Source organism: Alphaproteobacteria bacterium, assembly GCA_016699305.1.
Classification (GTDB): Bacteria; Pseudomonadota; Alphaproteobacteria.
Map to the genome: position 1 here is coordinate 921,178 of CP064970.1, position 230,686 is coordinate 1,151,863.

The following is a 230,686-nucleotide window of genomic DNA, read 5'->3' on the forward strand; positions in this document are numbered from 1 at the left end:
AAGATTCGTAAGATTCGCGATTCGCGCGGGTCACCCTTGGGGCGGACTTCCAATCGCGTGGTCTGTTCATCCGCGCTTATCCAATCGCGGTTCATCTGGGGCGGGACGCCTTGGGGCGTGATCGGCTCGGCAGATAATAGGGCGGTCAGGGCGCGCGTTTGATCCAACAAGCCCGGCACCACGGAATCGCGCCAGGTTTTGACAAACCCATCCCCTGCCAATACGCCTTGACGCAAGACTGCGGCCAAGGCTTTCCCTTGTTCCTGGCCATTTTGCGCGGGAAGAGCCTCCAACGCCGCCACAGTCTCGGCCAGACGCGCGCGTTCGGCGGCCAGATCGGGCGCATGGTCGGCGGCGATCACCAGGCTGGGCTCCAGCAGACTGCGGGTATCGGCGATCAGCGTTTGCGCCTGGGCCTGGGCGGCGGCATCGGGCAGGAAATCATGCAGTCCGCGCACCTCGCCCACTTCGGGCAGGGCGCGCAAACGCGCGGCCAAGGCGCTTGCCTGTGTCGCGGCGACGGGAATGTCGATGACATAGGGCGAGACCAACGGATCCGCGATCAAATCGCGCAAGGTGGATACCGACTCGCTGCGCGGGTCCTTCAAATTAATGGGATCGACGTCAAAGCCAAGGCGCATCAGTCCCAGCGCCGCCACAACAGCCACGGCAAGGGCCGTCCGTCGTACCGCGCGCGGATGGTGGCTCAACCAGTCCTCGAAGGGACGGACGGCTTGCATCTGTACCGGGCGCGTCTGCGGCCCCGGCGGCATCAGGCAAATCAAAGCGGGAAGAAAGGTCAGATTCAGTGCCGCCGCGATCAGCATCCCCACGCCCGAGATCAAACCCAGTTCGGCAACGCCGATATAGGAAGTCGGCAAGAACGCCAAAAAGCCCGCCGCCGCACCCAACGCGGCCAGCGTCAAAGGCGGCGCAATCTGGCGCACGGCCAAGGATAAGGCGGCCTTGTGATCGCTCATCTCATAGCGGCATTGGCGATAGCGCACCCCGACTTGAATGCCAAAATCCACCGCCAAACCGGTGAACAAGACGGCAAAGGCGATGGAGATAACATTCAGCGCGCCCACAGCGGCCAAAGCAAAGGCGAAGGTCATGGCCAGACCAACCAACAAAGTCACGACCAAGGCCAGCACCAGCCGAGGCGATCGCAACGCCAAAACCAACCACAGCACCACCAAGGCAAACGCGATGGCCCCCGCCCAATCCATATCCTGGGCCACGCTGGCGAATTCCTCATTGGCCAGGGCCACGGACCCCGTCAAACGCACGCGAATGCCGTGATCGGGCGTGAGATTCAAGCTTTGTGCGCTCTCGCGCACGGCTTGCGCCGCTGCCTCGCCCGCCGATAACGCGCTGTAATCCAACACGGGATGCGCCAAGATAAAGCGCATGCGATCTTGCGCGGGCAGGTCCGAGCCTTGCGCGAACAATTCGGGCCAATTCACCGGCTGGGCTTTGCCCGTCAAGGCCGCCTGGGCGGATATCGTCAAGGCCGCCATCACAGGCTTGATCTGCTGCGCCCCCGCCTCGCCCATGGCCAAACCCTGCAAGCCGCGATTAAAGGCCGATAAAAAGCCGTTCAAATCCGGCTGAGCCGCGACGGCGGCCAGGAAAGGCTGACCCATCGTCATGGCGTCCAAGGTGACGGACAGCATCTCGGGCGGCATCAGATATAAGGCATGCTGACGCAAGAACGCCTCGCCCGGCGGCACGTCCATGTCACGAAATTGGCTTGCATGCTTGGCGCGTAGCTCGGCCAGCAACGCCGCTCGGGCCTGCTCGGCCAGAGCGCCGGTCGGCGCTTCGACCACGATGACCAACAGATCGTCGCGCTGAGGAAAGAGACGCGAGAAAGCCATCTCGTTTTGTCGCCAAAGCGAGTCCTGGTCCAGCAGCTTGGTGACATCGGTATTGATACGGAAATTCTGCGCCGCATAGCCGCCGCAGACCAAGCCCAGCGCCAAGCCCGCCGCCACCACCAAACCCGCGCGCCTTTGGCACCAGGCCAGCAGCGCCTGGCCCTTTTCGATCCAATGGCTCATGACCGGATTTTCCCCTTGTTCAGCCTCTATCTGGCATGCACCTTGCCCCAAGATCCGGGCAAGGTCGAGGGGAAGAACTGTGTCATGCGTCTAAAAAGCGGGTACCGTTGCGTGGGAATATCCGCAAGGTTCATGTGCCCACAAGGATATCCGGTCTCACAAACCATGGAAGTCGTTTGCTTTCGTCACGATCCCGGTTATACAGTCATTGCTACGGAAGCATGGTTAACTAATCTGGGATTGATGATGATGCGTCTGATTTTATGGGCCAGCCTGACCGTCATGGGGATAACGATCCCTGCCGCGCCGCTTCACGCGCAAAGCTGTGGTCAAGTCGAACCTGATATCCAAATAGAGACCGTCTTTGACACGCCTCATTATGATTTCAGTTATGGATTCAGCGAAATCCAGGCTCTGCGTGAAAAACAGGAAGGCAACACGAATTATGGTAGCGGTCGCATGGGTGACCGCACGTCCCGGCCATCCGACGACCCGCTGCAGGTGATGGGTTTGACGGCCTATCAACTAAGCTTAGAGCCACATATTCAGATGTCCGTCCGCACATTGGCACCCAATCGGCATTGCGTAGCCATGTCCAAGATCACATTAAGTGTAGGCATCAGAAACCAGCAGGTCTATGTGGCGCGCCAATTCCCGCAGGGCACATGCTCATACAAGGAAATTCTGGCACATGAACGCAAACATGTAGCCACGAACAAAGCGTTTATCCAAAAGCTCAAGGCCGACATGACGCGCGCGCTGAACACCGCCGCCCAAGACCCTAAAGTGACCCAAGCCATGTTGGTCAGCGATCCCGAAGCGGCACGAGTGGCCACCGAACAACAATTGTATCAGTCACTGACCGGCTTGTACAAAAACATGGTGATGAAGCTAAAAGCCATGCAAGCCCAAGTGGACAGCCCCGAAGAATATGAGCGCATCGGCAACGGCTGCAATGGGGTCACCAATCGCGTCCTCATGACGTATTTCGACGCCTACCGCCAAGGGAAGGCGCGGTAACGAGCAACCCTGCTATGTTTGAAATAGCCTAGCGTGCCTTAGGCTTTTTTCTGTCGTGCCGGTCGGGCGCGGTGCAGATTCCATAAGAGCGTCGCCACCACAAGCGGCGCCAACAGATAAGCGGCCGGATAGTGCCATCCGGCCAAAGTGATCAGGATCAGCGCCAGATTCGCCGCCATGATACGCACCACCACCGCGTCATGCCGTCCGAGGGCGAGGGCGGCGCGTTGATAGACATGCTGGCGATGGGCCTGCCACACCGCTTCGCCTCGGCATAGGCGGCCAAGGAACGTCAATCCGCCATCGGCAAGATAATATAAGGGAAAAATGATCGCCGCCGCGCCATAGCCTTCGCCCGCCAGACGCAATAGCAAGAAACCCAGCACGAACCCCACCGGAACGCTGCCCACATCCCCCAAGAACACCCGCGCCGGTCGCCAATTCCATACGCCAAAGCCCAGCATCGCTCCCGCCAAAGCGGCGGCGGCCATGCTTTCTGGCATCAGCCCGCCGAACAAAACAGCCAACAGAATCAGGCCGATTAAAATACTTAGGCTCTCGGTTACCGCCAAACCGTCGATGCCGTCCATGAAATTGAACAGATTCACGAATCCTACCCACAGCACGAAGATCAGCAAACGATCCAGCCAAACCGGCAACCAGTCCGCCGTGATGGTCACAGGTTCCATCACCATCAGCATCATCCCCACGCATCCGGCCTGGACAGCCAGACGCACGATGACGGGCAAGGCATGGCGATCGTCGAACCAGGACACGATGCCAAGCGCCACCACCCCAGCACCCAGAGTCACCCAGGGCAGTGTCTGCGATTGTGACAAGAACCCTTGCTCTAGCAAGGCATAGATCACCGCCGCCGCGCAGGGCAGAAAGCAAATCAGCACCGCCAGCCCACCCCCGCGCGGCACGGGCGCTTTGTGCGAGCTGCGCGCATTAGGCACGTCCATACGCAGCTGACAGATCAAGCGACCGGTCAGCGACCAGCAGACCAAGGCGGCCAGACCGGACAAAATCAGCAACATCACGACATAAGACATGGTGTTCATTCCTAAAAAAGTCTTCGTCTTGGGAATCCTGACCTTTTGGCACGAGTCTTGCAAGTACGTCGCCAGGAGGAGTCCGCGCATGAGCGCCGTAAGCCGCTTAGGGGAAGATGTTCGTCAATGGACCGAGCAAGCCGGAAGCACGGCCCATTCCATGGCCCGCACCGGCAAAAGCGCGGTCATCCAGGCGATCCACAACGCCAGCGCCCGCACCGGCGTGGATTTCGATTATCTACTGCGCCAAGCTCAGCAAGAAAGCAGCCTGGACCCCACCGCCAAAGCCAAGGGCAGCTCGGCCAGCGGTTTGTATCAATTCGTCGAGCGCACTTGGCTGTCTTTGGTGCGCGAACATGGCGATAAATACGGCCTGGAAGACCTTAGCTCACAGATCACCAGCGGCAAAGACGGCGTGGCGCGCGTGGCGGACCCCACATTGCGCCAGCAGATATTGGCCCTGCGCCACGATCCGGCCTTGGCCTCGGCCATGGCGGCGGAACTGGCCTGCGACAACAAAGATCAGCTGAACGCCCGATTGGGCGGAGATTGTAAAATCGGTTCGACCGAGCTGTATATGGCCCATTTCCTGGGGGCGGGCGATGCGGGCCGCTTCCTGACCGGTCTGAAGGAATCGCCCGATGCCCAAGCCGCCGACTTATTCCCCGCCGCCGCCAAAGCCAATCCCGGGGTCTTTTACGACAAACAAGGTCAGGCACTGAGCGTGGCGCAAATCTACGACCGCTTTGCCCAGAAATTCGAGGGCGGCGAGATAAAAACCGCAAACCCACAGCTAGCCGCAATCAAAGCCCCCATGACTAAGGTGCAGTCCGAGGCGGTCCACAGGCTTGCTCTGAATGAAGTGATGGCCCCGAAGGCAAGCTTGGCCGCTACGGCCCCCTTACCTTCGGCGGCGGATTGGCGGGTCTCGCCTTTACCGACAGGAGGTGTATCCAGCCACGACATGCTCGACTCTCCCGTCCCCATGATGACCCTGCTAACCCTGGCGCAAATGAGCGTGCCCGGCGAAACCGCGTCCCATCAAGACCAGCCAAACGGACGACCCTACCAAGACCTCTATGCCACGCGGCAGGGATGATTTTTCGTTTAATCCCCCACAAATGCCCGGTTCGGTTAAATATAGTCAGTCCCTATGATTTCCATACAGGTTGAAGAGTCTGACATTCAGCATAGGCGCGAATGACAGGTGATGGATGCCCGCATGCGCGAGCATGACTCGCGGTGGGGTGGGTGAGCAAGAAGCGCGGCATGGTTTGTTGCGCGCTTCCTTCTCTTCATGCGTCACTCCCGCGAAAGCGGGAGTCCATCACCGGTCCTTGCTGGTGAAACGGACGGTCCAGACATATCGCTTCCATACAGACCCATGGGGAAATTAGTCGAATTGAGCATAAGCCCCCCGATCCGCATGGCGTAGGATATCGCGGCTTACCCCTTTTTGATTGTATTCCTTATGGATTGGGGTTTGGCCAGCCGCCCGAGCTGCCTGTCACGGGGCGGCCTGTCACGGGGCTGCCTGGCTGCGGAGAACCCTTTTCTTCCTTTGGTTTCCCGTTAATCTCATCGCATGCCTCTTTCTTCCCCAGCCGACAGTTTATGATCGGATCGGAATAAGTGGGGTCGGGCATAAATCCTCCATCCGCATCACCCGCGCGAACCGCCGCCGAGAAACCGAGCGACGCCGCGCCCAAGGCTGCTATCGCCAAGTGTTTCAGCGTGACATTTCTTCCCTTCATATCGCCTTCTCCTGGTTATTCATGAAATACACGTGATGCTCTCAAGTTCTTTGCCATCAAGCCATCATTCCGTATGATGAGCATAGCAGTCCATTTCGTCAACATTACAAATAATTGCGACAATCCATCCGCCATGCCCGCCGCTCATAGGCTTGTGGAATACCACGGCGTTATCCGGCAAAGATGATTTCTCATTAATCCCCCACAAATGCCCGGATATATTAAATATCCATTCATGACTCGCTGTTAACTTTAAGACATGGGCACGGATATTCCGTTGCTCAGCCACTTTTGGTGAGTTCATGAATAAGAGGCGTGAAAAGCAGGCCGAGAGAGCCTATTTGGAAGACCTGCTCGAGCTGATGCAGGCCGCCTATTATGGCAATGAGCGTCCCGACAAGGATTCGGGCGAATACTGGACCATCTATCGGCGCGGCGCGGTGGACATGATCGGTAACTGCGGCACGGTCATGGGCGCAAAATTATCTCCCGAATCCGGCCATGACGAGTTGATCGTGGTGGCTCGCAATCGAGGCACGCGCGAACACAAGGAAACGCATCTGTATTTCTTCACCGTGCCCGAGATCATGCGCGGCAAATACGACGATCAGCATATGTCCTATGCCTCCGTCGTGCATCCGCCAGGCAACCGGGTGCATGTGAATGTGCTGATGATCCATGGCTGGAACACCCAAGATGGCCGCACCATCAGCGAGACCGAGCAAAAGCGTCTGCACGCCATGGCGCTTGTGGTCAGCAGTTATGTGCTGACTATGCCTCCGCCCAATGCGAACGCGCACCCCGATCGTCACCTTGCGGTCGGTCACGAAGGGACCGCGCGCCCAGCGCCGCATTAAGCTGACACCTAGCCGAATATAGTTAGGCCATATCATCTCCATACAGGTTGAAGAGTCTGAGATTCAGCGCAGACGCGAATGACAGGTGATGGATGGCCGCCTGCGCGAGCATGACCCACTGAGGGGTTGGAATCACAAAAAGCTTTGAGTGCTTGTGGGAATCCCGTTCCTTCCCTTCTCACGGGAGTCACCCTCGCGAAGACGAGGGTCCATCTCCTATCCTTGACGATGGAACTGATGGTCCAGACATATCACTCCCATACAAGTTGATGTGGAAATGAAGCGAATTGAATATAAAGCCTAACCCGATTCCAGGGTCTTGACCGCCTCGCGCGCCTGGAACAGGGCCAGCAGCGTGCGCAAAGCTTGTCCCCGCTTCGAGGTCAGTTTGGGGTCGCGCTCTAGAATCAATTTCACATCGTCGCGCGCCGTCAGCAACAGGTCACCATGGCGCACCGGATCGGCCAGACGCCATGCGGCCAAACCGCTTTGCCGCGCGCCCAGAATCTCGCCAGGGCCGCGCAGACGCAAATCCTCTTCCGCGATCACGAAGCCGTCATCGCATTGGCGCATGGCCTGAAGTCTTTGTCGCGCCACCTGGCCCAGCGGCCCCTGATACAGCAGCAAGCAATGCGAGGCCGCCGTCCCGCGCCCCACGCGACCGCGCAACTGATGCAGCTGCGCCATGCCGAAACGCTCGGCCTGCTCGATCACCATCACCGTGGCGGAGGGAACGTCCACTCCCACCTCGATCACCGTGGTGGCCACCAGGACGCGAATGCGCCCTGCCACAAAGGCCTCCATCACTTGCGCCTTTTCCTCGGACTTCAAGCGGCCATGCACCAACCCCACCTGATCGCCCCATAAACGGCGCAAAGCGCGGTGACGCTCCACCGCCGCCGCCAACGCGCCTTCGCTGGGCGGCTTGTCCTGTTCCTCGATCGGCGTGTCTTCGCCAATTAGGGGGCAAACCCAATAGGCCTGCTCGCCCCGAGCGATGGCGCGTTGGAGTGCCGCCGTCACTTCCTCTATGCGATCCCGATTCAGCACGCGCGTGGCCACCGGCGAACGGCCCGGCGGCTTGCCCTCTAAACGGCTGACATCCAGATCGCCGAAAAAAGTCAGGGCCAGGCTGCGCGGAATGGGCGTGGCCGTCATGACCAAAAGATCCGCGCCTTTGCCATCGTCGTCTTGGCCTTTATCGGCCAGATGCACACGCTGATGCACGCCAAAGCGATGTTGTTCGTCCACCACCGCCAAGCCCAAACGCGCAAAGGCGACGCCCTTTTGAAACAAGGCATGCGTGCCCACCGCCAATACGGGATCGCCTTGCGCCAAACGCTCTAAGGCCTGCTGACGCGCCGCGCCTTTAAGAGCGCCCGTCAGCAGCAGCACATCAATCCCCGCAGGGGCCAGGATCCGCGTTAAAGTCTGCGCATGTTGTCGCGCCAGCAATTCGGTCGGCACCATCAGCGCGGCTTGCGCCCCGCCCGATATGGCGTTCAGGCATGCCAAGGCCGCCACCACCGTCTTGCCGCTGCCCACATCGCCTTGCAGCAAACGCCGCATCCGCCATGTGCTGGCCATATCGGCGTCGATTTGCGCCAGCACCTCGTCTTGGGCGGCGGTCAGACGAAACGGCAAAGCCTGCAGCACCGCCAGGCGAAGCTTTCCATCGACCGTCATCACGCGCCCCGGTTGACGCCGCGCATGACGGCGAATAAGAGCCAAGGCCAATTGCTGGGCCAAAAGCTCGTCATAGGCCAAACGCTGGCGGGCCGGATGATCGGGCTGCAATCCTGCCTCGTCCTGGGGCGCATGCGCCTGCATCAACGCGCCGCGCCAACTGGGCCATCCCTGGCGGCGCAACAAGGCGGGATCGATCCACTCATCCCATTCGGGAAGCTGCGCCACGAAACGCTCGACCATCTGGCGCACGAAGCGGCCTGTCAGACCGGCGGTCAAGGGTCGCACGGGTTCCAAGATGGCCACTTCCGCCCGCGCATCGCCGCTTTCGATGATATCGGGATGCGGCATCGTCAAATGCCCGTCGAAGCTTTCCAAATGGCCGCTGACGGTGACTTGGCCGCCCGGCGGCAAGATTTTATTCAGATAGGGCGCGCGCGGATTAAAGAACACCAATTCCACCATGCCATGCCCGTCACTTAATCGGACCTTCCAAGGTTGGCCCCAGCGCGAGGGCGGGCGATGTTCGTGAACGGTGGCAAAGATGGTGACGATCTGCCCCGCTTGCGCCTGGTCCAAAGGCGGACTTGCCCGCCGATCCACCAAGCCCTGGGGCAGCAACCACAAGGCATCCGCCACGCGCGGACCGACCAGCTTCTCGAACAGCTTCCCCCACCGCCCGCGCAAACCCTGCCAGGCCACCAAAGGCGAAAGGAGTTGATCGAGAGAAAGGGACGGCACGACACAAAGCCTAAGCCGTTCTATCCGGCCCAGGACGCGGCAGGAAGACAAAGCGGCTGTAAAACCATCCCAGGCCCAATAGGGAAGACCCCAGCCCCAGGAACGACACCACGCGCCACAAGCCGCCAAGTTCGCTGGCGTCGATCAGAAACACCTTGGCCACCGCCACCACCAGAACCGCCAAAGATCCGATGCGCAGTAAGCGGCTTTGCCGCAAGGTTCCAACAAACACCAAGACCAGCCCCAGTACGATCCAGGCCAGCGAGTAACTATACAGCTCGGCCGAGAGAGGCTCCCCACCGGCCAGATACGTTCCTTGGAAGAACTGGCGTATATTCAAGCTGACATAGGTGAACAACAACACCAACGCCAAGGCGCGCGCCCATCGGGCACGCAAAGGCCGGGACTCGTGCTGCCAAACCTGCGCCCATGAGACGCAGGCCAAGGCCATCAGCCCATAAGCGGGCAAAAGGGCGTTCAGCAAGGGCCATGCGCCCACCAATTGCGCGGCGTTCCATAAGGGGTTCTTGAGCAACAGATCGAACCACACGCAGCGGAACACCGCCACCCCCGCCATGACATGCCCAGCCCGTTTCCATGCGTGCAAGCCATAGGTGCGCCCCAAAGCGTAGCAGGCTGCGCCATACAGAAACAATCCGTTAGTGATGATGGCACGCTCGGCCATGCTTGTCGGTGGCAGGATCAAGTTGTCGTCGGGTACATGAAACGCATGGCGTATCAAGTGATAGACCATCAGTCCCAACAAGACCGCTGCGCTCTTATCCAGGCTTTCAGGCAAACGGCCATCGCGCTCTCGTTGCATCAGCCAAGATGCTCCGGCCAGGGCCAAAGCGGGCCAGCCCAATTGTAGCAAAGGCCAATGTAAGGTATACTCCTCGGGGTCGCCGTCCAGAACCCTGACCGGTGTTGAGGTCATCAGCAACAGCAATTGTGGAACCAACAACAATGCGAACACGGCGGCCATCACCCCCGCCAATTGCCGCAGACGCGGCAGATCAAGCCGTTGCCCCAGCCAGACCAGCACGGGAACCTGCGCCGCCACCGCCATGGACAGGAACGAGCTTTGCATCTCGACCGCGCAACCCAGACTGATCAAGGCGGTTGCGGTGGCCGCGAACCAAGCCTGGACTTCTTGTCCTAACCGCCGGTCGCCCGTCCACAAAGCGCGAAAGCGCGAAAGAGCCACCGTGGCAAGAAACGCCAGACCAAAGGCCAGGCATCCCCAAAATGCCGGAATCTCCAACGGCCATTGCATAGCCTGAGCCAGTCCGCCATCCGATAACCGCCCATAGGTCATGCCAAAGAAGGCCAGCATGGACGCGGATACAAGCCCCGCCCAACGCCACGGCGTCGGAGAGCGCGTCAACATCGACCAGCCCACCGCGCCATGCAGTCCGCACAATATGGCGGCCATGACCACGAAAGACGGCAAGACTCCCGGCTCCACCGGAACCGTCAGCAACCAAACAACGCCCAGCCCCAGCCCGATCATGGGGGCAAAGCGATAGCGGATTTGATCGAAAACGCCAAGGCCCAGCGTCAATAGGCACAACAGAAAATACATGCCCACGATCAAGGGATCGACGTGGCCGTCTTGCATCAGCGTTGACGCCATAACCGCCATGCCGCCGCCCGAGGCCACAACGCGCGCTTCTTGGGCCCAAGGCGAGTCGGCGTCCGGCATACCCACCCTTGCGGCCAAGCCGCCCAACATCATCATCCCCGCAAAGCAGCCAAGACCCAAGGCCGCGCCCGTCCCCGAACCGTCCGTCACCAACCAGAATCCGGCCCAGGCCAAACCGCCCAGATACACCATCAAAACCATGCCCCACCAGCCGCGCCTTGCCGCCAGTGCCGCCGCCGCCAAGGACAAGACGCCCAGATACAAGAACAAAAGCAGCGCCGACGGGTCCTGCGATCCGGCCAGAACCGGCGTCAGCAATCCGCCGATCAGCCCCATGGCAGCCAGCATAGGCCCTTGCCGCAGCGCCATGACCAAGGCCGAGCCCGTGACCAAGGCCATCGCCGCAAAGCACAGCCAAAGAGGCACCAGATCGTAAAGCTGTCCAGCGGCGTATAGCGCGCCGTATAAAACCGCCACCCCCGCACCGCCCAGCGCCTGAGCCAGCCGCGCATGGTTGGCGATATCGGTTCTGTGGAAGACTTTCTGGCCGCAAGCCATCATCCCCGCGCCAAAAAGCATCGCCAAAGATACGCGCACGCTTGGACTCAGCCACCCCGCCTCGATCGAGTAACGCACCAGGAAGAGTCCCGCCAAGGCCAAAGCCGCGCCGCCCACCCACACCATCAACCGCGCGCCGATCTGCTTTTCCCAATCCATTGCAGGACGAGGATCAGGTCGCATTGTTTTGGACAAATGCGCGGGGGCAGGATCAACGGCACCGGGCAAGATGATGGGAATCGATCCATCGTCTTGGCGTGATTCCTGCGGCGTTGCCTGGACAGGCTCAGAAACGGGACTGGGCGAGTCAAGCTGTCCTATCTGTCCGGCTTGCTCGAGATTCGAGACGCGCCGCGCGACTCGCTCAACGTCATGGCGCAAACGGATAAGCATGCCCAACGCTATGATGGCCAGTACCAAACCCAGCGCTTCCATATTCGTCTCCCTATTCCTGGACGATTCGCCCTAGAAGAAAGCTAACAGTTTGGCGATAAACTGTCTTCCCGCCCGTGCGGTGCCTTTGCGCCTGGTTGCGTCCCAGGGCTGGCTGTGGAACCCTGGCAGTCACTCCACATACCTAAAAGGCCGCGCCATGTCTGAACCCTCCATGCCCGTCATCGCCGGACGCAAATCTTTGCCCTCCGAGGTCAAGGCCGGACAAACCTATGCATGGTGCAGCTGCGGGCGCAGCGCGTCACAGCCTTTTTGCGATGGCAGCCATATGGGCACGGGTTTCGAGCCGGTCATCTACACCGCCGCCGCCGATGGCATCGTCAAATTTTGCACCTGCAAGCACAGCGCACTTGGTGCCGTGTGTGATGGCGCCCATAAAAGACTGCCGCCCGAAGTCGTCACGCCCGACGGTACGTTCGGGGGATATCTGGCCTTGCCGCCGGGCGGCAAAGGGCCGGGTTTGGTGATCGCGCAAGAGATATTCGGCGTCAACGCCGCCATGCGCGCCGCGTGCGATTTGTGGGCCAGCTTGGGATTTGTGACCTTTTGCCCCGATCTGTTTTGGCGGCTGGAGCCTGGCGTGCAATTGACGGACCAAACTCAGGCGGAATGGGATCGCGCCCTCGCCCTTATGAACGCCTTCGATCAAGAAAAAGGCTTGGCCGATTTGCAAGCCGCCGTGACCTTTCTGCGCGGGCATCCCGCTTGCGCCGCTTCGGGAAAAATAGGCGTTTTGGGCTATTGCCTGGGCGGACGCATGGCTTTTCGCATGGCGGCAAGCTCTGACGCCGATGCTGCGGTCAGTTATTATGGCGTCGGCTTGGAAAGCTTGCTTGACGAGATTCCCCGCCAGCGCGCGCCGTTGCTGATCCATATCGCGCAAAATGATCACTTTGTGCCGCCTGCGGCGCAGCAGGCGATTTTAGACGCCGCGACCGCCCGGTCCGATATCAGCGCCTATGTCTATGAAGGGGTGGACCACGCCTTCGCCCGTGTCGGCGGCGTCCCCTACAACGCCCCCGCCGCCCAATTGGCGCAGCAACGCAGCCAGGAATTCTTGAATCGATTTCTTGGTTAAATCGAAGCCTGACAAGCCGAGAAACTATTATTACGATATAATTATGGTATAGGCGTGGACTAGTCTTGCGAATCAAAATGTGTCTTTCCAGCAAGAATGATATCCATGAGCCGCAAGTTAAAAGCCATCATCGAGGCCCAAGAATCAGGGGCCTATGCCCAGATTTGGCAGGCCGACCCAACCCAAAGAAAGACCTATCTGCATTGGCTGGCGGATAGGTTCTTGAATAACGCCTTGCTTCTGGAAGATCTGCCCAAGGCCACGGCCTATCTGGCCGCCTTTCATCGACATAAAAACAATCTTCCCAACACGTCAGATGGCCAGTCTGGGAAGAAGATCGACTCTTATTCCCGTCTGCCGCAACTGTACCGCGCCGTCGCACCATATCTGCCCGAAGAGGCCCAAGACCCGGAGCAAGAGGCGGATGCCGACGCCGCCCCGGACATCATCGAATTGTTCCATCACAATCACCTGCGGGTGGTGATCCCCCTATCCACCGCCGCCGCCACGCGCGAAGGGCGCGGCACGCAATGGTGCACGGCCTATGGCACCGCGCCGAACCATTTCTGGAACTATGCCTGCCAGGGGCCTTTGCTGATTGTCCATACACCAGATGAAACCGGCAAGCCGCGCAAATACCAACTGCATTTTCCCTCAGACCAATTCCACGACGAAGCGGATGAGAAAATCAATCTTGTCGAACTGACACGAAATCGGCCCGAGCTGTGGCCCATCTTGGAGCCTTACGCCCAAGCCGCCGTCACGCAGGATGGGAGGGCACTGCAATATGTCCCCAAAGAACTGCGCAGCGAGGCCATGTGCCTGACCGCCGTCACGCAGAATGGGGCGGCACTGCAATATGTCCCCAAAGAACTGCGCATTGAGACCATGTGCCTGACCGCCGTCACGCAGAATGGGGAAGCACTGCAATATGTCCCCGAAGAACTGCGCAGCGAGGCCTTGTGCCTGACCGCCGTCGCGCAGAATGGGCGGGCGTTGTATTGTGTGTCCAAAGAATTACGGACCCCTGCACTGTGCAAGACCGCCGTTGCGCAGAATGGGGAGGCACTGGCAGTTGTCCCCAAAGAACTGCGCATTGAGGCCTTGTGCCTGACCGCCGTCACGCAGAATGGGGCGGCACTGCAATATGTCCCCGAAGAACTGCGCATTGAGGCCATGTGCCTGACCGCCGTCGCGCAGAATGGGCGGGCGTTGTATTGTGTGTCCAAAGAATTACGGACCCCTGCACTGTGCAAGACCGCCGTTGCGCAGAATGGGGAGGCACTGCAATATGTCCCCGAAGAACTGCGCATTGAGGCCATGTGCCTGACCGCCGTCACGCAGAATGGAGAAGCACTGCAATATGTCCCCGAAGAACTGCGCAGCGAGGCCTTGTGCCTGACCGCCGTCACGCAGAATGGGCAGGCATTGGAAGATGTCCCCGAGGAACTGCGCACCGAGGCCATATGCAAAGCCGCTGTCACGCAGAATGGGCAGGCGTTGAGGGCTGTCCCCAAAAAATTGCGCACCCCCGCGCTGTGCCTGGCCGCCGTTATGCAGAATGGGGCGGCACTGCTATATGTTCCCGAAAACCTGTGCACCGAGGATTTATGTCAAACCGCCGTCACGCAGGATGGCTGGAACGTGGTATCTGTCCCTGAAGAACTGCGCAGCGAGGCTTTATGTCAAATCGCCGTCACGCAGAATGGCCGAGCACTAAACCGTATTCCCGAAAAGCTACGCACCGAGGCCGTATGCAAGGCCGCCGTCACGCAGAATGGATTGGCACTATCCGATGTTCCCGAAGAACTGCGCACAGACGCCATGTGCCTAGCCGCTTTGCACTCCATCATCCGCGCGGCGCAAGAGAAGAATGAGCGTATGAGATTCGATATCTTTCACCTGATTCCTAACAAACAGCAGGACCAGATGGCCAAGAAAGTCGGGCTGGGGTTTGACGCGAAGGGATTCATGACCGTCGCACCCTCTCGCCCTTTTCCCGCGCCCATGGCCTCGACCGGCTTGGTCGCGCATGCGCGTGCGGCTTGAGAACGGCGTGAGATTAAAGACGGATTTCAGTTCCTCAGCATCGAGGTTCAATCACCCATCACATCACGCTCTTGGTTAAATCGAAGCCTGACAAGCCGAGAAACTATTATTACGATATAATTATGGTATAGGCGTGGACTAGTCTTGCGAATCAAAATGTGTCTTTCCAGCAAGAATGATATCCATGAGCCGCAAGTTAAAAGCCATCATCGAGGCCCAGAATCAGGGGCCTATGCCCAGATTTGGCAGGCCGACCCAACCCAAAGAAAGACCTATCTGCATTGGCTGGCGGATAGGTTCTTGAATAACGCCTTGCTTCTGGAAGATCTGCCCAAGGCCACGGCCTATCTGGCCGCCTTTCATCGACATAAAAACAATCTTCCCAACACGTCAGATGGCCAGTCTGGGAAGAAGATCGACTCTTATTCCCGTCTGCCGCAACTGTACCGCGCCGTCGCACCATATCTGCCCGAAGAGGCCCAAGACCCGGAGCAAGAGGCGGATGCCGACGCCGCCCCGGACATCATCGAATTGTTCCATCACAATCACCTGCGGGTGGTGATCCCCCTATCCACCGCCGCCGCCACGCGCGAAGGGCGCGGCACGCAATGGTGCACGGCCTATGGCACCGCGCCGAACCATTTCTGGAACTATGCCTGCCAGGGGCCTTTGCTGATTGTCCATACACCAGATGAAACCGGCAAGCCGCGCAAATACCAACTGCATTTTCCCTCAGACCAATTCCACGACGAAGCGGATGAGAAAATCAATCTTGTCGAACTGACACGAAATCGGCCCGAGCTGTGGCCCATCTTGGAGCCTTACGCCCAAGCCGCCGTTGCACAGAATGGGGAGGCACTGGAATCTGTTCCCGAAAAACTGCTCAGCGAGGCCATGTGCCTGACCGCCGTCACGCAGAATGGGGCGGCACTGCAATATGTCCCCAAAGAACTGCGCATTGAGACCATGTGCCTGACCGCCGTCACGCAGAATGGGGAAGCACTGCAATATGTCCCCGAAGAACTGCGCAGCGAGGCCTTGTGCCTGACCGCCGTCGCGCAGAATGGGCGGGCGTTGTATTGTGTGTCCAAAGAATTACGGACCCCTGCACTGTGCAAGACCGCCGTTGCGCAGAATGGGGAGGCACTGGCAGTTGTCCCCAAAGAACTGCGCATTGAGGCCTTGTGCCTGACCGCCGTCACGCAGAATGGGGCGGCACTGCAATATGTCCCCAAAGAACTGCGCATTGAGACCATGTGCCTGACCGCCGTCACGCAGAATGGGGAAGCACTGCAATATGTCCCCGAAGAACTGCGCATTGAGGCCATGTGCCTGACCGCCGTCGCGCAGAATGGGCGGGCGTTGTATTGTGTGTCCAAAGAATTACGGACCCCTGCACTGTGCAAGACCGCCGTTGCGCAGAATGGGGAGGCACTGGCAGTTGTCCCCAAAGAACTGCGCATTGAGGCCATATGCAAAGCCGCTGTCACGCAGAATGGGCAGGCGTTGAGGGCTGTCCCCAAAAAATTGCGCACCCCCGCGCTGTGCCTGGCCGCCGTTATGCAGAATGGGGCGGCACTGCTATATGTTCCCGAAGAACTGCGCACAGACGCCATGTGCCTAGCCGCTTTGCACTCCATCATCCGCGCGGCGCAAGAGAAGAATGAGCGTATGAGATTCGATATCTTTCACCTGATTCCTAACAAACAGCAGGACCAGATGGCCAAGAAAGTCGGGCTGGGGTTTGACGCGAAGGGATTCATGACCGTCGCACCCTCTCGCCCTTTTCCCGCGCCCATGGCCTTACCCGGCTTGGTCGCGCATGCGCGTGCGGCTTGAAAGTGGTGTGTGATTAAAGACGGATTTCAGTTTTTAAGCATCGAGGTCCAATCACCCATCACATCACGCACCAAAGCCTGGCAGGATCTTCCCCACACCTTGCGGAGTAGCGCCGGTCGTGGCCAGCGTCGTTTGAATCCAGCCTATCGTGGGCTGCACTGCCACCAAAAAGGAACCTACACCCAAGCGTCCAAGCCCGGCCGATAAAGGCGTGCCGTTGGGATTATCGCCGTATTTTTTCAAGAGAAGACCGCCCGACAAGATGAACAAGGCCCCGGTGATGTAAATCAATCCCGAGACCACAACCGGCAGACCCGCAATACCTTCGTTCACTTTTTTAACGGATTCTCCCAGAATCTGGGCCCATGCAGGATCGGGCAGCGCAGCGAGGATGATAGCGGCCACAGCAGCCAGCCTGGCCACGTCCGAGATCGCTCCGCATCGAGATGAATGATGTGTCATGTTGCTCACCCCATAGAATTCATGAACAAGAACGGATTGCTGACAGACGTCCCACCGACCTAACGCCATCCCTTTATGGGTCATAGTGTCCAGGAGAGGTGAACGGTGCCGTCATCCCCGCCGTTTCGGCAAGAGAGTTCACAAACGGCACGATATTGATGGCCAACGCGCCGCCGATGATATGCGACATGGCCACGCCCATAGTGGCCTGACCGCCTTCCAGGCGTGCCTTGAGCACATAGACCCCGCGCATAAAAGCGACCCAGCCGATCATCTGCACAAAGGTCATGATGGCTTCAAAGGTCTTGTTGATGCGAGTCACGTCCACGCCGCCGGGCAATGTACTCCAGGCCAAGCCGCTAAAATGCTTAATCTCATTGTCGCCAAAAAGAGTGTTCTCGAACATCATCATCACCTGCGCCGCCGCGATCAACATGCAGCCGGTCAGTAACGAGCTGATGATCGCCGACAGAGATGACTTCCCGTCCGAACCGAATTTGTTGGCGCGCACCAAACCCTGGACGATCAACACGCCGCCCAGGATGTAGCACATAGCACCCAAGAGCATGGCCACGGGCGTGCGGATATTGTTGATGATATTGGTGACCATTTGATCGAGCGGCACACCGGGATTACCCGCTGTGGGCGCTGTGCCCCCCGTGCATACGCCCAGATCCTGCGTCCCGCCGGTCCCCGTGATGGCCAATGTCGCGATCAGCCAGCCAATGAAGGATGGCATGGCGATTAAGCCGGCGGCCGCCATGATCTTCCATATGGCCTTGGACAGAGGATTTTGCGCTGCATTCTCGGTAAACTTAACCAGGGCTTTCCCCCCGGCCAGTAAGAACGCGCCCCCGCCAATATAGCCGATCCCTGATATCAGGATCGGGAACGCGCCTGTATTCGTATACACATTGCACAATATGCTGCCCAGATACTGGGCATGAGCCTGAGCCGGATACATAGCCGCCAAGACGAGGACGCCGGCGGCCATCATCATATCTATCGCGGCACAGGAATCACTCTGACGCACGGAACGCATCGGCGACATAACCACTCTCCCACCATAAGCCTTTTCATTGTAACACAATGATCAAGGCGTGAGAATGCGATTCTCCAGGATTGGACGTTAACAAGGGCTTTCACATAATTCGCGCCCCGAATGAATCGGCAAATACCGATCAACCGGAGCGCGAATAGGAAGTCCGATGGCCCAAGATTATTGGATCAGGCCCTGACTACCCACGATGACCCAACGATCACCCACAGATTGGATTCCTTGAACCTTGCCCACGCCCGACAAGACCTCGCCAGGCGAAACACGGTAAAGCTTTTCAGGATCCTTGGCCGGGGCCACCCAAGCTGCCGTCGGTGTCGCGGCGCGCAGCAGCCAGCGGGTGCTGACCGGGCGCTGTTCAGGCGGCAGATTGGCGGCACTGACCGAGATTCGGCCGCGACGCACAGGTGCCGCCTCGGCAGCCACAGCGCGCGCGGGGGCCTGGCGAGATACCGGCGCGGCGTTTTGCTGGGTTTTCTGCCGCAGGTCGGTAATCAAACCGACCACTTGCTTAAGCGTCGCATCGGTCGCTTGGCCACTGGCCTCACTGCGCCGAATCTGATCTTGCATCGTGTTCACGGTCTTCTCCAAAGCCTCCAGACGCTGCAAAGTCTGCATGTCAGGCGCGGCGGGGGCTTGGGCCTGTTGTTGCTGAGGCTGTTGCGGGACCATCGGCTGAGGGACCATGGCTTCCGCAGGAGCGGGTGGCACGGACGCATCGGGGATTGTAGGCGCTGAGGAAGGAGAAGCCGGGACCATCGGCATCGCCACCGTAGGCATGGCCGAGCCATCCATAGGCACAGGAGCCATGGGGGTTACGCCGGTTGAATCGATCTTTACAGGGGGCGGAATATCCGCCGTCAAGGCACCCGTCGGGGCCATGGACGCCGTTTGTATGGGGGCCGATTGCGGCTTGTTCATCGAGTGCCAAATATAGCCACCGCCACCGGCCACGATAACCAGCCCCAAAAACGCGAACAACCATCCCATGCGGTTGCCATGATGGGCAGGAGCGGATTCCTCGACATGACCTTCATGCGCGGGAGCCGCGCCAAAATCATCGTCGCCGTGGATATCACCTTCCCATTGCTCGTCACCGATGCCGCCCGGATCCATGCCGGTGTCCGAGGCGAAGTCCTGATCGGCGGCGGTGCCTTCCTCAACAGAGAAGGCATCATCTTCATAGGGGGGCTGCTGGGGCGTCATAACAGATAACTCCTTGGCTTGGCACGGCTTGCACGGAATCTGGCCGATCCATGACGGACAGACCGCGCATCTTCATTCTCAGTCATATTACGGGACGGAGAGAGATTCAAACTCCTATCCGTAGTGACCGATATTTTTTTACCGCATGGTGGATGGGGAAACCCTCTCATAGCCGCCCGCATTCATGCGATTAGTTGGCGCATAGACACCCGTATCGGAACCGCCCGAGCGATAATCTGTCCGGTTGGCATAGCCGCTTGAAGGCATATTTGAGCCATAACCGCCACCATAACCCGATCCATAGCCGCCGTAACCACCCGCCCCATAGCCGGACGGGCCCTGCTGCGCCATGGACTGCTGACGTTGGGCCTCGCGGACGATATCTTGCCAGTTGGGCGCACCATCCATCGACGACCCCGCCGGGAGATCCAACGGGCGCGTTTGGTTGACCATGGAGATCGGCTGGCCGTCCTCACGCACCGATTGCGTAAAGAACAGACCAAACGGCGTTCCGGCCGCCACTTTGACCAGTGCCTTGGTGCGGGCCGCTTCCTGCTGAAGGAATCCGCCCACCGTTCTGGCGGCGGCGGCACCGCCCTCATATAGGCTTTCTTCGGTGTCTCTTTTGAACTTCTCTTGAATGACAACATCGCCAGAAACGACTGTCGCGCTGCCCGCATCGCTGATCGCCGAGGCGAAGCCCTCCAAGAAAGAGGCGGCGGCAGGCAGCACGACGCGCACGACATAGCGCCCGTCATATTCCGTCACCATCGCGCCCAATGTGGTATCCGGGTCCAAGGCGATGGCACTGATGCTGTAATCTTTCCCCTTATAGTTCAGCTGGGTAAAGCGCAGCACCAGATAGTCATCGGACACCGTGAAAGCCCCGATCAAACGCGCCCCGTTGAACGGCCCCGACACCACCTGCGCCAAAATGGCACCAGGCACATCGGAGTTGGCCTCGGTTAGCATCTGTGCGTAATTCACCGTTCCCGCCGAGACGATAATCTTGCCCCCCGTATCATCGGGCCGAATCCCTTGCCCTTGACCGGCCGCAGCCTGGGCTTGACGCGCGGCGGCCACCTGCTCTTCCGTTTTAAGCACCGCGACCTTACCCGCCACCGGCACCCAATTCTGCATCATCGACTGCATCTGTTGGCGCATCAAAGCCACCAAATTGTCCTCGACCGGTTCGCGCGCAGCAGGAGGTTCGGGCCGCTGGGGGCGGCGATCAATGCGAAATTCGCTGAGTCCCTCGTTTTCCGAAGTATCCACATTGCCATGACCGGCCGCCGTCGAGCGCGTGTCGCCACCCACGGGCGTGGGCATGGCGCTGGCACCTTGGGCCGCCGCCTGGCGAGCACGATCTTCCGCCGCCTGGCGTTGAGCTTGGATATAAGCGGGCGTAGTCGCGCCGCCGGGAGCTTCGCGCAAATTGGGGGGTGCCGCGGTAGAACTGCGTTGCTCATCCGGCTTGCCGCCGAAAATACCCAGCAACGCCGCCGTCACCGCGCCACCTGCCACCAACAGGATAATCAGCTTGACCAGTGGCTGCGACTTCCACGACGAAGCAGGCGCGCCAGCCATATGTTGATCGGCCGCGCGCTGTTCGCCCTGCAACTCGAAGGGCGGCTCCTCGAGGTAGTCGTCCTCAGGGGGTTCGGGAGGCGGTTGCTGTTGCATGGTCTTCTTCCACAGAGAGATAAGCGCGCGTCAGGTTACCTTCATCGGACAGCAGCAAGACCGGCGTCTCGGCCAATTCATAGACGGTCATGCCATCTCCCGATGAAACGCTGGATTTCCACGACGGGGACAACAAAGTGAGAGGCGTGCGTAAGAAAATCCGCGCACCGAATTTCCAGGCCATGTTGCGCCCATCCACGCCGCTGATCTTCATCCGCTTGGCCTCACGCGGCGGGGCATTTTCCAGCACTGACATGATGACTTCGTCCCCGGTGATCAGCGTGCTGCGATCAATAAGCGGTGCCTTGGCCTTAGGCCCGAATTTCGGGATGCGAGCGTCATAGCGATAATCCACCTTGGGACCGCCCGAAACCAAACGGAAGGTGATGGGCACCGGCAGGTCCTGCAAGAGAACCGAGATATTGCCGGTACCAAAGCGGGTAAGAGGCGAAATGCGGATGACATGACTGCCCGCGCCGGTGGGCGACACTTCGAAATTACCGCCGACACCAAAATCCATGATTGGCCAGGGCTGGCCGCTGGCGTCCAGTAAGGCGATGGTGGTGACATAGCCCGCGCCCACATTGACAATCGCCGGCTCAGCCCCGGGGTCAAGCGCCATCGTATGCGCTTGAACGACGCCTTGCGGTTGGCCGGTGCTGGGCGGAGCGGCGGCGGCCTGGCTCTTTTCCAGGCGGCTCATCAGTTCGCGAATCTGTTCGGGCGAGAGAGGCATAAAGCCTTCGGCCGCCGTTTCAAACGCGCTGGAGCGGCGCAAATCTTCCTGCACCGCCGTTTGTACGCTTTCGGCGCGCCGCTGTTCGGCCGCTTGCTTTGCGGCTTCCGCCAAAACTTCGGGATCCGTGACCAAGGCCCGCTTATGCAAAGCGCCACGATCCACAGAGTTTCTGCCCATCTCATCCGCAACACCCGCAGGGGGCAGGAAATGCGACACCTCCTTCTTGGGGGAGAGTTCCTTGGACGCAGGGGTACCTGCCGTTTGAGTCGACGATTGGGTTCTGGGCAAGGCCACAGGGGCCGCCGTTGGAGAGGATGTTTCAGGTGCCGAAGAGACAGGATCCGGAGAGTCGACCGTCTCAGCGCCGCTGCGGGGAGACTCAAGCCGAGGCTTAACATCGGGCGAGGTCTCGGCCGCATAGGCATCGAAACCCGACCACGATTCCCACGCGCCTGCCGCAACAGGCGTCAGCGCAATGCTGAACGCCAAAACGACGACAACAAAACCGATCCCCATGCTTTGGGTATGCCTTCTTACCATGATCCCCCCGAGACAGGGTCCAAATAGAATCACTTCCGCTGCAGGGAGTCATACCATGTCATGAGGGAAGGCTCTAGCTTTTCTGTTCCTTGATCAACAAGGAGTGACTCAGCGTTGCGCCACAGCACCGCACACAAAACCTAACGGGCATCCCACAAATCAATCGCCACACCATCAAGGCGCCGCCGACTAGGCACCCGCACCAGCGTCAAAGTCACCAGAACTTTCCTTGATTCTGATTTATTTTCAATAGCATAGTTTACCCAAACGGGGACTTGGATCTGCCATGTCGTGCGGGTTTTATCACGACCTTGGGAGATGATAACCGGTTCACCTGCTGGGATAGCGGTCACTATCTGTTGGTTTCCCACCACACGATCCTTGACCCCTGCCTTACGCAAGGCCTCGGCGTAACGCCGCCAGCCTTGATCCGTGAAACGTAGACGGATGCGATCAAGCGCTTGATCGTAGTTATGAAACCCAATGGTCATGACATCCGTGACCGCCGTCCGCGCCCAAGCCAAGACCGCCTTTTGCGTGACATTCGGCTCGTCGAACGGCGTCATGGGCATGGTATCCGGCACACGCCCCAACATCTCCAAGGCATGCCCGGACAAAAATGCCGGAACGTCACGCGCGGGGGCACCGTCATGAAGGACGTGGATATGATAGGCCAGCTTGCCCAGCGCTTGATTGGCCGCCACCAAAAACAAGGGAACCAGGCAAAAAATGATAAGCCCTTCGATCAACACCAGACGCTGCAACGAGGCAACGCTTAGCCCCGCCCCTGATGACGGGCGATGCGGCGCAGCGCGGCCTGAATGCGCGTTCACGTCCTGAGACGATCGAGATCGATCAGCGGAAGGGTTGGGCGACCCATTGTTCAATGGCCACTCCCTTCAATGTCTGCAAGGTGGAGGCCCGCACGATTTTCAAACGAATTTCCCAATACATCGGCTGCAAGGGCAGTTTGCCACCCTTGAATTCGATCTTCACGCGCGGAATGCGGATCAACCATTTATAGGTGGATCCGTTCATGTCGGGAATGACGCCACGATCCAGTATTTCGGGCGCGCTTTCAATCGAGGCGGTGACCGTCGAATCGGTCTTTTCAACGCTTTCGATGATTCGCGATTGGTCCAGCGCCAGAGTAAACGCATGCCATCCATCGGGAATGGTGAAGTTCGTCATGTTCGCTTGCAGGCGCTGACGGTAATTGACCGAGTTGAAATCCATCACTTGTTTAACCGTCTCCGTGGCCCAAGTCAGCATCTCGGCTTCGCTTAGATACGGCTTGTCCAGCGGCATGATCTCGATCAAACGGCCATCTTCCGTCGTGGCGAAGAACACATGCTTTACATCGGCAATCAGCAGCGCCGCGATCAACGAGGCCAGCAGCACCAAGATGACCAACGCCTCAATAAAGGCCACCTTCAGCAAAACACGATAGCCGTCGCGATAAAACGCATTGCGGTTGACGACGGTAGCAAGGGCGTTCTGATCGGCCATAACGGAGTCCATCGGGGAGGGCGAATAACTCAGCTTCTTAACATGAACTTGATAAGTTGTTAATGGCGGAAGGCAAAAAGGCACTTTCTCCGGATGCTTCGAAGATTTCTTGCCTATTCGTTTCGCTTCCATTAGTCTGGCACGGACTCGTTCTGAACGTTTAAAATAGGATTTAGCCCATGTCTCATGACACACATCCATCAGGATTACAGGACTCATCTCATCTGACGGCACGCGATTTCCTGGGCAAAACGACCAAGACGCTTTCGCTGATCGCCACGCGCCCCGAATCGGCTGTGCCGCAGATATTGAAATTGGCGCAAGATATGGACGAACGGCGCGATACTTTGGAAATAGGAGAGCAGATCTATCCCAGCCAATTGGCCTTCTATGCCAGTCAAATCGCCCGTCAAGCCAAGCTCTATGCACTGGCTCGAGATGCGCGTGCGGCGCTGAACGCCTATAACCGTACGGAAAGTTCTTTACGTCCAAAGCATCACGGGATATTGCGCGCCATGCGTTATTATGAATTGCGCAATGCTCATATTGAATGCGGATACGACAAGAACGGCCAACCGCTCGTGATGGTCCGCCGGTCTCCTCATAAGCCACTTCATTATAAGCCCCTCCATTTGCTCAAGCGGATATGGCAGAGCTTTATTCCGCGTTACTGATAGATTCTCGGCCCATGCGCGGTGAGGCTTGATCTTGGGGGCGTCCTGCCCCACATAGTTTGGGTGACCATTTCCTGCAAGGATCGCCGCCCATGACTTCTGCCGCCCCCCAGCCCGTTCGCTTGGAAGATTACGCGCCGCCGCCTTATCTGGTGGATGAGGTGGATTTGAGCGTGGATATCCAGGACGCGCACACCCTGGTCCATGCGCGGCTGACGATGCGGACCAACTCCGAATCCTCGGGCGATTCGCCCCTGCAACTGGACGGCCACGGCCTTGAGACGCGCGCGGTGGTCCTGGACGGCCAGGAATTGCGCGAAGGGACGGATTACCGCATCGAAGACGGGCAAAGCCTGATTGTGACGCGCCCTGTGGGCGCTTCCTTTGTCCTTGAAACCGTCTGCGCCATCGATCCGGCCAACAACACCGCCCTGGAAGGCTTCTATGCCGCAGGCCCTATTTGGTGCACCCAATGCGAGGCGCAAGGCTTTCGCCGCATCACTTGGTATCCCGACCGCCCCGACGTCATGGCGCGTTTCACCGTCAGCCTAGAGGCGGATGCCGCGCGTTTTCCCGTCTTGCTGTCCAACGGCAACCCGCATGGCGAGGCCGAATCTCTACCCGGGGGCCGTCACCGCATGCGGTGGCACGATCCGCACCCCAAGCCCTGTTATCTGTTCGCCATGGTCGCGGGCGATCTGGCCTGCGTCGAAGACAGTTTCGTCACCCGCTCGGGCCGTCTGGTCGCGCTGCGTTTTTTCGTCGAACACGGCAACGAGGACCAGGTGTCCTATGCCATGCAGGCCCTGAAAAACGCCATGCTATGGGATGAACGCGCCTATGGCTTCGAAGTCGATTTAAACACCTACAGCGTGGTGGCCGTCGGGTCCTTCAATATGGGGGCCATGGAGAATAAAGGCCTGAACATCTTTAATACCAGCTGCGTCCTGGCGCGGACCGATCAGGCCACCGATGGCGATTTCCTGTATGTCGAGAAGGTCATCGGTCACGAATACTTCCACAACTGGACCGGCAACCGCATCACCTGCCGCGATTGGTTCCAGCTGAGCCTGAAAGAAGGGCTGACGGTTTTCCGCGATCAGCAATTCTCCGCCGCCATGAACTCACCCGCCGTCGAGCGAATTAAAGAGGCGCGGATGCTGCGCGTGCGCCAATTCGCCGAGGATGAGGGGCCGACCTCGCATCCCGTGCGGCCCAACCAATATATGGCCATCGATAATTTCTATACCGCGACCGTCTATGAGAAAGGCGCCGAGGTGGTGCGCATGCTGCACACCATGCTGGGCGAGGCCGGATTCCGGCGCGGCATGGATCTGTATGTGCGGCGGCATGACGGCCAAGCGGTGCGGTGCGAGGATTTTCTGGCCGCCATGGCCGATGCCAACGACCAGGACCTGAGCGCGTTCATGGGATGGTACACCCAGTCCGGCACGCCGCGCCTGGAAGCGACGGGAATCTATGACGCGACCGCGCGCCGCTTTACTTTGACTCTGCGCCAATCCAGCGCCCCTACGCCCGGACAACCGGACAAGCACCCGTTACCCATCCCTGTGCGCATGGGCCTGTTGGGCCCCGATGGCCGCGATCTGCCTGCGCGCCTTGAAGGCGAGAAAGAGGAAGGCCAGACCAGCCGGGTGTTGCTGATCACCCAGCCCGAGCAGAGCTTTACCTTCACCGACATCCCTGCCCCGCCGGTCCCTTCCCTGCTACGCGGCTTTTCGGCCCCTGTCCGCTTGACTTATCCGTGGAGCGAAGAGGAGCTGACCTTCCTGATGAAGCATGACAGCGACCCCTTTAGCCGTTGGGACGCCGGACAAGTCTTGGCGATTCGTCTGTTGTTGACGATGACCGATACCCACGCCCATGGCGGTCCGATGGAAGTCCCTGGACATTTCATCGCCGCCTTCGCACGTATCTTGGAAGACGAGTCGCTGGATCCGGCCTTTGCCGCCACCGCTTTGTCCTTGCCGGGCGAGATGGAACTGGGTCAACAGCAACGTGTTGTCCTGGTGGACAGCTTGCACGCCGCCCGAACCATGCTGCGCCGTCATTTGGCTGAAACTCTGCGCGATTCCTTTCAGCGTCGCTGGAGCCAATTGGCCGCCCAAAGCGATCCGCAAGCGTTGGACGGCGCGCATATCGGGCAGCGCGCTTTGCAAAATCTGTGCCTGTCTTATCTAGGGCTTGTGGAGGATGATGATATCCAAGCGCAGGTTGTCAGCCAGGCCCTGCACGCCGCCAACATGACCGATGTCATGGCGGCCATGGCCATATTGGCCGATGGCCAGAATCCCAAACGCGACGAGGTCTTTTCAGCTTTTCATCAGAAATGGGGCCATGCGCCTTTGGTGGTCGATAAATGGTTCTCTTTGCAGGCCACATCGTCCCGTTCGGACACCGTGGGCCAGGTCAGGGAATTGATGAAGCACGCGGATTTCAGCATGAAGGTTCCCAATCGGGTCTATGCTCTGTTGGGCGGCTTTGCCAAAAACAACCAGCTTCAATTCAACAGCGCCAACGGACAAGGCTATGCGCTGGTCGGCGATGCCATCATCGAGCTGGATCAACTGAACCCCATCGTCGCCGCCCGCATGGCCACCGCCTTTGGACGCTGGCGCAGTTTCGATGCCACCCGCCAAAATCTGATGCGCCAGCAGATGGAGCGCATTCTGGCCCAGCCGCGTCTATCGCCTAACACCTTGGAGATCATCACCAAGACGCTGGAAGCGCCGGAAACTCGTTAAATCCTTCCCGGAAACCATTTTCCGCTCTTGAGTCTTCCGCAGACGATACGGCATTGTGCGGCCTTATGTTTGCGCAAGCGAATGGGAGCTTTGGGATGGACCATACGGATTTATCTGGACGCATTCGCCGCGACCTCGAACAGGGGCTGGAGCAGGTCGATGCGCGGCTATGCGCGGGAACGGAGACAGCGCGCAAGGCATGTCGCATGCGCAGCGACCAGATCGATGCGGCCCTGGTGACATTGCTGGACTCCTTTCCTCCCCCCTTCCCGGCCAGCGTGATGTTGATCGGCGGATCGGGACGACGGGAATCCTTTCCCAATTCGGATGTCGATATCCACATCTTGCATGACGAGAATCTCGATCTACAGGATGCCGGCACGCAAGAATGGTTCATCCTTTTCAGTGATGCGCTTCGCAAGGCCGGATTGCAGATCGAGGGCGGACATATCGGCACATGTTTGCGTCTGCCTACTGATTTCAGGGAGAGCATCGCTCAAGAGCATGCCCGCACAGGCAAGCCCACCATCCTGACCAGTCTATTCTCGCACCGCCATATATGGGGGCTAGAGAGTCTTTACGACTCGTTCTCCGGGGATTTCAAAGCCTATATGGCCAAGGACATGGACAGGGTCTTTCTACGAGACAGCCTGATGCGGCAAATGAACAAGCGACACAGCGCCACGCCCATGCTGTTCGATCCGGGGCCATGGGGCGGTGAAAACGACATGGCTTTGGCGCATATGCATGCGCGTGTCTTCGTCACCGAGTCCGTGGATATTAAAGAAGGATTGGGCGGATTACGGGATTTGCAAACCATCGATTGGTTGGCCTGCGCCTATGGGCACCCGACGCATGGCCGAGGCGATACGCGCCCGGGTCTGCTGACGACCGAGGAAGCCAAAGAACTGGATACCGCCCATGAGGCCACGGCCGCCTTGCGCTGGCATATCCACCAAGTGAACAACGCGCTGCCCGCCCCGCCCGTGGCCAAGGACCGCGACAAACTGCCCGATATCCATTATGCCCTGGTCGCCCGGCGCATGGGCATCGCCCCCGACGATTGGCGAGAGATGCCCGCCGGTCGCGTCTGGTTGCATCGGAGCCTGCGGCAACGCAACGCCAATATCCGTTTGCTGCAAATCTTTATGGGAGCCTTGCAGGGAACGGCGGGTGCGCAGCGCGTGAATAAAGATCACATGTCCGCCTCCCCCTCTATCGTGGTCGATCATCCACACTACATATCCTCGCCCTTAGACAGCCTGCTGCTGACGGCCTTGTCCGTGCAGATGGACAAGGGAACGCCGGCCATCGCGCGCATGCATAGGCTGCATCGCCTGGCACGCCAATTTTTGGCGCAGAACGACCATGTCCCCTCCACCAAAAACACAAACGCGTTGATGCGGCTAATCGTGGACGGTCACGATATTCGCGGCCTGGCCTTGCTGTCATACTTGGGCGTCCTGCCGCGTTTGATGGACTACGAAGATTCGGTCTTGATGCCGCCGCGCCAGGCTTGGCAGAATACGGTAGAGGATCAGCACGGCCTGTTGACCCTAGACGTGCTGCGCCATATGCATACGCCGCATCGCCAGCTACCTTGTCGGCATGACAGAGAAGAAATCACCCCCATCCACGATGCGTTGGCCATTCCCGAAGATCCGATCTTCACCGGTCTGGCAGGTGGATTGAGCAAAGAACACTGGCAAAGCCTGTGCGTGGCGGCGCTGCTGCATGACATCAACAGCGCGCGTGGCGGAGACCACGCCCTGCAGGGCGCGCCGCGCGGGCGTGACCTTTTGGACAAACTGAAACTTTTAGAGCCATCGCAGCGGCACGACGTGGCTTTTCTGATCGAGTTCCACCAATCCATGAGCCGCTATGCCGATCGTCATGATCCGTGCGACCCCAAAGACGTCCAGCGTTATTTTATTCGACCCATGAATTTGGGGCATAACCCTCATCTGCTGACCATGTTGCTGCTGCTGACCGTTGCCGACACCAAGGCGGCCACGTCCGGTCCGAGCATGGGCCTGCCGCGCACTCTTAGTTCCGTACGCGCGGCGCAGCTGTTGGCGTTGTATCAATCCGCCATGCGTCTATGCACCGGCCAACCGGACGAAAGGCTGGCCGTGATGCGCGAGTCGAATTTCGACCCGCGCCGACAAATGAAGGATATTAGCCAGATTCTTTGCGAAGACGGATGGGAAGCGGGGCGCATTCAAGGGTTGGTCCATCGCCTGGAACGCACCCGCCCGTCGATCTTGCACGACATCCGCGCCGACGAGCTGGCGCAATTGGCGCAAATGCTTGATCAGCCCGACGCGCAAAACGTGGTGGTTAGGATTGGCCCTGACGATCCGGCTTCGCCCACTTTACGATTGGCTATTCTGGGTCCCAAAGACCGTCCCGGATTGCTGGCACGACAGGCCGATGTGCTGGCAAGTTTGGGGCTGAGCATCGTCTCGGCTTCCATCAACCATCTGGATGGAATGGCCTGCAATATTTATCAGGTCGCCGCCTTCGATCCGGGCAGTTTGAACATCATGCGTCCCCGCGACCCCGACAAGCTGCAAAAGATTCAGCCTCTATTGGAATCGTCCCTGCGAGCCGACAGTTTCGAAGCGGCGCGCGCGACCCTGCCCCAGGTTCCGACGACATTTGGACTCTCACGCGCCCTGGCGCATCGTGATCTGCCCCCGGATGTGCGACGCTTGATGACGCACAAGACCGATGGCAGCGCCTCGATCCGCCTGCGCGTATCGGGAGCCGACCGACCGCGCCTGCTCAGCGATATCGCGAAACGCATCGAATCCCATGGCTTTAACATTGCCCACGCCCTGATCATCACCCAAGGCCCGATGGTGCGAAATACCTTTGTCATCGGCAACACACAAACCATCGCGCCCGATCTTCATGCCTTGGATCATCTGACCCGTTCGTTAGAAGAGCTGCTGCACGGCACCCCCTGCGCACCGGAGCGACCAGCCGAATCCCAAGCCAACAGCACCGCATCCACGCGGCCCGTGGTCACAAGGCCATGTCCCGCGCCGTAGTAGTTGGGGCGGCGGCCAATTTCTTGCCAGGCTTGGGCGGCGTAAAAGGCGCGTGCGGCTTGGTTTGTTTCCGCCACTTCCAGCAACATGCGCTGTGCGCCATGCGCAAGGGCATGATCGATCGCGGCGTGCATCAGGCGTGACGCCAAGCCCTGGCGGCGGCATTCAGGCGCGACCATTAGCATCAACACCTCCGCCTCGTCGGGCAGATGTCGTGCCAGCACGAAACCGCATAAAGATTTCTGATCACGCAGCCCGAAACCGAAGGTTTCTGCCAGGTTAAGGCTCTGCGCATAGGCGGCACATGACCAGGCGGTTCCCGCTTCAAGGCCGTCGCCCGCCAAGCGGGCCATATCCTCGGCGTCTTGGGGGGTCAGAGCATGAAGAGCTGGGCTTAAAAGCCCTTCATCAGCCATTTCAACAAACCCGTCACCACCGCCAGCGCGGCGATGGAGGCCGCGTAGATCCCCACGAACCACGCCAAGCCCTTGACGGCCTTACGGGGCGACGAAGCGGACACAGGCGAAGAAGGCCGAACGGTCATTCATACCCCGCATGACGGCGCACCTTGCCGCGAAACACCCAAAAGCTGAACGCAGTATAGAACAACACCAAAGGCAGGAAAATCACCACCCCGACCAACAAGAACCCCTGAGATTCCGGCGCGGCGGCTGTATCCCATAGTGTCAGGACACGCGGGACGGTATAAGGCCACAAGCTGACCGCCAGCCCCAGATAGGACATCAAGAACAAGCCGATGGTGCATAAGAAGGGCATCAATTGGTGCCTCTTATGCAGCGACCATAACAAGGCACCCGCCAGAAACGCCGTGAACAGGGGCACCTGGGACAGATACAAGAAGTTGGGCAGGCTGAACCAACGCTGGGCGATTTCCGGCTGAGTGATCGGGGTCCATAAACTGACGCCCACGATGAAGATGATCAAGCCAAAGGCCAGCACCCGCGCCGCCAGCAAGGCGCGCGCCTGCAATGGCCCCTCCGCCTTAAGCACCAGCCAGCACGCCCCCAACAAGGCATAACCACAAGCCAGGCCGATGCCGGTGAACAGGCAAAACCATGTCAGCCATGGCGTGCCGACGATATGCCCCTGAGCGTCCAGGGTGAAGCCCTGCACGAAGGCCCCCAGCATCACGCCTTGGGCCAAAGCCGCAAGGCTGGATCCCAGCCAAAAACAACAATCCCACACGCGCCGTCCTTTTTTTTGCGCCTTAAAGCGAAACTCAAACGCCACGCCCCGAAACACCAAGGCGAACAACATCAACATCACGGGGCCGTATAACCCGGGCAGCAAAGTGGCAAAGGCCAGGGGAAAAGTGGCCAACAACCCGCCGCCGCCCAGCACCAACCAGGTCTCGTTGCCGTCCCAAAAAGGAGCGACGCTGTTCATCATCGTCTCGCGCTGATCCTCGCCATCGGCCATGGGCATCAACAGCCCCACGCCCAGGTCAAAGCCGTCAAGCATGACATACATGAAGATGGCGATGGCGACCACCGCGCCGCAGATCATCGGCAGCCATTGCGCCCAATCGTGGCTCATGCGTCGTCTCCTTGCACCGGTGGGCGGGCCGCCATTTCGCGTCCCACCAACACCTCTTCGTTCTCATGGATCGCCTTGGGGCCCTGCACGATCATACGCAGCATGTAATACACCAAGGCCATCAGCAGACAGCCATAGACCAAGACGAACAGCGCCAATGAAAACGACACCTCGCCCGCCGTGACATGCGAGACGCTGTCCGAAGTCCGCATCAGTTTGTACACCGTCCAGGGCTGACGCCCGACCTCGGCCACCGTCCAGCCTGAAATGGTGGCGATAAAGCCCAAGGGCACGGCGGCGATGGCCGCGCGCAGAAACAGGCGATTGTCATACAGCTTGCGCCGCCAAGCCAGATACACGCCCCAACCCGCCAACACCAGCAAGGCCGTGCCGCAACCGACCATCAAGCGGAACGCGAAAAAGACGATAGCCACGGGGGGACGGTCTTTGGCCTCCACTTGATCCAGTCCCGGCACCACGCCGTCGGCGTCATGGGTCAAGATCAAACTGGCCAATTTGGGAATGCCGATTTCCGCCTCGTTGCGCGCCTCTTTTTGATTGGGCAGGGCGAAGAGCAACAAAGGCGCGCCGGCCATCGTTTCCCAGCGTCCTTCGATGGCGGCGACCTTCATGGGCTGATGCGCGAAGCTGTTCTGCCCGTGAACGTCGCCGATCACCGCTTGAAGCGGCGCGGTGATCGCCGCCATAAGCAGGGCCAAAGCCAGCCCCTTACGGGCGAAATCGGGATGCTCGCCGCGCAGCATGTACCAGGCATGCACGCCCAGAACCATAAAGGCGGCGGTCATATAGGCCGCCAACACCATATGGGCAAAGCGATAGGGGAAGGACGGATTGAAGATGGCCTCTAGCCAATTGCTGACATGGAACTTGCCGTCAATCAGATGGAACCCCGCCGGAGTCTGCATCCAGGAATTGGCCGAAAGGATCCAAAATGCGCTGATCACCGTGCCCACCGCCACGCAGCATGTGGCGATGAAATGTTGGCGCGGACCGACCCGCTCCAACCCGAACAGCATCACGCCGATAAACCCGGCTTCGAGGAAGAAGGCGGTCAGCACCTCATACCCCAATAAAGGCCCCAGCACATTGGCCGTCGCGGCGGTAAAGGGCCCGAAATTCGTGCCGAATTGATAGGACAAGACAACGCCCGTGACCACGCCGACGCCAAAGCCCAAGGCGAAGATACGCGACCAAAAGCGAAAGAGCTGCAAATAGACCGGCTTTCCGGTCTTGATCCAACTGGCTTCCAGGACCATCAGGAAACTGGCCAGGCCGATGGTAAAAGTGGGAAATAGAATGTGGAATCCGACCGTAAAGGCGAATTGCAAGCGGGAAAGAACCACCGCGTCCCAGATCATCCCCAAACTCCCGGTTGCATGAGATGCGCCTTAGGCTACAGATTCGCGCGGGTTCTGCCAAGGGGGATGGGGATAAAGCTCAATCGAAACGCCGTACCGGCAAGAAATGTGCGTATAGGTCCTTCGGCCGGGCCGCCAACACGACGACAAGCATCGCCATCTTATACGCCGTGCCCCATGATTGGCATTGAAGATTCCCGGCTTAATGAATGGGTCCAACGACTCTTGCGCAAATGCCCATTATGACCACAATGGCGATACCGAATGGCTTCATGAGAGCGCTATGCCGAAAATCGACGTCAACGAACGGTTCAAGGAGGCTCTCCACCTGATGGAGGAGACGGGGCGGAGCCTGTTCATCACCGGCAAAGCGGGGACGGGCAAATCGACGCTGCTGTCGCATTTTTGCGCGACCACGGATAAGAAGCCCGTCATCCTTGCGCCCACGGGGGTGGCGGCGTTGAACGTCAAGGGACAGACGATCCACAGCTTCTTCCATTTCTATGTCGATGTGACGCCCCAGAAGATCCGTGAGAAAAAGACCAAGCCGCGCCACCCGAAGCTTTATAAGAAACTCAAAACCATCATCATCGACGAAGTCTCGATGGTGCGCGCCGATCTGCTGGACTGCGTGGATACGTTCTTGCAGATATACGGCCCCCATCCGGGTACGGCCTTTGGCGGCGTGCAGATGATCTTTATCGGTGATTTGTATCAATTGCCGCCAGTCGTATCCTCAGACGAGAGAGAACTGTTTACGACCTATTACAAGACGCCCTATTTCTTCAGTGCCCATGCGCTGCGCGATATGCCGTTGGAGGTGGTGGAACTTGAAAAAGTCTATCGCCAGAAAGACCCCGGCTTTATCAATCTGCTGAACAAAATCCGCAACAATTCGGTGGAGGACGCGGATATCAAGCTGCTGAACAGCCGTCATATCAAGACAGAGACGCCCCAAAAGAAAGACGGCTTCTTCATCACCTTGACCACCACCAACGCCCGCGCCGACGAGATCAACGCCGCGCATTTGGACGCGCTGAAAGGCAAGGCGCATTGCGCCCAAGCCCAAATCAGCGGCGAATTTGGCAAGGAATATTTCCCGACCGCCACCGAGCTGCGCTTTAAGCCCGGCGCGCAAATCATGATGCTGAACAACGACAGCAACAAACGCTGGGTCAATGGCAGCATCGGCGCGATCAAGGCGGTCAAGAAGGACATAGAGGGTAAGGAGTATTTACAAGTCCAGCTTGAGGATGACGACGAGTTGGTCGAAGTCTATCCCTACCGATGGGAGGTCTATCGCTTTGACGTGGAGGACGAGGTGATCGTGTCGGAACCCGTCGGCACCTTCACGCAATACCCGTTCCGCCTGGCCTGGGCGGTCACCATCCACAAAAGTCAGGGCAAGACCTTCGAGCATGTCGCCATCGATATCGGGCGCGGCACCTTTGCGGCGGGGCAGATGTATGTCGCGCTCTCGCGCTGCACCTCGTTCGAGGGGATTGTCTTAAAGACGCCCATCGGCAAGCAGAATATCCGCACCGATTACCGCATTTTCGAGTTTCTGACCTCGCACCAATACCGCAAGGCCCAGACCGCCTTGCCGCGCGAGGGCAAAATCGCGCTGATCAAGGCGGCGATGAAGGGAAAACGGTTTTTAGACATCGTTTATCTGAAAGGCAACGACACAAAGACCAGCCGCACCGTGCGCCCTCTTTCACTGGGCGAGGAGGAGTTCAAGGGCAAGACCTTCCTGGGCATGAAGGCCTTTTGCGCCCTGCGTAGCGAGGAACGCATGTTCAGCGTGGATAGGATTCTGGAAGTGAAGGAGACCAAGGCGCAGTGACACGGGCGAATGTCCGGCGATTGGGCCAAACACGCTTATGCCGCGCCTGCTTTCCGATCGTTGAGATCAATCTTGACGGAATGTCCCAAGCTCAGACGCAGAGCATTCGCGATGGCAAGGATATCAACACCTTCCTGCAACAATGCCCCCATGACAGGCGTGATAAACCCGCCGGCGGCAAAGCCCATCGCGATCAGGCTAAGAGCCATACCGCCCAACGCGCTTTCAAGAACGATGCGTCGCATGGCGGTGCTGATGTGAATAAGCTCATCCACTTTGACCAACGAATTTTCCATGATGACGGCCCCGGCAGCCTCAGCCGTCACCGAGCTATGCTGGCCGAAAGCAATGCCGACAGTTGCCGAGGCAAGCGCGGGCGCATCATTGATTCCGTCCCCCATAAACAGGGTTTGAGCCTTGGCCGTCTCCGCGCGAACAATAGCGACTTTTTGCTCCGGGCTTTGTGAGGCCAAGGTTTCTTTGATGCCAAGCAGATCTGCAAGATAGGTCACCTCTGAATCACGATCGCCAGAGACCAACATGATTTTGTTGAAATGATGCGACGGGGCAAGGTGGCTGATGAAGGATTTCCCATCCGAACGCGGGGCGTCGCGGAAATGAAATGTCGCCGCGTACCGACCATCCCGCATCAAGATGCATTCGAGCCCCGGTTCCGTAGGCGGGAGGCTAGAAAGCATATCAGGCGTCGCTTGCACAAGTTTCTTGCGGTTCGTGACGCGAATTTCATGCCCGTCGACGAGTCCGGTTAATCCTTGGCCTGGCTTCTCGGAAACGCTGGCGGCCTCAATCAACAACAGTTTTTCTTTCTGGGCGGCTTGCAAGATCGCCTGTGCCAATGGGTGCTTGGAGTAACGCTCCAAACTTGCCGCGCTTCGCAGAATATCGGCTTGTTCCACGCCTTGCGCGGTCCGAATCTCCGTCAGTTCAGGCTTGCCGTAGGTCAGCGTTCCTGTCTTATCGAAAATCGCGGTGCGACAGGTTGGCAGACGTTCCAACACGGTGGGGTCTTTAATGATGATGCCGCGACGCGCAGCCATGGAAATGGCGCTGATGAGCGTAATGGGGATGGCGATCAAAAGCGGGCATGGGGTCGCCACGACCAGCACCGCCAGAAAGCGCGTGGAGTCGCCCGTGAAATACCAAGCCGCCATCGCGCAAAGCAAGGCGATGGGCGCAAAGACGGCGCCGATTTGGTCGCCGATGCGCCGCATAGTCGGGCGCTTCTGCTCGGCCTCTTGCATAACCCCCATGATCTGGGCGTAACGCGAATCATGCGCCAATTTCTCCGCGCGGATAACAAGCACCGCCTCGCCATTGATCGCGCCGGACAGAACCGAAGCGCCCGGCGCTTTGGACACGCGATAAGGTTCGCCCGTCAGATAGGACTCGTCCATGGATCCTTGACCATCCATGACGGTGCCATCGACAGGGGCTGTTTCATGGGGAAACACGACGATCTCATCGCCGATGGCAATATCGGAAAGCGTGATTTCTTCGGTTTTGTTTCCTTGCTTGCGATGCGCGGTGGTCGGCATGCGTTCCGCCAAGGCCATCAACACCGACGAAGCTTTACGCATGGCATAGGATTCCAGAGCCTTGCCCCCGGCAAGCATCAGGATAATCAGCACGGCAGCCAGATACTCGCCAAGCCATGCGCCCGTGATCAAAGCGAGGACGGCAAGAAAATCTGCGCCAAAATCACGATGGATCAGCCTTATAAGAATTTGCAGCACAAGCGGTATGCCGCCGATAACGATAGCAACAAGCAGCGGAATATCTGCGGCAGCCATAGAATAAATATTCGGCAAACCCACCCACCGAAGCGCGAAATGCGCTGTAATCGCCAGCAACCCCATCATCAATAATGCCCAATGCCATCGTAATGCGGTCGGGAATAAGACGTGCTTCCGTCGAGCCTGTGTGTTCATGCATTGCATCGTAGCATGAACACGCCATCCGCGCGTTTGATATTACTGTGGAATACACATCCCTTACGCAATACTTCAAACACTTGATTGCCCCACAATGGGGAATATATCAAATGGAACGACCGCCTACCCTCTCAACCTACCCCCCACATCCGATTCCACCTTGGCAAGGATGCGGGCGCATAGTTCCTTCATGTCCTGTTCCGTCAGGGTGCGTTCGATGGGTTGGATGGTCACGGCAACGGCCAGGGATTTCATGCCTTCGCCCAAAGAAGGGCCGGTGAAGATATCGAACACCTCGGCCCCGGCGATCAGGCGACGATCGGCGGCGCGCGCGGCTTTGGCCAAGGCACCCGCCGAGACGGAATCGGGCACCACAAAGGCGAAATCTCGCGTCACGGGCTGTAAGGGCAAGACCTTTAACGCCGGGCGCGCCGTGCCTTCGCGCGCGGGGGGCAATAGGCCTAGGAACACTTCGGCGGCCACCCAAGAACCGGAAACATCCATCGCCGACAATAGGCGCGGATGCACCGCGCCAAAACGAGCCAACACGCGATCGCCCAGTTTCAAGATTCCGCTTTGGCCGGGATGATAGGCCGGCCCTGCGCCAAGGCCTTCGGTTTCCAGATTTTCGGTGGGGCACCCTGCCGCCTGCAAAGCGGCCAGGGCATCAGCCTTGACGTCGAACGGGTCCACCTGACGCGATTGCGCTTGCCAATGGCGCGTGACCGCGCTTCCCGAGCGCACCATGCCAGCGACCAGTTTTTGCCCCGGCAAAGTTGGATTGTCGTAAACGGGGCCGACCTCGAACAAGCCGGTATCGGGATAGCCGCGCATGCGATTATGCGACACGCCCTCGATCAAACCCGGCAAGATAGAGCCGCGCATCACGGCCAAATCCGGCGTGATGGGATTGAGCAAGACCATCTCTTCGGCCACCGGCTGACCGCCTGCGACCGCCATGGCCGCCGGACGCGAGATCATCGACCAGGTCACCGCCTCGCACAAACCGCGCGCGGCCAAAGCACGGCGCACCCGTTCCGCACGCCGCCAGGACGGCGTCACCGCGCCTTGAGCGGATAGGCCCTGGCGCGGCAAAAAAGTCTCGGGGATGGCGTCAAAGCCGTGCAAGCGCAGCACTTCTTCCACCACATCCGCGCTTCCATCGATATCGGGCCGCCAACTGGGCGGCTGCACACGGAATAGACCGCCGGCTTGCGGCTGAACGTCAAAGCCCAAGCCTTCCAACAGACGGTGTTGCTCGTCCGGCGCAATCTGTACCCCCGATCCCGCCGCGCAATCGGCAGGATCATAGATCAACGCATCCGGGGCCTTGGGCGATGCGCCTGCCACCACCAGGGCACTGGCCTGGCCACCGCAACATTCCAAAATCAAGCGCGTGGCAACCTCCGCCCCCCAGGCCACCGAGGCCGGGTCCACGCCGCGCTCAAAGCGGTATCGCGCATCCGAGTCGATCTGCAAGGCCCGGCCCGTGCGCGCCGTGCGTTTGGGATCGAACCAGGCGCATTCCAGGAAAACATCCGTCGTTTGGGCCTGACAGCCCGAGCCTTCGGCCCCGATCACGCCGCCCAGGGCCTGGGGTCCGGCCGCATCGGCCACCACGGTCATGCCCTCGACCAGCTCATAGGTCTTGCCGTTCAGGGCCGCCATGCTCTCACCCGCCCGCGCCAGGCGCACGGTGATTTGCGTTCCCGACAGCTTGTCCACGTCAAAAACGTGCAAAGGTCGCCCCAAATCATGGGTCAGGTAATTGGTGATATCGACCAAGGCCGAGATGGGCCGCAACCCGGCCTGCTCCAAACGACGTTTCAACCAAGCGGGGCTTTCGCCATTGCGCACGCCCCGGATCAAGCGACCGATGAAATGCGGACAGGCCTGTTGCGCCTCGGGCGGAAAATCCAACGTCACGCCGATGGGGCTGGCAAAGCTTGCCGCCACAGGCGACAGATCCAAAGGCTTCAAACTCCCCATACCCGCCGCCGCCAGATCGCGCGCGATGCCGCGCACTCCGGTGCAATCGGGACGGTTGGGGGTCAGCTTGACCAAAAACACGGGATCGTCGATCCCCAGAGCTGACGCGACCGAACCACCCATGGGCGAGTCGGCGGGAAGCTCGATAATGCCCTTATCCGCGTCCGGTCCCAAAGAAAGGCCCAGTTCCGACGCCGAACACAGCATGCCCGCCGAGTCCACGCCGCGAATCTTGGCCTTTTTGATCACCATGCCATTGGCCGGAATGGTCACGCCCGGCGCGGCGAAAGCCACCTTGATCCCCGCCCGCGCATTGGGCGCGCCGCAGACCACGCCCATCTCGCCCGCGCTGGTCATCACACGGCACACGCGCAACCGATCGGCATCCGGATGCTGGACCGCCTCGACCACCTCGGCGATCGTGAAAGCGGCAAGGTCCTTGGCCGGATCGTGGATTTCCTCGACCTCCAACCCCAAAGCCGTCAGCTTGGCCGCCAATTCATCGGCGCTGGCCGTGGTTTCTAGATGCTGTTTCAGCCATGACAGAGAGAATTTCATCGCCCGACGAACCCCATCGCGGCGGAAGGGGCACCGGAGGCAGGCAGGCCGTAATGGCGCAGCCAGCGCAGGTCGGAGTCAAAGAAGGTGCGTAAATCCGGAATGCCGTATTTGAGCATGGCCAACCGCTCAACCCCCGCGCCAAAGGCAAAGCCGCGCCAGCGTAGAGGGTCCAGGCCGCCCGCTTGTAATACCCTGCTATGCACCATGCCGCAGCCTAGAATCTCCAGCCAATCCTCGCCCTCGCCCAGACGCAACACGCCCTCGCGCCGCGAACAGGCGATATCGATTTCCGCCGATGGCTCGGTAAAAGGGAAAAAGCTGGGACGAAAGCGCAAACGCACCTGATCAAGGCCGAAATAGGCGCGCAAGAATTCGGTCAGACACCCTTTCAGATGCCCCATATGGATGCCGTCTTCGATCACCAAGCCTTCGACCTGGTGGAACATGGGCGTATGCGTGATGTCGTAATCGCAGCGAAAGACGCGGCCCATAATCAAGGTGCGCATCGGCGCGCCCTGGGCCAGCATCGCCCGAACCTGCACCGCCGAGGTGTGGGTGCGCGGCAAACGCTGCACACCGTCCGCGCCCAAAGGCAGGTAAAAGCTGTCTTGCATCTGACGCGCCGGATGGTCGGGCGGCATATTCAAGCGGGTGAAATTATAGTCGTCGTCTTCGATATCCGGCCCTTCGGCCAGACGAAAGCCCATCCCCGCGAAGATCTCGGCGATCTCGGCCATGGCCTGGGTCAGGGGGTGACGCATCCCTTGCGCCTCGGGCGCATCACGGGGCGCGACCGAAAGAGTCACATCCACCTTCTCGGCGGACAAACGCCTTTCCAGCTCGGCCTCGGCCAAATCATGCTGGCGTCGGCGCAGAGCCTGTTCAAACTCATCCCGCAAGGCGTTAAGAGCCACGCCCTGGGCGCGCTTTTCATCGGGGGACAAGGCCGCCAGGCCCTTAAGAGCCTCGGTCAGACTGCCCTTGCGTCCCAGCAGGGCGATGCGGACGGCATCAAGCGCCGCCAAGTCCGGGGCGGATTCCACCGCCTCCAGACTTTCGCGGCGCCAAAGCGCCAGATCGCGCCCTGCCGTCATGATCCGCCCGTTCAGGCGGCCTGCAGTGCCGAACGCGCCTTATCCACCAAGGCGGAGAACGCCTGGGGTTCACGCGCAGCCAGATCGGCCAGAACCTTGCGGTCCAGAGCGATCCCGGCCTTTTTCAAGCCATTGATGAAGCGCGCATAGGTCAGGCCCTGGTTGCGGGTCGCGGCGTTGATACGCTGAATCCACAAGGCGCGGAATTCGCGCTTGCGCACGCGGCGGTCGCGATAGGCGTATTGCAGCGCCTTTTCCACCCGCTGCAAAGCGATACGAAAGCAGTTTTTCGAGCGGCCGCGATATCCCTTAGCCAGCTTCAGAATTTTTTTGTGCCGAGCATGCACACGCACGCCGCGTTTTACACGAGCCATTGTTCTCTCCCGTCTTCGAAATTAAGCGTTGCGCAAGAAGTGACGCAGCACGTTATCGCCGTCCGTCTTGAACAGGATCATGGTGCCGCGCGCTTTGCGTTTCATGCTTTGGGGACGCTTGCGCAGGTTATGGCGCTTGAAGGCGGGGCCTGAACGCACTTTGCCCGTGGCGGTCACGGTAAAGCGCTTTTTCGACCCGCTATGGGTCTTGAGCTTGGGCATTTCGGGTTCCTTTCACAGTCAATCGTTAACTTTCCGCTTGCGGACGCGGCCGGGCATGCCCGTTACGCCATACAGCGCGCCATCCGCCAGCAGGCAGTCTTTATAGCCTGTCAGCCTTCCCGCGTAAATAGCTTCAATGCCGTCCGTTAACCGTATCGCTTAGCGTTTTTTTAAACCTGTTGGACTTAAGGTGGACAGCACGATCCCCCGGAAGCGATTCATGTCAGCCCTGCCGCCCGCGTCCCACACTGTCTCAGCAAGCCCGATTGGCCCGTCCAAGGCCGAATTGTCGCTGCCGCCCGCCGACACCAAGCGTTGGGTGATGCGCCGCAAGGCGCAGGTCGTCGCGGCGGTTCGCAAAGGCGACATTTCGCCCGAGGATGCCTGCACACGCTATAATATTTCGCCCGAGGAACTGCAATCCTGGCAAAAATTGATCGAAAGCCACGGCGTGACCGCCTTACGCGCCACCAAACTGCAAGATTACCGCCATTCGAACGGCCATGCGCCCAGCAAAGGCCACAACACCCCCCGCTCGATGCGGGGATAACAGACAAACTGAGACGCCTTTTCTCACGGGAGTCACCCTTGCGAAAACGAGGTCCATCACCTGTCCAAGCCGAAGATGCTGAGAGTTAGAGTTAGAGTACTTATGCTATGCCGCTTGCAAAGCAGGCGGCATGGGCGTTCCGACACGCCCTATGCCACTGCGAGGAACATTCGGCTCTGGTGGTTTGACTGTCATAAATCCCTTCGCGTCAAACCCTAGGCCGCATTCCTTGGCGACGAAGTCCTGCCATTTGTTGGGAATGTGATGAAAGTTCTCTAATTCTACAGGCTCGTTCTGCTCTTGCGCCTTGCGCAAGAGTGACTGAACTGCTGCCTTACAGATATCGGGGCTCCTTTGTTCTTTGGGGACGTATTCCAGCGCCCGCACATCCTGCATGATGGCCGCCATGCACATCGCTTCATCGCGCAGTTCTTCGGGGACATCTTTCAGCGCCCACCCATTTCGCGTGACGGCGGCCAGGCACATCTTCTCATCGCGCAGCACTTCGGGGACATATCCCAGCGCCCACCCATTTCGCTTGACGGCGGCCAGGCACATCGTCTTATCACGCAGCACTCCGGGGACATATCCCAGCGCCATCCCATTTCGCTTGACGGCGGCCAGGCACATCTTTTCATCGCGCAGCTTTTTCGGGACATAATCCAGCGCCAGCACATCCTGCCTGATGGCCGCCATGCACATCGTCTTATCACGCAGCACTTCGGGGACGTATTCCAGCGCCCTGCCATCCTGCATGACGGCGGCCAGGCACATCTTTTCATCGCGCAGCTTTTTCGGGACATAATCCAGCGCCCTGCCATCCTGCATGACGGCGGCCGGGCACATCTTTTCATCGCGCAGTTCTTCGGGGACATCTTTCAGCGCACACCCATTTCGCGTGACGGCGGCCAGGCACATCTTCTCATCGCGCAGCACTTCGGGGACATATACCAGCGCCACTCCACTCTGCGTGATGGCGGCCAGGCACATCGCTTCGTCGCGCAGTTCTTCGGGGACATGTTCCAGCACACACCAATCCTGCGTGACGGCTGCCATACACACCTTTTCGTCGCGTAGCTCTTTGGGGACGTATTCCAGCGCACACCCATTTTGCGTGACGGCGGCCAGGCACATCGCTTCGTCGCGCAGTTCTTCGGGGACATGTTCCAGCGCATACCCATTTCGCGTGACGGCGGCCAGGCACATCGTCTTATCACGCAGCTCTTCGGGGACGTATTCCAGCGCCCATCCATTCTGTGCGATGTTGGCTTGGGCGTAAGGCTCCAAGACAGGCCATAAATCGGGGTATCGGCACGTCAGATGGTCAAGCTTGATTTCCTCGTTTGCCGCGTCTTGAAACTGCCCCGAAGCGAAATGCAGCTGGTATTTATTAGTCTCGCCGGTTTTGTCCTGCATGCGAACAATCAGCAGAGGTCCCTCGCTGGCATAGTTCCAGAAATGGTTCGGCGCGGTGCCATAGGCCGTGCACCACTGCGTGCCGCGCCCTTCGCGTGTGGCCGCCGCGCTTGATAGGGGAATAACGATCCTTAGGCCGTTTTCATGGAAAAGCTCGATGATGTCCTGGGGGGCATCGGCGGCCAGGTCTTGCTCCGGGTCCTGCACCTCTTCGGGCAAGTACTGTGCAACGGCGCGGTATAGTTGCGGCAGGCTGGAATAGGAGCCGATTTTCCTTCCGGGCTTGCCGTCTGCCGTGTTGGGAAGGTTGTTTTTGTGCTGATGGAAGACAGGCAGATAGGCGCTGGCCTTGGGCAAATCCTCCAACAACAACCCATGATTCAAGAAAAGATCGCACAGCCAAGGGATATAGGTTTTTCGCTTGGTGGGGTCGGCGTCCATAAGCTGCTGATAGGCACCTGGCTCTTTCGCCTCGATTTTGGCTTTTAACGTGCTGCTCATGGAAACGGGGCTCACTCTGATAAACCGTTAGGAACGGTGATATTAAGACAGGCAACGATCATATCGATATAAGAATATTGCTTTCGTTGCGAGGCCTTGGATGCAGTAGCCGACTTTTCCTCTATCGCCTGTAACGGCCTAGAATCATTTATGAAACTCTGTGAACGGCGTCTATAAGCCCGTAGAAAAAACCCACCATCCCCAAACCCATGCGCATCCGACAAAGGCCCAGAATCCGGCCCAGGCATTGCTGCGGAAACGCCGCAGGCAGGCAGGGGCGTCATCGGGGTTCCAGCCCTGGATTTGGCCGATCAAATGCACCGTCAGGGGCAACACACCGATGGCCGCAAGGCTCCAACCGGCCCCGATCTGCATCATGGCTTGGGCCAGACACGCCACGAACACGGTGTAAAATCCGGCGACCCAGCACGGACCGGCCCTGGGGCCAAAGACCAATGCGGTCGAGCGCAACCCCAGCCGCGCGTCGTCGGACCGATCCTGAAAGGCGTAGATGGTGTCATAGCCCAAAGTCCAGCACAGCCCGGCGGCATAGAGCCACCAAGCCGCCGGCTCTAAATGTCCGGCCATGGCTAAGAACCCCAGCAAGGCCCCCCAATTAAAGGTCAGCCCCAGCACCAGTTGCGGCCAGGGGAAAAACCGTTTGGCCAAAGGATACAGCACGACCAAAGGCAGGCTTAACAAAGCCAGAACCAAAACTTGGCGCGGCAACAGGATCAACACACCCAGCCCCAGCAGCAGCAGACCTGCTAAAAACACCAGGGCCTGAGACACGCTGACCGCGCCGCTCGCCAAGGGCCGCCCACGGGTTCGCGCCACTTGGCGGTCGATCCGACGATCCCATAAATCATTGATCACGCATCCGGCGGCCCGCATGACCAGCGCCCCGACACAAAACAGAAGAAATATTTCCCCCATGCGCCAGGATATCGGCACCAAAACCGCGCCCAGCATCGCGCCCCACAGGCAGGGCCATAACAGCAACATCGTCCCAATCGGTCGATCCCACCGCGCCAACAGCGCGAAAGGCCGCAGTTTTTGAGGCAAAAACCGCATCAAGCCGCTTTGGGCGGCGATATCGGTATGTGCCGGGATCAATGCCATGGCCTGCGGGCATATGGGAAAGATGGGATCATCACAAAGAACATGGGCGACCCCAAATCGTCATTCGGCTCTACGCCGCCTCTTGCGTCTGAGCGATATCCTCGGGGGCGTCTTCGCGCAACGTCTCGGCCATCGCCAGATTCACCGATACCAATTGCGACACGCCCCGCTCGGCCATGGTCACGCCGTAGAGGCGATGCATGCGCGCCATCGTCAGGCGGTGATGGGTGATCACCAGAAAGCGTGTCTGGCCTAGGCCGGAAATATGTTCAAGCATATCGCAAAAACGCCCGACATTGGCTTCGTCCAAAGGCGCGTCAACCTCGTCCAACACGCAAATGGGCGACGGGTTGGTCAAGAACACGGCAAACAGCAAAGCCAGGGCCGTCAAGGCCTGCTCGCCGCCCGACAACAGAGACAGAATCTGCAATTTCTTGCCCGGCGGGCTGGCATAGATTTCAAGCCCCGCCTCTAACGGATCGTCGCTGTCCACCAGTTTCAGATGCGCCGCGCCGCCGCCGAACAGGCGGGTGAACAGGTCTTGGAAATGACCGTCCACCAGATCGAAGGCCGCGCGCAGGCGTTCGCGCGCCTCGCGGTTGAGATTGCCGATGCCGCCGCGCAAGCGCGACATGGCCTCGGTCAGGTCCAGGCGTTCGGCGGTCAGACGTTCGATTTCCGCCTTGGCCTTGGCAGCCTCCTCTTCGGCGCACAAATTGACAGGCCCCATGGTGTCGCGTTCGCGCAGCAGTCGCGCCAAACGATCCTCCAAGGCGGCGATGCCCGATTCCAAATCCGGCTCGGGCAATGCGCTCGGCTCCTGATTGAGATGGGCGGTAATGTGATGCGCCACCTCCAACACACGCTCGCCCGAGGCTTGACAAGCGGCCTCGGCGCGGCCACGCGCTTCGCGCGCCTCGGCCAACGCGGATTCATGCCCGCGCGCCTCACGCGCCGCGCTTTGCGCCAGGTTCTCGGCGGCCTGAAGCCGGTCCGATGCCTCGCGCTGGGCGGTTTCCGCCTCTTGGGCCTTGTCCATCAACGCCGTGCGACGCGTGCGCAAATCGTCCGGACGCGCCGCCAGCTCGCTCATCTGCTGCGCCAGTTCCTGGGCGCGGGCGCGCAATTCGCCGCAACGCTGCCCCGCATGGCCGGCGCGTGCCTGCCATTGCTGGATTTCCTGGGCCACCGTCTCAAGCCGCGCGCGCGCGCTTTGCGCCTCGCGTTCCAGGCGCATGGATTCGGCTTGGTGCTGCGTCAGATGCGCCCGCGCCTCGGCCAGAACGGCGCGGATCGCCGATTCCTCGGCGCGCATGGCGGTAAGATCTGGCAAGCCGGCCAAATCTTGTTCGGCCCGCGCCAAGGCGGCCACGGCCACGGACATATCCGATTCCAGGGTCTGCGCGGATTCGGCCAAGGCCTGCAACCGGCTGGAGGCCGCCGCCAGACGCTGCGACAATTCAGCCTGTACGCGCCGTGCGGTATCCAATTCGCCAAAGGCCTGCTGCAAGGCGGCGCGTGCGGCACGGTCGGCCTGCGCGGCCTGGTCCCGGCTTTCGACGGCGCGCGCCAAGGCCGCCGTGGCGGCGGCATGGGTTTGTTCGGTTTGCGCGGCCTCGCCCCGCAACGAGGTCAGGCGGTTGCGCTGGCTAAGACGTATCGCGGCGGGTGTGGGAGCCTGGGCGGTGACGGCATAGCCATCCCAGCGCCAACAATCGCCCGCGCGGGTGACCAAAGCCTGGCCGGGACGCAATTGCGCCGCCAAAAGACGCGCCGTCTGGGCATCGGGGGCCAAACCGATATGCGACAAAGCGCGAGAAAGAGCCGCGCTGCCCGTGACATGCTTATCCAGCCCCACCACACCCTCGGGCAGAGCCTCGGACCGTTCATAAGGCGGCAAGGCGCACCAATGCGCCGGGGCGTTTTCATCCACGGGCGCGCCCAGGGCATCGCCCAAGGCGGCGGCCAGGGCGGCTTCGCATCCAGCCTCGACGCTGAGCAGGTCCGATAAGGGGGTCCCTGCCTTTTCCCCATGGCGAAGCATGTCTTCCAACGCGCCGATTTCAGCGCGTAAGCGAGTCAGACGACCTTGAACTTCTTGGGTTTCATGCCGCGCCTGCTGTTCGGCGTGGGCAGTTTCCTCGCGGGAGGCTTCGGCGGCCTCGCAGGTCGCGCGGGCCTCGCCCACGCGCTGTTCGGCGGCGCGGGTACGCGCCTCTTCAGCCGACAGGTCCGGATGGCGGGCGATCTCGGTTTCCAAAGCGGCGCGTTGTGCGGCCTGTTCGTCCAGACGCGCGGTGATATCGCGGCAACGACGCTGCGCTTGAGCCTTGGCCTCGGACAGGCTGGCGGCACGGGCCTGAGCCTCGCTGATGCGCCGCCCGACCCCGGACACATTCTCCTCTTGGGCAGAGACCTGGGCTTCGGCACTGGCGCGCGCCTGCTGCGCTTGCGGCAACTGCTTGGTCGCGTTGGCTTGGTTCTGGCCCAGGGTTTCTTGCTCTTGCGTCAAGCGAGCCAGGGCATGGCCGGCCTCTTCTTGCAAGGCCGCTTCGCGCGCGGCATCGGTCGCCGCCTGGGTCTGACGCTGCGCCAAAGCGTTGGTCTCGGCCTGCAAGCGGCGTTCTTCGTCGTCCAAAGCCTGGCGTTCCAGCACCAAACGCTGCACCAAGGCCGAGGCCGCCGCCGCCGCATCGCGCAAAGGCGGGAGATCGGCGGCGCGCTCGGTCGCCACCGTGGTGGCCGAGGCCGCATCGCCCACATGGGCGCGAACCTGGCTTTCGGCCTCGGCAAAGGTCGTTTCAGCCGTCGCCTGGGCCGCGCGCGCATCGTGCCAACGCCGCGCCCACAGCGCGTATTCCGCCGCTTGCAATCTTTCGCTCAGGCTGCGGTAACGCGCCGCCTGACGCGCCTGGTTGCGCAATTGCTTTTCCTGGGTATCCAGGGTGTTCAGTACGTCCTGGACGCGCAGTAAATTGGCCTCGGCCGCCTTCAGACGCAATTCGGCCTCGTGCCGCCTTGCATGCAGCCCGCCCACGCCCGCCGCTTCTTCCAACACCATGCGGCGATCTTGCGGCTTGGCATTGATAAGCGCGCCGATGCGGCCCTGGCTGACCATGCTGCTGGCATGCGCGCCCGTGGCCTGGTCGGCGAACAGGATTTGCACGTCGCGCGCGCGCACGCTGCGGCCATTGACCTTGTAATCCGAACCCGAGCCGCGTTCGATGCGCCGCGTGACGGCCAGATCGTCGCTGTTGTTGAACTCGGCCGCCGCCGTGCGACTGGTGTTATCCAAGTTTAAAGAGACTTCGGCCAGATTGCGCGACGGGCGCATCGCCGTCCCCGCGAAGATCACATCCTCCATCTCGGCACCGCGCAAACGACGAGCCGAGGTCTCCCCCATCACCCAGCGCAACGCCTCGACAAGATTCGATTTGCCGCACCCATTCGGCCCGACGACACCCGTCAAGCCCGGCTCAATACGCAGCTCGGTTTCCTCGACGAAGGACTTGAATCCCAACAGACGTAAAGAAGTGAAATGCACGGTATCTCCTGACGATCAAATTTAGTGGGAAGGTGCCAAAGCGGGAGCGACCGATGCCGCCCGCGCGCCCGACGCCAAGAGGCGATCAAACACAGTGGCGAAATCCTCGTATGGACGCTTGCCATAAAGGCGCTCGGTGCCGTTGACAATGAAGCTGGGCGTGCCTTGCAGACGCAGCCCCTTTACAGCCTCGTCGCTTTGGCGGGTCAGGGCATCGGTCACCGTCTTGTCGTTCATGCAGGCGCGCGCCTTGGCCTCGTCCAACCCCGCGAAGGCGGCCAATTTGGCTAAGGCCGTTTCGGTGTCCGGCGCGTGGGTCCAGCCTTTTTGCGCCCGATACAGCGCGGTCATCATCGGCTCGACCCGCAGACTGGACACGCAGCGCAGCAGCGCCGAGGCCAAAAGGCCGCTTTTGTCAAAAGCCAGGTCGTACATGTTCACGCGCACCTTGCCCGTGTCGATATATTCCTTGCGCAAGCGCGGCATCATCTGAGCGCTGAATTCGGCGCAATGGCTACAGGCCAAAGAGAAATACTCATCCACCACCACCGGCGCGTCGGGACGCCCCAAGGTCAAGATCGGCTCGGCCGCCCGCGCGCCGCCTGCCAGCATCAGCATAGCCAGTCCCATCAGCACCGCGATCCGCATTCGATTGCTCCCCCTCTTGACCTGTCGATATGTCATGGTCGTGCGCAACTTTACCGGTGGTCGTTCCGTGGCTCAAGCGTTTTGCCGGGCATCGGAGACGCATGTTCGATCAGTAAACGTGAAATTGAATCTTTTCCGAAATAAGAATTAATCCTTTCAAGGATTTGCGGGGTCAGGGCCTGAATATCCGGGGCCAAGGGCGCGGGCACGCGCACACGCAATGCGCCGCCCTGCCCGGGGGCCTTCCCCATGCGCAGTTGCACCGGCGTCGTGTGCGAGGCAAGCTCGGGGCCGAGAATATCGTCCCAATGTTCCAGCAGACGGGCATAACGCGCCCATTCTTTGCCAAAAGCCGCGCTGGCCAAATCATGCACCGGCTCGGCCAGGGGGACGAGATGGCGGCGACGCTGATCGGTGACGGGAGATGCCTTGTTCATGAAGCGGCAGTCTAACACAACTTTTTCCGACAAAGCGGCTTTCGCTAGGGCCGTGCTGGGCTGGTACGACAAAGCGCGGCGCGATCTGCCTTGGCGCGCAAAACCAGGTCAACATATTGATCCGTATCATGTTCTTGTCAGCGAATTCATGCTGCAACAAACCACCGTAGCCACCGTCCGACCGCGTTTCGAGGACTTTATCGCCCGTTGGCCGCGCATGGAGGACCTGGCCCAAGCCCAGGAAAGCCAAGTCTTACAGGCTTGGTCGGGCCTGGGTTATTACCGCCGCGCACGTTTCTTACATGCTTGCGCCCGCGCGGTGATGGCCCAGCATGGAGGGCGTCTGCCCGATGATCCGGCGCAATTGGCGCATTTGCCTGGAATCGGGCCGTATACGGCAGGAGCGATTGCCGCCATCGCCTTTGATCGACCCGAGGCCGCCGTGGACGGCAATATCGAGCGAGTCCTGGCCAGAGTCTTGGACATCGACACGCCTTTGCCCGCCGCCAAGCCGGAATTGCGGCAAGCCGCCGCAAGGCTGGTGCCGCCGCGCCGAGCGGGCGACTACACCCAAGCCCTGATGGATCTGGGCACGGCCATCTGCACCCCGCGCGCGCCGGATTGTTCCGCTTGCCCACTGGCCCAGCTATGCCAGGGCCAGTGGGCTGGTCATGCGTCTAGCCTGCCCGTACGCGCCCCAACCAAGACCAAGACCGAACTGCACGAGATGGCCTATTGGCTGGAGGACGCCCGAGGCCGAGTCCTTTTGCGGCATCGTCCAGAAGACGGCCTTTTGGGCGGGTTGCTGGACCTGCCTTGTTATGCTTTGAACGCGGGGGATATCCCCACCCCCGCCCAAATCCGCCGCCATGCGCCCTTGTTGGCCGATTGGCGGTTACAAAAACCGCCCGTGCGGCATATCTTCACGCACCGTATCCTGTTGCGCCATCTGGCCACGGCCCGGCTGTCCGAAACGATCCGTGCACCACAAGGCGCTTTCTGGCTTGACGCGGCGGCCATCGCAAGCGAGGGTATATCCACCCTTTTTGATAAGACCCGACGGATGGCCGTGAAACACCTGACACGTTCCTTATGCTTCCTGACCCTGGGGCTGGGCTTGGCCGGAGCGGCCACTGCCGCCGAACCGACGCCCGCGCCCGCCGCGCCTCCTGTCGTATCGGAGCCTGTCGCCGCCGCATCGACGCCAAGCCCCACGGCAACGCCCAACCCCTTGCCCCGCAGATCAAGACTGAGCGGCGACGCGGTGGTCGAAGACCCCAGCACCATCACCTTTTTGCCCGTCACTCTCGACCGCTTGGCCAGCTTGTTGTTGCGCTTTAAAGCGGTGGATATAGGCCGCGACGACGTGATCGACGACTTCGCGCGTTTGTTCCAATGCGAAATATATGAATACAATCACCAGGACGAATTTTTGTGGAAGAAGGCGCAAGTCGCCCTACGCCGCGACATCCAAAAACGCTTCACACGTCTGCCCACGCATCTGGAATTCGTGGCCACACGGCGGCTTGGAAAATACGATTTCAAGCGCCACCTGTTCCTGCTGCACCATGACAGCCCGATCAATAAACTATCGTCATTCACCTTCGCCTTCACCGATCAGGAGATCGACGTGCCGTGCTTGGCGGATGCGCCTGCCACTTGGTTTCCCTATACCTACAAGGTCTCGTTGGACTATCCCTTGACCTTAGAGGGACTGCCCATGAACGAGGAACAAGCCAAGGCCCTGCTTAACAGCATGCTGCAAAACGACAATCAGGAGCGCGTGATCCATGTGCGCTTCCGCTTTGACGTCGTGCATGTCCCGACCATCAGGAAACAAAAGACCGATGTCGATATGGAAGCCGAAATGCAGCAGGTGGATTTCTTCGCGGACAAAGAAATGCGGCAACTGATCTATGCCTATCAACCCTTCTATCAGTAAGAGAGACAGTCGCAGCGCTGTCTATTTCCGCTTGGCAAGCCCCTCTCCAACACCTACGGATACACCATGAGACCTTCTGGACGTTCCCTTCAAGAAATGCGGCCCGTATCGCTAAAGACCGGCGCCGTTCCCTATGCAGAAGGCTCGTGCCTGATCACCATCGGCAACACCCAGGTCCTATGCGCGGCCACGGTCGAGGAAAGAACCCCGCCTTTCCTGCGCAACACCGGATTGGGCTGGGTGACGGCGGAATACGGCATGTTGCCCCGCGCCACCCATCAGCGCACCGAGCGCGAGGCCGTGCGCGGTCGGCAGACCGGCCGCACGCAAGAGATTCAGCGTCTGATCGGTCGTTCCTTGCGTTCGGTCACGGACCGCGCCGCCTTGGGCGAGCGTCAGATACGCCTGGACTGCGACGTGCTGGTGGCCGATGGCGGAACCCGTACAGCCGCCATCACCGGATCCTATGTCGCCTTGCATTTGGCCTGCTTGCATATGATGCGCACGGGGGCCCTGGCGGCGATGCCGCTGCGCGACACCGTGGCGGCCATTTCCTGCGGTTTGGTGGAAGGTCAGGCGCGATTGGACCTGGACTTCGCCGAAGACTCGAACGCCCAGGCCGACGCCAATTTCGTCTTTACCGGCCAAGGCCATGTGGTGGAAGTGCAGGTCGGCTCGGAAGGTCTGCCCTTTTCCCAGGACGATTTCATCAGCCTTCTCACCCTGGGCCAAGACGGCGCATCCCGCCTACGCGCCATCCAGATGGAAGCCATCGAGACCGCTGGCCACATGTAAGATTCCGAATCCGTTATCGAAGGAACGAATTAAATACAACTCCGTCTATCACCCCATCCGTTTAACCACCGCTCGCGCGGCATAATGGGCAAAGCACCATAGGGAATAGGGCAAAGACAGGCATTCGACATGGCGATAGGTATGCCAGGCCCAGCTGGCGGCGCGGCACGGGCGGCTGGAAAGACTGCCGGGCGCGCGGCGATAGAGGGTCAAGGGGGCAGGCAGGCCAATGGCCGTGCGGCCCGGCGGGTGGATGCGGGGTGAAAGCAGGCTTAACCACAGCACATAATCATCCACCGGCTCGTTGCGGATGGTGACGGGGCCTGATTGTTCACGGTCGATCATGGCCGAGGAACACACGATGGCCGTGTTGCACAACAAGGCGCGATAGGTCAGGCGTTCGGGCACAGCATGCCCACGGCCCAGCGGCGCGCCTTGCGCGTCGATGGCCTGCCAGCCGGTATAGGTCAGGGGCGTGGGGGTTGCGCGATGCGCGGCAGTTTGCGCGGCCAATTTATCGGAATGCCAGGAATCATCCGCATCCAGAAAGGCCAGAAAGCGGCCCTTGGCCTCGGCCAAGGCGCGGGCGCGCGCCAAAGCGGGACCGGCCCTGCCCTTCCCTGACAATAATCGGATGCGCGGGTCTTTGCGGCTCCATGCGGCCAGCATCTCTTGGCTGCCGTCATCCGAGCCGTCATCGGCCACCAACCATTCCCAATCGGTCAGGCTTTGCGCGTCGATTCCCGCTTTGGCCATCGGCAAGGTGCGGGCGGCGTTCCAGGCGGGAGTCAGGATGGAGATAAGAGGCATGGCGGCTCACTCTGAGACAGGTCATGAACAGGGAAACGGGCCTCCAGCGTCAAGGCTTGCTCCAGGCGTTGATGATAGGCGTCGCGGTCTATCTCGATACAGCCGAATTGGCCCAGATGCTGCGTGTGGAATTGGGCGTCCAGCAGGCTGAACCCGCCCAACCGCAGCCGCGCCACCAGATCGACCAACGCGACCTTACTGGCGTCGCGCTTATGGTGAAACATGCTCTCGCCAAAGAACGCGCCGCGTAGGGCGATGCCGAACAAGCCGCCGACCAGATCACCCCCTTGCCAGCATTCCACCGAATGGGCGAACCCGGCGGCATGCAATTGACGATACAGGCGTTGCAAGGGTTGGCTGATCCATGTGCCCGTGCTGTCCGGACGCGGCGCGGCGCATGCGGCCACGACCTGGGAAAAGGCGGTATCACATCGCAGATCAAAGCGCAGCTGACGCAAGCTTCGTGCCAAACGGCGAGGTAGATGAAACGCGGCATCCAAGGGAATCACGCCGCGCGCGCGCGCCTCATACCATTTGATGCTGGCGTCATCGGCGCTTTCTGACATGGGAAAAATGCCGCAAGCATAGGCGCGCAAGGCCATCTGAGGCGTGATAAGCGGGTCTTGGCTTGGCGGCGCAGGGCCGAGGGGGCCGTCCATGGCGATTGCTGCGGCCTTATCAGATTCCACCGGGCGGCTTAAAGTTCATCTGCACGCCCGCTTTTTCCCATTTTTGCTGAGTCGTGGCGATGCTTTGCTGGGTTGCGGAAGCCTGCATGGCCTGGCCGTAATCGGTGGGGGTGCGGCTGCTATTGGTACGCTCGGCCACCAATAAGTTATAGATAATGCCGGCCAAGCCGCCATCGGCCACCTGGCCGCTGCGGATGCCTTCATCTTGATGCTCGCGCGGCCCCCAAAAGATTTCAATGATCTTGGCCTCGCGCGCATTCGGCCCGCCACCCGCCTTGCCGCCACCGCCGGTTTTCCCGCCGCCGGTCTTGCCGTCTTCGCCTTCCTCGCCGTTCTGCTCGTCCTTGGGCCAGCAGGTGGTTTGCCACGAACAGTACAAGAAATCCTGCAGGGCCTGCGAGATAAAGGGCAGATTGGCGATGATGTCGCGGTACATGGTGGCGGCGTTGAAGATCGCCTCCTCCTCCAATTCCTGGACTTTCCTTTTCTCTTGCTCGGTCTTCATGCTCCCGCGCGCGGCATTGACGGGCTTGGCGAAATTGTCCTTCAAGCGACGAGCCAGCATGGCCAGCTCGTCGGCGCGTTCACGCTCGCCATTCTCGCGATAAACTTCGGCGGCGGTGCCAAAACGCTTGATCAGGCATTCGCCCCAATACCACCAATCATTAAAAGGCGCGCGCTGGCTGTAGGTCTGAGCCATCTGTGTTCTCCCTTATTAAATGGCAGGATAAGTCAAACACGCGGACTCAACAACATCTAGGGCGCGTCTTATGCCCCCTCGCGCAGCGAGGCTTGCAACGCCAATAAATCCTTCCAGGCCAGGCGTTTGTGCATGGGTTGGCGCAGCAGATAGGCGGGGTGGAACATGGGTAAGGCCGGGCAGGACCATTCGGGGCCTTGATAGACAAGCTTTTTGCCACGCAGGCGGGTGATGCCTTCGCCGCTGGCCAGCAGGGCCTTGGCCGCCGGTCCTCCCAAGGGAACCACCAGACGGGGCCGGATCAGGGCGATATGTCTTGCCACAAAGGGTTGGCAGGCGGCGACCTCTGCATCCGTGGGCGCGCGATTGCCCGGCGGACGCCAAAACACGATATTCGAGATATAGACTCCGCTGCGGTCCAGGCCGATGGCCGCCAACATGCGATCCAACAAACGGCCACTGGGTCCGACAAAGGGCAGGCCTTGTTGGTCTTCCTCTTCGCCCGGCCCTTCGCCTATGAACATCACTGGGGCCTTGGGGTTGCCGTCGGCCAGCACCAGGCGGCGACCGGGTTGCTTCAGGGCGCAGCCTTCGAAGGATTCCAGCTCGTCGCGCAACGCTTCCAGGCTTTGCGCTTGCACACCCGATATCTGTGCGCCCGATACTTGGACAGTCGGGGCGATGGTCGGTGTTGATACGGGTGCGGAAACCGCTATGGGTTTGGCAGGGCGCGGCGCCAGGGCGTTCAGGCAGGTCTCGCCCACGCTGTCATCCGCCCCGGCCTCCATTTGCCAGATCAACGACTCAAGGCGTTTGTCCATCAGGGAGCCTCCGTCTTAGCCAAGGTGGCGCGGGCCTGGGCGCGAGGATGGGCCTTTTGGAAGCTTTGCATCAGGCGCGCATCCTCGATCGCCGTGTAACGCTGGGTGGTGGACAGGCTGGCATGGCCCAGCAAATCCTGCACGGCGCGCAAATCGGCCCCATGAGTCAACAAATGGGTGGCAAAGCTGTGGCGCAAGGCGTGGGGCGTGGCGTTTTCGGACAAGCCCATGGCCACGCGCAAGCGGCGCATCTGACGCTGGGCCACGGCAGGGTTTAGCCGCTTGCCGCGTATGCCGGGGAACAGAGGGGCTTCAGATCCGGCAGGCGGTGCCACCTTGATCCAGCGCGACAAGGCCTCGCGCACGGCGGGCAAGACGGGAGCCATGCGGGTTTTGTTGCCTTTGCCATGGATGCGCAAGGTCTCTTGATCGCGCCAATCGCCCCGATTCAGGGCTAGGGCCTCGCCCAGACGCAGACCCGCGCCATACAGCAAAATCAGCAAAGCGGCGTCGCGCGCGCCTTGCCAGGGGGCGCCTTGGGCCTCGTCCATCGCCATATCGGGCAAGGCCAGGGCATCGGACTCGCTCAAAGGGCGAGGCAACGGACGGGAAACGCGCGGCGGACGCAGCAAGGCCAGGGCCGGAAGGGCCAGGCCGCGTTCGCGCTCGAGCCAACGGGCAAAGCTACGCAAGGCGGCCAGTGCCCTGGCGCGGCTGGCCGCCCCCAATCCGCCCGTCGTGGCATGGGCCAGATAGGATCGCCAATCGGCCAGGCTTGTCGCGGCCAGATCGGCCAGATTGGGCGGCGCGCCCAGATGACCGGCCAGGAAAGCCAGACAGGCGCGCGCATCGCTGCCATAGGCCGCCACGGTATGCGCCGAAGCGCGACGCGAATCTTGCAATTCAAGCAGCCAAGCGCACAGCGCGTCATGCGTATCGGCGGCCAAGAAAAAGGCCAGATCGGGCGTGGGGCTTCGGGGCATGAAGAGAGTGTGCCGATTAATCGTCGATAAATCCAGGTTTGTGACGGCACTTGTTCATGTTTTTGCGATTGAGGAAAACGGGATATGCTGCCCATCGATGACAGATCGCCGCGTTTCCGTTTTGCTGCCGTTGCCCCTGGCGGGAGCCTATGATTATGGGGTGCCGGGGGACATGCGGGTCGCGCCGGGGGATTTTGTCACCGTGCCGCTGGGCGCGCGCCAGGCCACGGGCGTGGTATGGGACACGCCGCCTTCGGGCGTGGCCTCGGCTCGGTTAAAGAACATCGCGGCGCTTCGCGTGGATATGCCGCCTTTGCCCGATATATCGCGGCGTTTCGTGGATTGGGTGGCCGGGTACACCCTGGCCCCTTCGGGCGCGGTGTTGCGTCTGGTGACGGGCGGCACGCAAGGCTTACAGCCCTTGAAACGCCAGCCCTCCGCCAAGACTGAACGGTTGATCGCACCTGCCGTCCCGCCGGGGCCGGGCGTGACGCTTTCCGCCGCCCAGGAACAGGCGGCTTTGCAGATCGGTCAGGCCTTGCAAGGCGGGTCCTGGTCGGCATTGGTCTTGGACGGCGTGACCGGTTCGGGCAAGACCGAGGTTTATGCAAAGGGGCTGGAGCAAGTCCTGAATCAGGGCGGCCAGGCCCTTGTTTTGTTGCCCGAGATCGCCTTGACCTCGGCCACATTGGCACGGTTGCGCGGGTGTTTGGGCGTCGAGCCTCTGGCCTGGCATTCGGGCCTGACCCCCGCCCAACGCCGCAAGGGTTGGAAAGACGTGGCCACCGGCAAGGCGCAGCTGATGGTGGGGGCGCGTTCGGCCCTGTTCCTGCCTTTTGCCGATCTACGTTTGATCGTGGTGGACGAAGAGCATGACGGGTCCTATCGCCAAGAGGATGGCGTGTTGTATCACGCGCGGGATATGGCGGTGGCGCGGGCTTGGCTGGGCGGGGCGGTCGTGGTCTTGGCCAGCGCGACGCCTTCGCTGGAGACGCTGGCTAATGTCGATAATGGACGTTATGCCCGATTGGTGCTGCCCGACCGCGTGGGCGCGGCGCGTATGCCGGATATAAAATTGGTCGATGTGCGGACGGACAAACCGCCCAAGGGGGCTTGGCTAAGCCCCAGTTTGCGCACGGCTTTGCAAGAAACGCTGCAAGCCGGACAACAGAGCTTGGTTTTCCTGAATCGGCGCGGCTATGCGCCTTTGTCCTTGTGCCGCAGTTGCGGGCATCGGATGATTTGCCCCAATTGCACGGCATGGCTGGTGGCGCATGATCGCGGGCGCAGCCTGCAATGCCATCATTGCGGCCACGGCATGCCCAGCCCCAGCTCGTGCCCCTCTTGCCATGCGCCAGGGCCCCTTGCCGGATGCGGTCCGGGGATCGAGCGCGTGCATGAAGAGGTCGCAGCCTTGCTGCCGGGGGCGCGTCTGGCCTGCGTGGCCAGCGACTCGCCGCTGACCGCCAATGCTCAGGCTCTCCAAGCCATGGAACAAGGCGGGCTGGATGTATTGATCGGGACGCAATTGGTGGTCAAAGGGCATCATTTTCCGAATCTGACCTTGGTCGGGGTGGTGGATGCCGATCTGGGACTGGGCGGGGCGGATCCGCGCGCAGCAGAACGCTGTTTCCAGGTATTGCATCAGGTCTCGGGCCGCAGCGGGCGCGCCCAGATGCGTGGACGCGCCCTTATCCAAACGACTCAGCCCGAACATCCGGTGATGAAGGCCTTGGCGCAAGGCGACCGCGACGGGCTGATGCGCGCCTTGCAAGGCGAACGTAAAGCTTTCGACATGCCGCCTTTCGGTCGTTGGGCGGCGTTGGTGCTGTCGGGCACCGACGAGGCCCAAGTGACGTGCGCGGCGCATGATTTGATCGTCTGCGCGCCCAGACTGGCCGATGTGCGAATCCTGGGGCCTGCCCCCGCGCCGATGGCGCGGCTGCGGGGTCGGCATCGTCAGCGCCTGTTGATCAAGACCAAATTGGGCGTGCGTTTGCAGCCTATCGTGTCGGCATGGCTGGCGCAGGTGACGCCATCGCGCACGGTGCGCTTGCAGGTCGATATGGACCCATATAGCTTTCTTTGAAATCTCTCGGCGCGTGTAGGGGAAGGTAAAATCATGGTAGGAGATCGCGTCTGGAATCCGGCGGACAGGATGAACCTGGGCACCAAGCTGGCCTTGCTGCCTTGGGGGCTGGTGGGCATCGTGGCAACCACTGCGTTGATCGGCATCGCTTTGTTGTACTCGGCCGGGGGGCAATCTTGGCAGCCATGGGCGGGCGCCCAAGCGCTGCGTTTGGGGCCGGCGCTTGTATTGATGCTGATGGTGGCCGTTGTCGATGCGCGGTGGTGGTTGCGCGCGGCTTATCCGCTTTATGGCGCCGTGTTGGCCATGCTGGTGGGCGTGGCCATCATGGGGCAGGTGGGCGGCGGTGCCCAGCGTTGGCTGGGCGTGGCGGGAGTCTATGTGCAGCCTTCCGAATTGATGAAGCTGGCGTTGATTTTGGCTTTGGCCCGTTACTTTCATGGCCTGACGCCCGAACAGGTGCGCCGTCCCTGGTTGTTGATCCCCCCTTTGCTGTTGGTGGGCGCGCCCGTGGTGCTGGTGCTGTTGCAGCCGAATTTGGGCACGGCCACGTTGTTGCTGCTGGCCAGCATGGGCATCTTCTTTCTGGCCGGTGTCCCCTGGTGGTTTTTTATAAGCGGCATCATGGGAGCGCTGGCGGTTCTGCCCGTGGGCTGGCATTTCCTGCATGATTATCAAAAAGCGCGGTTGACGACGTTCCTCAACCCCGCCGCCGATCCCTTGGGCAGCGGCTATAACATTTTGCAGTCGCAAATCGCGCTGGGGGCGGGCGGGTTGTTCGGCAAGGGCTTTGGCCTCGGCTCGCAAAGCCAATTGCAGTTCCTGCCCGAAAAACACACCGACTTCATCTTTGTGGTCATGGCCGAGGAATTCGGCTTTATCGGCGCGATGGTGGTGGTGGCTTTGTATGTGCTGATGGTGGCTTGGGGCATGTTGATCAGTTTGTCTTGTTCGCATCAATTCGGGCGGCTGGTGGGCTTTGGCATTGTGCTGACGACCTCTTTGTATCTGTTCGTCAACGTGTCCATGGTCATGGGTCTCATCCCCGTGGTCGGGATTCCCTTGCCCTTGGTGTCTTATGGCGGTTCGGCTCTTTTGACCTTATGTCTGGGCATCGGGCTGTTGCTGGGCGTGGCCATCCATCGCCATGTTCGCCTTCCTCGTGGTGGTCCAACGGGAGCGTTATAAGAGAGATTATACCTAACTATAAACAGTCACGGATTCGACCCATTTTATGTTTTATAGGCGATATGATTGCCAAAGTGTCTTTTTGTGACACTTAAACTTACTTTTTTACGTGCTTTGCCACTGGAGAGCATCATCAACACATTGAATAGGAATAAAAAAAGTGAAGAAATTTGATGAAAGTTTTTTGTGTAAGGATTGCGATAGCGTACAGTAGGGGTTCGGAACACTGGCGTCAAAGCAAGGAGAAGGCGTCCCAACCAGAACAATCTTTGACAGGCATAACCGGAAGGATTCTTCCGATTGCGGTCTAAATAGATGTGATGGTCAAGGGGACGAGACGGTTGGTATGGCCCACTTCAGAAGGACACACGCAATGAACGTCGAACTCTCAAACCCCTCTTACCTGCTGGTATGCGCCCTGATCAAGGATGCGTTGGAGGTAAAAAGCGATGCGTCTCACCTGCTGCGTCGGGCTGCGCATGAATTGTCCAGCGCGGCCCCTGACCCTCTGCCGGCTGATTTGATTCTTCGTGCCGATGGCCTGCAAAGGCTGCGGCTGCTGGCGATGGCCGAGACGGTTTCGTAACTCTCCAACTCTCGTTCCAAAGCGGCGTGAACATCAAACAAACGGTGCGCCGCAAATCATGTGAAAGCGGGGGTTAACCTAACGGCGATAGGCACGGGGCTGTGTGCCGGACGGACCGGGTTTCGCCACGCCGCTATTAGAGACCATCGCTTGATACATAGCGGTCATAATTTCCCGCATCATGGCGTCATATCCCGAACGATCCTTTCCCAATTCACGGATATTTTCGGTTGTCACGGGACCAAACAGGCTGGCGCCGGCAGATTTGGCGAAGGCCTCAAGCGGTGCGCGGGCAGCATCGGATTGAATCACGATGCCGCGGATATAATATTTATCCATCCGTTCCTTCAGAGCCTGGAGTTCGGCCTGCGGCAACAGATTGTCCTTTTTATCCGATAACGGGATGATCTCCATCCCATAAGCCTTGGCGAAATACTGGAAACGGTCAAAGGATACCACCACGCGACGATATTCTTTCCCGATACCGCCAAAACTTTGGCGCGCCCAAGCGTCCAGATTCGCCAGCGATTTAATGATCTCGTTGGCACGGGTGCGATAAATGTTAGCTTGGGCAGTGTCGGCTGCGGCCAGCCCTTCGGTGATATTGCGGATATAAACACGTATATTGGATGGGTCCATCCAAGCGCGGCGATCCAGTTTTTGCCCCTGATAATCCGTTTTCTTCTCAAGATCGATTTTGGCAGGCACCATGGTGCCATTTTCAGTCATCAAGCGCGGAAGATTGACGGTGGCATTGACCACGATGCCGTTATAACGGGCGTTATTCAGCAGATTGTTCAGCCAGCGCCGCTCTGTTCCGAGCCCTTGGATAACGACCAATTTGGCCTGGGACACGATCTTCACGGTCTCTTGGCTGGGCATATAGGTTTCGGAATCATCGCCCGAATTCAGCAGAACATGGATGCGGAATCCTTCGCCCCCCAGTTGTCGGACGAGATCAGCCAGCAGATCATTGGTGACCACGACGATGTCCGTCGCCGCCGCTTCGCTCTTGGGCGCGGTGGCCCCGGCCTTGCTCTGCGCCAATGCCATGTTCGGGAATGCCATCGAGGCCATCATGAGCACAAGGTAAAGCCAACGACGCATGACGCATCCTCCCGTTCAGGAAATAGAACGGCTTAGTATATCGCCGCGCTACTCATGCGGGTATAAAAACTTGCAGAGAAAGATAGGGGCTATGCGCGGTATAAGGTTGCTAAGCACGATAGGGTCACCTATCTTCTGTACCAGGATAAAAGACGTCTGCCACAATAGGGGGCGCTTTTGTCGCTGGAGTCACCATCTGAAAGGACATAGGGTCATGGCTAAAGTCATCGGTATTGATCTGGGTACCACGAATTCTTGCGTCGCCATCATGGAGGGTAAGACCCCCCGCGTCATCGAAAACAGCGAAGGCGCGCGCACCACGCCGTCCGTCGTGGCTTTCCTCGATAAGGGCGAGCGCGTGACGGGCATGCCGGCGCGGCGTCAGGCCATCACAAACCCGGAAAACACGTTTTTTGCCATTAAGCGTTTGATCGGGCGTCGTTTCGACGATCCGATGGTCAAGAAGGATATGAACCTGGTGCCTTATAAGATCGTCGCCGCCGAGAATGGCGATGCCTGGATCGAGGCGCAGGGCAAAAAGAACAGCCCCAGCCAGATCAGCGCGCATATCTTGCAAAAGATGAAGGAGACGGCGGAAACCTTTCTGGGCGAGCCGGTCACCCAGGCGGTCATCACCGTTCCCGCTTATTTCGACGATAGCCAACGTCAAGCCACCAAGGATGCCGGGCGCATCGCGGGGCTTGAGGTGCTGCGCATCATCAATGAACCGACGGCGGCGGCCCTGGCCTATGGCCTGGAAAAGCGCGGCGCGGGCACCATCGCGGTCTATGATTTGGGCGGCGGCACCTTTGACGTCTCGATTCTCGAGATTAATAAGGAGCTGTTCGAGGTCAAGTCCACCAATGGCGACACGTTCTTGGGCGGCGAGGATTTCGACGCCCGCATCATCGATTTCCTGGCGGACGAGTTCAAGCGCGAGCAAGGCATCGACCTGCGCAAGGACCGCTTGGCCCTGCAACGCCTGAAGGAAGCGGCGGAAAAGGCCAAGATCGAACTGTCCAGCCAGATGCAGACCGATGTGAACCTGCCCTATATCACCGCCGATCAAAGCGGCCCCAAGCATCTGAACGTCAAACTGACGCGCGCCAAGCTGGAATCCCTGGTCGATGAGTTGATCAAGCGCACGGTGGGACCGGTGGAAAAGGCCCTGAAGGATGCGGGGATCAAGGCTTCGGATATCAACGAAGTGGTGTTGGTGGGCGGTATGACGCGCATGCCCAAGGTCATCGAGACCGTCAAGGAACTGTTCGGGCGCGAGCCGCATCGCGGCGTCAATCCGGACGAAGTGGTCGCGGTGGGCGCGGCCATTCAAGGCGCGGTGCTCAAGGGCGAAATTCGCGACGTGCTATTGCTGGATGTCTGCCCGTTATCTTTGGGGATCGAGACGTTGCGCGGCGTTTTCGTGCCGCTCATCGAGCGCAATTCGCCCATTCCTACGAATAAGAGCCAGGTCTTTTCGACAGCCGAGGACAATCAGACGGCGGTCACCATCCGCGTCTTCCAGGGCGAACGCGAGATCGCGGCGGACAATAAGTTCTTGGGGCAATTCGATCTGGTCGGCATTCCTGCCGCGCGACGCGGCATGCCGCAGATCGAGGTGAAGTTCGATATTGACCGCAATGGCATCCTTTCTGTCAGCGCGCGCGACAAAGCCACGGGCAAGGAACAACAAATCCGCATCCAGCCTTCGGGCGGCCTGACGGAAGAGGATATTCAGCGCATGGTGCGCGACGCCGAACAGCACGCTCAGGAAGATCACAAACGGAAAGAGCTGATCGAGGCGCGCAATCAGGCAGATAACCTCATCTACACATCGGAAGGCACGATGAAGGAGCAGGGCGACAAAGTCTCTGCCGAGGACCGCGAGGCGATCGAAAAGGCAATTGCCGATTTGCGCGGCGTGATCGACGGCGAGGACCAAGACGCTATCAAGTCCCGCACCGAAACCCTGGCCCAGGCCAGCATGAAGCTGGGCGATGCGCTGTATCGCCAGGCTGGGGCGGCAGGCGGCGGCGAGACGGCGGATGAATCGGCTGGATCGGGCGCGGCTCCGGGCGCCGATGACGCGGTGGATGCGGAATTCACCGAGGTTAAGGACAAAAACGGCACCAACAACTCTTAAGACATATGACCATGCCACGACGGCCATCAAGCGCGCATCGTGATCCGGGGCGCGTGTTGGCCGCCGTGGCGTTGGCTGTCTTGGTCATGTGGTTGGCGCAGATCATCGCAGGGCATGTGGTGCCGTCCCCTGATCCCCATATCCCGCCGGTTTATCGGCTTTTGGATTCGCCGTCCGACTGAGCAGGCACTGTTAGAAAATTTGATTCCATCGAGAAGGATTGTAAGAAGATGGCCCTGCCTTGCTTTTGCCATCACGGCTTTGCATGCTGTCTTCTGGGTTGAATGCGAGGATGAAGGGTTTCTCTCTATGAAGAATGATCGGCTCAAGGTGCTGGCGACGCTGCTATTGGCCGTCGGCCTGATGACGGTGCCTGGGTTGGGACTGGCAAAGGGCGGGGCCAAGCTGACGAAGGCCGAGACGGAGACATCCGCGCCTGAAATCGCCTGGGCCGAGGAATGGCTGCGTCAGGTCAAGACATTGGAAGCCCGTTTTTTACAAAGCGACGATATGGGCAATGAGCGTCAAGGCCGTGTCTGGCTGTCGCGTCCGGGCAAGATGCGCTTGGAATACGATGCCCCGCGCCAGGATCTTGTGGTGGCGGATGGGTTGTTCGTCCATGTCTGGGATGCGGGTTTGGGCGAAAGCTCGAGCGTGCCTTTGGACTCTTCGCCCGCCGCTTTATTGCTGCGTGACAATCTGGCGCTCAACGGCAAGGACGTGGCCGTCACCGGCGTGCTTAACTATCCCGGCGGGTTCGAAGTCACCCTGACGCAACGCGACAAGAAGGACGCAGGCAATCTGACCCTGGTGTTCGAAACCGCGCCTTTGGCACTGCGCCAGTGGCGCATCACCGATCCTCAAGGCCTGGTCACGAGAGTGACCTTGCAAGACCTGCGTCCTGGAGGAGAGATCGACTCGCAGCGCTTCGTGTACGTCAACCCGAATTTCGGCAAGAAATAGCGGCTTGCCGACCAGAGCAAGGCGGGTTGAGTGGACAAGCCCATTGCTGCACAGTAAATTAAAGGCTTCGAATCAAGTCGATGACTGCAGAGATCAGATGTGTGCACTGAAACCGCCCCCCCCCCCCGCTGGGTATCGGCGTCTGAATTGGGCCCTCAATCGGGCATAGCCATCGGGCCGATTCTGTTCATCGTGGCGATTCTGGCTGTCTTGGCCTCTGCCATTGCTGCGGCGTCGGGTTCGTTCAATGGCGATACCTCTGCCGTCAGCGCCAAGGCCCAGGCAGCAGCCATTCTCGAATATGCGGACAGCGTTAAGATAGGCGTGGATAGAGTGGTTGCTAAGGGATGCGCGGATACGGAAATCAGCTTTGAAAACCCTATCGTCAGCGGCTATGCAAATTCAAATGCCCCATCCGATAAATCCTGCCATGTCTTTGATATGAATGGCGGCGGGATTGTCTGGAAAAATCCAGATATAAATGCCCTAGACCCATCTTGGAAGAGCCAGGCGGACATAGATTACCCGGAGCTTTTCGGTACTTATGTGTTTAAGTCGGGTTGCGGGGCGCATTTGGGGCGGGGTGGGGGACCTGCCTTTGGGTACGATGCTGCCGGATGGCCCTGCGTCTACGACGGGTCCGGGCCTGAGAGGGCGTCACAAACCGCCGATCTATTCTTGATTCTTCCTTGGATGAAGGACGCTGTTTATCAGGAACTCTACAAACAAACCGGGATGAAAGGAACAAACGCTCAAGGTAACGCGGAGTTGCGCATTAATCGGTTTGATGGAAATTATTCCGACGGCATGGTTAGGTGTGATGACCCACTAAATAGGGGGGCGGTACAAGGGGTTATAAATGGGGCAAGCGGCGGCGGCAGCTACTGGCAAGGTAGTTATGGAGGGTATTACTACTTCCGCGCCCTGCATATCAGATAGAGGGCTTGTTGTTCGTCGCCTCTGTCGGTTACTGGATTCCTCATCGCCGCCATCGACAACGCCGAATGGGACTTGCCGAGAGGGTATGCAAAATCTGGAATGTTTGGCGAAGGACGGCGGCGCGCCAAGGTCATCCCACATGCCAACATATTTGACGCCCGTTCCCGCACGACTGGCCCCTGTCCTCCAAGCGTTTAAACCGCGCGCGCGTGTCGGTCTTCTTCGGGGTGCAGATAGGTATCAAAGGCGCAAGCGATGCTGCGGATGAGGGGGCGAAAAGCCTCGGGGACCGTCAAACGCCAAGCTTGGCGGATCACCGCGCCTTGATCCTGTAAGGGGCGCAGACGTTCCAGGCTATCGGTAAAGACGGAAGGCCCTGTGTCATGCGCGGCGGCGATGGCGGCCAAATCCACCCATAGGAAGCACATCAAATGCTCGATCACCGCGCGGCGTAGACGATCTTCCGACGAGAGAGCCTTGCCCCGCTTGATGGGAAGGCGTCCGGCGCGCACCGCATCGTGCCAAAGGGCGACATCGGCGATGTTTTGGGCATAGCCTTGGGGGAAAGCGCCGATGGCCGAGGCCCCCAGCGGCAGTAAAATATCGGCCGGATCGGTGGTATAGCCTTGGAAATTGCGGCGCAACCGGCCCTCTTGCAGGGCGCGGCTAAGCGGGTCGTGGCCCCGCGCGAAATGGTCCAGACCGATGGGCGTGTAATCGGCTTGGGTCAGCACGTCGCTGATGGCGCGGCATTGCGCCAGACGCGCCGCTGCCCCAGGCAAGGCGGATTCGTCGATCATGCGCTGATGGCGTTTCAGGCGCGGCAGATGGGCATAGCCAAACACCGAAAGCCGGTCGGGGGCCAAGTCTAGGGCCTGGCGCGTCGATTGCGCGACGTTTGCGACATCCTGGCCGGGCAGGCCGTACATCAGGTCCAGATTCAGGCAAAGGATCCCCGCTTTTCGCAAATCCTGGGCCAAACGCGCGGCCAAGCCATAGCTTTGGACACGGTTGATGGCCTGCTGCACCTGAGGCTCGAAGCTTTGAATTCCCAGACTGACCCGAGTGACCCCTGCTTGGGCCATGGCCTCAATCATCTGGGGCGTCACGGTGCGCGGGTCCAGCTCGACCGCGATTTCGGCGTCCGGCGCGAAACGCAGCCGGTCGCGCAGATGGGCCATGATATCCACGAAAGTCTGCGGCTCTAGGATATTGGGCGTCCCGCCACCCCAATGCACATGGCGCACCGGTCCGGGCGCGGACAGCAAGGGCAGCAACAGATCCATTTCGGCCCGCAAATCGGCGGCATAGGCGATCACCGGCGTATCATGGCGCGTGGCGCGGGTATGGCAGCCGCAAAACCAGCACATCGACCGGCAAAAGGGCACATGCAGATAGATCGAAAGAGAGGCCCCCGGAGACAGATCGGCCAGCCAACCGCGATAGGCGGTCTCGTCTACCCCATCCCCGAAATGCGGCGCGGTGGGGTAACTGGTATAACGCGGCACGCGCGCTTGCTCATGCCCCAGGATCACCGCATCGGCCAGGGCCAGCGCGGCGGCATTTTGCGTGGTCCCGACAGGGACGATGGGCGAAAGCGAGCGGCTGGACATGTCCTCTTTCGTGTAAAGGCACTTGGTTAGAAGATTCTTAACAGGCGGAACCCATCTTGCGAAGGGGCGGCGCGTCAAGCTACCATAGGCGCAGGCGATGGCTTTCACCATTCGAGGGAAAGGACACTCCTATGAAGACGACACATGCGGTATTGGCGGCGGCTTTGGCAATGACCCTGGCCGGGTGCAGCGGGATGGACAAGACGGAACAGCGAGTCTTATCGGGCGGCGCGATCGGTGCCACGGTGGGCACCGTGGGCACGGTGGTCACCGGCGGCTGCATCGCTTGCGGCGCGGCCATCGGCGGCGCGGTGGGCGCAGGCACAGGCCTGATCGTGGATCAGCTGGACAAGAAGAAATAAGGGCATCCTTGCCCGTTATTTCAACGCTTCAACCGCCGGGCTCTTTCTGATAGAACAACACATCCAGAGTGGAAGGGTGGCCGAGTGCCCGCCGGTCGCAAGACCGGCAAGACTAAGACTTCAACCAGTCGGCCGTCTTTGTGTATAAGGTCCAGAGTGGAAGGGTGGCCGAGTGCCCGCCGGTCGCAAGACCGGCAAGACCAAGACTTCAACCAGTCGGCTGTCTTTGTGTATAAGGTCCAGAGTGGAAGGGTGGCCGAGTGGTTGATGGCGCTCGCCTGGAAAGCGGGTATACGGTGAATAGCCGTATCGTGGGTTCGAATCCCATCCCTTCCGCCATTTAACATAGCGAAAAGCCTCTCTGAGCCTTTCGCATCACTCATATAATACGCAAGAAAACGCAGGGTTTTCGCAATTCCGAACCCGACTTCGTGCGCCAAAAATCTGGCGACTGAAGCCCGTATTCCTCTCTCTTATGCCCGTTTCTCTCTACCGAACCCTACTTTTCTCTCGTGGTAGGGTTTCTTATTTCTCAACAAGTTACGCTGAATTTCGTCAAACGAACAAATGACAAGCGGATGTAGTTTAGAGATGTTTGAATGGTTATGCCGTGCACAGGATTTGTTTTTCCTGTTCATCCCACATGAGAGGAACCAGCTGATAGAGCTGCTGGAGGGTTAGATAACTTGGTTGGCTGTTTTCAAGAATGGCTTCGATGATGGATGGCGCGAGAAGCGTCAGGGTGACTTGTCGAAGGGCATAGTCTTCGTTCACGCCTTTGCTGCGCGCCATATCAGTGATGCTGTCGTATTTGCCAGCCTCAACCTCCCGTCGCCAGAGAAACGCTCTCACAAGGGCCTTTTGCATGGTGTGCAATTGGGGCGTTGGCTCGTTCATCGGAACTGTGGCTCCGTCCGGGGCGATCAGATATTTCCGCCCAGAACGTCGGTTCGGCCTAAGCGGCAGATGTACGACGATTGTTTCCTGTTCCATAACGCGTCTCCTCGACCCATGCGGTTAGGCCGTTCTTCTTGAAATGGATTTGAACGCCATCTTCCGAAACCTCAATGGTCTCCAAAAACTCACCCAGAAGGGCGCGTTGCTCTTGGATAAAAAGTTGCTCCCAGAGCGCATCGAAGTTTCCAAGTTCGGAGCGTACAAACGACTCTCGTTCTCTTTTTGTCGAAAAATCGATGGCAAGTTCCGGTTTTCTTTTTTCCAGCCGATCCACAATCAGGGAAACGACTTCCGGCGCTTTAAACGCCGTCTTGATTTGGTACAGCACCGCACGCTCAAGCTCACGCGCAGGCACCGAGCGGATTGCACAAGACTGACTACCTTCCCGCAGAGACTTGACACAGACGTAATAACGGTAGGACTGGCCGCGTGCCCGTATGTTGGTTGAGGACGGCGTCATGGCAGAGCCGCAGCACCCGCAACGCACGAAGCCCTTCAACAACGCAGGACAGCGGCCCCGTGTTTGGTTTCCTCTCTTCTTGGGCGCAAGGGATAGGATCCGGTGGGTTTCTTCCCAAAGCGGCGCGTCTATGATGGCGCGATGTTCACCCGGGTAGGCTTTTTCTTTATGTACGGCTTCTCCAAGGTAAACACGATTATTCAAGATGCGATAAACGTACAGCTTGTGAATGGGCTTGCCTTTGTGCGTTTTGCCGGATTGCGTCTCCCATTCTTTGGTTGTTATTCCGGCGGCCCTCATCGTTTGAACAACGGTCATGCACGATTGCGTTTGAACGAAGGTTTCGAATATTTCTCTGACGATAGCGGCTTCCTTCGCATTGACCTTAAGCCTTCTGTTTTCCACATCGTAGCCCAACGGCGGGCACCCGCCCATCCACATTCCCTTCTTGCGGCTTGCCGCGAACTTGTCGCGGATGCGCTCACTTATGACCTCGCGTTCAAACTGTGCAAAAGACAGCAGAATGTTGAGGATCAGTCGCCCCATCGACGTTGTTGTGTTGAAAGATTGAGTGATGCTGACGAACGTCACTTTATGGCGGTCAAAGACCTCGACCATTTTGACAAAGTCCATAAGTGAACGGGAAAGTCGGTCAATTTTGTAAACTACGATAGTGTCAATCCTGCCGTTCTCTATATCTTCCATCAGGCGCTTAAGCGCAGGACGCTCTAAAGTGCCACCAGAAAATCCACCGTCGTCGTACATGGTTTCAAGAGCGACCCAACCTTCCGATTTTTGGCTCGCGATATAGGCCTCACACGCTTCACGCTGCGCGTCGAGACTGTTAAATTCCATATCGAGGCCTTCTTCGGAAGATTTGCGTGTGTAGATGGCGCAACGAATATGCTTGGTCGGTTTTTCCATTTCTTATTTCTCTTTTTTCCGCAACCCAAAAAATACAAGCCCGTTCCAGTGGCAGCCCGTGATGTGCTGGGCAATGGCCGTCAGCGAGTTCCAACGGCTGCCTCCATATGCAAAGCCTTCGGCCAAAACGACGACTTCGTACCGTTCCCCACGCCATTCGCGCACCAGGCGTGTCCCAACAACAGGTACGGTGGGAGATCGTTTCCTGCGTCTTGGTTTCTTTCCATTTTCTTCAGCAATCAGCGTGTTCAGTTTGCGCTCCGCCTTTGGCGTTAATCCTCCATAAGTCAGTTCTTGAATCCGATAGGCCAAGGCGCGCCGCAAAAATCCGCCCCGATAGGGTGGTGGTTCAGATTGGAAATAATCCCGCCACAATCGTTTGAGGTCGGATGTGTTTTTACTTTCTAGTTCTCGAATTTGCCGCGCGATTGGCGTCATAACGCGCATTCTCCATCAATATTGCCCTCCCTGTCACACACGCTTCCTTTCGCCGTGAAGTCCAGTTGAATAAACTCAGATGCGCGCATTTCCTTCGCTTTTTTCCGCAAGATGGCCAAAGCCATCAGATCGGCGATTAGAAAAAGAGGGTTTTTTCGTTTTGATGAAATGCTGGGCGATTGAGACACAAATCAATCTCCCATCCATGTTGTCTTCCACCAGCGCCATTGCTGGCGCAGGGCGCGGGACAAGCTGCGATGGATCCGCTCAAACAGATTCATGCCCGCCCCGCCGCGCGTTGTTCGGACGGATGCGGCGCGCGCATGGCCAAGGCGATGAACGCATCAAGGTGCGCGTCTTTGGCGCGATCGACTGCCTTGTGGTAGGTGTCAATGGCAAGCTCGGCGACCTCAAGGGCTTCGTCTGTGCGGCCTTGGCGCACGAGGTTCAAGGTCTCGCGCACGCAGCGGTGCGCCATATCCATATAAAGCTGGGAAACAACGGGGATCATGCAATTCTCCTTGGGAATATGGGGCGGATCGGAGCCGCCAATTCCAAGGAACCTATCCAAATAGGCATGGTTTGTCAAGAAAACTGATGAACCTATCCGTATTGGATATGGTCGTTACGCTCTCAGAGCCTTTTTTCTAGGCTCTCCTGCGCCTTCTTCGGTTTCGGCTTCAGGCGAAGGCAAGGCCTCCCAGAGCATCTCGAAGGTCTGTTTCAGGCCTTTCGCCAGCATGGGGGTGCGCACTAAGAGGATCCGGTCGGGGCCGAGCATCTGCGCGACGGTCGATCCGTAGACGACTTGCAGCGGAAGTGGCGTGAAGTTTGCGGGGGCGGTACGTATGGGCGATGTGGCATCCTTCTTGTGGCAAATCGCACGGTAGGTGAAGTCTGCCTCGCGCAGAGCATTGCAATATTCAACGAGTTCGGGGGCGAAGAGACACGGCGTGCTGCCGCACAAGAACAAGGCTTCCGCTCCTTCCTGGCCGCGTAAATGCGTATGTATGTCCTCAAACATCTGGGCGATGACGTTTTCGCCTTCCAAAATCAGATGATCTTTCTCCCGCAGCGCAACACCGCGTACGCCGATGAACTCGATCTTTTCGCTGAGATACGAAAGAAGGGCACTTTCCGTCTTTTGCTGCAGCTTGGTTATGCCGCCCAATTCGAATTGGCGGATGGATGTGAGGGAAGCGCCGGACGCGTTTGCAAGTTCATCCTGCGAGATGTTGAGAAGCGCGCGAGCGGCGCGGAGTTGGTCAGGGGTGAGTGCCATGTTATGCTTTCCATATCATTAATGCCTGATTTCGGCATTATTCATGCCGAATGTCAAGATTTTTGTTGATTTTCGACCAACTTTCAGGCATTCTGCAACCCATGCTTGCTGTTATTTGGTAGCGATCAATATTTTTCGGAATGTTTTCATGAGCAGTCCCAACGTGATAGTGTCCCTCGTCTTTGAGGAAATGGCCGAGGAAGAAAATCTCTTTTCAACTGAACAATCGCTGCTTTTCACCGGACTGTACCCCTCGATTAATGAAACTCAGGTAAAGATCTTGGAAGGCGTCATCCTTTCCCGTGCGGAAAGAATCTCTTGCAGCGCCATTCTTTTGCGCGAGGCGTTCCTCAGCGCATATCAAATTGAAGATATGAAAGAATTGCCTTGCCGTTATTTTGACGAAGCGATGGACTATCTGACGCGTTTTGCGGGGGCGAATTGAATTGTCAGTCGACGACGCAGGTGAGCATGTCGTCCACGCGTTCCTTGATCTCGGCTTTTTTCGGCGTTTCGTTCATTTTACGGCATTTTCTGTAGGTTTTGCACACGACCTTGGCAAGCGTGGCGGGATCGACATCGGCCCCTTCGCATCGCTTCTGGGCGTAGGTGAGGATTTCCCGCAAGAGGACTTCGTCGACGTCCGCGTCCGGCTGCTTGATGTCGCTGACATCAATGTCATCGACCAAAGCGGACACGCGAACCTTGTAAAATTTTGCCAGTTTTTCGAGCCAATCGAGCGTAACGCCACGCTCTCCCTTCTCGAGACGCAAAATTGTTTGTGGCGTGACCTTAAAATTTTTGGCAACCTCTTCTTGAGTGAAGCCAGCCTGTTTTCTTATGATTTTCAATCTGTTCATGTTCGTTACCCCATCCAATTTGGATGGCCCATCCTATCCGAATTGGATGGTTAACGCAAATACTTTCTTTTTCCTATCCTATCAGGCCATATTAATCTTGATTCAACCTATCCTGATAGGATATGTAATCAGGCCATGAAACTGGCCGATTATCTCACAAAGAATAACATCTCCTACGCGGAATTCGCGCGGATGCTTGGCATGGACAGCTCAAGCGCTGCCATGAACGTATCCAGATACGCCAATGGGAAGCGCCGTCCGCGCCCAGCTATCGCCGATAAAATCGTTGCCGTCACGAAGGGCCGCGTGAAGCACAAGGATCTCTATAGCGTGGAGAGCCCTGAATGACGCTTTTCGTCGGCATCGATCCCGGCCTGTCCGGCGCTCTGGCTTTTCGCTTCGGCGAAGAGATGGATGTGTGCCCGATGCCGACGCTGACGATCAGCAAGGCGAAGGGGACACGTCGTGTTCTTGACCTGACGGCTCTTTCCAACATCATCGATGACAAAACGAAGAACGCCGCGCGCGTTGGCGTTTTTATTGAACGCGTGTCCGCCATGCCGAAACAGGGCGTCGCCAGCATGTTCTCGTTTGGCGAGAGCTATGGCGCGATCAAAGGGATCGTGGCGGCCCATTTTCTTCCCATGACGCTTGTGACCCCCGTTACGTGGAAAACAAAGCTCAAGGTTTCCAAAAACAAGGACGATGCGCGCTATCGCGCCAGCCAATTGATGCCGCGCTTTGCGCATCTGTGGTCGCGCCGCAAAGACGACGGCATGGCCGAGGCTGCTCTCATTGCATTTTACGGACAAAATTATGGAGGCCTTCAATGAACATTCGCAATTTCCATCCTGCCGCGCTTGATGAAATGGACATCGCCGCGATTGCCGCGTTGGCAACGCCTGAGCTGGCTGATCTGATCGAGTTGCTCGACAAAGACACAACGCTGCTCAAACTGCGCAAGGACAAGCTCGCTTGCGCATTGAACCGCAAATACAGCGAGGCGGCGCAGAAGGCGCGGCTTGATGCGGGAAAAGATACGGGCGTTGTGCATCTGGAAGATTGCGGCTTTGACGTCGCCGCCGAAGTCGGCAAGACCGTCAAATGGGATCAAACCAAACTGATCGCGGCACTGGATTCCATGCCCGCCGAGACGGCCAAGCACTATGCGAAGGCCGAGTTCAAGGTCGACGAGCGCAAATACGCTGCCGCGCCTCCGGACATTCAGAAAATCCTCGCCCCCGCGCGCGCCGTCGTGCCGGGACGGGAGACCTATACCCTCAAACCCAAAAACAAGGCGTAACATGACTTTTCAGATCATAACCGCCGATCAAAGACTGTCCGAAAAGCGCGGCATCAAAGGCTGCATTTTCGGGCGTTGGAAAATCGGCAAGACCAGTTTGCTCTGGACGCTTGATGCGGCCTGCACGTTGTTTATTGACCTTGAAGCTGGCGATCTTGCCGTCGAAGGCTGGGCGGGCGACACGATCCGTCCGCGCACATGGCAGGAATGCCGTGACTTCGCGGCCTATATTGGCGGCCCCAATCCGGCGCTGCGCGACAACCAGCCCTATAGCCAAGCTCATTACGATCATGTTTGCAGCCAATTCGGCGATGCTGCGGCGCTCGATAAATACGACACGATCTTTGTCGACAGCATCACGGTCGCCGCGCGTCTGTGTTTCCAATGGTGCACGGGCCAGCCCGAAGCCATCAGCGAAAAGACGGGCAAGCCGGATACGAGAGGCGCCTATGGCCTCTTGGGCCGCGAGATGATCGGTTGGCTGACGCACCTTCAGCACACGCGCGGCAAGAACGTCTGGTTTGTCGGGATCCTCGATGAAAAGACGGATGACTTCAATCGCCGCATCTTCACGCCGCAGATCGACGGCAGCAAGACGGGCCTTGAGCTGCCCGGCATCGTCGATCAGGTTGTCACGATGGCCGAGATCAAGGCAGACGACGGATCCGCCTATCGCGCATTTGTTTGCCAAGCTCTGAACCCGTGGAGCTATCCGGCGGGTGATCGCAGCGGACGCCTCGCCATGATCGAGGAACCGCATCTTGGGCGGCTCATGGACAAAATCAGGCAACCCCTCACAAAGACGGCATCGGAACGGCTGGAGTTTTGCAGGCCACAGCCGACCGATGCCGAAACCCCCGCAAATGTCGTTCAACAAGCACAGGAGTAAACAAACATGTACCAGAACCAAGGGATGGATTTCAACGACGCCGGGCAACAGCAGGTCGGCGAACTTATTCCGGCGGGCACGATTGCCAAGGTCGTCATCACCATTCGCCCCGGCAGCGCGGGCCAAGGCGGCTGGCTGACCCGCAGCAACACGAGCGACGTGGAATACCTCAATTGCGAGTTCACGGTTCTCGAAGGCCCGTTCGCCAAGCGCAAGTTCTGGCAGAACATGACCGTTTCCGGAGGCAAGGTCGATGAGCGCGGCCAATCCAAGGCGTGGGGTATTACAAAAGCGGCCCTGCGCGCTATGTTGGACAGCGCCTTCGGTCTTGATCCCGACGACGACAGCCCTGCATCGAAGCAGAAACGCATCACGCAGGACTGGGGCGCGTTCAACGGCCTGCAATTTGTCGCCAAGATCGGCATCGAAAAAGGCAAGGACAATTATGCCGACAAAAATCGCCTGCAGTACGTTCTGACGCGCAAGAACCCCGAATATGCTGGCGTCATGTTCGGCGCGCAGACCGGATATGCGCAGCAGCCAACGCAATCGCCTCAGCAGATGCCTGCGCAGTCGCAGCCTCAGCAACAGTCCCCGCAGCAGCAAGGAACGCCGAACAGCAACGTCCCGACCTGGGCTCGCTAATCCTCGTTTTCCGTTTTGTTTGTTTAAGGGTGTCCGATGCTCCTCCGGCCACGACAGAAGATCTTTGTCGAAAATTGCGTCGCTGCGCTAAAACAGCGGCGCAATACGCTCGGCGTCGCCCCGACAGGTGCTGGCAAAACCATCATGCTGTCGGCGGCTACGGGCGAAATTTTGCGCGAAATGGGCGGCAAGGCTGCGATCCTTGCCCACCGCGACGAACTGACGGCGCAAAACGTCACGAAGTTTGCACGGGTCAATCCCGGACTGACCACGTCCATCTACGATGCCAATAGCAAGTCATGGCATGGGCGTGCGACGTTTGCGATGGTTCCGACCTTGGCGCGACAGGACAATTTGTCGCGTATGCCGCATCTTGATCTGCTCGTTATTGACGAAGCCCACCACGCGGCGGCGACGAGCTATCTGAGGATCATAGAGGAAGCGAAGGCCAAGAATCCCAACCTGATGCTTTTCGGCCTGACGGCAACGCCCAATCGCGGCGATCAGAAAGCCCTGCGTCCGATCTTCGACAATGTAGGCGACCAGATCAGGCTGGCCGAACTCATCAAATCCGGCCATCTCGTGCCGCCGCGCACATTCGTCGTCGATGTCGGCGTGCAGGAAGACCTCAAAAAGGTGCGCAAAACAGCAATCGATTTCGACATGAACGAAGTCGAGGAGATCATGAATCGGCCTGTCGTTACCGGCGCGGTTGTCAGGCATTGGCAGGAACAGGCACATGATCGCAAAACGGTAGTGTTCTGCTCCACCATCGTGCACGCCGAAAACGTCCGACAGACCTTCCAGAACAACGGCGTAGAAGCGGTCATCGTTCACGGCGAAATGGCGAACAGCGACCGCCGCCTGGCTTTGGCGCGGTTCCAGCAAGGCAGCGCGCGCGTGATCGTCAACGTGGCCGTCCTGACGGAAGGCTGGGACTATCCGCCAACATCTTGTGTCCTTTTGCTGCGCCCAAGCTCTTACAAGTCGACCATGATCCAGATGGTCGGGCGCGGCCTGCGCACCATCGATCCCAAGGAACATCCCGGCGTCATAAAAACAGACTGCATCGTGCTCGACTTTGGAACGTCCACGCTCATGCACGGCAGTCTGGAGCAGGACGTCAATCTGGATGGCAAAACGGTTCAAGGCGATGCGCCCACGAAAGAATGTCCCGAATGCTGCGCAATCCTTCCTCTTTCTGCGCAGGAATGCGCGTTGTGTGGTTTCGAGTTCCTCTCCAGTGCTGCGACGGGCGAAGCTGGCGCAGGCGACGAAGAACCGCTCCCCCTCGAAAACTTCTCCCTGACAGAAATCGACCTTCTGAAACGCAGCAGTTTTCGTTGGATTGACCTGTTCGACGATGACGCGGCGCTGATGGCCTCCGGTTTCTCGGCATGGGCAGCGATCTTCTGGCTTGGCGGCTATTGGCACGCCGTCGGCGGGTTCGAGCGCGCTGTGCAAATTCTCGGCACAGGCGAACGCGTCGTCATGATGGCCGTGGCCGACGACTTTCTGAACGAGCACGAGACAAGCGAAAGCGCCCACAAAACCCGCCGTTGGATGAACGAACCCGCAAGCGAAAAGCAACTCGCCTTGCTCGGCGAGACGGCGCGGATGGACTTCAGCATGACGAAGTATCGCGCGTCCTGCCTGCTTAATTTCCGCTTCAACAAAGGCCGCATCCGCCAACTGGTCGAACAAGCCGTCGGAAACAGGGAGGCCGCGTGAAATGGTGCGCCATTTGTTACCGGGAACAACGCGGCTTCGGCTTTATGCCTGCGCTGATCAAACAACCAAAAAAACCTGCACGGCGTTTCTGCTCGATGCTTTGCCTCGATCTGTACGCGCGTCTTTTCAAGGAGTCTGGCGGCATGATTGATATGACCGATTTTGAACGCGCTTCCCTTAACGCCTGCCTCAAGCCGCTGGGCGAATGCGTGGCCGAGATTGGCATGGACAAGCCTCTTTCCGCCTACAGCAAGGAACAGGTTCTTACGCTGATTGAGGTCATCGTCACGGCCTACCAGGACGCCATGCGCAAAGGCAGTCCGGAGGTGCCGTTTTGATGCTCGACTTCAACCACGGCTCCGACAAGCCCCCGCAGGATCCCCGCGCGCTTCCGATCGCTGTGCGGATCAACGAGTTGGTCGACACGGGACTGATCGCCGAGCGACAGAAGCAGCCGCGCCGTGAATATCTGGGCGCGTCCATGCTTGGCGATCCTTGCTCCCGCCGCATCCAGTATGAATATGTCGGCGCGCCCAAGGATCAGGGCAAGGATTTTAACGGACAGACGCTACGCATTTTCGACGCGGGGCATCAATTCGAGGCCCTGTCGGTCAAATGGCTGCGCGGTGCCGGGTTCGATCTGCGGACGGAAAAAGCGGATGGCGGGCAATTCGGCTTTTCGGTCGCCAAGGGGCGGATCAAGGGTCACATCGACGGTGTTATCGTCGGAGGCCCATCATGGTTTGTGTTCCCTTCGCTATGGGAACACAAGGCACTCAAGGACAAAAGCTGGCAAGATCTGGCAAAGCGCGGCCTTGCGATCTCGAAACCGCTTTATGCCGCGCAAGTCGCTCTCTATCAGGGCTACATGCCCGATCTGGCACGTTGCCCCGCGCTTTTCACGGCGCTCAACAAGGATACGCAGGAGCTTTATCACGAACTTGTGCCTTTCGACGCCTCTCTGGCGCAAAGCACAAGCGACAAGGCCGTCAACATTCTGCAAGCCACCGATGCAGGCCAGCAGTTGCCCCGCATAGCCGCCAATCCCGATTTTTACCTGTGCCTGTGCTGCCCTTACGCCAAGAGGTGTTGGCATGGCGCATGAGAAGATGGACTTCAACGATGCGCGGCGGCAAGGCTCCGACCAGCGCAAGAAAATCGATGTCGTCCTGCTCAAGGAACGCATGGCCGATTGCTATCGGCAAATCCTCGACCATCTTTTGCCGAACGGCGTTTATGTTGGCGAGGAGTTTCATTGCGGCGATATCTACGGCGCGCGCGGCGAGAGCCTGAAGCTCAGCGTGCGCAAGAACAAGATGGGCGTCGGCGAAGATTTTGCCACGGGCCAGAAGTTCGGCGACCTGATTGACGTTTGGCAGATTGTCCGGCGCGAGGACTACACGACTGCGATCCGAAACATCGCCGAATATCTGAACATGGCCGAGCGCCTGCCTATGCCGGTTTCAAAAACAGCGAAGAGCAAAGCGCCTGAAATCGGCGCGCCTGTCGCACAATACAATTACACCGATACCCAAGGCACGATCCTTCTTGTCGTCTATCGCCACGAATACGAGGAAAACGGCCAGCGCAAAAAGACCTTCAGGATTTGGAACGCCGTCACCCATAAATCCGAAGCCCCCACTTCGGGCCGCCCCCTCTATAAGCAGCCGGACATCGCAAAGGCTGACGTCGTCGTTCTGGCCGAAGGCGAAAAAGCGGCGGATGCCCTTATTGCTGCCGACATTCCGGCCACGAGCGCCGTGTGCGGCTCCAACGCGCCAACCGACAAGACAGACTGGTCGCCCTTGGCCGGAAAGCGCGTCCTGATCTGGCCGGACAACGATCTACCGGGCCTGTCTTATGCGCAAAAAGCCGCGCAGGCGGCGCTGGCCGCCGGAGCCAGAAGCGTTGGCATTTTGCCCATCCCGCAAGGCAAGCCCGGCGGTTGGGATGCGGCGGACGCTGTTGCCGAAGGCATGGATGTCCGCGCCCATGTCGAAGCCGCGATGCCGGAGCCCGTCACGCCGCCTGCCGTGGCCACGATCCCCGCTTATCCTGTCGGAGCCATTCTGGATGATGACAGCCCCATGCCGGAAGACCTGCTTGCACCGCGCATTCTGACGCCCAGCGGCCTTGCGGTCTTCGGCGGCGCGCCCAAGGTCGGCAAATCCGACTTTCTTTTTTCCCTTCTGGTGCACGCCGCAGCCGGAAGGCCGTTTCTCGGCTTCATTCCGCCGCGGCCTCTCAACGTGTTCTGCCTGCAAACCGAGATCGGCTACCATTACCTGCGCGAACGGTTGCAGCAGATGGATATTGATCCGGAGATTTTGCCTCTCGTTCGCAAAAACCTCGTCATCACGCCGCAGGTGCGCCTGATCCTCGACGACAAGGGCGTCGAGATGGTGCGCGAGACGATTGCGCGGCATTTCGATCCGAAATTGCTGGATGTGATCGCCATCGACCCTCTGCGCAACGTGTTCGACGCGGGCGAAAACGGCGGCGAGAACGACAACACCGCCATGCTGAACTTCCTTCAGGAGCGCGTCGAAAAGCTTCGTTTTCTCGTCAATCCCGAAGCGGGTGTCATTCTCGCCCACCACACGCGCAAAATCACGAAGCGCATGCTGGAAGAAGACCCGTTTCAGGCCCTTAGCGGCGCGGGTAGTTTGCGCAGCTTCTACACGACCGGCATCATCATGTTTCGCCCCGACGAGAGCCAGAGCGTGCGCGAGCTGATGTTCGAGCTGCGCAACGGCAAGGCGATACCCTCAAAATACGTCGACAAGATCAACGGCATCTGGCGCGAGGTCGAGCACCAGTCCAAGCGCCTCGTCAACAAGGAGCATGGCGAACGTCTCGACAACGAGCGCCGCCGTCGCCACGACGTGATCCTGCAACTTCTCTATGACGAAGCGCAACGCGGGCGTCTCTATTCCCCCACGCAATTCTCCCAAGCCTTCGAGAACAAGGCGGGCCTCGGTGGCTCCCACTCCATCCGCGACCGCATCGATGTGCTGACCACAAAGGGCTACATCAAGTTCAACAAGGACGGTGCTGCCAAAAGCAAGTACGGCATGATGTGCGTCGAGGGCATGGAAATCCCGCGCGCGGAGCCCAACGTGGATCCGCAAACGGGCGAGATCACGGACGTGATGATCCTGCTCTTGCCGACGCATTTCAAACAGCCGAACGACGGCGCGATCCTGCCCGTCGAGAACCCAGAAATCTGGGTCTATCACGATGGGGGCGAGCCATGATTTTTGCCCGCAGAACCCCATCCAAACCGGCTGTCATTCTGGGCCTGCGTTTTGTCATTCTGGGCCAGAATGACGTCATTCTAGACGCGGCGTCACTCTGTCATTCTAGAATCCGCCTTTGTTTTTATGGTGTTACAGCCCATTTCCAGAATGACACGTCATTCTGCCCGGCAGTCCGGAAATCTGGAAAATTCGCCTTATTTCTCAGCGCGTTATTCCAGAATGACAGAATGACGTTTTCCCACTCTCCCTACGGGAGAGAGAGACGCCTTACGGCGTTCTCTCCTCCAACGGTCGAGGGAGTCTGCGCGCGGACAGGTTCCGCGATGCCCCAAACCTTTCCCCATTTTCCAATCCCAACTGACAGGAGGTGCATCTCATGATGGCAAACCGGATCAAGGCGCGTGACGCCAACATCTACTGGAAATACTCGCACACGGGTCGCGTCTACGATGTGCGCGTGCGTGACAGGTACGACATCTGTGAAAGCCGCGTTTGTTCAAGCGGCGCTTTCTGGACAGGGTGGCGGCATGCGCGTGGCACGAGTCCCGAAACGCTGTTCGGCGAGATGCTGTTCCGCTACGGCTTCACCACGCTTGAGGAGACGCGCATTGCGCTCCTGCAGTTTGCCAAGATCGACAACTGCCAATGGGCGCGCGACATGCTGGAGGGCAAGACCTACGGGAGGGTCGCATGAGCCCCCGCGTCAAGAAGACCGTGTCCGACGTCGCAGATCGGATTGAGCAAGCGGCGTACACGATGCGCAAGCTGCCCAAGGTCACCGTGCAAGGATACTTCAACGCATGGCCGCCCATCGTGCGCGAAGCGATGGAAGCGTATGGCTGGGAGGACGCGCATGTCAGACCCGGCCCGCCCACGGCTCACCAGATCACCGAGATGGACGAAGTCATGCTGTGGCTCATGTGGCTTGAGCGCGAGGAAGTGCGCCTCGTTTGGCTGCGGGCCAACGGCATTCGCTGGAAGCGCATCGGTCTTGAGACAGGCTGGTCGGTGCGCAAGCTGCAGTACGATTGGCGAATCGCGCTCATGAAAATCGTGCATCGATTGAGCAATCCGAAGGAGAAAATCACGCTCCCTTACAAGCGACACATCCAAGGCGGATAGGCAAAAATGCGCACGCGTTCTTTAAGCGATTCAATTTATTGATAAACCCCATGCGCATTTTAGTTCTGCGTCGTTTGCGCATTTTCTGCCAGACTGCACGGCATGATCGGGAGACGAGCGGGTCCTCCCTCGGCCCCAACGTATGCTGGCGGCAAGAGCACAGGACTTCGCTACATGTAGGGGTTGAAAGCGGGAAGCCACCCCACATCTTGTGGTTCCGAGTACAGCTCAATTTTCTCATGGAAAACAAAGAGTTAAACCGCCCCGTGGGGGCGGATTCCTGCCTGGACTCCTGACAAAGGGAAGCCAGCTTTTACTAACAACAGAGGTTTGATTTGAATGGTCTGGCTTTACCTGCCGCCGGAGGCGATTACGCATGCCCAAACGAAGGGCGCTCGCTGTTCGGTCTCTCGCTCTGCGCGGGCGCGGGCGGGCTCGACCTCGGCTTCCACCTTGCCATGCCAGGATATCGAACTGTTTGTTACGTCGAGCGGGAAAGCTATGCCGCGTCTACGCTCGTGGCGCGGATGGAAGACGAGGCCTTGGATCGTGCGCCTGTCTGGGACGACGTTGCCACATTCAACGGCAAAGCGTGGCGCGGTATGGTGGATATCGTCCATGGCGGCTATCCATGCCAGCCGTTCTCTGTGGCGGGGCGCAAGCTCGGCGACAAAGACCCGCGTCATCTCTGGCCGCACATTGCGCGGATCGTCCGCGAAGTCAAACCGCCAGTCTGTTTCTTTGAAAACGTCGGCGGACATTTACGATTGGGGTTCGAGCAAGTCCACGATGACCTTCGAGCAATGGGTTACCGCGTTAAGGCGGGCTTGTTTACAGCGGCAGAAGTCGGCGCGCCGCACAAGCGCGAGCGGCTCTTCATCTTGGCTTACGCCGAGGGCGCAGGAGAGCGGCGAAAAGCAGGACACGTTCCTCAAGCGCAACGGCGACAGGACGGATCGTTGCTTCGGATCTCTGACGGCGCAATCGGTGTTATGGCCAACGCCTCGGGCGCACGAGCCGGGCAGCACAAGTTCGGATCACGGGATCAGTCTGACCGAAGCCAGCAAATACTGGCCCACGCCGCGCGCCTGCACCGGCAAGCGTTCGAGCGGTTTGAACCGAAGCGAGATGATGCGCCAGTGGGCGACGCCGACGGCGCGGGACTGGAAAGACGGCGTTCTCGTCGACAGCAAAACGAAGACGCGGAGCAACCTTTCCCGCCAAGCCCCGAGGACGAGGCTGGGTGGCAGCGCTATCTCGAACGCGCCCCGCACCTTGAACCCGCTGTTTGTCGAGGTGCTGATGGGCTGGCCAACAGGGTGGACAGGCTCCGACTTTGCGGCAACGGCGTGGTTCCGTTGGTCGCAGCTTATGCGTTTTGCACTCTGGCAACTAAAGTTATCGAAAGAAATTGAACATCATGACCTCTTCGAATTGCAAACTTGCTGACCGGATCGAGCTGTGGGCAATCGACAAGCTCATTCCCTATGCGCGTAACCCTCGCAAGAACGATCATGTGATTGACAAGATGGTTGCAGCGATACAGGAGTTCGGCTTTCGGATTCCGATCATGGCTCGCTCGGACGGCCTTGTTGTTGACGGTCATTTGCGTCTTAAAGCCGCGCAACGTTTGGGCATGATTAAGGTTCCCGTGACCCTTGTCGACGATTTATCGGAAACTAAAATCAAGGCCCTTCGCTTGATAGCCAATCGCTCGGCATCATGGGCGGAATGGGACGATGAGTTACTCGATCTGGAAGTAGAAGATTTGCAAGGTCTCGGTTATGATCTTTCTCAAATCGGCTTCAGTGATGACGAATTAGCTGCGATGTTAGGCGGCGGAAACGACACCCATGGCAATACGGACGACGAAGCCGTTCCCGAAGCTCCCGTCGAGCCAAAAACAAAACTCGGTGATATCTACATCCTTGGCAATCATCGTTTGCTTTGTGGGGACAGCACCGTGCTTTCGAACGTAGAGAAAGTTCTCGATGGCACGTTGGCCGACATGGTGTTTACGGATCCTCCCTACAACGTGGATTACGGCAATACGGCCAAGGACAAGTTGCGCGGCAATGACCGCAAGATCATGAACGACAATCTGGGCGAAGGGTTCGAAGCGTTCCTTTACGATGCTTGCGTGAATATGATTGCGGTTTGCAAAGGCGGAATCTACGTTTGCATGTCGTCGAGCGAATTGCACACGTTGCAGAAGGCCTTCGTTGCGGCGGGCGGCAAGTGGTCGACTTTCGTGATCTGGGCCAAGAACACATTTACGCTGGGCCGTTCAGACTACCAGCGCCAGTACGAGCCTATCCTCTACGGCTGGAAGCAAGGTGCGGATCATTTCTGGTGTGGCGCGCGCGATCAAGGCGATGTGTGGTTTGTCAACAAGCCAAGGAAAAACGATCTGCATCCGACGATGAAACCCGTCGAGCTGGTCGAACGCGCCATCCGCAACAGCAGCAAGAGCCGCGATATCGTCTTGGATTGTTTTGGCGGCTCCGGCAGCACTATGATTGCCTGTGAGAAAACGGGCCGTCAGGCGCGCCTGATCGAATTGGATCCCAAATACTGCGATGTGATCGTCCAGAGGTGGGAGGAGTTCACGGGCAAGAAAGCTGAGTTGGTCTCACAACCTTAAACGCAATCGAACCAGCGCATGCAGGTGGTCAGGAGATGGTTGTAATCGCCGCTCTTGGCCTCGGCTATGAACGCCTTGATTTCATCTTCCGGCAGGTAGGCCTTCCGCGCGGCGCGTTGGCAATGTCCGAGGATGGCAAAAGCGTTACCGTCTCGTCCAGCAAGGCGAACCTGTACTTCCGGATAGCGGCAGCTGGGGGTCGGAACGCGCAGACCGACATAGCGACCGTAGCTTGAGCCGGACGGATCGACATAAAGCGTTTGGCGCTCTGGCGCGGTGACAGCGATGACTTGACGCTTCTTGTTGAGGTATCCGCCTTTTCCGGCAAGCCACTCGCGGTCACGAAGCGGGGCTGCGATGAAATCATCGTATTCTTCCGCGCTGAGTTCTTTGGTTTCTACGATTGAAACATGGCTGCCCAGATCGTCGGTGTCTCTGGCGGCTGCCTCGACCTCATCAAAGCGGAAAGGCTTGCGGGCAAAGCGGACGAAAAGTTCTCCGGACATGGTCGCCTCACGCTGCTTTGGTATCGTTGATGGCTTTACGGAAGTAATTCCGCCAGCTCCTGTTTTTCAAAATGTTGTCGATGTGTTCGGCAATCGCTTCGGGACTCGCAGGGCCGCCTTTGATGAAGCTCAACTCGTTGGCAAGATGGCGACCGAACCGCGCATCAAGAAGATCGCGCGTATGTTCAGGCGTAAGATCAAAGCGATCTGCAAGCAGCTGGTTCATCGCGTTCCAGACCATCGGCGCGTCGTAATCACTGCGAATGCTTGTGCCCCAAAAGCCCCACTGAGGGTTTGCGGTGGGAAGCGGGTTGTTGTTTTGCATAATGACCTCCAATAAATGCGTTTCTCATTACATGGTGATGATCGCTCTTCGTCGCAAGATTATCCACTCAATTAGGGATCATATGATTGCGAAGATAAGTGCCGATTGATTATTGAATAATCAACCGGCGCGGCTGGATTGTTTTATTGCTTGGTCTGCGCGATTTTGTAGACGCGCTTTCCGTACTCAGGCTTGTTTGCCACTACCGAGTGCCCCGTCACGGGTTTTTCGGAAACGATTTGGTAACCGTGTTTTTTGTGAAGCGTGCCGGAGAGAGCGCCGCGCACGGTGTGCTTCTGCCAGCCCGTCGCGTCGACAAGCTGCTCGATGGTCGCGCCTTCGGGTCGGCTCAACAGTTCGATCACCTTGGTGAGTTTTGTCTCCCGCGCTGGCGCATCGTTTGTCGGCTTCATGGCGGCGACGGCGGCAAGTCCGGCCTGCATCGGCGCGGACAAGGCCTCGTCGTTGGTTGGTTTGCCATTGCTTTGGGCCTTGGTTTTGACCGCCTTCTTGACGAAGGTTTTGGGCTTGGCCTTGACCTGTTTTTGGGCCTTTTTGGGCATGGGTGTTCTCCTTAAAAAGCTGTTGTTTAACAAGGACATGAACGCTTCATTCGCAGCACTTATCCAGTGAATAACGAGCAATCAGATGGCTAATTTCGGCTTATTTCGATCATTAGATGATCGTGCGGGGGCGACACTGGAGCGCAGGAACATGGCATATGGGAGTCAGTCAACGAGAGTTCGCCGCCCTGTGGGGCAAAAGCCGGGGCGCGGTGCAAAAAGCCATCGCTTCAGGCCGCATCCGGCTTGAAGGCGATAGGACAATCGACGCCGACAAGGCCATCGCGGCTCTGGCGAAAAACACAGATCCCGCGCAGGTGCGGCAAAAAGAAAAGCCGAAGGGAAAGGCGGTGCCGGAAGCGGCGATCCGCGCTGTCGGCGACACGCTGCGAGAGTCCGGACACGCGCCGTTAACGGGAGGGGGCACGACCTTCGTGCAGGCCCGCACGGCGAACGAGGTTCTGAAAGCGCAAGAGCGCCGCGTCAAACTGCAGAAGCTTAAGGGAGAGCTTGTCGATCGAGCACAGGCCGTTGTGTTGATCCGTCGCATCGCGCAACAAGAGCGCGACGCATGGCAGATGTGGCCAACACGCGTTGCCTCTGCACTGGCTGCTGACATCGGCGCGGACACGCACCAAGTGCAAGTCGCGCTGGAAAAGCTGGTGCGCGAACATTTGACGCAGCTTGCCGATATCAAGATTGAAATCCGCTCATGATCGGCATCGAAGAAAGCATCGCCTCGTTCGACGGGGCGGACGCGATCCTGCGCGGCTGGATGGACGGGCTTACGCCGGATCCGGATCACACGGTTTCGACATGGGCGGATGAGAATCGCGTTCTCTCGCCGCGCGGCGCAAACGAGGCCGGGCCTTGGCGCACGAGCCGCACGCCGTACTTGCGCGAGATCATGGATTCCTTGTCGCCGTCGTCGCCTTACCAGCGCGTCGTGCTGATGAAAGGCGCACAGCTTGGCGGGTCGGAGTGCGGCAACAACTGGATCGGCTACGTCATCCATCACGCGCCAGGCCCGATGCTGGCGGTGCAACCGACCGTCGAGTTGGGACGACGCTTCAGCCAGCAGCGCATCGACCCGCTGATCGAGGAAAGCGATATCCTGCGGGAGCGTGTGGCTCCGGCGCGGTCGCGCGACAGCGGCAATACGATCCTGTCCAAAGAGTTTCCGGGTGGGATATTGGTCATAACCGGCGCGAACAGCGCGGTGGGCCTGCGTTCCATGCCCGCGCGCTATCTGTTTCTCGATGAAGTGGACGCTTATCCCGCCAGCGCAGGCGAAGAAGGCGATCCTGTCGCGTTGGCCGAAGCTCGGACGCGCACCTTTGCGTGGCGACGCAAAGTGTTTCTGTGCTCGACGCCGACGATCAAGGGCATCTCGCGTATCGAACGCGAATACGATGCCAGCGACAAGCGCAAATATTTCATCCCGTGCCCGTTTTGCGGCCACAAGCAGGTTTTGCAATTCGAGAGGCTGCGTTGGGAGAAAGGCAAACCGGAAACGGTTGCCTATCACTGCGAACATTGCGAGGGGCGGATCAATGAGTGCCATAAAACCTTCATGCTGGAGCATGGGGAATGGCGCGCGACGGCGATCAGCGCCGATCCGCTGACGGTTGGTTACCATATCTCCAGCTTGTATTCGCCGCACGGCTGGCTGAGCTGGGAGCGCATCGCTCGCGATTGGGAAGCGGCGCAGGGAAATGACGAGGCGATGAAAGGCTTCAAAAACAGCGTGCTTGGCGAGACATGGGTCGAGAGCGGTGAAGCGCCTGACTGGCAAATCCTGTGCGAGCGCCGCGAACCCTATCGTCTGGGAAAGGTTCCCAAAGGAGGCTTGTTCATGACAGCAGGCGCGGACGTTCAAAAAGACCGCATCGAAGTCGATATCTGGGCGTGGGGGCGCGGCCTTGAAAGCTGGCTTGTCGACCACATCATCATTCCCGGCGGGCCGGACGATCCTGTTGCTTGGGATGCGCTGGCGCAAATGTTGACGCAAACATGGCCGCATGAAAACGGCCCGCATCTGACCATTGCCAAGCTGGCCGTGGACTCCGGCTATGAAGCGCCTGCCGTCTATGCGTGGACGCGCAAGATGGGCGGCGCTCAGGTTATGGCCGTCAAAGGTGCGGAAGGGTTCAACCGCGCCAGCCCCGTGACTGGCCCGACTTACGTGGATGTGAGCGAAGGCGGACGCAAAATCCGACGCGGCGCGAAGCTCTGGGTTGTCGCGGGGTCGACGTTCAAAACAGAGACTTATCGTTTCCTGCGCCTTGTTCGCCCGACAGCCGAAGAGATCGAAGACGGCGCTTTGTTTCCGCCCGGCACGGTGCATCTGCCCGAAGGCATCGACAGCGAATGGATCAAACAACTGACGGCGGAGCAACTTGTCACCGTCAAAACCAAACGCGGTTTCTCGCGGTTGGAATGGCAAAAGCTGCGCGAACGTAACGAGGCGCTCGACTGCCGCGTCTACGCCCGTGCCGCCGCTTGGATCGTCGGTATCGACCGCTTTTCGGAAGCGCGGTGGAAAGAACTTGAAGCGCAAGTCGCGGCGGAAGAGCGGGAGAGCGCGGATACAGCAGAAGAATCTCCGCGCAACGCAGGCGTGTTGCGCCGCAAACCGCCAAGCAAACGGCGGACGTTTCATTCATCTTATTTGAGATAGGCCCATGACCCTTGACGACATGAAAGCGCGCCTTGAGGCGTTGCTCGCCGCGCGCTGGCGCGGGGTGCGCAGCATCGATGTCGAGGGCCGCCGCATCTCCTACGCGACAGATGCCGAGATGGCTTCGGCCATTACCGACCTGGAAAAACGCATCGCCGTTCTCGAAAGCGGCAAACCGCGCCGCCGTGTCTTTACGTCGGGCAGCAAGGGGCTTTAGAATGGGGCTGCTCTCAAACATCACGCGCGTCTGGCACGGAGCTTTTGGCTCGCTCTCGACGGGAGGTTTCGAAGCTTCCCAGGGCAACAGGCGCCTACGGACGTTTCAGCCATCGCGCCTGCACCTGAACACGCTTCTGGTCAGTGCCGGGGCTACAATTACGGCGCGGGCGCGTTATCTCGTTCGGAACAACGGCTATGCCACAAATGCAGCGGAAAGCTGGACGGGCAACGCCGTGGGCGACGGGATCACCCCCTCAAGCAAGATCAGCAACGCCCGGCTTAAGAGCCGCGTCGTGGGGACATGGGCCAACTGGACAGATTATGCCGATGCCGAAGGGCTGACGGACTTTTACGGCCTGCAACGCCGCGCCGCGAGGGAGATGTTTATCACGGGCGAGACGTTCTTTGTCTTCCGGCCCGTTTCCCCGTCGCTCGGCCTGCCTGTGCCGCTTCAATTGCAGCTTTTGCCGACGGAGATGCTGCCTTTGACCAAGAACGAGGTTCTTGCGAACGGCAATGTGATCCGGTGCGGGATTGAGTTCGACGGCAACGGACGGCGCGTGGCCTATCATTTTCTGCGCCGTCATCCCGGCGATCTGACGCAACCCGACCTGACAAGCGAGACGGTGCGCATTCCAGCCTTGAACGTTATGCATCTGATGGACGCAGGCGATGCCGGTCAATTGCGTGGCGTCTCGCGGTTGGCTCCCGCCATCGTCAAGCTGTTTCTTCTCGACCAGTACGACGATGCGGAACTTGATCGTAAGAAGGTCGCGGCGATGTACGCGTTGTTTATCACGACGCCTGCGCCGACCGAACCATTCGATGCGACCGAGGAAGACGAAAATGGCGAACGCGTCATGGACGTGCAGCCCGGCCAAGTCACGATGCTGGAGCCCGGCGAAGAGGTTCAAACCTCGTCGCCCGCCGATGTCGGTCAGACCTACGAGCCGTTTCAGTACCGCACGATCCTGCAAATCGCTGCGGCAACGGGCGTGCCTTACGCCTACGTCTCCGGCGACATGCTGAAAGCAAATTATTCAAACTCCCGCATGGCGCTTCTTGAGTTCAGACGGCGTGTCGGAGCTTGGCAGCATTCGGTCATGGTTTGGCAGCTATGCCGCCGCGTCTGGGAACGCTGGATGGATATGGCCGTTTTGTCGGGCGCGTTGACGATCCGGAACTATGAGGCCAAGCGATCCGAATATCTCGTTTGCGATTGGTTGCCGCCCAAGTGGGATTGGGTCGATCCGCTCAAGGATGCCAACGCCGAGATTGCACAGATCAACGCAGGACTCAAAAGCCGGACGCAGGCCATCGCCGAGCGCGGCTACGACATTGCACAAGTCAATGCCGAGATCGCGGCAGAGAGGCAGCAGGAAGCGCAGCTTGGGATTTCGTTTCAGGAAACGAAGGCTTTGCCCGCGCCGCAGCCAAACACGCAACAAGACGATCAAACCAATCAAACCTTTGAGGAACAGCAAACGACATGATGAACGATCTTCCGCATATTGCCGCCCGTGTGTTTGGCGCGCCGTTGATGTTGGCGCGGCCCAAACTGGACGTGCTACTTTCCGTCCTCGGCCCACGTCTGACGGGCGCTTGCGGCGAGACTCTGGCTCTGGGCGGCGAAAACGCGCCCAGTGACGACGAGGATTTGCAGATCACTGCCGAGGGCGTGGCCGTTGTTCCGGTATTGGGGACGCTTGTTACCCGTTCCAGTTACCTCGCGGCGCTCAGCGGTCTAACCAGCTATGCGGTAGTCGGGCAGAACATCGAAAGAGCCTTTGCCGATCCGTCCGCGCGGGCCGTTTTGCTCGAAATTGACTCTCCCGGCGGGGAAGTCGGCGGCCTTTTTGATCTGTGCGACAAGATCGCGGCGCTCAAGGCTCAATATGGCAAACCGCTCTGGGCGTTAGCGCATGAGGGCGCGTTGTCTGCTGCCTATGCCATCGCTTCGTGCGCCGACAAAATCGTTCTGACGCAAACGGCGGAAGTCGGCTCCATCGGGGTCGTCGCCGTTCATGTCGATGAAAGCGGAGCGGACGAACAAGCCGGTCTTGCCTGGAACTTCATCTATGCGGGCGAGCGCAAGGTCGATGGAAATCCCCACGAGCCTTTGGCCGACCGCGCGCGCGAGGAAATCCAAGCGGACGTCGACGGGCTTTATGCCGCCTTTGTCGCGCTCGTTTCCAAAAATCGTGGCCTTCAGGCCGAAACTGTTCGCGGCACCGAAGCGGGCGTCTATCGCGGCGCGTCCGCGCTTGACGTCCGGCTTGCCGATGCCGTGATGAGCCGCGAAACGGCGCTTGCCGCTTTGGGGTCTTCTATCACGTTGACGTTTTCTCAATTCTCAACAAACCGAAAGGACAAACTAATGAATGCCGAATCCAAGAAAATCGAAGCCCAAACGCAGGTTGAAACGCCGCAACCCGAGCAGCCGCCTGCCGCTCCGGCAGCGGATCCTGCGCCTACGCCCCCGCAACCCGCAGCCGAACCGGCCCCCGAAACGGCAGATCAAACGGCGATTGAGGCGAAAGTCACGCAAAAAGTGCGCGAAAGCTACGCGGAAATGGCCCAAATCGCCGCGCAGGCAGCGAGGCTGGGCGTAACGCTTGATGTGGCCGAGGCGATGGCAAAAGGACTGAAACCCGATGCCATGCGACGCGCCGTGCTTGACGAGCTAGCCGCGCGTTCGGATGCGACCGGCGTCGTTGCGGCGGCAACGGCCCCCACGGCCACGTCTGTCGACAGCCCCATCGTCCGCCGCGCCCGCGCAGCGGCAGAGAAGTCTAAAGCGTAACCGCAACTATCAAACCTGAAGGAGAAAGACAACATGACTGCATTGACGCAAAACCCCACGCTTGGCGATCTCGTGAAATACGAGCTTGAACCTCGCTACAGCCGCGAGTTCGTGACACTCAAATCCGGAGCTTCCTATGCCATCGGCACGGTGCTGGGCAAGATCACGGCTTCCGGCAAATACCGCGCTTCGCCTGTCGCCGAAGTCGTGGGCGACGAAGGCGCGGAAAACGCCTGCGCCGTCTTGCTGGAAATCGTGGACGCAACGGCGGCGGATGCCGTCGGTCTCGTCGCGGCTCGCGGCCCCATCCTTCTGTCGAAGAATCGTCTGGCCTATGACGCCAGCGTCGATTTGGCGGCAGAGAAAGCGGCCAAGATCGCCCAGCTTGCAAGCCACGGCCTAGTCGTCCGCGACACGGCCTAAGCGACCTTACATATCCCACCCGAAACCGCCTTCTTGGCGGTTTTTTCATGTCTAACCTCTGGAGAAACTCATGACTGTCATCATCAATCCTTTTGACGCAGGCGGCTATTCGCTTGCGGAAATGACGCAGGCCATCAACATCCTGCCGAACATCTACACGCGCCTCGGCCAGATGTGCCTGTTTCGGTTCGAAGGCATCACGCAACGCTCCGTCCTGATCGAACAGGCGGAAGGCGTGTTGAACCTTCTGCCGACCGTGCCCTTGGGTGGGCCTTCGACCGTCGCCAACCGCGACAGCCGGTCGATGCGCTCGTTCACCGTGCCGTGGATCCCGCACGACGACAACATCACGCCGCAGGACATCCAAGGCGTGCGTGGGTTCGGCAGCGCGGACAGCAGCGATCCGCTCGCCGTTCTGATGGAGCGCAAGCTGACCCGCATGCGCGCCAAACACGCCCAGACCCGCGAGTTCATGGAAATCAATGCGCTTCGCGGCACGGTGCGGGACGGCGCAGGCACGACGCTCTACAACTACTTCACGGAGTTCGGCCTCACGCGCCTGTCCGTGGACTTCGATTTCGGCGACGCCAATTCGGATATTCAAGCGATTATCCGCGACGTTTTGCGCAAGATCGAAACGGAGTTGAAGGGCGAGAGCATGAGTTCCGTTCTCGCGCTTGTCTCGCCGGAGTTCTTCGACAAGTTGATCGGACATCCCAAGGTCGTGGAAGCCTACAAGTTCTACGCCTCGGGCATGCAGCCTCTGCGCGAAGACGCCCGACGCCGCTTCCCGTTCGGGGGCATCGTGTTCGAAGAATACTCGGCCACGGTTACGCTCTCGACCGGCGCGACGGAAACACTCGTTCCGGCGGGCGAAGGCATTGCGTTCCCCTTGGGCACGCTCGACACCTTCGTCACCTATGGCGCGCCTGCCAACCTAATCGAGACGGTCAATACCATCGGTCTGCCGATCTATGCCCGTCAGTTGGCGCGTCCGGACGGTGGGGCTATCGAGATCCGAACGGAATCCTCGATCCTGCCGATTAATAAGCGGCCCCGCCTCGCGGTGCAGCTGATGAGCAGCACGTAAGCAATGGAAGACGCTTTCTCGGCGGCGATGGACGATCTGTTTGCGGATCCGAACATCGCCGCCGATGCGGTCTATCTCCCGCAGGCAGGCGGGGCTGGATCCGATGTGCGTGTGATCCTGAAACAACCGGATGAAGTCGTATCTTTTGGCGACGCAAAAATCGTCTCGGACACGCTGACGCTGCTTGTGCGTATGACGGATATCCAAGACCCCGAAGAGGACGACATGTTCCTGATTGGCGGAAAAAACTACGTCGTGCAAGGCGCTCCCGTCGCGGATGCGTTGCGCCTTGTCTGGACTTTGAATACGAGGGCCGCATGAGCTTGCGCCTTGCGGCTGCCTTGCAGGGCAGCCTGACCAAAATCATGGCACAGGAAACGAAGGCGGCGGAGCGTGCGGTCACACAAGGCGTTCGTGCAGCCACGGATGGCCTCAAGCTGGAATTGCGCGGCCAGATCACAAGCGCAGGCCTCGGCCAGAGGTTGGCTAACACTTGGCGCGGTATGGTTTTTCCGCAAGGACAGGCCAGCATCAACGCGGCGGGGTTCGTGTTCAGCAAAGCCCCAAACATCATCAGCGTCTATGCGCATGGCGCTTTATTGCGTTCGACGAAAGGCCTGTTTCTGGCTGTTCCGATGCCTGCTGCCGGCAAGTACGCAATGGGCAAGAAAATAACGCCCGCGACGTGGGAACAGGTTCACGGGCAGCGGCTCCGGTTCATTTATCGGCGCGGAGCCGTTTCCTTGCTGGTCGCCGACAACATGCGCGCGCGAACAGGCAAGCGCGGCGGTTTTGCCAAGGCCAGCGCAACGGCCATGCGAACGGGTCGCGGCCTGACCACGGCGATCATGTTTCTGCTGGTTCCGCAAGTCTCGATCAAGAAACGCTTCGATATCGGCAGCGCCGAAAAGAAGTGGAACGACGCGTTGCCGCGCTTTGTCGTTCAAAACTGGCAGGAGATTTCTGAGAAATGACAACGCGGGAAACCGTTCTTCAAACCTTGTTTGAAACCCTTCAGACCGTCTCTGGCCCCAGGGTTTTGCGCAACGAAGTCTTACCTGAAAAAGTTCCGACAGGCGGTTTGCTCATTCTACGCGATGGCGACCCCGGCGAGCCTGAGACGATCCTTTCGCCGCTTTCCTATTACTGGCAGCACCTCGCGTCGTTGGAGGCCTTTGTTCAGGCAGGCACCGCGACGGAGCGCGATCAGATGATGGATGCGCTTTTTCAGAAAATAGCTGTCGCGTTGATCGCGGATCAAACGCTCGGCGGCCTGTGCGATCGCGTGACGCCTCATGCCGCCGACACAAGCTCGGTCGTGATCGAAGGCGCAGCGAACGTCAAGGCGGCCATCGTACCGATTGAACTGATTTACACGACCGACAGCCAATTGGGCTGAACCCTTTCATCACATAACTGGAGGATTATCATGGCGCGTGCCTATGGCGCGAATGCGCAGCTATTGGGTAAAATCGAAACGGTCTACGGCAGCCCGCCAAGCGGGAACTTCGTTCGGTTTCCGTTTATCTCCTCCGCGCTGGGGTCGGAGCAAGGCTTGATCGCCTCCGATCTCTTGGGCCAAGGCCGCGATCCGGCACAGCCCATGCGCGACGTGATCAACGTCGAAGGCGACGTGGTCGTGCCCGTCGATCTGCGCAATTTCGGGCATTGGCTCAAGGCCTTGCTCGGCGCGCCGACGAGCAGCGGTACAGGACCATATGTTCACGCTTACGTGTCGGGTTTGGCCACGCTTCCAAGCATGTCCTTGGAAATCGGCATGCCAGAGGCATCGGCGTTCTTTATGAATATGGGCGTGCGGGTCAATTCCATGCAATTGACCTTTGCCCGTTCCGGCGGCGCGAACGCGACGTTGAACTGCATCGCCCAAGGCGAAAGCCGCGCGTCAGCCAGCGCAGGCGGCACGCCGAGCGAACTTGCTATGACGCGCTTCAACCAGTTCCAAGGCGCTGTCAAAAAAGACGGTGTGCAATTGGGCAACGTCACGGGCGCTCAACTGACTTACACCAACAACCTCGAAAAGATCGAGACGATCCGCGATGACGGCAAGATCGACGGGGCCGATCCGACCATTGCCGGACTGACCGGCTCCATCGATGTGCGTTTTGCCGACACGTCACTGATCGACGCGGCGACGAACAACATGCCTGTGGAATTGACCTTCGGCTACACCATCGACGCCGACCGCTCGATCCTGTTCACGGCGCACGAGGTTTATCTGCCCAAGCCGAAACTCTCCATCACAGGCCCCGGCGGCGTGCAGGCCAGCTTTAATTGGCAGGCCGCCAAAAACACCACGGCTGGCAAAATGCTCACCGTCACGCTAACCAACGATATTGAGGAGTATGTCTAAATGATCCGTCTTGATATGAAACGCGAGCCGTACTGGCTCGACCTTGGCCACGGTGTGCGCGTGCATGTCCGGCCAGCAACGACCGCGCTGGTCATGGCCGCGCGTGTCACGGCCTTGAAGGAAGCGGTTGCGGATACCGATGCCGGAACCCGCAGCGCCGCGCTGATCAAGAAGCTGGCTGAGCTTGCGATCATCGCTTGGGAAGGCATCGGCGATAGCGAAGATAATCCTGCCGAGGTCACGCCTGAAGCGGTTTCCGCCTTGATGGATCTGTGGCCCATCGCGGACGCTTTTGAGCGGCTCTATCTCGGTCCGACGCTCATTTTGGAACAGGAAAAAAACGGTTAGAGGCCCGCTGTAAATGGCACTACGGCGGCGGGCCGGAATATTGCGCCTCCTGCGCGGACGCGGGGCTTCCGTGCAGCAAGGGTGAACCCAACAAAGACGGCGAGCTTTGCCCCTATTGTGCGAACGAGCCTCAAACAATGGAAGGCTGGGAAGCGTGGGATGTCGCGCTCCGGTGCGCCGGACAACTTCGCACTGCGCAACTTGCCGTCATCGGCATCGACATGAACGCCGCATTGAAGATCGCCGAAACGCTGGGTCACGAAGTCGCTGCAGTCGCCGATCTTCTCCCCGCATGCGAGGCCGGGATGGTTTCGGCAATCAACGCAAAGGTTAATGAGGGCTTAAAGTGACTGTTAACCTTGAATCCTGCGTATTCGCTGTGTATAATGCGCCCCACGATCAACCCTTAACTTCAGGAGGCCAATATGACTGTAAAGCGGCAGCATGTGACACGCGGCCCCTGTTTTGCCCTGCGCCTTTGTGCCGCAGGGCTGGGTGAATAGTGATCTTTTAAATCTGATCCTCTCCAGCTTGTCCTGAACGGCGAACGCATAAGTGCTCAATGCGCCTGTGCGCATTTGTCCTTTGCCCAAGTTGTATGAGAGAAAATCATGAGCTTTATATCCCTTCGTCAGGTCGGCGTTTTGACGCCCGAACCTTTGTTTCAAAATCTTAGCCTTACCATCGGAGAAGGTTGTCGCATCGGCGTGGTCGCCGGAAACGGCGGCGGTAAAACCACGCTGCTACGCTGTATTGCGGGTCGCGCCGAACTGTCGGAAGGCGAGATCACCTGTTCACGCGGCATGCGCCTCGGTTATGTCGAACAAGACGTGCCTCCCGCGTTTCTTGACCAAACGCTTTATGAGTGTTTGCGCACGGCCTTGCCTGCCGATCAGCAAACGGACACATGGCGCGTTGACGTTTTGCTGGCCTCGTTCGAGGTTCCGGAAGAATTGCATTATCGCTCTATACGCGCTCTCAGCGGTGGGTGGCAAAAACTCGCGTTGATCGCACGCGCTTTTGCGGCAGAGCCGGACGCCTTGCTTTTGGACGAGCCAACGAACCATCTGGATATGTCCAATATCCAGTTTCTCGAACGCTGGCTTGTCGAAAATGCTGGACGCATGCCGATGGTGATTGTGAGTCATGACAGGCGTTTTCTTGACGCTTGCACAACGCACACACTGTTTTTACGGCCCGAAGAGTCAAAACTCTATGCGCATTCTTATAGTACTGCGCGAACGTTGCTCTCGGCTGATGACGAAGCGTGGGCCGTCAAGCTGGCGCAAGACAAAAAAGATGCGAACCGTTTAAGAGCGCAGGCAAGCGAGCTTAAGAATATCGGCATCAACTCCGGAAGCGACTTGGCCTTGAAAAAGGCCAAACAACTGAGGCAAAGAGCATCAAACATTGAAAGCACTTTCAAGGAGCTGCACAAGGAACGCCCGAGACAAATCCGGCTGAGCAGCCGCGATACGCATGCGCGGGTTTTGTTGTCTTTGGATGATGTGATCGTGCGGACGCCGGATGGCAAGGCGCTGTTCAAGACTGGTAAACTTAAAGTCTTTCAAGGCGACCGGATCGTCCTTCTCGGCGCGAACGGGGCAGGTAAATCGCAATTGGTCAAGTGGATCCATCGCGCTTTTGCCGATCCCGCGAACGCGGAAGGCGTACAGTTTAGCCCGACGGTCGTTGTCGGCTATGCCGATCAGCAAATGTCGCAATTGCCGGATCATGAAACGCCGTTCGACATCATCACAAACCGTTTCCGCTTAGGTGACCAGCGCAGCCGGACGCTTCTGGCTGGCGCGGGTTTTCCGGTTGATCGGCAAAGCTGTCCGATCAAGGCGTTCTCGCTCGGCCAGAAAGCGCGGCTTGGCATGCTGGTCTTGCGACTGACGGAGCCGAACTTCTACCTGCTGGACGAGCCGACCAATCATGTCGATATTCCGGGGCAAGAAAAGCTGGAGGCGGAAATCCTTGCGCAAAACGCAACCTGTCTTCTCGTTTCGCATGACCGCAGCTTTGTGAACACTATCGGCACGCGCTTTTTTCGAATTGATAACGGAAAGCTTTCGGAAAAGACCGAAAACGTGTAGAAAGCGGCCATGACAACGCTTCCGAACAGACCTTTTTACATGATGCGACACGGCGAGACCGTGGCTAATGCCGAAGGCTACGCTGCCGGGTCTTTTGACACGCCTCTGACCGAGAAAGGGCGGGCGCAAACCCTGGCCGCTCGTGACGGTTTTGAGGCGTTGTCGCCGCGTCCTGCGCTGATCGTCCATTCCCATCTTTCTCGCGCCAGAGATACGGCGACGATTATCAATGAGCGACTTCGGATCCCGATGATCGAAAAGGCCTCGATGTCCGAGCAATGTTTCGGCGATTGGAAAGGGCTTTCTTGGTCAGCGATCCATGATCGCATCATGGCGGGTGAAACGCCGCCGAACGGCGAGTCGATGGAGATGCTGACGGATCGAGTTGTCGCGGGGCTTTCGGAAATATTATCTATGCCGGAGGAACCGATCCTTATCGCAACGCATGGAGGCGTGTTTGACGCGCTGCTCTGGCACTTCGGATGCAAACTTGACGATGTGAAAAACTGCCATCTCTATGAGTTCGCACCAACCGGGACAGAGGCTGCGTTTCCTTGGGAAATCTGGCATCATGATTTGTCAGGAGATGGAACGCCCACGCGCAGCCGCGTGGCCATCTATGATCTTTAAGGCGGCAGCGAGGACTTCGTCCTTCGGGTGTTCGGCGTCAATTGTCTGCCAGTGATCATCGTTCGGTACGCCAATATCGCCGAATTTGTCGATAACAGCGACGCATGCGTCCGATGCGTGGCCGTCTTCAACCCTCAACTCAACGCCTTTTTCCCGTTCGATCAAACGTCGATTGATCCGCTCTTCCATAACGGCGCGAGGGGCGATGAGCCATAGGCCGATGAATATCGCCCCATGATCCGCAGCAAGTTTTACAATGGCCGGACGAGCGGCTTTGGAGAAAAAGCCTGAGGCGTTGATGACGCTGGTTCTTTGGGCAAGCGCGTCGACGGTTCTTTGTGCGATCAGCCCGCTGACCCGCGCAGAGACCTCATCCATATAGGCTTTGTCGTCGAGAGTATCGGCAAGCGAGGCTCCGAGCAGTTCGCGACGGACAAGGTCATCTTCTAAAATGACGGCTCCGTGCAGAATCGGCAACGCTTTGCGCAAGGCATAGGCGAGCGTGGTCTTGCCGGTTCCGGTGTGGCCGCCGATGGCGATGAGGTAAGATGCTGTTTTAGAACTCATTATTTGCATCCGTAGAGGATACACCACTTATGGCCGAACGCAATCTGTCTATCCGTCTGTCCGTTATGGAGGGCGGCAAGGTCAAGGCCGAGCTGAAAGAGATCGGGGAGTCCGGCGAGAAGTCTCTCAAGAAGATTGAGCTTGCTGGAAAACCTGCCTCTAAAAGCCTCATCGCTTTGAACGCCGCCGCCAACGATATGAAAGGCGCGGCCATTGGTCTGTCGAGCCAGATGGGGCCGCTCGGCGCAGGGCTGGCGGCGTTGGGGCCTGCGGGACTTGCGGCGGCTGCCGGGCTTGCCGCTTTGGCCATCGGCATCAAAAAGAGTTTTGAGGAAGCGGCGCTGGCCGAACAGGCGCAAAACCGTCTGCAAGGCGTGCTCAAAGCCACGGGTTACGCGGCAGGGCTGACGGGCAGCGATATCGCCGAGATGGCCGAGGAGATGGAGCATTCGACGCTGACCAGCGCCGAAGACGTCAAGGGCGCTGCCGCGATTATGGCGACATTCCGTTCCGTGTCCGGCGACACGTTCAAACAGTCCATTCACCTCGCGCAGGATATGGCCGCCGTGTTTGGGCAAGACTTGCGCTCGTCCGTCACGCAGCTTGGCAAGGCTCTGGAAGACCCCATTACGGGCATTACGGCGCTGAAACGCGTGGGCGTAAGCTTCACGGAATCCCAAAAGGACGTCATTGCCACGCTGGTCGAAACGGGTAAGAAGGCCGAGGCGCAGAAGCTGATCCTCGCTGCGCTGGAGCAGCAAGTCGGCGGCGCTTCAAGGGCCGAAACACAAGGGCTAACAGGCGCGGCGCACCGCCTTTCTGTCGCGTGGGGCGATATGCTCAAGGCCATCGGCCAGACAGAAACTGTGGGCGGCGCGGCGCAAACCGTCCTGCACACGCTGGCTTCGACCTTCGAGACCACCATCGGGTGGGTCAGTAAGACGCCCATCGCCGTCAAAATCCGCGACGCGCAAAAGGAACTGTCCGAAGCGCAGGAAACGCTCGAAAAGCTGAATAAGTTCGATCCCCAGCTGATGATGGACATCTCGCCCCTGGTCGAGGAACAAAAGGAAAAGATCGCAAGCCTGCGCACCGAGATCGAAAAGTTGACGGCGGAGGCCAAAAAGGAAGCGGATGCCGCCGCTGCGGAAAAAGCAAAGGCCGAGGCCGGACAGGCCGCCGCAGCCAAGGAAGGACGCGCCGATCTTCTTCTTTCTACGCGCAAAGGCATTGACGATGCGCTGGCCAAACTCGTGGATGATCCCGCCGAGAAGATTGCCAAGATCAACGATGAGCTTGAAAAAACGAAGGCGAACCTGAACGCCTTGCGCGAAACGGATGGCAGCAACAAGGGCTCGGTCGATGACGCGATCAAACAGGCCGAAGAGCTTGCCAAGCGCCAAATCGAAGCCATTCAAAAGCCCATCGCCGAAGCCGCGCAAAAGGAAACCGACGCCAATCAGAAGGTCATCGACGATTTAAAACAGAAGCTGCTTGGCATCAGCAACGAGCGGCAGGCGTTTATTGATCAGGCTGTCTCGCGTCTGTCGACCAAGGCGACGAATGCGGACAAGAGCACGACCCGCAATCTTGCTGGGCAACTGTTTGACGAAAAAGCGTTCAAAGACGCGCAAAAGGTCATTGACGACCTGAACAAGGAAATGGCCAAGCTCGGCGCGACCGCCAAGCAGGCTTTCGTTCAGGACGCGCTTTCGAAGTTGCCGATCACCGCCACGCAGGAACAGGTCGCGCGCACGAAGCATCTCTCTGCAGCTCTATTCGATCAAAAGGAAGCGCAGGAGAAGCTCGACAAGCTCAAGCAGGACGGCAAGGAGCTGACCGAACAATCCCGGACTGCGACGGAAGCCTACGCCGACCAAATTGCGCGGCTGACGGAGATGCTCCGTATCGGCGCGATCAGTCAGGAAGTTTTTAACAAGGCCAAAGACAAGGCCTACGACGAGCAACTGGGAGGACGTACGGACGCGCAGGCCGGGGCGATCCGTGCCTTCCGCGACTACCAGAAGGAAGGCGAAAACGCGGCTGATGCCGTCGAAAAGGCCTTTTCGGAAGCGATGAAGGCGACCGAAGACGCCATTGTTAACATGGTGACCTCCGGCGAAATCAGCCTGAACAGCCTGAACGATCTGGCCAACAGCATTGTCGCTGACATCACCCGCATGGTCGTGCAGCAATCCATCACTGGGCCGCTGGCCAAATGGATGGGCAGCAGCATGGAAAGTGGCGGCTTTATGGACGAGATATTTAGCTCGATCTTCCATGAAGGCGGTGTCGCGGGCGAAGCGGCTCCTTCACGCCAAGTTCCGGCTTTTGTATTTGCCGGAGCGCCGCGCTATCATGGCGGTGGTATCGCAGGGCTTAAACCCGACGAAGTACCCGCCATCCTTCAGCGCGGCGAGGAAGTCGTTTCCAGAAAAGACAGGCAGCGCCGAGGAACTGGCGTCAATCTGGTCATGAACATCTCGACCCCTGACGCGAACAGTTTCCGTGCCAGCCAAAGTCAGATCTCGGCGGAGGCAGCGCGCGGAATCAATCGCGCCAGAAGGAACCTTTAAGCGATGACCTTTCACGAAGTCCAATTTCCGCCCGACATCGCCTATGGCGCGACGGGCGGGCCGGAATATCTGACCTCGGTCGTCTCGATGGCGTCTGGCTACGAGCAACGCAACGCGAACTGGTCGGCAGCGCGGCTTAAATGGAATGTAGCGTCAGGACTGAAACACCAGACCCAGCTTAACACGCTGATTGCCTTCTTTCGCGCACGTAAGGGTAAGGCCTATGGCTTCCGATTCAAGGATTGGACGGATTACAAGGCAACAACCCAAGCCATCGGAACAGGCGATGGAGCGACAAAGACCTTTCAGCTTGTCAAAAGTTATATTTCCGGCGCGGGCAGCGAAATACGCACGATCACAAAGCCTGTTCTAAGCACGGTCGTGCCATACCTCGGCGGCAGCAAACAAACATCTGGTTGGTCGATCAATACGGCGACGGGCGTTTTGACCTTTACGGTTGCTCCGGCGCAAGGCGTGGCGGTCACGGCGGATTTCGAGTTTGACGTGCCCGTGCGTTTCGACACCGACAGTATGGCCGTCAGCATTGAGCAATTCGACCTCCATCAATGGTCGGATATTCCCGTTATCGAGATTCGCGTTTAGCTCATGAAAACAGCCACATCACAACTTGCCGCGCACATCGCGGGCGAGACCACCACGCTTGCGACCTGTTGGAAGGTCACGCGCAAGGACGGTGACGTATTCGGCTTCACCGATTTCGACCGCGACCTGACCATAGACGGTATCGTTTATGAAGCCCGGACGGGTTACACGCGCTCTGCCATCCATACGATTTCTGATTTGTCGGTCGATAACCTCGACATCGAAAGCGCGCTGGACAGCGAAGCCTTAGCTGCGCCTGACCTGCGAGCTGGCATTTGGGATAATGCCGAAGTGCTGATCTTTCTGGTCAATTGGAACGCCTTGTCGCAAGGCAAGATCATCATGAAGCGCGGCACAATCGGACAGGTCGAGCTAAAGGACTCGATTTTTAAGGCAGAACTGCGCGGCCTGACGCAGGCGCTTTCGCAGCAAATCGGCGAGCTTTACACGCCCAACTGCCGCGCTGATCTTGGCGATACGCGTTGCAAGATCGATTTAGCTGCCTTGACGGTGGCCAGCGCGGTCACGGCTGCAGAAGATCGCTATGGATTCACCGACACCGCTCGAACCGAGGTTGACGATTACTGGACGGGCGGGCTTATCACATGGACAAGCGGTGCGAACGCGGGGCGCAAAATGGAAGTCCGCTCCTTCGCTGCGGGCGCGTTTGAATTGTTCCTGCCCATGCCGTCTGAAATCGCTGTGGGCGATACCTATGCCGTTCAACCCGGATGCGACAAGTCGTTCTCGACCTGCTGCACAAAATACAATAACGCCGCAAACTTTCGCGGAGAACCGCATGTCCCAGGCACGGACGCCGTTTTGAGTTATCCCGATGGAAAATAGCCCCTCTCGCATGGACGCGGTTGCCGAAGCCCGCGCATGGCTCGACACGCCGTTTCATCACCAAGCCTCGGTCAAAGGGGCTGGCTGCGACTGCATCGGGCTGATCAAGGGCGTTGGGATGGCGTTGAATCTGGTCGATTACGATCCGGCCTCGCCACAAGCGCAGGCCTTCGCCAATTATTCCATGCTGCCCAACAGCCGCCGCATGCGCGAGGGTTTGGCCACATGGCTGGTCGAAATCCCCGTGGACGAAGCGACGCTGGCAGACATCTATTTCATGGCGTGGGGGCGTGAGCCGCAGCATGTGGCGATCATCACCGATAAAGGCATCATCCATAGCTATTCCGGCGTTGGCAAAGTCGTCGAGCATGCACTGGACGAAAGCTGGCGACGTCGGATTGTGGCCGCATACCGTTACCCTGTTTTCTCCGAAGGCGAATAAATGGCCGTTCTTGCTCTTGGTCTTGTTGGCGCAGGTCTGACTTCCGCCATCGGGATTGGCGCGTCCATCGGCTGGATGGGCGGGGTCGTTCTCGGCAACCTGTTGTTCGGCGGCAGCAAAGGATCGAACACCGAAGGTTCGCGCCTAAGCGATTTATCGGTTCAATCTTCCACCTATGGCGGCACGATCCAGCTGGTTTACGGAACCATGCGCGTGTCCGGCAACGTGATCTGGTCGACGCCACTCAAAGAAACCCGCCATGTCCAGACCCAACGCGGCGGCAAAGGCGGTGGTGGTGGAAGTTCAACGCAGACGACCTATAGCTATTCGGTGTCGTTCGCCGTAGGTCTGTGCGCTGGGCCTGTTTCGACAGTTCGGCGCGTGTGGGCGGACACGAAGCTCATTTACGACGCGACAGCCAGCAACACGCAGGCGACCGAGAAATATCCCGGTGTAATCCGCATTCACACTGGTGCGGAAGACCAACAACCCGACAGTACGATGGAAATGCATCTCGGTTCCGGCAATGTGCCGGGGTATCGCGGACTTTGCTTTCTGACCTTTACGGATTTGCAGCTGGCCGACTTCGCCAACCGCATCCCGAATATCAGTGCGGAAGTTGTGGCCTCCGGCGCGATGGATTGCGACGCGGTTATTTTGCCGAGACTATCCAGCATGTACCGCGAGGGTGGCGTGATCGATCCCTCGCGCGGCGTTTTGCTGTGCGTCAATTCGACGCGCGCCTTCAAATACGATCTCGTCAACAACACGCTGGCGCTCAATGTGCCTCTTGTCGATGACGTGTATGGTGATCTTCGAGGCATCGATAGCGAAGGCTACCTTTATCATGCGACCGATGCCTATGGCGTTGGGATGCATCTATGCAAACGCAATCCCGACACGATGGCCGTGGTCGCCAAGACGACGAAGCGCGTGGACTTCAGCGTCAGCGGGTTCGTACTGGGCCACAAGATTTTCGTGCATCGCTCGCGCAAGGTCTATGACCTTGACTTCGGGCTGGTCGCCGATCTGTCCGAGTTCTTCCCTTACGCCAATGAAGCCCCCATGTGCGCGGATGGCAGCGGTCGTTATTGGCAAGCCGCCGCCGACAAAATCCGCCGCGTGGAAGTCGATATTCTGGGCAACGGCGACGTGGCCGAATGGGATGTCTCGGCTTGGACGGGTGGGCTGCGCCCCAACATTATCTTCTGGGACGACACGACGGGGCATTTGTTCTTCAAGATCAATCAGTTGCACCGGATCGTCAAATGGCATCCCGACAACGGGTTCGCGGCCTATGTGGATGGGGTCTCGCTGGCAGTCGGCTACACGATGCAGGACGATTATGCGTTTCCGCAAAAGGGACGCCTTTGGGCGACGAATGACCTGACGGCGACACTGGTCGATCTCGTAAGCATGCGGGTCGAAAAGACCATCAATCTTATGCCCTATATGCCGACGTCGGCCACGCACTTTTGTGGCTGCTACGAGAAGTTCACCCACAGCGCCATCATCATGACCAATGAGGGCGAGGTCAAATATCCGTTGGAGCGTTACGGCTCTGATAACGTGGCTTTATCGTCCATCCTTACGGACTTGTGCGAAAGGGCGGGCCTAAAACAAACCGACATCCTGACGAACGAAGTCAGCCAATTGGTGCATGGTTATGTGATGAGCCGCCGTGCATCGGCGCGTGACGCCATCGAGCCTTTGCTCGGCGCGTACTTTATCGATGCTGCTGAAACAGACGGCGTGCTGCGCTTTATCCCGCGCGGGCAGGATTTGGCGGCCACGATCCCTTACGACGATCTTGGCGCGGTGGAGGGAACATCGAATGATAATCCGCTCCGCGTGACCGAAACCCGCACGCAGGAGCTTGAGCTTCCACAACGCATCGACCTGACCCATTACGACCCCGAACGCGACTATCAAAGCAACACCCAAAACGCTGCCCGCGCCAGCAACGCCGTCACGACCAAGGATCAACAAACGGTAGAGCTGTCCATCGCCTTGTCGGCGGACGAAGCGGCGCAGATCGCGGACAAGACGCTGACCAGCGCGTGGATCGGGCGGAACCAGTTCGAGTTTAACCTGCCGCCCAAATGGCTGCGGCTTGATCCCACGGACGTGATCGACGTTCTATTGCCGGATGCCACGCTGGCTTTGCGCCTGACGCAAGTGGACTTCGGTGGCAACAACATCGTGGCCTGCAAAGCGGTGGCCGAGGACGAGATCGCCTATACGTCCAACGCCAAGGGCGCTGGCGTGCCGATTGCATCTAACCCGATCCCCATTTCCACGCCGATCTCGGCCTTGGTCATGGATATGCCCATGCTGCGGGCCGAGGATGATGGGCTGGGGCTTTATTACGCCTTGGCGCTTAAAAACAACGGGACGGCCAGCCTTTACAAATCGCCTGACGCGCTGACATGGAACATCATTGGAACGGGGGAAGCAGCTCCGGCCTATGGTTGGGCTTCGAGCGTTCTGGCCGCTCCTCTCAGCCCATGGTCGTGGGATGAGACGAATACGGTACAGATCGCGCTTTCCCACGGCACGCTGGATAGCAAGACGGCGCTGGAAGTCCTCAATTGGAACAATGTCGGCATTCTGGGCGACGAGCTGATCCAATGGAAAAACGCCACTCTGTTGGCCGAAAACCTTTACCAGCTTTCCGGTCTTTTGCGCGGGCGGCGCGGCACGGAATGGGCCACAGGCATGCACAAGATCGGCGACCGCTTCGTGGTTCTAGCCACGGACGGCTTTTATCGCATGGCGATGGCCGCGACCGAGATCGGGCAACTTTCTTATTATAAGGCCATCCCGTCCGGCGGGGATTGGGACGATGCAGCACAAACCAGCCTCAAATACAATGCGGCCAGCCTGCGGTGTTTTTCGCCAGTCCACGTTAAAGGAACCCGCGATGGTTCCGGCAACCTGACCCTGTCATGGATCATGCGCGCGCGGTGGAATGGCGAATGGCTCGACAGCATCGACATCTCGAACTACGAGGCCACGGAAGCCTATGAGATCGACATTTTGAACGGCGACACGGTGGTGCACACGCTTTCCGCCACCACGACCAGCGCGACATACAGCGCCGCGGATCAGACAATCGATTTCGGCGCGGCGCAGAGCGTCCTGTCCATCGCCATTTATCAGATCAACAGCACCATCGGGCGGGGCACGCCCGGAAAGGCCACGGTTTAAGCCATGACGACAACCCCAAACCTTCTCATCAACCACATCGCGGCCAGCCAAGCCCAAAAGGAAGTGACGGCCAACTCGGCTTTCGACGCCTTGGACAAGGCGCTGTGCCAGTTTACAAGCCTAGTGGTGGCCGATGCCAATCTGGCGCTGACGGACGCGCAGATGCTCGGCAACATGGCGGTAAAGTTTACAGGAGCCTTGACGGCGGTGCGGACGATCACGGTTCCCGCACATCCGAAACTGCTCTGCGTCGAGAACGGCACGACGGGCGGTTACGCGATTTCTGTTAAAACGCCATCCGGCACAGCCGTTTCCGTCGGTAGCGGCGAACGTAGGCTGCTTTATTGCAACGGAACAGATTTTTCTGTCATGGCTGAGGCTGGCGTGGCGACGCCCTATGATGTTGGCGGCAGCTATGCAGGCAAGCCAGCAGGAAGCGCCGTCATCATGCGCTTTCCCATGCCTCGCGCCGTTCGCTTTCTTTCCGGCATGCCTCAGAGCAAAGGCGTGGCCGCAACGGCGGCTACAGCGGCGGTGGCCTTTTCGATCCGCAAGAACGGGGCTGAGTTTGCCTCCATGATCTTCGCGGCCTCTGCTACCAGCGCCACATTCACATGCCTAAACACCACCGACTTCGCGGCTGGCGACATCTTGTCGCTCGTTGCGTCGTCTTCGCCCGACGACACGCTTTCCGATATAGGCTTCGCGTTGGCGGGCATTCGCCTTTAAGGAGGATTTATGGCTCTTCGTTTTATCGACGGTTTTACCCATTACACAACCCGCGACCAGTTTCTTTACAAATACGCGGAAGTGGGATCGAGCAGCTACGTCTCCATCGACGTCGGGCGACGGTCGGGCAGCAAGTGTGTGCGGCTTTACTCAACCTCCGGCTACATCACCAAGACGCTGGACGAACAGGCAACGTGGGTTGTCGGGGCCGCCATAAAGATTGAGGCGTTGCCTTCCGGCAATGCCGCGCTCTTCCAGTTCCGCGACAACACAGGCAACGCGCAGGCCACGCTTTGTATCACAACCACAGGGGCGCTCATGCTGGCGCGTGGCTCGACCAGCGGTACGGTACTGGCGACTTCCGGCAGCGCGTTGCCGGTTGGCGCGTGGAATTATGTCGAAGCCAAGTTGACCATCGCCGACAGCGGCGGTTACTTTGAAGTCCGCGTCAACGGACAGAGCTGGGCCAGCTACACGGGTGACACGAAATACTCGTCCTCGCTTGCCACGGCCAACTCGATCAAGATGTTTGGCCTGACGCCTGCCGTGGTGGCCTATTACGGCGATCTTTACATCTGCGACGGCACGGGAAGCGTGAACAAGGATTTTCTTGGCGATGTGCGCGTGGACACGATCTTCCCCTCTGGCGCGGGCGCAGCGGCACAGTTTACGCCGACGGGCAGCGCGAATAATTGGGAGAATGTGGACGACGCTTCGCCGGACGAAGATGCGGGCTACAATGTCAGCGATACGGCGGGGGCTACGGACAGTTTCGTCTTTGCGGACGTCACGGCCTTAAATGCCTCGGTGTTCGGCGTTCAAGCGAACATTCTGGCCCGCAAGGACGATGCGGGAACGCGAACCCTGCGCGGCATTGCGCGTGTTGCTGGAGCCAACTACGAAGGCGGCGATCGGTCGCTTTCGGACTCTTACGTCGATCAGCGGCAAATCTGGGATCTTAATCCGGCAACCTCTGCGGCATGGACGGAAAGCCAGATCAACGCCGCCGAATTCGGCTACAAGGTGCAAGCCTAATGTTGCGCGTAACGCAAAATGCCGTTGAGGTCGTCCGCAAACCGACAACCGCCAACATGCGCGTGACGGCCTGCGCAACGGAGGTTTTGCTCCGTCCGGCCACGCGCTTTGCACATGCAAGCCAGATCGCTATCGAAATCCTGCGCGCGAACGCCGCGCCGCCAACGGAAGATGAAATCCGGCAACCCCTTGTCATCATCGTCGCAGGATAAGCCCATGCCCCAAACACAAACGGAAAGCCTGCCCAATAGGCGGGATCAGGAGAGCTTTGCCATGAGTCCCAACGAACAGATCGAATATTTCCGCAGCATTGGACGCCTTGAAGCGCAAGTCGCCGCGCTGGTCAGCGCCGTCACCGAGATCAAGGCCAAGATGGATTGCATCGACTCGCGCCTTGATCAGCTTGACCGTCTCGCCAATCGCTGGAAAGGCGGCTTTGCCGTGATCCTGACGTTGGGAGCCATCGCCGGATTCGTGCTCGACAACGTCCTGCGCTGGTGGACGAGCAAAGGGTCTTAAGCGCCGCCACATTTCCACCCCAGCCGCCGTTCCCAAGAACTGGCGGTTTTATTGTGCCTTAACGAAAGGACTGAAAAGATGACAAACAAGACGCTTCCACGAGGAATTCGCAACAACAACCCCGGCAACCTGAAAAAGACGGAAACGAAATGGCAGGGACTGGCTGAAACCCAAACGGACGAGAAGTTCTTCGTGTTCAGTACGCCGATCTACGGGATCCGCGCGCTGGCCCGGACACTGATCTCTTATCAGGTCAAACACGGCTTGCGCACCATCCGACAAATCATTGGACGTTGGGCTCCTACTTCCGAAAACGATACGGTCGCTTACATCAAGGCTGTTTGCGAAGGCTCTAGGTTCGGTGCAGATGTTGAGCTAGATATGCACAAACATGAGCATTTGAAGGCCCTGGCTGTGGCTATCATTGGTTTTGAGAACGGCCAGCAGCCGTACACGGCTGCGCAGCTTGACAAGGCACTGACGTTGGCAGGCGTGGAGCCTCCCGCTAGGAACCTGCAACAGTCCCGCACCGTAAAGGGCGGAAAGGCCGCTACTGCGGCAACGGTGGGTCTTGGTGCCGTCAACGCCTTGCAGGACAGCCTTGCGCCTGCGCGCGACACACTTCAAACGCTCGTTCCATATCTCGACGCGGCCAAGTGGTTGCTTTTGGCAATCACACTCATCGGCATCGGCGTGATGGTCTGGGCGCGTATTGACGACCATAGGAAAGGCCTGCGCTGATGTGGACGATCCTCACAAGCTGGTTTTCCAGCAACCTTATCAAAATCATTGGCTGGGGCACGGTTGCTGCATCTGTGGCCGCCGTCCTCTTCGGCGCGCGCCAATCAGGACGCACCGCAGAACGCTATGACCAACTCAAGAAAATCACGGAGATCAAAGATGCCCAACTTCGCGCCGCGATGGATGCTCCTCGCACTCGCGCTGACCTTGTTAAGCGCCTGCGGGACGGCAAGTTCTAACCCCGCCTGCGTTTGTCCGCCGATTAAGGAATATAGCCGCGAGTTTCAGAAGAAACTTGCGGACGAAATTGAATTGGCTCCTGCAAATGCGGCATTTCCAGAAGCCCTCATAGACTACAATACTATCAGGCAACAATTACTGAAATGCGACTAAACGCATTATGAATACTGCGTCAATAACCCCGAAAGCGTGGTATTCGCCCTCACGGCATCATGTGGCACAATCAAGTAGCGCCAAGGCTTCCCGCCGTTCTCCGTTTCATGCTTTGTCGCTGCCTCACACCATTTGACGGCGGCACGGGCTTTTTGTTGAACAGCGTCGGCATCAACCTCATCGGCACGCTTGGTTTCGATAAGAAGCTTTTCTTTGGATGTCTCGACAACGAAATCCGGTTCATAGCCGTCGTTATCGTTGGTATAGATTTTGACGTCATTGCGCAGGGGCTTAAACCACTTCAGAACATCCTTTTCATCTTCCAGTAAAATGGCCATCTGCCGTTCGGTATCAGAATCAAACTTCTGTTGCGGATAGAGGCATTTCGAGAAGCCCTCAAACACCATGCCGCGAATATCGGAAACATTGGTTAGCGTCTGGCGGAAGTTCCTGACTTTCTCTCCCGCATCAATCGTTACAGCCCCCATCTTGGGTTGCTCAAACCCGCGCGTTACGGAGGCGTGAAAGTCCGTGTAGCCAAGCTTCACATGCGCATCCATCTGCGCGTGGATCAAATCGGCCAGTTTGGTACGGTAGAACTGAACGACATTCTTTGCTTTTTCTGCATCGCTGCTCAAATAGGAAGCGACATACGCAACCATCTGCCCCGACAATTTATAAAGCAGATCAGCGTGGTCATCGTAGGAAATGTCATCCTTATCGATAAGAACGGCGACAATATAATCTTCGAGCCGCGCTTCTTGGCCGATGGTTTCGCCCTTGGCCATCTGTTCGCGTTCAGAGGTGCGTAAATGCTGGATCAGGATTTTATCTTCAACTGGCTGCAAGCGCGGCAGGTCTTTTGTGTCGAGATCAAAATCCGTGAACTCGTAGCTATCGGCCCCGATAGGCGTTACCGTCACGCGCGGGATGTCGATGGTGTTCTGGACATAGGCCTCAATCTGCCTCCGCACGATGCTTTCGACGTTGGGCTTGTCAATGATAACGTCGAGCGTTCCTTGGGCAGGCGCAATTTTATCCATCACACGATCAACGATTTTCTTTTGCGTCTCCGGCTTCAATAACTCGCGAGAACTTGGCAACCGTTCAAAATCCTTGATAACCTCAAAAGACGCCTTGGCAATGGGGCGTTCTGCTTCTGTGAACAATGGCTTCTGTTCCGGCTTTACCGGCGCTTCCCCTGAAACCATCAACTCGACATTAGATTTAATCTCAACCGCTTGTTTAGGTTTTGCGGCAATGTCTTTGCCGATCACAACTCCCGCACGGATGATCGAGTGCTGATCGTTTGCCTCGCGGATGATCTCCTCAAACCTGTCATGCGCCACAATGGTCAAACGATCCACGGCGGCAACACCTGTACGCCTGCCATAGGGCAGACGAAGACCACGTCCAATGGACTGTTCAACAAGGGTGCGCGAATTGGCGGCGCGCAACGGCACAATCGTGTAAAGGTTGGTGACGTCCCAACCTTCTTTTAACATGTTAACATGAATGACGATTTCTGTCGGCTCATTAGGGTCTTCGACGGCAAGCAAACGTTGAACCGTTTCGTCTTTTTCCTCGCCACGTTGAGCCGAGTGAACGGTAATCACGCGATCTTTATAACGCCCGTCGAAGAACGCATCCGACTTAATCATAGCCATAAGGTTTTCGGCATGCGTTGTATCCTGTGCCACAACGAGAATGAACGGCTTCACATAGGGCCGATTGTTGTTGTCAGCATAGACCTTCAGCTCGGCCTTTGCGTTTTCGTGGATGCAAATGGCGTCTTCGAGCTTGATCTTTTCCAGCTCGTCTTCCGTAAAATTACGCGGGTTAAAATTCTCGCGCGTCGCAACCGCTGGTTCCTTCACGTAGCCATCTTCCATTGCCTTATAGAGAGGATAGCTGTAAATGACATTCTTGAACGGAATGGCCTTTGCGCCATTTTCGATTTGCGGCGTGGCCGTCAATTCAAGACCGAGAACAGGGTTCAGTTCATTGAGCGCCCGAATGCCCGCCGAAGCGCGATAGCGGTGCGATTCATCCATCAACAGCACAAGATCGTCGAGCTTAGACAGATATTCAAAATAGCTCTCACCCAGATATTCCGAAAGTCGCTTGATCCGAGGTGAAGCCCCGCCGCGCGTCTCGGTGTTGATCTTTGAGATGTTAAAAATGTTGATGTGGATATTGTCAGCATGGCCCAAAAGATCGGTTCCGCGAATGCCGCGCCCGCTTTCGTAATTATCGCCCGTGATGATTTCCGGCGGTGTAATGGCGAGTTCCGCAATGCCCTGAAAGACGTATTTCGGCGTGTTTGGCGTAAAATCGGCGATCAACTTGTTATAAATGGTCAGGTTCGGGGCCAGCACAAAGAAATGCTTCATCCCATACGCGAGATGCAGATAGGCAATAAAAGCCCCCATCAACCGCGTCTTGCCAACGCCCGTAGCAACGGCGAAACAGAGCGAAGGAAAATCGCGCTCAAAATCCTCGACCGACGGATATTCAGAAGCGATGGTCTTCAGCGCTTCCGCCACATCACGGTCTTTGTCGAAAGAGATAATCTCCGCCACCCGCGCGAGGATTTCGAGAGACTCCTTCTGCGGCGTGCGGAGAGACAGACGGTTTGAAATGGCATTGAGATGACGGTTCATGGGGATTATCCTAAGCTTTCTGTACGTTGACAGGCTTTATAATTTCCTGCTTGCGATCAATAATTTTCCGGACGTTATCAGGAATGTGATAGACAACACTTTTTCCTTGATGTGATGCTGTTAAAACACCCTTGTTCGTCAATCCAATGATGACGTTCTTATAATGTGTAAATTCCTCTGGCCGTCCCAAAAGCCCATGATATTGATCCCAGTTAAGTTGCCCCGTGCGTGTATTCTTGTTTACTAAATCCAGCATAACAACTCGCTCATCAGCATTTAGAGTTTTTAGTATTTGCTGCATTTGCTTGGCTTGTTGGTGACTGGCCCAAGCATCTTTTGCTTTATGAAGGCCCCATTCAATAGCTCCGGCGATCCCAAAAGCGATAAAAATATACCCAGTCCAAGTATAATCCGATGTGTCATTCGATGGAGCAAAAACACACAGCGCCGCCCCTACAAAAAGATAGTGCAAGGGCTTGTTTAGCTTATTCCATATCAATGAAATCCACTCCATCGACTATTCCTTTCCTTATGCTTCCTCATCTCCAAACAAAGACGGTTCTTTAGATTTCGCCTTCGCACGAGCCTTGGCCTTTTCCTTGCGAGGCGTGGGGATGTCCACTTGCTCTTCCTCGGCCAAGGGGAGGTTTTGGACGTTGAGGCTGTAGTCGTCGTGGCCCCATTCGCATTTGGTAAGAACGGCACGGGGGATTTTACGGAGGGTTAGGTTTTCAAACGCATCCGCTTTGCCTCGGAAGGCGGAACAGCAAATAAGAAGACTGCGCTTGTCGCCCACTTCTTCGGACAAGGCGGCGAGCTGCGCCTGATCCAGCGTTTGCGTTGTCACATAGATGAAGTCGGTCTCGGTTGAATGGCCTTGCTGCCAATAGATTGTCTCGGACGGCGCATAGGTAAAGCCCATCAGCTTGCACATCGCCTGTGTCAGCATGGCGGGATCATAGTCTTTGTTGATGACCGCTTGGCCGTATTTGTCCATCGAGATAAGCGATGGAGCCAACGCGTAATAGCGGAATCCACCGCCGCCCTTCCAACCCACAGCTTCGGTTATGCCGCCCTTGTCTTCGCCATCGATCACCTTTTTGAGGCGCGGAATGATATGCGTATGGCAATGCTCGCCGAGTTCGATCATGATCCACCGCCGCCCCATTTTGTGAGCAACCGCGCCCGTCGTGCCAGAACCAGCGAAGGAATCGAGGACGAGATCACCCGGATTGGTGGCCAAGAGAAGAATCTTTTGCAGAAGCCTCTCTGGTTTTGGTGTCCCAAATAGGTCGGTAACTTTTACGTCAGGAAATAGGTTCTTTAGCTCGTATTTTGCCTGTCTGTTGTGACCTGTTTCTTCAAGGTCAGTCCATAAGGTTGAAGGAGGGAGCCCCTCCATATCTGCGAGATAAGTGCGACGAATAAGGCGTGTATAGTCAGGCGAATAGCGAATCTCACCGGTTTTCATTTTCTCTTCAATCGTTTCACGCGACCAACGCCATCCATTGGGCGGATGCTTGATCTTATTTCCTTTCGGGGTAACAATATCGAACTGCAAATTGGTTCTTAGTCCGGGATTGTTTACTGGGTTTCCATCAAACCATGCTCCCCTTGGATCATTGTCTGGATTCTTAAAATGTTTTCTCTTATTCATATCGTTTAGAAATTTGGGCGACCAATCCGGCTCTTTTGCATAGATGAGAACATCATTGTGATCGAGAGAGAATTTCGTGACATTATTGTTGCTGTTGTCAGAGGTGCGCCAAACAACGTCTGAAATAAAACAAGAACGCCCAAACACCTCGTCGCAAAGCACCTTGAGATAGTGGCATTCGTTGTCGTCGATGGTGATCCAGATTGAGCCGTCTTCGGAGAGAAGGTTGCGCAGGATTTCAAGACGATCGCGCATGAGGCCGAGCCAGATGGAATGTTCCAACCCGTCATCGTAATGAGTGAAAGCCGAGCCGGTGTTATAGGGCGGATCGATAAAGACGCATTTGACCTTCCCCGCATATTCCTGCTCCAACGCCTTAAGCGCGAGCAGATTGTCGCCAAAGATCAGCTTATTGTCGAACAAATCATGATCCGTAACGCGCTTCTCCGCGTGATACGACTTTGTATCATCCTCCAACAAAATCCGAGGCTCCAACCGAGGCCTCTGATCCTTCCCAATCCACGTCAGTTCCAGCTTTTGCTTTTTTGTCATTGTTCACTTTTTCCAGATTATAGGGTTAGGTTGACAGCCAAATAACAATCAATCCTGCAATAACAGCCACAACAATTTCTCCGATCCATGAGCATAGTAACGACCATGTGCGGATAATCCAAATGGGTTTAGCAATTTTCGTTGCTACGGAGGTATTAGCGGTAGGTTGGCAAGGAGGTTCTACCGAGACGCATTGATCGATTGCGGGAAGATCAAGGGATAGGGTTCTCAACCAAGCTACAAACTCTTTTGGTTTTACGCGGCTGGCGTAAAAGGACTTGATGCGTTCTTCCTCAGCAGCTTTCTGATCGCAATCGAACAGGTGATCGTTAAAGTCGTGCAGTTTCAAGTCTTGTGTACGCTGTGCATCTAGGATATAGCCCATCAGTCGCTTAACGCGGGGCTTATATCGCAAGAAAGCAATCTTCTTTTCTTCTTTCGTATTGCTTTGATGCCCGAGGACATAAAGCAAAGCATCCGTCATTTTCCAAAGGGGCTCGGTTATCCGCTGTACAAATGTTTTTTGATCTATCGCAGGAAAATTCAGATTCTCTTCTTTTCGAGAGTGTTGAGACAGACCGTAGTATTGGATTTGATTTTCTAGTTCGTCATATATCTGCTTAGGAATTTGTATGCCGGTTCGTTCAGCCCAGATAAGAAAGCTTACCGTATAAAATTCTGGGGTCTTCTCCTTGTCTTGCTCAAAGGATTCAAAGTCGTAGTCCTTCACATATGCCTCGATTTCGCCTTTCTCTGCGGCCTTTAACGCACCGGCGAAACAATCCGCAGACTGCTTGTCTTGTCGAATAATCTCTTCTAACTTCTGGAGACCCACTGCCGTCTCACAGTACCTATAAAACAAATCGTTAAGTTGTTTTGACCTGTGCGCATCGTCGTCAAATTCAAGATGGAGGTACAAAACCAGCGCGGGCAAAGGCAGATGGTCGGGAACGGGAATTTTTCCCGCGCCCTCTGAAAGAAACCTTTCGATCATTAATTCTCTCATCCCTTCACTTCCCATGTGTCCGCTCATTATTCTCCAGCAAAATCCGAAGTTCCAACCGAAGTTCCCGATCCTTCCCAATCCACGTCAATTCCAGTTTTTGCTTTTTATTAGTCATTTTTTTGATGATCCAAGTTTTCTGATGGGTAGAGAAGAATGCGAAAATCCCTGTCGATATTTTTGAAAGCATCTCTCATAGCGGCATATCTTATTTCGTATTCCTGATTATAGGATTTGGCTGGTAGATCTGTTTTTCCCCCTTCACCCAACCAAGCATAAACTAAACTCATTGTCTCGATTAAACCCTCTATCGACGACCTTAGCTTATCTCCAATAAATATTTTGTTTGATGTGTAATTTTCATAAAAAGAGAGCAAGGGTGTTTTGGCATCTTGATGCGCCTTTTCAAGCTTCAGTTTTTGATAGGCATGAAATCTATAACTATATTCCACATTTCTGACTCTGGCCTTCTCCTCTTCTGAGAATGCTGCCTGTGCCAAAAACTCATTCAATCGTTCTAATGAAACATCCGTGCAATTCTCAATAGGTTTCAGTTGGAGGGTGCGATAATAGATTTCTTCGAGCTTGCGCTGCGCCATTGAGAGATCGTTCCAAAGCTTCGGAAGCATGCCGAATTCAATGTCATGAAGTTTTGATAACCGATTAAAGGTAGAATCTATACGAAGATTGAATTTGCTTTGTTGTTCCTGAAATTTTGCATCAAGCCCCATTTTCCCTAGAACCAAACAAACAAAAATGACAAACACAAGAATTAGAACAACATAAATGCCATATCTCTGAATTTCTTGATTTATAAAGATTTGAATTATTGGATTAAGCGTCTCCGTCATAATAGCCTCCATTCCACACAAAACAGCGGCGTCACTTCGTGCCTGCTGTCCTGCAGTTGCCGTTCTAATTGATTAATAAGCTCTTCGCGCCTTGCGTCAATTTTATCTTGGCTCGTGAAAAGTTCATGTCGTTTTTGGGAGCGGCGTTTTTCGAAGGCGGCTTTTTGTTTTTGGAACGCCAATTTTTCCGCCAAACTAATCAATTGCTTAGATTGACGGTCGGCCTCGCGGATGTCTCGGTCGAGCTGCTTCAGTTCAATCTCAAGACCGGTCTTCAAGTCCTCGGCCCAACGGTCGAGCTTGTCGAGTTCCTCTTCAAAATAGCGGTGATTGCTCACTTCCGATTCGTTTAGGAGGGCTGCGACACGCACTGAACGATCAGCTTCCGCCGCATTCTGGTGTGGACAGGTGGAAAATTCTCCCTCGACCGAGGCCGAAAGCAGGAAGAGCTTCTCGCCAAATTCCTGCGGCAGGATTGCGCCGGTTTCGTCGCAAGTGATGAAGATCAGGGTTTCGGTTTCTTCGAAGGTTTTGATCGTCAGCTTGTCGAGCCAGAGCCATCCCTGTTTGCCGCGCTGCTCTTCCAGCAACGCAATCTTGTGCGGATAGGAGGAAAGGTCAAAAAGCAATGTTGCCGAAGGCGTCTCAAGCTCACGCCCCTTTTGAATAACGCGCTCCCCCATAAGATCGGACATGCGATAGGGATACCCCGTCACCGGAACCTTGGAGGAACCGCGCTTCGGCGTTGCAAGAGGATCGACCGGCTCGGCGGCCTTGGTTTCCAGATAATGATAAATGGGCGTGCGGTCACCATCGCTTGGCCTTTTCCCACGCGCGATGAAGGCGGCATCGTCGCCGAAGATCAGCTTTTCATCGTTGAAGAAGAACATCCCGTCATAGATGAATTTCGTCAGCTCCCAGAAATGATGCGTGACGGTGTCGATGCGCTTTTTTGTCGCCTCCATGCTGAACTTCAGATGTTTGGTCACGTCCTCGTCGAAATGCTCGAACAGCATGGTGCGCGTTTCGGCGATACGGCTTTGGATTGGCTCTTCCATTTCGGATTGAAGTTGCGTGAAGGCTCGTTCAATCTCTTCCGGCCTGCGGCAGGTTTCAAAAATCTCCAGCACGCGCTTTTCAAAGTCTATGCCGGACTCAACGCGGCCAAGAACCTCATCCGAAGCACCGAAAACGCCGTCGAAAAGCTGAAACTTCTCTTTTAGCAATTCATAGATGCGCTGATCGGCCAGATTGTCTTTGTTCAGAAAGTTGATGACGACCACATCGTGCTTCTGGCCGTAACGATGGCAACGGCCAATGCGTTGCTCGATGCGCTGCGGATTCCAAGGCAGGTCGTAATTGACGATGAGTGAGCAGAACTGGAGATTGATGCCCTCGGCGGCGGCTTCGGTGGCAATCATCACCTCGGCATGGTCACGGAAGAAATCGACCAAAGCCATGCGCATATCGACGTTTTTCGATCCCGTAATGCGGCCTGTCTCGGCGTTTTTGTCGAGCCAAAACGCATAAATGTCTTTGGCAAGATCGTCCGTGTTCTGGCCGTTGAAGGTCACGATTTTGCCGCGATACCCGTTGTCTTCCAGATACTCTTTCAAATAACGCTGCGTGCGGCTGGATTCCGTGAAGACAAGAGCTTTGCGCGCACCACCAAGTTCCCCCATGCGAGCGAAGCCGGTTTGCAGCGATGTTAAGAGAGCCTTGGCTTTGGTTTCTATCTTGATCGAACGTGCTAGGGCTTCGAAACTGTTGATCTGCTCAATCTCGTAATTCAGTTTTTCGATGTCGATGTCTTTATGCTTGGGTGGGGCGGCTCGTTCTTCTTCCTCGCCATCCTCGGCATATTCGATGTCAATGTCCTGATCGGCTATAAACGCGCCACGCAGGTTCAGTTTTTCTTCCTTGCGGGTCTCGCGCATTTTCTCAAGGCGTGCTTTGATCGTTTTCAGCGTACCGACAAGCGCGAAGGACGATGAAGCGAGAAGTTTGCGGATGATGAGGACGACCAGTTTTCTTTGAGCCCACGGAATGGCGTAGGTATCTTGCTGGAGGAGAAAATCGGAAACTTCGTCGTAGAGCCTTTGTTCCTCGACAGATAGTCTGAACGGCTGTGTTATCGCTTCGCGGCGTGTGTAACGGATATATTCCAAAACCTGCCGCCGTAATGTGCGTTGAACAAACGGTGCGAGACGGGATTTCAGGTCGTCAATGTTGGGATTGCCGTTGACATACGCCGTTTTGAACGTGTCGATCCCGCCAAAAATCCGGTCGTCGATCAGCGAGGCAAGGCCGTAAAGCTCCATGAGCGAGTTTTGAAGGGGCGTTGCTGTTAAAAGCACCTTTTTATGATCCGCCAAGGCCGCCTGAATATTGCGGCCCATTTTATTGTCTTTCTTGAACAGGTTTCGAAGCTTGTGGGCTTCGTCGATCACCACCAGATGCCACGGCATAGCCTTCATCTGCTCGGCATAGCGATTGGCGAATTGATAGGAAACGATGACAACACCCGCAAAATCGAAGGGATCGCCATTTTGGCAACGCTCCGCATAATTGCTGCTTTCCAGTACAAGCGTGGGGAGGTTGAACTTTTCTTCCAGCTCAATCGACCATTGGCGGCGCAGGACGGCGGGACAAATGACGATGAGTCGCCGCTTATGTTCGGCCCATAGCTGGCAAAGCAAGATGCCGGCCTCAATGGTTTTGCCGAGGCCGACTTCGTCCGCCAGCATGACCCCCTTGGATAGGGGGGATCGAAGCGCAAAAAGCGCGGCCTCAATCTGGTGCGGATTAAGGTCTACGGCGGCGTCAAAAAGCGAAGTTGTAAGGCGATCAACAACCGCCGAGGCTTTCTTGGTCGAAATCTCGTGCGCAAAATACTTGGCGTGATAAGGGGTTAGGACTGCTTTCGAGCACCTATTTTCTGCCCCAGATTGTTCTTCGTGTGCTCTCATTCATCCAGTCTCTGATTCGTAAAGCCATCTACCCCTCCAGTTGAGAAACCTTAAGCCATAACGACAATAAAGGATAGCCGAATGTTTCTAAAAGCCTTGTCTTTTAGTGAGTTAGATCTTCAATCCACCTGTTGTGCCGTCAGGAACATTGCCTTTTCAAGGGCGGCGAAAAACTGCTGATAGGGCTGCGGATCCTCGATGGCAGTGATGTTGTACTGGGCGTTGGCGCGGACGATAGTCTGGGGCGTGCCGCGATCACGGACGCTGACGGTCATGCGCATGGCGTAACCGTTTAATTTTGTTCCACTTACTGTGCCGAGAGTGGCGTCGGCCTTGTCGATCACAAAGCCCAGATCTTGAAGCGTGGCGATGATGGTGCGCAGGGTCTTGGCCTTGTCGGTCGTGTCGAAGGCCCGGCTTTGCATGCTGCGCAGCGCCACTTGGCTTTCGGAGGTCTGAAGAACCTGATTACGGCTGTCTGTCTGGCATGCGGTCAGAAGCAAAAGGACCATAAAGGGAACTGCTACGGTCTTGATCGGATGGCGGGACATTGGCTTTCCTTTTGTTTCAATGCGTTAGATTTCGTTGGCCGTCAGGAAGACCGACTGCGAGAGCTTGTCGAAGAACTCCTGGTACAGCTTGGGATCGTTAAGCGGCTCAGTCGTTGAGACTTGCCCCTGATTGTTCCAAACCACGCGCTGGAAGGTCACACGCGCGGCGGTTTCCTTGTCGGCCACGGGGCGGGTGATCAGGCTGACGCGTATTTTCTGCTTCTCGTCATAGATCACGGGCGTGCCGATCATGACCCTCAAGAATATGACGGCGGCGACCTGTCCGGCCTCGGTGGCATCCCGATCTTTCGAGCCGACGACCACACCAAGGCCCGTTTCGCTTTCCTCAAGATTGAAGCCCAAATCCTGTAAAACCTGCGCGCCGGCCGACAGGAGCTTCTTTTCATCCTTGGTCTCGAACCGGCGGGTTTGGGATTGGCGCTGCTGGAGGCTTTCCTGCGTCAACTCCAGTGCCTCCTTGGGCACCGTTTGGGCACAGGCGGACAGGGACAGCAAAACAACAAGACAGAGGGCAAGTTTGCGCATCATGGCCCCCTTAAAAGCTGGAGGAGCGATAGGCGTAATCACGCACTTTGCCCGCTTCATCGAATTTCACGATAATGGTGAGTGTCCGTTGGGTCGTGCTGGAAGCGCCCGAACCGCTGCTCATACCGCCGCCAAGGCCGCCCAGCAGCCCCGCGCCGCCCGTTGCGCCAGCTCCGCCAAACACCAGCCCGAGGCCGCCGGAGGACGTGGAATAGACCTTTTCGGTCGAAATCTTGTCATAGACCCAGCTTTCCCGGCGGTTTTCATCGGTCGTCACCATGTTCGGGGATCCCAGTACCTCGACGACTTCTGCCGACGTCATGCCCTTGTGAAGCTCCCGCTGGGCGGCAGCGACCGTCAGGCGGCCCTTGTCTTGGTTGGAAACGTCAGCGCGGTGATCTTGGGCGGAAGCGCAGGCTGCCAATGGCAGGAGTAAGGCGCATAGCAAAACTTTGTTCATGGTGTTCTCCAGCGGGTCAAAGAAATCTTTCGAATTGTCTTATCACGCTGATGTGCCAATTCCGGTCACATTGCCCCTTGGCGGGCCGAGGTTTTTTGTGGCAGAGTAACAGCGAGAGCAAAACGGAAGCCATTCCCATGCGATTTGAAAAAGCCGAAGACTTGCTGAACCTTGCCTTTGCCATGCAATCGAGCGCCGATGGCGTTTCGCTGGCCGACATTGAGCAGATGTTCGAGGTTTCGCGCCGGACAGCCATGCGCATGTGGGACGCCGTGGTGCGGGTTTATCCGCAGACGGAGGAGAAGACCGATGCCTGCCGTATCAAGCGCTGGCGCATTCCTTCTGCGACAAATGGGCGACATTTGGCCCTGACGCCCGACGAACTGGCGACCCTCGACATGGCCGCCAAGGCCTTTAACGGGCGCGGGCTGCGCCTTCAGGCCAAAGCACTGCGCTCCCTGTGCGGCAAGATCAAAAGTTTTCAGAAGTGCGAAGCATCACGCCGGATTGAGCCAGACCTTGAGGCTTTGATTGAGGCCGAAGGCCTAGCTGCACGTCCAGGCCCGCGGCCCAAGATCAAGGTCGAGCATCTTCATGCCCTACGCGAAGCGATCAAGGCCTGCCAGATCGTCGAGATTCTCTATCGTGGCAAGGGAAAGAAAGAGGCTGAGGTCAAACGGGTTGCACCTTATGGGTTCCTCTACGGCCACCGGCATTATCTCGTCGGCGGCGGCACGGAGAAGGGGCGCGAAACCTCTCGCTACCACTTCATCCTTTCGCAGATCGAAGATGTCACCATCACAAAGCAGGGCTTCCGCCGCGATCCTGCCTTCAACATTCAAAGCTATGCCGAGGAATCCTTTGGCATCTGGAAGGAAAAGCCTGTCGAAGTCGTTTGGAAATTCACGCCGCGCGCCGCTGAGGCCGCCCGTGATTTCGTGTTCCATCCAAGCCAAAAAATCAGCGAAGGCAAAGACGGCTCCATGACCGTTCGCTTCAAGGCAGGCGGCATGCTGGAAATGGCTTGGCATCTCTATATGTGGGGCGATCAGGTCGAAGTCGTCAAACCCGCCGCGCTGCGCAAAATGGTAAACAGTCACGCGCGGAAGTGGGAAGGCTTGCCCTAGGTGATCGTAAACGAGGTTTAAATGTGTAACGCCTATAATCATCCATCATACTGTACCTGTGGTTGGGGTGGATGGACTTCTTTTGCCCGCCCATCAGATAAGGCCGGCAACGCCGCTGTAAATTTTTGGCGGTCTGCGTGGTCTTCGGGCCGGTTGGCAAGATACGAAACTTACACATGCCCCAATTACACTTGCTGGATATGCGGTGCCAAGGTGTTCTTCTATCACTCTCCTTTCGGCGGGCGCGTTTTCTTTGACGAACTTGGGCCGCCTTGGCCTCGCCATGCTTGTTTCGCAAAAACCGATTCCGCTTTTATCAAAGCCCCAGAGCCATCTGGCTATATTCTTCCAAGCGCAGCCCCTGCCTTTTGTCCCGCCGCCTGGAGTCGAGACGGATGGGATCCAATCGAAATTATCTCGTCCGCTCTTAGTGACAAGAAAGAGGATCAAGATTTTTATATGCTAGAAGTGCGCCGCGTCGCTGCGGCAGAGGGAACCTTGTGTCTAGGCGCGCACCTCAAGAAAAACATTGCGCGCGATACGCCTGTTTTTCTTAGAGAAACAGATATGATTGGCGTTTATGAAATCGATTATCTTGACGCCGAAAACCTAAACGGTTCCGGCGAGCGTCTCAAAGCCTATCAAAACGCGAATAGCGCGGCGGCTTATGAATATTGGCAGTTGGCAACCCTGGATAATGATCCCAAAGCGCAGAACTATGTCGCTATGCTTTTGCTTTTTTACACGCCTTTCAGATTTCTTAAAGGCGTTTCCGTTGATGACGCTCCGTCTATCATGGAGGCCAGATATTGGCTTGAAAAGGCAGCTAGCGGAAACGCCATTGAGGCTGTTTGTAATTTGAAAAGGCTCAATGAAAGACAAATGGAAGGGAAACCGTTCTTCCGCTCGGAATATCAGTTGGATTGAGCCTGCTATGGGAGGGGCGAACAACCGCTCTTGGGCCCACGTCATTAAGGGGTAAGGTTGATAAAAGGTTTCTCTATCGTTTTCATCCAACCGCGCCCGATCTTTTGGTCGCAATATACGGTAAACAACATCTTTATTAAGGTTCAATTCTTGCCCCTGAATTAACGCAAAGGTAAGGAAGTATGCGGCAATATCCCCTTGGGTAAGTGCGTCCTTTTGGTGAAACGGGCGGCGCTTGCCGCGTGGGGAAAACGTTTCGTTTCAAGCGATTGGGCGGGGATGACCGAGGGCACCAAAACACAGCTGAACAAACCATGGTTGCTTGCGACTACGGCGCTGTGCAGCCTCGTGGTGTTTGCGGCGCAGGCGGCAACCCCCGCACCCAGAACGCTGCCGCAAGGCGGATCAGTCGTCGCCGGAAACGCAGGCATCAGCACGTCCGGCGCAAACATGACCGTGAACCAGAGCAGCAGCTCGGCGGTTATCAACTGGAACAAGTTCGACGTTGGGTCACAGGCGAAGGTGCAGTTTAATCAGCCTGACGCGTCCTCGCGCACGCTGAACCGTGTTTTGTCGAGCGACCCGTCACAGATTTACGGGCAAGTGACGGCGAACGGTCAGCTTTATTTTGTGAACCCCAACGGCGTGATCGTCGGGCAGGGGGCAAGGATCGAGGCGGGCTCCATCACCGCGACCACGATGGACATCGGCAACGATGCCTTCATGGCGGGAGCGAATAGCTTCAGCCGAGGCTCGGCCACAGGCGAGATCGTCAACCAAGGAACGCTTGCCGCCGCGCCTAAAGGTTATGTCGCGCTGATCGGCGCAAAGGTTACAAACAAAGGCACCATCACCGCCCCGCAAGGCCAAGTGGCTATGGCGGCAGGGGACAAGGTCACCTTGCCCGTCACAGGCAGCGGCCTGATCGGCATCGAAGTTGATGCGGCCTCTGTTCAAACGGCTATCACGAATGAAGGCACGATCACCGCGCCTGATGGCAGTGTCTATATCAAAGCCGAAACCGCCAGCAGCCTTGGTGCGCAGATTGTCAACAAGGGCACGATCACGGCCAAGAATGTGGCCATGCAATCGGCCAGTGGCAGCGTGACAACCTCGGCGGCCAGCGTAATCGCTGCTGATAATGTAACCGCGCGCGCTAAAGTCTTGGATATTGATGGCTCTGTTCGGACCTTTGGCGATACGGCGCAAATTGGGCTTTATGCTGGGTATCTGAGCCTGCGCGGAAGTCTAGAGGCTCAAAACGCAAACGGAACCGGCGGCGCGATTGAAGCCGTCGGCACGCAAGAAACCAACCTGTTTGGTGCAAAGCTGACCGCCAGCGGCATGAATGGCGGCGGGACGATCAAGATCGGCGGAGATGCGCAGGGCAGCGGCACGTTGCAACGTTCGGCGCAGACGACGGTTGATAAAGCGACAACACTCAAAGCCAGCGCATTGGCGACAGGCGATGGCGGGACGGTGATTGTCTGGTCGGACGGTAAGACCAGCTTCGCCGGTTCGATCGAAGCCACGTCCGCAACTGGTAAAGGCGGCAACGCCGAAGTGTCCGGTAAGGTGAAGCTCAGCTATCAAGGCTATGCCGACCTGCGGGGCGCGAGCGGGACGGCGGGCACATTGCTGCTCGATCCAACAGACTTTACGGTCGCGGCCTCAGGCGGTGACATGACCGGCGCGGCGTTGTCGGCGCAGCTCGAAGGCGCGAACGTGACGTTGCTTTCCAGTAATGGCAGCAGCGGTACAGCAGGAAATATCAATATCAACGACACGGTATCGTGGAGCTCTGCGTTCGGCCTTACGCTTAGCGCGGCTGCGGACATCAATATCAATGCCGCGATTACGACAAGCACAGGCTTGTTGACGCTGACAACGGGCAGCGCAAGCTATAGTACTTATGTAAATGCAAACGTCACAGCGAACAGAATCGTATCGACCTATGACACGATTCTGGTTAAGGCTGAAACAGCAACAGTCGAATTAACGGGCAGTAGTCCAGCTTTGACGATCGCGGGAACCAGCTATACGTTGATCAACAATCTCTCTAGCTGCAACTCAATGACATTGTCAGGAGCTTATGCTCTCAACGCCAATATCGGAACAGCAACGGTTCCGATTGGATCCAGCGCAACGCCTTTTACCGGAAAGATCAATGGCCTTGGCCACACGGTTACAGTCAACATAACGGCCAGCGGCGATAATACAGGTTTGTTTGGATATGCTTCGCTTGCCTCGATCAAGAATATAGGTGTGAGCGGCAGCGTGTCGGCGACAACGACAAGTTACACGGGTGCTCTTGTCGGGTATAGTGTGAATAGTACGATTTTGAACAGCTGGTCGACGGCAACCGTTCACGGGCAGAATTACGTTGGCGGGCTTGTCGGCCAGAACACGGCCAATACCAGTAAAACCGCGTCAATCATCATGAGCTATGCCAAGGGCGCGGTGACGTCAGAAACGGGCAGCTATTATGTTGGCGGGTTGGTCGGCGAAAATCTGGGAACAGCCAGCGGCAGCAGTGCTGTTGTAACATCAAGCTACGCCATCGGAGCCGTCACGGGCACAAACTATGTAGGCGGCTTGATCGGTTATAATTACAGCAATACCAGTGGTACGGCACCAATTACATCCAGCTATGCGACAGGGAATGTTACTGCTGACTATTATGCCGGTGGTCTTATCGGCTATAACTATGGGCAGTCCAGCGGTAACGCTTCGATCAATTCCAGCTATGCGACAGGGGCGGTCGGCAGTGCCGCAGCGCAATATGCCGGCGGTCTTATCGGGTGGAATAATACAAACAACGGTACGGCTTCGATCGAGCTTAGCTATGCGACGGGCGCGGTGCAGGGGGCGTATTATCTTGGCGGTCTTGTCGGGTATAATTATGGGAATAGCAGCGGTACGGCTTCGATCGCGAATAGCTATGCAACGGGTTCCGTCACAGGCGATGCTGGCGGACAGGCAACAGGCGGTCTTGTCGGCTGGAATAAAATCAACAGCGGTACTGCGCCGATAACGGCCAGTTATGCCGTCGGCGCGGTTAGTGGCGGGACCTATGTAGGCGGATTGACGGGCTTGAATAGTGGCACGGTGACCAGCAGCTATTGGGACACGCAAACAACAGGACAGGCGACAAGCACAAGCGGTACAGGCATGACAACGGCCCAGCTTAAGTCAGCTTTGCCGTCGGGATTTAGTGCGGCCGTTTGGCGTATATCCGCCGGAACATCCTATCCTGACTTGTTGTGGAAAGGGATTCCGCAACAAGTGATTTCCGGTACGATCGGCAGCGTGCTTGCAGGGCAAACGATCCAGCTTGTCCTGAATGGTGCGGTTCTGGGGTCGGCACTAACAAACGCAAGCGGCGCGTTTACAATTAGCGTCAGTTCGGGCGCGGTTGGAGCCGGATCGTCCGTATTGCTCTATGCCGATAACAGCAGCTTTACTGGAACATATGTGGGTGTCGGGACAGGCGGCGATATGACGGGGCTGGCGCTTGGTTCAGGCGGGGTGAAGGTGACGGGCGCTGCGGCGACGGCGCTGGACGTGACGGCTTTGATGAAAAGCGCGGTTGGCGGTTTGACGGATAGTGATATTCTTTATACGACGGCAAGCTCCAGTGTCACGGTTGGTGGCAACTTGGCGGTGACGGCATTTGGCGTGGTCAGCCAGACAGATGCCTTGATTGTATCGGGAACGACCAGCGTTTCCGCGACGGGCTCTGCTCTGGCTTTCACGAACGCGGCGAACAGTCTGACCGGAACGGTAAGCGTTGCGGCAGCACAGTCTATTTCGATCACGAACAATCGCGCGACCTCTTTGGGCGCAATAACGGCCAGCGGCGATATCCTTGTTCGCGCGAACGGATCGATTGCGATCGAGAGTGGATCGGTTCTGACGTCGAGTGCTGGCGGAATTGATCTTGTGGCTTCCGGCGATCATTTCATAAATAACGGAACAGGTGCGGCGTTGTCCGCAGCGACAAGCTGGCATATCTATACGGCAAGCCCGACGGGCAATACGCTTGATGGTTTGAGTTATAATTACAGTCAATATGGCGCTTCTTATGGCGACACGTTGCTTGGAACCGGAAACGGTCTGATTTATGCGTCCAGTTTGGCCACAACGCAGGTTAGTGTAACGGGGGCAATAAGCAAGGTTTATGACGCGGCGGACACTGCGACAGTCGGGCTTGCAGACGTTGCTCTGACGACGACGGGGTTGAGCGGGGCGACTTATACTTACTCGGTTGGCGCGGCCTCGTATGACAGCAAAAATGTAGGAACGGGCAAAACGGTTACAGCGGCGGTTACGCTGACGGGAATTACAGAGGCGACCGGACAGGCCGTGTACGGATTTACATCCAGCCTGTCAGGTAGTGGCGCGGTTGGTGAGATCACAGCCAAAACCCTGACTGTGACTGGCACAACGGTTTCTGGCAAGGTATATAACGGCGACACGGTGGCGACGGTGAATGTCGGCAGTGCGGCGCTGGCTGGGGTTGTCGGCGTGGATGCGGTGAGCCTCGGGACGGGCAGTGCGGTTGGGGCGTTTGCGGATAAGAATGTTGGAACGGGCAAGAGCGTCACAGCTAGCGGGTTCACCATCACGGGCACGGATGCGGGGAACTATACGCTGGCCCAGCCGACGGGGCTGAGCGCGGACGTCACAGCGAAGACAATCACCGTAACGGGCGTGATGGCTGCTACAAAAACCTATGACACGACCGCGGCGGCGAGCCTGAATGTGGGAAGCGCGACCTTATCCGGCGTCTATGGGAGCGATGTTGTGGGGCTGGATGCGTCTGGTGCGAGTGGGGTGTTTGCGGATAAAAATGTAGGCACAGGAAAAGGCGTTACAGTTACGGCTTTGGCTTTGAATGGGGCGGATGCCGGCAATTATGTGTTGACGCAGCCCACCGGCGTTCAAGGCACGATTAACAAAGCAAACCTAACGGTCACGGGCGTAACGGCAGGCGACAAAGTCTATGACGGATCCTTGGCAACCAGCGTGGATGCGACGGGGGCCGTCTTGTCAGGTGTTTTGGGCACGGACGCGGTTTCCTTGATTACGATCGGCGCAAGCGCGGCGTTTGCCGATAAGAATGCGGGAACGAACAAGAGCGTCAATGTCTATGGCCTGGCGTTAACGGGCGTAGATGCCGCGAATTACGATGTCGCGACCATCGGCGTTGTTGCAGATATTTCGCGTAAGGACCTAACCTATCAAGTGGCGAATGCCACGACGAATAAGGGTCAGATTCAGCTGGGGGCCGTCACCTTTTCCGGGTTGGTTGGGGGAGACTCGGTTGGTGCTGTTAGTGAACTGGTCGATGCAGGTGGAAATGTTGTTTCGGTCAGCGCGTCTATACCGGCTGGGACCTATACGCAACGCGTGGCTTCGCTGACGGGGGGGCATGCTGCAAATTACCATTTGCAACAGACCGGAAGCACGTTTGGAACGCTTGTTGTTGGTCATGCCGTACATTCGGTCTCAGACGAAAAGCTCAACATGATGAATCTTTTGGGCATGTGGTATGATAAAGAACGTAAAACACAAGAGAAACCGTATGACCTGCAAGGCTTGCAGGTGCAGGAGTTCTTGTTGGAAAAAGGGCGGCAGATAGAGCTGATCCGTATCCCAAACGGGCCTAAAGGAAAGAAAATTAGAATCCAAAAGCTCGCGCAAAACACTTCCAGCCGAGCGTCTGCTCAATAATAAAAGTACCGATTTTTATACTTCGCAGATTCAACTAGCCAGCGCATAAAAGTGGGAGCGTAAAGCTGATAACCTCTTGGCAAGCAAGAGGTTAAGCATGGCAAACTATCGAAGGCTGACGGCGGAAGACCGATGTCAGATATACGCCCTGAACAAGCAGGGCAGCACGCAGCAACAGATTGCCGACCATCTGGGCGTCAGCCAGAGCGCGGTCAGCCGAGAACTCGAGCGGAACAGCGGAGGCCGAGGCTATCGGTTCAAGCAAGCGCAAGAAAAAGCTTCGGCGCGGCAGGCGGTGCGGTCCAGGCCGCGCAAGCTGACGAAGGGCTTGCGGCGGCGGATCGAGACCAAGCTGCGTACGGCCCGTTGGTCGCCGGAACAGGTCAGCGGCTGGCTCGCCGAACAAGGCGTATCGCTCAGCCATGAACGCATCTATCAGATGATCTGGCAGGACAAGCGCGAGGGCGGCGAGCTCTGGAAGACCCTGAGGCGGCGCGGCAAGCGGTATAACAAACGCGCGGGAAAGACGGCAGGAAGAGGTCTGATTCCCAATAGAATCGACATATCAGAGCGTCCCACCGTGGTGGAGCACAAGAGCCGCGTGGGCGATTGGGAAGGCGATACGGTCGTGAGCGCGGGCCACAAAGGCGGCCTTCTGACACTTGTCGAGCGCAAAACGAAGCTGACAAAAATCGCCAAACTGCCACGCGCCACAGCAGTGGCCACACGCAAGGCAACCGTGCGCAAGCTCGCCGCCATCAGCGAGCGCGTCCACACGATCACTTTCGACAACGGCAAAGAGTTTGCCGATCACCAGAACATGGCTTCTGCCTTGGGCGCGGACATCTTCTTTGCCAAGCCCTATCACGCTTGGGAACGCGGTCTGAATGAGAACACCAACGGCCTGATCCGCGACTTCTTCCCAAAGGGTACGGACTTCTCTACAATCACCTCCGCCGAGGTTGCCAAGGTCGAACGTCTCCTTAACGATCGCCCGCGCAAGTCTCTCGGTTTCAAGTCACCAAAAGAGGTTTTTCTAGCCGCCGCGGCCCCGTAGAATTTTATGCGCTGGCTAGTTGAATCTGCGCTTTGTTAAGTGTGCGCGCTCCAGATTTACGCGAAAAATTCAGCCCTTCACAAAGACCCAAGGAGAAAGCCCATGGTGCGTTTCGCCGGAATTTTGAAAAAGGTTATGCCGCTTGCTTTGATCGGCGCGATGGCCTTGGCTTCGGCGGCGCAGGCCAGCGAAGTGGACGGTTTCCGCTCGGCGCGTTTTGGGCAAAAGGAAAAAGAAGTGATCGCTGCGGCGGCCAAGGATCTGGGCGTGAAGGCCGATGCGATCAAGACAACGAAGGACGATTCTCTGAAAGTCACAGTTCTCTCCGCCAAGCTGCCGCGCTTCGCACCGGTTGAAACAGCCGCGACGGTTAATTATGTGATGGGCTATCAATGCAACTGTCTGATGCAGGTCAGCGTGTCGTGGGATCTTCCCGAAGGCAAGGATGTCGAATCCCGCAAAACCGCGATGCGCGGCGTTGGCGCGTTGGTTGGCAAGTTCCAAGCGCAGAAGTGGGGCAAGGATGAAACGGTTGTGAACCGTCTGCCCGGCGAAGCGAAGGAAGGCGAAGAAAGCACGATCATCTTCTTTCGTGGCCAGAACAAGGACGGCGGCGCGATCACGCTCGCGGGCGCTCCGGTCAAGATGGAAAAGGGCAAGGCAGGCGAAGGCTTGGTTGCCAATATCGACAACATCAAGGGCGTTTCGTTGATCTATGAAAAGGACGTCGCGAAGCCCGACATTTACCGCGTGGATGTCAGCGGCTTCTAATCTGTTGACGTAAAAACCATCGTGAACGATCGCTGTGAAAAGCCGTATCGACCTAGGTTGCGTTAGCTCCGTTTGCTTTTTACATGGGCACTATTGAGCCAATAGCGGGTGGATTTGCGTTCGCCGGTCCGGATAAGTACCCCTTTTTCGACAAGGTCGCGCAAGTCGCGAGTCACAGTCGCACGCGGTGCACCCGTGATTGTAATGTAGTTTTCGGCGCTCAAACCACCCTTGAACCCTTCGATGCCTTCGCGGAAAATGCGGGCGAGGGCTTTTTCCTGCCTTATGTTCAACGCGCCGCGCACCTTATCATAAAGCTTGGTTTTTTCGATTAGGAAATCGACCGTAGCTTGCGTATAGGCCTGTGCCGTTAGGATCGTTTTGGAAAAATAGGCTAGCCAATCGTCGATTTGGTTGTCTTTGTTGTTGCGTTCTAATGCATCGTAATAGGCTTTTTTGCGCTGCTGGATGGTATGCGAAAGCGCGATCAGCGAAGGCTGCCCCAAAGATTGAGCCAAGGCTTTTTCAGCCAAGCCCCGCGCGATCCGACCATTGCCGTCTTCAAACGGATGGATGCAGACGAAATAAAGGTGCGCGATGCCGGCGCGTGTTAAGGCAGACAGCGGCATGGCCCCGCCGGGCGCGGTCTTGTTGAACCAAGAGATGAAGCGCGTCATCTCCCGCGTCATGGCTTTGGACGGAGGGGCTTCAAAATGAATCTTTGGTTTATAGATCGCACCGGAAACGACCTGCATGGGCTCTTGATGCGTGCGGTAACGTCCGATGTCTTTCAAATTGGTTCGCCCCGACATGATCCTTGTATGCCAGTCAAAGAGCGTTTCATGCGTCAGGGGATCGGCAAAATGACGATAGAGGTCGATCATCATATCGGCGATGCCGCGCTCGGCTGGCGGGATTTTCCCTTTGTCCGAATCCAACCCGAAATGCCGCCGAATGGACGAATGCAGGCTCGCCCGGTCGAGAATCTCGCCTTCGATCTCCGAGGTCTTATAGGCCTCGTCACTCATTAAATCGACCGTCAGGACGGTCTTGTCCGCGTCGCCGATATGTTTATAACTGCCTTGCAGGATGCCGGATTGACGCAAGAAGGCCCCTTCCGCTTCCTCAAGCGAGGCTTTGTCGTAGGAGAATTTGGGCCAGTCTTCTTGTTGCCAATTCCAGATCATGAGTTATAAATCCCGTTATTATAGCTCACAATATAGCTTAAATGTGAGCTATAAGTCCAGTTCTTTATGCCTCACGAAAACCCCCTTGAAGCCATCTTAAAAGAGAAAAAGGGTTTCAAACTGGCAGTATGGATCAAAAACTTATTTGTATATAGATCAGTGGGTTAGAAAATATAGAACAAAACAAAATCGTTTATAATAGACCTGTTGCGAAAGTCGGTTAATTTTGGGCACAAAGGAATGGCCGATCCCGATGGACAGGGGATCAGAACCCTGAGATGAGATTGACGATACCCGCTATGGCGGAGAACTTGGCGGCGTAGGTCGCTTTGGAATAGCGGAAGCGCTCGGCGAAGAGCCGGAAGGACTTGATTTTGGCGAAGACGTGCTCGACGCGCACGCGAAAACGGCTCAACGCGTGATTGTAGGCGCGTTCGTCTTTCGTCAGTTTGTGCTTTTTCGTTTTCTTGTAGGGGATATCGACGTCGGGATGATCGCTTTGGATGCCTTGATAGCCGCTGTCGGCGTAAAGGTGAGAACCTTTTGGCAAGGGCGGGCCTCGCCGTCGGAGGGCAAGATCGTGCACGCGTCCGGGCGCAGGTTTTGACACGCTGACGATTTTCCCTTGCGCCGTGATGACAGCTTCGGTCTTGATCGTGTGACGCTTCTTTTTGCCCGAGTACCAGCCGCGCTGCTTGCGGCGCGGACGCTGGATCGGTTGCTCCGTGGCATCGACGATCAAAGCCTCGGCTTCCTCGCGGGCCACGCGGATGGACCGCTTCACGCCAAAAACTGCGGCCACAATCGGCTCGATCCGATGCAAGGCGCGGCTGATCGCCGCTTTGTCCACGCCGTACAAAAGGCCCAGAAAATCCTGCGTGATCGCGCAACGGTACAGGATCAAAAGCACCAGCAGATGGTCTTCCAACCCGCCGATGCCCCATGGGCGGCCCGTACGGTTCTTCGGCTCAACGACGCGCCGCTGCCAGCGGGTGCGAAGACGCTCGACCATCTCCAGAAAAAGCGAGGCCTCAACGCCCGTCAGCCGCTGAAATTGCCTCTTGCGCAAAAGCGCAGCACATCTAAACTTCGTCATCGGAGAGGCCTCCAACGCCTCTCCAACCTTGAATCATAAGGCTGTTAACAAAGATTCAACGCTGACTTTCGCAACAGCTCTAATCAATAAGATAATGTGGAGCAAGTTCGCTGCCAAGTATCATCCTCTCCGCCACGCCTATCCAAAATGGATAGGCCGTTTCTGGAACGCGATTGTTCCAACCAATTCAGAAATCTTCATATATTTCAACGGCAACTGGATCAGAGATTTTGAAACGCATTCTGCATCGCGCACATTTTCCGTGAACCCAGCGTGAACAGAGAGCAGAGATTCTCTACAGCAACTGGACTTTCAAAGAAAAGTCCAGTTGCATATCCGCCAAGCACTTACAGCGTTTTTCGTGAAAATAAATGGTAGGGGGATGAGATTCGAACATAAAGCATTCAAGTGCGTAGTTTGCACCGAAGTCCACGGATTTTCACTGGGGAAGATCGCTGACGACACCGAATTGCTCAAAACTGCAGGCCCATTTGAAAGAAGAATCAAAACGCCACTCCGTAAATTTGGGTTTTGTGGATAGTATTGACTGTTTCACTGTATTCGGATACAGTCAGAACACGTTTAATGAACCACAGAAGAGAAAGCTGTGCTCTATAAAGTTTTGTACTCACGCCGCCGTATTCTGCGAGCAATCCCCTTTTTGCTGGCCATGCCCATCGTCTTCAAGCTGTCAAAAGCTGTAGCCTCGGAAGACGAAATGGAGCCATTCAAAAAAATCGAAAAGGCTCTTGGAGGACGGATTGGGATAGCTGCCGTCGATACCGCCAACGGTCAGCGTATTGGCTATCGGGCCGATGAACGTTTTCCCTTGTGCAGCACATTCAAACTCTTATTGGTTGGCGCAGTATTAGCGCGAATTGATTCCGGCACAGAAACCCTCGACCGCATGGTCACCTATACACAGAGCGATATATTAGACTACGCTCCTATCACCAAAACGCATTTATCCGAAGGACAGATGTCCATAAATGAACTTTGCCAAGCCGCAATCTGTTATAGCGATAATACTGCAGGAAATTTGCTTTTGCAGAGCGTAGGCGGAACGCAAGCACTCAATCGCTACATCCGCAGTTTGGGAGATAGAATAACGCGCATAGACCGCGCGGAACCATCTATTAATGAGGCGGCCCCAGGAGATATCCGTGATACGACGAGTCCGTTAGCCATGCTCCAAGACATGGAAACCTTGCTTCTAAAGGATGCACTATCTCAATCGTCCCGAATGCTACTGGTAAATTGGCTGATCGGAAATACAACTGGGGATGCTCGTTTGCGTGCTGGTACTCCTTCGGCGTGGAAGATTGGCGACAAAACAGGGACAGGCGATCATGGCACGACAAACGATATCGCTGTATTGTGGCCTTCGAACCGGGATCCTCTGTTGATTGCTGCCTACACAACGGAATCCAATTCTTCTGCTGAGGAGCGTAATGCTGCGTTGGCTCAAATGGGGCAACTTGCGATCACGTTGTTGCCTGGCGCCTGATACGAGTATCCATTCTCAAAAATACTGTTAAGTTCGAGGACGCTATGCATAAATTCATTAAATCAAGGGATTGTAAAACCGCACGAGAGTGATTATTCTTTTTTTTATCAATAGGATAACAAGGAGCACGTTCTCCTCCAGTAACGTCCGAACCGCCACCCATCCAAAATGGAGGGGTGTAAGGCATGTTATCACAGCAATTTCAACAAGTTATAAGTGATTGGAAATTCTGAACCAATAAGGACATTTATCCGAATTGGATTGGATAAAAATTCCTCGAGTCTGGTTCGAAAAATATGGTTGTTAACGGTTAGAGATGCGAAAACTCTCTACGGAACCCTACTTTTCAGTAGAGAGAAGTAGGAGCAACTTCGTTAGACACCCGCTTAGGCGAATGTCTTGGTCCCCCAGAACAGGATGGTGTTGTGTGATTTACCACTTGTTTACCCCCCCCCCCCCATTAAGTATGGTTAACGGGGACGATTCGGCACGTCCCATCAAAAAAACGTTCACGGGCGGTGGAACCTATGTTCAATAACTTCGGTATCGGAAAGCGTATCGGTTTCTACATCATTGCATTGATAGTGGTTGCCTCGGGACTGTTTACTGCCAGCAATATAGTTATTCAGGCAAGACTAAAAGAATCGTCTATTCACGAAACGCTCGATAAAAACTTGACGGCTATTGAGATCGCCCTTGACGCAGAGGCAGTACGCGCTGAATCAATGGCCGCAATCGTTGCCGCTTCCCCTCTGGCGATAGAGGCCATGAAACTGTCGGATAGGGAAAAGCTATATGCAGCCTTCGGGCCTGTATGGAGCAAGACAGAAAAGCCCCTATCGCTTGAAGTGATACATTTTCATAAACCTCCGGCCACTTCCTTTTTGCGTGTGAATAAAAAGGACAAGTTTGGCGATGATCTTTCTTCTTTTCGCTCCACCGTTGTTGAAACGAATGCAAGCAAGAAAGCCATCAAGGGATTAGAAAACGGTGTTTCAGGCCTCGGCATTCGTGGAATCGAGCCAATCGCGGATGGTCAAGAGCATCTTGGATCCGTCGAGTTTGGCGTTTCTTTCGGATCAAGCTTTTTTGAAAAAATCAAAGCGACCTATGGGTGCGATGTTACGTTTTATCTTCAAAACAAGAAAGACAACACGATTAAATCGTTCGCTTCCACGCTTAAGGGGCAAGGCCTTGCAAGTTCGCAGGATATAAGCGAGGCCATGACAGGCAAGCGTCTTTATTCCACAACTTCTTTGGAAGGGACCGCTGTTGCGGTGCTTGTTGCGCCGATAAAGGACTATGCCGGAAAGGCCATCGGTGCAATTGAGATTGTTCAGGATATCGGCACGTTTGAGTCCGCTTTCCGCGAAACCATTTACATATCTCTATTTATCAGCATTCTTTTCTTCTTGGCCTCTTTTGCCATGATTGCAGTTATCAACCGTTCGATCGTTAAGCCGATCACCAGCATCACGAATGTCATGAATTGTCTGGCCCAGAACGATCTGTCTGTGACCATTCCCTCGATAAAAAGAAAAGATGAAATCGGGCATCTGGTGCAAGCGGCGGAGCGATTTAAAGAGAGCGTGATAAAAGGAAAGCAACTCGCAGAGGAACAAAAAGCAGAACAGTATAAACAGGGTGCCCGCGCCCAGAAGCTGGAAGAAGAAGTAAAAGCCTTCCAAAAATCCGTATCGTTGATTGTGTCCGGTGTGGCCTCTGCCGCCGACCAGCTCCACACCACGTCAGAAACCTTGTCGAAGAATGCCACAAATACAAGCGAGCAAGCGACCTCCGTAGCGGCGGGCGCGGAGCAGGCAAGCGCAAACGTTCAGACGGTAGCTTCATCGGCAGAGGAATTGACGGCATCGATAAGTGAAGTCAGCAATCACGTAACCGTTGTTCTAAAGGAGGCGGATAAAGCTGTCCAGCAAGCCAACCAAACCAACGAAACAGTAAAAAACCTTTCTCAGGAAGCGGAGAAAATCGGTTCCGTCATCGAACTTGTGCAACAAATAGCAAGCCAAACAAATCTGTTGGCCTTAAACGCCACAATTGAAGCCGCACGTGCCGGTGAAGCAGGCAAGGGTTTTGCCGTTGTTGCTTCGGAAGTCAAAAATCTTGCAAATCAGACAGCCAAGGCGACCGAGGAGATTTCTCTTCAAGTGGCAAACATTCAACAAATAACGAACGGCACAAGCAAAGACATTGACCAGATAAGCAAGGTCATTTCCAACATAAATGAGTATATGGTTAGCTCGTCCTCTGCAGTTGAGGAACAGCGCGCTGCAACTCAAGAAATCTCGCGCAGCATAAATGAGGCATCACACGGCACTCAAGACGTTTCCTCAAGTATCGTGAAAATTACGCAAGCTTCATCGGAGACGGGAACCCTAGCCCAAGAAACTTTAAATGCCGCTAAAAATCTGGCAACACAGTCAGGTGATTTGAAGCAAGAGGTGGAGGCCTTTATTTCGCGCATCCAATCAATCTGAGGGTCGTGAAACCATAATATGGCGCACAAAGAGGTTGCGAAAAGATGTCGATGGATTCCTGCCTAATCTTTATGAAGGGGTTATAAAACTGGGAGTCGACACGTTAAAATTAACCATCAACGGCTTGCGGAAGAAAATAAAGCTGCTTACAATCAACGAGTTAATTTGGAGCATGTTCGCTGCCACGTAACGTCCGCTCCGCCACCCATCCAAATTGGATGGGTGAAGGTCAAATTATACTAGCAATTTCAACAAGTTATAAGTGATTGAAAATTCTGCCTCAATGAGGACATTTATCCGAATTGGATTGGATAAAAATTCCTCGAGTCGGGTTCGATAAGTATGGTTATTAACGGTCAGAGATGCGAAAACTCTCTACGGAACCCGACTTTTCAGTAGAGAGAAGTTCGAACAATTTCGAAACTCAAGCGCTCGGTCAGCAGTCGTTGTGGAGCATGGTGCGTTCTAGAGTAAACAGAGACGTGTGGGCCATGCATCGTGGCTGGATCGTTCTTGGACGTGATGCGATTAGCAGTCATGGCTCTGGCACATCTGCAGAAAGACAGTAAAAGAATCCAACATCAACGACATTGCCATTCACATGATCCGGCGCTATGGTAGTGAGTGGTTACTATCTTATGGGGATCAAAAGTGAAAACTCGAACGGAACACCTTTCTGCAGATAAGCGAAAAGATGCTACGATTCAGGCTGTTTTGACTTTGGCAGGCTCCCAGAATCCCAGCGAAATTACTACAGCGGCGATAGCCGAGCATATGAATGTGACGCAAGGGGCTCTTTTTCGCCACTTCCCGAACAAAGAGGCTATTTGGGAGACGGTGCTGCATTGGGCCGCAAAAAAACTAATCAACTGCATAGACAAAGCGACTATCGAGGATTGCTCTTTTTTGAAAGCGCTGGAGGTTTTGTTTATGAGCCATGTCAAGTTTGCGATGGAACACCCCGGTGTGCCGCGCATGATGTTTGGCGAACTACAACGTGCCGGATCGACACCTGCTAAATGCGTTGTGCAGAAACTTATCGAGCATTATCGTCATCGGGTTCAGGATATCCTTAAGAAGGGAAAAAAAGCAGGTGAAATCGACTCGACCCTAGATGTAGAGGCGGCTTCGATCCTGTTTATAGGTACGATACAAGGCTTGGTCATGCAGTCGCTCATTGCGGGAGACGTATCACAGATGCAGCGCGAAGCGACAAAAGTTTTCAAGATTTATCGACGCGGAATCAGTAGAGGGATGTCATGAAACAGCTTGGTTTTCAGCGCCGCGTGTTTTTTGTAGGTGGCGTGCTTGGCCTACTGCTTATTCTGTTTGTGTACGTTGGCGTGCGCTCTGGGCCTTTAGCTCCTGTTGATGTAACAAGCACGACGGTTAAATCACAAAGAATATCCCCTGCAATCTTTGGTATTGGTATTGTTGAGGCGCGTTATACTTATAAAATTGGTCCAACGTCTTCTGGACGGATCAAAACCCTAGATGTTCATGTCGGTGATTTCGTCAAAGCAGGCCAAATTGTTGGCGAAATGGATCCGATTGATCTTGATGACAAGATCAGAGCTTTAGACTCTGCTCGTAAGAAAGCCGAGGCGTTAAGAAATGAAGCCGAAGTTCGTCGCGCTTATGCACAAACCCAAGAACAGCGCTATATGAAACTGTCGGCTTCTCGTGCAACAAGTGACGAGACGTATGTTACAAAAAAGCAAGAGTTACAAATAGCAGAGGCAGCTTTTGTTGCCGCAAACGAAGAACTTGGTCGTACGTATGCGGAGCATGACGCGCTTCTTGCCCAACGCAATAATCTCAAACTCGTTTCCCCTGCAGATGGAATAGTTGCCCTTCGTGATGCCGATCCGGGGACAACTATTGTCGCGGGACAGCCTATTATTGAGATTATTGATCCGCAAACCTTATGGATTAACACCCGCCTTGACCAGACGAACACACAAAATTTAACGGAAGGGTTGCCTGCCGATATTGTCTTGCGTTCTCGAAAAGAACGCCCGCTGAAGGGCCGCGTTTATCGCGTTGAACCGAAGGCGGACTCGGTAACAGAAGAAACCATAGCCAAAATTGTTTTTCAGGAGATTCCTTCTCCTTTACCACCGACAGGAGAACTTGCGGAAATCACCATTCAATTGCCTGCGCTGGATACTCTACCAGTCATTCCGAATGCGGCCATTCACCGCGACGAGGGAAAGACGGGCGTTTGGACGTTACAGCAAGGCCGATTGTCTTTTGTTGTTGTTAAACTGGGAGAGTCCGATCTTGATGGAAACGTTCAAGTGAAGGAGGGAATTAAGGAGGGGGAAGAAATCGCCGTATATAGCGAGAAGCCTTTGTCCCAGCGCCATAGCATTCGCATCGTTCAAGAAATTCCTACGGTTCGAAAATGATAAGCCTTGCCGGACGGGATATTCTTCATTCGTGGGGTAAGTTTGTTTTTACCGGTATTGGCCTGGGCTTGTTGATTGGCGTTACGCTGACTATGGCTGGTGTCTATCGCGGCATGGTTGATGACGGGAAGGCTCTTCTCAATAATAGCGGCGCTGATATGTGGGTCGTGCAAAGGGGCACGCTTGGACCGTATGCCGAGGCCTCTAATCTAAACGACGATGTTTATCGCACTTTGAGGGCTATGAAGGGCGTTTCTGAGGCTGCGAATGTTACTTATCTGACGATGCAAGTGCGAAAAGGCGCAAGGGATGTTCGCGCCATGGTCGTTGGAATTGCGACAGGCCATCCAAATGGCACGCTCGGATGGCCCCCTTATCTTGTGTCGGGAAGACAAATAACAAGAGGACATTATGAAGCCGTTGCCGATATTGCCACGGGCTTTAATCTTGGGGATCAGATTTCTATACGAAGAAACACCTATCAGGTTGTTGGGCTAACGAGGCGGATGGTCTCTTCAAGCGGCGACCCCATGATTTTTGTTCCCCTGAAAGATGCCCAAGAGGCGCAGTTTCTCAAAGACAACGACGCCATCTGGCAAGGACGTCGCCGCACAGAGAACAATCCCTCTTTTAATCGTCCGAATGTTCCCGATCTGCTCGACGCCGTGATCGCCTCGCAAAGCACAAACACCTTTGTCAATGCCGTGCTGATAACCGTTAAACAAGGCTACGAGCATCGCGACGTTGCGGAAGCCATTCGCCGTTGGAAACGCTTGACGGTCTATACGAAAGCAGAGATGGAAGAGATTCTTGTTGGAAAACTTATTGCAACATCAGCCAAACAAATTGCAATGTTTCTTGTTATTCTTGCCGTTGTCAGCGCCGCGATTGTCGCCTTTATTATTTATACACTGACGATGGACAAGATTCGAGAAATTGCAGTTCTTAAGCTCATAGGCACGCGCAACAGAACCATCGCGGCGATGATTCTTCAACAGGCCCTCGCCTTGGGAATAATCGGGTTCGTCGTCGGGAAAATATCGGCAACCTATGCCGCCCCCTATTTTCCAAAATATATCTTGTTGGTGCCCATGGATTCCATCGCGGGGTTCTTCGCTGTTATGACTATATGTGTGCTGGCAAGTACGGTGGCGATACGCATAGCCCTTAAAGTTGATCCTGCCGAAGCGATAGGAGGCTAGGATCATGAGAACGGGAATCCATATCCAAGGGCTTAAAAAGTGTTATGGACAAGGCGAAACGGCAGTTGACGCCCTAAAAGGGATAGATATGGAGGTGTCTTCAGGCGAAGTGGTTGGCTTGATTGGCCCCTCTGGTTCAGGAAAAAGCACGCTCCTAAAATGTCTGGGCGCTGTCATCGATCCAACGGCAGGTCGCATGACGTTAGGTGATGAGGTTATTTATAATGATGGATGGAATGTTAAAGACCTGCGTGCGTTGAGGCGAGATAAGATCGGTTTTGTCTTTCAAGCTCCCTATCTTATTCCTTTTCTGGATGTAACGGACAATGTTGCCTTGTTGCCCATGTTGGCTGGTGTTCCAAACAAAGAGGCCCGACGGCAGGCTCTGGACTTGCTTGTTGCACTCGACATTCAACACAGGGCGAAGGCCATGCCTTCCCAATTATCTGGGGGAGAACAGCAGCGTGTTGCCATTGCTCGCGGACTAGTCAATCATCCCCCCGTCATTTTGGCTGATGAGCCTACAGCCCCTTTGGATTCTGAGCGAGCTATGACCGTAATTCGCATCTTAAACGACATGGCGCGCCAATTTGATACAGCGGTCATCGTCGTGACACATGACGAGAAAATAATCCCGACTTTCAAGCGCATCTATCGTATACGCGATGGCGCAACAGTTGAGGAGGTTGGCGAAGGAAAAAGCTCGGCTCTCTTGCCGCCCTCAACCCTTTTAAACCCAAACCAATGAGGAGAAAAAATGGAAAACCAAACCCCAATGACAGAAACGCAGAATCTGAAACAGATGTTATCCTTTCAGACTGGGGCTGTTGTAAGCCGAATGCTGGTCAAAAACTCTTCAGGCAACGTTACTCTCTTCGCCTTTGATGAAGGTGAAGGGCTTAGCGAGCACACGGCACCTTTTGACGCGCTGGTGATTGGCATTGAAGGACAGGCGGAGATATCCATTAAAGATAAAAGGCAGCTTCTTAATGAGGGAGAAACGCTGTTGCTCCCCGCCAATATTCCACACGCGGTTGTGCCGCAGGGAAAATTTAAGATGTTGCTCATTATGATTCGCGGCGAGGCAAAAGCAACGACGTAAGTCCTAAAGGAGATTTCTGAATGCTCGCAAAGAAAGTCGTGATAGTAGGTTATTGTTATTAAACGAGGAGAGGGCATCATCGCTCTCCCTATCGTTAGTTCGGATCCCAAACGCGCATTCGAAACGTATTAACCATCAGCCTCTTGTAGACAAAAATAAAGACGTGCATAATCAACGCGTTAATATGGAGCATGTTCTTCCCCAGTCACGTCCGCCCCGCCAGCCTATCCAAATTGGATGGGGTCTAGAGAGAATTTCTTATCCGCATCAAGCCGTTGCGACGGTTCGTCTTTTCAGAGAGTGCATCCGGATTGGATGGATTGAATAGAGTTCGTGTACCGCGCTATTTTACCCTGAACAGTCGGTGAACAGAGCGCAGAGATTCTCTACCACAACCGGACCTCACAGAGAGAAAACGGAAGGTTTTTATGCTCCTTGACCATCAAAACAATCATTCTCTTCTCACAATTGCGATTGTCAGCGATGTTCATCATGGGCCGGATCGGGGCACAAAAAAAGGATCGGATACGCTGAAAACATTCCAGCAATTTGTCAATTTTGTCGAACACACAAAACCTGATTTCTCTGTTGATCTTGGTGACCGCATTTCGGATACGGATCACGACACCGACATAAACTTTCTGAAAGAAATTGCACAGGAATTCAAAAAAGTTCCTGGAGACATATTCCATCTCCTCGGCAATCACGACATTGCGAAGCTATCTGCACAGGAAAATAGAGATGCTCTTTGCGGGAAGGTCGTTTCGTTCAGTTTTGACACAAAAGGGTTTCATATAGTCTTTTGGAACACAAACCCACGGCTTGATCAAACGCGCGGATTTTCTTCTCAAGAAGAAGATCTTGAGTGGCTAAGAACCGATCTTGAGTCCGCCACTCTTCCCACCGTTATCTTTACGCATCTGCCTTTAGACAACGGAAGCATGAGGGGAAATTTCTATTTCGATAAGGATTATCCCCATCATGCAGGTTACCCCGAAATTCAAGGAGAAAAGATACGAACCGTCATCGAAGAAAGCGGCAAAGTCTTTCTCTGTATAAATGGGCACGCTCATTGGAACGCCTATCATTGCATTGACGGCATTCATTATGTCACCATCCCTTCTTTGACAGAGACGTTTCTTACTTGGCCTCATCCTGATGAGGCGTATGCAAAGCTGTGTATCGGTGAACAAATCGAAATCGAGGTTTTCGGACGAGCGCCGATTTTTTATCGATTGCCCATCAAAGATCTGGCATCGCATTGGGTAAGTTCATTCAAGCCATACTCACCCAAGAAAGTTATGCCGAGTTGAACTAGTCTTGGTATCGGCGTTTTGAGCAATCAAAATGGACACCGATATCAAGAATTACGAAAAATCAATGGGTTACAAAAACGCATAAAAACTTTTGTTCTTTTAAATCATATACATAACAAGGAGCCTGTTCTTCCCCAGTCACGTCCGCCCCGCCATCCTACGCCTTTGGCTTCGGGTGGCAGGCCACCTTTGGTGGACTGACGCCCAATATAAAAAGTTGTAGGGTGTCTCCCGAAGCCTTTTGGCGTAGGGAGACCGTCTCCATGTGGTATGTCTATTTTCTTAGGCTCAGTAATGGGCATGTTTACGTCGGATCGACCAACGATTTGAAGCGGCGTTTTTCTTCACACCAATCTGGACAGGTTGAATCAACCAAGCCGCATCTACCCGCCAAACTGAAAAGCTACATTGCTGTTGAAACCGAAGATATAGCGAGAACGCTTGAAAGATACTTCAAATCCGGCTCCGGCAAGGCTTTTTCCAATAAGCGGTTTTGGTGAGAATTAGGCACCATCTGATTGCCAGATAGGCCAAAACTCTCTAAAAGTTATGGTAGCTGTTGACTCGGTACGGCGCGGTTAAGTCAACGGGTTAGGTATCTGGATGTATTTCGTGTGGTGGGAGGAGACAACCAAAAGGAGAATGCATCATGGTGGATTGGCTTTTTCCCTTAATCGGCGGCCTCGGCCTTGGTTCTTTGCTTAAAGGAATTGTTGACCACTTACTCGCGGCCAAATCAAAATCGAATGATCGCACATATCAAGAAAAAAAGGACTCATACATGGGGTTTCTTCAGGCTATCGCTGAGTCAACGTATGAGCCATCACTACAGAAAACAACTATGGCCGGTTTAGCAAAAGCGAGATGCGATTTGTTTGGATCGCGAGAAGTGAGGGATCGCATAAATGAATACCAAGTTCAGAAAGATAATCGCGAGTCCATTCTCAGTGAGATGATAATCGCAATGCGAAAAGATCTGGGTTTCTAATCACTCTGCGCTATATATTTTATACTGATCAATCTGTTGGCGCGATAGGATTTCTCGCGCCAGAACCCTCCGCCCCGCCAGCCTTCGCCCTAAGAAGGGCTTCGGCTGGCTTACGCCAGACGGAGCAAAACAAAAAAGGGAAGGCTGCCCTTCGAAGCCTTGGCGTAGGAGGGCTGGTTAGGACAGACAACGCCATGTTTTATGTCTATCTCATTCAAAGCGAAGCTTTTCCAGATCAACGCTACGTTGGATTCAGCACCGATCTGAAGGAGCGTTTGAAAACGCACAACGCGGGCGGCTCCGTTCATACGTCAAAATACAAACCTTGGCGTTTGGTCAGCTATCACGCCTTTGCCGATAAGCGCAAAGCTCAGGAGTTCGAATATTATCTCAAATCCGGTTCCGGCAGGGCCTTTGCCAATAAGCGGTTTTGGGGAGAACTTGGGATTGATGGTGCGAAGAATCTCCGAGTAAAACCTACGCTTCAGGCGAACATAACGAACTCAAGTTAACATTCCCCGACGAAAAGCCATTCATAAAGACAGCGACAAATGGGTGTCGTCGCCCAAACTGAATGGGGCCTAAAGGACAAAATTGACACACATACAGTGACCAAATCGCTTTCCGCAGGGCAAATTTCTTGCTTTGAGAAAAGCCCATGGATAACGTTTTTTATCCCTCTCTCGATCTCGTGAAATCCCATGCCACAAAAGCTGACGCTTGTTTTCGCCGCCGTGTTCCTGCTGCTAGCCATGGCGCCGCCTGAATCCGCACACGCTGATTTGATCCCATCGGGCGATGGTGACTGCTACAACACGGTGACTCATGTCATCACCAGCGGGGCCTGCCCAAGCTCGGGCGGATCGACCGCCCCGGAGACGCCATCGGCTTCTGCCCTGAACACACCATCGGCTGCTGCCGTGAACACACAATCGACCACCATGAAGACACAAGGCGCGTTCACGGCCATCCAATCAGCCAGCAGTGCTGCGGTCAGCGACCAGATTAACGCTGACGACAGTACGGATGACGGGCAGGATGACGACGATGCAAACGACGGCACGACGACCTCCGCGACCGACGTTGCCTATTGCGACTCTTCCCAGTGTTACAGCAGCAAGGGCAATGTGGTGGGTTCGTGCAATTCCCTGGCTGGTGTCTGTTATGCGGGCTATCCCTATGCCGACAAGGCCTGCGACACGTCTTCGGAGTGCAGCAATAGCGGCCTCGCCGACACGAATCATACCTATGACACGGGCTACCAGAGTGCGGGATTGAGCGATGAGATGAAAAAAGCTCAGAGCGCGCAAATGGCCTCAACCTTCTTTCAGGTCCTGGCTATTGTGGCGGCTATGCCTGCAGGGCTCGACGCTGTTTCTCAACAGATGGTCCGTCCTAAAAAAATCCCGTCTCTATATGATTATGGTTTGAGCTTAACGAGCCATTATGGCGAGTCGAATTTCTCGGGTTCCGGTTCAGGCGCAGGCGGGGTGCGCGACGAGAGAAACATCGGCTTTACGATAAAGGGCGGGGTGAGTACCGACGATTGGGGCGTGAGCGTGAGCGTTCCTGTGCAGCGTTCGCGGAGCGATGGCATCTACTCGGCCACCAATAACACCAGCTATGGCTTTGCCGTCACGCCGGTTTACCACCTTCTGCGTGAACCCTTGCACGGGCTGTCGCTGAATCTGGGGACCGTGTTCGGCTATGGCTATTACAATTACGATCATCTCCACAAGCTCAACGACCCGGCGGGGCCGTTTCGCCTCGGCGACTACGAGGATGACCAGAACATCCAGATGGGCGCCTTTTTCAAGGCCTCACAACATATGCGCGCCAACTCGGTGTTGAGCCTGGGGGCCTCCTATGTCAATCACCATGCCTTACAGAACAGGGGTGATGTCGGCCTCGATAACGCCGTGACCATGGTCAATCTTGGCTATCTCTACAAGCTTTCCAACAAATCCCGCATCACAGCAGATATGAAGATGGTTCATGTCAGCCAATACGCGCTCGACGCATCGTCCACATACGGTCAGGCCGATATCGGCTTCACACAGAAACTAGACAAAGACATCGCCCTGCGCGCCAAGGTTACGCGCAGCTTCGGTCATAGTGATTGGACATCGACAGACGGTATGCTCAACCTGCTTTGGACCGGAATGTAATACGAAGCATGTTGGCAAGACGCATCTTTGTTTTATGGATGTTGCTTTTTCCGGCGATGGCTTCGGCGGCGAATGCGCCGCCCGTTTTCTTTCCCGGCACAAACATGGCCCTTGAGGATGGCGACATCATCCTTTCCAGCACACTGAACTCGATCGATGTGCTGAACCGTGTATTTGGATACCCTTCTGGCCCCTATACGCACGCCACTTTGTTCCTGAACTTGCCTGACAAGGGGCCGCAACTGCTGAGCTTTCAGGCATCAGGTCTGCTTTATGTTGACCCGGCGGCATATATGGCGCGCGCCTATAAAATGGCGCTGGTGCGGTTGCGCCCAGGGTCTGATTCCAAGAGAATTCGGGACGCTTTTACGGAAGTCAGTCGGCGTAAGCTGGAATTCGATTTCGATATGCGCTGGCCGGCCATTGACAGCCCCAAAACCTATTGCGTGGGGCTGATATCCCAAATCTTCCGGGTTGCCGATTTGCCCGATCCCTTTCCTTTTCGCGCCGCGCGCCCGAATGATTTTTGGAGTCGCTGGGGACACCAGACGCTCAATCTCGATCTTGCTCAGATTGTCTCGCCCAATGCTGTTCTGGCCGAAAAGACGTTCGAGGTTGTGGCCACCTACCAGAACCCTGCCATCAACGCGACGGGTTATGAAGCCATGCAAAATGCGGTGGTGAACCGCATCGAACATTACCTTGATGTTGAGAAACGAAACTTCGCCGCGCCGAGTCTAGGCGATCTGCTTGTCTTGCGAATAGCCAAGCTCGGCCTTGTTGAGAACGCTCCCATTCTTTCGCGTCTGCCTCCCGAGAAACAACGCATTTTTGTGGTCTTTAACGACTTTATGGAAAGCGTGACGAGAAAGACCTTTCGCACCATGGCGCGCGATGAAGAGGCCGTATGGAGCGAGAAAGACGTGACTGATCTCACCGAAAGCATCGCCGACGCCTATCGTGACCGATATTTTGTTTCACCCTAAAATACGCCGTCTTTGTTTCTTTGGGGCGCTTGTCCTCCTGCTGGCGCCAGTAGAAGCACAAGCCGCATGCAGCGCATCCATGGCGCAAGAGCTGGCGCAAGCGACCATGACAAGGCTGCATGACCTGGTCGGCGGCACAATCCCGCCGCCCCCTTATATTGTGCTGCATGCAAGCGCCGCTGATCTTCCGCGGGGCGGCGAGGATGTGGTGGGTGTTTACCAGCCGCCTTTGCAAACCATGCACCTTGTGTGCGGTAAAGAGACGACGACGGATGATTTCACCACTGAAGTGCGGCACGAGGCCACGCATCATTATCTCTACGCCGCCTTTGGTCTTGTGCCGTTCTGGCTGAATGAAGGGCTTGCAACCTATATGGAAAGCGGGCCGCTGACGGAGGCCACGGCGAAAGATCATCTCAACCCTTCGCGGCTAAGAACTTTTCAAGCGCTGATCCGCCATGGCACTGCGCCACAGCTTTCGGATATTCTGAAAAACGCACGAAGCCATCTCGCGCTTTCCGATACCTATGCCGCCTGCTGGGCGCTGATTTTCGCATTGATGCATGATGATGATGCGCAACGCCAAGCTCGTCACCGCCGGATGCTCCGGTCCCTTTTGGCCCTGGCCGCATCACAGCCCGAAGGCATCAACGCAGCCTTTGTCGAAGAAATAACGCGCGATGGTGAAAGCTTGGAAGAATGGGAACAAAGCTGGCGTCGCGCTCTTTGGGCCTGGCGCTAACCAAAACAAAGGGTTTCAAATCATCGATCCCTTTTCGTCCCCCTGCTTGATGCGGGGCTTACCTCCGCCCAGCCATTGACAGAGCCCTAGCGGCACTCAGGGTTCTTCCCCCGCTTTATGCGGAGCTTCCAAATAAGCCTGCCAGGCGGATTGCAATCCGGCGGGGGCTTGTAGCACGAGATTGGCGGGGGGCAGTTCGGCGAGGAAGCGGGAAGGGATGGCGGGGCCCCAGTTGCCGTGTAGGCGGCGGGTGGTGGCCAGGGTGATGATGGCTTGGCGGCGGGCGCGGGTCAGGCCCACATAGGCCAGGCGGCGTTCTTCCTCTAAAGCCGAGCTGCCGCCTTCGTCCAGGGCGCGGCGATGGGGAAACAGGCCTTCTTCCCATCCGGCCAGGAATACCGTGTCGAATTCCAGCCCCTTGGCGGCGTGGATGGTCATCAGGCTGACGGCCTCGGCATCGTTGGCTTCAAGAACTTCGGCCACCAGGGCGATATGCTCTAAAAAGGCCGATAAATCGGCAAAAGCCGCCAGGGCGTTTTGCAGTTCCTTGAGATTCTCAAGGCGCGATTTGGCATCCGGCCCCGTCTCGGCCTGCCAGAAAGCCAACAAACCCGAATTTTCCATCACCAGCCGCGCCAATTGATCCGGCGGCAGGCGCGTGGCCTCGTCCCGCCAACGGTCCAGTTTGTCCAGCAAATCCGTCAGGGCCTGGCGGGGTTTGGGCTTGATCTCGGTCCCGGCGATCAATTGCGCAGCAGCGGCGGTCAGAGGGATGCCTTGCGCCTGGCGCAGGGCGTGCAGCCGCGCCAACACGGCGGGGCCAAGGCCGCGCTTGGGCGTGTTGATGATGCGCTCGAAAGCCAAATCGTCTTGCGGGGCGGCGATGACGCGCAAATAGGCGACCGCGTCGCGCACTTCCTGGCGTTCATAAAAACGCGCGCCGCCCACCACGCGGTGCGGAATGCCCAGCACCACCAGGCGCTCTTCAAACTCGCGTGTCTGGAATCCGGCGCGCACCAACACGGCCATCGATCGTAGGGGAGTGCCCTGATGATATGACTGGGCGATGTGTTCGCCCACGCGATGCGCCTCGTCCGCGCCGTCCCAGCAGGGCCACAAGCGCACCGGTTCGCCCACCGCATCCGCTGTCCATAGGGTCTTGCCCAGACGGCCTCGGTTATGGGCGATCAGTCCCGATGCGGCGGCCAGGATATGGCCGGTCGAGCGGTAATTTTGTTCTAACCTGACCAAGCGCGCGCCGGGAAAGTCCTTTTCAAAGCGCAAGATATTGCCGATCTGCGCCCCGCGCCAGCTGTAGATCGACTGGTCGTCATCGCCCACGCAGCACAGATTGCGATGCTCTTGGGCCAACAGGCGCAGCCATAAATATTGCACCGTGTTGGTGTCTTGATATTCGTCCACCAAGATATAACGCCACCGGCGGCGGCAATCGGCCAGAATGTCGCTATGCTCGCGCAGCAAGGTCAAGGCATGCAGCAAAAGATCGCCAAAATCGCAGGCGTTCAGCGCCAATAGGCGTTCTTGGTACCGCGCGTAAATGGCCGGCAGTCGGCCCCCGAATTCGCGTCCGCCGTCATGGGGGGAGATATCGGCGGGACGCAAGGCCGCGTCCTTCCAGGACTGGATGGCGGCCAGGGCCACGCGCGCCGGGTTGCGCTTGGCGTCAAGGTTTTCCTCTTCCAGAATCTGCTGTAACAGGCGCAGTTGATCGTCGGTGTCGAGGATGGAAAAGCCCGGAGCCAGGCCCACGCGCTCGGCATAACGGCGCAGCAGCCGCGTGGCCAGGGCGTGGAACGTGCCTAGCCACCAGCCTTCGACCGGCTGGCCCAGCAGATGGGCCACGCGCAGGCTCATCTCGCGCGCGGCCTTGTTGGTGAAGGTCACGGCCAGCACCTGCCAGGGCGAGGCTTTGCCCGAGATCAGCAACCAGGCCAAGCGGGTGGTCAGGGCCTTGGTCTTGCCCGTGCCTGCCCCTGCAAGCACCAGCACCGGCCCTTCGGTGGTCATCACGGCCTCGCGCTGGGGCGGATTCAACCCCTCTAACAACGCCGCCGCCGCCGGATGCAAGGGCGCATCGGGCATGTCGGGCAAGGTCATGGGGGGAATGGAGGCGGGAAGGTTCATGACTTCTTGAATAGCATGCCCAAGACCGATCTTGTCACGATGTTCTGACTGTCCGGCTTTAGATTCTGGCGAAAAAAAGGAAAAGGCAGACGGGATGCCGAGTTAACCTTTTGCAAACCCAAGAATCGCTTGGGATGCACAAAAACGCTTTGCAACCGAGTCTATCTCCTATACCCCTTGAGGAGATGATTCTCGATCTTTGTGCAGGAGGCTCGCGCCATGATCACCTTGTCCGTTGCTGATCCCGATCTGTCCACCATGAGTCCGCGCCTGACGGTGCTGGGCATCGGCGGCGCGGGGAACAACGCCGTGGACAATATGATCCGCGCCAATTTGCAGGGCGTGGATTTTATCAGCGCGAACACCGATGCCCAGGCGCTGGAAGGCAGCCTGGCACCCAAGAAGATCCATCTGGGACCGCACACCACGCGCGGCCTGGGCGCGGGCGCGCGGCCCGATATCGGACGCGCGGCGGCGGAAGAGCAGCTGGACGAGATCATGGCGGCCTTGGAAGGCTCGAACATGCTGTTCATCGCGGCGGGCATGGGCGGCGGCACGGGCACCGGCGCGGCTCCGGTCGTGGCGCGCGCCGCGCGTGAGGCCGGCATGCTGACCGTGGCCGTGGTGACCAAGCCGTTCCAATTCGAAGGCGCGCAGCGCATGCGCACCGCCGAGGCCGGCATGGCCGAGCTTCAGCAATATGTGGACACGCTGATCGCCATCCCCAATCAGAACCTGTTCAGAATCGCCAACGAGAAGACGACCTTCGTCGAAGCCTTTCGCATGGCCGACGAGGTCTTGCATTGCGGCGTGCGCGGCGTGACGGATTTGATCGTCGTGCCGGGCATCATCAATTTGGATTTTGCCGATATCCGTTCGGTGATGAGCGGCATGGGCCGCGCCATGATGGGCACGGGCGAGGCCGAAGGCCAGGGCCGCGCCACCTCCGCCGCCGAAGCCGCCATCGCCAATCCCTTGTTGGACGAAGTGTCGATGAAGGGCGCGCGCAGCGTGCTGATCAACATCACCAGCGGTCCGGACATGACCCTGTTCGAGGTGGATCAAGCCGTCAGCCGCATCCGCGAAGAGATCGACGCGGATGACGCGAACATCATCTTTGGCACCAGCTTTAGCGAAGATATGGAAGGCCGTTTGCGCGTTTCCGTGGTCGCCACCGGCATGGATGTGGGCGAGGCCGTGGGCACGAACACGAATGCGGGCGGCGTGGTGCATCTGGCGCATGAGCGCAGCCGGGGCGCGTCGCTGCGCACTTATGGCAACCCGCCGGCGCAGGAAAACATCTATGCCGCCGCACCGCGCATGCAGCAGAGCGTGGCGCAGACTTCGGTTTATGCCGATTCCGCGCGTGTGGCCACGCCCATGGCCGCCACCGGCACCGACAGCTTCATGGCCCCGCGTTCGGCCCAAGCGCCGATGCGCGCGCCGGCCTCGGCCCAAGGCGGCGTGGCGGTCAATCGCTATTCGGCCCCGCCGCAAAGCGCATCCAGCGCCCCGGTCGCGGCAGGCAATGACGCCAATCTGTTCGACCGCGCCCCGCCGCCCGCCACCGCCCCGGCCTCTGCCCCCAGCGATAGCGGCAATCTCTCGGTCAACCCGCAGGAAAAACCCCGGCTTTCCGGCCGCGAAGAACCCACCGCCGAGCGCATGGACATTCCGACTTTCTTGCGGCGGCAGTCGAATTAAGGGCCCTCGCATAATGGCGAAGGGTTGTTAATTCTGTATGGATAAAGCCGGGTGGGAAGCAAGCTCGATCAGGCTTGCATGTCTCGCTCTGACATTCTGTCCTTGGCACTGAGCTTGTCATACGCCTTGAGGCGTTTCCTCGACTTCCACCTTGTTGCGACCGGATTCTTTGGCGCGGTAGAGGGCTTTATCCGCACGGGCCAGCAAGCTGGCCATGTCCGCCCCGCCCACATTGTCGGCAATGCCAAAACTGGCGGTGACGGTGATGCCTCCCGGAATGCCGACATTGATGGTCGTGGCGGCCAATTTTTGACGTAGGCGCTCGACGACGCTGGCACCTAGCTCCAGAGTCGTGCCGGGCATGACAATGGCAAATTCTTCACCGCCTAGACGCGCCACGATATCCGAGGGACGCAAGCCCACTTGCAGGCAGCGCACCAACTCACGCAGTATGTCATCTCCCGCTGCATGGCCATATCGGTCATTGACCAGTTTGAAATGATCCAGGTCCACGATGGACAGACATAAAGGATGGCTGCCGTTATGGCTGCGATCCAGCAAACGGGGCAAGGTTGTCTCCAAATAGCGCCGATTGAAGGCGGCGGTCAGCGGATCGACCACGGCCAGCATCATATTGCTGGTATAGTCGCGTCTGAGGCGTTCGTGATAGCGTTTTTGCTGCACCTGCAGGCGCAATCGGGCGATCAGTTCATGATCGTCGACCGGTTTCATCAGGTAATCACTGGCACCCAGGTCCAAACCGCGCACCACGCGGCCCAGATCGCTATCGTCCGATAGCATCAACATGGGCAAGGTGCGGCTGGCTTCGTGCGCGCGCATCTCGGCCACCAGGCGCAAGGGATCTTCGCGGGTGATGCTAAGATCCAAAATAACCACGTCATAACCATGCTCGGCGGCGGCCAGGACATCGGACGCGCTTTGAGTCATAGTCGTTTGCACCCCTTCGCGTTGCAAGGCGCGGTCGAAATGCTCTGCCGCGTGCGTGTCGTCATCTAACAGCAGGATGCGGCTGCCGACCAACGAGTCGGGCGCGGGGGCGCTGTCGCTGGAGGTCAGGCACGCACCGACATTCTCCGCAATGCCCTGACGTAAGCGCCATTCATCCAAAGTTAGCTTGAAGCGCAACAGCGACCTTACCCGCGCCAACAAAGCGATATCGTTGATCGGTTTGGTCAGAAAATCATTGGCTCCGGCCTCGAGCCCCTTCACACGGTCGCTGACATCGGACAAGGCCGTCACCATCACAACAGGGATATGGCGCGTTTCCGGATTGAGTTTAAGCTTTAGGCACGTCTCGAACCCGTCCATCTCGGGCATCATCACATCCAGCAAGATCAGATCGGGAAGTTCTGCCGCCGCTACGGTCAAGGTCTGCGCGCCGTTATCTGCCGTCAGAACGGTATAGTATTCCCGTGTCAGCTTGGCCGAGAGCAGTTTGACATTCAGCGGGTTGTCATCCACCACCAGGATGCGCGCAGACACGGAGCTTAGACCCCATTTCAAGAGAAGTGATCCCTAAGCTTCAAGCACACCACGAGGGGGTAAGTTTTTAGTTAAAGGTCCGATGCCTTGAAACGATTTTCTGGCACCAGAAGGCGCAACAGTAATTTGTTGCATTTTATGTATAAAAATACATGGGCGCATATCCAGCAAACTGGGGCGGCCGATGGGACTCGAACCCACGACAACTCGGACCACAACCGAGGGCTCTACCAACTGAGCTACGGCCGCCATGTCTTGGTCAGACGCCGACACCTTAACCTGGAATTTAAAGTTATTTCCACTATCTTGTTGCTTTCGCCCTTCCCCTCTTGCCCAAGGATCGATTCGAGCATGACTTCAACACCGGCTGACGCCTCTTTTGCGGTTCTGAATGGACTGGATGTCGACTCAGCGCGGCAGAGTGTCAGCGAGGCTTTGAACGGCGCGGATGACGGCGAGCTGTTCGTCGAGTGCGCGGCAAGCGAGAGCCTTGTGTGGGACGATGGACATTTGCGCAGCGCCAGTTTCCGCCAGCATCGGGGAATGGCCTTGCGTGCCTTGGCTGGTGAGGCATGCGTATTGGCGCATGGCAGCGAGGTCGGTCATGAGGCGCTGGATCGCGCAGGTCAGACCGTAAGACAGGCCCTGGCGGGGCGGAATGGCGTGTGGGACTCCACGCCGATCCAGGCGGCAGGGCCTTGCGTGGCGGAAGCCGGCGATCCCTTGCGTGAAGGAACGATGCCTCAACGTCTGGCTTTGCTGGCCGAGATGGATGGCCTATTGCGCGCCCGCGATCCGCGTGTGCGGCAAGTCAGCCTCAGCTGGAACGCCGAGATTCAAGACGTGGCCATTTTACGCCCGGACGGGCAGATCGTGACCGATCATCGGCCCTTGGTGCGGGCCGGCGTCAATGTGGTGCTGCGTCAGGGCGAGCGTCAAGAAAGCGGCAGCGGCAATGCGGGCGGACGCGGCGGTTTCGACTCGTGGCTATCCATGGATTCGTGGCAAGTCTTGATGGACGAAGCCTTGCTGAATGCCTCGCGCGCGCTTGAATCCATTCCTGCCCCGGCGGGCGAGATGACCGTGGTGCTGGGGCCGGGCTGGCCCGGCGTGCTGTTGCATGAGGCGGTCGGGCATGGACTGGAAGGCGATTTCAACCGACGCGGCAGTTCCGCTTTTGCCGGGATGGTGGGCCAGCGCGTGGCCGCACCGGGCGTGACCGTGGTCGATGACGGCAGCTTGCCGGGACGGCGCGGATCCCTGACCGTGGACGACGAAGGCACCCCCACGCAGCGCACCGTGTTGATCGAGGACGGCATCCTCAAGGGCTATTTGCAGGACCGGCTGAATGGCCGCCTGACCGGCGTGGCCTCGACCGGCAATGGTCGGCGTCAGAATTATGCCTGCCGTACAATGCCACGCATGACCAATACCTTCATGCTTTCTGGCGTCCATGATCCGGCCGAGATCATCGCCAGCGTCCCCAACGGAATCTATGCCACGCATTTTGGCGGCGGACAGGTGGATATCACCTCGGGGCAATTCGTTTTCGATGCCACCCAGGCCTTTCTGATCGAGAACGGTCGTATAGGTGCCCCTTTGAAAGGCGTTAGTCTGATCGGCGCGGGATCGCGGGTGCTGCAGCGTATCTCCATGATCGGCCATGACAGCCAGATGGATCCGGGTATCGGATTTTGTGGCAAAGAGGGGCAGACTGTGCCTGTGGGGGTGGGGTTACCCACTATCAGGCTTGACGGCATCACCGTCGGGGGACAAAAATTTTAGCCTATGAAGATTCCCTTTCTTAGCCTTCTGCTCTGCGTACTGGTTCCCCCGGTATGGCTTTCTCCAGCTCCAGCCTGGTCCGCAGGTGCCAGCAAGGCGTCCATCCCGACCAAATCCGCCCCCGCCGCGCAATCCGCGATGTTTGGCATGTGGGCGACCCACAGCCTCGATGAAAAAGGCGGGACCACCTGCTACATGTCGCTGCGTCCCATCAAGCCTGCACCCTGGAAGGTCAAGGGCAAGCGGCGCGGCTCCACTTATGTGATGATTACCCACCGTCCGGTGGAGGGCAGTCTGAATGTCGTGTCCGTAACGGCAGGCTACACATTTAAATCCGGGAGCGAAGCGATAATTCAATTCGACTCCAAAAAAGATATGCGACTTTTTACCGAAGGTGATACGGCCTGGACGCGCGACTCAGCAGCTGATCGCGACTTGGCCAAGTTGGTTCGTACATCAAAAACCATGACAATTAAGGGTCATTCCATTCACGGAGACATCCTATCGGACAGCTATGATCTGACCGGCGCGATGGCGGCCTGGAAGTCGATCAGCAAAAGATGTGGGGTCAAGGAATGACCTTCCTGCCACAGGGGCGGCTGATTTATGTGTGGAAGATGGTAAGTCCCTTGCGCTTGATGGTGGAATCGCCTATTCCTTGCCTAGGTTTCGACATGATTCGTGGTGCCTGATGGCTTGCGAGTCTGTGGATTGTGTTTCGTCCATGCCGTTGGGGAGGTTCCTCATGAAGTTGGTTGCGCTTAGCGCGATGATGATGCTGTCGTTGTCAGCATGCATGATGTTCCCGGAAGCGGTGCCTCCCAAGGCCATTAGTTTCCGCGACACGGCGGTGGCCGCGCCTACGGACAGAATTATGGTCCTGGTAGCGGGAACTTCGTTGGAAGAGCGCCAAAGGCTTGAGCGCCGCTTGGAGCGTCAGCTGGGAGCCGTGGGCGTCGTGGCCTTCCCCAGTGTCGATGCGTTCCCGCCGACACGGCCCTACACGCCGCCTTATGTGGTCCAGGCTCTGTCTGGGACGGGTGCGACGATGGTCTTGGCCATGGTGCGTCAGGGCAGCACGACGACCAAGGATTGGTTGCCCGAGAATGCCGTTCAGTCGCAAACACGCACGATCGGTACATTGATGGCAGGCATGGAATATGCGCAAAGCCAGCGCCGCGGCGGTGAGCGTTTCGGTGGCTTCTCGGCACCGCTGACCAACACGCGCTTCGATGCTCTGTTGTTCAATGTTGCGACTGGCCAGGTGGCATGGCGTGGCTTGATCGCCAGTGGCGGCAGCCTTTATTCCGAATTCCACACCAAGGGTCCTTTTGCGGATGACCCCATCCAGGTGATTTCGGAAAAAACAGTTTGGCGTTTGGGCCGCGATGGCGTTGTGCCGTTGCCAAAGGAGGACTGACCTCTTTCTCGCCTCTGCATTATCCTTTCGGGGATAGTGAGTGTGATCTAAGGCCGATCTGCGATGCAGACCGGCCTTTTTTCTAAGAAACAGCGGTCATGCTTGGCTATTGAGTTCTATATGAACAGGAAAAACAAGGGCCTGCTATGCAGCTAAGCGCGGGAGTCTGGTGCTATGGCAGGCTATGCATAACGCCAGCACGGCCTGGAGGCTAAGCCGTTGGTTTGGGCAAAAGCGAGCTTTTTAGGACAGATCCGATCCTGCGGATTGGGCCTAACCCATCTCCAGCTTTCGACAGCGGTTTTTCTTCTACCTGAGACGTTGGTTCTTCAGCTTTTCCAGACGGCTTCCATCTCGTCAAAGCGTCCAAAATGGGGGCAAACAGCCTTTTGGCAAGCTTTTTCTCTTGGGCCGAGACGTCCATAATCCCAGATTTTGCGTCCTTTTCCACACGGGCGACCTCATTTGTCGCTTCGGCCACGGCGCTTTTTGTCGCTTCAGATAAATAGTCCGGATGTTCAGCCAGGTAATAATCACCTATTTCGTTGCTCATATTGTCTCGTTCCTTGGTGGGTAGCATGTCACGAAAAGATTTATCACTTTTCCCGCCATTGAGAGCAACGACCGCCTTGCGCACAACGATGTCGGTAGGGTTGGTGTCTCTCCATGATCCCTCAATCGTTGCTTTTGGAGCCAAATCCCATTTTTCTTCTAATGCCGCTTGCGAATCGCTGTCCAAGGCTTGATAAGCGCTATGCATACTCAGCCAGTAAATTGTCTTGGTTTTGGCGTCCACCTTTTCCGCCGCCTTCTCGCGGATTTTGGTGTACACACGATGCGCGGCGGAATTGGCCACATCTAACGGCACGTTTGGATCAAGCAGACTGGGCAGGGTGTTATGCGATGGATTATCCGAATTATTCCTTGTTATCATATCTAAGGCGCGCAAATCATACACAATTTGACGCCCCATTTCCGGGTCCATATCTAAGTCCTTGGCATGTTTTTTCGCCGCAGCAATGGCTGCTCGGTCCGCTTCAATCTCCAGAAGTTGCATTTCTTGATCGCCATACACTTTTATGCCGCCCGATTCCTCTCGATCCATCTGACGCCGTCTTACATGCTCGATCTCATGCGTCGCGAAAACCATTTCAGACCTACTTCCGGGGTCCTTGCCCGAAGGGCCAATATATTCCCATTGAAATTCTCCCAGAGTATTCATAGTATCCTGAAAAGTCTCCGATTTATTTGGAAAGACCATGAAAGGGGATTGTATAGAACTTACTGTCGAGACATTCAATCCATCGTGGTTTTGTTTGCCAATATTTAATAGAATAGCCGCCATGTCGATATTATCCGCAGGTATACCATTTCTTTCCAAAGTTTCATCTACAAGTTTCCTGGATTGATCAAATGTTATTCCTGAGAAGTCTTTATAATCAAGATGTTCATCTAATATTCTTGCCATTCCACGGACTGCACTTTTTGCATATCCGCTTAATTCGTCATATGTCGCCACCACAGCCGTTATATCTGTTAAATGTTTTGGTGCCGTAAGACATATTGCCTTCAAAGTCTGTTCGCCCAAACGTTCTTTTGTTTCTGGTGTTATCAGAAATTTTGGCGCCGGCGCATCCTTGCCCGTTATTCCGGAGCAGTCTAATTCACGGGCGGCGGCCTTGAAAAGATCCAGCGCATTCGTCTCAACGGGAGCGCGTAACGGTGACACGCCCTCGTTCCAGTCTCCTGCCATGGCATTGCTTGGGAAGCCTGTGATCAGTCCAAGTGTCAGAACAGGGCCTAATGCGCGATTATGAGGTGTTAATCTAGGCATTGTATTCTCCACTTCATTGCGTAATCATTATATATAATAATGAAACTAATTACAAGGATTTATTGGTTTCTTCGCTTTGCATCAACGAGATAATATGGATGCGCGTATCGCCATAACGTCGATCCAGGCGCAATTCCAGCCCTGGGGGCAGGGGCAAGGTTTCAAGGGCGGCGGTTTCGACCACCACCATGGCACCATCGGCCAGCCAGCCTTGACGCATCAAGACGGGCAAGACCCGCGCGGGGATGTCCTGGCGATAGGGCGGGTCCAGGAAGATCAGTTGGCAGGGCTGCGCGGCGGGGGGAATTTTCAAAATATCAGCGCGGATGAGGTGAAAGCGTTCGGGTGGGATCGACAACCCGGCCAAATTGCCATGCGTGGTGCGCAGCGAAGATTGGGCGTTATCGGCGAAACTGGCATGCGCCGCCCCGCGCGAGAGGGCCTCGATCCCCAGCGCCCCGGTGCCGCAACAGGCATCCAGCACCCGCGCGTCTTTAAGCACCGAACCCGCGCGCACCCAGTCGCGGTGTTCCAAAATATCAAAGACCGCCTCGCGCACTTTGTCGCTGGTCGGGCGCACCTGGGAGCTGGACGATGCCGTCAGCCTTTGCCCCCCGTAAACTCCGCCGATAACCCGCATCGCCCTTTAGCCTCGTCCCGGTTCGTCTTCTTTGTTGAAATAGGAGGGGATCTGCTGACGCAGCACAAGCCCTGAAATCTCGTCGGCGGACCCCACATTCAGCTTGCCCAGCTGGAACGGCCCATAGGCCACGCGGATCAGCCGTGTGACGATCAAATCCAGATGCGCCATCAATTTGCGCACCTCGCGGTTTTTGCCCTCGGTCAAGGATACCTGAAGCCAAGCGTTGCTGCCGCCTTGCTGCCGCTCTAAGAACGCCTGAACGGGGCCATAGCGTACGCCATCCACCGTAATGCCCTGGGCCAGACGATCCAGCGCGCCAGGGGCGGGCACACCATGCACCCGCACGCGATAAACCCGTCGCCAGCCGGTGCTGGGCAATTCCAGATGCCGCGACAACGCGCCGTCATTGGTCAGCAGCAATAGGCCTTCGCTGGGGAAGTCCAGCCGTCCCACCGACACCACGCGCGGCAGGCTGGGCGGCAGATGGTCGAACACCGTCGGGCGGCCTTGTGGGTCGCGCGCCGTGGTCATCAATCCGGCCGGTTTGTGATAACGCCACAGGCGTGTGGGTTCGGGCGCGTTCAGCGGCTTGCCGTCCACGACCACTGAGTCCCCAGGCCCCACCGTGATGGCCGGGCTGGTCAGCACCTTGCCGTTCAAGACCACGCGGCCCTGTTCGATCCAGCGTTCGGCATCGCGGCGCGAACACAGCCCCGCCCGCGCCAAACGACGCGCGATGCGCTCTTTCGTGTCGGCGCTTGCGGGGGGGGCTTCCACAGCGGCTTGGTCCTTGGGTTTCCCTCGGGACTGGCCAGCGGCCTTTGATTTTGCTAAGTCCATGACAGGCTATGTAGCATGGATCGATCATGTCTGGACACTCACAGTTCAAAAACATCATGCACCGCAAGGGCGCTCAAGACGCCAAGCGGGCGCGCGCCTTCACCCGTATCGCGCGGGAAATCTCGGCTTCGGTGCGCGGCGGCGCGGCGGATCCGGGGTCTAACCCGCGCCTGCGCGCCGCGATGGAGGCCGCCCGCACGGCCAATATGCCGCGTGAGCGCATCGAACGCGCCGTCCGCTCCGCCCTTCCCGGCGCGGCGGGGACGGTGCCCGATGATGTGCGCTATGAAGGCTATGGCCCCGGGGGCGTTGCGATCATTGTCGAGGCCATGACCGACAATCGCAACCGCACCGCTTCGGAACTGCGGACCACTTTTAGCAAAAGAGGCGGCTCGTTGGGCGAGACCAATTCGGTGGCTTATATGTTCGAACGCATTGGCCGCGTGGTCTATCCCGCCTCTGCCGGCACGCCCGATGCCGTGTTGGAGGCAGCCATCGATGCGGGGGCCCAAGACGCGGTTTTCGACGGCGAGATTCACGAAATCACCGGCCCCCAAGACAAATTGGGCGATCTGCGCGACGCCTTGGAATCCGCCCTGGGCACGCCGCAAGAGGCCCGCTTGGCCTGGCGGCCCGTGATGCGCGCGCCCGTGACCGATTTGGCGACAGCCCAAAGCCTGCTGGGCTTATTAGAGGCGCTGGACGAGCTGGACGACGTGCAACGTGTTGAAACAAATGCGGAAATAGAGCCCGATATCCTGGATCAATTAGAGAAAGGCTGAATCGGCATCCCCGGCGCTGGCGCAAGTGTTTGACTCGCCTGCCCGTGCCGGTCTAGAAAGGTGTCCTTGCATAAGAGCCGCGCTCATCAGGGGCGCGGGGGGCTTGTGTGTTGTGTGTTCTGGTGTGTGGGAGAACAGGTATCATGTACGCCATCGTCAAAACCGGCGGTCAGCAATTCAAGGTCAGCGAAGGCGATGTCCTGCGCGTGAACCGCAGACCCGAGGAACCCGGCTCCGCCGTGAAGATTGAAGAAGTTCTGATGCTGGGCAACGAGACCGGCCAAGTCAGCGTGGGCGCGCCCGTTGTGGCCGGTGCCAGCGTGTCGGCCACGGTCGAGGCGCATACGCGCGGCGCACGCATCTTGATCTTCAAAAAGCGTCGCCGCCAGAATTCGCGTCGCAAGAACGGCCATCGCCAGGATTACACGATGATCAAGATCACCGGCATCCAAGGCAAGGTCGCTTAAGAGAGTTAAACTTCGCATCCGGGCGATGCCTGGATCGGTCAATGGCAGGAGTTCAAGGGTATGGCACATAAAAAAGCGGGCGGTTCATCGCGCAATGGACGCGACACGGCGGGCCGCCGTTTGGGTGTGAAGCTGTTCGGCGGTCAAATGGCCGAAGCGGGCAATATTCTGGTGCGCCAGCGCGGCACGCCGTATAAGCCCGGCCTGAATGTCGGCGTGGGCAAGGATCACACCTTGTTCGCCATGGCCGATGGCCATGTGCGCTTCAGCAAAGGCTTTGCCGGCACCACCGTCTCGATCGAGACGGCCTAACATCGGGTTCATACGGGACACCGTCTCGTTTAAAAGGGGCCGCAAGGCCCCTTTTCTTTTCCCGCTGAGGGAGAGATGGGTAGCGCTATGCCGAGGGTCGTTGGAAGAAAGGATAAGCCTTTATGCGGCGCTTATAGGGGGCCGCGCTTTCATATTTTAAGAGATTGTTAAGATGTGAATGACATGGCTATATTCAATTGCCCTGCTTCCTATCGCAATAAGGAATGGACGCCATGCTAAAAAAGACGATCATCGGTTTTATGCTGGCCCTGTTCGCAGGACCTCTCTCCGCTCATGCTGAAATGCCCGGACAGCCTTGCACCGCCGCGCAAATCGGCACAACGAAAATGGCCGATGACAAGCAAAATATCATCGCTTGCCTAGAAACGGGTAAAGCCGCCCCGGAGAACGTCCAAGAATGGAAAGCTATGACATCATCAGGTGGTGGCGGATTAACGGGAGGGTGCACGTTAGCCTATAGGCCAGGTGACCGTAACAGGGTAGGTTCTTCATTATATGTCCAAGAATCTTGGGGAATGGGCTGTAGAAAAAACGGCGCATCTGTAAGCATGCAAACAACGGTTCTCTATGGTAGCACCGCTTGCAATAGCCTGGCGGCTCAAGGGTACGAGTGCGGTATCTCTGAAAAAAAAGATGGATTGGAATCGACGGCATGCCTATGCGTGAAAAAGTAGCTTTTTTCTCTAAGGGTTCTTGTTCGTCGCCTTTGCTGGCTTCCTCGTTGGGTGGGCATATATTCAGCGGGATACGTTGTGCGCTTTGTGTAAAGTAAGTTGGCAATACCGTTGATCACACGGGGTAACACCGGGGCGCGGCTCTTATAGGGGGCCGCGCTTTCATATTTTAAGAGATTGTTAAGATGTGAATGACATGGCTATATTCAATTGCCCTGCTTCCTATCGCAATAAGGAATGGACGCCATGCTGAAAAAGACGATCATCGGTTTTATGCTGGCCCTGTTCGCAGGACCTCTCTCCGCTCATGCTGAAATGCCCGGACAGCCTTGCACCGCCGCGCAAATCGGCACAACGAAAATGGCTGATGACAAGCAAAACATCATCGCTTGCCTCCTTACTGGCAAAACCGCCCCGGAAAATGTTCAGGAATGGAAAGATATGGCAAATACAGACAAAAATATATCTTACTCACTAACGTGTGAAGACTGGAAAGACTCTGGATTCAGTAGCAAGGATGCTTGTATCAAAGATGGTCGCTGGCATCTTGTTTATATAAACGATGATAATGGGAAAACGACATTTGGAAGTCTTAAAGAGTTTAAAAGCTATACCGATCAGGGGGCTGATGTAAAAAACAACGATTACAATGGAGACAGTCATATTTGTCAGACTGTTGTGTGGAAAGGTAATCTAGTGCACTGCCTAGACGGCGTTCGTGTACAAGGTGAGGTATGGAGAAATGATCTCAAGTATAATGACAATAAGATTGGGCTGGGTGCTGTGGCACGCAGGTCTGATGGAGTAAGAGTATCTTCAAATGTTGTTCCAAGAAGTAATGGAGATTTAGAATTTGCTGTTTTCCCAACTCCGGGGATGGCGTTCAAATGGTTTGTAAGGTTTTAAATAAAAGGTGTATCAAGGATATGGCGGTTACAATGCTGATGATCGCACAGGGTAAGGCTGTAGGGAATGAGGCTGCTCATGAGGAATGCCATGATTGCTCTTGCGACGCTGCTGGTCGGTGTCAGTCTTGGTCTACCTAGCTTTGCCGCAGCATGGGCTACCCCTGGCGCGGCTTGTACCCAAGAGGGCGCAAACGCTAACAGCGATGGCTTTCTCACCTGTACCGGCGGGGTCTGGGTATCCAATGCCGTCCTACTGGGTACGACATCCGCCACATGCGATTCCACAAAGGCCGGATATATCCGTTATACCGGCGGCCAATTTGAGGGCTGCAATGGAACGGGGTGGATTTAGTTGGCGAGTAGTTCGCCCCTGAAAGTCTACAAGGCGGATGGCGTTACAGTATTGGGGACCTTGGTTGGTAGTTATGATAGATCTTGCCAAGGTATTGTCTATGCAGACAGTAATGGGATTCTTAATAATCTTTCTATGGGCGCCTGCTATTCGACTGGTGGATATGCCAATGTGTTTTTCTCGGGATCAAACTGTACTGGAACTACCTATTTTGATGGCAACACCCCAACCAATAACCTTGGTTACTGCTGTACCGGATCAGCTTCTTGTACTACAAATAAATGTGCGAGTGCGGGCTATGTAACTTCACTTGGTTATGTGCCATATGGAAGCTTCCGAAATAGTGCGGGGGCTTGCACTAATAATTCGTCCACAGTTTATCCCATGGCAACAGTTACGCCTTGCAGTGATAACGGCACTCCCTGCGTCGTGAAATAAGCAACCTTACCGATTTCTTTCCGGTTTAGTTTTTGTGTTCGTAGCGTCTGCCGACATCCTTGTTATCCTGCCGAACCATCTTTTGACTTTTGCGTTTTAACGGGCCGTGGATGGCCTGAAAGAGGCTGAATCGCAGACTCTTTTCTGAAATCCCGCACCATCGGCCAGGTCAGGAGATGGACTCCCGCCTTCGCGGGAGTGACTCACGAGGAGAGAAAGGCGCACAACAAACCATGCCGCGCTCATTGAAGCATCACCCTCTCAACTTGGTCATGCTCGCGCATGCGGGCATCCATCACCTGTCATTCACGCTGGTGCTGAATCGCAGAATCCTTCATCTCAATCACAGCGGGCCGCTTCATAGGCCTTTGTGAACCGCGCCTAAATATGGGATCACGGAAATATGACGAGCGGCGAGCGCTGAAGGGAAATCCACCCACGCGCCTTGACGCTCGGGGATAATATTCCATTTTTCTCCTGAAAGAGCTGGGAAAGTCCATCTCTTACGCCCATGATCTTCTCATGCGCCATAAAAAGGATCGCCCCATGCCCGCCGCCGTCAAGCCCGAAGCCCAAGATGCCGCCGCGCCCTTTGTGGGAGATAAAGCCCCCGATTTCACATTGCCCGCTTTGGGCGCGGCGACCGATACGGTGCGACTGCGCGACCTGCTGGATCATTGGGTGGTGCTGTATTTCTACCCCAAGGACAACACATCCGGCTGCACGGTCGAAGCCTGCGATTTTCGCGACTCCTTCGCCACTCTCAAGCGCGCAGGGGCGTTGGTTGTGGGCGTGTCGCGCGATAGCCTGAAAAGCCATCAATCCTTCCAAACCAAACACGATCTGCCCTTCATCCTGGCCGCCGATGAAGACGGCGCGACCTGCCAAGCCTATGGCGTCTGGGTCGGCAAGAGCATGTATGGCCGTTCCTATATGGGGATCGAGCGCAGCACTTTCCTAATCGATCCCAAAGGCCGCATCCACCACCTCTGGCGCAAAGTCAAAATCCCCGGACATGTGCAAGACGTGTTGGAGGTGATGAATAAGGGGAAGTAAGACCCTAAAAGAAGAAGGGCCGCGCTTTCCGCACGGCCCCGTCTTTTTCCCGAACGCCTAATCGTTAGGCGGGCACAGGCGGAGTCAGTATGGGCGGCAAACCGCGTTCCTTGCTTGGCCGCACGGCCCAAGCACGAGAGGCCGGCTGAGGCGCGGGCGGCGCATCCGTGACGTCCTTGATCAAGGCCACACGTTTCTTCAGTTCGTCGCCTTGATATCTCTGTGCCAACTGTCCTTCCATCATCTTGCGCATGGTGGCGCGTTCGATATCACTGCCACGCAGATCAACACTGCGGCTACCTCCGACAGTCCATGTGTCGAAACGGTCCACCACATACCCCACCATCAATTTCAGGGCATGATCTCTGATCTCGCGCGGGTATTCAGGCTCACCTTCGGGCGAAGGAAGCAAATCCAGGCTTTGATAGCCATTGGCCCCAAAACTGTGTTGCAGCACCGCCATTTTCGATTGGGACAAGCCAGGGGACTCGCTTTGAATCCTCACATGAATGGCCGTGTTGTGGGGCTTGGGATCGGCCAGATCCAACGTATAGAAACACGATTGATCAAAAGGAACCGTCGAATAGCCGGGCGGCGTTTCTTGCATGATAGAACCGATGACTGTGGCCCATGTCTCATGCGTTGCCCGATGAGCCTGCCATTCCGGCGCGGACGGATTCCCATGATATGGCGGGTTACGCAAATAACCGCCGTTCAAAGAATTGGCCCCCAAAGGCCCCGATATTCCTGGTTGAGCCCCTGGCGAAGAAGAAGATGCGCCGATACCTGCTTGCGACGCCGGTCGCGTATGTGGTGTGGGCGCGGCGGCGTTCTGATGCGGAACTGCAGGCGAGAGCATCGACGACAACGCCTCATCAATCAGTTTGTACGCATCTTCAACATTTGAATGCGCTCCCCAAGACTGCCGCAGCTGGGCTAGGCGAGCCATGACTCTGGCATAAGCCGACAATTTCTTCGTCGGATCCGCATTTGCTGGCGCTTTAATCTCACGAAGGGCAGTGAGCAGGTCACTCACTTGCTGGTTAAAGTCATGATGCGGACCGCCAGGCTGCTTGTCTTGCTGGGGAATGGCATCCCGTACCGCAACCAAGGATTCCATGACTGTTTTCATGGTTTCTTTTCTTTGTTCGGCAGACCCACTCGCCCCAAACGCCATCAGACTCCGCATTCTGGTCATTTGCGTCTTTTGAAAGAGCGGATAATCATGAATGTGGTGGAATTGAAAATTCCGTGTCAGCCGCTTGGTAAGAGCTGTGTGCACCTTATCACGCATCGAATGGGGATCGATGCTGCGGTCAAGCATCTCTTGGTATTCCCTGTGGGCCGCATCCGCATCTGTCGCGGCCAAGCGCATCAGCGCTGCAATATCAGTCCGTGCCATTCTCTGTCTCCTTAATAGCTAAACTCGATCTATTTCTGAATAAGTATCAAAACGCTTTCCGAGCGTTCTTGATGTGGATATTACTCGCGCTTCCAACACCTATCAAGCGTCAAATACTTTCGATTTTATCCCTTTCTTTCAGTCCCAGGAGTTATGATGATCTGTAATTTTACAAATATAATCATATATTTATTTGTTCATTCATCATAAAAACACGGCAACGATCATCATCATTCCTTAGCCTTTCTTGACTAACATCACGGAGACTGCGTGACCTGTCCGTTCTTGCGGGGAAGGAGGCGGAAATGTGGAAGGCTGTGGCGTTGGGATTGGCGCTGATTTGGGGCGCAGGCGCGGCATCCGCCGCTGAATCTTGGCCGCCGGGCAGTGCCTGGCTGTTGGGGCAAGCCAGGAAACAACCCGATTTCGCCCAGGCGGAAAGACTGCATCCCAACTTCTATCCGACGCGCGACGGACAAAGTTTTATCGTGGTCTGGCAGCCTCAGCGCGAAGCACCCAAAAAGTGGATCGTCTCGCTGCCCGGCACGGGAGGCTTCGCGACCAAGGATTTATCCATCTGGTATCCGCATCTTCAGGGCCGGAATGTCGGCGTGGTGAATGTGCAATGGTGGCTGGGACGCGGCGACCGGACCGAAGATTATTACACCCCGTCCCAAATATACCGCGAGATCGACTTGATCCTGGCGCGGCTGGGAGTCGCCCCAGGATCGGCCCTGTTGCACGGTTTCAGCCGGGGTTCGGCCAATATCTATGCCGTGGCGGCATTGGATCGGACGAAAGGGCACCAATATTTCTCGACCATCATCGCCCATTCAGGCAGCGCCAATGAGGGCTATCCCCCCACGCAAGAAATCGTCCGGGGAGCCTATGGCGCACGTCCCTTTGCCGGAACCCGCTGGATCACCGTCTGCGGCGAGCGCGATTCCAACCCCGAACGCGATGGCTGCCCCGCCATGCGCCGCACCGGCACATGGATCAAAGGTCTGGGCGGGACGATCGGCCTAGCCATCGAAGACCCGGAATACGGACATGGCGCGTTGCACCTGAACCCCATCAATGCCCGCAAGGCACTGGACGATTTCCTGGGACGATAGGCTTGCTTTACGCCCTATCCGGCTGACCACAGCCCCACGCCAGCGCGGACTTGGCGCATCGTGGCCTCGGCTTCGGTGGCGGCCAGCTCGGTATGCTGCTTGACGCTGCTTTGCGCGAACAACACGCAGTGCGCGGGGTCGATCCCCGCCGCGATATAGGCCGCCGCGATTTCGCGCGTATTGGTCGCCAAGTTTCCCGCATGTTCGAGGTAGAGGTGGTTCAGCCTTCCTCCTGGAGACCGTCTTTTGACTTTTGCGTTTTAACGGGCTGTGGATGGCCTGAAAGAGGCTGAATCGCAGACTCTTTTCTGAAATCCCGCACCATCGGCCAGGTCAGGAGATGGACTCCCGCCTTCGCGGGAGTGACTCACGAGGAGAGAAAGGCGCACAACAAACCATGCCGCGCTCATTGAAGCATCACCCTCTCATTTTAGTCATGCCCGCGCAGGCGGGCATCCATCACCCGTCGTTTACGCTGACGCTGAATCACAGACTCTTACCCAACAACGGCGGATGGAGCCTTTTCATAGATTTCCACAAACAGCGCCGAAATAGAGGCATAAAGCGGCAGGCCGCTTTCGTGGGTTTCCTGCTAAATTCTAGGGGTATCTGATGCTCTTTGCTCGTGGCTTTGATTTGGTCTGACCGCTTTCGGATTCGCGTTAAGATGCTTTTCAAGCAGGGGGAAAGCCCCTTTAAACCACAGCCCCAGCCTTGCATAGACATCTTCTTGCCCAAGCGGTGGCTTGGCGTGGACCGCGAGCACCAACTGACCCATGGTAGGATTAGCCCCGGCCAATCGGGGGAATATCTCCCGCCATTTAACGTATTCTTCCTTGTCCCACAATTTACGCGTTTGTTCTTTGCGCCTGGCTAACTGTTCTTTTACTGGCAAATCCTGCGGTATCTGGTCGAATATTAATCTCTGCTCGTGATAGAAATCGGGATGCAGGTTCAGCTGGAACCAGTTCATCGTGCACGTCGCCGCGATAACCTCGTGGATATACTGCCGTACGGCGGCGCATTTCTCGGGCACCTCCAAGAATTCTTCCAAACGGTTGGCGATATCCGCATCGCAGATGCCCGGGACCCTAAGCCGGGATTCCATCGTCGGCCCCATGCCGCCCGAGTTATAATCGTCATAGGCCATAAAACCACCAAGGCCGAGATCGTGATTGCGCTGCGACCAAGGAACATCGCTGCCGGGCCCATGATCAGGGAAGGGAGGCAGATAGCTGCCCAGCGGCAAGACTAATTCTAGGTCCGGCCATTTGCCTAACGCGACTCCATAGCGAAATCCGCTAGGCAAGACGCGTTCGGACGGATCCTCGCGCCCTAGGAATAACCTGTTACATTTTCCTTCAACACTTCTTTTCCGCGTCATCCAAGCGGCTTCATGAGCCAGCAAGTCGTGCACGATCCCATCGATCCATTCCGCGCGCTTGGGCGACCTTTCGGCGACATCCTTAAGGGCCGCCGCACGGATTGATAAGTTGCTTTCGATGACGTCCTTGGGCATCGGCCAGTCGGAGCGACGCAGGGCGCGAAGATTTGCTCGGCCATCTTTTTTCCAATGAATGGGAACGATTTTCTCGATCATCGCCTCGCCCAGATGATGCCGTAAATGTTCAACGAAATGCTCCACTATCATGGGAGGCAGATCTATGTCCAAGTCAAGATCCCCGTAAGAATCCATTTTCCATGCGCATGGATCGACATCCTTGCCTGCGCTGGCCCGCATTCTGGACAGCTGAGATTCAAACATGATGGCGGGACCAAAAACCCTTATCAGCCATTCTGTGGCTTGCTCAAAAGTGTGTTGGTGGCGATCATCTTGTGTCATCGCGTTCTCTCCAAGACAAGAAACACCGGCGATACGTATCGTATTAGCTCAGCCGTCTGATAAGGTAAACAGTCTTCCCTCTATAGCGATGGGTCAGGCCAGAAGAACCATCCTCCAGCTACGGCCCAACTCGGCCCTACATCCCGAACGCGAGGCCAGCCCATTCTTTCTTGATCAGTCCCCCGCTGACCACAATCCCACGCCAGCGCGGACTTGGCGCATCGTGGCCTCGGCTTCGGTGGCGGCCAGCTCGGCGCTGCGGGATAGGATGGCGTCTAGATGCGCGGCATCGGACATCAAGCGGCGCATATCGGCGGTGATCGGGGCCATTTGCGCCACGGTCAGATCCGCCAGTTTCTCCTTGAAGGTGGAAAAAGACGCGCCCGCATACTCGGCCAACACCGCCTCGCGCGATGTATCGGCAAGGGCGGCGTAGATCGATATCAGATTGTCGGCTTCGGGGCGCGATTCCAACTCCGCCAGCGTGGCGGGCAGCGGGTGCGGATCGGTCTTGGCCTTGCGGATCTTCAAGGCGATGGCATCGGCGTCATCGGTCAGGTTGATGCGCGAATAATCGGACTCGTCCGATTTGCTCATTTTCTTGGTGCCGTCGCGCAGCGACATCACTCGCGCGGCCTGGCCCTGGATCACCGGCTCGGGCAAGGGGAAAATCTCGGTCCCGAAGGCGCGATTGAACGCGCCCGCGATATCACGCGCCAATTCCACATGCTGCTTTTGATCGTCGCCCGTGGGCACATGGGTGGCCTTGTACATCAAGATATCGGCGGCCATCAGCACCGGATAGGCGTATAGGCCCAGCCCCGCTTGCTCTTTGTGTTTGCCCGCTTTGTCCTTGAACTGCGTCATGCGGTTCAGCCATCCCATGGGCGTGATGCAGGAAAATATCCAGCCCAGCTCGGTATGCTGCTTGACGCTGCTTTGCGCGAACAACACGCAGTGCGCGGGGTCGATCCCCGCCGCGATATAGGCCGCCGCGATTTCGCGCGTATTGGTCGCCAAGTTTCCCGCATGTTCGGGCGTGGTCAGGCCATGTAGATCCGCGATGAACAGGAAATTTTGCGCTTGGCTTTGCATACGAACCCAGGGCTTTAAGGCCCCCAGATAATTCCCCAAATGCAATCCCGACCCCGTGGCGCGAATACCGGAAACGATGCGTTTTTGCGTGGTCATGTGCCGAATCCCTTATGTTTGGGTTATGTGCCGTAAAGAGCTTTATGAGGCATCTGAGAGAATAGGCGCAAAGCGCCAAGTGCCATCGGGCAACTGCTCGTTAAACATATCCTTGGGCCGCACCCATACGCGACCGTCCTTACAATTCTGGTACACCACCATGTCTTGCAAAGTTTCAGAATGAATGGCCTCCCCCAACACACGATATAAGCCGCCTTTATAGTGGCGATGCGTGGGCGTGGGATCTTCCTGCGCGGCGGCCAACATGTAGTAACCTACTCCGACTTGACCGGCATCTTGATGGGGCCTTCGGCGCGACCATAGATGAACTGGTGGACATAGGGGTTGCCCGAAAAATCGATCTCTTCCTTCGGCCCCTGCCAGATGATGCGCCCTTCATGCAGCATGGCGATGCGGTCGGCGATCTTGCGCGCGCTGGTCATGTCATGGGTGATGGACAAAGCCGTCGCGCCCAATTGCTTCACGCATTGTAAGATCAAGTTGTTGATGACATCGGCCATGATGGGGTCTAGGCCCGTGGTCGGCTCGTCGAAAAACAGAATCTGCGGCTCGGCGGCGATGGCGCGCGCCAGGGCCACACGCTTTTGCATGCCGCCCGACAATTCCGCCGGATACATATCGGCCACGTCCGGGGTCAGGCCCACGGCGGCCAGCTTGGACACGGCCAGATCTTTGGCCTGACGCGCGGATAGACGTTTGCCGCTGCCTTGCAGCAAGCGAAACGCCACATTGCGCCATACAGGCAGCGAGTCGAACAACGCCGCCCCCTGAAACAACATGCCAAAGCGGTCCACATGCGCCTCGCGCGCGCGGCCGCGCAGCCCCACCGTCTCCTCGCCATCCAGCTTGATCGAACCGTCATCCGGCTCCAACAGGCCCAAGATGCATTTCAGCATCACCGATTTTCCCGTGCCCGAGCCACCGATGACCACCAAGGACTCGCCCGCCTTGATCGACAGGTCCATGCCGCGCAGCACCTGCTTGGGACCAAAGGACTTGCTAAGGCCCGACAGCACCAAGCGCGGCTGGGCGGTGGAAGCGGGAGAGGAAGAAGCGTTCATGAGACGTGTTTCCTAGTGTCAGGCGTCAGCGGGAGAAGAACAGCCCGGTCAAGACGTAGTTGAACAGCAAGATCAAGATGGAAGCCGAAACCACGGCATTGGTCGTCGCGCGGCCAACGCCTTGCGCGCCGCCCTTCGAGGCGAAGCCGCAATAACACCCCATCAAGGTGATGATAAAGCCAAAGACGGCCCCCTTGACCAAGCCCAGCACGACATCCTCGGTCTTGAGGTAATCGATGGTCCTTTGCAGATAGGTCGCGGCGTTGAAGTCCAGCTGATAGACGCTGATCAAAAACCCGCCGAACACGCCGACGATATCGGCCACCAGCACCAGCAAGGGCAGCATCAGCACGCCGGCCAATAGGCGCGGCACGATAAGATATTTATGGGGATTGGCCGAAAGGGTCATCAAGGCATCGATCTGCTCGGTCACGCGCATGGTGCCGATCTCGGCCGCCATCGAGGCGCCGATGCGTCCCGCCACCATCAAGCCGCCCAAGACAGGCCCCAATTCGCGCGTCATCGACAGCACCACGACCGTTGCCACCGCGCCTTCGGCCTGGAAGCGCGCGAATCCGGTGTGGCTTTGCAGCGCCAACACCATGCCGGTGAACAACGCCGTCAGCCCCACGACCGGGAGGGAGTAATAGCCAATCTCCACCATCTGCCGCAACAACTGCCTGACATAGATCGGCGGCTGCACGATCGCCGACAAAGAGCGGCCCGTGAACAGACCAAAGCGCCCCGTCGCCTGGAGGAAGTCCAAGAACGTGCGGCCTATCGTGCCCAAAAACCGTTCGACCAGGGTCGGACCCGACTCCGACTCGACCGCCGATGCTTTCACAGGAAGATGAGAGTTTGCAGCCATGACGAACGCCTGGGTAAGAAATCGTGAATGATTCGATGTCGGCCCATGACGGGCGCGACAACCTGACCGATGAACGCTAGCGGCCAGCCGCCTCTGTGTCAAAGGGCCGCTGACAAAAAGAAAAGGGCGCGACCCTTCAGATCGCGCCCCATTCTGCCCTGGAGGAAGGGATTAATCTCCTCCTCCCGAGCCTCCCCCACCATCTCCCCCACCATCTCCTCCTCCATCTCCCCCACCATCCCAAGGCGGTGGCGGCGGTGGCGGCGGCGGCGGCGGCGGTGGCGGCGGCGGCGGTGGCGGCGGCGGCGGCGGCGGCGGCGGTGGCGGCGGCGGCGGTGGCGGTGGCGGCGGCGGCGGCGGTTCTGGCGTCGGTTTGGGCTGCTCACAGCACGGCGGTGGCGGCGGCGGTGGCGGCGGCGGTGGCGGCGGCGGCGGCGGTTCACAGCACGGCGGCGGCGGTGGTGGCTCTGGCGGTGGCTCTGGCGGCGGCGGCGGCGGTGGTGGTGGCGGCGGTGGTGTATAAGTATGACCAACCGTCACAGAAACCACAGCTGTTCCGGTATCCACACCCCAACCTCCGGTGGATGAACCGCCTGAGCTGCTACCCCCTGAGGAACTGCCGCCCGAAGACGAAGTCCCGCCCGAGCTGCTGCTACCCCCCGAGGAACTACCGCCCGAAGACGAAGTCCCGCCCGAGCTGCTGCTACCTCCCGAGGAACTGCCGCCCGAAGACGAAGTCCCACCCGAGCTGCTGCTACCCCCCGAGGAACTACCGCCCGAAGACGAAGTCCCGCCCGAGCTGCTGCTACCTCCCGAGGAACTACCGCCCGAAGACGAAGTCCCACCCGAGCTGCTGCTACCCCCCGAGGAACTACCGCCCGAAGACGAAGTCCCACCGGAGCTGCTGCTACCCCCCGAGGAACTGCCGCCCGAAGACGAAGTCCCACCCGAGCTTGAAGAAATGATCACGGATCCGCCCGAGCTACCCGAGCCGCCGCTTCCTCCACCCGAACCGCCGCCGGAAGAACCTCCGTCGCCACCCGAGGAAGAAACGCCGCTACCACCCGAGCTGCCGCCACCGATACCACCCCCGATATCGCCACCACCACCACTCGAGCTGCCCGAACCGCTGCCGCCGCCTGTGCCCCCCACTTCGCCGCCCTCTGCCTCGGCCAACAAGGGATCGACGACGGTCTTACCGCCAGGCTTTTTACCCGGGGCACCCCCAATGGTGGATGTCATGGAACCACCGTTACCACCCGAAGAGGCCCCACCCGCGCCGGAACCGCTGTTCTGTTCTTCGGCCAATAGAGGATTCTTGCCCCCCTTATTTGATGAACCGGCTCCAGGCTGACCGCCCTGCATACCGCCCGAGGCCGCACCCGGCACGCCATATTCGCCATATCCAGTGCGACCATCACCGCCTTGCCTCGACTGGCCGCCCTGTTCCTCGGCCAACAGCGCCGCATCTTGCTCCGAGCTGCCGCTACCGTCACCTTCTTGACCACCTTGTTCATCGGTCAATAGCGGAGCCTTTGGCTTACCGTTCTTTCCGGCATTACCAGCCTGACCGCCTTGTTCTTGAGCCAGTAAGGCACCCTTACCCCCTGCCCCAACAGCCTGACCGGCCTGACCGCCTTGCACACGAGTCGGTGCACCTTGAGCATAAGTCCCGCCCGGCTGCTGACCACTCAAGCCGCCCTGGCCACCTTGCGTAGCGGACTGACCTGCCGGTGAACCGCCCGCTTGGGCATAACCCGATGTTCCAGCCTGACCACCTTGCACACGAGTCGGTGCGCCTTGGGCATAAGTCCCGCCCGGCTGCTGACCACTCAAGCCGCCCTGGCCACCTTGCGTAGCGGACTGACCAGCCGATGAACCACCCGCTTGGGCATAACCCGATGTTCCAGCCTGACCACCCTGAACACGAGTCGGTGCGCCTTGAGCATAAGTCCCGCCCGGCTGACCGCTCACACCGCCTTGGCCCACCTGAGTGCTTGAACCTGCATCTTGTTGAGCGTAACCCGACGAAGTGCCGGCAGAACCGGCCTGACCGCCCTGTTCTTGAGCCAACAACGCCGTCTTTTGTCCAGCCGTTGGTGCCCCCTGACCGCCAACGCCACCTTGAGCACGCATCGCCGAACCCTGGGCCACAATATATTCACCCGAGCCTGTACGATCCGTCACACCGGCCTGACCAGCCTGGCCGCCCTGCACACGAGTCGGTGCACCTTGGGCATAAGTTCCGCCCTGCTGACCACTCACGCCGCCTTGGCCGCCTTGCGCTGACGAAGCCGATTGGCTGCCGCCTTGGGCATAACCCGAATCTCCAGCCTGACCACCCTGAACACGAGTCGGTGCGCCTTGAGCATAAGTCCCGCCTTGCTGACCGCTTACGCCGCCTTGCACGGATGAAGCCGATTGGCTGCCGCCTTGGGCATAACCCGAAGTCCCAGCCTGGCCGCCTTGAACACGAGCCGGCGCACCCTGAGCATAAGTTCCGCCCTGCTGCTGACCGCTCACACCGCCTTGGCCGCCTTGCGTGGCGGACTGACCCGCCGTGCTACCAGCTTGAGCATAACCCGAAGTCCCAGCCTGACCACCTTGAACGCGAGTCGGTGCGCCTTGGGCGTAAGTTCCGCCCTGCTGACCGCTCACACCGCCTTGGCCGCCTTGCGTGGCGGACTGACCCGCCGTGCTACCAGCTTGGGCATAACCCGATGTTCCAGCCTGGCCACCTTGCACACGAGTCGGTGCGCCTTGGGCGTAAGTTCCGCCCTGCTGACCGCTTACGCCGCCTTGGCCGCCTTGCACGGACGAAGCCGATTGGCTACCAGCTTGAGCATAACCCGATGTTCCAGCCTGACCACCTTGCACACGAGTCGGTGCACCTTGGGCATAAGTTCCGCCCTGCTGACCGCTCACACCGCCCTGGCCGCCTTGCGTGGCGGATTGACCCGCCGATGACCCGCCCGCTTGGGCATAACCCGAATCTCCAGCCTGACCACCCTGAACACGAGTCGGTGCGCCTTGGGCGTAAGTTCCGCCCTGCTGACCGCTTACGCCGCCTTGGCCGCCTTGCACGGACGAAGCCGATTGGCTGCCGCCTTGGGCATAACCCGAAGTCCCAGCCTGGCCGCCTTGAACACGAGTCGGTGCACCTTGAGCATAAGTTCCGCCCTGCTGACCGCTTACGCCGCCTTGGCCGCCTTGCGTGGCGGACTGACCCGCCGTGCTACCAGCTTGGGCATAACCCGATGTTCCAGCCTGACCACCTTGAACGCGAGTCGGTGCGCCTTGGGCATAAGTTCCGCCCTGCTGACCGCTTACGCCACCTTGGCCGCCTTGCGTGGCGGACTGACCGGCAGACGAACCACCGGCTTGGGCATAGCCCGATGTTCCAGCCTGGCCGCCTTGAACACGAGTTGGCGCGCCCTGAGCATAAGTTCCGCCCTGCTGACCGCTCACGCCGCCTTGCACGGATGAAGCCGACTGGCTGTTGCCTTGGGCATAAGTCCCGCCCGGCTGACCGCTCACACTGCCCTGGCCGCCTTGCGTGGCAGACTGACCCGCCGTGCTACCAGCTTGGGCATAACCCGATGTTCCAGCCTGGCCACCTTGCACACGAGTCGGTGCGCCTTGGGCGTAAGTTCCGCCCTGCTGACCGCTTACGCCACCTTGGCCGCCTTGCGTGGCGGACTGACCGGCAGACGAACCACCGGCTTGGGCATAGCCCGATGTTCCAGCCTGGCCGCCTTGAACACGAGTTGGCGCGCCCTGAGCATAAGTTCCGCCCTGCTGACCGCTCACGCCGCCTTGCACGGATGAAGCCGACTGGCTGTTGCCTTGGGCATAAGTCCCGCCCGGCTGACCGCTCACACTGCCCTGGCCGCCTTGCGTGGCAGACTGACCCGCCGCGCTACCAGCTTGGGCATAACCCGAAGTCCCAGCCTGACCGCCCTGAACACGAGTCGGTGCGCCTTGAGACTGAGTGTATTCACCCGATCCTGTCCGCGTCGTCGCCGGAGCCGATTGCACCGCATGCCCGGTTTGGCGATGAGAACGCGCAGCATCTTTTGCTTGCGTCTTTGACGAACCGGAGGATGACTTCTTGCTGACGCCGCCTTGTTCGGTTGTCGTCCGCTCGGGCGAAGCTGTCGTCTCGATCACCTCGAAAGCATGCGTTCCCGCATCTACGTCGCCGTAAGCCGGTTGTCCCGCTTGGCGCGTTGAGGCAGTTCTGTTGGCTCCGCCTGACGATGTCCGATAGACCTCTTCCGAGACCTGAGCGGCATGCGCCGAAGAAATCCCAAAAGCCGCCATCGCCAAACGAGCCGCCGGGACCATCCCCAAAGGAAGGTTCAGCCATGAGGATTTCTTGGGCGTACTGCCTTTGCCATTTTCGTTATTTTTGCCAGTAAAATTACCGAGTTTATTCTGGTCCTCCAAATCGATATAATTTGCGCCACATGCGCCGGTTAATGCTTTGGAACACTCAAAACGCAGATGAATATTTTGGATACTCGCAGAAAGTGTCCATGTATCTGATCCCCCATCAGCGTGAGATATAGTGTAAGACGTAGGATTGCAGCTTACTTGAAATCCCATACCCGCCGTAGAGGCAGGCACATATTGATCACCAACCTTGGCATAGGCCTGACCTTTTGCCGTCGGAAAGAGCGATATGGATCCGGACGAAACGGTACATACGGACGTCACAGGGCCAAGAGCGACGGTGATGGGGTTTGCGGCAATACGAACATCTTCCGGTCTGCAGCACCCGCCCATGCGTAGCGGCGTAGCTTTGGGCGCATTTACATTAGTGGCCAGCCATTCCAGACCAGACCTAAAGGGAACGAAATATCCCGTTCCATCCGTCGCTATATTGGATACATGCGAACAGATTCCATGGGCATCGATAACCGCATGAGCACTGCCGCCCGCATTCGCCGCCGCACCGGCATAACTCCAGGCCGCGTTATTATAACCCACATTGTTGTTACCCGCAGGCGGCGCTGATGCGTCGCATGACGCTGTACCTGTCCGCAAGTCGCCGTTTAGCGTACATACCTTTTTCAAGCCTGGCGTAATAATGGTGGCATGTTTGGACGAATCATATTGCGGCATCGGACAAGTCCGTTTTGCAATATGCAATGACGCCTCATAGTTCTGTGCCAAAATAGGCAGGGGAAACGCCGCAAAGATCGCGCTTAGCACAAAGGTGGTGCCCAATGAGAGGCATGTTATGTTTATCTTCGTAACAATCTCTGCAGAGCCTGGGCGTGCGGCGTGGAACATCGGCTTATCTCCCCTAAATGGCCGAGAATGCCGACCAACGCCCTTGCGCTGAACATTCTCGTCTTAAGTATGGTCATCATAGCTTGGCGAACAAGTGCTGGTAAAGGCTTTCTAAATAATTGCATCGCCCCCGATATATTTTTTCTCGCAACCATAGCGAAATTATTTACAACAGTTGCATTTTATGCCCCCAAGATTTAACATCCATGAGTAAACGCGTTAACCAAACACAGGGGGATGAGATGAGTAAGTTTTCAGAATATGCGAAGAAACTAACTTCAGCGGTTTTGGCGCTTTCAGTATTAGCAGGCTGCGTCAGCAATCCCGCGCTTCAGCAAGACACTGACACGCCGACCGCTGCGGGTGGGAAGAAGATTGATCTTTCCAATCTGAAAGCCATTTTGGCCGCTGATGAGGATTTCTATGTCTTTCCCGCGACCAATGCATCCGGCAAGCCTGTCAAACTCTATATCCGCACCAAAGATGGCGATGCTTATCGGCCGATCGCGCTAGATAAGCCGGAAAATACCCAGAAAGTCTTTTTGCAACCTGGCCAAATCCAATCCAAGACTCCGGTCAATACCCCTTACACCACCGTTATTTGCTATGGCAAAAATCAAAATATCTGCGCACCTCGCGCATATACGGCCGATGCGGACTCGTATAAACCCAATCGTGTCGTAGGGCTACAGTCGATGAATTACGTCCAGGCCGAAGGCGGGAAATTCGGATTGGACTTCAAGAGCAGCTTCAAGATTCTGCAAGAAGGCAAGATTGGCCAGAAAACAAGCCGCCGGGATGGAACTTACATTTACAACATGTATTGCGATGGCGAGAAAAGCGGCGAGACTATTGTTTCCTGCGACCAGACTGGCCAACCGCGAATCGATTTCCGTGGACCGAATGGACCGATTTCGCAGAGCCAGTTGCCCCCGGGAGTCCCCTCGCCCTCTAGCGGAGAATGCGTCATGCTGTCTGAGAGCGCGGTCTTAAACGGAGGCGTCAGCACCAAGACAGGTAAGAGTAGAGGCCTGATCCTTCGTTCAACGGTCGATCAGAACGGCAAACACCACCTGTCGCCTGTGGTCCGCACCGGGGCAGTGGGGCCGGATTCAATCATGGAACAAATCAATGCCAGCCGCCCCAGCATGGGCATCTGCAACAAAGAGCGCTTTGAGTTAATTTTGCGATAAGCACAAGGCGCAGAGCGTATGCACGCTCCCAAGGGCGGCTCCAACGAGCCGCCCTTTTTCTTTACGAGGCTTTCTTATTCGCCAGGCGTTCGCGCAGGCCCGCCATGCGGCGATGGATCACCCATTGCTGGCCGAGGGAAAGGATGTTGCTCCATGTCCAATAGATCACCAATCCGGCGGCCATGGGGGCCAGCAGGACCGTGAAGAACAGGGGCAAGAACATAAACACCTTACGCTGAATGGGATCGGGGGCTTGTGGGGCCATCAATTGCTGGGCATACATGGTTGCGCCCATCAGCAAGGGCCACACGCCGAACATCAAAAAGCTGGGCGGCTGCCATGGGATCAGGCCGAACAGATTAAAGATCGTCGTGGGGTCGGCGGCCGAAAGGTCGCGGATCCAGCCAAAGAACGGCGCATGGCGCATCTCCAGGCTGACGAACAAAACCTTGTACAAGGCAAAGAAAATGGGAATCTGGATCACGATCGGCAAACAACCCGAAAGGGGGTTCACCCGCTCGCGCTTATACAGCTCCATCATTTCTTGATTCAGGCGCACGCGATCTTGGCCAAAGCGTTCTTGCAAACGCGCGATCTCGGGCTGAAGGGCCTTCATCTGCTCCATGCTGCGATAGGATTTATCGGCCAGAGGGAACAGCAACAGGCGCAAGCAGATCGTCAAGATCAAGATGCCCACGCCAAAATTCCCCGACCAACGCCCCAAAAAGTCCAGCGCATAAAAGAAGGGCTTTGTCAGGAAATAGAACCAGCCAAAATCAATGGCCAGATCGAAATGGCGGATATTCAGGCTTTTTTCGTAGGCGTCCAGCAGATCGACTTGCTTGGGCCCTGCGAATAAACGCGCGGTGACCGGTGCCGACACGGCACCCGGCGCCACGGAGACCCCTTCGGCGCGCCAATCGGCCTGATACAGGTCCTTGCGCGCGTCTTGCGTCTTGCTATGCGTAAACCGCACCGGCAGATGCGCCCCGTCGGGCAAAGAAGGAACCAAAGCCACCAGCCAATATTTATCGGTGAACCCCAACCAACTGCCCTGCTGGGCCTGGCCCGCAACCGTGCCTTCATCGGCCAGTTTGTCATAGGGATGCTCTTCCAGACGGGTTTCGAATACACCCACCGCGCCCTCATGCAAAGGCGCGCCCGCGCCTTGCAACACCGGCGTTCCATGGCGCGCGACCAACGCATAGGGATACAAGTTCACGGCAGCGATGCCGGCGTTGCGCACCCGGTCGGTCACCGTCAGCATGTAATGCTCATCCAGGGAAATCTCGCGCTCGAACACCAGCCCCGCGCCATTATCCCAGCGCAGCAGCACGGGCCGCCCGCCCGCCTCCAAGGCCGAGGCGTCGGTCCGCCACACGCTCTGGGGGCCGGGAACCGAAGTGCCTTCTTGCGCGGCCATCCAGCCGAATTCGGCGTAATAGGCCGCATGCGGCGGCGCGCTGCCCGTAGGGGATAGCAAGGTGATGGACGGGCTGTCAGGGGCCAAGGTTTCGCGGTAAGAAGACAAAATCAAATCATCCACACGACCACCGACCAGATTGATGGATCCGCGTAGAACCGGCGAGGACACCGGCAGACGGGCGTTTTGCGCCAGCACATCCCCCCTGGGGCTTAACAAGGCGTTGACGGCGGCCGGTTTGGCCTGCGGCAAGGCCATTTTGGGCGCTTGCTGGGCCGAGATCACGGCGCGTTCGCGCTCTTGGCGCGGCGCTTCATAGAAATAATGGAACCCCAGCAGGATCGCCACGGATAGGATGATAAAGACCAGGAAGTTGTCGTTGTTGCTCATGTCGATCCGTTGCCAATGCCGCGCTGATGGAGGTGAAGGGCGAGACTTTGAGATAGCAGGAACCGGCGCTTTCCGATACCCCCTATCGTTATTGACCTATAAGGCTGATCCGCGATCCACCTTGTCCGATGGAGGGAATTTTCCCGCAACCGGCGGCACCGGATCAAACCCGCTTCCCCCCCAAGGGTGGCATCGCCCGATGCGGCGCAGCGTCAAGAGCAGGCCACGCCAAGGACCATGTTGTTCCAGCGCCTCAAGCGCATAGGCCGAGCAGCTGGGCGCAAAGCGGCAATGCGGCCCCAGAACCGGACTGATCCCCCAGCGCCATATCAGCACCGGAATGCGCAGCAGAGCCACCAACAAACGCCTCATGGAACCCGTACCTTGGACGTATCGCGCAGCAGGTCCAAACGGCGCAAGCCTTGGCGCAGGTCCTGGCCTAGCAGCTCAAAAGGTCGGGATAACGCCGCCTCGCGCGCGATCAGCACGATATCCAGGCCCTCACGGGCTTCACCTGTCAGAATATCCGTCGCCAAGGCGCGCAAACGTCGCCGCGCCCGATTTCGGGCTACTGCTCCGCCGACCATCTTACGGCTGGCTGTCAGCCCCAAACGCCAGGGCGGCGTCAGACACGCCGTCTCGGGCGGCCAAGCACGCGCATACAGAATAAAAGCCGCCCCGGACCAACGCCGTCCCTGGGCGCTGACCCGTTGAAAATCGGCGTGAACCTTTAGCGTCGAAAGCTTCAAGGCAAAAGAGTCCTTATGTCAGGGGTAGAGCCCAAGCAACGACAAAGCCGCCCCTTACCAGAAAGGGCGGCTTTGAACCCGGCATTTCCCGACAATAAAGGCGGGAAAGGACTAGGCCGAGAGGCGCTTGCGACCCTTGGCGCGGCGGCTGGCGATCACGGCGCGACCCCCACGGGTGGCCATGCGGGCGCGGAAACCGTGGCGACGGGCACGCACAAGGCGGCTGGGCTGGAATGTACGCTTCATCGTGGAACTTCCCTCTTGCTCTTTGAACGGTATTCCTAGACGAAAGTCCTGCCCTTTGTCAAACCATCCGATCGCTTGCGGGCCGTCTTTTTCGTTAACATCATGGCTTTCCAGGGAGAACCCCGGTTAATCACGCTTATTGAACAGCTTGTCCCGCATCGACTCGGCAGCGCGTTTAAGCAGTAAAGCGACATCCTCGGGCAATTGCGCCCATGCGCCGCCTTTGCCATCGGTTGGGATGGCCGGAGCCTGCGCGCTGGCGGCAGTGGACGAGGGAGCCTCGAATGCCTCGTGGCTACCGCGCAAACTGGCCACATGACGTTGGCTAAGTTCCGCCGGTGCGGGTTTTGAAACGGCCTCAATATCAGAAGACATATCCAGCGCATCCAAAGCCGCCAAGGCATCCTCATTACCACCGCGCCCTTCCAGGCCGCCCAGGCTCTTATGCAAGCGGAAAGGCGGTTCAGGCTGCCAGTTATCATCGCCGCCGCGCAAGGTCGTCTCTGGCTGAACAGTCGACGGGGAGGCCGTTTTGCCCCCCGCGCCGCCGGGCATCGGTCGGGATTGGCCTTGCAATGAGGCCTGGCTGGCCTGTTCGAGATGGGCGATATTCTCGGCCAAGGCCGCCACCGCCACACCACCGCTCTTTTGCGCGGGCCAGCCTGCTTGCACAGCGGCACTGTATCCCATGGATAAAGCGGCGATCTCCGCGGGTGTGTCCGTCTTAGCTCCAGAGGTAGCCGCCGACCAGGATGATTCCGCCCGTAACTTCTCGCCCAGATCTGAAATAAGCCGCTCACGCGCGCCGGTGCTGCTGGTCGATCCAGGCACGGGCAGGAGTTTCTGGACACGCAGCGCCTTTACCTTACCGGCATCGCACAGATAGAATTTCAGCGGATCGGTGTCGCCGCCATGGATCAAAGCGGCCTCGCCCTCGCGCAGCCCCAGCAGATCGTCCGAGCTGAAATGTGTACGGACCTCGGCTGAACCCGCCAGATCCGTATCCATATAACTGCGCGAGTCGAACAACGATCCCACCGTATCGCCAGCCACTTTATAGCTCTTGGACATGACGGCCCAGTCAGTCGTCTTGCGCTTGTTATAAAACTCGATGGTGTCCACCGGATCCTCGATCTTGCCGAAAATCTTGATGTTGCAATTACCCGTGATCGAACGCGCCTCTTGCTTGATGCGTTTTTCCATCGCGGGCAGATCCTGCGCAGAAAAGACCAAGCTGAACCCAAGGCTACGCGCCTGGGCGGCCATCACCGCCATACCCTGGGCCGTGTAGTAACCGACCTCGTCAAAGACGGTGATATAAGGCGAAGAGGCGCGCGTCATCTTGTTGTCGATGGACTCTTCCCATGCTCCCTCGACATTCGCGCCCAGAGTCGCGCCCATCATGCCCTTCAGGCTCGCCACGACGATCTTGCCCAGATTGGCGGCCTCGTCACCCGCCTTTTCCAGCGCGGGGATCAGAACCACCATGATCCGGCGGTTCAGCACCACATCGATCATGTCGATATCGGCCAATTGCGCCTTAAAGATATAGCCATATTCGTCGGCCAGCGACTGCAAAGCGCGGGTAAACTGCATCGACAGATAGCCGTGCTGCTGCCGCGCGACTTGCATATCGTACATCGGCTTATCCGGACTGGGAGGAACGTCATGCCCCTCGTCATCGAAGGCTTCGTCCGAAAACCCTGGCAAGGTGGCCAAATACCCTTGCAGACCGCGCGCGATGCGATCCGGCAAATCGGTATTGCGCGAGAGCTTGACGATAGGCCCAAGCTCGATATAGTCGCGCACCGAGCCGATATCGAGCGGGACATTCTTCTTATCACGAAGATAAGTCAAAGCGGGCATCAGGGCGAAAATCAAGGCGACGGCGCGCTCTTTCCACATCGCGTTATCGCCGCCGGCATCGGGCATCAAATTGACCATCATATTCGCCAGATACGAGGACGAACCGAAGGTAAAGGGATTCATGCTGTTCGATGTCGCGCCGTCGTCGCTGTTGCCGGTCATATAATTCAGCACAAGAAGATCGTCGTCGCGGCCAAAGCGGCGCGTCATCGCGTAAAGAGACGACCACAGATCGTTATCCGCCTTGCCGTCCACATAGACAAAGCCGCTGCCCCAGCACAACGCATTGCTGCATATGGATTTAAGGCCTTCCGTCTTACCCGCGCCGGTTGTGCCCAGATACAAGATATGCGTACGGGCATCGTTATTGGTCAGCCAGATTTCCTCGTTATTCTCTTTATAGGCGTTACCCAGATACAAAATGCCCTCGGCCTTGCCCGGCCCGGATTTGCCCGGCGCGGGATTGTTGGGATCGAGCATCTTGGCGTGCATCGGCAAACGCAACGGCAACTGGAACTTCTTTTTCCCCAGCCAGCGCAGATAATAGAACGATACCAACAGCATGATATCGGCCAGCCAAGCCAATTCCGGCATAATGACCAACAGCACCGCCATGGCGACGAAGATGGACGATATGGAGCTGACCTCGGAAAGAAACGCCCCTATCCGCACGCCCATCGGGCGCACGTCACGCAAAAACAGCTTTGATTTGGTGCGGTATTTCCGTTCTAAAAACGCCATTTTGTCCGCTCCTCCACGGGCGGGGGGTGTACGCCGTACGCCTTATTGCATCGGCGCGGGGGGCATGGATTGCATGGCAGCGCCTTGGGGCATCCGCTGCATTTGCTGACGCAGAACCTGATCGGCCGAGGTCGGAACGCCCCAAGGTGCCGTTTGCAGCGGCGCATTGGGCGAGGCGATCCCAGTCCCCACTGGCGTGCCTGCCTGATCTGCGGCCTGCTTAAAGCTGTTCGCAAAGATATTGCCCACCAGCAAGAACCAAACCACCAGCAGCAGCACAAAAGCCGTCCCCACCGCCGCAAGGCGCGTGATGCGCGGACCGATGCCCTTGGGATCGCAGGCCAAGACCGAGGCCGTTTTGCGCAAGGCGCGCCTGGCGTCCTTTTCTTCGTCGAAATGGGCCAGAGGCACGAAAGCCGCTGTCTCGGAAGTTTGATAACCCAGCACAAAAGCCGACGAATCCGGCCCCTGCGACGCGGGGCGCAGCGACACCATCAAGGCCTGACCCGCTTTGTCCAGGTTAAGCACCCAAACGCGGCGTCCATCCCGATCATTGACATCCAGTGCCAGGGTGTGGCCTTCGAACCGGCCTCTGACCTTATAGGGGCTAGGAGGCTTGATGTTCAGCCTAAGATCTAATTTCATGCTGTCTCCTTCAGATCAGGAATCACCACATTGCGTGATGAGAGATTGGTGACGATGGTCATGATGGCCGTGTCCACGCGCGGCAAAGACAAGCCGCGCTTGGCCTGCAATTCCGCCATATAATGCGCGCCCGCGCCTGCCGCCTCGGCATGCCAGGTGCGACGACCGGTGTTATTCAAAGGATACCACAAGGCCCGATCCTGCCCGCGAAGCCACAAGAACTGCGCCGGAGCCAGCACGCCGCCGCGATGCCGAGCATAGGCCAGCAACCCCATCAAAGCCGTGGCGCGAAAGGCATGCTGCTCCGCCTTTTTCTTGGCCACCCCGCCGATTTTGGGATCGGCGATAATCTCATTGACCTGCGCCGTCAGTTTGGAAGTCAGCCTTAGTCCCGCTTTGGGATCCCAGCATTTGGAAATCTCGCCCAGCATCACGTCGCTTTCCTTGCGCTTTTGCGCGCCTTTTAGAGCGAAGGCGGCAAACAAGGCCCGGACATAAGCCGGCTGGTTTTCCGGCCCCGTCCATACCGGCCCCAATTGCGCGGAAAACGCCTGACGCAGCGCCTCGCGATCCGGTCCGCTCTTGCTCATCGGAATGCGCGCCCAGGCGATCCATTCTTCCGGGGTCAGGGATTCGGCGAATAACGGCAGACGCGATGGCACTTCCTCGCCCGGAATACGCGCGCTGATTTCGATCGGATTGATTTTGATGACCGGGGTGATGACCGGCCAGCTGATCGCTTGGACTTTCATCAAGCTGGCCAGGTTATGCTTTTGCCGGAATTTGGCGAAGGGATTGAATTTATAATACCACCACGCCACCACCAAAAAGAACGCCGCCATCGGCCAGCGCAGAGTGAGGCCGACATAAGTGCCCGTGACTTCGATGACCGAGAACATATTCTCACGCGCCGCGCCGCTGGCCGATGCCGGGCTGTCCAACAGCCAGCGCCAACCCTCGTTCCAATCGGCACCTTGACCGAACAGATAGGCCAAGGGCGCGATCAAGGCCATCTCGCCCACGCGCAGCCAGCGCAGCCCTTCTAAGATGACATCGCGCCCGATGAACCAACCCAAGGAGCCAAAACCCAGGCCAAGCAACAGCAACAGCAAAAACGCCTGTTCTGCATCGCCTGACTTGCCTGCCGCCATAGACCTTACTCTCGCTGGTGAATCTGCCATGGGGACGAAAAGCCCCCGTGGCGCTTTGTATATCACGAATTTTCGGTGAAAACATCTGCAAGATGCGCAGGCGAGCCCCCTGACGCCTGAACATTGTCCAAAGCCATATCCCGTTTTCGCTTCCCGTCTCAAGACCAAAAACTGCGAGACAAGACCCGATGAATACACTGGAATAATCGCGACTTGACGAATTCTTCAATATTCGCCAAGCTTTGTGTCAACCATTCTACATTGGGAGGGTCAAGAAATGACCAAGTCCGAATTGGTGCAGCGTCTGGCAGACTCGAGCCCGTCCCTATCCTTGCTGGAAGCCGACAAGGTGGTCTCCACCGTGTTGGAGGCCATGATCGATGCCCTATGCCGGGGTGAACGTGTGGAATTGCGCGGCTTCGGCGCCTTCTCGGTCAAGCGTCGCGATCCACGCAATGGCCGTAATCCACGCACCGGCCAATCGGTCAAGGTGTCTGAAAAATATGTTCCCGCGTTCAAGACGGGTAAAGAGTTGCGCGAGCGCATCAACGCCTCCGCGCAGGCCGGCACAGCCGCCCAAGGCGCCTAGCTTACCTCTAAAACAGGACAAATATGATGCGCTTTTTGCGTTTTCTGCTATTCGTGCCCGTGGCACTGATAGTGATTGTGTTCGCCATCACCAACCCCCAAAAAGCCCAGCTGTCATTATGGCCGACGGACATTATTCTGATCATACCAGCTTATTTATTGGTCATCGTGCCGTTCCTGGCAGGCCTTTTAAGCGGAGCGGCACTGATGTGGATGCGTGGACTGCCCAAGAGATGGCAGGTATTCCGCCTACGCCGCCAAGCATCCCAACTCGAAACCGCTTTGAGACGCCAAGGAGTTGAAGAATGCGAATCCAACACAGCGGCGACAGTCATGTCACACATACCCAAGGAAGCGACAATAAGCTGACGGTGAACGTCCATTCATTGCCCCTAAAGAGATGCGCCATTGTCTTGGGCGCGTGATGCGCGCACCGATCGGGGATTGCACGAAAGATGCGCTTAAGGCGAGCCTGCACCGCCTCATTTCCATCTCCGTCTGAAAAACCGACTTCTTTAGGGCCGACCAGGTACGTTGCCATGCCACGTTCTTACGGGAAGAGCGCGGCCCCAGCAGGCCAGCCCCCCTATTCCAAGACTCTCTGGATTTCCTTGGCGTAGATGCCAGCCAGCCCTTCGACGATTTCTTCCAGCACAGCCGAGATGGCTCCGGCTTCGATCTGGCCGGACTCGGTGCGCAAAATGACTCGGCGGCGGATTTCTTGACGCGCGGTGCCGCCAGGATAGGCCTGGGCCAGCAATTTGCGCGCCCGGGCCGCGCCCAGACGCGAATAGAGGCGGTTGCGGATTTCCACATCCTCGGACGAGGTGGACAGCGCCCATAGCTCGATCGGGCCGAGCGTATTAATCAAATGCTGTTCGTAGCGTCCCTCATTGGTGCTCAGCAGCAGCAGCACGGGCGCACCGCTGGGACGTGGGCCGGTCAGGCGGTTACGCATCACCCAGCGCGCCGTGTCGGACAGGCCGAAACGCTCGGCCGTGGCGGAAACGGCGCGTTCGCTGGTGGCCGAGCCGCAAATCCACACTGCGGTGGCCAAATCGACCATATCGGCGCTGAAATCGTCTAACAACTGCGAAGCCAGCACGATCTGCACGCCCCATTTTCGGCCTTCGCGCACGTCGCGCACGACCTGGGCACGCACCGAGGGAGTCTTACCGGTGCGGTGGAACTCGTCATAGCACAAACGTTTGGGCGTTTCGCGGATGTCGCGCAACCGCGCCTCGTGATACGAACGAAAGCGCTGGGGCATCGAGCGTAAGGAGTCCGGTCCGAACCACCATGAGCGAATCAAGGCATGCCGCGCCAGCAGATACATGACCGCCGTCTGGCGGTCGGCCACCTCGTCGCCATGAGGGGCGACCTCGGCCAAGTCGATGGCGCAGACGCGCGAACTGCCGATATCGAATTTGGTGATCGAGGCCAAAATCGGGAATTCACGCACGGCGGCGGCGATCATACGCTCAAAAGCGTGGATCACGCTTTCCGCGCTGGCCCCGATTTGAGTTTCTTCCAGCAGCGCCCGAATTTGTGGCCGCCGGGCGGCCGTCACGGCATCCACCAAGGTCGGCACGGCATAACGCTGAGCCAAGAGCGATTCATGCACCGCGCCCACATCGAACAATGCATCCACCACATCCCACCAATACGGATCAGGCGGCAGATGGATGTTATAGGCCTTGAGCGCGTCGTCCACTTCCGGCTCAATACGCGCCAGATAGGGACGCGGCTCGGTATTGGCCCCCGAGTCGTCGCGCCAACGGTACATCTCGTCCACGCATAAGCCTACCAATTGAGGGATACCGTCATAGCTTGAGGTATGGCCAGCGGGCGTACATAGCAACGTCAGCAATTCACCAAGATAGCTACGCTCTTCTGGTAGGGGATAGCGGCAACCCAACTGCGTATCAAAGGGATTGACGCAATATTCGGGCGTCATACGCAACTTGAAATGCATCGCCTCATAGCGCCGCTCGGGCGGCAAGGAATCGCGCAGCAGCGAGATCAAGCCCGACGAAGACGGCCCAATATCCAAAATAGCAATATAGGGCAGACGCGACGCGCCGATCTGTAGGCACGCCGCCAGAGACAAGGCGTTCATCAGCACCGATTTACCCGATCCCGGCTGAGCGAAGATCAGATCAAACCATGTGGTCAGCAGCGAGCTGCCCAGCTGATACGGCCAGATACGCCCATCGGGCGTGCGAAACAGGATCGGCCCTTCATCAAAGGGACTGGAAGCGCGCTGCCAAGGCAACAGCTTGACCACGTCGAACAAAGGCGCGATCGCAGGCACCGCCGTCGATGCGCAAGCCACGCCCAGCGCCGAGGACATCACCCCTTCCAGCGGATCGCCCGCGCGCTGCGAGGCCTGGATATAGCCCCAGCTTTCCAAACTTTGCGACAAAGCCGACAGGCGCGATTCCAACAGCTTGATTTCACCCTGGGGCGCATAGGTCGATAAGGACAAGCGCAAGCGCACCACCGGCTCGCTTTGCGCTTGGCGGCGCAATGTCTCTAGCGAGTCGCGTATTTGCTTATTCGTTGAATTGGTGAAGGCAAGGACGGACGCCACCAGCTTACGCAATCCGATGCCCACCGTGCCCGCGCTTTCAATTAAGAAGGACACGCGAAACGGCAAGCCCTGATCGATCAAACGCGCCAGCAATTGCGGGAACGGGCTGGGATCGGCCGGACCCAATATCATATCCGTGCTGCCCCAGATCAGATCACCCACGCGAACGATGGTATCCGATATCACCTCGGAATCGCCCACGCATAACTGGCTGGGCAAAGACGGCCACAGAATTTCCGACATATCGCCAGGCTTAAGCGGCTGACGCGGCATAATGGGATCGCCGGGAACGCAGGCCTGCCATTTATCATGTGCGCGTGTGGGATACATGCTGCCGCGCACCGAACGCAACGCCTCATGCACATCCACGGTCGAGACCTTAAAGCCCAGCTCTTCCAAAGATGCCTCGATCCCCATCACATAACTGCGATGGCGCAAGCGCAAGGCATCCAGCGCCGTATGAGGAAACTGCGCGCGCGGCGCGGGCACCCACGAGATATTCCGACGGTGTTCGCGTGAACGGGCAAGATCGGTCTTGCTGACCGCACTGGGCCGTGTCCACAAGACCAGCCAGATATCCTCCCATGCCATATGATTGGCCAAATGGCGGCGACGCTCGGTCAAGAGGTCGTCAAGATCCAGGCCGATCGCCTTGGCTGCCGAGTGGTTGGCGCGCATCAAGCGGTCCAGCTCGCGCCCCACGCGGTCGGCATCGCGCATGAAATAGAACTGCAACGCATAGCCCGGATGGTCAAAGCGCGACCCAATCTTCAGGGTCGACTGCTCGACAATCCACGCATATTCGGTATCGCCGATAATTTGCCGCGCGCCGTCAAAGCGGATGAAGGACACCAAGGAGCCATCACTGGCGACCAAGGTCATCTCGTCGTCGGCAGTTTCCAACTGAACGAAGGATTCGACGGGCTGACGCAAGCCCATCATCATCGAAGCAATCAGTTCATCGACAACAGCCAGCATCTGGCGCTTTCCCCCTGCGCGAGTGGCGGAATCAGGGGTATCCCGAAAGCCGCGAATCTCTGTCTATCAAGCATCATAGTCGTTAATTTTTTATTCTGTCAGCCTTTATCATGAAGGCGTTTTCTTTCGCGGCTCCATTTTCATTCATATCAGTCTCGATATATATCATAGCCGTTCAATCATTCCCGGCCTTGTGCTATGTGGGGCGGGTCTTCCCATCTGCGCGGACAAGGAGTCGCCGTGTCCTTTGTTCCTCCACCGAATAAGCCGGACGAGATAGGAATCTTCACCGATGGCGCATGCCTGGGCAATCCCGGCCCAGGTGGCTGGGGCGTTGTGTTACGCTGGCAGGGGACGGATAAAGAGCTTTCGGGCGGCGAGGCGCAAACCACCAATAACCGCATGGAGATGATGGCGGCGATCATGGCTTTGGAAAGCCTGAAACGCCCTTCGGATGTGCGCCTGGTGACCGATAGCCGCTATGTGCTGGACGGCATCACCAAATGGATAGCGGGCTGGCAAAAGCGCGGCTGGCGCACCGCCGACAATCAGCCGGTCAAAAACCAAGATTTATGGCAACGCCTGGTCGCGGCCACCGCCCCGCATCACATATCATGGGACTGGGTGCGCGGCCATCAGGGCCACCCCGAAAACGAGCGCGCCGACCGCCTGGCCGTGGCACAGGCCAAGGCATGGCAGAGCAAAAACGCTTCTTAAAGCTGCAACGCGCCTATCGCCGGACCAAACTTGCGTACCCGCTCCGCGCCTTGGGTTTGGCGCAGAATGAGCGCGCCGGATACCGATCCGGACTCAAGCTGCGTGTGGACAACCAACAAAGCGGGCTCGATCAGGGCTTGTGGGTTGCGGCACCGAATATGCAATTTGCCATTGCCCGCGACCGTGGTGCCCGCCAGGGCGGTCACATAGGGCAAGGCTATGGCCGGTGCGGGTTTTCCATAGGCCCCCGTCACGCGATGAATGGACCACAGCTTTTCGCCGGGTTGTTCCTGCCAAGGCAGGGGATACAGGTGATGGCCGTGATGCGCCATAAAGTCGCCCAAGGATCGCGGCGAGAGGTTGCATGCAACATTCCGCTGAAACAGATCAAGCGCATCTTGCGAAAGCAGCATGGCATGAGTCGGGGTTTCCTGTTTCAAGGCGGCGGCAATCCGTGAAGGGATCGAATCTCCCAGCAGTGGCGCAATCACAAAAGGCGCCAAACGCGAATCCGTATAGGCCCCGTCCAGGATCTTGGGGCCTGTGATGGCTTCACCATATTTATTGACGCTAAACCGCCCATCGACCGCATCGATATGCGGGGCCAGAACCTCGATCATGCTATCGGTCTTGATATAAGAACCCTTCACCCCGTGATGCTGGCCGTATAAAGCTTGGGCGTTGCTCTTCCATGTGTCGTACAGAATAGCCTGAAGGATGAATGTGTCCTCGGGCATCCAGGCGCTGGCCAGGGTGTTTGTGGCCTGGTCGAATACATGCACCGTCAAGACATGAGCCTTGCCGGTTCCGGCATTAATAAACCACCGATCTAGGGTCAAACGGCCTGCACCGCCGCCGACTGGCTGGCCCCATTTATTGGCATGCAGAATCCGCGCACCCATGATGGGATCGTGGTTCATCACTTGGGTTTGATAATCGCTTTCCGCCCAGGCATGGCCATGCGCCAACATCCAAGGAGCCCGTTCATCTTGACGATAGAAAAACGCCAATTGCTGCCCCTGATGATCCCGCAGCGCGCTCATGCGCACAAAGAAGCGGCCATCCCGCAGGTGATCGACCAATACGACATGATTCAGCCAGGCGGTTTCGTTGCCTGTCCATATTTTCGACTGAGCGGTAGGATCAAGATGGAAGGCTCCGCGCTGAATTGCATCCCCGTTCTCCGGCATCGGCAAGCCGCCCAGAAAGGGGAGCCTCTCGGATATATTGGCCGCTAAGAAATTTCGCGCTTGATAAGGGCTGGGAGCCTGAAAATGGTCGCAGCTGGGCGTGTTCCGCAACGGCTGAATCATAGATTGCAAACTTGCCTGGTTGTCTTGGCTGATCCAGACAATTCGAAACAGCTTCTCAAGCGATAACGCCGCCATATGACACCTCGTCAAAAAAACAACACATGCCCCTCAAGCGGGGGCGCTCAATATAACTCGGGATCCGAGCGCCGATGCAATTATTTCTTTATTGGTATTTTATGTCCATGGCTTGCTATGATCCTTCCAATGTTGCCCGCAATGACTGTGCTCTGGATGTGGGTGGAGAAGTCCTGTCATCAATTGGCCTTTTTTCTTGTCTTGGCCTACAAATTAGATCCTTGCTTCTTTCTTTGTCCTTTTCCGGAATAAAGTCCTCCTCCGGCGAAGAGGGGTGAGGCTGTGGATACCCCCCCCCTTCACCAGGCTGAACTGGAGGCGGCAGGACAATCTTTGAGACAGGCTGAACCGGTGGTTTGGCTTCTTCTGGAGTATGCCGAGGCACCGGATTCGGATCAGTAGGCGGATCAAGCGAAAGGTTGCCATGTGTACGCACACGCAGCCTACTTTTTCCCCCAGTGTTCACATCCTCAAAAGGCTTCTTCGGCTCGCCATACCACACGCGAGTGATCGGCGTTTCTTCCTGCTTTGTTTCCTCAACAGGCGCGGCGATGATCATCAAACTGGCGATAAAGTCCCGCATTTCAGATGCGGGCGGCGGTGGCTCAGAAGGTGGTTCATAGGCGAGGATCGGCGCGGCGGCGGCCTCTGGCGGCCTGGTCCAGATGGGTTCGGCGATAGGTGGGATATCGGATAGGGTATCGGCCAACGGGACTGTGGGTTCGGACGTGACCAGCTCTTGCGGCGCGGCAGCGGCGGGCGGTGCCGCCTGGGGCGTTAGGCTTGGTGCGGGCTCGACCTTCGTGCCGTCCAAAGCCAGAGCCACCGATGACTCGTCCTTGGGCGCATCGGCCATCACAGGCAAAGCCAGCCCGGTTAAGGCCGATGCAGATTCACCCGTTAAAGGCGTCTGGGCAGGGATTGCGCTGGGTGCTTCGACCGGCGGCGTATCCATAAGGGGCGTTGAGCGAGGCGGCGGGATAGGCTCGGCCCCGTTTGCCGCCGTGATCGTCGCCACAGGCAAGGCAGCCAAAGCTTCGCCCCCCAGCGCGACAGCCGCCGCAAGCGGCGCGGCAACCGCCTTTGCCAAATGTGACAAGACCGAGGAAGCAGCAGGGGAAACCGCCGCAAGAGCCGTCATGGGCGGTGCGACAACAGGCACGGATGCGCCCATCAGCCGATGCGGACGCGGCGGCATGGGAATGCGCGGCGTCGAACGCTCAGCCGTCCCAGGAACGGAAGCCGGACGCAAGGGGATGATCTGGGCAGACGCCACCCGCCGCGCCGATACCGCCGGCACAGGCAGTTTTCCACGAGCAACCAGGATTTTAACGTAACGCGCCACACGCACACGCCGCCGCGCGGCGGTCGGACGATGCGAAGGAACAGAGGCCACAGACGCCGTGCGTGTCACGCGCGCCGTCCTCGCCATCTGGGACAGACGCCACAGGCCTCGATTCAAAAAGACCGGACGAATCCGCGCCTCCGCCCGCACCCGGCGCAGCACAGACGGTCGCCGCGCCAAAGGCATATGGGGACGACGAAAAACGCGGCGTGGGGCGGATTTCTGGCTTAGGCGCATAGGAACCACGACGCGCATCATCCCGCCCACCACCCTGCCCAAACGAGCAAGGGCGCGCATACGCATAGACGGTTTCTTCTTCAGACGCATGGGAGGCATAGGCGTCATTTTAGAAGGAGGCGCAGACAGAGTCGCCGCGTTGCCACGCTGCCTTGATACCTGTTTTGTGGCTTGTTTCCGTCCGGAGGCCGTCACGGCGACCTTATGGGCGGATGCCCGGACCGCAGATCGCGCCGCGCGGATCATGCCACTGGCCACCTTGCCCAAACGAGCAAGGGCGCGAACGCGCATAGACGGTTTCTTCATCCGGCGAAGGGGCAAGCGCGCCGTGGATAAGGCTGACTTTGCGCTTTTCCCATGTGTCGCTGGCGCGATGGGGAGCGGCTGTTCTTGCTGACGGACAGGACGCCGCGCGCGCGGACCCGATGATGAACCAGGCGCGCGCACCGCCATCTTGCGCGCGGCGCGCAACAAGCCGATCAGCTCGCCCCCTGCCTCGCTGCTGAATTCCGCATCAGCCTGGGCCTCCGCGATCCGGCTCCATAAACGCGTGAGAGACGGGCTTATCAGCAGGGAACGGGGCTGGCGTTTCTTGTCGGTTTGCCGGATGGGATGCGCCTGTTGAGACGCCGCCGCCCATAACAAAGGCCGCGTCTGCCCGGCCAAAGCGCGCCAATCCCCGGCGCGATCATCCACCACCATCAACAGAATATGCGCGGGCAAGCCCGCCAAAGGCGGCGCGCCCACACCCAAGACCAACTCGACCGGATCGCCATGGGAGAGGGCAAAGGCCGCCCCCACATGCCGCACCAAAGAACGGCGTAGCCTTTGCGCGGTAGGATCGGGCCATTGCCCCGCCAAAGCGACAGGCAATTGCCGCAATGTCGCGCGGACATGCAGCGGCAGGGCCGAATCCTGGGCCAGACTTTGAAACAGCCTTCCCGCCTCGCGGCCAAACCGGCCTGTGCGAGGCGAGGATTGCCCGGCTAAGACAGATGAACCGGCCCGTAGGGGCTGCATGGAGTCTCCCTTCCTGATGGGACGGCGAGTCGTTCGAAGAGGCTTTAGGCTGCACGGGCAGAAAGACTCCGTCAAGGCAAGTGACGAAGAAATCCGCCCTTTCCGCCTACGCAAAGGCGGATTCATAAATCCATATTTATCATTGAGTTAAACGGGATGGGCGCGGTTTATGTATCGATATTCACCGCGTTCAAGGCGTTTTCCTGGATGAAGTCGCGCCGGGGTTCGACCACGTCGCCCATCAGGGTCGAGAAGACTTGATCGGCTTCTTCCGCATGCTCCACATGCACCTGCAACAACGTACGGCTGGCCGGGTTCAGCGTGGTTTCCCACAACTGCTCGGGGTTCATTTCGCCAAGACCTTTATACCGCTGCATGCTGGCGCCCTGACGGCCCAGTTCAAGCAAGGCATCGACCAATGTGCCGGGGCCGGGAATCCAACGATCTTCGCCGCGCCCCTTGCGTGTGCGCAGATGCACCCCTTCGGTCCAGGGCAGATCCATGCCCGAAAGTGCCTCACGCAGACGGCGCGCTTCGGCACTGCCCAGCAAGGCCGCATCCAAACGCACCACATGTTCGACGCCATGGCGAGTCCAGGACAGGCGCAAACCGCCTTCGGAATCCGCCGTCCCCTTCCAGATCGGCGTGCCCTTGGCCCCGCCCAGATTCTTTTCGCTCAGCCATGCGGCCAATTGCGTGGCCCGCTCCGGCGCTTTTTCAGGAGATTCGATGGTCAGCGCGCCCAGCAGGGCCGCTTGCTCGATCACCTCGGCCGCGCCGCCCGCATGACGGGCCAATGAGGCCGCCGCCGCGCGCGCCGCGCGTGCCCCCTGTAACAAAGCGATCCACTGTTCGCCGCCGCGCGTCTGGCCGCCGGGCAAGATCAAATCGGCCTCGGCCGTCGCGCAATCCAACAGATGGGCGTCAAGCTGCGCGTCGTCCTTTAAGTACCGCTCACGCGCGCCGCCGCGCTTGATACGGTACAAAGGCGGCTGGGCGATATACAAATAGCCCCGCTCAATCAGCTCGGGCATATAGCGGAAGAAGAAGGTCAGCAACAAGGTGCGGATATGACTGCCGTCCACGTCGGCATCGGTCATGATGACGACCTTGTGATAACGCGACTTTTCTACGTTGAATTCTTCCGGACCGATGCTGGTGCCCAGCGCCGTGATCAACGTGCCGATTTCGGCCGAGGACAACATGCGGTCGAACCGCGCGCGCTCGACATTCAATATCTTGCCGCGTAGCGGCAAAATGGCCTGATATTTGCGATTGCGCCCCAATTTGGCCGAGCCGCCTGCCGAGTCGCCCTCGACGATGAACAATTCGCAAAGGGCCGGATTGCGTTCTTGGCAATCGGCCAGCTTGCCCGGCAACGAGGCCGTGTCCAAAGCGCCCTTGCGCCGGGTCAGCTCACGCGCCTTGCGCGCCGCTTCGCGCGCGGCGGCGGCCTCCAGGGCCTTTTGCACCACCTTGCGCGCGTCCGCAGGATGCTCCTCGAACCATTGCTGCAAACGCTCAGCCACCAAGGACTCGACCACGGGCCGCACCTCGGAGGAAACCAGCTTGTCCTTGGTCTGGCTGGAGAATTTGGGGTCGGGCACCTTGACAGACAGCACGCAGGTGAGCCCCTCGCGCGCGTCGTCGCCGGCCAGCTCGACCTTGGCCTTTTTCGCAAGCCCCGATTCCTCGGCATAGCGATTAACTTCGCGCGTCAACGCGCCGCGAAAGCCCGCCATATGCGTGCCGCCATCCCGTTGAGGGATGTTGTTGGTAAAGCACAGCATGGTTTCGTGATAGGCCTCGGTCCATTCCAAGGCCATCTCGACCGTGATGCCGGCCTGTTCTTTGATCAAGGTGACGGGCGCGCCATGCAGCGCGGTCTTGGACCGATCCAACCACGCGACATAGGCAGCCAGGCCGCCCTCATAATGCATTTCCGATACGCGCGGCTCGGGACCGCGACGATCCTCTAAGATCATCGAGACGCCCGAATTCAAAAAGGCCAATTCGCGCAAACGGTGTTCCAGGGTGTTGAAGTCATAGTCCAACACATTACGAAACACATCGCGCGAGGCCATGAAGGTGACCTCGGTTCCCGTGCGGTCGCCGCAAGGGCCGACCGCCTTAAGCGGCGCTTGCGCCACGCCGTCGCAAAAACGCATGGACCATTCCTGGCCCTGACGCCAAATGCGCAGGTCCAAGGTGGAGGACAAGGCGTTGACCACCGACACGCCCACCCCGTGCAAGCCACCCGAAACCTTATAGGCGTTCTGATTAAACTTGCCGCCCGCATGCAGCTGGGTCATCACGACTTCCGCCGCCGACACGCCTTCTTCTGAATGGATATCCACCGGAATGCCGCGCCCCTGGTCCGAGACGCTGGCCGAGCCATCGGCATGCAAGATCACATGCACGCATTTGCCGTGACCGCCCAAGGCTTCGTCGATGGAATTATCCACCACCTCATAGACCATATGATGCAGGCCCGAGCCGTCATCGGTATCCCCGATATACATGCCCGGTCGCTTGCGGACGGCATCAAGGCCGCGCAGAACCTTGATCGATTCCGCGCCATAGGAATCCGGCAGCGAGTCGATGATCGTCGGCTCGGTTTCGGCGTGTTCTGCAAGATGTGCGTTCATGCTTGGCACCCTAGCAGATCGCAGGAAAAATGGGGGAATTTTTCCTTCCCGGCGCAACGAAAAAAACATTCATTATCAATTCGTTGGGTTCCCATAAATCGCGCAATGACGATCTATTCCATCTCCATCGCCGCGCGCGTCAGATTTTGTCCCAGTCGAAGGGCTGTTTCCGTCTCGACCACGGGCCCCAAGCATAGCTGCAAAACGGCATCCGAACCAGGCAAAGGGGCCACACCATACGCCACGCCGCTTGCGGCCAGGACATCCAGCAGACACGCGCGCCAGGCTTTTTTCTCATCCCGTGTCAGGCTTTGCGCGGGACCTGCAGGCTTCAGGCACAAGCGACCGGGCGAAAGCCATTCTTCGCGTTCGGGCACGGGGGCCAAGACCGGGCAGGATTCCAGGCCATCCAACACCGCTTGGGTATTGGCCCGGGTTCTTTCCATCAAGGCCGCCGCGCCGCCGACCGACTCCGCCCAAATCAAAGCATCCAGGCCGTCGGCAAAATCAATATCGGAAAGCGACCAGGCCGTGCCCAAATCCGAGGCTTCCAATGCCAGCACCGCCGGAATCGGCCAGGTCGGTTGATACTGGGCCAGACGATCCATGGCCTGGGGCGACAATGCCACCAAGCCCAAACCCGGCGCGGCCCCGAGGCCCGAGAACAGCCCCAAGGCCACTGCGTCGAATTGCCTCCAGGGCAAAGGCTGGGTAAAGGCGGCCGCGCTGGCATCGCACAGCACCAAACCGGCGCGGTCACGCAACACCCACGAGGCATCGGGCACGCGCACACCCGCCCCCGGCGCGCACCATGTCAGCACAATGTCGTGATGCGCGAAGCTGCGCGTCAGATCGGGCAGGCCGCCATCGGCGGCCATGAAGCAGCGAGTCTCGGGCACCTGCAATTGGCGGGTCACCGTCTCCATCCAGCCGCGCCCCACGACATCCCAGGCAAAGACATCCACCGGCTGCGGCCCCAACATAGACCATAAGACGGACTCGAACGCGCCCGTCTCGCCCGCCGTCTTGGCCATCAACACATAATCGTCAGGCAACGCCAATAAATGGCGGCAGCGATCGAGCATTTCGTTCATATCGGCCACCGCCGCGCCTTCGGTCAGGCGCGCCAAACCGGCCAGGCTCCAGCCCGGCCGCTTGCGCCCCGGCCCGAACCAGCAGGCATTCGAATCATGTTCCGTTGCAATCGCCATCACCTTGCTTGAAAGCACGACCATCACGAGCGGTCAAGACATCTGCGCCCTAGACACTGTGAACAAGGCTGTTGTTTGGATGAAGAGTCTGCGATTCAACACCAGCGTAAACGACAGGTGATGGATGCCGCCTGCGCGAGCATGACTAAGTTGAGAGGGTCGTTTTCATATGAACACGGCACGTTTTGTTGCGGCCCTACTCCACCACTTCCTTGGAATAGGCACCCCAAAAAGACGTTTTGGGCAGCCAGCCGCATGTGCCGTCGAAACAGGCGCGGCACCAAGCGGGTTGACATTTCTCGAGACGGCCAACGGCACCCGGCTCGATCCAGGCTTCAAGACCTGCGCCGGATTCGGGCTTAGCCACCAAGGCACGGCGTTCCTTGCCGGTCACCACAAGACTGCGCTTGCCAGAAAGCATATTGCGCTGAACCCATCCGGTTGCGCCCTCTATGTCGCGCACCTGCCGCCATGTATCGAACTCGGCTACGATCTCGACCGGCAAGCCCTGACGTTTGAACACCCAGGCGATGGGATAACGTGTTCCAGGTCCCGCGCGGAAATTGACATGATCCGAGCGCAGCGCGGCAAAGCGCGGCAACGGTAACCCCGATCCTTTGCGCGCGGCGGGAATGGCCACTCCAGCTTTGGTTTGCTTGGGAGCGGCAGCGACAGGCGTATCCTCCTCCTCGCTTGCATCCTCCGCCATCGGTCCGGCCAAGGCCGCGGTCACGCCCGCGCCAATCAGCAAAAAAACGAAGATCGCCACGCCCAACCCATAGCGGCGTATATCCCTTAGGCCGACCATCACGCCCCCGGCTTACGGTCGGCGCGGCGATGCCTGGGGACCGTTTCTTCTTCCAGGTGCCGCGCTTCGTCAGCCAACAGAATGGGGATGCCGTCGCGGATCGGATAGGCTAGCCCTGCCTTGTCGCTTATCAGTTCTTGAAGCTCTTGGTCATAGCGCAAACGGCCGCGCGTGACCGGGCAGACCAGCATCTCCAGCAATTTCGGATCAAGAGCATTGTCCATCACATCTCTCCTTACCACGAACAATCGGCCTTAATGCACAGGCGGATCGCCGTGAGGGTCCAGCGTGGCCATGCGCAGCAGGACCGTCATCAGGTCGGACCGTTCTTCCAGCGTGCGCGCCTCCAACAAGGCCTGCTTTTCGCCCGAGCTAAACGGACACACCATCGTCAACGAGCTCACAAGACGTTCGACAGGGGCCTGTGACATGGCCTCCCAATCCGCCTCGACCCGTCCAATTTTTAGATAGCCGCGCAGGGCCTGAAGCAAGGCGGCGCGGTCCACCGATTCCGCCGTTTCAGGCGATTCCTGGCCCATATCATGCAAGAAATCATCCCATGACGGGCGTATGCGGCGATAGCCGCGATCCTCTGTCAATTCCTCAGCCACATGGAAACGACACTGACCGGCCAAAGTAATCAGAAAGCGCCCGTCTTCGGTTTCCGAAAAAGCGGTGATGCGCCCGGCGCAACCGGTGCCGTACAAGCGCGGCACCAAAATGTCTGTGGCGGTTTCCATGGGCTGAATCATGCCGATCATGCGATACTCGCGCAAGGCATCCTCGACCATGGCCAGATAGCGCGGCTCGAAAATGTTCAAGGGCAAGCGTCCGCCCGGCAGCAGAACCACGCCATCCACCGGAAACACAGGCAGGCTATCGGGCAATGCCTGGGAAGACGCTGACGGATGGGATCGGGCGGCAGGTTTGGCGGTCGTCATGGTCACGAGAACAACAGCGAGGACAAACGCTTGCGGGCCGAGACGGTCAAGGGGTCGCCCCCGCCCATGACCTCGAAGAATTTCAGCAATTGCTTACGCGCTTGCTGCTCGTTCCAATTGCGGTCGGCGCGGATAATCTCGATCAAGGCATCCACCGCTTCCTCGCGTCGGCCCAAACCGAAGGCGGCGACCGCCCAGTCATGGCGGGCCTGATGATCGCCCGGATGGCTGGCCAAACGCTGCTCCAGCGCCGCCAGCTCGCCCGCATCCCCGGCCGAGGCCAAAACCTCCAGACCGGCGCGGACGGGATCAAACGCCTTATCCGCGATCAGCTCGGGCGGCAATTGGCCCCAGTGTTCTTGCACCTCGGCCACGCGATTTTGTCCCAAAAGACTGCGCAGCCAACCGGCCACGGCGCCGGGATGCTCCGGGGCGTGTTCGACCGCATGCATAAAAGCGGCCTCGGCCCCGGTGAAATCATGGGCGGCCAGCGCCTCCTGCCCGGCCTTGACCAGGGCCTCGACATCATGCCCGTCATCGGGCAAGGCCCCGCCCCCCGCTTGGCCGGCCAGCATCAGCAATCGCTGGATAAAGGTTTTGATCTGAGCTTCGGGCACGCTGCCCATAAAGGCATCGGCCAATTGCCCCTGAAAAAAGGCATAGACCGCAGGCACGGACTGGATACGCAATTGCTGAGCCAGGGCCTGATTTTTATCCACGTCGATCTTGACCATGCGCAACGCGCCCTTGGCCGCCGTCACATGCTTTTCCAGCACAGGCCCCAACTGCTTGCACGGGCCGCACCAGGTGGCCCAAAAATCCACGATCACCGGCACGTTCATCGAGGCTTCGATCACATCGCTCATGAAGCTGCGTTGATCGCTGTCCTTGATAAGAGGCGCATCCGCCATCGGTGCCGCGCCGCTTTGGGATAGATTCGCCAACACGATTGCTGTGCCTCCCGCCCGTTCCGGTTCCATGGCGGCCTTGACCCATCAAGGTGCCTGTCCTATTGCGCGCATTATCCCGTTTTATGCGGCGTCATGCAATCATTGTGGAATCTGCGTTAAGCTGTCTATGGCTGCCCAAGATCAGCCTTGCTTGGCGTCAAGCTTCGCGCAAGGCGCGCAACAGAGGGGGCAACACCGCATCCACGGAATTCATACACGATGTGGGCCTGATTATTATGGGCAGACCCGCACGGAGGCTATCAGCCGATGATCTGCGGAGGTGGCGTCTGGGGCAACGACGATGGCGCAACAGATTCCGAACCGACCACCCACTCGGGTTTGCCGTCGCGGTTTTCCACATAATTGGCCAGCGCCAGCACGATCTTGCGGTCATACAGCGTGTCCATATTCTTCATCAACGAAGATATGGCATCGGATGCGGCGATACCGGGGCGATGCGCACGTGGACTGACCAGGGCAACGAAGGCGTTCGCCACCGAAGTGATGCGTGCCGTGGTTAGGATATCGTCGCCGCGCCGCCCTTCGGGAGCGCCGGTACCGTCGTAATGTTCCAGAATTTGGCGCAAGGTGGGCACAACGGGTAGCTCGAATTCGATCAGCGAAAGGATGTCGGCCGAGTTCAAGATGGCCTCGCGCACTTGTTTGAGCTCGTCCGGCAGCAAGGGCGTGTTCTTGGTCAAGATGGCGCGCGGCACCAACACTTTACCAAAATTCATCAACAGTCCCGCGATCTGCGCCGTTTCACATTCGCTGTCCGTCAGGCCCATTTCCTCGGCGATGGCGCGGGCGATTTGGCCCACGCGCAGGGAATGGCCGGCGGCATAGGGGTCGCGCCGATCCACCACGGCCACCAGAGTATCCAAAATCTGGCGCAACATGCGTTCGCGCCGCTCGCGTTCAATCATCACGCCGGTGATGTCGTCCTCGGTGACCAGGACGGCACCGGTCATCATGGGGCTAGAGGGGAGGGGAATATGGTAGGTCTGCAGGAATTGCAACGCGCCTCCCATATCAATGCGGTCCAAGGTCACGATGGGCGCCTTCTCTTCGCGCGCTTCGCGCAAGCGTCCTTGCAGACGGCGGGCGCGGCGCGGGCCCAGAACCTGTTCCAGGCTATGCCCCATTATTTCATCGACCTCCATACCCACCTGAGTCGCAGCCTCGCTGTTGGCGAAGATATATCGGCCCTCGGCATTGAGGATGGCGATCATACGCGGCTGATTGTCGGCCACCAGGCGCAGCAGGTCATGCTCATAGCGGATGCGACGTTGCAGCTCCGCGATCCTGCGGCCGGATTGGTCGCGCGCGTCTTTTTCTCCCAAGCGCCAACCGGCGAAGGCCGATAGGGTTCCACCAAACATAAAAGCCGCGACGGCGTTCCACGAGGTGACCGTGGCATTGGCCGCCAGCAGATAGATGCCAATAAGGATCATGATTCCCGAGGCGATCGCAGCTGTCCAAGCGATAATCTCCCCCCAATGCGCTCGAATGTTCTGGGCAGAGATAAAGGGACTTTTGCGTGGGTCGCTTGGCGCGCGGGATGTGTTCATCATGTTTCCTCGATGGGCTTGTCGCGTTCTTTGGGGGCACGTTTGCTTAGAATGCGCTGCAACGTGCGGCGATGCATGCGTAAACGGCGGGCGGTTTCCGAGATATTATGGCCGCATTGCTCGTAAATGCGCTGAATATGCTCCCAACGCACCCGCTCGGCCGACATGGGCATGATGGGTGGCAAAGGCAAAATGCGCTTATCCGCCTGCAAAGAAGCCTCAATGGCATCGGCATCGGCGGGCTTGGATAGATAATCCACCGCGCCAGCCTTAATCGCCGCGACGGCCGATGCAATATTACCATAGCCGGTCAAGACGATGATTCGCGCATCGCGCCGCATTTCCCGCAAGGCGCTGACCACATCCAACCCGTTGCCGTTCTCCAGCAAACGCAAATCAACCACAGCGAAGGCAGGCGCCCGGGATCGCGCCATGGCTATTCCTTCGATCGCGGTTCCTGCCTGGAAAACTTTGTATCCTTTGCGTTCCATAGCCTTGGCAAGGCGCGTGCGCAATGGCTCGTCATCCTCGACGAGCAACAAGGAACGCTCGCATTCGGCATCCGATTTCAAATCACTGGACATATCCATGGCCGCTGACATGCGCATGAAACAGCCTCACACGGGACAAAGTGACGCAACAGACTACAAAGGCTAGGACAAAAAAGCAAAAATTCCCTTATCATCGGCCGTTCCGGACGCGGCGAGGTTATCGCTTTCCGAATAAGAGAAAGGTTTCCTATGGTTGCTCATGTGGCCACATTGGCATTTCAAGGAATTGAGTCCCTGGATATCGACGTTCAGGTGCAATTATCTTCGGGAATCGTGGCCTTTACCGTGGTGGGACTTCCGGACAAAGCGGTGGGGGAAAGCCGTGAACGGGTACGCGCGGCGCTGTTGTCCTTGGGACTGGCCTTACCCGCGCGGCGCATCACGGTCAATCTGGCTCCGGCGGATATTCTGAAGGAAGGCAGCCATTACGATCTGCCCATTGCCGTCGGTTTGCTGGTGGCTTTGGGCGTATTGCCCGCCGATGCGGTGGCCGATTTCATGATTTTGGGTGAATTGGGTCTGGACGGGGCCTTGCTGCCGGTGACGGGCGCATTGCCTGCGGCTTTGGCGGCGGCCAGTCGGGGTAAGGGGCTGATCTGTCCCGCCGCATGCGGCAGCGAGGCCGTCTGGGCCAATGAGGGCACCGTGCTGGCGCCTGCCAGCCTGGCCGCCTTGATCAATCATTTCCGAGGCACGCAAGTGCTCAGCCGTCCCGAGGCCCGCATACAGACGGATCCCGGCCATCAACCGGATTTGCGCGATGTGCGCGGGCAGGTGTTGGCGCGGCGTGCCCTCGAAGTCGTGGCGGCGGGGGGGCATAACCTGCTGATGGTGGGGCCGCCTGGCGCGGGCAAGAGCATGTTGGCCGCGCGTCTGCCCGGATTGCTGCCGCCCTTATCGGCTTCCGAGGCGCTGGATGTGTCGATCTTGCATTCCCTGGCCGGGCTTTTGGACGAAGGCCGCCTGTTGCGGCGTCGCCCTTACCGCGATCCGCATCATTCGGCCTCTTTGCCCGCTTTGGTCGGCGGCGGGGCGCGGGCGCGGCCGGGCGAGATTTCCCTGGCGCATCACGGCGTTTTGTTTCTGGATGAATTGCCCGAATTCGCGCGCCCGACGCTCGAAGCCTTGCGCCAGCCCATGGAAACGGGCCGCGTGGTGGTGGCGCGCGCCAATCATCACCTCACTTATCCCGCGCGTTTCCAATTGGTCGCGGCCATGAACCCGTGCCCATGCGGGCATCTGGACGATCCGTCGCGCGGATGCGGCCGCGCGCCCCGCTGTGCCCAGACCTATCAAGCGCGCCTATCGGGTCCGTTGTTGGATCGCATCGATTGCCATATCGAAGTTCCCGCCGTCAGTGCCACCGATCTGACGGTGATCCCGTCTGGCGAAGACAGCGCCACGGTCGCCAAGCGCGTGGCGGCGGCGCGCGCGTTGCAAACGGAACGCTATGCCGCTTTCCGTCGTGACAATGGTCATGTCATGCGCACCAATGCGGATTTGGAAGGCGAGGCGCTTCAACAAGTGGCGGCACCTGATGGTTCTGGATCGGAATTATTGACGCGAGCCAGCGAAAGCCTTAGGTTGTCGGCGCGCAGTTACTATCGTGTTCTGCGGGTAGCACGCACACTGGCCGATCTTGAAGGCGGCGGCGGTGTGCGCCGAGTTCATGTGGCTGAGGCGCTGAGCTACCGGCGACCGGTCTGGGGGAAGAATGAATCGTCTCACACCCAGCATGCGTCCGCCCGACCTGCGGCTTGAAGAAGCGGCAGGTCGCTTACAAGGCCGTAAGATCGCCGGGGTGGACGAGGCGGGTCGCGGTCCCTTGGCGGGGCCGGTGGTCGCGGCGGCGGTTATCCTGCCTTTGCACGGCATTCCCGATGAGACGATGGGCCGCTTGCGTGATAGCAAGATGCTGACACCCCGGCAAAGGCGCATTCTGGCCGATGTCCTGCGCATGCATAGCGATTACGGTCTGGGCGCGGCCAGCGTGGCGGAAATCGACGATCTCAACATTCTGCAGGCCAGCTTGCTGGCCATGCGACGCGCGGTGGCGCAATTGGCGGACAAGCTCGGCGCGTGGCCCGATCATGTGCTGATCGACGGCAATCAACTGCCCCAGGCTCTGCCATGTCCCGCGCGTGTCGTGGTCGATGGGGACATAAAGGTGATGTCCATCGCCGCCGCTTCAATCCTGGCCAAAGTGGCGCATGACCGGATTTTTCATGGCCTGTCGGCGCGTTATCCCGGCTATGGCTGGGAGACGAATATGGGCTACGGCACCCAGGCGCATCGTCAGGCCTTGGGCGCATTGGGGCCCACCCCGCATCACCGCCTCAGCTTTGAACCCCTCGCCACGGCACTACGCGCGGCGTGATTTTCTGTGCGCCTTCCTTCCTTTTTTACCGGAGCTACCCTCACGAAAACGAGGGTCCATCACCTGCCCTGGCCGATGGCGCTGGGGGTTGGAATGCTCCAACCCCTTATAAGCATTATCGAACTAGGCCGAGGCGGTGACGGTGATTTCCGGGCTCTGTGCCGGTTGTCCCAGGGCCAGGCGGCGCATTTGGTCGCGGGCTTGGAGGCATAGGGGGATCAGGTCTTGCTCGGGCGTGGCCATCAGGGCCTCGGCTCCGCCGAAGCCGTCCAGCAATTCTTGCACGGCCTTGCCCAAGCGGCCTGTCGGCGTGATGGAGCAGGATGGGGAATCGGGCGTCTCGTCCTCGGGCGCGGCGTATAGGGCCAGCAGATAGAGGGCGCGGCTTTCCAGATAATGCATGCGCCGCGCCTCTAAAGAGGGGCTGGCATCGGGACCTTCGCGCAGCTCTTCCAGAATCTGAGCCATCACGGCGGCGCTGCTTTCGATTCGCGTGGTCATGTCCAATTTCATGCTGGACGGTAGTCCCAGTACGCCCAGCACGGAATCTAGTTCGGCGTCATCGTCATCGCGGGCCGCATCGTCAAAAGCTGCGGGAACTTCCCGCGCCCGATCGCGCAAGATGCGCCCTCGGGTCGCCATCACCTCGGTCATCATGCCGTGCATATGGGCCAGCGCCGCGCGTCTCCAGGATTGCTCGGCGGCGTCCATGCGGGATTTCAAATAGCTCAATATCTCCCCCTGACGCATCGCCGCGATCTCGTCCGGGGAAAGCCGCATCGCGCATAGTTGCGCCACATCCTCGCCATAGCGTTCTTCAAGCGTCGTCATGTCCATGATCGGGGATCCTTTCACGCCGATAAAGAGGAGAAGAATCTGTCGAACTGCGCCGCCTGGGTCAGGCCTACCTTCATCAAATCATTGACGGCGGCCAGCGCGTCATGCGCCTTGCGGTGGCGATTTTGCAAAATATCCACGTAATCCTGCCGTGCCTCGCCCAATTCACGGTTCACATAGGAATTCTCCAAACGCAAACGCAGATCTTCCCATGCCTGAGCGCGTTGGTTTTCGAGCAATGCGACCAAATCGCGCGCATCGCGGGGATGCTGATCGTAAGCCTGCATCGCTTGGCGCACCGATCGCGCCATATCCGCCGTCAACAGAGACAAAATAGTCTCGACATCCTGCTGCCCCTTTTCCTGCGTGTCTTCCTGGGGAAGGTCTCTCGCGCTAAGGGGCTGCGTGTTCTGGTCGTTCATCGCAAATGCTCCTGGTGCCACGGGTGTTGAATGGGTGGTTGCTCAACTCGTAGGACCATTTATACGGGGAAAAAGTTAATAAATGGTTAAGATTTGTTTGAATATACTTTTTTTAGGCATATTTCATATTAGAGAAATAAACGCGGAAAAGAGATAGGCTACGGACGTTATGATTGATGCAATCCAAACTCGTGCCGCCCGAGCCATGCTCGATTGGAGCCGTGCCGATCTCTCATCTGCTTCCGGGGTCTCAGAGGAGGCTATCCGGAATTTTGAGCGCGGCTTCGTTAATCGTCCTCATACAGAAACGTTAGAGGCCCTGCGTCAAGCATTTGAAAAAAGAGGGATTGAATTTACAGCCAATTCGGGCGTTCGACTGAGGCCGGAGGGAGTAGAGGTGCTTAGTGGCCGCATGGGTCTTATCAGTCTATTAGATCGCGTTTATGCCGAGCTTGTTAAGAACGGTGGCTCAATCATGGCCACAGGAATCGAAGAAGAGGTATGGGTTAACTGCCTGGGTGATTATGCAGAAATTCACGAAAACCGGATGAAAGCATTGCTTATTAGTCGCAATGATATCATGATCTATTCGTTGACAAAACAGGGTAATCTCAACCCAAGAAGCGACAAATACACAGAGTATAGATGGCTATCCAAAGACTCCTTCAGCCCCGTTCCGTTTTATATATGTGGCGATATGCTCGCCGTCGTTTCATTTCAAATTCGATCAGAAATAAATCCAAAAATCGTATTAATAGATTCTGCTTCGATAGCCAGTGCTTACAGAATTCAGTTTGAAGAAATGTGGGAGAAATCGAATCCTGTGCCTGAAACAAGATGCCAAATATGAGAACGAAACAAAAAATGCTCTGCGCCGCAAACGAAGCAACTAAGCCCCTTCCTGGAAATGAGAATTTCTTGTCTGACACCGCTGATCTGTTCTTAGGGCAGAACAGAGGCCATATGGGCAAGCATATGTATGCGGATCACGATGGAAAAATGGGCGATCAGCGTATGTCGGGATCATTTTTATGGGAGATTATATCTAATGACTTTCCACGTTATTATGTATCTCATTCTGATACTGTTCTTATAAAGAATATCTCAGGGAAAATTAAAGAATTCATCCCATGTGGTTTGCCTTTCATTGATCTTGGTCCTGGATCATATGATTCTGTTGCGAATAAAAGTCTCGCATTGGTCCGTGATCTGAAGTCAAATATTTACATGCCCGTGGATATTAGCCAGCATTTCTTGGATGAAGCGATTGTTTCAGCAGGAAAATCCATGCCACTTCTTCCGACATTGATTCAGCAAGCCGACTTCTTTTCTCCGCAATGGCGACATGGGCTTGAAGGAGAGGTCTGTGCATTTTTGGGCGGCTCCACTATTAGCAACTTGGAAGGAACTACGGCTCCAGGCACCATTGATCGAAATTTGCCTGGAGTGATGTCCAGTCTGGCACGTTCCCTTCGCGGCGGCTGGCTGCTTGTGACATATGATGGCAATGAGTCGGAAAGTCATTTGCGGCAGATGTATGAATATCCTACGAACCGCTTATTCATCCTGAATGTCTTTTTCCGCATGCTGGAAGAATTGCCGATATGCCACTTTAACCCGACGGCTTTTGAGTATGAAATGTGTTGGATCCCTCATGAACATCAAGTGGCACATTTGGCTGTTTGTATGGAGGACATGAATTTCCTATTGGACGGCCGTTGGTTTCACCTGAGACGAGGGCAAAAACTCCATCTTCTAAATTCTTATAAATTCCCTAGCGGAAAGCTGGAATCTATGGCGCAGACCTGCGGATGGTCTGTAGTAAAAACATTTACCGATGATGAAAGCCCACTGTGCCTGGCACTGCTGCGCAGTCATATGGCCTAAGTGCAGCCGGATTCACCATGCTCTGCCGCTATAATCTGCCCCATTCCCCCATGCGGCTTGTGGTGCTGAAAGCCTAAGCCAGGGCCACTGCTTAACCGCGTACATATCGGCGCGCGGGCATGTGGTCATAATGTCTTTCTGTGTTGCTCCATCCATCGCGCCCACGAGATTCGACTGCTTTTAGACTTGCTGGATATCCTTTTCCTTGTGGGCCAGGGCGTCGTCGATCTGTTTGACATGCTGATCGGTCGTTTGTTGCAGCTTTTCGGATAGCTTCTTGTGCTCATCCTCGCTGATTTCGCTGTCTTTTTCCTGTTTTTTCAACTGATCCATGCCGTCGCGGCGGACATTGCGCACGGCCACGCGGGCGGTCTCGGCGTAGCGACCGGCCGCTTTGGCCAGGTCCAGGCGGCGTTCGGCGGTCAGCTCGGGCACGGGAACGCGGATCAAATTGCCTTCGGTTTGTGGGTTCAAGCCCAGACCCGACTCGCGAATGGCCTTTTCCACGGATTTGATCAAGCCGTTATCCCAAACCTGGACGGTCAGCAGCCTTGATTCGGGCACGCTGACGCTGGCGACCTGATTAAGGGCCATCTCGCCTCCATAGGCGTCCACCCGCACCGGCTCGAGCAGACTAACCGAGGCGCGCCCCGTGCGCAGGCCCGAAAACTCTTTGTGCAGACTTTCCACCGCCCCAGCCATACGGCGACGCAGATCATCCAGGTCAAACGCTTCGCTCATTTCCACTCTCCCATGCGTCTTAAAAGGTTCCCTTTCGACACCATGCCACAGCTTTATTCCCTTCGCCATGCCATCGTCAGGGATGGCTTCTTATGGTTACGGGCGATTTTCCGAATAATCCGAATAACAAGCGCGTTTCCAGCATGTGGCGCCGCTTTGGTGTGCCCGGCGGGATTCGAACCCACGGCCCCAAGTTTAGGAAACTTGTGCTCTATCCGACTGAGCTACGGGCACGGATGGCGGTTGTCTGGGCAGCGGTTATTTTTCGCCCGTCGCCAGATCGTCCAGCAGCCAACCTTGGAAGATTTTCACGTCCCAATCAAGGCCCAGTTCCAAGGCTTCCTTGCTATCGACGCGGCCAAAGACGCGGCGCATCGTGGGCGGCAGACGGTCCATGGCTTGGCGAATGGCGGGCTGGCGCAAGGTTTCCATCCATTCCGAGCTGGCGGTGATCTTGCAGCCGTCCAGTCCCAAAGCGGCGAAATCCACCACCGGCAATAGATCGGGCGAGACGCCATCGGCCAGGACATGAAAGCCTTCGCGGTGCAAGATATCGATGGCGGTGCGCGTGCGGCGCATGTCGCGCAACAAGTCTTGATGATGAATCTCAAAGGTGATGCAGGCGCGCTGGGGGCGCGTCAGCACGGCGCAAAGGCGCGGGAAGATAGGCTGAAACACGGTCTCAAGGGCCAAATTCATGGAAATCGCTTGGCCGGCCCATTGCGGCGCGTTTTCCGTCATTTCCTCCAGCAGACGCCGATCTAGGGTGCGGCACAAATCCAAGAACAAGCCGTGGCGCGAATCCAGGTCGACATGCGGGAAATGCGCGCGGCGCAAATCGCCAAGGCCGATGGCGTATTCTTGGAAGGCCACCTCCCATGTCGTGCCTTGGCGCGTATAGGCCGCTTGGGTGCGCACATAGCGCCGGATCGACACATTGCCCAGCCATTGCTCTAGATAACTTAGGCTCCAGGCGCTTAAGGGGCCGTATGCCTCCTCGGTTTGCAGGGCCTTTTCCGCCGAGGCCACCGAACCGCCAAAGGTTTCGGCGGCGCGGGCGGCTTCCAGATAATGATTGGTGCGTTCGCGCAGGGGCATGTAGTCTTGCGGCATACGAAACCGCAAGACGAGGCCCTCGGGCACGGACACCGCCGCTTTGCGTTCATCGGGCAAGCAGGCGGCGATCACCAAAGCCTCGTCGCGCACCAAATCGCGCCCCGCCACCGGCAACAGCACAAAGGCGTCGCCATTGCTCATGCTGCGGCATTCCGCTTTGACGCTGGCGCAGGCGCGTTCCAATTGTTCGAATAATCGGTCGCGCAGCGCCTGACCGCGCGCGCGCACCTCGGGCAAGGATTCAAAGCACAGATTCAGCACGCTGACGGCAGTTTCTGCGCGCTTGAAATGTCTTAATCGTAAGATAAGGTCCTGTTCAGGAACCATTTGGCTCTACTCCCGGCGACTGCCGTGCGCATTTTATGCCCTGAAACGTCACCAAATCGTGAAAAGATTTCCATAGGCATCGTGGCAAGAAATCATATCCCCAAGTGATGCACCGGACACAATATAGTTTTTATTTCACAACTAAATGCATGGCGACTAATGAATGGAGCAGGAAATTTTCTGGAGAACTGAGATGGTGGCAACAACACATGACATCTTCCAAGGTGATGATGCGGCGCAGACACTATCGGCGTGGCTCAGCCTAGACCACGGGAGCGGGGTTTATTCTGCTATATGCTGCCATGACGAATCTCGGAACATATTGGGGATATTAGAAAGTTGTCCGGATATATCTGATACAGACCGGGAACAAGGCTGGAAGTGTGTAGCTGAGCATGTGATACGATTCGAGCAAGATATTCTTGATGAACGTCTCATTCACTTGCGCACAGGCTATGCCGGTTCCTGTGACCGAGAGGGTGCTGCCTATTTTGACGACCACCTTCGTGGTATCAACGCATTCCCCAGAAATCACGCCAGTTTCCCAAAGATCCGCCAGCAGGCAAAAGCCATTCTGACCAGGGCAGCTTTTGACGATGCTCACGCGTACAATATGAATACGGCCTGTATGATCGCGCTGGCCTGTGGAATGGAGGACGACCTCCATGATCTTTTCGCACGCATGCCAGATGAATGCGCCCCTCGCCCTTTGACGGCCCTGACTGCGCTTAACAGTGCATTACAAGGGCGCGCTGTATGCGGGGCCGATGACGAATGGCAACCCATTCTACCAGATCGTCTGCAGCTCGCGGCGGCTCAGTCATATTTTGCCCTGGCTCAGCAGATTGATCTCCTTTCTCATGGGCCTTCGCTTTCTCCTGAGATAGGGCTGGGGCAGGATGGAATCCTTTCTCCTGATTGGCAGCATGCCTATGCCAATGTCTATGGCGTTGACACCAGGCAATTCTTTGGAATCATGTCATGGGGGTTTGGTAAGACGCGTCTTCCCGCATACCACCTGTCACAAGCCTTGAAATATGCCGCCGGATTATCGGCGGAGTCGGATGAAGTGGCAAAAGGACGGGAAAGGCTTTGCACCAGTGCCACCCATGCATTGGCTGAGCATTGCGAGGGATGGAGCGCATTCACGAAGGTCTCTTGCGGACAAGACAGCGAAGTTGTGAGGCGCTACAGCCTTTACGGAAGTCCCGATGGCGCGCCGGCCATGGCTCAGTTGCTGACGGAAGTGGCGTGCGCGGTACCGGCTGATATGCCAGGACTTGTGGATAGAGTTATTCGGACGTTTGATTTTGTCGCCGACTGTTACGCGCGCGTGTACGCAGAAACGGGTAATGAATTGTACGCTCCAACAAGATTCATCAATGCGGCAGCCAGCGAAAATGGAGGAATATCAGCCGCTCCGTCGGCCTATAGGGAACATGTTCAGGCGTATGCTAGGAATCGTCAATGCGCCGCTACGCCTTTGGTACGACCGGCTGTTTCAGAAGGGCCGCAGAATCTCCCTGCGGCAAGGCCTTCTTGATGTCAGAGTCCCTCAAGAACGGCAAATTCCCTCCATGTTGCCAGATGCCTATTTCTCGTGCCAAGGGATAGGGAGAGATTCCTTTAAGTGGGTTAGGTCAGTCAATGCGCGATCCCTATCAGGTTTTGGGCCTTAAACGCGGCGCGACGGCGGACGAGATCAAGCAGGCCTATCGCCGCCTGGCGCGTAAGCTGCATCCGGATGTGAATCCGGGCGATAAGGAATCCGAGGCCAAGTTCAAAAATGTGACCGCCGCTTATGATTTCCTGAACGATACGGTTCGGCGAGCCAAATATGACCGGGGCGAGATTGACGCCAGCGGCAATGCGATGGCCTATGCCTCGCAAGGGGCGCGTTCTGGCGCGCGGCGTGGCGCGGCGGGAGGCGATGCCTTTAACTTCGAATCCCGCTTTTCCGGGGCCGAGGTCAACCCGGAAGACTTGTTCGCCGATTTATTCGGCGCGGCGCGGCGTCAGGGTGGCTTTGGCGCGGGCGCGGGGCGTGATCCCTTTGCCGCCGAAGGCGCGGCGGCAGGCGGGGGCGATATCGTCAAGACTCTGTCGGTGTCGTTCATCGAGGCCGCTTGCGGCGGTCAACGCCGCTTGACCTTGGCAGGTGGGCGTACGCTGGAAGTCGCGATTCCCGCCGGGACCGAAGACGGACAAAGATTGCGTCTGCGCGGCCAAGGCATGGCCCATGCGCGGGGCAAGGGCGATTTGCTGGTCGAGATTAAGATCGAACCGCACCCCTATTTCAAACGCCAGGGCGCGGATATCCATCTGGACCTGCCCGTCAGCGTCCCCGAGGCTATGCAAGGGGCCTCGGTCACCGCGCCCACTCTGGACGGCAAGGTCACCTTGCGCGTGCCCAAATCGTCGAATACCGGCACCTTGCTGCGCCTGAAGGGCAAGGGCGTTCCCAAGCCGGGCGGCACGGCGGGCGATATGTACATCACCTTGCGCGTGGTGCTGCCCGAGAATCCGGATGCTTCCTTCACGAAATTCGTCGAAGGCTGGGCCAAAACCCATGCCTATAACCCGCGTAGTAAAATGGGGATGGAATAAATCGTTTGTTTCTTTATAGTTACGAGTTCATCCATCCCGTGCCGAGTCGGAAGAAAGTAAAACTTTACTGAATATTTACAAACGATTAACTTTCATAGAGAGAATAAATCTGTTACAATGCTTTCATTGTTACCTGGCCAAGGAGTGGCCGCCATCAAGCCTTCAAAGGCTTGCAACAACCAGGAGGTTGTCATGACTGAATACTCACTCGAAAACGTACTGAACTGGGCGCGTGAATCCAGCGAAAAGGGCGACCGAGACGTCATGTCTGCCGTGCTGCGCCAGGTTAACGCGGCTGTGCGGCGCGAAACGGGACTTGCTCAAGCGGGGTTGGTCGATGCGCTGATAGACGTGGCGCGGCATGAGACGCGCTCGGATGCTCGGCTGACGGCCTTGCGGACGTTAAAACAGTCGGAAGCGGAACCGTCAGCCCATGCGTTAGAGGTCCTCACGGGATTGGCGACAGACCGCCAGGAATCCGCGCCGGTACGCGCGGCGGCGCTTGAAGCGCTCGGTGCCATGGGCCTTGCGACAAAGGGGCCTCTACCGAGAGATATGGGCGCAACCTTGCACGCTTTGTCCACGGATCACAAAGAATGGACATTGGTGCGCGGCACAGCGCTTGAGGTGATGCACCGCCTGGCGCATGCGCACCGTATCGTCATTCCGGCTGATCTGGATATGAAGGGCCTGGCCGATATCGACGTGCCTGCAGAAGGCTGGTATGTCATGGCCGCCTAGGTGCGGCCATGGGGCATGGGACCTGTATGATGGGCGGCACCGGGGCCCTCTCTGGTGCCGCCATCATTTCTGCGCAGATTCGGCCTTGATCCAGCTGCGCCGACACGCGCCAATCAGGCGCATGCCGGCTTGAACAGCGCGACCTTCAAGCCTCGCTATCGACATCTCAACAATCTTCGAGAGATATGTGCCTTACCCGGACGGGGACGGGGCGGGAAGCGGGCCGCGATTTCTTGGCTGTGCCACGACGGGATGGGAAGGGGTTCTTGCGGAAGATGGCGGCTCGTCCCGCTCGGCGCGGGCCTTGATATCGGCCAAGCGCGGCAGGGGATCTGGCGTCACCTCGTGCGCGGGGCCTTGGGTTTTGGGCGCAGGCGGGGCCAGCACGACTTGCGCGTCCGGATTGGCGAACAGCTTGCGGCCCTGGGTCGAGTTGAACATACGCCGCAATAAGGCATTGCGCCGTGTTCCATCCGGATCTTGCGTGTCGTCAAAGGGCATGGCGATGATGATCGTGCCAACATCCCGCTCCAGCGATACCAGGTTCTCGCGCAGGTCAAGATTTTCGAGGTCGCCGGGCGCGCGTTCGGGCGGTTCGCCGCCTTGGATGATCTGTTCCAGATCGGCCTTGCTTCCATGGCGAAACTCAAAACGTCCGCCCTCTTCATCCACCCAGCAGCCCATCAGCGTTCCGCCGCGATAGGGGTGCAGCGTAAAACCGATCACCTCGCGTCCGGGATGCGCGTCGATGCCCGCCTTCTGACGCGCCTTGGCCAAGCCATACAGGCTGCCCACGCCCAGGCGGTCTTCCATCGCCATGAACCCCCGGCCAGAGCCGGCGGGGTTCGGGAAAGTTAGATCTAGAATCGATGTGGGCTTCATAACAAGCCGCTCCTTATCTGATACAGGTATGATTTTAAACGCCAAGTCGTTAAAACTTTCTTTAGAAAATCCGTAAACGGAATAAACAGACGATAATTTGATAATGTTCTTTTCAATAACTTAGCCGATTCCTGACGCCACTTGAATTCTGTGGGAGACACACCTATTGTTCTTAGCACTCGCCGCAGGTGAGTGCTAACGCAGGCGCAGCCGATCCGGCGCGCATGTATTGGCGGATTTTCAAGCATCACAGATCAGGAAACCAGAAGGAGGATCCCATGAAATTTCGTCCGCTTCATGACCGGGTGGTCGTGCGCCGCGTGGATGGCGACTCGAAGACCGTCGGCGGCATCATCATTCCCGACACCGCCAAGGAAAAGCCGCAAGAAGGCGAAGTCCTGGCCGTTGGTCCCGGCGCGCGCGACGAGGATGGCAAATACATCCCGATGGAAGTCAAGTCCGGCGACCGCGTGTTGTTTGGCAAGTGGTCGGGCACCGAGGTCAAGATCGATGGCGAAGACTTCCTCATCATGAAGGAGTCCGACATCATGGGCATCATCGAGAAGTCCGGCGCGGCCCCGAAGAAGAAATCGGCCTAACCCGGCATTTTCTGACTATTCAAGGAAAGGAATCACATCATGGCTGCCAAAGAAGTTCAATTCAACGTTCCCGCGCGCGACCGCTTGTTGCGCGGCGTGGACACTCTGGCCAATGCGGTCAAGGTGACGCTGGGTCCCAAGGGCCGCAACGTCATGCTGGAAAAATCCTTCGGCGCGCCGCGCGTGACCAAGGACGGCGTGACGGTCGCCAAGGAAATCGAACTGTCCGACAAGTTCGAAAACATGGGCGCCCAAATGGTGCGCGAAGTGGCCAGCAAGACCAATGACGCCGCCGGCGACGGCACCACCACCGCCACCGTTCTGGCTCAGGCCATCGCGCGCGAAGGCATCAAGGCCGTCGCGGCGGGCATGAACCCGATGGACCTGAAGCGCGGCATTGACCTGGCCGTTGAAGCGGTGGTCGAGGACATCAAGAAGCGCTCGATCAAGGTCACGACGAACGAGCAAATCTCGAATGTCGGCACCATCTCGGCCAATGGCGATCGCGAGATCGGCAAGATGCTGGCCAAGGCGATGGAGAAAGTGGGCAAGGAAGGCGTCATCACGATTGAGGAAGCCAAGAGCCTGGAAACCGAGCTGGATGTCGTGGAAGGCATGCAGTTTGATCGCGGCTATCTCTCGCCCTATTTCATCACCAACGCCGACCGCATGATCTGCGAATTGGAAAGCCCCTATATCCTGCTGCATGAAAAGAAGCTCTCAAGCCTGCAGGCGTTGTTGCCGGTGCTGGAAGCGGTGGTGCAGTCGGGGCGTCCCTTGCTGATCGTGGCCGAGGAAGTCGAAGGCGAGGCGCTGGCCACCTTGGTGGTCAACAAGCTGCGCGGCGGGCTGAAGGTCGCGGCGGTCAAGGCCCCCGGCTTTGGCGATCGTCGCAAGGCGATGCTGGAGGATATGGCGATCCTGACCCATGGTCAGCTGATCTCCGAGGATCTGGGCATCAAGCTGGAAAACGTGACCCTGGACATGCTGGGTTCGGCCAAGAAGGTGCGCATCGACAAAGAGAACACCACCATCATCGACGGCGCGGGCAAGAAGAAGGACATCGAGGCGCGCTGCTCGCAGATCCGCATGCAGGTCGAAGAGACGTCGTCCGATTATGACCGCGAGAAGCTGCAAGAGCGTCTGGCGAAGCTGGCTGGCGGCGTGGCCGTCATCCGCGTCGGCGGCGCGACCGAGATCGAGGTGAAGGAGCGCAAGGATCGCGTCGAAGACGCGATGCACGCCACCCGCGCCGCAGTCGAGGAAGGCATTGTGGCCGGCGGCGGCGTCACGCTGCTCTACGGCGCCAAGGCTTTGGAGAAGCTGAAGGGCGGCAATGACGATCAAAAGCGCGGCATCGAAATCGTCCGCCGCGCCTTGCAGTCTCCGGTGCGTCAGATCGCCGAGAATGCGGGCGTGGATGGCTCGGTTGTGGTGGGGCGTCTGTTGGATCAGGCGAACACCAATCACGGCTACGACGCGCAGCATGACGAGTATTGCGACATGATCAAGTCGGGCATCATCGATCCGACCAAGGTCGTGCGCACGGCGTTGCAAGACGCGGCGTCGGTCTCGGGCCTGCTGATCACGACCGAGGCGATGGTTGCCGAAAAAGTCGAAAAGAAGACCAGCTCGGGCGGCGGCGCACATGGCGGTGCCGGCGGCATGGGCGATATGGACTTCTAAGTTTATGAAGTCCCGTCAAACGAAGGGGTCGCAGGAAACTGCGGCCCCTTTTTTGTGGAGGGTAGCGCGATTGTCTGAACATGAATATAGGCCACAGAAATGAAATGGGTTGACATTTTGCGTAATTTATGCAAAATTATCATCTATTGACGGCCCGAAGGAGGGTAAGATGCTGATCGAGTTTCGCGTTAAAAATTTTCGTTCTCTTCGCGCCGAACAGATTTTGAGCCTTGTCGCGGCCAAAGACAAAACACTTCAGGAGTTTAACGTCGTTGCCTCTGGAGTGAAGGCCGCACCACTTCTGTTGCGGAGTGCGGTTATTTATGGCTCCAACGCTGGTGGCAAGTCCAATTTCATCAGAGCGCTTCAATTTATGCGTGGCGTTGTGATCGAGTCCGCCTCGGCCATGAAACCCGATCAGCCGTTTAATGTGCAACCTTTCCTTCTTGATGCGGAGTCAAGCGCGCAGCCGACAGAATTTGAGATCACCTTCATTCTGGATGGCATACGGCATCAGTATGGTTTTGCGCTAACGGCGCAACGCATCATCAGCGAACACCTGCTTGTGTACAAAGCCGCGAAACCTCAGCAATGGTTCAAGCGAACATATGATTCAGCAACGGGGAAAGATGTATACGAGCTTGGTGCCGGTCTCCGGGGCGATAAGAGTTTGTGGGAGCGCACAACGCGCCCCAATACGCTGTTCTTGTCGATGGCTGTTCATCTCAATAGCGAGCAATTGCGCCCGATCTTTCATTGGTTTGCAAACAAACTCGCCATCCTCAACGATATCGCTCCGTTGAATCCCGCATTCTCCATAGAAATGCTGCGCAAGCCTGAGGGGAAACAGGCAATATGTAACTTTCTGACAACCGCTGACATCAGCGTTACGGATGTAAATGTTGTGTCGAAGAAGGTTCCTAGCCGCTTTGTTCGCTTTGACGCCATAACAGGCGAGACAGAGGTTGGTAACGACGAGCAGGAAATTCATGAGCTTCATTTCCACCATGTGACCGATCAAGGCAAAGCCGTTTTCGGGCTCGGCGATGAATCTATGGGAACGCGCAATCTTCTGTTTTTCGCAGGGCCTGTTCTGGATGTTCTCAATAAGGGGCTCACGCTTGTCATTGATGAATTGAACAACAGTCTGCATCCGCTCTTGGTACGCAGACTGGTGGAAATGTTCCATAACCCAAAAATCAACGCTCAAGGGGCGCAGCTTATTTTTGTTACCCACGATACTTCCTTGCTTGATACGGACCTGTTCCGCCGCGATCAAATCTGGTTTGTCCAAAAAGATTCCACGCAAGCGTCAAGGCTATACCCCTTGTCAGACTTCAGCCCTCGCAAGAACGAGGCTTTGGAGCGCGGCTATCTGATGGGCCGTTATGGCGCGCTACCGTTTTTTAGTGAGCCGCAGGGGTCATAAATGGCGCAGGACAATTCGCCGTATATTCGTCAGCGGGCTCAACTGGAACGCAAAAAAAGCGGACGCGCGAGTCACGATAGGGTTCTCATCGTCTCGGAAGGCAAGAAAACAGAACCTCTGTATTTTGAAGAAATCAGGAGAACCTATCGGCTCCATACGGCAAATATCGAAGTGCGGAAAAGCGAGTTTGGCACACAGCCGAAGCAAGTCGTGGAATATGCCCGCGAACTTTTCCTAAATGGAGACCGACACAGAAAAATCGCACCCCGCGCGTTTGAGCGCGTATTTGCCGTCTTTGACCGTGATGAGCATCGCACTTACCATGAAGCCCTGTCTCTTGCTGAGTCGCTGAACGGTAAGCTGCTCAATGATGCCAAACAGAAGATTGAGTTCCAAGCCATCGCTTCCGTTCCTTGCTTCGAACTTTGGCTTTTATTGCATTTCGAGCATATCCAGCACCCCTTGCACCGCAATGATGCCCTGCAACGGCTGAAACAGCACATTCCAGGCTATGAAAAGGGCCTTGAGGGAACTTTTCGCCTGACGAAAGACAAGTTGAATGTTGCGTCTATGCGCGCACGAAGTCTTGCAGCGAACACCGCCCATCATGGAAATGAGCCCTATACGAACGTCGATTTTCTGGTCAATCTTTTGCGCAGCTTCGAGTGACGGAGCTGCACTGTCAAATATACAAACCGGTCTCTTTCGCCGCTATTCTTCGCACCAAACGAAAGGGGCCGCAGGAAACTGCGGCCCCTTTTCTTGTTGAGGATATTGCCAGGGTTCAGCCGGCGCGGATGCGGTTGAGGAAATCGCCGACCACGTTGCGCAAGGTGCTGGATTCGCGTGAGAGCTGTTCGGCGGCGCTGAGGACCTGGGACGATGTCTGTCCGGCTTCGGCGGCGGCCTGGGTGACTTCGCCGATGGTGCGGCTGACCTCGCCCGTGCCTTCGGCGGCTTGCTGGACATTGCGGGCGATTTCGCGCGTGGCGGCGCTTTGCTCCTCGACGGCCGAGGCGATGGTGGTCGAGATTTCATTGATCTTCTTGATGGTGCCCGTGATGCTGCCGATGGCGCTGACGGCGCGGTGCGTTTGCTCTTGAACGCCGCTGATTTGATTGGTGATGTCCTTGGTGGCGCTGCTGGCTTGATTGGCCAGGTTTTTCACTTCGTTGGCCACAACCGCAAAACCTTTACCCGCATCGCCTGCGCGCGCCGCCTCGATGGTGGCGTTCAGGGCCAGCAGGTTCACTTGGCTGGCGATTTCCTCGATCAGCTTCACCACATCGCCGATATTCTCGGCGGCCGTGCTGAGGTCCTTCATGACCGATCCGGTCTTTTCGGCTTCTTCAACGGCCATCCCCGCGACCTTGGCCGACTCGCTGATCTGCCGGCTGATATCGCCGATCGAGGCGTTCATCTCCTCGGTGGCCGAGGCCACGGTCTGCACATTGCCCGACGCCTGCTGCGAGGACTTTGCCACGGCCGTGGCCTGGATGTTGGTTTGCTCGGCGACCGAGGCCATGGATTGGGCGCTGGCCTGCATTTCGGTGGCGGCGGATGAGACGGTGTCCACCACGCCCTTGACGCTGCTTTCGAATTCATCGGCCATCTTCAGAGTCATGGCGCGGCGCTCTTGCTCGGCACGCTGCTTATTGGTTTCTTGCTCGGCCTGCAAGCGGTCCATTTCCAAGGCGTTTTGCTTGAAGACCTGCACCGTCTGCGCCATCGAACCGATCTCGTCTTTACGCTCCAGCCCCTGGACGGTGATGGTCTTGTTACCTTCAGCCAAGGCCATCATGACGGTCACGATATTCTTGAGCGGCGGAACGATGCTGCGCGATGTCAACCAGGCCAGCACCAGACTCAGCGCCAATGACATCACCAGCAGGACACGCATCAGACTCATCAGGTCTTGGGATTCCTGGTCTTGGCTCTCGTCCAAGGCATGCAGATCTTCCTCGAGGCTGGTCAATAATTTATACGCGCCATCGCTGATCTCCTGGCCCTTATCTCGCAACACGCCGTTAAGCATGGCGCTGACCTGGGCCTTGTCTCCGGCATCCTGCAGCGTGACCAGGCGTTCGAACATCGCCATATACTCATTCAAATCTTTCTCGATGCCTTGCGCCATCTCGCGCCGCTGGGGATTATGGAAGCTTGCTTGTGCTTTCTCGAGGGTTTCGTCTAGCTTCTTTCCCAGAATGCGCACCTGCTTATGGCGGTCATCGGCATAATAGACATAGGCCAGGACTTGTCGGCGTATCTCGACGCTGTCGCCACGGATTTTCATGACTTCGAGCTGCTGGCCGCTCTTTCTCACATATTCCTGCTGGCGCTCGTCGGCCTGGTGAATACCACCGTAACCGATCAAGCCGATAGCCAGGGACAGAACCAAGACCAGCCCAAAGCCCAAGGCAATGCGCTGTCCGATCTTAAGCCGAGAAAGAAGCACGCTCATGGCGATGTCACCTTTTTTTGTTGTTTTTAGCGGTGTCTGTTCTTGATGCAGATCAAGACAGTCTGCCACGCATCATTCCTGAAAAAGGTTTCTCAGGGGTTATAGTCAAGCCACATAATTTCCATAACATTTGACGATCTGATCGAGAGGTGTGAGAGGCAGAGCATATTGTCGGCGTTTTTTGATATTGGCGAAGTCACGCTCGATGGGATTGAAGTCTGGACTGTAGGGCGGCAGGAAAAGGATGTGATGGCCATATTGGGTGGCGATGGCGGCCAGGTCTTTCTTTTTGTGGAAGGCCGCATTGTCCCAGATGATGGTTGAGTTGGGGTTCAACTCTTTGCAGAGCATGTCGCGCGTCCAGTGATTGACAAGCTGGGCGTCGGCTGTTCCTTCAAACAGCATCGGCGCAAGAAAATCTTTGCCGCGATGCGCCGCGATCAAACTTGTACGCGGACGGCGATGGCCCGAGTGATCGCCATAAACCTTCTGTCCTTGCCTGGTCCAGCCATAACGACGACACGTTTCGGGAGCGAAGCCGGATTCATCGACATAGACGATGTTCTGCGAGCCCCGCATGGCGATGATCTCGCGCAAGGTGCGAAGATAGGCAATCCGCTTTTCCGGATCGCGCTCCTTGTATTTCAGTGTCTTTTTTTATGCGTGATCTTCATGGCTTTTAGAGCCATCCACACCGAATTGCCGTACACGCCAAAATGCGCCGCCCGTTCGCGTATGAGCGCATCGGGAAAGTCCCTCACATGCGCGCGCAAGGCCTCTTTATCCAGTTTTCTTCGTCGCGGCACACCTTTCTGCCGGGGCGCAAGATCGGACCGCACCAGCCAGTCTCGAACACACCACAGGCTGATGTCGAAACGACGTGCCGCTTCACGCTGGCCGCCGCCGCCTCGTACATACGCCACGACCTTCTTCCGAAAATCAACGCTGTAGGTCATGTCTCAGACATACACCAATCCCTCATAAAATGTTATGGAAATTATCTGGTATGACTATAACCTGGCAAAGAGCATTCGCTGTTAATGGAACGAAACGCTTTAAAAGATAGACCTTGTCACCGCCGCCATTAACCTTCATGAAAAAGTCTGGGCATAAGAATCGGCAGTGCCTGTATCGGCGGAGAAGAGGAATGCCACAACGGGGAAGACCCATAACACAGGTCCGAAATAAGCGGGGCAGGGCTTTTGCACCAGCCGAAGGCTGGCGCCGGGTCAGGCAGGTTTTGGCACCCGTTCTGGCGGCGGTGCTGGCGGGGTATTTTCTGTACAACACCGTCCAGGGCGAGCGCGGCTTACGCGCGGTGGCGCAATTGGATCGCCAGGTTGCGGATAGCCAGGCCCAATTGGCCGAGCTGCGCGCCCAACGCGCGCGCTGGGAACATCAAGTCGGCCTGTTGCGCGATTCAAATCTTGATCGGGATTTGTTGGAAGAACGCGCGCGTTCGGTGCTGGGCGTGGTGCGCGAGGGGGATATTGTCATTTTGACGCCGCCGGATGCTACCGGTCGGTCTTCTTCCTCTTCCTCCAAGCCTGCGGCAGGTTCCCATGACGCTGATTAAATCCACGCATCCGGCGGCCTTGCCCTTGCTGCCTAAGGGGGCCGCCTCTGGCGCGTTGGTGGCCGTCTTGGGAGCCTTGGTGTTGTTGGCCTGTCTGGCAGCGATGGCGCAAAGCCTGCTCTCGGCCACGGTGGCCGGGTGGAAGCCTTTTGTGCGCGGCGCATTGACGGTCGAGGTCGCCGCTTTGCCGCAAAGCGATGAAAGCCAGGACAAACGTGTCCGCGCCGTGGTCGATGCCCTGCAACGCACCCCCGGCGTCTGGCAGGTCGAAGCTTTGCCGCGAGAGCGCAGCATGGAGATGCTGAAACCCTGGTTGGACGATAGCGACATGTTGCGCGATCTGCCCTTGCCGGTGCTGGTGGACGTGGCCACGGACCCAGCGGCGCGGTTGCAGGCGCGTGATCTGGAAGCGTCACTGACGCGGGTGGCCGCCGGGGTCAGCGTCGATGACCATGCCGCCTTCGCGCGCGATCTGCGCCGACTGGCACGCTTTATGGAGCATGCGGCCTTGTGCGTGTTGGGACTGGTGGCCTTGGTGTTGATCGTGGGCGTGACCATCGTCTGTCGCGCGGGGCTGGCCGTACACCGCTCTTCTATCGAATTGCTGCATCTGTTGGGAGCGCCGGACGCTTCTATCGCCGCTTTATTCCGTCATCATGCGACGCGCTTGGCGGCTATGGGCGCTTTGGCGGGCAGCGTGTTGGCGGCGATCATCGCCTTTGCCGCTGGCGGGATGGTGGCTCGGCTGGGACTGCCCTTGCCCGACGCCAATATAGGACTTTTGGCTTTGAATCTGATCGGCACGCCTTTGGCGCTGGTATTGGGCACGTCCCTGGCCGCCGAAATCAGCGTGCATCTGGCCTTGCGCCGAAGCGTTTAGGGCGCGGCCTCGTCCTGGGTTTCCAAGCGGGGATTGGGGTCGATCAATCCACCGCATGTTGTGCTTAGGCGCAGATATTCGGCCGGACTGTCCACTTCTTCTTGTCGGCGGCCTAACTCGCTAAATAAACCGGCGGTCACGATTTGGGCGCGAGAGCGGATCGCTTCTTTCAGGACTTGATGAGCCTCGTCCTCGCTGGCGGAACCCATTAAGGGTTCGACCGGAACGGCCTGGGCCAGTCGCGCGCGGAAAGACGCCTCGTTTTGTGTAAAGAAAGCGCGATAAACGGATAGATGCTTGTGCTCATGTTCTAACACCGCTTGGCGGCGGCAGGGGTCTTGCGCCAGATCGCGGGCCACATGCACCACCGCCTCGCGCAATCCTACGCTGAATGTGACATGGCTTGGACGGGCGCACCATGTGCCGTCGGGTTGTCGCTCGCGCGCGCTGTCGAGCATAAAACTTAAGGCCCGCTGGCTTTCCGTCAGGCCCACCACCTGCATCGCGGCGGAGTCGGCCAGGCGTACGCCCAGTCGGTTGCCCCCTGAGGCCTGCCACAAGCGGGCGATCTGGCCATAACCCCGATCAAAGTCGTAGCGCGGTTCTTCCATCACCAGAGCCACGGCGCATCCTTCGCATGTCACGCGCGGACATATCGCGGCCAAAGACGGCGCGGCGGATAGGGCCATCCATCCCAGCCCGGCCAAGATCCGTACAGCGAATATCCGCCATGGCCGGAAAGCGTTCATCGTGATCGGCCTGCGCCAATGTCAGGTTTTTGAAAAAAATGATCCACGATCTCTTGGGTTTGACCGTTGCATGTCCTGCCGATGCGCGCATATTCGGCCGGGTTATCCACTTCGGCCTGCCTTTCGCGGCGTTCGGCTTGGACGATATCGTGGATGCGTTCGATCGTCGCGTGCAAAGACCCTTGCATGTCTTGTTGCAGCGCATCCGGATGCCCCACTTGCACACGGCTGACCTTGTCCGCCGCATTCATGATCTCGTTCTTGATCCATGTGGCCTTTTCGTTCAGTAACCTCCGGTCGGTGTCCACATGCTTGGCTTCGTGCTTTAATACCTCATTAAAAGGGCAGGAGCGGCGCGGCAATTCGCGCGCCACATAGACCACATGCTGTCGAAAGCCAAAGGTCACTTTCAGGTCGCTCAAATACACGCATGCGCGACCAGGGCCGATCTGGCGCACGGAAAAGCTGGTGGACTGATCTAACACCAGATTGCCCGATGTCAGGCCCAGAGTGTGTGTCGCCATTTCCTTGGAAGAAATCTGCTTCCCGCCCATACGACTTAAATGCGGGTTGATCTTGCCATTCGCTTCATTGTCCAGAGACTGGATTTCCCTAAGGCTCAAACTGAATTTTTGTTCGGGCTCCTCAAAAACCAGGTCAATAGTGATATTCGCGTGATTGTTAGCCGGGCATGCGATCTCGGCTTCTTCCGCCCAACTGGGGGCACTCGCCATACTCAGACAAACGCCGATGATCAGGCCCAGAGCCTGTCCTCGAACGCGCTTGTCTTTCATAAGGATGGTCATGTTTGCCCTCGGTTATGATCCTGTGCCCCATCGACACAGAATCCCTTCCCAACCCAGGACAGTATAAATCGTCTTCCTCAAGACACGGTTAAACCGCAAGCGGATCAAGCCTGATATATCAAGGGGTATCACGCAGTGGCTCGGGAGAAATTGGAACAGGATTTGAAGGTGTTGCCTTAAAGGCTGACGGTCTCGACCGTTTTAAAGACGATATCCGATAGGGATCTGGCATAGGCGAAGGGAATCTGCGCCTCGCGCAGCAAGCCCAGCGCGAAGTCCTGTTCGGGAGAATGCTGGGCGGGATTCATGGTGCCCAGTTCGACATGCGCGACGTGCAGATCGACGAGGATCAAGGCGGTGGAGCCGGACAACATGTCCAAGGGCAAACGCACGCGCATATCCCGCATGGGCATGGAAGTTTGGATGAAATGCTTCATCAAGGCGGCCATAAAGGGATCGTCGCGCCAATCGATGCAGGGGTCATATTTCCAGCCCAACGGGCTATGTGCGTTCTGAGCAGAGGGTTTGGCTTGATCAAAGGAATGTTTCAGTTGCCACCAGCTTCCAGCCATGTCCCCCTCATCGGGATAAGACAAAGTGGCCGGGATTTCGTGAATGGCCATCCCGCCTTCTTCCAACAAATGGCGGCCCAACTCCACGCTGCGCTTCCATTTGGGAGGATAGGCGCTTTCTTCCCGAGGCAGGCAGGCATCCAGCACCACCGTGCCCAATCCCGCCGGGATCATGGCGACCAGGGCGCTGGCACAGGCGGCGCATGGTGTATGCGTGCTGGCGATGGTCAAGGGCTGGGGGTGGCCCTCTCGCCCCTGGCGCATCCAACCCAGCAATGCGCGCATCTCGGCATGCAGGCTATAATAATCCCATAATTCCGATGTGATGACGCGCTCGACCGAATGGGTAATGCCATGCGGAAAGCCGTTGCAAGCGCGGCTGACGGGCCGCCCATCTTGATCGGCGATCACCGCTCCCACCCGAGTGGTCGCATGGTCGCTGCACAGCGCCGCGCGATAGGCTTCGGTCAGCAGACGGGCATGGAAGGAATCGGCATGGGACATCGGATCGTATAAATCACACTCGTCCCTAACGTACAATTAAGGAACTCTTCCTGAAAATGGGCGGGTTCGTTAACAAGCAAAGAAATTATATCGATCCTTGACTAAATAGGCGGGATAGGCGTAGGAAACGCCCATCGCAAACCTCGAACCGTGAGGCATCAGAAATGAATATTTACAAAAACGCTCGCGATTTCGCCAAGAATGCTGCTGGTGTTTGCGTTAAGGCATCAAAAATAAATGTTAGAAAATTGGCTAAGGATTTCGCCGAGAGTTCTTCAGGTGTTTGTGTTGCGGGCATTGGTGTTGGTGTTGTTGCTTTTGGTGTTGCTGGTGTTTCTATGGCTATTTGGCTTATTAATGATGCTAATTTATATGCTGGGGTTGCGCTTCTCATTGCTACCAATGGTATTCAATGTGCTGTTGCTTGTTATGGTTCTCATGTCGTTAATGCTTCTGCCAAATCTTATAGTTACATTACTGGATGTGTGATTGGAGTTTGTGCAGCTGCACTTTTTGCAGACAAAATACTGATGCCCCAAGCGCTGCCAGCACAGAAAGAGCCAGCTAAAACGCTCGAACAGCCCGCCCCTTCTTGCCCTTCACAGCACCCAGGTTCAATGCCCTACAGAGGAACAACTGACATTGTGAAGATAATCCCTAAATTCCCATCCGATCTTAGGCTTTCCCTCGTATAAATTAAGGCACCTCTCCCCGCCCCCTCAAAATAGAGGGGGTGGCAAGAATCGGCTTGCCAAGCCGTGCGTCTTGTGGGACTAATGCGCCTAGAACAAAACAAGCACATCGGTCCCACTTTCAGCCGGAGAACAGATCATGGCCAGCAGTTCCTCCCCCGCCCGCAACGTGGTGGACAAGAAAGAAGACAATGACCGCCTGAAGGCGTTGGACGCCGCTTTGGCGCAGATCGAACGCGCCTTTGGTAAAGGCTCGGTGATGCGCTTGGGCGCGCATAACGAGGCCGAAGGCGGGGTCGAGGTCATTTCCACCGGCTCGCTGGGCCTAGACCTGGCCCTTGGCATTGGCGGCTTGCCGCGCGGACGTGTGGTCGAGATTTACGGCCCGGAAAGCTCGGGCAAGACCACTTTGGCACTGCATGTGGTGGCCCAGGCGCAAAAAGGCGGCGGGACCTGCGCTTTTGTGGACGCTGAACACGCCTTGGATGCCGGTTATGCCAAGAAATTGGGCGTGGATATCGATTCCTTGCTGATCTCGCAGCCCGATACCGGCGAACAGGCCTTGGAGATCGCCGATACGCTGGTGCGTTCGGGGGCGGTGGACGTGTTGGTGGTGGATTCGGTGGCCGCCTTGGTGCCCAAGGCCGAATTGGAAGGCGAGATGGGCGATACCCATGTCGGTCTTCAAGCGCGGCTGATGAGCCAGGCTCTGCGCAAGCTGGCTGGCTCCATTTCGCGCTCGCGCTGCATGGTCATCTTTATCAACCAGATCCGCATGAAGATCGGCGTGATGTTTGGCAATCCCGAGACCACAACGGGCGGCAACGCGCTGAAATTCTATGCCTCGGTTCGCTTGGATATCCGCCGCATCGGCTCGATCAAAGAGCGGGACACGGTAACAGGCAACCAGACGCGCGTGAAAGTGGTCAAGAACAAGATGGCCCCGCCTTTCCGCGTGGTCGAATTCGATATCATGTATGGCGAAGGCGTGTCCAAAACCGGCGAATTGATCGATCTGGGCCTGGCCGCCGGCGTGGTCGAAAAGTCGGGTGCCTGGTTCTCCTATGACGGCCAGCGCATCGGTCAGGGCCGTGAGAATGCCAAGGCATGGATGCGCGACAACCCTGCCGCCGCCGTCGCCCTAGAAAACAAGATCCGCGCCAATGCGGGCCTGGTGGCCGATGCCATGATGGACGTTCCCGATGTGGCGGACTCGGCCGAGATCGGCTGATCTTGGACATTCATTTCCCCCGCGCCTGTCATGTCCTCATGTCGGGTGCGGGGGCATAATTGGTTACATTACTTTCATTGAATGCGCGTAGGATAGGTTCTAGTCAATTCTAATCAAGACGATGTCACCCGGGTATAACGCCGCTTCATTCTTTCATGGGCCGTTGTTACCATGAAAAAGACACAGGGAAATGATGAAGCAGAGATGTCGTGCGGTTTTCGCTGATTGAAGAAAGGGGTGGGTTCTATGCTGACTGAAGAGAATTTGCAAACCCGTTTTGGGAATGATCTGGCGCAGTTATTGGTGCGTGTTTTGCTGCCGGTTGAATTGGCAGCGCTGGATTCCTTGACTTTGCTGCCCTATCTAGAGGCGCGGCGTTACTTGGCTGAGAAGCAATGGAAGGACTCGCAGGTTGCCACCCATAGCCAGCAGATGCCGGCCCGGACGGACACCAGCAAGGTCAAAGCCTTCGCCGTTCTGGAAAATGGCAGGAACCCATCTGCGGCCTCGCGATCCAAGGCGTTGGAGACCCATGCGACTTGTGACGAGTCCAAGGTCGCGCAGGGCGTGAATCCTGCTAAGGACAATTCCACCGATGGCAAGGTAACCTCGATGCTGCAGATGGAATATCTGGAGGCGGTGGCGCTTTACAACTTGATCCGTGGGGCGACGCCGCTGGAGGATATCCTGACCTTACGATCGCCCGAGGCGCTGATGAAGCCGAATGCGGACGTGTCTAATATACTGCGACGTCCGCAGCGCCAGGAGCCCGTTGCTGCCCGGACTGCCGCGGCAAGTCTTGATTACGAGGATGACGAGATATTCGAGGCGGCGGCCAAGCGCGCGCGGGCGCATCTCAACTGAGCCTGCAACTGCGCCATAAAGGAATCGCGCGCCTCGCCTGAGGCTGCCGAGTCCGGACCGCCTCGGCCCGTCATGACGTCGGTTAGGGCCATTTCCAGCTTCTGAACGCGCTCAAAGGCGTCTTGACGATCCAATTGATTGGCCTCTTGGGCATATGGCGCGAGAATGCGACAATAGCCGGGGGTCACCTCGGCCACGCCTTCCTCGATAAAGAAAGAACGCTTTGTGGGGGCTGCGGCGGTCGCGGCATCGGCGGACGAATCCACCTCAACCTCCACCACCCCCGGTCCCAGCAGGGCAACCATAGCCTCATGTCCGGGCAATACGCCCATTTGTCCTTGTTCGCCCGGCAGCAACACGCTTTGCGCGCCGGTCCGCAATAAAGACTTCTCGGGAGTCAACAAGGCGAATTCGAAGTCAGAGATGCTCACGGCGACTCACTCATCTGTTGGATCATGTGGTGACAGCATGCCCAGCCCCCATTTGTCAAGATGGCTTGGCAAATCATGCGTTCAGATCGAACTCTAGCACCAAAGCCTGGTGGTCAGAGATCAAATCCGGAGCCACATGGAAGCTGTGAACACGGACCGCCTCGTTCACAAAGATATAATCTGTGACCACATCGTCTTTCCAGGCAAAGGCGTTGCGCGTGGTCGGTGTCTTGTGTTCCTGGCATAAATTACGCAATTCGCCGTTCAAGCGCGCCAATGAGGTCGCTTCGGGCCGCAAATTCAGGTCACCCGTCACGATGACGCCTCCGGGCGCGTTCTTGGCGCGGTCTGCCGCCATATTCATTTGGTGCATGGTTCGCTCATCGCCCTGATAGTCGTTTTTGACAAGCAATCCGTGCGTATTGATGAGGGTAAGAGGAACGCCTCCCACATCCATCTGGGCGATTTGGGTGTTATTCGGCTCAAAGTCACTCTTGTTTGGGCGGAATGTCTCAAGGCAGGGGCCATGCGGACGATCCACATCGGTGTGATGAAGGGGCAGACGGCTAAAAATGCCATTACCGAACGGAACCTTCATCCCCATGAGCTCCATATTCAGGAAAGGACTAAAGAAAATATGGGGATAAGACAAACGAGCCTGCATGTCTTTGATCACATCAAACATATGGGTTTTATGCGGCGCGTCGGTGACTTCTTGCAGGCACAGGATATCGGCCTGCTCACGCTCCAGAAACCGCATCGCGGCATACATCAGGCGACCTTGCCAGATATTCAATTGAATCAGCTTCATGGGTTCCTCTGACATCTTTGGGGTGGGCGTGAGTATTGCATATGCCGTGTTCTTAGAGTAGATAGATCGTGTCCGGTCTGAAGAGGCCGGAACATCGCACGCAGAGCC

The 230,686-nt window shown here is 57.5% G+C and carries 211 protein-coding genes and 3 tRNA genes (1 of these 214 cut by a window edge); 113 read left to right on the forward strand and 101 right to left on the reverse strand.

Annotated elements, in window-relative coordinates; all coding sequences use genetic code 11:
* Nucleotides 1-2,063, reverse strand: partial view of an MMPL family transporter gene (locus IPI58_04320; protein QQR69876.1) — the 5' portion only. The gene continues 544 nt to the left of window position 1, outside the view; only the first 2,063 of its 2,607 coding nucleotides appear in the window; the start codon lies at nt 2,061-2,063; its stop codon lies off the left edge, out of view.
* A 165-nt stretch (nt 2,064-2,228) separates the two neighbouring features.
* Here IPI58_04320 and IPI58_04325 point away from each other — a divergent pair, with 165 nt between their 5' ends.
* Nucleotides 2,229-3,083 carry a hypothetical protein gene (locus IPI58_04325; protein ID QQR69877.1) on the forward strand — a complete coding sequence of 285 codons (855 nt, stop codon included), beginning with the start codon at nt 2,229-2,231 and terminating at the stop codon, nt 3,081-3,083.
* A 38-nt stretch (nt 3,084-3,121) separates the two neighbouring features.
* Here the strand turns inward: IPI58_04325 and IPI58_04330 are convergent, their stop codons facing one another.
* Nucleotides 3,122-4,147 carry a glycosyl transferase gene (locus IPI58_04330; protein QQR69878.1) on the reverse strand — a complete coding sequence of 342 codons (1,026 nt, stop codon included), beginning with the start codon at nt 4,145-4,147 and terminating at the stop codon, nt 3,122-3,124.
* Nucleotides 4,148-4,226: 79 nt separating this feature from the next.
* Here IPI58_04330 and IPI58_04335 point away from each other — a divergent pair, with 79 nt between their 5' ends.
* The gene (locus tag IPI58_04335; GenBank protein QQR69879.1) at nt 4,227-5,237 is read left to right on the forward strand and encodes a transglycosylase SLT domain-containing protein; all 1,011 of its coding nucleotides are present in this window, start codon (nt 4,227-4,229) and stop codon (nt 5,235-5,237) included.
* Between the two features lie 370 nt (nt 5,238-5,607).
* Here IPI58_04335 and IPI58_04340 read toward each other — a convergent pair whose 3' ends face one another.
* Together IPI58_04340 and IPI58_04345 are read right to left on the reverse strand one after the other, a co-directional pair.
* Nucleotides 5,608-5,892 carry a hypothetical protein gene (locus IPI58_04340; protein ID QQR69880.1) on the reverse strand — a complete coding sequence of 95 codons (285 nt, stop codon included), beginning with the start codon at nt 5,890-5,892 and terminating at the stop codon, nt 5,608-5,610.
* Between the two features lie 64 nt (nt 5,893-5,956).
* The gene (locus IPI58_04345) at nt 5,957-6,181 is read right to left on the reverse strand and encodes a hypothetical protein (protein ID QQR69881.1); all 225 of its coding nucleotides are present in this window, start codon (nt 6,179-6,181) and stop codon (nt 5,957-5,959) included.
* A 13-nt stretch (nt 6,182-6,194) separates the two neighbouring features.
* On the opposite strand from IPI58_04345, the gene IPI58_04350 reads away from it, so the two are divergent.
* Nucleotides 6,195-6,749: a hypothetical protein gene (locus IPI58_04350; GenBank protein QQR69882.1), complete on the forward strand. Its 555-nt coding sequence runs from the start codon at nt 6,195-6,197 to the stop codon at nt 6,747-6,749.
* A gap of 300 nt (nt 6,750-7,049) precedes the next feature.
* Here the strand turns inward: IPI58_04350 and recG are convergent, their stop codons facing one another.
* Both recG and IPI58_04360 read right to left on the reverse strand, forming a co-directional pair.
* Nucleotides 7,050-9,176, reverse strand: a complete 2,127-nt coding sequence (recG, locus tag IPI58_04355) for an ATP-dependent DNA helicase RecG (GenBank protein ID QQR69883.1) — start codon at nt 9,174-9,176, stop codon at nt 7,050-7,052.
* 10 nt (nt 9,177-9,186) lie between these two features.
* Entirely contained in the window at nt 9,187-11,814 is a 2,628-nt protein-coding gene (locus tag IPI58_04360; protein QQR69884.1) for a DUF2339 domain-containing protein, read from the reverse strand.
* Nucleotides 11,815-11,971: 157 nt separating this feature from the next.
* Between IPI58_04360 and IPI58_04365 the strand changes: the two genes are divergently transcribed.
* The 3 genes from IPI58_04365 (at nt 11,972) to IPI58_04375 (ending at nt 16,798) form a co-directional block, all read left to right on the forward strand.
* On the forward strand, nt 11,972-12,910 hold the full coding sequence (locus IPI58_04365; protein ID QQR69885.1) for a dienelactone hydrolase family protein: 939 nt from the start codon (nt 11,972-11,974) through the stop codon (nt 12,908-12,910).
* A gap of 105 nt (nt 12,911-13,015) precedes the next feature.
* Nucleotides 13,016-14,959, forward strand: a complete 1,944-nt coding sequence (locus tag IPI58_04370) for a DUF4116 domain-containing protein (protein QQR69886.1) — start codon at nt 13,016-13,018, stop codon at nt 14,957-14,959.
* Nucleotides 14,960-15,103: 144 nt separating this feature from the next.
* On the forward strand, nt 15,104-16,798 hold the full coding sequence (locus IPI58_04375; GenBank protein ID QQR69887.1) for a DUF4116 domain-containing protein: 1,695 nt from the start codon (nt 15,104-15,106) through the stop codon (nt 16,796-16,798).
* 63 nt (nt 16,799-16,861) lie between these two features.
* Here IPI58_04375 and IPI58_04380 read toward each other — a convergent pair whose 3' ends face one another.
* The 7 genes from IPI58_04380 to IPI58_04410 all read right to left on the reverse strand — a co-directional run bounded on the left by IPI58_04380 (nt 16,862) and on the right by IPI58_04410 (nt 23,994).
* The gene (locus tag IPI58_04380) at nt 16,862-17,260 is read right to left on the reverse strand and encodes a hypothetical protein (protein ID QQR69888.1); all 399 of its coding nucleotides are present in this window, start codon (nt 17,258-17,260) and stop codon (nt 16,862-16,864) included.
* 73 nt (nt 17,261-17,333) lie between these two features.
* Nucleotides 17,334-18,311 carry a hypothetical protein gene (locus IPI58_04385; GenBank protein QQR69889.1) on the reverse strand — a complete coding sequence of 326 codons (978 nt, stop codon included), beginning with the start codon at nt 18,309-18,311 and terminating at the stop codon, nt 17,334-17,336.
* A 168-nt stretch (nt 18,312-18,479) separates the two neighbouring features.
* Nucleotides 18,480-19,523, reverse strand: coding sequence for a hypothetical protein (locus IPI58_04390; protein QQR69890.1), 1,044 nt, complete (start codon nt 19,521-19,523; stop codon nt 18,480-18,482).
* A 138-nt stretch (nt 19,524-19,661) separates the two neighbouring features.
* Nucleotides 19,662-21,206 carry a DotG/IcmE/VirB10 family protein gene (locus IPI58_04395; protein ID QQR69891.1) on the reverse strand — a complete coding sequence of 515 codons (1,545 nt, stop codon included), beginning with the start codon at nt 21,204-21,206 and terminating at the stop codon, nt 19,662-19,664.
* Nucleotides 21,175-22,485 carry a hypothetical protein gene (locus tag IPI58_04400; GenBank protein ID QQR69892.1) on the reverse strand — a complete coding sequence of 437 codons (1,311 nt, stop codon included), beginning with the start codon at nt 22,483-22,485 and terminating at the stop codon, nt 21,175-21,177. Before IPI58_04400 ends, IPI58_04395 begins: the two co-directional genes overlap by 32 nt.
* 140 nt (nt 22,486-22,625) lie before the next feature.
* Complete coding sequence (locus tag IPI58_04405) at nt 22,626-23,318, reverse strand: DotI/IcmL family type IV secretion protein (GenBank protein QQR69893.1); 693 nt, start codon at nt 23,316-23,318, stop codon at nt 22,626-22,628.
* 22 nt (nt 23,319-23,340) lie between these two features.
* On the reverse strand, nt 23,341-23,994 hold the full coding sequence (locus tag IPI58_04410; GenBank protein QQR69894.1) for a DotI/IcmL/TraM family protein: 654 nt from the start codon (nt 23,992-23,994) through the stop codon (nt 23,341-23,343).
* A 179-nt stretch (nt 23,995-24,173) separates the two neighbouring features.
* On the opposite strand from IPI58_04410, the gene IPI58_04415 reads away from it, so the two are divergent.
* The 3 genes from IPI58_04415 (at nt 24,174) to IPI58_04425 (ending at nt 30,489) form a co-directional block, all read left to right on the forward strand.
* The gene (locus IPI58_04415; protein ID QQR69895.1) at nt 24,174-24,668 is read left to right on the forward strand and encodes a hypothetical protein; all 495 of its coding nucleotides are present in this window, start codon (nt 24,174-24,176) and stop codon (nt 24,666-24,668) included.
* A 92-nt stretch (nt 24,669-24,760) separates the two neighbouring features.
* Nucleotides 24,761-27,433, forward strand: coding sequence for an aminopeptidase N (pepN, locus tag IPI58_04420; GenBank protein QQR69896.1), 2,673 nt, complete (start codon nt 24,761-24,763; stop codon nt 27,431-27,433).
* A gap of 95 nt (nt 27,434-27,528) precedes the next feature.
* Nucleotides 27,529-30,489 carry a hypothetical protein gene (locus tag IPI58_04425; GenBank protein ID QQR69897.1) on the forward strand — a complete coding sequence of 987 codons (2,961 nt, stop codon included), beginning with the start codon at nt 27,529-27,531 and terminating at the stop codon, nt 30,487-30,489.
* A gap of 394 nt (nt 30,490-30,883) precedes the next feature.
* Here IPI58_04425 and IPI58_04430 read toward each other — a convergent pair whose 3' ends face one another.
* From IPI58_04430 to IPI58_04440, 3 genes are read right to left on the reverse strand one after another with little or no spacing between them, the layout of a single operon-like run.
* Nucleotides 30,884-31,033, reverse strand: a complete 150-nt coding sequence (locus tag IPI58_04430) for a DUF2474 family protein (protein QQR69898.1) — start codon at nt 31,031-31,033, stop codon at nt 30,884-30,886.
* Nucleotides 31,030-32,046, reverse strand: coding sequence for a cytochrome d ubiquinol oxidase subunit II (gene cydB / locus IPI58_04435; protein ID QQR69899.1), 1,017 nt, complete (start codon nt 32,044-32,046; stop codon nt 31,030-31,032). Before cydB ends, IPI58_04430 begins: the two co-directional genes overlap by 4 nt.
* Nucleotides 32,043-33,425 (reverse strand): cytochrome ubiquinol oxidase subunit I, encoded by a 1,383-nt coding sequence (locus IPI58_04440; GenBank protein QQR69900.1) that lies wholly within the window; start codon nt 33,423-33,425, stop codon nt 32,043-32,045. The genes cydB and IPI58_04440 overlap by 4 nt, the downstream gene beginning before the upstream one ends.
* Nucleotides 33,426-33,708: 283 nt before the next feature.
* On the opposite strand from IPI58_04440, the gene IPI58_04445 reads away from it, so the two are divergent.
* A complete protein-coding gene (locus tag IPI58_04445) occupies nt 33,709-35,271 on the forward strand; it encodes an AAA family ATPase (GenBank protein ID QQR69901.1) in 1,563 nt (520 codons plus the stop codon).
* 35 nt (nt 35,272-35,306) lie between these two features.
* Here IPI58_04445 and IPI58_04450 read toward each other — a convergent pair whose 3' ends face one another.
* The 5 genes from IPI58_04450 to rpmI form a co-directional block, all read right to left on the reverse strand.
* A complete protein-coding gene (locus IPI58_04450; protein QQR69902.1) occupies nt 35,307-37,151 on the reverse strand; it encodes a heavy metal translocating P-type ATPase in 1,845 nt (614 codons plus the stop codon).
* Nucleotides 37,152-37,346: 195 nt separating this feature from the next.
* Entirely contained in the window at nt 37,347-39,770 is a 2,424-nt protein-coding gene (locus IPI58_04455) for a phenylalanine--tRNA ligase subunit beta (protein ID QQR69903.1), read from the reverse strand.
* Complete coding sequence (pheS, locus tag IPI58_04460) at nt 39,767-40,867, reverse strand: phenylalanine--tRNA ligase subunit alpha (GenBank protein ID QQR69904.1); 1,101 nt, start codon at nt 40,865-40,867, stop codon at nt 39,767-39,769. The genes IPI58_04455 and pheS overlap by 4 nt, the downstream gene beginning before the upstream one ends.
* A gap of 11 nt (nt 40,868-40,878) precedes the next feature.
* Nucleotides 40,879-41,241 carry a 50S ribosomal protein L20 gene (gene rplT, locus IPI58_04465; protein QQR69905.1) on the reverse strand — a complete coding sequence of 121 codons (363 nt, stop codon included), beginning with the start codon at nt 41,239-41,241 and terminating at the stop codon, nt 40,879-40,881.
* Nucleotides 41,242-41,262: 21 nt separating this feature from the next.
* Nucleotides 41,263-41,463, reverse strand: coding sequence for a 50S ribosomal protein L35 (gene rpmI, locus IPI58_04470; protein QQR69906.1), 201 nt, complete (start codon nt 41,461-41,463; stop codon nt 41,263-41,265).
* 220 nt (nt 41,464-41,683) lie between these two features.
* Between rpmI and IPI58_04475 the strand changes: the two genes are divergently transcribed.
* The gene (locus IPI58_04475; GenBank protein QQR69907.1) at nt 41,684-42,013 is read left to right on the forward strand and encodes a DUF1153 domain-containing protein; all 330 of its coding nucleotides are present in this window, start codon (nt 41,684-41,686) and stop codon (nt 42,011-42,013) included.
* Between the two features lie 105 nt (nt 42,014-42,118).
* Here IPI58_04475 and IPI58_04480 read toward each other — a convergent pair whose 3' ends face one another.
* From IPI58_04480 to IPI58_04500, 5 genes are all read right to left on the reverse strand, one after another.
* Nucleotides 42,119-43,930, reverse strand: coding sequence for a DUF4116 domain-containing protein (locus tag IPI58_04480; GenBank protein QQR69908.1), 1,812 nt, complete (start codon nt 43,928-43,930; stop codon nt 42,119-42,121).
* A gap of 171 nt (nt 43,931-44,101) precedes the next feature.
* A complete protein-coding gene (locus IPI58_04485; protein QQR69909.1) occupies nt 44,102-45,052 on the reverse strand; it encodes a 4-hydroxybenzoate octaprenyltransferase in 951 nt (316 codons plus the stop codon).
* 70 nt (nt 45,053-45,122) lie between these two features.
* Complete coding sequence (smc, locus tag IPI58_04490) at nt 45,123-48,596, reverse strand: chromosome segregation protein SMC (protein ID QQR69910.1); 3,474 nt, start codon at nt 48,594-48,596, stop codon at nt 45,123-45,125.
* A gap of 21 nt (nt 48,597-48,617) precedes the next feature.
* Nucleotides 48,618-49,244 (reverse strand): DsbA family protein, encoded by a 627-nt coding sequence (locus IPI58_04495; protein QQR69911.1) that lies wholly within the window; start codon nt 49,242-49,244, stop codon nt 48,618-48,620.
* A 50-nt stretch (nt 49,245-49,294) separates the two neighbouring features.
* Nucleotides 49,295-49,681 (reverse strand): DUF721 domain-containing protein, encoded by a 387-nt coding sequence (locus tag IPI58_04500; GenBank protein QQR69912.1) that lies wholly within the window; start codon nt 49,679-49,681, stop codon nt 49,295-49,297.
* Between IPI58_04500 and IPI58_04505 the strand changes: the two genes are divergently transcribed.
* Both IPI58_04505 and rph read left to right on the forward strand, forming a co-directional pair.
* Complete coding sequence (locus tag IPI58_04505) at nt 49,680-51,623, forward strand: DUF4852 domain-containing protein (protein ID QQR69913.1); 1,944 nt, start codon at nt 49,680-49,682, stop codon at nt 51,621-51,623. The two genes, IPI58_04500 and IPI58_04505, sit on opposite strands and share 2 nt — an antisense overlap.
* Before the next feature lie 66 nt (nt 51,624-51,689).
* Nucleotides 51,690-52,418 (forward strand): ribonuclease PH, encoded by a 729-nt coding sequence (gene rph, locus IPI58_04510; GenBank protein QQR69914.1) that lies wholly within the window; start codon nt 51,690-51,692, stop codon nt 52,416-52,418.
* Nucleotides 52,419-52,466: 48 nt separating this feature from the next.
* Here rph and IPI58_04515 read toward each other — a convergent pair whose 3' ends face one another.
* From IPI58_04515 to IPI58_04535, 5 genes are all read right to left on the reverse strand, one after another.
* Nucleotides 52,467-53,228, reverse strand: coding sequence for a glycosyltransferase family 2 protein (locus IPI58_04515; protein QQR69915.1), 762 nt, complete (start codon nt 53,226-53,228; stop codon nt 52,467-52,469).
* The gene (locus IPI58_04520; protein QQR69916.1) at nt 53,207-53,887 is read right to left on the reverse strand and encodes a leucyl/phenylalanyl-tRNA--protein transferase; all 681 of its coding nucleotides are present in this window, start codon (nt 53,885-53,887) and stop codon (nt 53,207-53,209) included. Before IPI58_04520 ends, IPI58_04515 begins: the two co-directional genes overlap by 22 nt.
* Nucleotides 53,888-53,906: 19 nt before the next feature.
* A complete protein-coding gene (locus IPI58_04525) occupies nt 53,907-54,617 on the reverse strand; it encodes a hypothetical protein (GenBank protein ID QQR69917.1) in 711 nt (236 codons plus the stop codon).
* Between the two features lie 68 nt (nt 54,618-54,685).
* Nucleotides 54,686-55,438 (reverse strand): uracil-DNA glycosylase, encoded by a 753-nt coding sequence (locus IPI58_04530; protein ID QQR69918.1) that lies wholly within the window; start codon nt 55,436-55,438, stop codon nt 54,686-54,688.
* A complete protein-coding gene (locus IPI58_04535) occupies nt 55,438-56,421 on the reverse strand; it encodes a tyrosine recombinase XerC (GenBank protein QQR69919.1) in 984 nt (327 codons plus the stop codon). The genes IPI58_04530 and IPI58_04535 overlap by 1 nt, the downstream gene beginning before the upstream one ends.
* Nucleotides 56,422-56,518: 97 nt before the next feature.
* Between IPI58_04535 and priA the strand changes: the two genes are divergently transcribed.
* The 3 genes from priA to IPI58_04550 all read left to right on the forward strand — a co-directional run bounded on the left by priA (nt 56,519) and on the right by IPI58_04550 (nt 60,284).
* The gene (gene priA, locus IPI58_04540; GenBank protein QQR69920.1) at nt 56,519-58,510 is read left to right on the forward strand and encodes a primosomal protein N'; all 1,992 of its coding nucleotides are present in this window, start codon (nt 56,519-56,521) and stop codon (nt 58,508-58,510) included.
* Between the two features lie 33 nt (nt 58,511-58,543).
* A complete protein-coding gene (gene rodA, locus IPI58_04545; GenBank protein ID QQR69921.1) occupies nt 58,544-59,698 on the forward strand; it encodes a rod shape-determining protein RodA in 1,155 nt (384 codons plus the stop codon).
* A 373-nt stretch (nt 59,699-60,071) separates the two neighbouring features.
* On the forward strand, nt 60,072-60,284 hold the full coding sequence (locus IPI58_04550) for a hypothetical protein (protein ID QQR69922.1): 213 nt from the start codon (nt 60,072-60,074) through the stop codon (nt 60,282-60,284).
* Between the two features lie 78 nt (nt 60,285-60,362).
* On the opposite strand, the gene IPI58_04555 is transcribed toward IPI58_04550, so the two are convergent.
* A complete protein-coding gene (locus IPI58_04555) occupies nt 60,363-61,391 on the reverse strand; it encodes a zinc ABC transporter substrate-binding protein (protein QQR69923.1) in 1,029 nt (342 codons plus the stop codon).
* Nucleotides 61,392-61,605: 214 nt separating this feature from the next.
* Between IPI58_04555 and dnaK the strand changes: the two genes are divergently transcribed.
* From dnaK to IPI58_04575, 4 genes are all read left to right on the forward strand, one after another.
* On the forward strand, nt 61,606-63,534 hold the full coding sequence (gene dnaK / locus IPI58_04560) for a molecular chaperone DnaK (protein QQR69924.1): 1,929 nt from the start codon (nt 61,606-61,608) through the stop codon (nt 63,532-63,534).
* Between the two features lie 11 nt (nt 63,535-63,545).
* A complete protein-coding gene (locus IPI58_04565) occupies nt 63,546-63,716 on the forward strand; it encodes a hypothetical protein (GenBank protein QQR69925.1) in 171 nt (56 codons plus the stop codon).
* Nucleotides 63,717-63,843: 127 nt separating this feature from the next.
* A complete protein-coding gene (locus IPI58_04570; GenBank protein QQR69926.1) occupies nt 63,844-64,497 on the forward strand; it encodes an outer membrane lipoprotein carrier protein LolA in 654 nt (217 codons plus the stop codon).
* Between the two features lie 192 nt (nt 64,498-64,689).
* Nucleotides 64,690-65,436 (forward strand): hypothetical protein, encoded by a 747-nt coding sequence (locus tag IPI58_04575; GenBank protein ID QQR69927.1) that lies wholly within the window; start codon nt 64,690-64,692, stop codon nt 65,434-65,436.
* Between the two features lie 194 nt (nt 65,437-65,630).
* Here IPI58_04575 and hemN read toward each other — a convergent pair whose 3' ends face one another.
* Entirely contained in the window at nt 65,631-67,049 is a 1,419-nt protein-coding gene (hemN, locus tag IPI58_04580; GenBank protein QQR69928.1) for an oxygen-independent coproporphyrinogen III oxidase, read from the reverse strand.
* A 131-nt stretch (nt 67,050-67,180) separates the two neighbouring features.
* Between hemN and IPI58_04585 the strand changes: the two genes are divergently transcribed.
* Both IPI58_04585 and IPI58_04590 read left to right on the forward strand, forming a co-directional pair.
* On the forward strand, nt 67,181-67,411 hold the full coding sequence (locus tag IPI58_04585; protein ID QQR69929.1) for a hypothetical protein: 231 nt from the start codon (nt 67,181-67,183) through the stop codon (nt 67,409-67,411).
* A 246-nt stretch (nt 67,412-67,657) separates the two neighbouring features.
* A tRNA-Ser gene (locus IPI58_04590) sits at nt 67,658-67,750 on the forward strand.
* A gap of 264 nt (nt 67,751-68,014) precedes the next feature.
* Here IPI58_04590 and IPI58_04595 read toward each other — a convergent pair.
* From IPI58_04595 to IPI58_04620, 6 genes are all read right to left on the reverse strand, one after another.
* A complete protein-coding gene (locus tag IPI58_04595) occupies nt 68,015-68,404 on the reverse strand; it encodes a hypothetical protein (GenBank protein QQR69930.1) in 390 nt (129 codons plus the stop codon).
* On the reverse strand, nt 68,367-69,752 hold the full coding sequence (locus tag IPI58_04600) for a recombinase family protein (GenBank protein ID QQR69931.1): 1,386 nt from the start codon (nt 69,750-69,752) through the stop codon (nt 68,367-68,369). The genes IPI58_04595 and IPI58_04600 overlap by 38 nt, the downstream gene beginning before the upstream one ends.
* Nucleotides 69,753-69,755: 3 nt before the next feature.
* A complete protein-coding gene (locus tag IPI58_04605; GenBank protein QQR69932.1) occupies nt 69,756-70,190 on the reverse strand; it encodes a DUF2924 domain-containing protein in 435 nt (144 codons plus the stop codon).
* A complete protein-coding gene (locus IPI58_04610; GenBank protein ID QQR69933.1) occupies nt 70,187-70,378 on the reverse strand; it encodes a hypothetical protein in 192 nt (63 codons plus the stop codon). Before IPI58_04610 ends, IPI58_04605 begins: the two co-directional genes overlap by 4 nt.
* A gap of 89 nt (nt 70,379-70,467) precedes the next feature.
* Nucleotides 70,468-70,701 (reverse strand): hypothetical protein, encoded by a 234-nt coding sequence (locus IPI58_04615; protein QQR69934.1) that lies wholly within the window; start codon nt 70,699-70,701, stop codon nt 70,468-70,470.
* A 114-nt stretch (nt 70,702-70,815) separates the two neighbouring features.
* Nucleotides 70,816-71,472, reverse strand: a complete 657-nt coding sequence (locus tag IPI58_04620; GenBank protein QQR69935.1) for a helix-turn-helix transcriptional regulator — start codon at nt 71,470-71,472, stop codon at nt 70,816-70,818.
* 148 nt (nt 71,473-71,620) lie between these two features.
* On the opposite strand from IPI58_04620, the gene IPI58_04625 reads away from it, so the two are divergent.
* Nucleotides 71,621-71,917: a hypothetical protein gene (locus IPI58_04625; protein QQR69936.1), complete on the forward strand. Its 297-nt coding sequence runs from the start codon at nt 71,621-71,623 to the stop codon at nt 71,915-71,917.
* Between the two features lie 4 nt (nt 71,918-71,921).
* On the opposite strand, the gene IPI58_04630 is transcribed toward IPI58_04625, so the two are convergent.
* Nucleotides 71,922-72,332, reverse strand: a complete 411-nt coding sequence (locus tag IPI58_04630) for a helix-turn-helix transcriptional regulator (protein ID QQR69937.1) — start codon at nt 72,330-72,332, stop codon at nt 71,922-71,924.
* A 135-nt stretch (nt 72,333-72,467) separates the two neighbouring features.
* On the opposite strand from IPI58_04630, the gene IPI58_04635 reads away from it, so the two are divergent.
* The 13 genes from IPI58_04635 to IPI58_04695 all read left to right on the forward strand — a co-directional run bounded on the left by IPI58_04635 (nt 72,468) and on the right by IPI58_04695 (nt 83,926).
* Nucleotides 72,468-72,680, forward strand: coding sequence for a helix-turn-helix transcriptional regulator (locus IPI58_04635; protein ID QQR69938.1), 213 nt, complete (start codon nt 72,468-72,470; stop codon nt 72,678-72,680).
* Complete coding sequence (locus tag IPI58_04640) at nt 72,677-73,165, forward strand: hypothetical protein (GenBank protein ID QQR69939.1); 489 nt, start codon at nt 72,677-72,679, stop codon at nt 73,163-73,165. The genes IPI58_04635 and IPI58_04640 overlap by 4 nt, the downstream gene beginning before the upstream one ends.
* Nucleotides 73,162-73,635 carry a hypothetical protein gene (locus tag IPI58_04645; GenBank protein QQR69940.1) on the forward strand — a complete coding sequence of 158 codons (474 nt, stop codon included), beginning with the start codon at nt 73,162-73,164 and terminating at the stop codon, nt 73,633-73,635. The genes IPI58_04640 and IPI58_04645 overlap by 4 nt, the downstream gene beginning before the upstream one ends.
* A 1-nt stretch (nt 73,636) precedes the next feature.
* The gene (locus IPI58_04650; GenBank protein ID QQR69941.1) at nt 73,637-74,524 is read left to right on the forward strand and encodes an ATP-binding protein; all 888 of its coding nucleotides are present in this window, start codon (nt 73,637-73,639) and stop codon (nt 74,522-74,524) included.
* Between the two features lie 6 nt (nt 74,525-74,530).
* Nucleotides 74,531-75,169 carry a hypothetical protein gene (locus IPI58_04655; GenBank protein QQR69942.1) on the forward strand — a complete coding sequence of 213 codons (639 nt, stop codon included), beginning with the start codon at nt 74,531-74,533 and terminating at the stop codon, nt 75,167-75,169.
* Between the two features lie 36 nt (nt 75,170-75,205).
* Nucleotides 75,206-76,900 carry a DEAD/DEAH box helicase gene (locus IPI58_04660; GenBank protein QQR69943.1) on the forward strand — a complete coding sequence of 565 codons (1,695 nt, stop codon included), beginning with the start codon at nt 75,206-75,208 and terminating at the stop codon, nt 76,898-76,900.
* A 143-nt stretch (nt 76,901-77,043) separates the two neighbouring features.
* On the forward strand, nt 77,044-77,238 hold the full coding sequence (locus IPI58_04665) for a hypothetical protein (GenBank protein ID QQR69944.1): 195 nt from the start codon (nt 77,044-77,046) through the stop codon (nt 77,236-77,238).
* On the forward strand, nt 77,238-78,005 hold the full coding sequence (locus IPI58_04670; GenBank protein ID QQR69945.1) for a hypothetical protein: 768 nt from the start codon (nt 77,238-77,240) through the stop codon (nt 78,003-78,005). Before IPI58_04665 ends, IPI58_04670 begins: the two co-directional genes overlap by 1 nt.
* Nucleotides 77,995-80,157, forward strand: coding sequence for an AAA family ATPase (locus IPI58_04675; protein QQR69946.1), 2,163 nt, complete (start codon nt 77,995-77,997; stop codon nt 80,155-80,157). The genes IPI58_04670 and IPI58_04675 overlap by 11 nt, the downstream gene beginning before the upstream one ends.
* A 379-nt stretch (nt 80,158-80,536) precedes the next feature.
* Complete coding sequence (locus IPI58_04680) at nt 80,537-80,854, forward strand: hypothetical protein (protein QQR69947.1); 318 nt, start codon at nt 80,537-80,539, stop codon at nt 80,852-80,854.
* Nucleotides 80,851-81,282 carry a helix-turn-helix domain-containing protein gene (locus IPI58_04685; GenBank protein ID QQR69948.1) on the forward strand — a complete coding sequence of 144 codons (432 nt, stop codon included), beginning with the start codon at nt 80,851-80,853 and terminating at the stop codon, nt 81,280-81,282. Before IPI58_04680 ends, IPI58_04685 begins: the two co-directional genes overlap by 4 nt.
* Nucleotides 81,283-81,617: 335 nt before the next feature.
* On the forward strand, nt 81,618-82,697 hold the full coding sequence (locus IPI58_04690; GenBank protein ID QQR69949.1) for a DNA cytosine methyltransferase: 1,080 nt from the start codon (nt 81,618-81,620) through the stop codon (nt 82,695-82,697).
* Between the two features lie 5 nt (nt 82,698-82,702).
* Nucleotides 82,703-83,926 (forward strand): DNA modification methylase, encoded by a 1,224-nt coding sequence (locus IPI58_04695; GenBank protein ID QQR69950.1) that lies wholly within the window; start codon nt 82,703-82,705, stop codon nt 83,924-83,926.
* Here the strand turns inward: IPI58_04695 and IPI58_04700 are convergent.
* The 3 genes from IPI58_04700 to IPI58_04710 all read right to left on the reverse strand — a co-directional run bounded on the left by IPI58_04700 (nt 83,923) and on the right by IPI58_04710 (nt 85,359).
* A complete protein-coding gene (locus IPI58_04700; protein ID QQR70043.1) occupies nt 83,923-84,138 on the reverse strand; it encodes a hypothetical protein in 216 nt (71 codons plus the stop codon). The genes IPI58_04695 and IPI58_04700 overlap by 4 nt on opposite strands.
* A 301-nt stretch (nt 84,139-84,439) precedes the next feature.
* On the reverse strand, nt 84,440-84,757 hold the full coding sequence (locus tag IPI58_04705; protein ID QQR69951.1) for a hypothetical protein: 318 nt from the start codon (nt 84,755-84,757) through the stop codon (nt 84,440-84,442).
* Nucleotides 84,758-84,900: 143 nt separating this feature from the next.
* The gene (locus IPI58_04710; protein QQR69952.1) at nt 84,901-85,359 is read right to left on the reverse strand and encodes a DUF3489 domain-containing protein; all 459 of its coding nucleotides are present in this window, start codon (nt 85,357-85,359) and stop codon (nt 84,901-84,903) included.
* A gap of 119 nt (nt 85,360-85,478) precedes the next feature.
* On the opposite strand from IPI58_04710, the gene IPI58_04715 reads away from it, so the two are divergent.
* The 15 genes from IPI58_04715 to IPI58_04785 all read left to right on the forward strand — a co-directional run bounded on the left by IPI58_04715 (nt 85,479) and on the right by IPI58_04785 (nt 97,983).
* On the forward strand, nt 85,479-86,036 hold the full coding sequence (locus IPI58_04715; protein ID QQR69953.1) for a hypothetical protein: 558 nt from the start codon (nt 85,479-85,481) through the stop codon (nt 86,034-86,036).
* Nucleotides 86,033-88,000 (forward strand): phage terminase large subunit family protein, encoded by a 1,968-nt coding sequence (locus IPI58_04720; GenBank protein ID QQR69954.1) that lies wholly within the window; start codon nt 86,033-86,035, stop codon nt 87,998-88,000. Before IPI58_04715 ends, IPI58_04720 begins: the two co-directional genes overlap by 4 nt.
* Nucleotides 88,001-88,004: 4 nt before the next feature.
* The gene (locus tag IPI58_04725; GenBank protein QQR69955.1) at nt 88,005-88,217 is read left to right on the forward strand and encodes a hypothetical protein; all 213 of its coding nucleotides are present in this window, start codon (nt 88,005-88,007) and stop codon (nt 88,215-88,217) included.
* A gap of 1 nt (nt 88,218) precedes the next feature.
* A complete protein-coding gene (locus IPI58_04730; protein ID QQR69956.1) occupies nt 88,219-89,712 on the forward strand; it encodes a phage portal protein in 1,494 nt (497 codons plus the stop codon).
* Nucleotides 89,712-91,022 (forward strand): S49 family peptidase, encoded by a 1,311-nt coding sequence (locus IPI58_04735; GenBank protein ID QQR70044.1) that lies wholly within the window; start codon nt 89,712-89,714, stop codon nt 91,020-91,022. The genes IPI58_04730 and IPI58_04735 overlap by 1 nt, the downstream gene beginning before the upstream one ends.
* Before the next feature lie 33 nt (nt 91,023-91,055).
* On the forward strand, nt 91,056-91,445 hold the full coding sequence (locus IPI58_04740; protein QQR69957.1) for a head decoration protein: 390 nt from the start codon (nt 91,056-91,058) through the stop codon (nt 91,443-91,445).
* Between the two features lie 70 nt (nt 91,446-91,515).
* Nucleotides 91,516-92,535 carry a major capsid protein gene (locus tag IPI58_04745; protein ID QQR69958.1) on the forward strand — a complete coding sequence of 340 codons (1,020 nt, stop codon included), beginning with the start codon at nt 91,516-91,518 and terminating at the stop codon, nt 92,533-92,535.
* Nucleotides 92,536-92,538: 3 nt separating this feature from the next.
* Nucleotides 92,539-92,856, forward strand: coding sequence for a hypothetical protein (locus IPI58_04750; GenBank protein QQR69959.1), 318 nt, complete (start codon nt 92,539-92,541; stop codon nt 92,854-92,856).
* Nucleotides 92,857-92,858: 2 nt separating this feature from the next.
* A complete protein-coding gene (locus IPI58_04755; GenBank protein QQR70045.1) occupies nt 92,859-93,509 on the forward strand; it encodes a hypothetical protein in 651 nt (216 codons plus the stop codon).
* Nucleotides 93,506-93,934 carry an acyl-CoA transferase gene (locus tag IPI58_04760; GenBank protein ID QQR69960.1) on the forward strand — a complete coding sequence of 143 codons (429 nt, stop codon included), beginning with the start codon at nt 93,506-93,508 and terminating at the stop codon, nt 93,932-93,934. Before IPI58_04755 ends, IPI58_04760 begins: the two co-directional genes overlap by 4 nt.
* A 30-nt stretch (nt 93,935-93,964) precedes the next feature.
* Complete coding sequence (locus IPI58_04765; GenBank protein QQR69961.1) at nt 93,965-94,906, forward strand: hypothetical protein; 942 nt, start codon at nt 93,965-93,967, stop codon at nt 94,904-94,906.
* Nucleotides 94,907-95,254: a hypothetical protein gene (locus IPI58_04770; GenBank protein QQR69962.1), complete on the forward strand. Its 348-nt coding sequence runs from the start codon at nt 94,907-94,909 to the stop codon at nt 95,252-95,254.
* Between the two features lie 137 nt (nt 95,255-95,391).
* Nucleotides 95,392-95,604, forward strand: a complete 213-nt coding sequence (locus IPI58_04775) for a hypothetical protein (GenBank protein QQR70112.1) — start codon at nt 95,392-95,394, stop codon at nt 95,602-95,604.
* Between the two features lie 261 nt (nt 95,605-95,865).
* The gene (locus IPI58_04780; protein QQR69963.1) at nt 95,866-97,353 is read left to right on the forward strand and encodes an ABC-F family ATP-binding cassette domain-containing protein; all 1,488 of its coding nucleotides are present in this window, start codon (nt 95,866-95,868) and stop codon (nt 97,351-97,353) included.
* Between the two features lie 9 nt (nt 97,354-97,362).
* Nucleotides 97,363-97,983, forward strand: a complete 621-nt coding sequence (locus tag IPI58_04785) for a histidine phosphatase family protein (protein ID QQR69964.1) — start codon at nt 97,363-97,365, stop codon at nt 97,981-97,983.
* On the opposite strand, the gene IPI58_04790 is transcribed toward IPI58_04785, so the two are convergent.
* A complete protein-coding gene (locus IPI58_04790; protein ID QQR69965.1) occupies nt 97,933-98,550 on the reverse strand; it encodes an AAA family ATPase in 618 nt (205 codons plus the stop codon). The two genes, IPI58_04785 and IPI58_04790, sit on opposite strands and share 51 nt — an antisense overlap.
* 29 nt (nt 98,551-98,579) lie before the next feature.
* Between IPI58_04790 and IPI58_04795 the strand changes: the two genes are divergently transcribed.
* The 11 genes from IPI58_04795 (at nt 98,580) to IPI58_04845 (ending at nt 109,490) form a co-directional block, all read left to right on the forward strand.
* A complete protein-coding gene (locus IPI58_04795) occupies nt 98,580-101,126 on the forward strand; it encodes a phage tail length tape measure family protein (GenBank protein QQR69966.1) in 2,547 nt (848 codons plus the stop codon).
* Between the two features lie 3 nt (nt 101,127-101,129).
* Entirely contained in the window at nt 101,130-101,729 is a 600-nt protein-coding gene (locus IPI58_04800) for a DUF2460 domain-containing protein (protein QQR69967.1), read from the forward strand.
* A gap of 3 nt (nt 101,730-101,732) precedes the next feature.
* The gene (locus tag IPI58_04805; GenBank protein QQR69968.1) at nt 101,733-102,575 is read left to right on the forward strand and encodes a DUF2163 domain-containing protein; all 843 of its coding nucleotides are present in this window, start codon (nt 101,733-101,735) and stop codon (nt 102,573-102,575) included.
* Nucleotides 102,565-103,017, forward strand: a complete 453-nt coding sequence (locus tag IPI58_04810) for a peptidase P60 (GenBank protein QQR69969.1) — start codon at nt 102,565-102,567, stop codon at nt 103,015-103,017. Before IPI58_04805 ends, IPI58_04810 begins: the two co-directional genes overlap by 11 nt.
* Nucleotides 103,018-106,227, forward strand: a complete 3,210-nt coding sequence (locus IPI58_04815; GenBank protein QQR69970.1) for a phage tail protein — start codon at nt 103,018-103,020, stop codon at nt 106,225-106,227.
* A 3-nt stretch (nt 106,228-106,230) separates the two neighbouring features.
* Nucleotides 106,231-106,956 carry a hypothetical protein gene (locus IPI58_04820; GenBank protein ID QQR69971.1) on the forward strand — a complete coding sequence of 242 codons (726 nt, stop codon included), beginning with the start codon at nt 106,231-106,233 and terminating at the stop codon, nt 106,954-106,956.
* Nucleotides 106,957-106,965: 9 nt separating this feature from the next.
* Entirely contained in the window at nt 106,966-107,991 is a 1,026-nt protein-coding gene (locus IPI58_04825) for a hypothetical protein (GenBank protein QQR69972.1), read from the forward strand.
* The gene (locus tag IPI58_04830; protein ID QQR69973.1) at nt 107,991-108,203 is read left to right on the forward strand and encodes a hypothetical protein; all 213 of its coding nucleotides are present in this window, start codon (nt 107,991-107,993) and stop codon (nt 108,201-108,203) included. Before IPI58_04825 ends, IPI58_04830 begins: the two co-directional genes overlap by 1 nt.
* Before the next feature lie 4 nt (nt 108,204-108,207).
* Nucleotides 108,208-108,510 (forward strand): hypothetical protein, encoded by a 303-nt coding sequence (locus IPI58_04835; GenBank protein QQR69974.1) that lies wholly within the window; start codon nt 108,208-108,210, stop codon nt 108,508-108,510.
* 78 nt (nt 108,511-108,588) lie between these two features.
* The gene (locus tag IPI58_04840; protein QQR69975.1) at nt 108,589-109,251 is read left to right on the forward strand and encodes a structural protein P5; all 663 of its coding nucleotides are present in this window, start codon (nt 108,589-108,591) and stop codon (nt 109,249-109,251) included.
* Complete coding sequence (locus IPI58_04845; GenBank protein QQR68194.1) at nt 109,251-109,490, forward strand: hypothetical protein; 240 nt, start codon at nt 109,251-109,253, stop codon at nt 109,488-109,490. Before IPI58_04840 ends, IPI58_04845 begins: the two co-directional genes overlap by 1 nt.
* A 159-nt stretch (nt 109,491-109,649) precedes the next feature.
* Here the strand turns inward: IPI58_04845 and IPI58_04850 are convergent, their stop codons facing one another.
* The 9 genes from IPI58_04850 to IPI58_04890 all read right to left on the reverse strand — a co-directional run bounded on the left by IPI58_04850 (nt 109,650) and on the right by IPI58_04890 (nt 120,896).
* Nucleotides 109,650-112,307: a DEAD/DEAH box helicase family protein gene (locus tag IPI58_04850; protein ID QQR68195.1), complete on the reverse strand. Its 2,658-nt coding sequence runs from the start codon at nt 112,305-112,307 to the stop codon at nt 109,650-109,652.
* Nucleotides 112,308-112,317: 10 nt separating this feature from the next.
* A complete protein-coding gene (locus IPI58_04855; GenBank protein QQR68196.1) occupies nt 112,318-112,821 on the reverse strand; it encodes a super-infection exclusion protein B in 504 nt (167 codons plus the stop codon).
* A gap of 15 nt (nt 112,822-112,836) precedes the next feature.
* A complete protein-coding gene (locus IPI58_04860) occupies nt 112,837-114,516 on the reverse strand; it encodes a site-specific DNA-methyltransferase (GenBank protein ID QQR68197.1) in 1,680 nt (559 codons plus the stop codon).
* Between the two features lie 25 nt (nt 114,517-114,541).
* Nucleotides 114,542-115,537: a hypothetical protein gene (locus tag IPI58_04865; GenBank protein QQR68198.1), complete on the reverse strand. Its 996-nt coding sequence runs from the start codon at nt 115,535-115,537 to the stop codon at nt 114,542-114,544.
* 92 nt (nt 115,538-115,629) lie between these two features.
* Complete coding sequence (locus tag IPI58_04870; GenBank protein QQR68199.1) at nt 115,630-116,370, reverse strand: hypothetical protein; 741 nt, start codon at nt 116,368-116,370, stop codon at nt 115,630-115,632.
* A complete protein-coding gene (locus IPI58_04875) occupies nt 116,367-119,339 on the reverse strand; it encodes a DEAD/DEAH box helicase family protein (GenBank protein ID QQR68200.1) in 2,973 nt (990 codons plus the stop codon). The genes IPI58_04870 and IPI58_04875 overlap by 4 nt, the downstream gene beginning before the upstream one ends.
* A 119-nt stretch (nt 119,340-119,458) precedes the next feature.
* Nucleotides 119,459-119,890: a hypothetical protein gene (locus tag IPI58_04880; protein QQR68201.1), complete on the reverse strand. Its 432-nt coding sequence runs from the start codon at nt 119,888-119,890 to the stop codon at nt 119,459-119,461.
* Nucleotides 119,891-119,914: 24 nt separating this feature from the next.
* Entirely contained in the window at nt 119,915-120,436 is a 522-nt protein-coding gene (locus tag IPI58_04885; GenBank protein ID QQR70046.1) for a hypothetical protein, read from the reverse strand.
* A 10-nt stretch (nt 120,437-120,446) separates the two neighbouring features.
* Nucleotides 120,447-120,896, reverse strand: a complete 450-nt coding sequence (locus IPI58_04890; protein ID QQR68202.1) for a hypothetical protein — start codon at nt 120,894-120,896, stop codon at nt 120,447-120,449.
* Between the two features lie 137 nt (nt 120,897-121,033).
* On the opposite strand from IPI58_04890, the gene IPI58_04895 reads away from it, so the two are divergent.
* The 5 genes from IPI58_04895 to IPI58_04915 all read left to right on the forward strand — a co-directional run bounded on the left by IPI58_04895 (nt 121,034) and on the right by IPI58_04915 (nt 130,514).
* On the forward strand, nt 121,034-122,023 hold the full coding sequence (locus tag IPI58_04895; protein QQR68203.1) for a WYL domain-containing protein: 990 nt from the start codon (nt 121,034-121,036) through the stop codon (nt 122,021-122,023).
* A 21-nt stretch (nt 122,024-122,044) separates the two neighbouring features.
* Nucleotides 122,045-122,950, forward strand: coding sequence for a sel1 repeat family protein (locus tag IPI58_04900; protein ID QQR68204.1), 906 nt, complete (start codon nt 122,045-122,047; stop codon nt 122,948-122,950).
* Between the two features lie 279 nt (nt 122,951-123,229).
* On the forward strand, nt 123,230-128,686 hold the full coding sequence (locus tag IPI58_04905) for a filamentous hemagglutinin N-terminal domain-containing protein (protein QQR68205.1): 5,457 nt from the start codon (nt 123,230-123,232) through the stop codon (nt 128,684-128,686).
* A gap of 97 nt (nt 128,687-128,783) precedes the next feature.
* Nucleotides 128,784-129,743, forward strand: a complete 960-nt coding sequence (locus IPI58_04910; GenBank protein QQR68206.1) for an IS30 family transposase — start codon at nt 128,784-128,786, stop codon at nt 129,741-129,743.
* A 102-nt stretch (nt 129,744-129,845) separates the two neighbouring features.
* Nucleotides 129,846-130,514, forward strand: a complete 669-nt coding sequence (locus IPI58_04915) for a hypothetical protein (protein QQR68207.1) — start codon at nt 129,846-129,848, stop codon at nt 130,512-130,514.
* A 62-nt stretch (nt 130,515-130,576) separates the two neighbouring features.
* On the opposite strand, the gene IPI58_04920 is transcribed toward IPI58_04915, so the two are convergent.
* Both IPI58_04920 and IPI58_04925 read right to left on the reverse strand, forming a co-directional pair.
* Nucleotides 130,577-131,701 carry a Fic family protein gene (locus tag IPI58_04920; protein QQR68208.1) on the reverse strand — a complete coding sequence of 375 codons (1,125 nt, stop codon included), beginning with the start codon at nt 131,699-131,701 and terminating at the stop codon, nt 130,577-130,579.
* Between the two features lie 265 nt (nt 131,702-131,966).
* Nucleotides 131,967-132,770 carry a transposase gene (locus IPI58_04925; protein ID QQR68209.1) on the reverse strand — a complete coding sequence of 268 codons (804 nt, stop codon included), beginning with the start codon at nt 132,768-132,770 and terminating at the stop codon, nt 131,967-131,969.
* Nucleotides 132,771-133,467: 697 nt separating this feature from the next.
* Here IPI58_04925 and bla point away from each other — a divergent pair.
* From bla to IPI58_04995, 14 genes are all read left to right on the forward strand, one after another.
* Complete coding sequence (gene bla, locus IPI58_04930) at nt 133,468-134,304, forward strand: class A beta-lactamase (GenBank protein ID QQR70047.1); 837 nt, start codon at nt 133,468-133,470, stop codon at nt 134,302-134,304.
* Nucleotides 134,305-134,831: 527 nt separating this feature from the next.
* Nucleotides 134,832-136,802: a methyl-accepting chemotaxis protein gene (locus IPI58_04935; protein ID QQR68210.1), complete on the forward strand. Its 1,971-nt coding sequence runs from the start codon at nt 134,832-134,834 to the stop codon at nt 136,800-136,802.
* Nucleotides 136,803-137,453: 651 nt separating this feature from the next.
* On the forward strand, nt 137,454-138,065 hold the full coding sequence (locus IPI58_04940) for a TetR/AcrR family transcriptional regulator (protein ID QQR68211.1): 612 nt from the start codon (nt 137,454-137,456) through the stop codon (nt 138,063-138,065).
* Nucleotides 138,062-139,213 carry an efflux RND transporter periplasmic adaptor subunit gene (locus tag IPI58_04945; GenBank protein QQR68212.1) on the forward strand — a complete coding sequence of 384 codons (1,152 nt, stop codon included), beginning with the start codon at nt 138,062-138,064 and terminating at the stop codon, nt 139,211-139,213. The genes IPI58_04940 and IPI58_04945 overlap by 4 nt, the downstream gene beginning before the upstream one ends.
* Nucleotides 139,210-140,415, forward strand: a complete 1,206-nt coding sequence (locus IPI58_04950; protein ID QQR68213.1) for an ABC transporter permease — start codon at nt 139,210-139,212, stop codon at nt 140,413-140,415. Before IPI58_04945 ends, IPI58_04950 begins: the two co-directional genes overlap by 4 nt.
* 1 nt (nt 140,416) lies before the next feature.
* A complete protein-coding gene (locus IPI58_04955; GenBank protein QQR70048.1) occupies nt 140,417-141,163 on the forward strand; it encodes an ABC transporter ATP-binding protein in 747 nt (248 codons plus the stop codon).
* Between the two features lie 9 nt (nt 141,164-141,172).
* Nucleotides 141,173-141,517: a cupin domain-containing protein gene (locus IPI58_04960; GenBank protein ID QQR68214.1), complete on the forward strand. Its 345-nt coding sequence runs from the start codon at nt 141,173-141,175 to the stop codon at nt 141,515-141,517.
* Between the two features lie 428 nt (nt 141,518-141,945).
* Entirely contained in the window at nt 141,946-142,830 is an 885-nt protein-coding gene (locus IPI58_04965; GenBank protein QQR68215.1) for a metallophosphoesterase, read from the forward strand.
* 266 nt (nt 142,831-143,096) lie between these two features.
* Nucleotides 143,097-143,333 (forward strand): GIY-YIG nuclease family protein, encoded by a 237-nt coding sequence (locus IPI58_04970; GenBank protein ID QQR68216.1) that lies wholly within the window; start codon nt 143,097-143,099, stop codon nt 143,331-143,333.
* Between the two features lie 149 nt (nt 143,334-143,482).
* Nucleotides 143,483-143,821, forward strand: a complete 339-nt coding sequence (locus IPI58_04975) for a hypothetical protein (GenBank protein ID QQR68217.1) — start codon at nt 143,483-143,485, stop codon at nt 143,819-143,821.
* Nucleotides 143,822-144,015: 194 nt separating this feature from the next.
* A complete protein-coding gene (locus IPI58_04980) occupies nt 144,016-144,333 on the forward strand; it encodes a GIY-YIG nuclease family protein (protein QQR68218.1) in 318 nt (105 codons plus the stop codon).
* Nucleotides 144,334-144,522: 189 nt separating this feature from the next.
* Nucleotides 144,523-145,989: a hypothetical protein gene (locus IPI58_04985; GenBank protein ID QQR68219.1), complete on the forward strand. Its 1,467-nt coding sequence runs from the start codon at nt 144,523-144,525 to the stop codon at nt 145,987-145,989.
* 38 nt (nt 145,990-146,027) lie between these two features.
* Entirely contained in the window at nt 146,028-146,975 is a 948-nt protein-coding gene (locus IPI58_04990; GenBank protein ID QQR68220.1) for a hypothetical protein, read from the forward strand.
* Between the two features lie 79 nt (nt 146,976-147,054).
* A complete protein-coding gene (locus IPI58_04995; protein ID QQR68221.1) occupies nt 147,055-147,717 on the forward strand; it encodes a DUF1570 domain-containing protein in 663 nt (220 codons plus the stop codon).
* A gap of 96 nt (nt 147,718-147,813) precedes the next feature.
* Here the strand turns inward: IPI58_04995 and IPI58_05000 are convergent, their stop codons facing one another.
* Entirely contained in the window at nt 147,814-149,835 is a 2,022-nt protein-coding gene (locus IPI58_05000) for a UvrD-helicase domain-containing protein (GenBank protein QQR70049.1), read from the reverse strand.
* 246 nt (nt 149,836-150,081) lie between these two features.
* Between IPI58_05000 and ftsZ the strand changes: the two genes are divergently transcribed.
* Nucleotides 150,082-151,566: a cell division protein FtsZ gene (ftsZ, locus tag IPI58_05005; GenBank protein ID QQR68222.1), complete on the forward strand. Its 1,485-nt coding sequence runs from the start codon at nt 150,082-150,084 to the stop codon at nt 151,564-151,566.
* 117 nt (nt 151,567-151,683) lie between these two features.
* On the opposite strand, the gene IPI58_05010 is transcribed toward ftsZ, so the two are convergent.
* Together IPI58_05010 and IPI58_05015 are read right to left on the reverse strand one after the other, a co-directional pair.
* Complete coding sequence (locus IPI58_05010) at nt 151,684-153,069, reverse strand: PleD family two-component system response regulator (GenBank protein QQR68223.1); 1,386 nt, start codon at nt 153,067-153,069, stop codon at nt 151,684-151,686.
* Between the two features lie 173 nt (nt 153,070-153,242).
* Nucleotides 153,243-153,318, reverse strand: a tRNA-His gene (locus tag IPI58_05015).
* Nucleotides 153,319-153,420: 102 nt separating this feature from the next.
* Here IPI58_05015 and tldD point away from each other — a divergent pair.
* The 3 genes from tldD (at nt 153,421) to IPI58_05030 (ending at nt 156,274) form a co-directional block, all read left to right on the forward strand.
* Nucleotides 153,421-154,854: a metalloprotease TldD gene (gene tldD, locus IPI58_05020; protein ID QQR68224.1), complete on the forward strand. Its 1,434-nt coding sequence runs from the start codon at nt 153,421-153,423 to the stop codon at nt 154,852-154,854.
* A 3-nt stretch (nt 154,855-154,857) separates the two neighbouring features.
* A complete protein-coding gene (locus IPI58_05025; GenBank protein QQR68225.1) occupies nt 154,858-155,433 on the forward strand; it encodes a hypothetical protein in 576 nt (191 codons plus the stop codon).
* 166 nt (nt 155,434-155,599) lie between these two features.
* On the forward strand, nt 155,600-156,274 hold the full coding sequence (locus IPI58_05030; protein ID QQR68226.1) for a hypothetical protein: 675 nt from the start codon (nt 155,600-155,602) through the stop codon (nt 156,272-156,274).
* Nucleotides 156,275-156,485: 211 nt separating this feature from the next.
* Here the strand turns inward: IPI58_05030 and IPI58_05035 are convergent, their stop codons facing one another.
* The 3 genes from IPI58_05035 to IPI58_05045 all read right to left on the reverse strand — a co-directional run bounded on the left by IPI58_05035 (nt 156,486) and on the right by IPI58_05045 (nt 159,591).
* Entirely contained in the window at nt 156,486-158,027 is a 1,542-nt protein-coding gene (locus IPI58_05035; GenBank protein QQR68227.1) for a hypothetical protein, read from the reverse strand.
* 130 nt (nt 158,028-158,157) lie between these two features.
* Nucleotides 158,158-158,748 (reverse strand): 16S rRNA (guanine(966)-N(2))-methyltransferase RsmD, encoded by a 591-nt coding sequence (rsmD, locus tag IPI58_05040; protein ID QQR68228.1) that lies wholly within the window; start codon nt 158,746-158,748, stop codon nt 158,158-158,160.
* 6 nt (nt 158,749-158,754) lie between these two features.
* Complete coding sequence (locus tag IPI58_05045; GenBank protein ID QQR68229.1) at nt 158,755-159,591, reverse strand: rRNA pseudouridine synthase; 837 nt, start codon at nt 159,589-159,591, stop codon at nt 158,755-158,757.
* 26 nt (nt 159,592-159,617) lie between these two features.
* Here IPI58_05045 and IPI58_05050 point away from each other — a divergent pair, with 26 nt between their 5' ends.
* From IPI58_05050 to IPI58_05080, 7 genes are all read left to right on the forward strand, one after another.
* Entirely contained in the window at nt 159,618-160,373 is a 756-nt protein-coding gene (locus IPI58_05050) for a YebC/PmpR family DNA-binding transcriptional regulator (protein QQR68230.1), read from the forward strand.
* A 143-nt stretch (nt 160,374-160,516) separates the two neighbouring features.
* Entirely contained in the window at nt 160,517-160,840 is a 324-nt protein-coding gene (gene rplU, locus IPI58_05055; protein ID QQR68231.1) for a 50S ribosomal protein L21, read from the forward strand.
* Nucleotides 160,841-160,900: 60 nt separating this feature from the next.
* Entirely contained in the window at nt 160,901-161,152 is a 252-nt protein-coding gene (rpmA, locus tag IPI58_05060; protein ID QQR68232.1) for a 50S ribosomal protein L27, read from the forward strand.
* Nucleotides 161,153-161,385: 233 nt separating this feature from the next.
* Nucleotides 161,386-161,847 carry a hypothetical protein gene (locus IPI58_05065; GenBank protein ID QQR68233.1) on the forward strand — a complete coding sequence of 154 codons (462 nt, stop codon included), beginning with the start codon at nt 161,386-161,388 and terminating at the stop codon, nt 161,845-161,847.
* 246 nt (nt 161,848-162,093) lie between these two features.
* Nucleotides 162,094-162,753 (forward strand): hypothetical protein, encoded by a 660-nt coding sequence (locus IPI58_05070; GenBank protein ID QQR68234.1) that lies wholly within the window; start codon nt 162,094-162,096, stop codon nt 162,751-162,753.
* A 90-nt stretch (nt 162,754-162,843) separates the two neighbouring features.
* Nucleotides 162,844-163,107: a hypothetical protein gene (locus IPI58_05075; GenBank protein QQR68235.1), complete on the forward strand. Its 264-nt coding sequence runs from the start codon at nt 162,844-162,846 to the stop codon at nt 163,105-163,107.
* Between the two features lie 984 nt (nt 163,108-164,091).
* Nucleotides 164,092-164,601 carry a peroxiredoxin gene (locus IPI58_05080; protein ID QQR68236.1) on the forward strand — a complete coding sequence of 170 codons (510 nt, stop codon included), beginning with the start codon at nt 164,092-164,094 and terminating at the stop codon, nt 164,599-164,601.
* 64 nt (nt 164,602-164,665) lie between these two features.
* Here IPI58_05080 and IPI58_05085 read toward each other — a convergent pair whose 3' ends face one another.
* Nucleotides 164,666-165,733, reverse strand: a complete 1,068-nt coding sequence (locus tag IPI58_05085) for a hypothetical protein (protein ID QQR68237.1) — start codon at nt 165,731-165,733, stop codon at nt 164,666-164,668.
* A gap of 575 nt (nt 165,734-166,308) precedes the next feature.
* On the opposite strand from IPI58_05085, the gene IPI58_05090 reads away from it, so the two are divergent.
* The gene (locus IPI58_05090; protein QQR68238.1) at nt 166,309-167,118 is read left to right on the forward strand and encodes a hypothetical protein; all 810 of its coding nucleotides are present in this window, start codon (nt 166,309-166,311) and stop codon (nt 167,116-167,118) included.
* Between the two features lie 14 nt (nt 167,119-167,132).
* Here the strand turns inward: IPI58_05090 and IPI58_05095 are convergent, their stop codons facing one another.
* From IPI58_05095 to IPI58_05125, 7 genes are all read right to left on the reverse strand, one after another.
* Complete coding sequence (locus IPI58_05095; GenBank protein ID QQR68239.1) at nt 167,133-167,309, reverse strand: hypothetical protein; 177 nt, start codon at nt 167,307-167,309, stop codon at nt 167,133-167,135.
* A gap of 401 nt (nt 167,310-167,710) precedes the next feature.
* Nucleotides 167,711-168,961 carry a hypothetical protein gene (locus IPI58_05100; protein QQR68240.1) on the reverse strand — a complete coding sequence of 417 codons (1,251 nt, stop codon included), beginning with the start codon at nt 168,959-168,961 and terminating at the stop codon, nt 167,711-167,713.
* 174 nt (nt 168,962-169,135) lie between these two features.
* Nucleotides 169,136-170,152: a tryptophan--tRNA ligase gene (gene trpS, locus IPI58_05105; protein QQR68241.1), complete on the reverse strand. Its 1,017-nt coding sequence runs from the start codon at nt 170,150-170,152 to the stop codon at nt 169,136-169,138.
* A gap of 42 nt (nt 170,153-170,194) precedes the next feature.
* Complete coding sequence (locus IPI58_05110; GenBank protein ID QQR68242.1) at nt 170,195-170,419, reverse strand: DUF1653 domain-containing protein; 225 nt, start codon at nt 170,417-170,419, stop codon at nt 170,195-170,197.
* A gap of 8 nt (nt 170,420-170,427) precedes the next feature.
* A complete protein-coding gene (locus IPI58_05115; protein QQR68243.1) occupies nt 170,428-171,234 on the reverse strand; it encodes an ATP-binding cassette domain-containing protein in 807 nt (268 codons plus the stop codon).
* A gap of 25 nt (nt 171,235-171,259) precedes the next feature.
* The gene (locus IPI58_05120) at nt 171,260-172,102 is read right to left on the reverse strand and encodes an ABC transporter permease (GenBank protein ID QQR68244.1); all 843 of its coding nucleotides are present in this window, start codon (nt 172,100-172,102) and stop codon (nt 171,260-171,262) included.
* 171 nt (nt 172,103-172,273) lie between these two features.
* Nucleotides 172,274-176,551: a hypothetical protein gene (locus IPI58_05125; GenBank protein QQR68245.1), complete on the reverse strand. Its 4,278-nt coding sequence runs from the start codon at nt 176,549-176,551 to the stop codon at nt 172,274-172,276.
* A 1,055-nt stretch (nt 176,552-177,606) separates the two neighbouring features.
* Between IPI58_05125 and IPI58_05130 the strand changes: the two genes are divergently transcribed.
* A complete protein-coding gene (locus IPI58_05130; protein QQR68246.1) occupies nt 177,607-178,593 on the forward strand; it encodes a hypothetical protein in 987 nt (328 codons plus the stop codon).
* A 61-nt stretch (nt 178,594-178,654) separates the two neighbouring features.
* Here IPI58_05130 and yidC read toward each other — a convergent pair whose 3' ends face one another.
* From yidC to IPI58_05165, 7 genes are all read right to left on the reverse strand, one after another.
* Nucleotides 178,655-180,406, reverse strand: coding sequence for a membrane protein insertase YidC (yidC, locus tag IPI58_05135; protein ID QQR68247.1), 1,752 nt, complete (start codon nt 180,404-180,406; stop codon nt 178,655-178,657).
* Nucleotides 180,407-180,502: 96 nt separating this feature from the next.
* Nucleotides 180,503-180,778: a membrane protein insertion efficiency factor YidD gene (yidD, locus tag IPI58_05140; protein ID QQR68248.1), complete on the reverse strand. Its 276-nt coding sequence runs from the start codon at nt 180,776-180,778 to the stop codon at nt 180,503-180,505.
* On the reverse strand, nt 180,775-181,155 hold the full coding sequence (gene rnpA, locus IPI58_05145) for a ribonuclease P protein component (protein QQR68249.1): 381 nt from the start codon (nt 181,153-181,155) through the stop codon (nt 180,775-180,777). Before rnpA ends, yidD begins: the two co-directional genes overlap by 4 nt.
* Nucleotides 181,156-181,266: 111 nt before the next feature.
* Nucleotides 181,267-181,401 carry a 50S ribosomal protein L34 gene (gene rpmH, locus IPI58_05150; protein ID QQR68250.1) on the reverse strand — a complete coding sequence of 45 codons (135 nt, stop codon included), beginning with the start codon at nt 181,399-181,401 and terminating at the stop codon, nt 181,267-181,269.
* Between the two features lie 126 nt (nt 181,402-181,527).
* Nucleotides 181,528-184,008: a TraM recognition domain-containing protein gene (locus IPI58_05155; GenBank protein QQR68251.1), complete on the reverse strand. Its 2,481-nt coding sequence runs from the start codon at nt 184,006-184,008 to the stop codon at nt 181,528-181,530.
* A 42-nt stretch (nt 184,009-184,050) separates the two neighbouring features.
* Nucleotides 184,051-184,653, reverse strand: a complete 603-nt coding sequence (locus IPI58_05160) for a hypothetical protein (protein ID QQR68252.1) — start codon at nt 184,651-184,653, stop codon at nt 184,051-184,053.
* On the reverse strand, nt 184,650-185,804 hold the full coding sequence (locus IPI58_05165) for a hypothetical protein (GenBank protein QQR68253.1): 1,155 nt from the start codon (nt 185,802-185,804) through the stop codon (nt 184,650-184,652). Before IPI58_05165 ends, IPI58_05160 begins: the two co-directional genes overlap by 4 nt.
* A gap of 277 nt (nt 185,805-186,081) precedes the next feature.
* Between IPI58_05165 and IPI58_05170 the strand changes: the two genes are divergently transcribed.
* Both IPI58_05170 and IPI58_05175 read left to right on the forward strand, forming a co-directional pair.
* The gene (locus IPI58_05170; protein ID QQR68254.1) at nt 186,082-186,393 is read left to right on the forward strand and encodes an integration host factor subunit beta; all 312 of its coding nucleotides are present in this window, start codon (nt 186,082-186,084) and stop codon (nt 186,391-186,393) included.
* Nucleotides 186,394-186,416: 23 nt separating this feature from the next.
* Nucleotides 186,417-186,761: a LapA family protein gene (locus IPI58_05175; GenBank protein ID QQR68255.1), complete on the forward strand. Its 345-nt coding sequence runs from the start codon at nt 186,417-186,419 to the stop codon at nt 186,759-186,761.
* Nucleotides 186,762-186,978: 217 nt separating this feature from the next.
* On the opposite strand, the gene IPI58_05180 is transcribed toward IPI58_05175, so the two are convergent.
* Entirely contained in the window at nt 186,979-189,963 is a 2,985-nt protein-coding gene (locus IPI58_05180; protein ID QQR68256.1) for a type IV secretion protein IcmB, read from the reverse strand.
* 198 nt (nt 189,964-190,161) lie between these two features.
* Between IPI58_05180 and rnhA the strand changes: the two genes are divergently transcribed.
* Nucleotides 190,162-190,680, forward strand: coding sequence for a ribonuclease HI (rnhA, locus tag IPI58_05185; GenBank protein QQR68257.1), 519 nt, complete (start codon nt 190,162-190,164; stop codon nt 190,678-190,680).
* Here rnhA and IPI58_05190 read toward each other — a convergent pair.
* The 10 genes from IPI58_05190 to IPI58_05235 form a co-directional block, all read right to left on the reverse strand.
* A complete protein-coding gene (locus IPI58_05190) occupies nt 190,677-191,993 on the reverse strand; it encodes a hypothetical protein (GenBank protein QQR68258.1) in 1,317 nt (438 codons plus the stop codon). The two genes, rnhA and IPI58_05190, sit on opposite strands and share 4 nt — an antisense overlap.
* Nucleotides 191,994-192,183: 190 nt before the next feature.
* Nucleotides 192,184-194,670: a hypothetical protein gene (locus tag IPI58_05195; GenBank protein ID QQR68259.1), complete on the reverse strand. Its 2,487-nt coding sequence runs from the start codon at nt 194,668-194,670 to the stop codon at nt 192,184-192,186.
* Nucleotides 194,671-194,837: 167 nt separating this feature from the next.
* Complete coding sequence (gene gyrB, locus IPI58_05200; protein QQR68260.1) at nt 194,838-197,318, reverse strand: DNA topoisomerase (ATP-hydrolyzing) subunit B; 2,481 nt, start codon at nt 197,316-197,318, stop codon at nt 194,838-194,840.
* 113 nt (nt 197,319-197,431) lie between these two features.
* Complete coding sequence (locus tag IPI58_05205; GenBank protein ID QQR68261.1) at nt 197,432-198,529, reverse strand: hypothetical protein; 1,098 nt, start codon at nt 198,527-198,529, stop codon at nt 197,432-197,434.
* 196 nt (nt 198,530-198,725) lie between these two features.
* Nucleotides 198,726-199,337: a hypothetical protein gene (locus IPI58_05210; protein QQR68262.1), complete on the reverse strand. Its 612-nt coding sequence runs from the start codon at nt 199,335-199,337 to the stop codon at nt 198,726-198,728.
* Nucleotides 199,337-199,561 (reverse strand): Trm112 family protein, encoded by a 225-nt coding sequence (locus IPI58_05215; GenBank protein QQR68263.1) that lies wholly within the window; start codon nt 199,559-199,561, stop codon nt 199,337-199,339. The genes IPI58_05210 and IPI58_05215 overlap by 1 nt, the downstream gene beginning before the upstream one ends.
* A gap of 30 nt (nt 199,562-199,591) precedes the next feature.
* Nucleotides 199,592-200,278 carry an LON peptidase substrate-binding domain-containing protein gene (locus IPI58_05220; GenBank protein QQR68264.1) on the reverse strand — a complete coding sequence of 229 codons (687 nt, stop codon included), beginning with the start codon at nt 200,276-200,278 and terminating at the stop codon, nt 199,592-199,594.
* Between the two features lie 2 nt (nt 200,279-200,280).
* Nucleotides 200,281-201,189, reverse strand: a complete 909-nt coding sequence (locus IPI58_05225; protein ID QQR70050.1) for a co-chaperone YbbN — start codon at nt 201,187-201,189, stop codon at nt 200,281-200,283.
* Nucleotides 201,190-201,488: 299 nt separating this feature from the next.
* Nucleotides 201,489-202,802, reverse strand: a complete 1,314-nt coding sequence (locus tag IPI58_05230) for a PAS domain-containing protein (GenBank protein QQR68265.1) — start codon at nt 202,800-202,802, stop codon at nt 201,489-201,491.
* The gene (locus IPI58_05235; GenBank protein ID QQR68266.1) at nt 202,799-203,383 is read right to left on the reverse strand and encodes an ActR/PrrA/RegA family redox response regulator transcription factor; all 585 of its coding nucleotides are present in this window, start codon (nt 203,381-203,383) and stop codon (nt 202,799-202,801) included. Before IPI58_05235 ends, IPI58_05230 begins: the two co-directional genes overlap by 4 nt.
* 156 nt (nt 203,384-203,539) lie before the next feature.
* On the opposite strand from IPI58_05235, the gene IPI58_05240 reads away from it, so the two are divergent.
* Together IPI58_05240 and IPI58_05245 are read left to right on the forward strand one after the other, a co-directional pair.
* Complete coding sequence (locus tag IPI58_05240; GenBank protein ID QQR68267.1) at nt 203,540-205,111, forward strand: YifB family Mg chelatase-like AAA ATPase; 1,572 nt, start codon at nt 203,540-203,542, stop codon at nt 205,109-205,111.
* Entirely contained in the window at nt 205,086-205,727 is a 642-nt protein-coding gene (locus IPI58_05245) for a ribonuclease HII (protein ID QQR70051.1), read from the forward strand. Before IPI58_05240 ends, IPI58_05245 begins: the two co-directional genes overlap by 26 nt.
* A 123-nt stretch (nt 205,728-205,850) precedes the next feature.
* On the opposite strand, the gene IPI58_05250 is transcribed toward IPI58_05245, so the two are convergent.
* Together IPI58_05250 and IPI58_05255 are read right to left on the reverse strand one after the other, a co-directional pair.
* A complete protein-coding gene (locus tag IPI58_05250; protein ID QQR68268.1) occupies nt 205,851-206,564 on the reverse strand; it encodes a hypothetical protein in 714 nt (237 codons plus the stop codon).
* A 14-nt stretch (nt 206,565-206,578) separates the two neighbouring features.
* On the reverse strand, nt 206,579-206,986 hold the full coding sequence (locus IPI58_05255) for a hypothetical protein (GenBank protein QQR68269.1): 408 nt from the start codon (nt 206,984-206,986) through the stop codon (nt 206,579-206,581).
* A 169-nt stretch (nt 206,987-207,155) separates the two neighbouring features.
* Between IPI58_05255 and IPI58_05260 the strand changes: the two genes are divergently transcribed.
* The gene (locus tag IPI58_05260; GenBank protein QQR68270.1) at nt 207,156-207,836 is read left to right on the forward strand and encodes a helix-turn-helix transcriptional regulator; all 681 of its coding nucleotides are present in this window, start codon (nt 207,156-207,158) and stop codon (nt 207,834-207,836) included.
* The gene (locus IPI58_05265) at nt 207,833-208,873 is read left to right on the forward strand and encodes an L-histidine N(alpha)-methyltransferase (protein ID QQR68271.1); all 1,041 of its coding nucleotides are present in this window, start codon (nt 207,833-207,835) and stop codon (nt 208,871-208,873) included. Before IPI58_05260 ends, IPI58_05265 begins: the two co-directional genes overlap by 4 nt.
* Nucleotides 208,874-209,053: 180 nt before the next feature.
* Here the strand turns inward: IPI58_05265 and frr are convergent, their stop codons facing one another.
* The 3 genes from frr to IPI58_05280 form a co-directional block, all read right to left on the reverse strand.
* Entirely contained in the window at nt 209,054-209,614 is a 561-nt protein-coding gene (frr, locus tag IPI58_05270; protein QQR68272.1) for a ribosome recycling factor, read from the reverse strand.
* Nucleotides 209,615-209,771: 157 nt separating this feature from the next.
* Nucleotides 209,772-209,848: transfer RNA gene (locus IPI58_05275), tRNA-Arg, on the reverse strand.
* Between the two features lie 24 nt (nt 209,849-209,872).
* Nucleotides 209,873-211,057 carry an EAL domain-containing protein gene (locus IPI58_05280; GenBank protein QQR68273.1) on the reverse strand — a complete coding sequence of 395 codons (1,185 nt, stop codon included), beginning with the start codon at nt 211,055-211,057 and terminating at the stop codon, nt 209,873-209,875.
* A gap of 163 nt (nt 211,058-211,220) precedes the next feature.
* Here IPI58_05280 and IPI58_05285 point away from each other — a divergent pair, with 163 nt between their 5' ends.
* The 3 genes from IPI58_05285 to IPI58_05295 all read left to right on the forward strand — a co-directional run bounded on the left by IPI58_05285 (nt 211,221) and on the right by IPI58_05295 (nt 214,405).
* Nucleotides 211,221-212,600, forward strand: a complete 1,380-nt coding sequence (locus IPI58_05285; GenBank protein ID QQR68274.1) for a hypothetical protein — start codon at nt 211,221-211,223, stop codon at nt 212,598-212,600.
* Nucleotides 212,601-212,704: 104 nt separating this feature from the next.
* Nucleotides 212,705-213,664: a DnaJ domain-containing protein gene (locus tag IPI58_05290; GenBank protein ID QQR68275.1), complete on the forward strand. Its 960-nt coding sequence runs from the start codon at nt 212,705-212,707 to the stop codon at nt 213,662-213,664.
* A gap of 192 nt (nt 213,665-213,856) precedes the next feature.
* Nucleotides 213,857-214,405 (forward strand): HEAT repeat domain-containing protein, encoded by a 549-nt coding sequence (locus IPI58_05295; protein QQR68276.1) that lies wholly within the window; start codon nt 213,857-213,859, stop codon nt 214,403-214,405.
* A 192-nt stretch (nt 214,406-214,597) separates the two neighbouring features.
* Here the strand turns inward: IPI58_05295 and IPI58_05300 are convergent, their stop codons facing one another.
* Entirely contained in the window at nt 214,598-215,287 is a 690-nt protein-coding gene (locus tag IPI58_05300) for a hypothetical protein (GenBank protein ID QQR68277.1), read from the reverse strand.
* Between the two features lie 278 nt (nt 215,288-215,565).
* Here IPI58_05300 and groES point away from each other — a divergent pair, with 278 nt between their 5' ends.
* The 4 genes from groES to IPI58_05320 all read left to right on the forward strand — a co-directional run bounded on the left by groES (nt 215,566) and on the right by IPI58_05320 (nt 219,670).
* Nucleotides 215,566-215,886 (forward strand): co-chaperone GroES, encoded by a 321-nt coding sequence (groES, locus tag IPI58_05305; GenBank protein QQR68278.1) that lies wholly within the window; start codon nt 215,566-215,568, stop codon nt 215,884-215,886.
* 39 nt (nt 215,887-215,925) lie between these two features.
* Entirely contained in the window at nt 215,926-217,572 is a 1,647-nt protein-coding gene (gene groL / locus IPI58_05310) for a chaperonin GroEL (protein ID QQR68279.1), read from the forward strand.
* A gap of 169 nt (nt 217,573-217,741) precedes the next feature.
* Nucleotides 217,742-219,001, forward strand: a complete 1,260-nt coding sequence (locus tag IPI58_05315) for an ATP-binding protein (protein ID QQR68280.1) — start codon at nt 217,742-217,744, stop codon at nt 218,999-219,001.
* Nucleotides 219,002-219,670, forward strand: coding sequence for an RloB domain-containing protein (locus tag IPI58_05320; GenBank protein ID QQR68281.1), 669 nt, complete (start codon nt 219,002-219,004; stop codon nt 219,668-219,670). It begins immediately after the preceding gene.
* A 115-nt stretch (nt 219,671-219,785) separates the two neighbouring features.
* Here the strand turns inward: IPI58_05320 and IPI58_05325 are convergent, their stop codons facing one another.
* From IPI58_05325 to IPI58_05335, 3 genes are all read right to left on the reverse strand, one after another.
* Nucleotides 219,786-221,462, reverse strand: coding sequence for an MCP four helix bundle domain-containing protein (locus IPI58_05325; GenBank protein ID QQR68282.1), 1,677 nt, complete (start codon nt 221,460-221,462; stop codon nt 219,786-219,788).
* A 105-nt stretch (nt 221,463-221,567) separates the two neighbouring features.
* Nucleotides 221,568-222,110 carry an IS630 family transposase gene (locus IPI58_05330; GenBank protein ID QQR70052.1) on the reverse strand — a complete coding sequence of 181 codons (543 nt, stop codon included), beginning with the start codon at nt 222,108-222,110 and terminating at the stop codon, nt 221,568-221,570.
* Nucleotides 222,107-222,418 carry a transposase gene (locus IPI58_05335; GenBank protein QQR68283.1) on the reverse strand — a complete coding sequence of 104 codons (312 nt, stop codon included), beginning with the start codon at nt 222,416-222,418 and terminating at the stop codon, nt 222,107-222,109. The genes IPI58_05330 and IPI58_05335 overlap by 4 nt, the downstream gene beginning before the upstream one ends.
* A gap of 191 nt (nt 222,419-222,609) precedes the next feature.
* Between IPI58_05335 and IPI58_05340 the strand changes: the two genes are divergently transcribed.
* Together IPI58_05340 and IPI58_05345 are read left to right on the forward strand one after the other, a co-directional pair.
* The gene (locus IPI58_05340) at nt 222,610-223,038 is read left to right on the forward strand and encodes a septum formation initiator family protein (GenBank protein ID QQR68284.1); all 429 of its coding nucleotides are present in this window, start codon (nt 222,610-222,612) and stop codon (nt 223,036-223,038) included.
* Nucleotides 223,025-223,918, forward strand: a complete 894-nt coding sequence (locus tag IPI58_05345) for a hypothetical protein (protein ID QQR68285.1) — start codon at nt 223,025-223,027, stop codon at nt 223,916-223,918. Before IPI58_05340 ends, IPI58_05345 begins: the two co-directional genes overlap by 14 nt.
* On the opposite strand, the gene IPI58_05350 is transcribed toward IPI58_05345, so the two are convergent.
* From IPI58_05350 to IPI58_05360, 3 genes are all read right to left on the reverse strand, one after another.
* Nucleotides 223,915-224,667, reverse strand: coding sequence for a hypothetical protein (locus IPI58_05350; protein ID QQR68286.1), 753 nt, complete (start codon nt 224,665-224,667; stop codon nt 223,915-223,917). The genes IPI58_05345 and IPI58_05350 overlap by 4 nt on opposite strands.
* Nucleotides 224,664-225,473: a hypothetical protein gene (locus IPI58_05355; protein QQR68287.1), complete on the reverse strand. Its 810-nt coding sequence runs from the start codon at nt 225,471-225,473 to the stop codon at nt 224,664-224,666. The genes IPI58_05350 and IPI58_05355 overlap by 4 nt, the downstream gene beginning before the upstream one ends.
* A gap of 176 nt (nt 225,474-225,649) precedes the next feature.
* Complete coding sequence (locus IPI58_05360) at nt 225,650-226,549, reverse strand: hypothetical protein (GenBank protein ID QQR68288.1); 900 nt, start codon at nt 226,547-226,549, stop codon at nt 225,650-225,652.
* Between the two features lie 164 nt (nt 226,550-226,713).
* Between IPI58_05360 and IPI58_05365 the strand changes: the two genes are divergently transcribed.
* The 3 genes from IPI58_05365 (at nt 226,714) to IPI58_05375 (ending at nt 229,336) form a co-directional block, all read left to right on the forward strand.
* Complete coding sequence (locus IPI58_05365) at nt 226,714-227,244, forward strand: hypothetical protein (GenBank protein ID QQR68289.1); 531 nt, start codon at nt 226,714-226,716, stop codon at nt 227,242-227,244.
* 136 nt (nt 227,245-227,380) lie between these two features.
* Nucleotides 227,381-228,472 carry a recombinase RecA gene (recA, locus tag IPI58_05370; GenBank protein ID QQR68290.1) on the forward strand — a complete coding sequence of 364 codons (1,092 nt, stop codon included), beginning with the start codon at nt 227,381-227,383 and terminating at the stop codon, nt 228,470-228,472.
* Between the two features lie 246 nt (nt 228,473-228,718).
* Nucleotides 228,719-229,336, forward strand: coding sequence for a hypothetical protein (locus IPI58_05375; GenBank protein ID QQR68291.1), 618 nt, complete (start codon nt 228,719-228,721; stop codon nt 229,334-229,336).
* Here the strand turns inward: IPI58_05375 and IPI58_05380 are convergent.
* Nucleotides 229,276-229,767 (reverse strand): F0F1 ATP synthase subunit epsilon, encoded by a 492-nt coding sequence (locus IPI58_05380; GenBank protein QQR68292.1) that lies wholly within the window; start codon nt 229,765-229,767, stop codon nt 229,276-229,278. The genes IPI58_05375 and IPI58_05380 overlap by 61 nt on opposite strands.
* 73 nt (nt 229,768-229,840) lie before the next feature.
* Entirely contained in the window at nt 229,841-230,578 is a 738-nt protein-coding gene (locus IPI58_05385; protein QQR68293.1) for an endonuclease/exonuclease/phosphatase family protein, read from the reverse strand.
* Between the last annotated feature and the right edge of the window lie 108 nt (nt 230,579-230,686).

Excerpts from the sequence above, each read along its gene's own strand:
- IPI58_05035 (QQR68227.1), bottom strand. The coding sequence starts at position 158,027 with ATGGCAGGAGACTGGAACGAGGGCGTGTCACCGTTACGCGCTCCCGTT.
- IPI58_05160 (QQR68252.1), bottom strand. The coding sequence starts at position 184,653 with ATGAAATTAGATCTTAGGCTGAACATCAAGCCTCCTAGCCCCTATAAG.
- IPI58_05190 (QQR68258.1), bottom strand. The coding sequence starts at position 191,993 with ATGATTCAGCCGTTGCGGAACACGCCCAGCTGCGACCATTTTCAGGCT.
- rplU (QQR68231.1), top strand. The coding sequence starts at position 160,517 with ATGTACGCCATCGTCAAAACCGGCGGTCAGCAATTCAAGGTCAGCGAA.
- IPI58_04990 (QQR68220.1), top strand. The coding sequence starts at position 146,028 with ATGTTGCTTTTTCCGGCGATGGCTTCGGCGGCGAATGCGCCGCCCGTT.
- IPI58_04695 (QQR69950.1), top strand. The coding sequence starts at position 82,703 with ATGACCTCTTCGAATTGCAAACTTGCTGACCGGATCGAGCTGTGGGCA.
- IPI58_04730 (QQR69956.1), top strand. The coding sequence starts at position 88,219 with ATGGGGCTGCTCTCAAACATCACGCGCGTCTGGCACGGAGCTTTTGGC.
- IPI58_05235 (QQR68266.1), bottom strand. The coding sequence starts at position 203,383 with ATGTCCAGTGATTTGAAATCGGATGCCGAATGCGAGCGTTCCTTGTTG.
- IPI58_05090 (QQR68238.1), top strand. The coding sequence starts at position 166,309 with ATGTGGAAGGCTGTGGCGTTGGGATTGGCGCTGATTTGGGGCGCAGGC.
- IPI58_04595 (QQR69930.1), bottom strand. The coding sequence starts at position 68,404 with ATGGAACAGGAAACAATCGTCGTACATCTGCCGCTTAGGCCGAACCGA.
- IPI58_04820 (QQR69971.1), top strand. The coding sequence starts at position 106,231 with ATGACGACAACCCCAAACCTTCTCATCAACCACATCGCGGCCAGCCAA.
- yidC (QQR68247.1), bottom strand. The coding sequence starts at position 180,406 with ATGAGCAACAACGACAACTTCCTGGTCTTTATCATCCTATCCGTGGCG.
- IPI58_04720 (QQR69954.1), top strand. The coding sequence starts at position 86,033 with ATGATCGGCATCGAAGAAAGCATCGCCTCGTTCGACGGGGCGGACGCG.
- IPI58_04495 (QQR69911.1), bottom strand. The coding sequence starts at position 49,244 with ATGCGGATCGCGGTGCTGATGGGACTGGCTATGCTGATGCTGGCAGGC.
- IPI58_04880 (QQR68201.1), bottom strand. The coding sequence starts at position 119,890 with ATGTCCCGCCATCCGATCAAGACCGTAGCAGTTCCCTTTATGGTCCTT.
- IPI58_04485 (QQR69909.1), bottom strand. The coding sequence starts at position 45,052 with ATGGCATTGATCCCGGCACATACCGATATCGCCGCCCAAAGCGGCTTG.
- rpmA (QQR68232.1), top strand. The coding sequence starts at position 160,901 with ATGGCACATAAAAAAGCGGGCGGTTCATCGCGCAATGGACGCGACACG.
- IPI58_04985 (QQR68219.1), top strand. The coding sequence starts at position 144,523 with ATGCCACAAAAGCTGACGCTTGTTTTCGCCGCCGTGTTCCTGCTGCTA.
- IPI58_05315 (QQR68280.1), top strand. The coding sequence starts at position 217,742 with ATGCTGATCGAGTTTCGCGTTAAAAATTTTCGTTCTCTTCGCGCCGAA.
- IPI58_05165 (QQR68253.1), bottom strand. The coding sequence starts at position 185,804 with ATGGCGGCAGGCAAGTCAGGCGATGCAGAACAGGCGTTTTTGCTGTTG.
- IPI58_04790 (QQR69965.1), bottom strand. The coding sequence starts at position 98,550 with ATGAGTTCTAAAACAGCATCTTACCTCATCGCCATCGGCGGCCACACC.
- IPI58_05120 (QQR68244.1), bottom strand. The coding sequence starts at position 172,102 with ATGGCTGCAAACTCTCATCTTCCTGTGAAAGCATCGGCGGTCGAGTCG.
- rsmD (QQR68228.1), bottom strand. The coding sequence starts at position 158,748 with ATGCGGGTTATCGGCGGAGTTTACGGGGGGCAAAGGCTGACGGCATCG.
- IPI58_04535 (QQR69919.1), bottom strand. The coding sequence starts at position 56,421 with ATGCCCCGAAGCCCCACGCCCGATCTGGCCTTTTTCTTGGCCGCCGAT.
- IPI58_05210 (QQR68262.1), bottom strand. The coding sequence starts at position 199,337 with ATGGTCGGCCTAAGGGATATACGCCGCTATGGGTTGGGCGTGGCGATC.
- IPI58_04810 (QQR69969.1), top strand. The coding sequence starts at position 102,565 with ATGGAAAATAGCCCCTCTCGCATGGACGCGGTTGCCGAAGCCCGCGCA.
- IPI58_04600 (QQR69931.1), bottom strand. The coding sequence starts at position 69,752 with ATGGAAAAACCGACCAAGCATATTCGTTGCGCCATCTACACACGCAAA.
- IPI58_04770 (QQR69962.1), top strand. The coding sequence starts at position 94,907 with ATGATCCGTCTTGATATGAAACGCGAGCCGTACTGGCTCGACCTTGGC.
- IPI58_05340 (QQR68284.1), top strand. The coding sequence starts at position 222,610 with ATGCCACAACGGGGAAGACCCATAACACAGGTCCGAAATAAGCGGGGC.
- IPI58_04825 (QQR69972.1), top strand. The coding sequence starts at position 106,966 with ATGGCTCTTCGTTTTATCGACGGTTTTACCCATTACACAACCCGCGAC.
- IPI58_04760 (QQR69960.1), top strand. The coding sequence starts at position 93,506 with ATGACAACGCGGGAAACCGTTCTTCAAACCTTGTTTGAAACCCTTCAG.
- IPI58_04860 (QQR68197.1), bottom strand. The coding sequence starts at position 114,516 with ATGACAAAAAAGCAAAAGCTGGAACTGACGTGGATTGGGAAGGATCAG.
- priA (QQR69920.1), top strand. The coding sequence starts at position 56,519 with ATGACAGATCGCCGCGTTTCCGTTTTGCTGCCGTTGCCCCTGGCGGGA.
- IPI58_04565 (QQR69925.1), top strand. The coding sequence starts at position 63,546 with ATGCCACGACGGCCATCAAGCGCGCATCGTGATCCGGGGCGCGTGTTG.
- IPI58_04765 (QQR69961.1), top strand. The coding sequence starts at position 93,965 with ATGGCGCGTGCCTATGGCGCGAATGCGCAGCTATTGGGTAAAATCGAA.
- IPI58_04915 (QQR68207.1), top strand. The coding sequence starts at position 129,846 with ATGGTGCGTTTCGCCGGAATTTTGAAAAAGGTTATGCCGCTTGCTTTG.
- IPI58_04795 (QQR69966.1), top strand. The coding sequence starts at position 98,580 with ATGGCCGAACGCAATCTGTCTATCCGTCTGTCCGTTATGGAGGGCGGC.
- IPI58_04325 (QQR69877.1), top strand. The coding sequence starts at position 2,229 with ATGGAAGTCGTTTGCTTTCGTCACGATCCCGGTTATACAGTCATTGCT.
- rpmI (QQR69906.1), bottom strand. The coding sequence starts at position 41,463 with ATGCCCAAGCTCAAGACCCATAGCGGGTCGAAAAAGCGCTTTACCGTG.
- IPI58_04725 (QQR69955.1), top strand. The coding sequence starts at position 88,005 with ATGACCCTTGACGACATGAAAGCGCGCCTTGAGGCGTTGCTCGCCGCG.
- IPI58_05260 (QQR68270.1), top strand. The coding sequence starts at position 207,156 with ATGATTGATGCAATCCAAACTCGTGCCGCCCGAGCCATGCTCGATTGG.
- IPI58_04480 (QQR69908.1), bottom strand. The coding sequence starts at position 43,930 with ATGAGCAGCACGTTAAAAGCCAAAATCGAGGCGAAAGAGCCAGGTGCC.
- IPI58_05130 (QQR68246.1), top strand. The coding sequence starts at position 177,607 with ATGAGTAAACGCGTTAACCAAACACAGGGGGATGAGATGAGTAAGTTT.
- IPI58_04895 (QQR68203.1), top strand. The coding sequence starts at position 121,034 with ATGCGATTTGAAAAAGCCGAAGACTTGCTGAACCTTGCCTTTGCCATG.
- IPI58_04615 (QQR69934.1), bottom strand. The coding sequence starts at position 70,701 with ATGATCCCCGTTGTTTCCCAGCTTTATATGGATATGGCGCACCGCTGC.
- IPI58_05215 (QQR68263.1), bottom strand. The coding sequence starts at position 199,561 with ATGGACAATGCTCTTGATCCGAAATTGCTGGAGATGCTGGTCTGCCCG.
- IPI58_05350 (QQR68286.1), bottom strand. The coding sequence starts at position 224,667 with ATGAACGCTTTCCGGCCATGGCGGATATTCGCTGTACGGATCTTGGCC.
- IPI58_04830 (QQR69973.1), top strand. The coding sequence starts at position 107,991 with ATGTTGCGCGTAACGCAAAATGCCGTTGAGGTCGTCCGCAAACCGACA.
- IPI58_04370 (QQR69886.1), top strand. The coding sequence starts at position 13,016 with ATGAGCCGCAAGTTAAAAGCCATCATCGAGGCCCAAGAATCAGGGGCC.
- IPI58_04970 (QQR68216.1), top strand. The coding sequence starts at position 143,097 with ATGTGGTATGTCTATTTTCTTAGGCTCAGTAATGGGCATGTTTACGTC.
- IPI58_05245 (QQR70051.1), top strand. The coding sequence starts at position 205,086 with ATGCGTCCGCCCGACCTGCGGCTTGAAGAAGCGGCAGGTCGCTTACAA.
- yidD (QQR68248.1), bottom strand. The coding sequence starts at position 180,778 with ATGAGGCGTTTGTTGGTGGCTCTGCTGCGCATTCCGGTGCTGATATGG.
- pheS (QQR69904.1), bottom strand. The coding sequence starts at position 40,867 with ATGACGGCAGGGCGCGATCTGGCGCTTTGGCGCCGCGAAAGTCTGGAG.
- IPI58_04785 (QQR69964.1), top strand. The coding sequence starts at position 97,363 with ATGACAACGCTTCCGAACAGACCTTTTTACATGATGCGACACGGCGAG.
- IPI58_05085 (QQR68237.1), bottom strand. The coding sequence starts at position 165,733 with ATGAAAACAGTCATGGAATCCTTGGTTGCGGTACGGGATGCCATTCCC.
- IPI58_05240 (QQR68267.1), top strand. The coding sequence starts at position 203,540 with ATGGTTGCTCATGTGGCCACATTGGCATTTCAAGGAATTGAGTCCCTG.
- IPI58_04965 (QQR68215.1), top strand. The coding sequence starts at position 141,946 with ATGCTCCTTGACCATCAAAACAATCATTCTCTTCTCACAATTGCGATT.
- IPI58_04380 (QQR69888.1), bottom strand. The coding sequence starts at position 17,260 with ATGACACATCATTCATCTCGATGCGGAGCGATCTCGGACGTGGCCAGG.
- IPI58_04920 (QQR68208.1), bottom strand. The coding sequence starts at position 131,701 with ATGATCTGGAATTGGCAACAAGAAGACTGGCCCAAATTCTCCTACGAC.
- IPI58_04745 (QQR69958.1), top strand. The coding sequence starts at position 91,516 with ATGACTGTCATCATCAATCCTTTTGACGCAGGCGGCTATTCGCTTGCG.
- groES (QQR68278.1), top strand. The coding sequence starts at position 215,566 with ATGAAATTTCGTCCGCTTCATGACCGGGTGGTCGTGCGCCGCGTGGAT.
- IPI58_04440 (QQR69900.1), bottom strand. The coding sequence starts at position 33,425 with ATGATCTGGGACGCGGTGGTTCTTTCCCGCTTGCAATTCGCCTTTACG.
- rodA (QQR69921.1), top strand. The coding sequence starts at position 58,544 with ATGGTAGGAGATCGCGTCTGGAATCCGGCGGACAGGATGAACCTGGGC.
- IPI58_05170 (QQR68254.1), top strand. The coding sequence starts at position 186,082 with ATGACCAAGTCCGAATTGGTGCAGCGTCTGGCAGACTCGAGCCCGTCC.
- IPI58_05080 (QQR68236.1), top strand. The coding sequence starts at position 164,092 with ATGCCCGCCGCCGTCAAGCCCGAAGCCCAAGATGCCGCCGCGCCCTTT.
- IPI58_04555 (QQR69923.1), bottom strand. The coding sequence starts at position 61,391 with ATGCGTCGTTGGCTTTACCTTGTGCTCATGATGGCCTCGATGGCATTC.
- IPI58_05155 (QQR68251.1), bottom strand. The coding sequence starts at position 184,008 with ATGGCGTTTTTAGAACGGAAATACCGCACCAAATCAAAGCTGTTTTTG.
- IPI58_04910 (QQR68206.1), top strand. The coding sequence starts at position 128,784 with ATGGCAAACTATCGAAGGCTGACGGCGGAAGACCGATGTCAGATATAC.
- rplT (QQR69905.1), bottom strand. The coding sequence starts at position 41,241 with ATGGCTCGTGTAAAACGCGGCGTGCGTGTGCATGCTCGGCACAAAAAA.
- IPI58_04605 (QQR69932.1), bottom strand. The coding sequence starts at position 70,190 with ATGACGCCAATCGCGCGGCAAATTCGAGAACTAGAAAGTAAAAACACA.
- IPI58_05360 (QQR68288.1), bottom strand. The coding sequence starts at position 226,549 with ATGTCCCATGCCGATTCCTTCCATGCCCGTCTGCTGACCGAAGCCTAT.
- IPI58_04630 (QQR69937.1), bottom strand. The coding sequence starts at position 72,332 with ATGAACAGATTGAAAATCATAAGAAAACAGGCTGGCTTCACTCAAGAA.
- trpS (QQR68241.1), bottom strand. The coding sequence starts at position 170,152 with ATGACCACGCAAAAACGCATCGTTTCCGGTATTCGCGCCACGGGGTCG.
- IPI58_04780 (QQR69963.1), top strand. The coding sequence starts at position 95,866 with ATGAGCTTTATATCCCTTCGTCAGGTCGGCGTTTTGACGCCCGAACCT.
- rnhA (QQR68257.1), top strand. The coding sequence starts at position 190,162 with ATGTGGGGCGGGTCTTCCCATCTGCGCGGACAAGGAGTCGCCGTGTCC.
- IPI58_05115 (QQR68243.1), bottom strand. The coding sequence starts at position 171,234 with ATGAACGCTTCTTCCTCTCCCGCTTCCACCGCCCAGCCGCGCTTGGTG.
- IPI58_05365 (QQR68289.1), top strand. The coding sequence starts at position 226,714 with ATGAATATTTACAAAAACGCTCGCGATTTCGCCAAGAATGCTGCTGGT.
- IPI58_04330 (QQR69878.1), bottom strand. The coding sequence starts at position 4,147 with ATGAACACCATGTCTTATGTCGTGATGTTGCTGATTTTGTCCGGTCTG.
- IPI58_04960 (QQR68214.1), top strand. The coding sequence starts at position 141,173 with ATGGAAAACCAAACCCCAATGACAGAAACGCAGAATCTGAAACAGATG.
- IPI58_04840 (QQR69975.1), top strand. The coding sequence starts at position 108,589 with ATGACAAACAAGACGCTTCCACGAGGAATTCGCAACAACAACCCCGGC.
- IPI58_05050 (QQR68230.1), top strand. The coding sequence starts at position 159,618 with ATGTCTGGACACTCACAGTTCAAAAACATCATGCACCGCAAGGGCGCT.
- IPI58_04645 (QQR69940.1), top strand. The coding sequence starts at position 73,162 with ATGAACATTCGCAATTTCCATCCTGCCGCGCTTGATGAAATGGACATC.
- IPI58_05045 (QQR68229.1), bottom strand. The coding sequence starts at position 159,591 with ATGGACTTAGCAAAATCAAAGGCCGCTGGCCAGTCCCGAGGGAAACCC.
- IPI58_04685 (QQR69948.1), top strand. The coding sequence starts at position 80,851 with ATGAGCCCCCGCGTCAAGAAGACCGTGTCCGACGTCGCAGATCGGATT.
- IPI58_04515 (QQR69915.1), bottom strand. The coding sequence starts at position 53,228 with ATGCCTCTTATCTCCATCCTGACTCCCGCCTGGAACGCCGCCCGCACC.
- IPI58_04385 (QQR69889.1), bottom strand. The coding sequence starts at position 18,311 with ATGTCGCCGATGCGTTCCGTGCGTCAGAGTGATTCCTGTGCCGCGATA.
- hemN (QQR69928.1), bottom strand. The coding sequence starts at position 67,049 with ATGTCCAGCCGCTCGCTTTCGCCCATCGTCCCTGTCGGGACCACGCAA.
- IPI58_04635 (QQR69938.1), top strand. The coding sequence starts at position 72,468 with ATGAAACTGGCCGATTATCTCACAAAGAATAACATCTCCTACGCGGAA.
- IPI58_04475 (QQR69907.1), top strand. The coding sequence starts at position 41,684 with ATGTCAGCCCTGCCGCCCGCGTCCCACACTGTCTCAGCAAGCCCGATT.
- IPI58_05335 (QQR68283.1), bottom strand. The coding sequence starts at position 222,418 with ATGACCTACAGCGTTGATTTTCGGAAGAAGGTCGTGGCGTATGTACGA.
- IPI58_05100 (QQR68240.1), bottom strand. The coding sequence starts at position 168,961 with ATGACACAAGATGATCGCCACCAACACACTTTTGAGCAAGCCACAGAA.
- IPI58_05070 (QQR68234.1), top strand. The coding sequence starts at position 162,094 with ATGCTGAAAAAGACGATCATCGGTTTTATGCTGGCCCTGTTCGCAGGA.
- IPI58_04335 (QQR69879.1), top strand. The coding sequence starts at position 4,227 with ATGAGCGCCGTAAGCCGCTTAGGGGAAGATGTTCGTCAATGGACCGAG.
- IPI58_04350 (QQR69882.1), top strand. The coding sequence starts at position 6,195 with ATGAATAAGAGGCGTGAAAAGCAGGCCGAGAGAGCCTATTTGGAAGAC.
- IPI58_05325 (QQR68282.1), bottom strand. The coding sequence starts at position 221,462 with ATGAGCGTGCTTCTTTCTCGGCTTAAGATCGGACAGCGCATTGCCTTG.
- groL (QQR68279.1), top strand. The coding sequence starts at position 215,926 with ATGGCTGCCAAAGAAGTTCAATTCAACGTTCCCGCGCGCGACCGCTTG.
- IPI58_04550 (QQR69922.1), top strand. The coding sequence starts at position 60,072 with ATGAACGTCGAACTCTCAAACCCCTCTTACCTGCTGGTATGCGCCCTG.
- IPI58_04740 (QQR69957.1), top strand. The coding sequence starts at position 91,056 with ATGACTGCATTGACGCAAAACCCCACGCTTGGCGATCTCGTGAAATAC.
- IPI58_04855 (QQR68196.1), bottom strand. The coding sequence starts at position 112,821 with ATGGAGTGGATTTCATTGATATGGAATAAGCTAAACAAGCCCTTGCAC.
- IPI58_04625 (QQR69936.1), top strand. The coding sequence starts at position 71,621 with ATGAGCAGTCCCAACGTGATAGTGTCCCTCGTCTTTGAGGAAATGGCC.
- IPI58_04410 (QQR69894.1), bottom strand. The coding sequence starts at position 23,994 with ATGGCCGATCAGAACGCCCTTGCTACCGTCGTCAACCGCAATGCGTTT.
- IPI58_04520 (QQR69916.1), bottom strand. The coding sequence starts at position 53,887 with ATGGACGGCCCCCTCGGCCCTGCGCCGCCAAGCCAAGACCCGCTTATC.
- IPI58_04365 (QQR69885.1), top strand. The coding sequence starts at position 11,972 with ATGTCTGAACCCTCCATGCCCGTCATCGCCGGACGCAAATCTTTGCCC.
- IPI58_04530 (QQR69918.1), bottom strand. The coding sequence starts at position 55,438 with ATGGACAAACGCCTTGAGTCGTTGATCTGGCAAATGGAGGCCGGGGCG.
- IPI58_04500 (QQR69912.1), bottom strand. The coding sequence starts at position 49,681 with ATGAACAAGGCATCTCCCGTCACCGATCAGCGTCGCCGCCATCTCGTC.
- IPI58_05355 (QQR68287.1), bottom strand. The coding sequence starts at position 225,473 with ATGACCATCCTTATGAAAGACAAGCGCGTTCGAGGACAGGCTCTGGGC.
- IPI58_05175 (QQR68255.1), top strand. The coding sequence starts at position 186,417 with ATGATGCGCTTTTTGCGTTTTCTGCTATTCGTGCCCGTGGCACTGATA.
- IPI58_04890 (QQR68202.1), bottom strand. The coding sequence starts at position 120,896 with ATGAACAAAGTTTTGCTATGCGCCTTACTCCTGCCATTGGCAGCCTGC.
- IPI58_04705 (QQR69951.1), bottom strand. The coding sequence starts at position 84,757 with ATGCAAAACAACAACCCGCTTCCCACCGCAAACCCTCAGTGGGGCTTT.
- IPI58_05205 (QQR68261.1), bottom strand. The coding sequence starts at position 198,529 with ATGGCGATTGCAACGGAACATGATTCGAATGCCTGCTGGTTCGGGCCG.
- IPI58_04415 (QQR69895.1), top strand. The coding sequence starts at position 24,174 with ATGTCTCATGACACACATCCATCAGGATTACAGGACTCATCTCATCTG.
- IPI58_04680 (QQR69947.1), top strand. The coding sequence starts at position 80,537 with ATGATGGCAAACCGGATCAAGGCGCGTGACGCCAACATCTACTGGAAA.
- IPI58_05225 (QQR70050.1), bottom strand. The coding sequence starts at position 201,189 with ATGGCGGATGCGCCTCTTATCAAGGACAGCGATCAACGCAGCTTCATG.
- IPI58_04660 (QQR69943.1), top strand. The coding sequence starts at position 75,206 with ATGCTCCTCCGGCCACGACAGAAGATCTTTGTCGAAAATTGCGTCGCT.
- IPI58_04935 (QQR68210.1), top strand. The coding sequence starts at position 134,832 with ATGTTCAATAACTTCGGTATCGGAAAGCGTATCGGTTTCTACATCATT.
- IPI58_05320 (QQR68281.1), top strand. The coding sequence starts at position 219,002 with ATGGCGCAGGACAATTCGCCGTATATTCGTCAGCGGGCTCAACTGGAA.
- IPI58_04850 (QQR68195.1), bottom strand. The coding sequence starts at position 112,307 with ATGAACCGTCATCTCAATGCCATTTCAAACCGTCTGTCTCTCCGCACG.
- IPI58_04585 (QQR69929.1), top strand. The coding sequence starts at position 67,181 with ATGAAGACGACACATGCGGTATTGGCGGCGGCTTTGGCAATGACCCTG.
- pepN (QQR69896.1), top strand. The coding sequence starts at position 24,761 with ATGACTTCTGCCGCCCCCCAGCCCGTTCGCTTGGAAGATTACGCGCCG.
- IPI58_04670 (QQR69945.1), top strand. The coding sequence starts at position 77,238 with ATGCTCGACTTCAACCACGGCTCCGACAAGCCCCCGCAGGATCCCCGC.
- IPI58_04945 (QQR68212.1), top strand. The coding sequence starts at position 138,062 with ATGAAACAGCTTGGTTTTCAGCGCCGCGTGTTTTTTGTAGGTGGCGTG.
- IPI58_04395 (QQR69891.1), bottom strand. The coding sequence starts at position 21,206 with ATGCAACAGCAACCGCCTCCCGAACCCCCTGAGGACGACTACCTCGAG.
- IPI58_04525 (QQR69917.1), bottom strand. The coding sequence starts at position 54,617 with ATGGCTCAGACCTACAGCCAGCGCGCGCCTTTTAATGATTGGTGGTAT.
- IPI58_04835 (QQR69974.1), top strand. The coding sequence starts at position 108,208 with ATGCCCCAAACACAAACGGAAAGCCTGCCCAATAGGCGGGATCAGGAG.
- IPI58_05375 (QQR68291.1), top strand. The coding sequence starts at position 228,719 with ATGCTGACTGAAGAGAATTTGCAAACCCGTTTTGGGAATGATCTGGCG.
- IPI58_04750 (QQR69959.1), top strand. The coding sequence starts at position 92,539 with ATGGAAGACGCTTTCTCGGCGGCGATGGACGATCTGTTTGCGGATCCG.
- dnaK (QQR69924.1), top strand. The coding sequence starts at position 61,606 with ATGGCTAAAGTCATCGGTATTGATCTGGGTACCACGAATTCTTGCGTC.
- IPI58_04900 (QQR68204.1), top strand. The coding sequence starts at position 122,045 with ATGTGTAACGCCTATAATCATCCATCATACTGTACCTGTGGTTGGGGT.
- IPI58_04450 (QQR69902.1), bottom strand. The coding sequence starts at position 37,151 with ATGATGGGGTTGCTGGCGATTACAGCGCATTTCGCGCTTCGGTGGGTG.
- IPI58_04975 (QQR68217.1), top strand. The coding sequence starts at position 143,483 with ATGGTGGATTGGCTTTTTCCCTTAATCGGCGGCCTCGGCCTTGGTTCT.
- IPI58_05075 (QQR68235.1), top strand. The coding sequence starts at position 162,844 with ATGATTGCTCTTGCGACGCTGCTGGTCGGTGTCAGTCTTGGTCTACCT.
- IPI58_04805 (QQR69968.1), top strand. The coding sequence starts at position 101,733 with ATGAAAACAGCCACATCACAACTTGCCGCGCACATCGCGGGCGAGACC.
- IPI58_05300 (QQR68277.1), bottom strand. The coding sequence starts at position 215,287 with ATGAAGCCCACATCGATTCTAGATCTAACTTTCCCGAACCCCGCCGGC.
- IPI58_05345 (QQR68285.1), top strand. The coding sequence starts at position 223,025 with ATGACGCTGATTAAATCCACGCATCCGGCGGCCTTGCCCTTGCTGCCT.
- IPI58_04430 (QQR69898.1), bottom strand. The coding sequence starts at position 31,033 with ATGACCGTTCGGCCTTCTTCGCCTGTGTCCGCTTCGTCGCCCCGTAAG.
- IPI58_04340 (QQR69880.1), bottom strand. The coding sequence starts at position 5,892 with ATGAAGGGAAGAAATGTCACGCTGAAACACTTGGCGATAGCAGCCTTG.
- IPI58_05065 (QQR68233.1), top strand. The coding sequence starts at position 161,386 with ATGCTAAAAAAGACGATCATCGGTTTTATGCTGGCCCTGTTCGCAGGA.
- tldD (QQR68224.1), top strand. The coding sequence starts at position 153,421 with ATGACTTCAACACCGGCTGACGCCTCTTTTGCGGTTCTGAATGGACTG.
- IPI58_04400 (QQR69892.1), bottom strand. The coding sequence starts at position 22,485 with ATGGTAAGAAGGCATACCCAAAGCATGGGGATCGGTTTTGTTGTCGTC.
- IPI58_04735 (QQR70044.1), top strand. The coding sequence starts at position 89,712 with ATGAACGATCTTCCGCATATTGCCGCCCGTGTGTTTGGCGCGCCGTTG.
- IPI58_05280 (QQR68273.1), bottom strand. The coding sequence starts at position 211,057 with ATGGTTCCTGAACAGGACCTTATCTTACGATTAAGACATTTCAAGCGC.
- IPI58_04425 (QQR69897.1), top strand. The coding sequence starts at position 27,529 with ATGGACCATACGGATTTATCTGGACGCATTCGCCGCGACCTCGAACAG.
- IPI58_05265 (QQR68271.1), top strand. The coding sequence starts at position 207,833 with ATGAGAACGAAACAAAAAATGCTCTGCGCCGCAAACGAAGCAACTAAG.
- IPI58_04870 (QQR68199.1), bottom strand. The coding sequence starts at position 116,370 with ATGACGGAGACGCTTAATCCAATAATTCAAATCTTTATAAATCAAGAA.
- IPI58_04620 (QQR69935.1), bottom strand. The coding sequence starts at position 71,472 with ATGGCACTCACCCCTGACCAACTCCGCGCCGCTCGCGCGCTTCTCAAC.
- IPI58_04885 (QQR70046.1), bottom strand. The coding sequence starts at position 120,436 with ATGCGCAAACTTGCCCTCTGTCTTGTTGTTTTGCTGTCCCTGTCCGCC.
- IPI58_04950 (QQR68213.1), top strand. The coding sequence starts at position 139,210 with ATGATAAGCCTTGCCGGACGGGATATTCTTCATTCGTGGGGTAAGTTT.
- IPI58_04455 (QQR69903.1), bottom strand. The coding sequence starts at position 39,770 with ATGAAATTCTCTCTGTCATGGCTGAAACAGCATCTAGAAACCACGGCC.
- recA (QQR68290.1), top strand. The coding sequence starts at position 227,381 with ATGGCCAGCAGTTCCTCCCCCGCCCGCAACGTGGTGGACAAGAAAGAA.
- frr (QQR68272.1), bottom strand. The coding sequence starts at position 209,614 with ATGAGCGAAGCGTTTGACCTGGATGATCTGCGTCGCCGTATGGCTGGG.
- ftsZ (QQR68222.1), top strand. The coding sequence starts at position 150,082 with ATGATCACCTTGTCCGTTGCTGATCCCGATCTGTCCACCATGAGTCCG.
- IPI58_05180 (QQR68256.1), bottom strand. The coding sequence starts at position 189,963 with ATGCTGGCTGTTGTCGATGAACTGATTGCTTCGATGATGATGGGCTTG.
- IPI58_04815 (QQR69970.1), top strand. The coding sequence starts at position 103,018 with ATGGCCGTTCTTGCTCTTGGTCTTGTTGGCGCAGGTCTGACTTCCGCC.
- IPI58_04650 (QQR69941.1), top strand. The coding sequence starts at position 73,637 with ATGACTTTTCAGATCATAACCGCCGATCAAAGACTGTCCGAAAAGCGC.
- IPI58_04865 (QQR68198.1), bottom strand. The coding sequence starts at position 115,537 with ATGGGAAGTGAAGGGATGAGAGAATTAATGATCGAAAGGTTTCTTTCA.
- IPI58_04665 (QQR69944.1), top strand. The coding sequence starts at position 77,044 with ATGATTGATATGACCGATTTTGAACGCGCTTCCCTTAACGCCTGCCTC.
- IPI58_04905 (QQR68205.1), top strand. The coding sequence starts at position 123,230 with ATGACCGAGGGCACCAAAACACAGCTGAACAAACCATGGTTGCTTGCG.
- IPI58_04675 (QQR69946.1), top strand. The coding sequence starts at position 77,995 with ATGGCGCATGAGAAGATGGACTTCAACGATGCGCGGCGGCAAGGCTCC.
- IPI58_05220 (QQR68264.1), bottom strand. The coding sequence starts at position 200,278 with ATGACGACCGCCAAACCTGCCGCCCGATCCCATCCGTCAGCGTCTTCC.
- IPI58_05285 (QQR68274.1), top strand. The coding sequence starts at position 211,221 with ATGGAGCAGGAAATTTTCTGGAGAACTGAGATGGTGGCAACAACACAT.
- bla (QQR70047.1), top strand. The coding sequence starts at position 133,468 with ATGCCCATCGTCTTCAAGCTGTCAAAAGCTGTAGCCTCGGAAGACGAA.
- IPI58_05030 (QQR68226.1), top strand. The coding sequence starts at position 155,600 with ATGAAGTTGGTTGCGCTTAGCGCGATGATGATGCTGTCGTTGTCAGCA.
- IPI58_05000 (QQR70049.1), bottom strand. The coding sequence starts at position 149,835 with ATGACCTTGCCCGACATGCCCGATGCGCCCTTGCATCCGGCGGCGGCG.
- IPI58_04995 (QQR68221.1), top strand. The coding sequence starts at position 147,055 with ATGGCGCAAGAGCTGGCGCAAGCGACCATGACAAGGCTGCATGACCTG.
- IPI58_05195 (QQR68259.1), bottom strand. The coding sequence starts at position 194,670 with ATGCAGCCCCTACGGGCCGGTTCATCTGTCTTAGCCGGGCAATCCTCG.
- rpmH (QQR68250.1), bottom strand. The coding sequence starts at position 181,401 with ATGAAGCGTACATTCCAGCCCAGCCGCCTTGTGCGTGCCCGTCGCCAC.
- IPI58_05025 (QQR68225.1), top strand. The coding sequence starts at position 154,858 with ATGAAGATTCCCTTTCTTAGCCTTCTGCTCTGCGTACTGGTTCCCCCG.
- IPI58_04875 (QQR68200.1), bottom strand. The coding sequence starts at position 119,339 with ATGAGAGCACACGAAGAACAATCTGGGGCAGAAAATAGGTGCTCGAAA.
- IPI58_05230 (QQR68265.1), bottom strand. The coding sequence starts at position 202,802 with ATGATGAACACATCCCGCGCGCCAAGCGACCCACGCAAAAGTCCCTTT.
- rph (QQR69914.1), top strand. The coding sequence starts at position 51,690 with ATGAGACCTTCTGGACGTTCCCTTCAAGAAATGCGGCCCGTATCGCTA.
- IPI58_05295 (QQR68276.1), top strand. The coding sequence starts at position 213,857 with ATGACTGAATACTCACTCGAAAACGTACTGAACTGGGCGCGTGAATCC.
- IPI58_04845 (QQR68194.1), top strand. The coding sequence starts at position 109,251 with ATGTGGACGATCCTCACAAGCTGGTTTTCCAGCAACCTTATCAAAATC.
- IPI58_04640 (QQR69939.1), top strand. The coding sequence starts at position 72,677 with ATGACGCTTTTCGTCGGCATCGATCCCGGCCTGTCCGGCGCTCTGGCT.
- IPI58_05250 (QQR68268.1), bottom strand. The coding sequence starts at position 206,564 with ATGGACATGACGACGCTTGAAGAACGCTATGGCGAGGATGTGGCGCAA.
- IPI58_04800 (QQR69967.1), top strand. The coding sequence starts at position 101,130 with ATGACCTTTCACGAAGTCCAATTTCCGCCCGACATCGCCTATGGCGCG.
- IPI58_04445 (QQR69901.1), top strand. The coding sequence starts at position 33,709 with ATGCCGAAAATCGACGTCAACGAACGGTTCAAGGAGGCTCTCCACCTG.
- IPI58_04775 (QQR70112.1), top strand. The coding sequence starts at position 95,392 with ATGGAAGGCTGGGAAGCGTGGGATGTCGCGCTCCGGTGCGCCGGACAA.
- IPI58_04980 (QQR68218.1), top strand. The coding sequence starts at position 144,016 with ATGTTTTATGTCTATCTCATTCAAAGCGAAGCTTTTCCAGATCAACGC.
- IPI58_04570 (QQR69926.1), top strand. The coding sequence starts at position 63,844 with ATGAAGAATGATCGGCTCAAGGTGCTGGCGACGCTGCTATTGGCCGTC.
- IPI58_05290 (QQR68275.1), top strand. The coding sequence starts at position 212,705 with ATGCGCGATCCCTATCAGGTTTTGGGCCTTAAACGCGGCGCGACGGCG.
- IPI58_04710 (QQR69952.1), bottom strand. The coding sequence starts at position 85,359 with ATGTCCTTGTTAAACAACAGCTTTTTAAGGAGAACACCCATGCCCAAA.
- IPI58_05385 (QQR68293.1), bottom strand. The coding sequence starts at position 230,578 with ATGAAGCTGATTCAATTGAATATCTGGCAAGGTCGCCTGATGTATGCC.
- IPI58_05255 (QQR68269.1), bottom strand. The coding sequence starts at position 206,986 with ATGAACGACCAGAACACGCAGCCCCTTAGCGCGAGAGACCTTCCCCAG.
- IPI58_04360 (QQR69884.1), bottom strand. The coding sequence starts at position 11,814 with ATGGAAGCGCTGGGTTTGGTACTGGCCATCATAGCGTTGGGCATGCTT.
- IPI58_04505 (QQR69913.1), top strand. The coding sequence starts at position 49,680 with ATGAAGCGGCAGTCTAACACAACTTTTTCCGACAAAGCGGCTTTCGCT.
- IPI58_04715 (QQR69953.1), top strand. The coding sequence starts at position 85,479 with ATGGGAGTCAGTCAACGAGAGTTCGCCGCCCTGTGGGGCAAAAGCCGG.
- gyrB (QQR68260.1), bottom strand. The coding sequence starts at position 197,318 with ATGAACGCACATCTTGCAGAACACGCCGAAACCGAGCCGACGATCATC.
- cydB (QQR69899.1), bottom strand. The coding sequence starts at position 32,046 with ATGAGCCACGATTGGGCGCAATGGCTGCCGATGATCTGCGGCGCGGTG.
- IPI58_04390 (QQR69890.1), bottom strand. The coding sequence starts at position 19,523 with ATGACGCCCCAGCAGCCCCCCTATGAAGATGATGCCTTCTCTGTTGAG.
- IPI58_05110 (QQR68242.1), bottom strand. The coding sequence starts at position 170,419 with ATGTTGGCCGCCGCGCAGGAAGATCCCACGCCCACGCATCGCCACTAT.
- IPI58_04655 (QQR69942.1), top strand. The coding sequence starts at position 74,531 with ATGTACCAGAACCAAGGGATGGATTTCAACGACGCCGGGCAACAGCAG.